This is a genomic window from Methylobacterium soli, from assembly GCF_008806385.1.
Classification (GTDB): Bacteria; Pseudomonadota; Alphaproteobacteria; order Rhizobiales; family Beijerinckiaceae; genus Methylobacterium; species Methylobacterium soli.
In genome coordinates, this window is record NZ_VZZK01000008.1 from 1 (window position 1) to 223838 (window position 223838).

216 protein-coding genes, 2 tRNA genes, 3 pseudogenes and 1 riboswitch (1 of these 222 running past the window's edge) are annotated in these 223838 nt (G+C 70.0%); of the genes and pseudogenes, 102 read left to right on the forward strand and 119 right to left on the reverse strand.

Annotation, left to right across the window (positions count from 1 at the left end; genetic code table 11):
* A partial coding sequence (locus F6X53_RS09345) for an aldehyde dehydrogenase family protein (RefSeq protein WP_150999758.1) occupies window positions 1-399 on the reverse strand: 399 nt, incomplete at its 3' end.
* Between the two features lie 177 nt (window positions 400-576).
* Between F6X53_RS09345 and F6X53_RS09350 the strand changes: the two genes are divergently transcribed.
* Both F6X53_RS09350 and F6X53_RS09355 read left to right on the forward strand, forming a co-directional pair.
* Window positions 577-1509: a LysR family transcriptional regulator gene (locus tag F6X53_RS09350; RefSeq protein WP_150999759.1), complete on the forward strand. Its 933-nt coding sequence runs from the start codon at window positions 577-579 to the stop codon at window positions 1507-1509.
* Between the two features lie 113 nt (window positions 1510-1622).
* Window positions 1623-2786 (forward strand): iron-containing alcohol dehydrogenase, encoded by a 1164-nt coding sequence (locus F6X53_RS09355; protein ID WP_150999760.1) that lies wholly within the window; start codon window positions 1623-1625, stop codon window positions 2784-2786.
* Window positions 2787-2822: 36 nt separating this feature from the next.
* Here F6X53_RS09355 and F6X53_RS09360 read toward each other — a convergent pair whose 3' ends face one another.
* The gene (locus tag F6X53_RS09360; RefSeq protein ID WP_150999761.1) at window positions 2823-4049 is read right to left on the reverse strand and encodes an ABC transporter substrate-binding protein; all 1227 of its coding nucleotides are present in this window, start codon (window positions 4047-4049) and stop codon (window positions 2823-2825) included.
* A gap of 412 nt (window positions 4050-4461) precedes the next feature.
* On the opposite strand from F6X53_RS09360, the gene F6X53_RS33625 reads away from it, so the two are divergent.
* Both F6X53_RS33625 and F6X53_RS33630 read left to right on the forward strand, forming a co-directional pair.
* Window positions 4462-4587 carry a hypothetical protein gene (locus F6X53_RS33625; protein WP_280526012.1) on the forward strand — a complete coding sequence of 42 codons (126 nt, stop codon included), beginning with the start codon at window positions 4462-4464 and terminating at the stop codon, window positions 4585-4587.
* Window positions 4588-4597: 10 nt separating this feature from the next.
* Entirely contained in the window at window positions 4598-4720 is a 123-nt protein-coding gene (locus F6X53_RS33630; RefSeq protein ID WP_280526013.1) for a hypothetical protein, read from the forward strand.
* Here F6X53_RS33630 and F6X53_RS09365 read toward each other — a convergent pair.
* Window positions 4696-5397 carry a protein-L-isoaspartate(D-aspartate) O-methyltransferase gene (locus F6X53_RS09365; protein WP_244965549.1) on the reverse strand — a complete coding sequence of 234 codons (702 nt, stop codon included), beginning with the start codon at window positions 5395-5397 and terminating at the stop codon, window positions 4696-4698. The two genes, F6X53_RS33630 and F6X53_RS09365, sit on opposite strands and share 25 nt — an antisense overlap.
* 236 nt (window positions 5398-5633) lie before the next feature.
* Here F6X53_RS09365 and F6X53_RS09370 point away from each other — a divergent pair, with 236 nt between their 5' ends.
* Both F6X53_RS09370 and F6X53_RS09375 read left to right on the forward strand, forming a co-directional pair.
* The gene (locus F6X53_RS09370; RefSeq protein ID WP_191970768.1) at window positions 5634-6782 is read left to right on the forward strand and encodes a DUF3095 family protein; all 1149 of its coding nucleotides are present in this window, start codon (window positions 5634-5636) and stop codon (window positions 6780-6782) included.
* On the forward strand, window positions 6779-8524 hold the full coding sequence (locus F6X53_RS09375; RefSeq protein WP_238298300.1) for a patatin-like phospholipase family protein: 1746 nt from the start codon (window positions 6779-6781) through the stop codon (window positions 8522-8524). The genes F6X53_RS09370 and F6X53_RS09375 overlap by 4 nt, the downstream gene beginning before the upstream one ends.
* Window positions 8525-8572: 48 nt before the next feature.
* Here the strand turns inward: F6X53_RS09375 and F6X53_RS09380 are convergent, their stop codons facing one another.
* The 8 genes from F6X53_RS09380 to F6X53_RS09415 form a co-directional block, all read right to left on the reverse strand.
* Window positions 8573-9850, reverse strand: coding sequence for a cytochrome P450 (locus F6X53_RS09380; RefSeq protein ID WP_150999763.1), 1278 nt, complete (start codon window positions 9848-9850; stop codon window positions 8573-8575).
* Window positions 9843-11162, reverse strand: coding sequence for an NAD(P)/FAD-dependent oxidoreductase (locus tag F6X53_RS09385; protein ID WP_150999764.1), 1320 nt, complete (start codon window positions 11160-11162; stop codon window positions 9843-9845). Before F6X53_RS09385 ends, F6X53_RS09380 begins: the two co-directional genes overlap by 8 nt.
* Window positions 11159-11386 carry a ferredoxin gene (locus F6X53_RS09390; RefSeq protein WP_150999765.1) on the reverse strand — a complete coding sequence of 76 codons (228 nt, stop codon included), beginning with the start codon at window positions 11384-11386 and terminating at the stop codon, window positions 11159-11161. Before F6X53_RS09390 ends, F6X53_RS09385 begins: the two co-directional genes overlap by 4 nt.
* A 279-nt stretch (window positions 11387-11665) precedes the next feature.
* Window positions 11666-12001 (reverse strand): nitrile hydratase accessory protein, encoded by a 336-nt coding sequence (locus F6X53_RS09395; RefSeq protein WP_244965550.1) that lies wholly within the window; start codon window positions 11999-12001, stop codon window positions 11666-11668.
* Complete coding sequence (nthB, locus tag F6X53_RS09400) at window positions 11998-12660, reverse strand: nitrile hydratase subunit beta (protein ID WP_150999767.1); 663 nt, start codon at window positions 12658-12660, stop codon at window positions 11998-12000. The genes F6X53_RS09395 and nthB overlap by 4 nt, the downstream gene beginning before the upstream one ends.
* Window positions 12657-13301, reverse strand: coding sequence for a nitrile hydratase subunit alpha (nthA, locus tag F6X53_RS09405; RefSeq protein WP_150999768.1), 645 nt, complete (start codon window positions 13299-13301; stop codon window positions 12657-12659). The genes nthB and nthA overlap by 4 nt, the downstream gene beginning before the upstream one ends.
* A gap of 101 nt (window positions 13302-13402) precedes the next feature.
* Window positions 13403-13720, reverse strand: a complete 318-nt coding sequence (locus F6X53_RS09410) for a hypothetical protein (RefSeq protein ID WP_150999769.1) — start codon at window positions 13718-13720, stop codon at window positions 13403-13405.
* Window positions 13721-13755: 35 nt separating this feature from the next.
* Entirely contained in the window at window positions 13756-14451 is a 696-nt protein-coding gene (locus tag F6X53_RS09415) for a DNA-binding protein (RefSeq protein WP_150999770.1), read from the reverse strand.
* Window positions 14452-14588: 137 nt separating this feature from the next.
* Between F6X53_RS09415 and F6X53_RS09420 the strand changes: the two genes are divergently transcribed.
* The 3 genes from F6X53_RS09420 to F6X53_RS09430 all read left to right on the forward strand — a co-directional run bounded on the left by F6X53_RS09420 (window position 14589) and on the right by F6X53_RS09430 (window position 17605).
* The gene (locus F6X53_RS09420; RefSeq protein WP_150999771.1) at window positions 14589-15257 is read left to right on the forward strand and encodes a response regulator; all 669 of its coding nucleotides are present in this window, start codon (window positions 14589-14591) and stop codon (window positions 15255-15257) included.
* On the forward strand, window positions 15257-16639 hold the full coding sequence (locus F6X53_RS09425; RefSeq protein ID WP_150999772.1) for a sensor histidine kinase: 1383 nt from the start codon (window positions 15257-15259) through the stop codon (window positions 16637-16639). The genes F6X53_RS09420 and F6X53_RS09425 overlap by 1 nt, the downstream gene beginning before the upstream one ends.
* Before the next feature lie 486 nt (window positions 16640-17125).
* Entirely contained in the window at window positions 17126-17605 is a 480-nt protein-coding gene (locus tag F6X53_RS09430; RefSeq protein ID WP_150999773.1) for a PAS domain-containing protein, read from the forward strand.
* Between the two features lie 43 nt (window positions 17606-17648).
* Here F6X53_RS09430 and otnC read toward each other — a convergent pair whose 3' ends face one another.
* Window positions 17649-18341, reverse strand: coding sequence for a 3-oxo-tetronate 4-phosphate decarboxylase (gene otnC / locus F6X53_RS09435; protein WP_150999774.1), 693 nt, complete (start codon window positions 18339-18341; stop codon window positions 17649-17651).
* On the reverse strand, window positions 18338-19354 hold the full coding sequence (locus F6X53_RS09440; protein ID WP_150999775.1) for a LacI family DNA-binding transcriptional regulator: 1017 nt from the start codon (window positions 19352-19354) through the stop codon (window positions 18338-18340). The genes otnC and F6X53_RS09440 overlap by 4 nt, the downstream gene beginning before the upstream one ends.
* Before the next feature lie 224 nt (window positions 19355-19578).
* On the opposite strand from F6X53_RS09440, the gene F6X53_RS09445 reads away from it, so the two are divergent.
* Genes F6X53_RS09445 through denD form a run of 5 tightly spaced genes read left to right on the forward strand, consistent with a single transcriptional unit; the run spans window position 19579 to window position 24928 of the window.
* Window positions 19579-20895, forward strand: a complete 1317-nt coding sequence (locus tag F6X53_RS09445) for an MFS transporter (protein ID WP_150999776.1) — start codon at window positions 19579-19581, stop codon at window positions 20893-20895.
* 29 nt (window positions 20896-20924) lie between these two features.
* Entirely contained in the window at window positions 20925-21845 is a 921-nt protein-coding gene (gene ltnD, locus F6X53_RS09450) for an L-threonate dehydrogenase (RefSeq protein ID WP_150999777.1), read from the forward strand.
* Between the two features lie 9 nt (window positions 21846-21854).
* Complete coding sequence (gene otnI, locus F6X53_RS09455) at window positions 21855-22643, forward strand: 2-oxo-tetronate isomerase (RefSeq protein ID WP_150999778.1); 789 nt, start codon at window positions 21855-21857, stop codon at window positions 22641-22643.
* Window positions 22640-23920, forward strand: coding sequence for a 3-oxo-tetronate kinase (gene otnK / locus F6X53_RS09460; RefSeq protein ID WP_150999779.1), 1281 nt, complete (start codon window positions 22640-22642; stop codon window positions 23918-23920). Before otnI ends, otnK begins: the two co-directional genes overlap by 4 nt.
* Window positions 23921-23944: 24 nt before the next feature.
* Window positions 23945-24928, forward strand: coding sequence for a D-erythronate dehydrogenase (gene denD / locus F6X53_RS09465; protein ID WP_150999780.1), 984 nt, complete (start codon window positions 23945-23947; stop codon window positions 24926-24928).
* Window positions 24929-24976: 48 nt separating this feature from the next.
* On the opposite strand, the gene mgtE is transcribed toward denD, so the two are convergent.
* Window positions 24977-26347: a magnesium transporter gene (gene mgtE / locus F6X53_RS09470; RefSeq protein ID WP_150999781.1), complete on the reverse strand. Its 1371-nt coding sequence runs from the start codon at window positions 26345-26347 to the stop codon at window positions 24977-24979.
* 499 nt (window positions 26348-26846) lie between these two features.
* Between mgtE and pqqA (F6X53_RS09475) the strand changes: the two genes are divergently transcribed.
* Complete coding sequence (pqqA, locus tag F6X53_RS09475; protein ID WP_109888205.1) at window positions 26847-26936, forward strand: pyrroloquinoline quinone precursor peptide PqqA; 90 nt, start codon at window positions 26847-26849, stop codon at window positions 26934-26936.
* A 65-nt stretch (window positions 26937-27001) separates the two neighbouring features.
* The gene (gene pqqA, locus F6X53_RS09480) at window positions 27002-27091 is read left to right on the forward strand and encodes a pyrroloquinoline quinone precursor peptide PqqA (RefSeq protein WP_150999782.1); all 90 of its coding nucleotides are present in this window, start codon (window positions 27002-27004) and stop codon (window positions 27089-27091) included.
* A 199-nt stretch (window positions 27092-27290) separates the two neighbouring features.
* On the opposite strand, the gene ldtR is transcribed toward pqqA (F6X53_RS09480), so the two are convergent.
* The 3 genes from ldtR to F6X53_RS09495 form a co-directional block, all read right to left on the reverse strand.
* Entirely contained in the window at window positions 27291-27803 is a 513-nt protein-coding gene (gene ldtR, locus F6X53_RS09485; protein WP_150999783.1) for a transcriptional regulator LdtR, read from the reverse strand.
* Between the two features lie 164 nt (window positions 27804-27967).
* A complete protein-coding gene (locus tag F6X53_RS09490; RefSeq protein WP_150999784.1) occupies window positions 27968-28420 on the reverse strand; it encodes a DUF6163 family protein in 453 nt (150 codons plus the stop codon).
* Between the two features lies 1 nt (window position 28421).
* A complete protein-coding gene (locus F6X53_RS09495) occupies window positions 28422-29483 on the reverse strand; it encodes an enoyl-CoA hydratase/isomerase family protein (protein WP_150999785.1) in 1062 nt (353 codons plus the stop codon).
* Window positions 29484-29666: 183 nt separating this feature from the next.
* On the opposite strand from F6X53_RS09495, the gene hemB reads away from it, so the two are divergent.
* The 4 genes from hemB (at window position 29667) to F6X53_RS09515 (ending at window position 32580) form a co-directional block, all read left to right on the forward strand.
* Window positions 29667-30725 carry a porphobilinogen synthase gene (gene hemB / locus F6X53_RS09500; RefSeq protein ID WP_150999786.1) on the forward strand — a complete coding sequence of 353 codons (1059 nt, stop codon included), beginning with the start codon at window positions 29667-29669 and terminating at the stop codon, window positions 30723-30725.
* On the forward strand, window positions 30722-31108 hold the full coding sequence (locus tag F6X53_RS09505; RefSeq protein WP_238296199.1) for a hypothetical protein: 387 nt from the start codon (window positions 30722-30724) through the stop codon (window positions 31106-31108). The genes hemB and F6X53_RS09505 overlap by 4 nt, the downstream gene beginning before the upstream one ends.
* Window positions 31109-31219: 111 nt before the next feature.
* Window positions 31220-31705 carry an RDD family protein gene (locus tag F6X53_RS09510; RefSeq protein ID WP_150999787.1) on the forward strand — a complete coding sequence of 162 codons (486 nt, stop codon included), beginning with the start codon at window positions 31220-31222 and terminating at the stop codon, window positions 31703-31705.
* 128 nt (window positions 31706-31833) lie between these two features.
* The gene (locus tag F6X53_RS09515; RefSeq protein ID WP_150999788.1) at window positions 31834-32580 is read left to right on the forward strand and encodes an arginyltransferase; all 747 of its coding nucleotides are present in this window, start codon (window positions 31834-31836) and stop codon (window positions 32578-32580) included.
* 45 nt (window positions 32581-32625) lie between these two features.
* Here F6X53_RS09515 and F6X53_RS32285 read toward each other — a convergent pair whose 3' ends face one another.
* On the reverse strand, window positions 32626-32796 hold the full coding sequence (locus F6X53_RS32285; RefSeq protein WP_191970783.1) for a hypothetical protein: 171 nt from the start codon (window positions 32794-32796) through the stop codon (window positions 32626-32628).
* 151 nt (window positions 32797-32947) lie between these two features.
* On the opposite strand from F6X53_RS32285, the gene purB reads away from it, so the two are divergent.
* The 6 genes from purB to F6X53_RS09545 all read left to right on the forward strand — a co-directional run bounded on the left by purB (window position 32948) and on the right by F6X53_RS09545 (window position 40213).
* Window positions 32948-34258, forward strand: a complete 1311-nt coding sequence (gene purB, locus F6X53_RS09520) for an adenylosuccinate lyase (RefSeq protein WP_150999789.1) — start codon at window positions 32948-32950, stop codon at window positions 34256-34258.
* Window positions 34259-34355: 97 nt separating this feature from the next.
* Window positions 34356-35600, forward strand: coding sequence for a class I SAM-dependent methyltransferase (locus F6X53_RS09525; RefSeq protein ID WP_373875885.1), 1245 nt, complete (start codon window positions 34356-34358; stop codon window positions 35598-35600).
* Between the two features lie 196 nt (window positions 35601-35796).
* Entirely contained in the window at window positions 35797-36648 is an 852-nt protein-coding gene (locus tag F6X53_RS09530; RefSeq protein ID WP_150999791.1) for a D-amino-acid transaminase, read from the forward strand.
* 109 nt (window positions 36649-36757) lie between these two features.
* Entirely contained in the window at window positions 36758-37108 is a 351-nt protein-coding gene (locus tag F6X53_RS09535; RefSeq protein WP_150999792.1) for a hypothetical protein, read from the forward strand.
* 161 nt (window positions 37109-37269) lie between these two features.
* On the forward strand, window positions 37270-38562 hold the full coding sequence (locus tag F6X53_RS09540; RefSeq protein ID WP_150999793.1) for an adenylosuccinate synthase: 1293 nt from the start codon (window positions 37270-37272) through the stop codon (window positions 38560-38562).
* An 85-nt stretch (window positions 38563-38647) separates the two neighbouring features.
* Window positions 38648-40213, forward strand: coding sequence for a histidine kinase (locus F6X53_RS09545; RefSeq protein WP_150999794.1), 1566 nt, complete (start codon window positions 38648-38650; stop codon window positions 40211-40213).
* A 130-nt stretch (window positions 40214-40343) separates the two neighbouring features.
* On the opposite strand, the gene rpoH is transcribed toward F6X53_RS09545, so the two are convergent.
* A complete protein-coding gene (gene rpoH, locus F6X53_RS09550; protein WP_150999795.1) occupies window positions 40344-41234 on the reverse strand; it encodes an RNA polymerase sigma factor RpoH in 891 nt (296 codons plus the stop codon).
* A gap of 286 nt (window positions 41235-41520) precedes the next feature.
* Window positions 41521-42501, reverse strand: coding sequence for an RluA family pseudouridine synthase (locus F6X53_RS09555; protein ID WP_150999796.1), 981 nt, complete (start codon window positions 42499-42501; stop codon window positions 41521-41523).
* Window positions 42502-42779: 278 nt separating this feature from the next.
* Between F6X53_RS09555 and F6X53_RS09560 the strand changes: the two genes are divergently transcribed.
* From F6X53_RS09560 to F6X53_RS09575, 5 genes are all read left to right on the forward strand, one after another.
* A tRNA-Glu gene (locus F6X53_RS09560) sits at window positions 42780-42854 on the forward strand.
* Window positions 42855-43142: 288 nt separating this feature from the next.
* Window positions 43143-43265 (forward strand): hypothetical protein, encoded by a 123-nt coding sequence (locus F6X53_RS33635; RefSeq protein ID WP_280526020.1) that lies wholly within the window; start codon window positions 43143-43145, stop codon window positions 43263-43265.
* 296 nt (window positions 43266-43561) lie between these two features.
* Window positions 43562-43834 (forward strand): hypothetical protein, encoded by a 273-nt coding sequence (locus tag F6X53_RS09565; protein ID WP_150999797.1) that lies wholly within the window; start codon window positions 43562-43564, stop codon window positions 43832-43834.
* A 40-nt stretch (window positions 43835-43874) separates the two neighbouring features.
* Window positions 43875-44486 carry a PAS domain-containing protein gene (locus tag F6X53_RS09570; RefSeq protein ID WP_280526014.1) on the forward strand — a complete coding sequence of 204 codons (612 nt, stop codon included), beginning with the start codon at window positions 43875-43877 and terminating at the stop codon, window positions 44484-44486.
* A 313-nt stretch (window positions 44487-44799) separates the two neighbouring features.
* On the forward strand, window positions 44800-45057 hold the full coding sequence (locus F6X53_RS09575) for a hypothetical protein (RefSeq protein ID WP_150999799.1): 258 nt from the start codon (window positions 44800-44802) through the stop codon (window positions 45055-45057).
* Window positions 45058-45097: 40 nt separating this feature from the next.
* Here F6X53_RS09575 and F6X53_RS09580 read toward each other — a convergent pair whose 3' ends face one another.
* The gene (locus F6X53_RS09580; protein ID WP_150999800.1) at window positions 45098-45316 is read right to left on the reverse strand and encodes a hypothetical protein; all 219 of its coding nucleotides are present in this window, start codon (window positions 45314-45316) and stop codon (window positions 45098-45100) included.
* A 390-nt stretch (window positions 45317-45706) separates the two neighbouring features.
* Between F6X53_RS09580 and F6X53_RS09585 the strand changes: the two genes are divergently transcribed.
* Window positions 45707-46138 (forward strand): DUF6894 family protein, encoded by a 432-nt coding sequence (locus tag F6X53_RS09585; protein ID WP_150999801.1) that lies wholly within the window; start codon window positions 45707-45709, stop codon window positions 46136-46138.
* Here the strand turns inward: F6X53_RS09585 and F6X53_RS09590 are convergent.
* A complete protein-coding gene (locus F6X53_RS09590; RefSeq protein WP_150999802.1) occupies window positions 46135-46359 on the reverse strand; it encodes a hypothetical protein in 225 nt (74 codons plus the stop codon). The two genes, F6X53_RS09585 and F6X53_RS09590, sit on opposite strands and share 4 nt — an antisense overlap.
* Before the next feature lie 495 nt (window positions 46360-46854).
* Between F6X53_RS09590 and F6X53_RS09595 the strand changes: the two genes are divergently transcribed.
* The 3 genes from F6X53_RS09595 to F6X53_RS32290 all read left to right on the forward strand — a co-directional run bounded on the left by F6X53_RS09595 (window position 46855) and on the right by F6X53_RS32290 (window position 48863).
* A complete protein-coding gene (locus F6X53_RS09595) occupies window positions 46855-47154 on the forward strand; it encodes a hypothetical protein (RefSeq protein ID WP_150999803.1) in 300 nt (99 codons plus the stop codon).
* Window positions 47155-47279: 125 nt separating this feature from the next.
* On the forward strand, window positions 47280-48581 hold the full coding sequence (locus F6X53_RS09600; protein WP_150999804.1) for a GGDEF domain-containing protein: 1302 nt from the start codon (window positions 47280-47282) through the stop codon (window positions 48579-48581).
* Between the two features lie 135 nt (window positions 48582-48716).
* On the forward strand, window positions 48717-48863 hold the full coding sequence (locus F6X53_RS32290) for a hypothetical protein (RefSeq protein WP_191970769.1): 147 nt from the start codon (window positions 48717-48719) through the stop codon (window positions 48861-48863).
* A gap of 19 nt (window positions 48864-48882) precedes the next feature.
* Here F6X53_RS32290 and F6X53_RS09605 read toward each other — a convergent pair whose 3' ends face one another.
* Window positions 48883-49131, reverse strand: a complete 249-nt coding sequence (locus tag F6X53_RS09605; RefSeq protein WP_150999805.1) for a hypothetical protein — start codon at window positions 49129-49131, stop codon at window positions 48883-48885.
* 305 nt (window positions 49132-49436) lie between these two features.
* Here F6X53_RS09605 and F6X53_RS09610 point away from each other — a divergent pair, with 305 nt between their 5' ends.
* Entirely contained in the window at window positions 49437-49799 is a 363-nt protein-coding gene (locus F6X53_RS09610; RefSeq protein ID WP_150999806.1) for a hypothetical protein, read from the forward strand.
* A 111-nt stretch (window positions 49800-49910) separates the two neighbouring features.
* Here F6X53_RS09610 and F6X53_RS09615 read toward each other — a convergent pair whose 3' ends face one another.
* From F6X53_RS09615 to F6X53_RS09640, 6 genes are read right to left on the reverse strand one after another with little or no spacing between them, the layout of a single operon-like run.
* Window positions 49911-51047: a branched-chain amino acid ABC transporter substrate-binding protein gene (locus F6X53_RS09615; protein ID WP_150999807.1), complete on the reverse strand. Its 1137-nt coding sequence runs from the start codon at window positions 51045-51047 to the stop codon at window positions 49911-49913.
* 57 nt (window positions 51048-51104) lie between these two features.
* Entirely contained in the window at window positions 51105-51479 is a 375-nt protein-coding gene (locus F6X53_RS09620; protein WP_191970770.1) for a DUF6867 family protein, read from the reverse strand.
* Window positions 51480-51482: 3 nt separating this feature from the next.
* On the reverse strand, window positions 51483-52298 hold the full coding sequence (locus F6X53_RS09625) for an ABC transporter ATP-binding protein (RefSeq protein WP_150999808.1): 816 nt from the start codon (window positions 52296-52298) through the stop codon (window positions 51483-51485).
* A complete protein-coding gene (locus F6X53_RS09630) occupies window positions 52295-53173 on the reverse strand; it encodes an ABC transporter ATP-binding protein (protein ID WP_150999809.1) in 879 nt (292 codons plus the stop codon). The genes F6X53_RS09625 and F6X53_RS09630 overlap by 4 nt, the downstream gene beginning before the upstream one ends.
* Entirely contained in the window at window positions 53173-54573 is a 1401-nt protein-coding gene (gene livM / locus F6X53_RS09635; RefSeq protein WP_150999810.1) for a high-affinity branched-chain amino acid ABC transporter permease LivM, read from the reverse strand. The genes F6X53_RS09630 and livM overlap by 1 nt, the downstream gene beginning before the upstream one ends.
* A 5-nt stretch (window positions 54574-54578) precedes the next feature.
* Window positions 54579-55496 (reverse strand): branched-chain amino acid ABC transporter permease, encoded by a 918-nt coding sequence (locus F6X53_RS09640; protein ID WP_150999811.1) that lies wholly within the window; start codon window positions 55494-55496, stop codon window positions 54579-54581.
* Between the two features lie 622 nt (window positions 55497-56118).
* Between F6X53_RS09640 and F6X53_RS32295 the strand changes: the two genes are divergently transcribed.
* Window positions 56119-56286, forward strand: a complete 168-nt coding sequence (locus tag F6X53_RS32295; RefSeq protein WP_191970771.1) for a hypothetical protein — start codon at window positions 56119-56121, stop codon at window positions 56284-56286.
* 58 nt (window positions 56287-56344) lie between these two features.
* On the opposite strand, the gene F6X53_RS09645 is transcribed toward F6X53_RS32295, so the two are convergent.
* Both F6X53_RS09645 and F6X53_RS09650 read right to left on the reverse strand, forming a co-directional pair.
* Window positions 56345-57256, reverse strand: a complete 912-nt coding sequence (locus F6X53_RS09645) for a metallophosphoesterase family protein (protein WP_150999945.1) — start codon at window positions 57254-57256, stop codon at window positions 56345-56347.
* Window positions 57257-57358: 102 nt separating this feature from the next.
* Window positions 57359-57841 (reverse strand): annotated as a pseudogene (locus tag F6X53_RS09650) (VIT1/CCC1 transporter family protein); the annotation flags it as partial.
* Between the two features lie 317 nt (window positions 57842-58158).
* On the opposite strand from F6X53_RS09650, the gene F6X53_RS09655 reads away from it, so the two are divergent.
* The 3 genes from F6X53_RS09655 to lpxK all read left to right on the forward strand — a co-directional run bounded on the left by F6X53_RS09655 (window position 58159) and on the right by lpxK (window position 61221).
* A complete protein-coding gene (locus F6X53_RS09655; RefSeq protein ID WP_150999813.1) occupies window positions 58159-58881 on the forward strand; it encodes a lysophospholipid acyltransferase family protein in 723 nt (240 codons plus the stop codon).
* On the forward strand, window positions 58878-60182 hold the full coding sequence (locus tag F6X53_RS09660) for a 3-deoxy-D-manno-octulosonic acid transferase (protein WP_150999814.1): 1305 nt from the start codon (window positions 58878-58880) through the stop codon (window positions 60180-60182). The genes F6X53_RS09655 and F6X53_RS09660 overlap by 4 nt, the downstream gene beginning before the upstream one ends.
* A gap of 70 nt (window positions 60183-60252) precedes the next feature.
* A complete protein-coding gene (gene lpxK / locus F6X53_RS09665; RefSeq protein WP_150999946.1) occupies window positions 60253-61221 on the forward strand; it encodes a tetraacyldisaccharide 4'-kinase in 969 nt (322 codons plus the stop codon).
* Window positions 61222-61227: 6 nt separating this feature from the next.
* Here the strand turns inward: lpxK and F6X53_RS09670 are convergent, their stop codons facing one another.
* Both F6X53_RS09670 and F6X53_RS09675 read right to left on the reverse strand, forming a co-directional pair.
* A complete protein-coding gene (locus F6X53_RS09670; protein WP_150999815.1) occupies window positions 61228-61860 on the reverse strand; it encodes a LysE family translocator in 633 nt (210 codons plus the stop codon).
* A 129-nt stretch (window positions 61861-61989) separates the two neighbouring features.
* Window positions 61990-62211 carry a DUF2093 domain-containing protein gene (locus tag F6X53_RS09675; RefSeq protein WP_150999816.1) on the reverse strand — a complete coding sequence of 74 codons (222 nt, stop codon included), beginning with the start codon at window positions 62209-62211 and terminating at the stop codon, window positions 61990-61992.
* A 173-nt stretch (window positions 62212-62384) separates the two neighbouring features.
* Here F6X53_RS09675 and cdd point away from each other — a divergent pair, with 173 nt between their 5' ends.
* From cdd to deoA, 4 genes are read left to right on the forward strand one after another with little or no spacing between them, the layout of a single operon-like run.
* Window positions 62385-62795, forward strand: coding sequence for a cytidine deaminase (gene cdd / locus F6X53_RS09680; RefSeq protein ID WP_150999817.1), 411 nt, complete (start codon window positions 62385-62387; stop codon window positions 62793-62795).
* The gene (locus F6X53_RS09685; RefSeq protein WP_150999818.1) at window positions 62788-63648 is read left to right on the forward strand and encodes a purine-nucleoside phosphorylase; all 861 of its coding nucleotides are present in this window, start codon (window positions 62788-62790) and stop codon (window positions 63646-63648) included. The genes cdd and F6X53_RS09685 overlap by 8 nt, the downstream gene beginning before the upstream one ends.
* Window positions 63641-64390 carry a deoxyribose-phosphate aldolase gene (deoC, locus tag F6X53_RS09690; protein ID WP_150999819.1) on the forward strand — a complete coding sequence of 250 codons (750 nt, stop codon included), beginning with the start codon at window positions 63641-63643 and terminating at the stop codon, window positions 64388-64390. The genes F6X53_RS09685 and deoC overlap by 8 nt, the downstream gene beginning before the upstream one ends.
* On the forward strand, window positions 64387-65679 hold the full coding sequence (gene deoA / locus F6X53_RS09695; protein WP_150999820.1) for a thymidine phosphorylase: 1293 nt from the start codon (window positions 64387-64389) through the stop codon (window positions 65677-65679). Before deoC ends, deoA begins: the two co-directional genes overlap by 4 nt.
* Before the next feature lie 48 nt (window positions 65680-65727).
* On the opposite strand, the gene F6X53_RS09700 is transcribed toward deoA, so the two are convergent.
* The 4 genes from F6X53_RS09700 to dnaK all read right to left on the reverse strand — a co-directional run bounded on the left by F6X53_RS09700 (window position 65728) and on the right by dnaK (window position 70202).
* Window positions 65728-66033: a hypothetical protein gene (locus F6X53_RS09700; RefSeq protein ID WP_191970772.1), complete on the reverse strand. Its 306-nt coding sequence runs from the start codon at window positions 66031-66033 to the stop codon at window positions 65728-65730.
* Window positions 66034-66181: 148 nt separating this feature from the next.
* Window positions 66182-66817: a class I SAM-dependent methyltransferase gene (locus tag F6X53_RS09705; protein ID WP_150999821.1), complete on the reverse strand. Its 636-nt coding sequence runs from the start codon at window positions 66815-66817 to the stop codon at window positions 66182-66184.
* 196 nt (window positions 66818-67013) lie between these two features.
* On the reverse strand, window positions 67014-68171 hold the full coding sequence (gene dnaJ, locus F6X53_RS09710) for a molecular chaperone DnaJ (RefSeq protein WP_150999822.1): 1158 nt from the start codon (window positions 68169-68171) through the stop codon (window positions 67014-67016).
* A gap of 114 nt (window positions 68172-68285) precedes the next feature.
* A complete protein-coding gene (dnaK, locus tag F6X53_RS09715) occupies window positions 68286-70202 on the reverse strand; it encodes a molecular chaperone DnaK (protein WP_150999823.1) in 1917 nt (638 codons plus the stop codon).
* Between the two features lie 392 nt (window positions 70203-70594).
* On the opposite strand from dnaK, the gene F6X53_RS09720 reads away from it, so the two are divergent.
* On the forward strand, window positions 70595-71593 hold the full coding sequence (locus F6X53_RS09720) for a cupin domain-containing protein (protein WP_150999824.1): 999 nt from the start codon (window positions 70595-70597) through the stop codon (window positions 71591-71593).
* A 97-nt stretch (window positions 71594-71690) separates the two neighbouring features.
* Here the strand turns inward: F6X53_RS09720 and F6X53_RS09725 are convergent, their stop codons facing one another.
* A complete protein-coding gene (locus F6X53_RS09725) occupies window positions 71691-72293 on the reverse strand; it encodes a YqgE/AlgH family protein (protein ID WP_150999825.1) in 603 nt (200 codons plus the stop codon).
* A gap of 192 nt (window positions 72294-72485) precedes the next feature.
* On the opposite strand from F6X53_RS09725, the gene F6X53_RS09730 reads away from it, so the two are divergent.
* Window positions 72486-72968, forward strand: coding sequence for a peroxiredoxin (locus tag F6X53_RS09730; RefSeq protein ID WP_150999826.1), 483 nt, complete (start codon window positions 72486-72488; stop codon window positions 72966-72968).
* Window positions 72969-73002: 34 nt separating this feature from the next.
* Here F6X53_RS09730 and thrB read toward each other — a convergent pair whose 3' ends face one another.
* On the reverse strand, window positions 73003-73968 hold the full coding sequence (gene thrB, locus F6X53_RS09735; protein ID WP_150999827.1) for a homoserine kinase: 966 nt from the start codon (window positions 73966-73968) through the stop codon (window positions 73003-73005).
* A 115-nt stretch (window positions 73969-74083) separates the two neighbouring features.
* Window positions 74084-75100: a 4-hydroxy-3-methylbut-2-enyl diphosphate reductase gene (gene ispH, locus F6X53_RS09740; protein WP_150999828.1), complete on the reverse strand. Its 1017-nt coding sequence runs from the start codon at window positions 75098-75100 to the stop codon at window positions 74084-74086.
* A gap of 289 nt (window positions 75101-75389) precedes the next feature.
* Here ispH and F6X53_RS32300 point away from each other — a divergent pair, with 289 nt between their 5' ends.
* From F6X53_RS32300 to F6X53_RS09760, 4 genes are all read left to right on the forward strand, one after another.
* On the forward strand, window positions 75390-75740 hold the full coding sequence (locus F6X53_RS32300) for a DUF1127 domain-containing protein (RefSeq protein ID WP_191970773.1): 351 nt from the start codon (window positions 75390-75392) through the stop codon (window positions 75738-75740).
* A gap of 84 nt (window positions 75741-75824) precedes the next feature.
* Window positions 75825-77840, forward strand: a complete 2016-nt coding sequence (locus tag F6X53_RS09750) for a monovalent cation:proton antiporter-2 (CPA2) family protein (protein ID WP_150999830.1) — start codon at window positions 75825-75827, stop codon at window positions 77838-77840.
* Entirely contained in the window at window positions 77833-79317 is a 1485-nt protein-coding gene (locus F6X53_RS09755; RefSeq protein WP_150999831.1) for an MATE family efflux transporter, read from the forward strand. The genes F6X53_RS09750 and F6X53_RS09755 overlap by 8 nt, the downstream gene beginning before the upstream one ends.
* A 183-nt stretch (window positions 79318-79500) precedes the next feature.
* Window positions 79501-80295, forward strand: coding sequence for a DUF937 domain-containing protein (locus F6X53_RS09760; protein ID WP_191970774.1), 795 nt, complete (start codon window positions 79501-79503; stop codon window positions 80293-80295).
* 333 nt (window positions 80296-80628) lie between these two features.
* Here F6X53_RS09760 and F6X53_RS33640 read toward each other — a convergent pair whose 3' ends face one another.
* The 3 genes from F6X53_RS33640 to F6X53_RS09775 form a co-directional block, all read right to left on the reverse strand.
* Window positions 80629-80844, reverse strand: coding sequence for a Flp family type IVb pilin (locus F6X53_RS33640; RefSeq protein WP_150999833.1), 216 nt, complete (start codon window positions 80842-80844; stop codon window positions 80629-80631).
* A gap of 132 nt (window positions 80845-80976) precedes the next feature.
* The gene (locus tag F6X53_RS09770) at window positions 80977-81210 is read right to left on the reverse strand and encodes a DUF3072 domain-containing protein (RefSeq protein WP_150999834.1); all 234 of its coding nucleotides are present in this window, start codon (window positions 81208-81210) and stop codon (window positions 80977-80979) included.
* A gap of 86 nt (window positions 81211-81296) precedes the next feature.
* Window positions 81297-82184, reverse strand: coding sequence for a branched-chain amino acid aminotransferase (locus F6X53_RS09775; protein WP_150999835.1), 888 nt, complete (start codon window positions 82182-82184; stop codon window positions 81297-81299).
* A 196-nt stretch (window positions 82185-82380) separates the two neighbouring features.
* Between F6X53_RS09775 and F6X53_RS09780 the strand changes: the two genes are divergently transcribed.
* The 5 genes from F6X53_RS09780 to F6X53_RS09800 all read left to right on the forward strand — a co-directional run bounded on the left by F6X53_RS09780 (window position 82381) and on the right by F6X53_RS09800 (window position 86859).
* A complete protein-coding gene (locus tag F6X53_RS09780) occupies window positions 82381-82926 on the forward strand; it encodes a MarR family winged helix-turn-helix transcriptional regulator (RefSeq protein ID WP_150999836.1) in 546 nt (181 codons plus the stop codon).
* Window positions 82926-83645, forward strand: a complete 720-nt coding sequence (locus tag F6X53_RS09785) for a response regulator (protein ID WP_150999837.1) — start codon at window positions 82926-82928, stop codon at window positions 83643-83645. The genes F6X53_RS09780 and F6X53_RS09785 overlap by 1 nt, the downstream gene beginning before the upstream one ends.
* A gap of 35 nt (window positions 83646-83680) precedes the next feature.
* Window positions 83681-85057 (forward strand): ATP-binding protein, encoded by a 1377-nt coding sequence (locus tag F6X53_RS09790; RefSeq protein ID WP_238297772.1) that lies wholly within the window; start codon window positions 83681-83683, stop codon window positions 85055-85057.
* A 335-nt stretch (window positions 85058-85392) separates the two neighbouring features.
* Entirely contained in the window at window positions 85393-85584 is a 192-nt protein-coding gene (locus F6X53_RS09795) for a hypothetical protein (protein ID WP_150999839.1), read from the forward strand.
* A 93-nt stretch (window positions 85585-85677) separates the two neighbouring features.
* Complete coding sequence (locus F6X53_RS09800; protein ID WP_150999840.1) at window positions 85678-86859, forward strand: pyridoxal phosphate-dependent aminotransferase; 1182 nt, start codon at window positions 85678-85680, stop codon at window positions 86857-86859.
* Window positions 86860-86865: 6 nt separating this feature from the next.
* Here the strand turns inward: F6X53_RS09800 and F6X53_RS09805 are convergent, their stop codons facing one another.
* The 3 genes from F6X53_RS09805 to F6X53_RS09815 form a co-directional block, all read right to left on the reverse strand.
* A complete protein-coding gene (locus F6X53_RS09805; protein ID WP_306426608.1) occupies window positions 86866-87450 on the reverse strand; it encodes a DUF533 domain-containing protein in 585 nt (194 codons plus the stop codon).
* Window positions 87451-87531: 81 nt separating this feature from the next.
* The gene (locus F6X53_RS09810; protein WP_150999841.1) at window positions 87532-90675 is read right to left on the reverse strand and encodes an efflux RND transporter permease subunit; all 3144 of its coding nucleotides are present in this window, start codon (window positions 90673-90675) and stop codon (window positions 87532-87534) included.
* Between the two features lie 18 nt (window positions 90676-90693).
* Window positions 90694-91977, reverse strand: coding sequence for an efflux RND transporter periplasmic adaptor subunit (locus tag F6X53_RS09815; protein WP_425324686.1), 1284 nt, complete (start codon window positions 91975-91977; stop codon window positions 90694-90696).
* Window positions 91978-92120: 143 nt separating this feature from the next.
* Here F6X53_RS09815 and F6X53_RS09820 point away from each other — a divergent pair, with 143 nt between their 5' ends.
* Window positions 92121-92303, forward strand: a complete 183-nt coding sequence (locus F6X53_RS09820) for a hypothetical protein (RefSeq protein ID WP_150999843.1) — start codon at window positions 92121-92123, stop codon at window positions 92301-92303.
* A 603-nt stretch (window positions 92304-92906) separates the two neighbouring features.
* Here the strand turns inward: F6X53_RS09820 and F6X53_RS09825 are convergent.
* Window positions 92907-93536 carry an urease accessory protein UreE gene (locus tag F6X53_RS09825; protein WP_150999844.1) on the reverse strand — a complete coding sequence of 210 codons (630 nt, stop codon included), beginning with the start codon at window positions 93534-93536 and terminating at the stop codon, window positions 92907-92909.
* A gap of 243 nt (window positions 93537-93779) precedes the next feature.
* Between F6X53_RS09825 and F6X53_RS09830 the strand changes: the two genes are divergently transcribed.
* From F6X53_RS09830 to F6X53_RS09840, 3 genes are all read left to right on the forward strand, one after another.
* Window positions 93780-94049, forward strand: a complete 270-nt coding sequence (locus tag F6X53_RS09830) for a hypothetical protein (protein ID WP_150999845.1) — start codon at window positions 93780-93782, stop codon at window positions 94047-94049.
* Window positions 94050-94245: 196 nt separating this feature from the next.
* Window positions 94246-94971, forward strand: coding sequence for a TerB family tellurite resistance protein (locus F6X53_RS09835; RefSeq protein ID WP_150999846.1), 726 nt, complete (start codon window positions 94246-94248; stop codon window positions 94969-94971).
* Window positions 94968-95720 (forward strand): N-acetylmuramoyl-L-alanine amidase, encoded by a 753-nt coding sequence (locus tag F6X53_RS09840; RefSeq protein WP_150999847.1) that lies wholly within the window; start codon window positions 94968-94970, stop codon window positions 95718-95720. Before F6X53_RS09835 ends, F6X53_RS09840 begins: the two co-directional genes overlap by 4 nt.
* Before the next feature lie 23 nt (window positions 95721-95743).
* Here F6X53_RS09840 and F6X53_RS09845 read toward each other — a convergent pair whose 3' ends face one another.
* Window positions 95744-96775, reverse strand: a complete 1032-nt coding sequence (locus F6X53_RS09845) for a TerC family protein (protein WP_150999848.1) — start codon at window positions 96773-96775, stop codon at window positions 95744-95746.
* 210 nt (window positions 96776-96985) lie between these two features.
* Here F6X53_RS09845 and F6X53_RS09850 point away from each other — a divergent pair, with 210 nt between their 5' ends.
* Entirely contained in the window at window positions 96986-98206 is a 1221-nt protein-coding gene (locus F6X53_RS09850; RefSeq protein ID WP_150999949.1) for a TIGR03862 family flavoprotein, read from the forward strand.
* Here the strand turns inward: F6X53_RS09850 and F6X53_RS09855 are convergent.
* A complete protein-coding gene (locus F6X53_RS09855) occupies window positions 98201-99061 on the reverse strand; it encodes a collagen-like protein (protein WP_238297357.1) in 861 nt (286 codons plus the stop codon). The two genes, F6X53_RS09850 and F6X53_RS09855, sit on opposite strands and share 6 nt — an antisense overlap.
* Before the next feature lie 287 nt (window positions 99062-99348).
* On the opposite strand from F6X53_RS09855, the gene F6X53_RS09860 reads away from it, so the two are divergent.
* From F6X53_RS09860 to F6X53_RS09875, 4 genes are all read left to right on the forward strand, one after another.
* The gene (locus F6X53_RS09860; protein WP_150999850.1) at window positions 99349-100125 is read left to right on the forward strand and encodes an ImuA family protein; all 777 of its coding nucleotides are present in this window, start codon (window positions 99349-99351) and stop codon (window positions 100123-100125) included.
* The gene (locus tag F6X53_RS09865; protein WP_150999851.1) at window positions 100052-101722 is read left to right on the forward strand and encodes a Y-family DNA polymerase; all 1671 of its coding nucleotides are present in this window, start codon (window positions 100052-100054) and stop codon (window positions 101720-101722) included. The genes F6X53_RS09860 and F6X53_RS09865 overlap by 74 nt, the downstream gene beginning before the upstream one ends.
* Window positions 101719-105075, forward strand: a complete 3357-nt coding sequence (locus F6X53_RS09870; RefSeq protein ID WP_238297355.1) for an error-prone DNA polymerase — start codon at window positions 101719-101721, stop codon at window positions 105073-105075. Before F6X53_RS09865 ends, F6X53_RS09870 begins: the two co-directional genes overlap by 4 nt.
* Before the next feature lie 165 nt (window positions 105076-105240).
* Window positions 105241-105690 carry a hypothetical protein gene (locus F6X53_RS09875; protein ID WP_150999852.1) on the forward strand — a complete coding sequence of 150 codons (450 nt, stop codon included), beginning with the start codon at window positions 105241-105243 and terminating at the stop codon, window positions 105688-105690.
* Between the two features lie 81 nt (window positions 105691-105771).
* Here the strand turns inward: F6X53_RS09875 and F6X53_RS09880 are convergent, their stop codons facing one another.
* Window positions 105772-106311 carry a formaldehyde-activating enzyme gene (locus tag F6X53_RS09880; RefSeq protein WP_150999853.1) on the reverse strand — a complete coding sequence of 180 codons (540 nt, stop codon included), beginning with the start codon at window positions 106309-106311 and terminating at the stop codon, window positions 105772-105774.
* Between the two features lie 208 nt (window positions 106312-106519).
* Here F6X53_RS09880 and F6X53_RS09885 point away from each other — a divergent pair, with 208 nt between their 5' ends.
* Window positions 106520-106741 (forward strand): hypothetical protein, encoded by a 222-nt coding sequence (locus tag F6X53_RS09885; protein ID WP_150999854.1) that lies wholly within the window; start codon window positions 106520-106522, stop codon window positions 106739-106741.
* Window positions 106742-106754: 13 nt separating this feature from the next.
* On the opposite strand, the gene F6X53_RS09890 is transcribed toward F6X53_RS09885, so the two are convergent.
* The 7 genes from F6X53_RS09890 to F6X53_RS09920 all read right to left on the reverse strand — a co-directional run bounded on the left by F6X53_RS09890 (window position 106755) and on the right by F6X53_RS09920 (window position 117744).
* Window positions 106755-107207 carry a hypothetical protein gene (locus F6X53_RS09890; protein WP_150999855.1) on the reverse strand — a complete coding sequence of 151 codons (453 nt, stop codon included), beginning with the start codon at window positions 107205-107207 and terminating at the stop codon, window positions 106755-106757.
* 95 nt (window positions 107208-107302) lie between these two features.
* Complete coding sequence (locus F6X53_RS09895; protein WP_150999856.1) at window positions 107303-109015, reverse strand: methyl-accepting chemotaxis protein; 1713 nt, start codon at window positions 109013-109015, stop codon at window positions 107303-107305.
* 304 nt (window positions 109016-109319) lie between these two features.
* Window positions 109320-113072 carry a methionine synthase gene (gene metH / locus F6X53_RS09900; protein ID WP_150999857.1) on the reverse strand — a complete coding sequence of 1251 codons (3753 nt, stop codon included), beginning with the start codon at window positions 113070-113072 and terminating at the stop codon, window positions 109320-109322.
* Window positions 113073-113281: 209 nt separating this feature from the next.
* Window positions 113282-114202, reverse strand: a complete 921-nt coding sequence (gene metF / locus F6X53_RS09905) for a methylenetetrahydrofolate reductase [NAD(P)H] (RefSeq protein WP_150999858.1) — start codon at window positions 114200-114202, stop codon at window positions 113282-113284.
* Between the two features lie 79 nt (window positions 114203-114281).
* Window positions 114282-115295 carry an ArsR/SmtB family transcription factor gene (locus F6X53_RS09910; protein ID WP_150999859.1) on the reverse strand — a complete coding sequence of 338 codons (1014 nt, stop codon included), beginning with the start codon at window positions 115293-115295 and terminating at the stop codon, window positions 114282-114284.
* Window positions 115296-115439: 144 nt separating this feature from the next.
* Window positions 115440-116342, reverse strand: coding sequence for an ROK family protein (locus F6X53_RS09915; protein WP_150999860.1), 903 nt, complete (start codon window positions 116340-116342; stop codon window positions 115440-115442).
* Between the two features lie 7 nt (window positions 116343-116349).
* Window positions 116350-117744, reverse strand: coding sequence for a dicarboxylate/amino acid:cation symporter (locus F6X53_RS09920; protein WP_150999861.1), 1395 nt, complete (start codon window positions 117742-117744; stop codon window positions 116350-116352).
* A 316-nt stretch (window positions 117745-118060) separates the two neighbouring features.
* On the opposite strand from F6X53_RS09920, the gene F6X53_RS09925 reads away from it, so the two are divergent.
* Window positions 118061-118396 (forward strand): L,D-transpeptidase, encoded by a 336-nt coding sequence (locus F6X53_RS09925; protein WP_425324687.1) that lies wholly within the window; start codon window positions 118061-118063, stop codon window positions 118394-118396.
* Window positions 118397-118432: 36 nt separating this feature from the next.
* Here F6X53_RS09925 and F6X53_RS09930 read toward each other — a convergent pair whose 3' ends face one another.
* From F6X53_RS09930 to F6X53_RS09955, 6 genes are all read right to left on the reverse strand, one after another.
* On the reverse strand, window positions 118433-119386 hold the full coding sequence (locus tag F6X53_RS09930; RefSeq protein ID WP_150999863.1) for a hypothetical protein: 954 nt from the start codon (window positions 119384-119386) through the stop codon (window positions 118433-118435).
* A 271-nt stretch (window positions 119387-119657) separates the two neighbouring features.
* Window positions 119658-120089, reverse strand: coding sequence for a peptide-methionine (R)-S-oxide reductase MsrB (gene msrB / locus F6X53_RS09935; protein ID WP_150999864.1), 432 nt, complete (start codon window positions 120087-120089; stop codon window positions 119658-119660).
* A gap of 79 nt (window positions 120090-120168) precedes the next feature.
* On the reverse strand, window positions 120169-121326 hold the full coding sequence (locus F6X53_RS09940; protein ID WP_150999865.1) for a YihY/virulence factor BrkB family protein: 1158 nt from the start codon (window positions 121324-121326) through the stop codon (window positions 120169-120171).
* Window positions 121327-121445: 119 nt separating this feature from the next.
* Complete coding sequence (locus F6X53_RS09945) at window positions 121446-122966, reverse strand: malonate--CoA ligase (RefSeq protein ID WP_150999866.1); 1521 nt, start codon at window positions 122964-122966, stop codon at window positions 121446-121448.
* Between the two features lie 43 nt (window positions 122967-123009).
* On the reverse strand, window positions 123010-124419 hold the full coding sequence (locus tag F6X53_RS09950; protein ID WP_150999867.1) for a malonyl-CoA decarboxylase: 1410 nt from the start codon (window positions 124417-124419) through the stop codon (window positions 123010-123012).
* A gap of 148 nt (window positions 124420-124567) precedes the next feature.
* Window positions 124568-124771, reverse strand: coding sequence for a hypothetical protein (locus F6X53_RS09955; protein ID WP_150999868.1), 204 nt, complete (start codon window positions 124769-124771; stop codon window positions 124568-124570).
* A 311-nt stretch (window positions 124772-125082) separates the two neighbouring features.
* Here F6X53_RS09955 and F6X53_RS09960 point away from each other — a divergent pair, with 311 nt between their 5' ends.
* A complete protein-coding gene (locus F6X53_RS09960) occupies window positions 125083-126312 on the forward strand; it encodes an MFS transporter (protein ID WP_150999869.1) in 1230 nt (409 codons plus the stop codon).
* A 3-nt stretch (window positions 126313-126315) separates the two neighbouring features.
* On the opposite strand, the gene cobD is transcribed toward F6X53_RS09960, so the two are convergent.
* A complete protein-coding gene (gene cobD / locus F6X53_RS09965) occupies window positions 126316-127359 on the reverse strand; it encodes a threonine-phosphate decarboxylase CobD (protein ID WP_150999870.1) in 1044 nt (347 codons plus the stop codon).
* Here cobD and cbiB point away from each other — a divergent pair.
* The gene (gene cbiB / locus F6X53_RS09970) at window positions 127336-128337 is read left to right on the forward strand and encodes an adenosylcobinamide-phosphate synthase CbiB (RefSeq protein WP_150999871.1); all 1002 of its coding nucleotides are present in this window, start codon (window positions 127336-127338) and stop codon (window positions 128335-128337) included. The two genes, cobD and cbiB, sit on opposite strands and share 24 nt — an antisense overlap.
* A gap of 90 nt (window positions 128338-128427) precedes the next feature.
* Here the strand turns inward: cbiB and F6X53_RS09975 are convergent, their stop codons facing one another.
* From F6X53_RS09975 to cobU, 3 genes are all read right to left on the reverse strand, one after another.
* Window positions 128428-129891 (reverse strand): cobyric acid synthase, encoded by a 1464-nt coding sequence (locus F6X53_RS09975; protein WP_191970775.1) that lies wholly within the window; start codon window positions 129889-129891, stop codon window positions 128428-128430.
* A gap of 127 nt (window positions 129892-130018) precedes the next feature.
* Window positions 130019-130630: a cob(I)yrinic acid a,c-diamide adenosyltransferase gene (gene cobO / locus F6X53_RS09980; RefSeq protein ID WP_191970776.1), complete on the reverse strand. Its 612-nt coding sequence runs from the start codon at window positions 130628-130630 to the stop codon at window positions 130019-130021.
* Window positions 130627-131157, reverse strand: a complete 531-nt coding sequence (gene cobU, locus F6X53_RS09985) for a bifunctional adenosylcobinamide kinase/adenosylcobinamide-phosphate guanylyltransferase (RefSeq protein ID WP_191970777.1) — start codon at window positions 131155-131157, stop codon at window positions 130627-130629. The genes cobO and cobU overlap by 4 nt, the downstream gene beginning before the upstream one ends.
* Before the next feature lie 84 nt (window positions 131158-131241).
* Window positions 131242-131434, forward strand: a riboswitch (cobalamin riboswitch).
* 34 nt (window positions 131435-131468) lie between these two features.
* Here cobU and F6X53_RS09990 point away from each other — a divergent pair.
* The 9 genes from F6X53_RS09990 to cobJ are packed head-to-tail and all read left to right on the forward strand — an operon-like array spanning window position 131469 to window position 140922.
* Window positions 131469-131666, forward strand: coding sequence for a CbtB domain-containing protein (locus F6X53_RS09990; RefSeq protein WP_150999872.1), 198 nt, complete (start codon window positions 131469-131471; stop codon window positions 131664-131666).
* Between the two features lie 22 nt (window positions 131667-131688).
* Window positions 131689-132561, forward strand: coding sequence for a CbtA family protein (locus tag F6X53_RS09995; RefSeq protein WP_150999873.1), 873 nt, complete (start codon window positions 131689-131691; stop codon window positions 132559-132561).
* A 4-nt stretch (window positions 132562-132565) separates the two neighbouring features.
* A complete protein-coding gene (locus tag F6X53_RS10000; RefSeq protein ID WP_373875978.1) occupies window positions 132566-133000 on the forward strand; it encodes a DUF1636 family protein in 435 nt (144 codons plus the stop codon).
* On the forward strand, window positions 132997-134031 hold the full coding sequence (cobW, locus tag F6X53_RS10005) for a cobalamin biosynthesis protein CobW (protein WP_150999874.1): 1035 nt from the start codon (window positions 132997-132999) through the stop codon (window positions 134029-134031). Before F6X53_RS10000 ends, cobW begins: the two co-directional genes overlap by 4 nt.
* Window positions 134032-134042: 11 nt before the next feature.
* On the forward strand, window positions 134043-137345 hold the full coding sequence (gene cobN, locus F6X53_RS10010) for a cobaltochelatase subunit CobN (RefSeq protein WP_150999875.1): 3303 nt from the start codon (window positions 134043-134045) through the stop codon (window positions 137343-137345).
* Window positions 137342-138721, forward strand: a complete 1380-nt coding sequence (gene cobG / locus F6X53_RS10015; RefSeq protein WP_150999876.1) for a precorrin-3B synthase — start codon at window positions 137342-137344, stop codon at window positions 138719-138721. The genes cobN and cobG overlap by 4 nt, the downstream gene beginning before the upstream one ends.
* 4 nt (window positions 138722-138725) lie before the next feature.
* Window positions 138726-139358, forward strand: coding sequence for a precorrin-8X methylmutase (locus F6X53_RS10020; RefSeq protein WP_150999877.1), 633 nt, complete (start codon window positions 138726-138728; stop codon window positions 139356-139358).
* Complete coding sequence (locus F6X53_RS10025; RefSeq protein ID WP_280526016.1) at window positions 139358-140155, forward strand: precorrin-2 C(20)-methyltransferase; 798 nt, start codon at window positions 139358-139360, stop codon at window positions 140153-140155. Before F6X53_RS10020 ends, F6X53_RS10025 begins: the two co-directional genes overlap by 1 nt.
* The gene (cobJ, locus tag F6X53_RS10030) at window positions 140152-140922 is read left to right on the forward strand and encodes a precorrin-3B C(17)-methyltransferase (RefSeq protein WP_150999878.1); all 771 of its coding nucleotides are present in this window, start codon (window positions 140152-140154) and stop codon (window positions 140920-140922) included. Before F6X53_RS10025 ends, cobJ begins: the two co-directional genes overlap by 4 nt.
* 83 nt (window positions 140923-141005) lie before the next feature.
* Here cobJ and F6X53_RS10035 read toward each other — a convergent pair whose 3' ends face one another.
* Window positions 141006-141758 carry a cobalt-precorrin-6A reductase gene (locus tag F6X53_RS10035; RefSeq protein ID WP_150999879.1) on the reverse strand — a complete coding sequence of 251 codons (753 nt, stop codon included), beginning with the start codon at window positions 141756-141758 and terminating at the stop codon, window positions 141006-141008.
* Here F6X53_RS10035 and cbiE point away from each other — a divergent pair.
* From cbiE to F6X53_RS10055, 4 genes are read left to right on the forward strand one after another with little or no spacing between them, the layout of a single operon-like run.
* On the forward strand, window positions 141757-143007 hold the full coding sequence (cbiE, locus tag F6X53_RS10040) for a precorrin-6y C5,15-methyltransferase (decarboxylating) subunit CbiE (protein WP_150999880.1): 1251 nt from the start codon (window positions 141757-141759) through the stop codon (window positions 143005-143007). The two genes, F6X53_RS10035 and cbiE, sit on opposite strands and share 2 nt — an antisense overlap.
* Complete coding sequence (locus F6X53_RS10045) at window positions 142986-143381, forward strand: cobalamin biosynthesis protein (protein WP_150999881.1); 396 nt, start codon at window positions 142986-142988, stop codon at window positions 143379-143381. The genes cbiE and F6X53_RS10045 overlap by 22 nt, the downstream gene beginning before the upstream one ends.
* Before the next feature lie 25 nt (window positions 143382-143406).
* Window positions 143407-144174, forward strand: coding sequence for a precorrin-4 C(11)-methyltransferase (gene cobM, locus F6X53_RS10050; RefSeq protein WP_150999882.1), 768 nt, complete (start codon window positions 143407-143409; stop codon window positions 144172-144174).
* Between the two features lie 41 nt (window positions 144175-144215).
* On the forward strand, window positions 144216-145532 hold the full coding sequence (locus F6X53_RS10055) for a cobyrinic acid a,c-diamide synthase CobB (protein ID WP_150999956.1): 1317 nt from the start codon (window positions 144216-144218) through the stop codon (window positions 145530-145532).
* 196 nt (window positions 145533-145728) lie between these two features.
* Here F6X53_RS10055 and F6X53_RS10060 read toward each other — a convergent pair whose 3' ends face one another.
* A complete protein-coding gene (locus tag F6X53_RS10060) occupies window positions 145729-146151 on the reverse strand; it encodes a helix-turn-helix domain-containing protein (RefSeq protein WP_150999883.1) in 423 nt (140 codons plus the stop codon).
* Between the two features lie 459 nt (window positions 146152-146610).
* On the opposite strand from F6X53_RS10060, the gene hmuQ reads away from it, so the two are divergent.
* Entirely contained in the window at window positions 146611-146952 is a 342-nt protein-coding gene (gene hmuQ, locus F6X53_RS10065; RefSeq protein ID WP_150999884.1) for a heme-degrading protein HmuQ, read from the forward strand.
* Between the two features lie 493 nt (window positions 146953-147445).
* Window positions 147446-148951: an undecaprenyl-phosphate glucose phosphotransferase gene (locus F6X53_RS10070; protein WP_150999885.1), complete on the forward strand. Its 1506-nt coding sequence runs from the start codon at window positions 147446-147448 to the stop codon at window positions 148949-148951.
* An 11-nt stretch (window positions 148952-148962) separates the two neighbouring features.
* On the opposite strand, the gene F6X53_RS10075 is transcribed toward F6X53_RS10070, so the two are convergent.
* A complete protein-coding gene (locus F6X53_RS10075) occupies window positions 148963-149523 on the reverse strand; it encodes a Fur family transcriptional regulator (RefSeq protein ID WP_150999886.1) in 561 nt (186 codons plus the stop codon).
* A 379-nt stretch (window positions 149524-149902) separates the two neighbouring features.
* Here F6X53_RS10075 and F6X53_RS10080 point away from each other — a divergent pair, with 379 nt between their 5' ends.
* Both F6X53_RS10080 and F6X53_RS10085 read left to right on the forward strand, forming a co-directional pair.
* Window positions 149903-150802: a metal ABC transporter ATP-binding protein gene (locus F6X53_RS10080; protein ID WP_150999887.1), complete on the forward strand. Its 900-nt coding sequence runs from the start codon at window positions 149903-149905 to the stop codon at window positions 150800-150802.
* Window positions 150803-150840: 38 nt separating this feature from the next.
* Window positions 150841-151665, forward strand: a complete 825-nt coding sequence (locus tag F6X53_RS10085) for a metal ABC transporter permease (protein WP_150999957.1) — start codon at window positions 150841-150843, stop codon at window positions 151663-151665.
* 38 nt (window positions 151666-151703) lie between these two features.
* On the opposite strand, the gene F6X53_RS10090 is transcribed toward F6X53_RS10085, so the two are convergent.
* Window positions 151704-152306, reverse strand: coding sequence for an exopolysaccharide biosynthesis protein (locus F6X53_RS10090; RefSeq protein ID WP_280526017.1), 603 nt, complete (start codon window positions 152304-152306; stop codon window positions 151704-151706).
* A gap of 330 nt (window positions 152307-152636) precedes the next feature.
* Between F6X53_RS10090 and bcsS the strand changes: the two genes are divergently transcribed.
* Window positions 152637-153398: a cellulose biosynthesis protein BcsS gene (bcsS, locus tag F6X53_RS10095; RefSeq protein WP_238296800.1), complete on the forward strand. Its 762-nt coding sequence runs from the start codon at window positions 152637-152639 to the stop codon at window positions 153396-153398.
* Here the strand turns inward: bcsS and F6X53_RS10100 are convergent.
* A complete protein-coding gene (locus F6X53_RS10100; protein WP_150999889.1) occupies window positions 153365-155005 on the reverse strand; it encodes a cryptochrome/photolyase family protein in 1641 nt (546 codons plus the stop codon). The two genes, bcsS and F6X53_RS10100, sit on opposite strands and share 34 nt — an antisense overlap.
* 3 nt (window positions 155006-155008) lie before the next feature.
* Entirely contained in the window at window positions 155009-155743 is a 735-nt protein-coding gene (locus tag F6X53_RS10105; protein WP_150999890.1) for an SDR family NAD(P)-dependent oxidoreductase, read from the reverse strand.
* A gap of 139 nt (window positions 155744-155882) precedes the next feature.
* Between F6X53_RS10105 and F6X53_RS10110 the strand changes: the two genes are divergently transcribed.
* Both F6X53_RS10110 and F6X53_RS10115 read left to right on the forward strand, forming a co-directional pair.
* Complete coding sequence (locus F6X53_RS10110) at window positions 155883-156749, forward strand: formyltransferase family protein (protein ID WP_150999891.1); 867 nt, start codon at window positions 155883-155885, stop codon at window positions 156747-156749.
* Between the two features lie 12 nt (window positions 156750-156761).
* Window positions 156762-156920 (forward strand): DUF2256 domain-containing protein, encoded by a 159-nt coding sequence (locus tag F6X53_RS10115; protein WP_191970779.1) that lies wholly within the window; start codon window positions 156762-156764, stop codon window positions 156918-156920.
* A 738-nt stretch (window positions 156921-157658) separates the two neighbouring features.
* Here F6X53_RS10115 and F6X53_RS10120 read toward each other — a convergent pair.
* From F6X53_RS10120 to F6X53_RS10135, 4 genes are read right to left on the reverse strand one after another with little or no spacing between them, the layout of a single operon-like run.
* Complete coding sequence (locus tag F6X53_RS10120; protein ID WP_150999892.1) at window positions 157659-158258, reverse strand: nucleotidyltransferase family protein; 600 nt, start codon at window positions 158256-158258, stop codon at window positions 157659-157661.
* Window positions 158251-159282, reverse strand: coding sequence for a molybdopterin-binding protein (locus F6X53_RS10125; RefSeq protein ID WP_150999893.1), 1032 nt, complete (start codon window positions 159280-159282; stop codon window positions 158251-158253). The genes F6X53_RS10120 and F6X53_RS10125 overlap by 8 nt, the downstream gene beginning before the upstream one ends.
* Window positions 159279-159980, reverse strand: a complete 702-nt coding sequence (locus F6X53_RS10130; protein WP_150999894.1) for an XdhC family protein — start codon at window positions 159978-159980, stop codon at window positions 159279-159281. The genes F6X53_RS10125 and F6X53_RS10130 overlap by 4 nt, the downstream gene beginning before the upstream one ends.
* Window positions 159981-159982: 2 nt before the next feature.
* On the reverse strand, window positions 159983-160306 hold the full coding sequence (locus F6X53_RS10135) for an XdhC family protein (protein ID WP_150999895.1): 324 nt from the start codon (window positions 160304-160306) through the stop codon (window positions 159983-159985).
* Between the two features lie 234 nt (window positions 160307-160540).
* Here F6X53_RS10135 and F6X53_RS10140 point away from each other — a divergent pair, with 234 nt between their 5' ends.
* Both F6X53_RS10140 and infA read left to right on the forward strand, forming a co-directional pair.
* Entirely contained in the window at window positions 160541-161662 is a 1122-nt protein-coding gene (locus tag F6X53_RS10140; RefSeq protein ID WP_150999896.1) for a branched-chain amino acid ABC transporter substrate-binding protein, read from the forward strand.
* A gap of 248 nt (window positions 161663-161910) precedes the next feature.
* Window positions 161911-162183 (forward strand): translation initiation factor IF-1, encoded by a 273-nt coding sequence (gene infA, locus F6X53_RS10145; protein ID WP_109890537.1) that lies wholly within the window; start codon window positions 161911-161913, stop codon window positions 162181-162183.
* 102 nt (window positions 162184-162285) lie between these two features.
* Here infA and parC read toward each other — a convergent pair whose 3' ends face one another.
* Both parC and recO read right to left on the reverse strand, forming a co-directional pair.
* Entirely contained in the window at window positions 162286-164535 is a 2250-nt protein-coding gene (gene parC, locus F6X53_RS10150; protein WP_150999897.1) for a DNA topoisomerase IV subunit A, read from the reverse strand.
* Between the two features lie 47 nt (window positions 164536-164582).
* The gene (recO, locus tag F6X53_RS10155) at window positions 164583-165314 is read right to left on the reverse strand and encodes a DNA repair protein RecO (RefSeq protein WP_150999898.1); all 732 of its coding nucleotides are present in this window, start codon (window positions 165312-165314) and stop codon (window positions 164583-164585) included.
* A gap of 110 nt (window positions 165315-165424) precedes the next feature.
* Between recO and F6X53_RS10160 the strand changes: the two genes are divergently transcribed.
* Together F6X53_RS10160 and F6X53_RS10165 are read left to right on the forward strand one after the other, a co-directional pair.
* The gene (locus F6X53_RS10160) at window positions 165425-165838 is read left to right on the forward strand and encodes a hypothetical protein (RefSeq protein ID WP_238295944.1); all 414 of its coding nucleotides are present in this window, start codon (window positions 165425-165427) and stop codon (window positions 165836-165838) included.
* Window positions 165839-165891: 53 nt separating this feature from the next.
* Window positions 165892-166620 (forward strand): gamma-glutamylcyclotransferase, encoded by a 729-nt coding sequence (locus F6X53_RS10165; RefSeq protein WP_150999899.1) that lies wholly within the window; start codon window positions 165892-165894, stop codon window positions 166618-166620.
* A gap of 22 nt (window positions 166621-166642) precedes the next feature.
* On the opposite strand, the gene dnaE is transcribed toward F6X53_RS10165, so the two are convergent.
* Window positions 166643-170137 (reverse strand): DNA polymerase III subunit alpha, encoded by a 3495-nt coding sequence (gene dnaE / locus F6X53_RS10170; protein ID WP_150999900.1) that lies wholly within the window; start codon window positions 170135-170137, stop codon window positions 166643-166645.
* 671 nt (window positions 170138-170808) lie between these two features.
* On the opposite strand from dnaE, the gene F6X53_RS10175 reads away from it, so the two are divergent.
* Window positions 170809-172122 carry a glycosyltransferase gene (locus F6X53_RS10175; protein WP_150999901.1) on the forward strand — a complete coding sequence of 438 codons (1314 nt, stop codon included), beginning with the start codon at window positions 170809-170811 and terminating at the stop codon, window positions 172120-172122.
* Between the two features lie 160 nt (window positions 172123-172282).
* Here the strand turns inward: F6X53_RS10175 and F6X53_RS10180 are convergent, their stop codons facing one another.
* The 23 genes from F6X53_RS10180 to F6X53_RS10290 form a co-directional block, all read right to left on the reverse strand.
* Complete coding sequence (locus F6X53_RS10180) at window positions 172283-172960, reverse strand: DsbA family oxidoreductase (protein WP_244965551.1); 678 nt, start codon at window positions 172958-172960, stop codon at window positions 172283-172285.
* 91 nt (window positions 172961-173051) lie between these two features.
* Window positions 173052-173765 carry an ABC transporter ATP-binding protein gene (locus F6X53_RS10185; RefSeq protein ID WP_150999902.1) on the reverse strand — a complete coding sequence of 238 codons (714 nt, stop codon included), beginning with the start codon at window positions 173763-173765 and terminating at the stop codon, window positions 173052-173054.
* Window positions 173766-173785: 20 nt separating this feature from the next.
* Window positions 173786-175084 (reverse strand): lipoprotein-releasing ABC transporter permease subunit, encoded by a 1299-nt coding sequence (locus F6X53_RS10190; protein WP_373875966.1) that lies wholly within the window; start codon window positions 175082-175084, stop codon window positions 173786-173788.
* Window positions 175085-175115: 31 nt separating this feature from the next.
* Complete coding sequence (gene proS, locus F6X53_RS10195; RefSeq protein WP_150999903.1) at window positions 175116-176441, reverse strand: proline--tRNA ligase; 1326 nt, start codon at window positions 176439-176441, stop codon at window positions 175116-175118.
* 441 nt (window positions 176442-176882) lie between these two features.
* Window positions 176883-178208 (reverse strand): sugar MFS transporter, encoded by a 1326-nt coding sequence (locus tag F6X53_RS10200; RefSeq protein WP_150999904.1) that lies wholly within the window; start codon window positions 178206-178208, stop codon window positions 176883-176885.
* A 97-nt stretch (window positions 178209-178305) separates the two neighbouring features.
* Window positions 178306-178629, reverse strand: coding sequence for a DUF1467 family protein (locus F6X53_RS10205; RefSeq protein ID WP_150999905.1), 324 nt, complete (start codon window positions 178627-178629; stop codon window positions 178306-178308).
* Window positions 178630-178652: 23 nt separating this feature from the next.
* Entirely contained in the window at window positions 178653-179057 is a 405-nt protein-coding gene (mce, locus tag F6X53_RS10210; RefSeq protein WP_150999906.1) for a methylmalonyl-CoA epimerase, read from the reverse strand.
* A 79-nt stretch (window positions 179058-179136) separates the two neighbouring features.
* The gene (locus F6X53_RS10215; protein WP_150999907.1) at window positions 179137-180810 is read right to left on the reverse strand and encodes a ribonuclease J; all 1674 of its coding nucleotides are present in this window, start codon (window positions 180808-180810) and stop codon (window positions 179137-179139) included.
* Window positions 180811-180826: 16 nt separating this feature from the next.
* Entirely contained in the window at window positions 180827-181636 is an 810-nt protein-coding gene (locus tag F6X53_RS10220; RefSeq protein WP_150999908.1) for a biotin--[acetyl-CoA-carboxylase] ligase, read from the reverse strand.
* 4 nt (window positions 181637-181640) lie between these two features.
* Window positions 181641-183086 carry an NADH-quinone oxidoreductase subunit NuoN gene (gene nuoN / locus F6X53_RS10225; protein WP_150999909.1) on the reverse strand — a complete coding sequence of 482 codons (1446 nt, stop codon included), beginning with the start codon at window positions 183084-183086 and terminating at the stop codon, window positions 181641-181643.
* 14 nt (window positions 183087-183100) lie between these two features.
* On the reverse strand, window positions 183101-184621 hold the full coding sequence (locus tag F6X53_RS10230; RefSeq protein WP_150999910.1) for an NADH-quinone oxidoreductase subunit M: 1521 nt from the start codon (window positions 184619-184621) through the stop codon (window positions 183101-183103).
* A gap of 82 nt (window positions 184622-184703) precedes the next feature.
* A complete protein-coding gene (gene nuoL / locus F6X53_RS10235) occupies window positions 184704-186860 on the reverse strand; it encodes an NADH-quinone oxidoreductase subunit L (protein WP_150999911.1) in 2157 nt (718 codons plus the stop codon).
* A 95-nt stretch (window positions 186861-186955) separates the two neighbouring features.
* On the reverse strand, window positions 186956-187261 hold the full coding sequence (gene nuoK, locus F6X53_RS10240) for an NADH-quinone oxidoreductase subunit NuoK (RefSeq protein WP_003598182.1): 306 nt from the start codon (window positions 187259-187261) through the stop codon (window positions 186956-186958).
* Window positions 187262-187316: 55 nt separating this feature from the next.
* On the reverse strand, window positions 187317-187937 hold the full coding sequence (locus tag F6X53_RS10245; RefSeq protein WP_150999912.1) for an NADH-quinone oxidoreductase subunit J: 621 nt from the start codon (window positions 187935-187937) through the stop codon (window positions 187317-187319).
* Between the two features lie 181 nt (window positions 187938-188118).
* A complete protein-coding gene (gene nuoI / locus F6X53_RS10250; protein WP_150999913.1) occupies window positions 188119-188607 on the reverse strand; it encodes an NADH-quinone oxidoreductase subunit NuoI in 489 nt (162 codons plus the stop codon).
* A gap of 25 nt (window positions 188608-188632) precedes the next feature.
* Complete coding sequence (gene nuoH, locus F6X53_RS10255) at window positions 188633-189655, reverse strand: NADH-quinone oxidoreductase subunit NuoH (RefSeq protein ID WP_150999914.1); 1023 nt, start codon at window positions 189653-189655, stop codon at window positions 188633-188635.
* Between the two features lie 12 nt (window positions 189656-189667).
* Window positions 189668-191749 carry an NADH-quinone oxidoreductase subunit NuoG gene (gene nuoG, locus F6X53_RS10260; RefSeq protein WP_150999915.1) on the reverse strand — a complete coding sequence of 694 codons (2082 nt, stop codon included), beginning with the start codon at window positions 191747-191749 and terminating at the stop codon, window positions 189668-189670.
* A gap of 43 nt (window positions 191750-191792) precedes the next feature.
* Window positions 191793-193094, reverse strand: a complete 1302-nt coding sequence (gene nuoF, locus F6X53_RS10265) for an NADH-quinone oxidoreductase subunit NuoF (protein WP_150999916.1) — start codon at window positions 193092-193094, stop codon at window positions 191793-191795.
* Between the two features lie 9 nt (window positions 193095-193103).
* Window positions 193104-194465, reverse strand: coding sequence for an NADH-quinone oxidoreductase subunit NuoE (gene nuoE, locus F6X53_RS10270; RefSeq protein ID WP_150999917.1), 1362 nt, complete (start codon window positions 194463-194465; stop codon window positions 193104-193106).
* A 12-nt stretch (window positions 194466-194477) separates the two neighbouring features.
* Entirely contained in the window at window positions 194478-195668 is a 1191-nt protein-coding gene (locus tag F6X53_RS10275) for an NADH-quinone oxidoreductase subunit D (RefSeq protein WP_150999918.1), read from the reverse strand.
* 15 nt (window positions 195669-195683) lie between these two features.
* Window positions 195684-196331: an NADH-quinone oxidoreductase subunit C gene (locus F6X53_RS10280; protein WP_150999919.1), complete on the reverse strand. Its 648-nt coding sequence runs from the start codon at window positions 196329-196331 to the stop codon at window positions 195684-195686.
* Window positions 196332-196339: 8 nt separating this feature from the next.
* Window positions 196340-196939: a NuoB/complex I 20 kDa subunit family protein gene (locus F6X53_RS10285; protein WP_150999920.1), complete on the reverse strand. Its 600-nt coding sequence runs from the start codon at window positions 196937-196939 to the stop codon at window positions 196340-196342.
* 45 nt (window positions 196940-196984) lie between these two features.
* On the reverse strand, window positions 196985-197350 hold the full coding sequence (locus F6X53_RS10290; RefSeq protein WP_109890497.1) for an NADH-quinone oxidoreductase subunit A: 366 nt from the start codon (window positions 197348-197350) through the stop codon (window positions 196985-196987).
* 331 nt (window positions 197351-197681) lie between these two features.
* Between F6X53_RS10290 and F6X53_RS10295 the strand changes: the two genes are divergently transcribed.
* Window positions 197682-197758, forward strand: a tRNA-Asp gene (locus tag F6X53_RS10295).
* Window positions 197759-197968: 210 nt separating this feature from the next.
* Here the strand turns inward: F6X53_RS10295 and F6X53_RS10300 are convergent.
* From F6X53_RS10300 to F6X53_RS10315, 4 genes are all read right to left on the reverse strand, one after another.
* A complete protein-coding gene (locus tag F6X53_RS10300; protein ID WP_150999921.1) occupies window positions 197969-198691 on the reverse strand; it encodes an ABC transporter ATP-binding protein in 723 nt (240 codons plus the stop codon).
* Entirely contained in the window at window positions 198684-200729 is a 2046-nt protein-coding gene (locus tag F6X53_RS10305; protein ID WP_150999922.1) for a branched-chain amino acid ABC transporter ATP-binding protein/permease, read from the reverse strand. The genes F6X53_RS10300 and F6X53_RS10305 overlap by 8 nt, the downstream gene beginning before the upstream one ends.
* A 69-nt stretch (window positions 200730-200798) precedes the next feature.
* Window positions 200799-201671 carry a branched-chain amino acid ABC transporter permease gene (locus F6X53_RS10310; protein ID WP_150999923.1) on the reverse strand — a complete coding sequence of 291 codons (873 nt, stop codon included), beginning with the start codon at window positions 201669-201671 and terminating at the stop codon, window positions 200799-200801.
* Between the two features lie 219 nt (window positions 201672-201890).
* Entirely contained in the window at window positions 201891-203084 is a 1194-nt protein-coding gene (locus F6X53_RS10315; RefSeq protein WP_150999963.1) for an ABC transporter substrate-binding protein, read from the reverse strand.
* A gap of 469 nt (window positions 203085-203553) precedes the next feature.
* Here F6X53_RS10315 and F6X53_RS10320 point away from each other — a divergent pair, with 469 nt between their 5' ends.
* Together F6X53_RS10320 and F6X53_RS10325 are read left to right on the forward strand one after the other, a co-directional pair.
* Window positions 203554-204054: a CAP domain-containing protein gene (locus tag F6X53_RS10320; protein ID WP_150999924.1), complete on the forward strand. Its 501-nt coding sequence runs from the start codon at window positions 203554-203556 to the stop codon at window positions 204052-204054.
* Window positions 204055-204482: 428 nt separating this feature from the next.
* The gene (locus F6X53_RS10325) at window positions 204483-206885 is read left to right on the forward strand and encodes a hypothetical protein (RefSeq protein ID WP_150999925.1); all 2403 of its coding nucleotides are present in this window, start codon (window positions 204483-204485) and stop codon (window positions 206883-206885) included.
* A gap of 457 nt (window positions 206886-207342) precedes the next feature.
* Here the strand turns inward: F6X53_RS10325 and F6X53_RS10330 are convergent, their stop codons facing one another.
* Both F6X53_RS10330 and F6X53_RS10335 read right to left on the reverse strand, forming a co-directional pair.
* A complete protein-coding gene (locus F6X53_RS10330) occupies window positions 207343-207753 on the reverse strand; it encodes a hypothetical protein (protein ID WP_150999926.1) in 411 nt (136 codons plus the stop codon).
* Between the two features lie 211 nt (window positions 207754-207964).
* On the reverse strand, window positions 207965-208357 hold the full coding sequence (locus F6X53_RS10335) for a helix-turn-helix domain-containing protein (protein WP_150999927.1): 393 nt from the start codon (window positions 208355-208357) through the stop codon (window positions 207965-207967).
* Between the two features lie 789 nt (window positions 208358-209146).
* Between F6X53_RS10335 and F6X53_RS10340 the strand changes: the two genes are divergently transcribed.
* Both F6X53_RS10340 and F6X53_RS10345 read left to right on the forward strand, forming a co-directional pair.
* Window positions 209147-210358 (forward strand): glycosyltransferase family 4 protein, encoded by a 1212-nt coding sequence (locus F6X53_RS10340; RefSeq protein ID WP_150999928.1) that lies wholly within the window; start codon window positions 209147-209149, stop codon window positions 210356-210358.
* Between the two features lie 22 nt (window positions 210359-210380).
* Window positions 210381-212150 (forward strand): hypothetical protein, encoded by a 1770-nt coding sequence (locus tag F6X53_RS10345; RefSeq protein ID WP_150999929.1) that lies wholly within the window; start codon window positions 210381-210383, stop codon window positions 212148-212150.
* A gap of 84 nt (window positions 212151-212234) precedes the next feature.
* Here F6X53_RS10345 and F6X53_RS10350 read toward each other — a convergent pair whose 3' ends face one another.
* The 9 genes from F6X53_RS10350 to F6X53_RS10380 all read right to left on the reverse strand — a co-directional run bounded on the left by F6X53_RS10350 (window position 212235) and on the right by F6X53_RS10380 (window position 219961).
* Entirely contained in the window at window positions 212235-213050 is an 816-nt protein-coding gene (locus tag F6X53_RS10350; RefSeq protein ID WP_150999930.1) for a DUF4214 domain-containing protein, read from the reverse strand.
* Window positions 213051-213154: 104 nt separating this feature from the next.
* On the reverse strand, window positions 213155-213691 hold the full coding sequence (locus tag F6X53_RS10355; protein WP_150999931.1) for a hypothetical protein: 537 nt from the start codon (window positions 213689-213691) through the stop codon (window positions 213155-213157).
* A 77-nt stretch (window positions 213692-213768) separates the two neighbouring features.
* Window positions 213769-214566 carry a SapC family protein gene (locus F6X53_RS10360; RefSeq protein WP_150999932.1) on the reverse strand — a complete coding sequence of 266 codons (798 nt, stop codon included), beginning with the start codon at window positions 214564-214566 and terminating at the stop codon, window positions 213769-213771.
* 160 nt (window positions 214567-214726) lie between these two features.
* Window positions 214727-217402: a DUF4214 domain-containing protein gene (locus tag F6X53_RS10365; RefSeq protein ID WP_191970781.1), complete on the reverse strand. Its 2676-nt coding sequence runs from the start codon at window positions 217400-217402 to the stop codon at window positions 214727-214729.
* 498 nt (window positions 217403-217900) lie between these two features.
* Window positions 217901-218209, reverse strand: a complete 309-nt coding sequence (locus tag F6X53_RS10370; RefSeq protein ID WP_150999934.1) for a hypothetical protein — start codon at window positions 218207-218209, stop codon at window positions 217901-217903.
* Between the two features lie 152 nt (window positions 218210-218361).
* Window positions 218362-218526 (reverse strand): hypothetical protein, encoded by a 165-nt coding sequence (locus tag F6X53_RS32305; protein WP_191970784.1) that lies wholly within the window; start codon window positions 218524-218526, stop codon window positions 218362-218364.
* Window positions 218527-218653: 127 nt separating this feature from the next.
* A complete protein-coding gene (locus tag F6X53_RS32310; protein WP_191970782.1) occupies window positions 218654-218797 on the reverse strand; it encodes a hypothetical protein in 144 nt (47 codons plus the stop codon).
* Between the two features lie 317 nt (window positions 218798-219114).
* On the reverse strand, window positions 219115-219375 hold the full coding sequence (locus F6X53_RS10375) for a hypothetical protein (protein ID WP_238296775.1): 261 nt from the start codon (window positions 219373-219375) through the stop codon (window positions 219115-219117).
* 211 nt (window positions 219376-219586) lie between these two features.
* Window positions 219587-219961 carry a helix-turn-helix domain-containing protein gene (locus tag F6X53_RS10380; protein ID WP_150999935.1) on the reverse strand — a complete coding sequence of 125 codons (375 nt, stop codon included), beginning with the start codon at window positions 219959-219961 and terminating at the stop codon, window positions 219587-219589.
* Between the two features lie 364 nt (window positions 219962-220325).
* On the opposite strand from F6X53_RS10380, the pseudogene F6X53_RS10385 reads away from it, so the two are divergent.
* From F6X53_RS10385 to F6X53_RS10400, 4 genes and pseudogenes are all read left to right on the forward strand, one after another.
* Window positions 220326-220607, forward strand: a pseudogene (locus tag F6X53_RS10385) (NUDIX hydrolase); the annotation flags it as partial.
* A 16-nt stretch (window positions 220608-220623) separates the two neighbouring features.
* On the forward strand, window positions 220624-221607 hold the full coding sequence (locus F6X53_RS10390) for an SPFH domain-containing protein (protein WP_150999936.1): 984 nt from the start codon (window positions 220624-220626) through the stop codon (window positions 221605-221607).
* A 14-nt stretch (window positions 221608-221621) separates the two neighbouring features.
* Window positions 221622-222068: pseudogene (locus F6X53_RS10395) on the forward strand (hypothetical protein); the annotation flags it as partial.
* 292 nt (window positions 222069-222360) lie between these two features.
* Window positions 222361-222618 carry a hypothetical protein gene (locus tag F6X53_RS10400; RefSeq protein WP_150999937.1) on the forward strand — a complete coding sequence of 86 codons (258 nt, stop codon included), beginning with the start codon at window positions 222361-222363 and terminating at the stop codon, window positions 222616-222618.
* A 204-nt stretch (window positions 222619-222822) separates the two neighbouring features.
* Here the strand turns inward: F6X53_RS10400 and rsgA are convergent, their stop codons facing one another.
* Window positions 222823-223838: the 3' portion of a ribosome small subunit-dependent GTPase A gene (gene rsgA / locus F6X53_RS10405; protein ID WP_150999938.1), read on the reverse strand. The gene runs 19 nt beyond the window's last position; 1016 of the gene's 1035 nt are visible here — the last part of the coding sequence; its start codon lies beyond the right edge, outside the window; it ends in the stop codon at window positions 222823-222825.

The following is a 223838-nucleotide window of genomic DNA, read 5'->3' on the forward strand; positions in this document are numbered from 1 at the left end:
GACGTCGATGCCGGTGCCGGCGCCTTCCGTGTACTCGCCCTTGAGGAGGTGCGGGATGCCGGTGGCGAACTCCACCACCTCGACGCCGCGCTGGATGTCGCCCTTGGCGTCCGGCACCGTCTTGCCGTGCTCGCTGGCGAGGAGCTCGGCGAGCGAATCGTGCTCGGCCCGGATCAGCTCGAGGAAGCGCATCATCACGCGGGCGCGCTTCTGCGGGTTCTGCGCCGCCCAGGCGGGCTGCGCCGCGCTGGCATTCTCCACGGCGGCGCGCAGCTCGGCCTTGCTCGCGAGCGCGACCCGGGCCTGGATCTCGCCGGTGGTCGGATTGAACACGTCGGCGAAGCGCCCACTGGTGCCCTCGACGGTCTTGCCGCCCACGAAATGCCCGATCGTGCGCATGGCCGCGCTCCTCCTGCCGTTTCCTCTGGACCCGGGCCGCCTTCGGGCGGTCCGACTTTGCGCGGGAGGGTATCAGCGTTTCGCGCACGAGAAAGCGCGGCAACTTCCCAAGGGTTGTGCATCGATGCACAGTGTCGGGAGGCCTGAAAGGCCGGGTCTCGGAGCGAGCGCGTCGACATGAGCAGCCGGAAGCCGGGCCGGAACTGGGATGATCTGCGCTTCTTCCTGGCCGTTGCGCGCGCCGGCACCCTCACGGCCGCGGCGGCGCAGACGGGCACCGAGCACACCACCGTCGCGCGCCGCATCCTGGCGCTGGAGGAGGCCCTGAACAGCCGCCTGTTCCACAAGAGCCATGTCGGCTACGCCCTGACGGAGGCGGGCGAGGGCCTGCTCTCCGCCGCCGAAGCGATGGAGAGCGCCTTCGTGTCCGCCACCGCGGCGGCGGGCAGCACCGGGCGGACGATCGTTGGCACCGTGCGCATCGGTGCGCCGGACGGGTTCGGCAGCGTGTTCCTGGCCCCCCGGATGCACCGGCTGACCGAGCAGCATCCGGGCCTCGAGATCGAGATCCTGGCCACCGCCCGCATCTTCAGCCTGCCCAAGCGCGAGGCCGACATCGTCATCAGCCTGTCGAGCCCGGAGCAGGGGCGCGTCGTGGCCCGCCGCCTGACGGATTACCGGCTCTACGTCTACGGCGCCGAGCATTATCTTCGGGCGGCGCCGCCGATCCGGACCATCGACGACCTCACGCGGCACCCGTTCGTGGGCTACATCGAGGACATGCTGTTCGCGCGCGAGTTGAACTACCTCAACGTGATCGGGCCGGATGCGGCGGCGCGGCTGCGCAGCACCAACCTGCTGGCGCAGGTCCACGCGACGCTGGCGGGCGCGGGCCTCTGCATCCTGCCGGGCTTCATCGCCGCGGCCCATCCGGGGCTCGCGCCCGTGCTGCCGGACGCCCTCTCCCTGACGCGCGCCTTCCACATGCACATCCACGAGGACCACCGGAAGGCGGCCCATATCCGCGAGGTGGCGGCCTTCATCGCGGCCGAGGTCGCGGGCGCCCAGGCGCTCTTCACCGGGCCAGTCTTCGCGGAGCCCCGGGTGTAACGCGGCGCGGTTCCCGAGCGGGCGCGCAACCTCTAGCTTTATCCACAACCTGCCACCCGGACCACCCGCCGCCCCGGGCGCGGAGCGGACCGAACACGAATCCGGAGGACACCATGGTCAGCGCGATCGCCCTGCCCCGCCTGATGCGGATCGGAGCCGGCGCCTCGGGGCTCCTGCCCGAGGTCTTGAGCCAACTGAGCTTGAGCCGACCCTTCATCGTGACGGACCCGTACCTGGCAGGCAGCGGCCGGGTCGAGGCCCTGGTCGAGCGGCTGGGCCCGAGGGGCATCGCGGCGGCAATCTTCGCCGACACCGTGCCGGACCCGACCGTCCAATCCGTCGAAGCGGCCCTCGACGCCCTGAACCGGGGCGAGCACGATTGCGTCGTCGGGTTCGGCGGCGGCAGCCCGATGGACACCGCCAAGGCGGTCGCGGTGCTGGCCCGCCATGGCGGCCACATGCGCGACTACAAGGCGCCGCACCTGCAGGACGCGCCGGGCCTGCCCATCGTGGCGATCCCCACCACCGCCGGCACCGGCTCGGAGGCGACGCGCTTCACCATCGTCACGGATGCGGAGACCGACGAGAAAATGCTCTGCATCGGCCTCGCCTACCTGCCGGTGGCGGCCCTGGTGGATTACGAGCTGACGCTGAGCAAGCCGAAGCGCCTCACCGCCGATACCGGCATCGACGCCCTCACCCACGCGATCGAGGCCTATGTCTCGCGCAGGGCCAATCCGTTCGCGGACGGCTTTGCGCTCACGGCGATGCGCGCCATCGCGCCGAACCTGCGCCGGGTCTGGACCGATCCGGGCGACCGGGCCGCGCGCGAGGCGATGATGCTCGGGGCGACGCAGGCCGGCATCGCGTTCTCGAACAGCTCGGTTGCCCTCGTGCACGGCATGAGCCGGCCGATCGGGGCGCATTTCCACGTCGCGCACGGTCTCTCGAACGCGATGCTCCTGCCCGCGGTGACGCGATTCTCGGTGAAGGCGGCCCCCGCCCGCTACGCCGATTGCGCCCGCGCCATGGGCGTCGCCTCGGAGCAGGACGGCAACGAGGCGGCCTGCGAGCGCCTGGTCGCCGCGCTGATTGCGCTCAACGACGACCTCGATGTGCCGACGCCCCGGAGCTACGGCCTCGACGCGGAGCGCTGGTCGACGCTCCTGCCGCTCATGGCCCAGCAGGCGCTCGCCTCGGGCTCGCCCGCCAACAACCCGGTGGAGCCGAGCGCGGACGAGATCGTGGCGCTCTACCGCGAGGTCTGGGCGGGCTGACGCCCAGACCTCTGCCGCCTCGGCGCGCCGACCGGCTCAGCGCATGGTCATCGGGCAGCCGCTCTCCTCGGCCTTGGCGAAGGCCTCGGCGCCGGGGATCGTCGCGAGGTGCTTGAAGAGGTCCCATTCCGACTTCGACTCGGCGGGCTTCTTGACCTCGAACAGATACATGTCGTGCACCATGCGGCCGTTCGGCAGGACCTTGCCGCCGCGGGCGAAGACGTCGTCCACCGGAAGCGAGTGGAGTTGCTTGGTCACCGCCTCCGTCTCGTCGGTGCCGGCGGCCTTCACCGCCTTGAGGTACTGGAGCACCGCCGAGTAGGTGCCCATGTGGATCATGTTCGGCATCTTGCCGGTGCGCTTCATGAAGCGCTGGCCGAAGGCGCGGGTCTCGTCGTTGAGGTCCCAGTACCAGCCCTCCGTCAGGGTCAGCCCCTGGGCCACCTTGAGGCCGAGCCCGTGCACCTCCGCCAGGGTGAAGAGGAGGGCGGCGAGGCGCTGGTTGCCCTCCGATATGCCGAATTCCGAGGCCTGCTTGATGGCATTCGCGGTGTCGTTGCCGGCATTGGCGAGTCCGATCACCTTGGCGCCCGATCCCTGCGCCTGGAGGAGGAAGGACGAGTAATCCTGCGCCGAGAGCGGGTGCCGCACCGATCCCAGGATCTTGCCGCCCTTCGACTTGACGTAGCGGCTCGTCTCCTCTTCGAGCGAGTAGCCGAAGGCGTAATCGGCCGTGAGGAAGAACCAGGTGTCGCCGCCCTGCTGCACCAGCGCGCCGCCCGTCCCGACCGCGAGGGCGCGGGTGTCGTAGGCCCAGTGGAAGCCGAAGGGCGTGCATTGCTTGCCTGTGAGCTCGCTCGTGGCAGCTCCCGTCACGATGGTGATCTTCTTCTTGTCCTTGGACAGGCCCTGGACGGCCAGCGCCACCGACGAGGTCGTCAGGTCCATGATCGCGTCGACCCCGTCGCGGTCGTACCATTGGCGCGCGATCGAGGAGGCGATGTCGGGCTTGTTCTGATGGTCGGCGTTGAGGATCTCGATCGGGATGTTGTTGAGCTTGCCGCCGAAATCCTCGACGGCCATCTTGGCCGCCTCGACCGAGGAGCGCCCGCCGAACTCGGCGTAGGTGCCCGACTGGTCGTTGAGGATGCCGATCTTGATCGTGCCGCCCGAGAAGGCCGCATCCTGCGCGGAGGCCGCCGGCGGCAGCGCCAACGTACCTGCCAGCGCCGCGGCGAGCGCCAGACCATTGCGTCGTGTCATCGTGGATTCCTCCCAACGTTTCTCGGCGTGAGCCCCGGCTCCCATGCGGCCGCAGGCCTGCGGTCCTCCGCGCGGGATCCATCGGGGCGGTCGCCAGGAGGGGTTCCTGAGGCGTCGACCACCCGCGGGCTCTCGGGGCGGCTCTCGTTGAAGGCGGGCCGCCGCGGCGCGATCTTGGCCCGCGCATCGGGGCGCCACAAGAATAAACACCGATCCATACAGAAACGACGCGGGATCGATGTAACCGCGAGCCAATAAATCGTCGGCGCGCGCCCCTCATGGTGGCCGCGCAATCCCCATATCTCAGGGACATCCAGGGTGATCGGGCGCGAATCCTCTCCCAGCGTGAGCCCGGTCACAGTCGCCGACGGAAAATCGCGCGAACCTGCGGACCTCACGAGAGGAGACGGACATGACCCTGACCATCATCGATTCCAAAGCCGGTACCCGGGTGACGATCTGGTATCCCGACCTTCCCCCCGTCGCGCGCACGATCCCGGCCGTCGTGGTGCGCCATCCCCGCGTCGCCTGCGCCTGAGGAGGCCGCGATGAAACGCTCCAACGCCCTGCGCGCCAAATGCACGATCCTTCGCGAGCTCGACCGGGTGCTCGCCCGGCAGAGCGCGGACAACGCCCGGCCCCCGTCCTATTCCAGGACCGAGCAGGCCTGATCGCCATCATCGTCCTGTTTGGACGCCTTCTCCGGCCAGCCCTCGGCACCGATCAGCGGAACGAAGCTGACGCAGCCGAGCACATCCTCCGCAAAATCATTCTCACCGCGGCATCGGACGCGAACGAGATCCTGGCGGCTCCTGCGCCGTCCCACCGGCATCACCAGACGGCCATCGACCCGAAGCTGGCGCCGCAAGGTGTCGGGCACTTCCGGGCCTCCGGCCGCGACGATCACGGCATCGAACGGAGCGGCCTCGGGCCAGCCGCGCGTGCCGTCGCCCAACCGGACGGCGACGTTCGCGTAGCCGAGCTGCGCCAGGCGCCGACGCGCATCCCCGGCCAGAACCGCGTGCCGCTCGATGGTGAAGATCTCGGCCGCCAGGCGGCTCATCACGGCGGCGGCGTAGCCCGAGCCGGTCCCGATCTCCAGCACTCGGTCGTCCGGCGCGAGCGCCGCCGCCTCGATCATCAGCGCGACGATATAGGGCTGCGAGATCGTCTGCCCGGCCGCGATCGGCAGCGGGCCGTCCTCGTAGGCGAAGCGGCGCAGATGCGGAGGCACGAAGTGCTCCCGCGGGACCGCCCGCAGGGCCGCGAGCAGGCGGGCATCCGCGATGCCCCGATCCGCGATCTGGCGCGAGACCATGTGCGTGCGCAGGCGAGCGAACCGCGCCACGAAAGCCCTCCGACCAGCGAGACGGTCTCCCCTCGTCAACGGCGCCGCCCGCCGCGCGATCCGCCGCCCCACCGCCGCTCCGCCGCGCGGTGACGATGGGACGAAATCCCGCGAAGAACGCGCGCGCCATCCGGTGGACGGGCTGGTAGGCTGCCTGTGGGGAAGACGAGCCCGGAACGAGACCAGTCCGCGGCCCCATGCAGTCGATGGCGATGCTGACGCGGACACCCGGTGACGTGACGTTCCACTACGCGGACCTCCCGGTCTTCGCGCGCTTCGATGACGTTCTCGACGAGGCGCAGTTTCGGCTGGTGCCGTCCGATTGGACGATCGCGCTCTGCGACATCGTCGGCTCGACCCGGGCGATCGCGGCGGGGGGCTACCGCTCGGTCAATTACGCCGCCGCGGCCGTCATCGCGGCGATCCGCAACGCCCTGCCGGAGACCGAGATCCCGTTCGTGTTCGGCGGCGACGGCGCGAGCTTCCTGCTCGCGCCGGGCGAGGAGCAGGTTGCGGGCCCGGTTCTGTCGGCCTGCATCACCTTCGTGCGCGAGCGCCTCGGTCTCGAGCTGCGCGCCGCCCTCATCCCGGTGCGGACCGTGCGGGAGGCGGGCCACGACGTCCTGGTCGCCCGCTACGCGCCGTCGCCCGACGTCGCCTACGCGATGATCCGGGGCGGGGGCCTCGCCTGGGCGGAGGCCGCCCTGAAGCGGGGACTTTGCGCCCTCGCGCCCGCCGCGCCCGGCACGGAGCCGGACCTCACCGGCCTGTCCTGCCGCTTCGAGGCATCGCCCGCGCAGAACGGAATCATCCTCTCGCTCATCGTCGTGCCGCGGGCGGGCGCGGACGCGGCGGCGCTGCGGCGGGCCCTCGGCGCCGTGATCGGGCTGGTTCAGGCCGATCCGCGCCTTGGCCAGCCCCTGCCCGACCGTGGCCCGGAGCTCGGCAGCCGCCCGAGCAGCGTGGCCCTGACGCCTCAGCGCGGCGCGAGCATGCGCGATCTCCTCGCCGGGGCCCGTCGCAGGATCGGGGCCCTCGTCTCGTTCCTGGCGTTCCGGTTCCGCGTCTCGGTGCCGGGCTTCTCGGCCCCGACCTATCTGCGCGAGCTCGTCGCCAACGCCGATTACCGCAAATACGATGACGGCCTGCGCATGACGATCGACAGCACGCCCGAGACGGCGCGCAGGATCGAGGCCTGCCTCGAGGAGGCCGAGACCGCGGGCCTCGTGCAGTTCGGCCTCGTGCGGCAGGCATCCAGCGTCGTGACCTGCTTCACCCCCGACCGCCTCGGGAGCGGCCATGTCCACTTCGTCGATGGCGGCGAGGGTGGCTACGCCCTGGCCGCCACCCAGATCAAGCGCAAGCTCGGGGCGGCCGGACCTTGAGCGCGGCCCGCACCCTGGCACCGGCTTCCTACCGGGTCCCCTTCCTCGACGGCCTCGATGCCGAGGCCGTCGACGCCTTCCGGCGGCGCCTCGAGCCCGTCGCGGTCGCGGGGGGGCGGATCCTGTTCGCGGAGGGGGAGGAGGCCGACAGCCTCTACGTGCTCGTCTCGGGCGCGGTCGGCATCGCCAATCACGACCCGGCCACCGGCCTGATCCGCCGGATCGCCCGGCTGCGCCCGCCCGAGACGGTGGGCGAGGTGGCGCTCCTCTCGAACGGCCCGCGCTCGGCGACCGCCACGGTGCTGCGGGATTCGCTGCTCCTGCGCCTGAGCCGGGAGGCCTTCGACGAGATCGCCGCGCGCCATCCGAGCGCGATGCTCTACTTCGCCCGCCTCCTCGCCGACCGGCTGCGCAGCGGCACGACGCGGCCGGCTTTGCACCTGCCGATGACCTTCGCGGTGATTGGCGTCACGCCGGGCGTGTCGGCAGCCCGCTTCGGCCGTACGCTCGCGACCGCGCTGGGCGCCCGCACCGGCTGCCTCCCCGCCTGGCCGGAGAACGCCGACGAGACCTGGTTTCACGCCTACGAGACGGAGCACGGGCGCGTCGTCTACGCGGCGGACGACCCGGTCTGCGCCTGGACCCGCCTCTGCCTGCGGCGGGCCGACCACGTGCTGCTCCTCGCTGCACCGGGGCAGCCGCCCTTCCCGGCCCTCCAGGGCGTCGATCTCGGCGCGCCGGACGGCTGGCGCCGCTGCGACCTCGTCATCGAGCAGGCGGCCGACGCCGCCGTCCCACGCGCGGCCGACCCGGCCATCGACGCGCTCGGCGTCGCCATGCGCCATCAGGTCCGGGCCGGCCGCACCGCCGATCACGACCGCCTCGGCCGGCTCGTGAGCGGCCGGGCGCGGGGCCTCGTCCTCGGCGGGGGCGGCGCGCGGGGTTTCGCGCATCTCGGCGTGCTGCGGGCGCTGCACGAGGCGGACCACACCATCGACTTCGTCGGCGGCACCAGCATCGGGGCGGTGGTGGCGGCCAGCGTCGCGATGGGCTGGAGCCTCGACGAGATCCAGGATCACATCCTGGAGGCCTTCGTCCTAAGCTCGCCCCTCAACGACTACACCCTGCCGGTCCTCTCGCTCACCCGCGGCATCAAGGTCGATACCCGCCTGCGCCACCATTTCGGGACGGTCCGGATCGAGGACCTGTGGCTGCCCTTCCTCTGCGTCTCCGCGAACCTGACCACGGGGGCCGCCATGGTCCATACCCGCGGCGACCTCGTCGGCGCCTTGCGCGCCAGCATCGCGATCCCGGGCCTGCTGCCGCCGGTGATCGCCGAGGACGGCGTGCTCGTCGATGGCGGGACCATGAACAACCTGCCGGCCGATCTGCTGGCCGATCTCGAGCGGGGTCGCGTCCTCGCGGTCGATGTCGGCAGCGATCTCGCCTTCGAGCGGATGCCGATGCGCTCCTGGCGCGGCCGCATGATCCGGCGCCTCCTCGGGGCGCCGGAGGCCACCCCCGGCATCGCTCAGCTGCTGCTGCGGGCCGCCACGGTATCGAGCGACGCCCAGGCCGCGATGGCGCGCGAGCGCGCCGCCGTGGTGCTGCGCCCGCCGCTGGCCGGCATCGACCTGCGCGACTGGGCCGCCTACGCGTCGGTGGCGGAGATCGGCTACCGCCACGCCTCGCAGCGCATCGCGGCGGACGGCCTGCATCCCTGGGCCGACGCCGCGCCATGACGCCGTACCATGATGGGGCGCCATGACGCCGTGCCATGACGGGGCGCCTTAGACGATCCCGTCGATCGTGATCTCCAGGCCCGCCGGGCCGCGCAGGGCCGCACCCGGCCGGTAGGATGGCGGATCCTGGGCAAGGCGCGGCCGGATCAGGCGCTGGCAGAGCCGCACCAGCGCGATCTCCACCTCGATCCGGGCGAGCGGCGCGCCGACGCAGTAATGCAGGCCGGCGCCGAAGCCGAAATGCTGGATGTCCGCCCGGTCCGGGTCGAAGATGTCGGGGTTGGGGAAGCGCTCGGGATCGCGGCTCGCCGCGGCCAGAACCAGCATGACGGAGGCGCCCTTCGGGATCGTCTCGCCCGCGACCGCGATGTCGCCCAGCGCCTTGCGGGTCCGGAAATGCACCGGCGGCTCGTAGCGCAGCAATTCCTCGATCACCCGCGGTGCCCGCTCCGGATCGGCGCGGAGGCGCTCCAGCTCGTGGGGATGGCGCAGCAGGGTCAGCATGCCGTTGGTGATCAGGTTCACGGTGGTCTCGTGACCGGCCACGAGGAGCAGGATCGCGGTCGAGACCAGATCGAAATCGCTCATCTTCCGCGTCGTCGGATCGGCATGGTTGGCGAGACCGCTCAGCATGTCGTCCGCGGGCTTGCGCCGCTTCTCGCGGATGAGGGCCCTCATGTAATCCGCGATCGCGTCGAAACTCGCGACATTGGCGCGCCGCGTGTCCGCGTCGCGGCGCGCATCGGGTTCCAGCGCCGTCGAGAGCTGGGTCGCCCAGGATTGAAACTGCGACTCGTCCTGCTCCGGCACGCCGAGCAGCTCGCAGATCACCGCCACGGGCAGCGGGTAAGACAGGTCCTCCACAAGGCAGACGCGGTCGCGGCCACGGCAGCGCTCGATCAGGGTGTCGACCACCGCGGCGACCCGGTCATGCGTGCCCCGGACGCGTTTCACGGTGAACTGCTCCATCACGAGGTGGCGCAGGCTGTCGTGGTCGGGCGGGTCGCGGAAGATCAAGGGACGGTGCGCCGTGGCGATGCGATCCTTGATCGGGTTGAGCAGCCAGTCCTTCAGGGGGTTTCCCGTGGGCGGGCGGCGAAAAGGCGGCAGGTCCTCGGAGCTGAGGCGCGGATCGAACAGCAGGCTGCGAATGGCCGCGTGGGTGCTCACCACGTAGCTCCCGTCCTGCTGGCGCCGCACCGGCTTCTCCCGCAGGCGCGCGAGGAGCGGATAGGGATTGGCCCGGTTGGCCGGGTCCAGGATCCGGGCGAACAGCGTGTCGTCCTGGGAGAGCGGCGGCGGCTCGGCCGCGAGAGCGTCAGGCATCGACAATCTCCCTTGCGGCCGGCTCGGAGCGGCGCGGCGGAAAGCCCGGTGCGTGGATCTCGATCCGCGCCTGATCGGTGGCGTCCCGGATCGGCGGGAACGGGCGGCCCGCGCGGATCTGCTCGGCATAGGCCGGGAGCCAGCGGGCCTCGTCGAAGGAGACCGCCGCGATGCTGCGCCCGGCCCGGCCATAGACCGCGAGGAACCGGCGCGCGGCGCGCGACCCCTGCACGATCGCGACCGAATCCGCGCCCTCGCTCAGGCCTACCGCCTTGATGTTGATGCCGAATTGGCTCGACCAGAAGGCCGGCAGATGCGCGTAGGGCTCCTGGTCGTCGGGGGCGGCCAGCATGTTGCGAGCCGCGTGCCCGGCCTGCTCGACGGCGTTGCCCCAGTGCTCCACGGAGATCAGGCGGCCGCTATAGATCGGATTCGGCCAGCGCGCGACGTCGCCCGCCGCGTAGATGTCCTCGCACGGCGTGCCGTCCGCCGCGAGCGCCCGGCAGGCGCCGTCGCAGGTGAGCCCGCCCGCATCCGCCATGAGGCCCGCACCGGCGAGCCATCCCGTGCTGCGCACGGCGCCGAGCGCCACGATGGCGACCTCGGCCTCGATCGTCTCGCCGCCGCGCAGATGGGCCCGCCGAAACCCGCCGAAGGAATCACCCTCCAGAAGCTCGACATGCGCGCCGGGGCGAAAATCGACGCCCGACCGCTCCAGGAGACCCGCGACGACACCGCCCACGAAGGTGCCGAGGGACCGCGCCAGCGGCGTCGGATTGGGGTCGACCAGGGTCACGTCGATGCCGAGGTCCCGGCAGCAGGAGGCGGCCTCGCAGCCGATCAGCCCGCCCCCGACGATCAGGACGTGGCGCGGCCCCTTCGCCAGCACGGCGCGCAGGGCCGCCGCATCGTCGCGCCCGCGCAGGGTGAACACGCCGCTGAGCGCCGCCCGCTCGGGGCCGGGCCAGGGCCGGGCCTGCGCGCCCGTCGCGATCAGGAGGCGCCGATAGGCGAGCGCGCGCCCGTCGGCGAGGCGGAGCGTGCGGGCCTCCCGGTCGAGGCCGGTGGCGGCCACGCCGAGATGCCAGTTGGCCCGCAGCGGCACGAGGTTGGGCAGGGCGGTGGCGTCGGGGGCGAGCTCCCCCGCCAGCACGTGCTTCGACAGGGGCGGCCGGTCATAGGGCGGGTGCGGCTCGTCTCCGACGATGTCGAGCGGGCCCGTGTAGCCGCGAAGGCGCAGGGCCTCGGCCCCGCGCAGGCCCGCGAGCGATGCGCCGACGATGACGATGCCGGGCTCCGGCAGCGCGCTCACGATCCGGTCTCCACCTCGGGGCTGGTCACCGCGTCGAGCCCCTCGACGCTGATCGCCCGGACCGGACAGGCCTGAACCGCCCGGGCGATCTCGCCCCGCTTCGCCGCGGGCGGGGCGGGATCGTAGAACAGGATCTCGTGGCCGCGCAGGACGAAGGATTCGGGCGCCGCGTAGCAGCACTGGGCGTAGCCCTGGCACCGGTTCAGATCGACAACGACGCGCATGCGGCAATCTTCCTTCGCGCCCTCGCGCGGCAAGCGGGCCCGCGGCAGGATCCTGTGCCGGCTCCGCGTGGGTTACTCGCGGAGCCGGCGCGAAGGTTACCCGCCGGGGGAGCGCCGGCCGGTCCCCCGATCCCGGCCCGAGTGTGAACCAGCGCCCGCCCCCTGACGAGGCCGCGTCAGCAAGGGAACGCTCAAGCCGGTTTCAGACCAGGGGCTCCTTCATACCTGCTTCCGCTGCGCGATACGGGTCCCGTGGCCTCCCAGGGCGGCGCCCCGGGATCAGCCCCGGTGTTGCGGATCGTTCGCTAGGAGGATCGGCTCGCCGTGCGGGGTCGCGGCGGCGGCGCGGGCGAAGGCGGCCCGGCGATCCGCGAGGGCATCCGGGTCGGCGATGCCCCGGGCCGCGAGCAGGCCCTCGACCGTGGCGAGCCAGGCGGCGTAATCGGCCGCGCGGCCGGTGCGGCGGGTCTCGGCGCCGAGCGCGTCGGCCCACTCGCTCCAGCTGAAGAGGCCGCGATCGTGAAGGGCGACCACGAGCGCGAAGGCCTGCGCCTCCCAGGGCTCGGCGAAGACCGGATCGGTCACGGCGCCGACCGGGATCGGCCCGAGCGTCACGGGATCGGCTCCAGGTAGCTCTCGAAGGCGTTCACCGAGACGGTGTGGCCGGGCTCGGCCGCCTCGCCCCAGAGATCCCGGCCGGAGAACCGAACGGTGTAGAGCCATTGCGGCGCCTCGCCGGCAAGGCGCGCATTCGTGTCCGGGAAGATGAAGCCGCCGTGCACGGCTTCGACAAGGCCGGGCCGGCCGCGGACGTAGCGGGGCAGCCGGGTATGGCCGGGCGGGTTGATGGTCAGCGCGCGCACCCGCTCCCCCACCGCGAAGCGGGCCGGCGCGGCCACGGGCCTGTCGCTCGGGAAGCCGCGGGCGAAGAGCGGCGCCACCTCCGTGCCCTCGAGCACGCGCTTCACGGGCGCGGCCGGCGCCGAGACCGTGCCGGTGGCGAGTTCGTCGGCGGTGGCGAGGCCGTGGGCCTTCACCTGCCGCTCCAGGGCCTTGAGCCAGATCGCGTAATAGCTGGAGGTCAGGTACTCGCCGGGCGGCAGCGATTCACGCGCGGCCCGGCTCGCATCGAGGTTCCAGGTGCCGGTCGCGCCCATCGCCATGGCGAGGCCAAAGACGCGCTTCTCCCAAGGGGCGTGGAAGCGCGGCTCGTTCGGTTCGGGCGCGATCGGGCCGAAGCCCTGCATGCCGCCGAGATCCTGGCCGCCATTCATGAGGAGGCTCCGGGTGCGCGCGGCAGGCCGGTGCCGATCATGGAATCGCGGGTGACGAGGGCGGCCAGCGCCGCCTCGTCGAGCCCCTCCGTTCCGGCAGGTCGCATCGGCAGCACCATGTAGCGAAGCTCGGCGGTGGAATCCCAGACGCGGATGCGGGTGGCCTCGGGCAGCGCGACGCCGAACTCGGCCAGCACGGCGCGGGGCTCGATCACGGCGCGCGCGCGATAGGGCGGCGACTTGTACCAGACCGGCGGCAGGCCGAGCACCGGCCAGGGATAACAGGAGCATAAAGTGCAGACGACGAGGTTGTGCTCGTCCGGGGTGTTGGCGGCGACCACCATGTGCTCGCCGCCCCGGCCGCCGACCCCGATCTCCCGCATGGCCGGCGTCGCGTCCGCGAGCAGGCGCTCCCGGAAGCCCGGATCGACCCAGGCGCGGGCCACCACGCGGGCGCCGTTATGCGGCCCGACCTTGGTCTCGTAGGTCTCGATCAGCGCGTCGAGGGCGGCGGGATCGACGTAGCCCTTCTCGACGAGGACGGATTCGAGGGCCCGCACGCGCAGGTCCATGGGGGAGAGCTCGCTACCGTGGGGATGCGGGTGATCGTCGTGATGCTCGTCGTGATGATCGTGCGGCATGCGGCTCTCCGGAGGCGAGATTAGTCCGGCTCCGCTTCGCCGTCACCCGCGCCGGGAGCGGAACCGTGATCCGCTCCCGGCGCGTCGGTCGGCCGCCCGGCTCAGCGCGCCTCGCCCTTCGGCAGGCCCGAGAGCTTGTCGATCAATTGCAGGGTGATGTCGGCGCAGGCCTTCATCGGCTCGTCGGCCGCGCATCGGACATCGATGCCGACATCCCCGCGCTGGAGCTTGAACTGCGCGGCCTTCGGCGGAGGCGGTGGTCCGTCGGGGCCGCGCCGCGGGCCGCCCGGCGGGGGCGGCGGGGGTGGTGCCCCCGCCTCCGGGCCCGGTCGGGGAGCGCCGGGCGGCGGCGTCTGAGCCACGGCCGCGGTGGCGAGGAGGAGCGCGGCCGCGGTGAGGAGCAGGGAGGGTCGGGTCATGGCGGGCCTTTCGGGTTGAAGCAGGGGAGCGATCCTCAGAAGACCCGCTTCTCGCGGATCTGGCCATCGAAGCCGACATGCAGCGCGCGCTCGCGGCCATCGCCGCCCCGGGCCGCCACATCGAGGTGGCGCGGTCCGCGGCCGGTGACGCGCACGTCGGAATAGCCGGCGGCGGTCACCATCGCGGTCAGCGCCGCCACGTCCGGGCTCGGTCCCAGGCCGACCTTGTCCTTGGCCCAGTCGAGGGTGCCGGGCGGGCGGCCGGCCGGGCCGAGGCGCACCTGGTTGCCGTCCGCGTGGGCGATCAGGGTGGCGTGCAGGAAGCCCTTCTCGAAGCGGCCCTGCACCGTCACGGTCTCGCCCTTGACGACGAGGCCGCCGCCCTCGCCAGAGCGCCCGGTCTCCACCAGGGCCCGCCCGCTACCGTCCTGGAGGATGAACTTGTTGCCGAAGATCTCGGCGACCTCGCCCCTGGCCGCCACGGCACCCGACGGTGCCAGCGCCGAGATCGCCACCGGCGCGAGCGGCGTCAGCGCCACCTCGCCGGGCTTGGCGAGGGAGAGCCCGACGGCGCCGAGAGCGAGCGGCGCCGCGAGTGCTCCGACCACGAGGGTGCGGCGGGAGCGGCGGCGGGCTGCCTTGGACCCCTTGTCGGAGGATGCCGCCTGGGAGGACGGGGCGGCCGCCGTCGTCTCGGCCGCGGTCCCGTCGATCACGTGTTCGTTCGTCATGGTGTTCCTGTCCTGGTTGGTCGCCCTTTCGGGTTGGCGCCGTTCTAGGACGGGGTCGGCAATCGGGCCTGAACCGGGCGGTTCAGCTCCGGTTAAACCGGCCGATCTAGGCCGGACCGAACAGGAAGACACGCGCCATGAAGATCCTGCTGGCCGAGGACGATGCGGCGCTCGCAGCCGAGATCGTGAAGGCCCTGCGCGCCGAGAACTTCGCGCTCGACCACGCCCGCAACGGCGAGGACGCGCAGCATCTCGGCGAGACCGAGCGCTACGACGCGGTCGTGCTCGATCTCGGCCTGCCCCGCCGCGACGGGGTCGCGGTGCTGCAGGCGTGGCGCGCGGCGGGCCACACCCTGCCGGTCCTCATTCTCACGGCCCGCGACGGCTGGAGCGACAAGGTCGCGGGCTTCAAGGCCGGCGCCGACGATTACCTCGTCAAGCCGTTCCGGGTGGAGGAACTGGTGATCCGCCTGCGCGCCCTAATCCGGCGGGCGGCGGCCAACGGCGCCAGCCGCATCGCCTGCGGCCCGCTGAGCTACGATGCCGGCCTCGGCAGCTTCGAGCGCGACGGCCTGCCGCTCCGGCTCACCGGGCTCGAATGGCGGGTGCTGACCTGCCTGATCCTGCGCAAGGAGGGGGTGGTGCCGCGCGACCAGCTGATCGAGCGGGTCTACGATGGCGATGCGGAGGTCGATTCGAACTCCGTCGAGGTCATCATCACGCGCCTGCGCCGCAAGATCGCGCCGGCCCGCATCGAGGGCGTGCGCGGCCTCGGCTACCAGTTGCTGCCGGGCGATCCGGCCTGATGGGCGCGCCCCCGAAGCCCCGGGCCCGGAAGGCCCCGCCAGGACCGCCCGCCTGGTTCCATCTCGGCTCGCTGCAGCGCCGCCTCGTCCTGGCGGCCCTGGTCTTCATCACCGCCGCCCTGGTGGTGGCCGGCCTCGCGATCGGCCTCATCCTGCACCGGTTCGTGCGGGGCCAGCTCGATTCGCGCCTCGACAGCCAGATCGTCGCCCTCGTCTCCGGCCTCCAGGAGGGGCCGGACGGCAGCCCGCGGCTCGACCGCGACCGCGACGGCCCGCCCTTCGACCGGCCCCGCTCGGGCTGGTACTGGCAGGTGACGCGCGGCGGGCAGATCCTGAGGTCCCGCTCCCTTCGCGACGGCGTGATCGACCTCGACGGATCGCCCGAGGGCGGGGACGAGCGGCCCCGCCCGGCCGAGGGGCGCGGCCCTCGCGGCGAGGCGCTGATCCTGCGGGTCCTCACCCTGCCGGGCCCGGGCCAGCCCACCACCATCCTGGCGGCCGCCCCCGCCGCCGCCCTGCAGGGGCCGGTCCGGGACGCGCTCGCGACCCTTGCGCTCGCCCTCGCGGTTCTCGGGCTCTGCCTCATGGCGGGCGTCGCCGTGCAGGTCCGGCTCGGCCTGCGTCCCCTCGAACGCCTGCGCGGCGACCTCGCAGAGGTTCGCAGCGGGCGCCGGACGCGGGTGCCCCCGAAGCAGCCGGCCGAGGTCCGCCCCCTCGTCGCCGAGATCAACGGCCTCCTCGACCAGAACGAGGCCAATCTCGAACGGGCCCGGATGCATGTGGCAAACCTCGCGCATGGGCTGAAGACCCCGCTCGCGACCCTCAGCCTGGCGCTGGCGAACCGGCCGGAGCCGGAGGCCGGCCTGGCCGGCGTCGTCGCTGCCATGGACAGGCAGGTGCGTCACCACCTGCGCCGGGCCCGCGCCGCGGCGCTCGGCGGGCCGGTCCGGACGCGCACGGAACTCGTCGGCCGGGTCGGCGACCTCGCGGCCGCCCTCGGGCGGATCCACGCCGCCAAGGCGCCGACGATCGCGATCGACATCGCCCCGGGCCTCGCGGTCACCTGCGATCCACAGGATCTCGACGAGATGCTCGGCAACCTGATCGACAATGCCTGCCAATGGTGCCGGTCGCGCGTCCGCGTCTCGGCCGTCGTCGATGCACCGCACCTGCACGTCCTCGTGGAGGATGACGGTCCGGGCCTCGATGCGGCGGCCCGCGCCGAGGTCCTGCGCCATGGCCTTCGGCTCGACGAGAGCGTCCCGGGCAACGGCTTCGGCCTCTCGATCACCCTGGAACTCGCGGAGCTGTACGGCGGCGGTCTCGCCCTCGAACCTTCGGATCTCGGCGGGTTGCGGGCGCGTCTTCGACTCCCGGCCTGAGCTGCGTCGGGACGCGAACCGCAGGCGCACAGCAATCGGGAGTTGAGACAGTGCTGAAGCGGCATCTGACGGCCCCAACGGAGCATTGCGGGCGGCTTGGGCCTTATCAGCCCATCCCCTTGTTCTGATCAATACATTCACGCCCCGCCACAATGCAGAAACCAACATTTGTTAGAACAGTTTGCTGCCAGCGGCACTTGCCCCTGGGCAACATTTGTGCAACTAAGACGCGTCCGTACATGGCAATGCGGGAGAGCCCAGACCGGTGATGCCGGTTATGGCGCCGAGCGAGCGACCGCCCCCGGGAGCTCCTAGGCACAATCCCGTAGGGTTGGACGATCTGGAGTCCGAGCGCGCATGCGCTCGCCTAACGAGTCGATCGGGTCCGCGTCGGATCGGAACGGCTCCCAGGGGACCGCGACAGATGGGGGCAGACGGAGTGCTGAGAGCGGGCATTTCGTAGCCCGCCGGTCGTGGGAGAACGCCATGTACGACGACGATCTGGTCTACGACTTCGACGCGCCGGATTCGGACTGGAACTACGAGCCGAGCCGGGGCGAGTTGTTCCGCCAGCTCGATTCCGCCGTCTACACCACCGATGCCGACGGGTACCTCACCTATTACAACGAGGCCGCCGCCAAGCTCTGGGGTCGACGCCCTATTCTCGGCGTCGAGCGCTGGTGCGGCTCCTGGCGGATCTACCGCCCGGACGGGACGCCCCTGCCCCTCGACGCCTGCCCCATGGCCATCGCCATGAAGGAGGGCCGGCCGGTGCGCGGCGAGCAGGCCGTGCTCGAACGCCCGGATGGGACCCGGGTGGCCTTCATGCCGTACCCGACCCCGTTGCGCGACGCGTCTGGCCGTATCGTGGCCGGCTCCAACGTCCTCCTGGAACTGCGTCAGCCGCGCTCGGTCCCGCTTCCCGCCTCCGGCGCACCGCGGGTGCGGGCCGCGGCCCTTTGCTGAGGCGCTCGGGCCGCCGGCCACCCTCGCCTCGGGGCATCGCGGCCTAGCCGTGCCGGTGCCCGTCGCCCTCGGATGGGCAATTCCGATGCTCCGGCAGCGTCAGCCCGAAATGGCTGACGAGGTCCTGCACCTGATCCGGGCTCAAGGTCCGCGGGTTGAGGTTGCGCAGGAGGAGGTAGAGCTTGGCGGTCTCCTCCAGTTCCTCCGTGGCGAAGACGGCGCCCTCCAGGGTCGTCCCCGCGACGACGGGGCCGTGATTGGCCAGCAGCACCGAGGCGTAGCGCCCGGCCAGCCCCCGGATCGCGTCGGCCACGGCCGGGTCGCCGGGGCGGAAATACGGCACGAGCGCCGTCGCGCCCGCTCGCATCAGGTAATAGGGCGTCAGCGGCGGCAGCACCGCCTTCGGGTCGATCTCGGGCAGCATCGAGACCGCGACGGCGTGGGTCGAGTGCAGGTGCACGATGGCGCGCGCCTCGGTGCGGCTGTCGTAGAGCGCCGTGTGGAGGGGGATCTCCTTCGTGGGCTTGTCGCCCGAGATCAGCCTCCCCCCCGCATCGAGGCGCGAGATCCGGGCCGGATCGAGGAAGCCCAGCGAGGCGTTCGTCGGGGTCACGAGCCAGCCCCCATCGTCGAGCCGCAGCGAGATGTTGCCGGAGGAGCCCGGCGTCAGACCGCGCTCGAAAAGGGAGCGCCCGTAGCGGCAGATTTCCTCGCGAAGCCGCGTCTCCTCGCTCATGCGGTGGCTCCCTCGATGAGTTCGAACCCGAGATCGACGATCTCCGCCGGACCGCCCGCCCCGAGCCGCTCGGCCGCGACCTCGCCGATGCGCAGCCGCGGCGTGCGGATGGTCGAGAGCGGCTGGGGCATCGCGGCCGTGATGTCGAGCCCGTTATAGCCGAACAGGGCGAGGCGTCCGGGAATCGACAGGCCCGCCGCGAGGCAGTGGAAGTAGCCCCCCAGCGCCATGTCGTCGTTCGAGAAATAGACCGCGTCGAGATCGGTCGTGCGCGCGAGAAGCCGCCCGAGGGCCTCCCGGCCCGCGGCGGCCGAGGACGGGCCGGCGAGGATCTCGCGGTCGCGCAAGGGGTGGCCCGCCGCCGCGAGGGCCGCAGCGAAGCCCGCGAGACGCTTGCCCGCCCGCAGGTCGCGGTCGAGGTCGTGCCCGACGAAGCCGATGCGCCGGTAGCCGCGCCCGAGCAGGTGCTCGGCGCTGGCGCGCCCGACCGCGCGGTTCGAGAACCCGACCACGATATCGAGGCCCGGCCCGTCCGTGTCGACCATCTCGACGATGCGCACGCCGCTCGCCCTCAGGCGCGCCACCGCGCCGGGCGTGTGTTCCAGGCCAGTGACGATCAGCCCGGCCGGGCGCCAGGACAGGAGCGCGCCGATCAGCGCCTCCTCGCGCTCGGGATCGTAGTCGCTGACGGCGATCACGCTCTGGAAGCCGACGGCGTCGAGGCCGCCCGCGATGCCGCGCAGGAGGTCCGGGAAGACGATGTTCGTGAGCGACGGAATCACGATGCCGACGAGTTGCGGGCCCGTGGAATTGGCCGAGCCCGCGAGGCTGCCGGCAAGCCGGTTCGGCACGTAGCCGAGCCGCGCGACGGCCTCCGCCACCCGGTCCTGCGTGCCCTTCGAGAACGAGCCGTGCTTGCGCAGGACGCGGGACACGGTGCTCTCGCCCACCCCCGCCGCGCGGGCGACATCGGAGAGGGTCACGAGGCGCTGGCGCGGCTGGTGGACGTTCATGACCGCTCTCCCGATCCGCCAAGTTCGACACCGCGCCCGACGGCGGGCCGGTGCAGTCCGGGCGACCATGTTCGAGCACATACCAAGCTTCATCTTGCCGAACAACTGGATTGGCAGCGCTGCCAAATCCTGGTAGTCAAGATGCAAGCGCTGCCAAAATGAGTCGCGCAAAGCAAAAGTCTTCGCGACGGACAACGTTCCGTGCGCGGCAGAGGAGGACGCCCATGACCGTGCAAGCCGCCCGGATTCCCGGAGCTGCCGCTCCCCCGGCCGATTTCGTCGAGCAGACCTACGCCAAGGTGTTCTGGCGGCTCGTCCCGTTCCTGATGCTCTGCTACGTGATCGCGTATCTCGACCGCGTGAATGTGGGCTTCGCCAAGCTGCAGATGTCGCAGCAGCTCGGCTTCAGCGAGACGGTCTACGGTCTCGGCGCCGGCGTGTTCTTCATCGGCTACTTCCTGTTCGAGGTGCCGAGCAACGTCATCCTGCACCGGGTCGGGGCGCGCGTCTGGATCGCCCGAATCATGATCACCTGGGGGCTGATCTCGGGCGCCTTCCTGTTCGTGAACTCGGCCACGAGCTTCTACATCATGCGCTTCCTGCTCGGCCTCGCGGAGGCCGGGTTCTACCCGGGCATCATCCTGTACACGACCGCCTGGTTCCCGGCGCATCGGCGCGCCAAGGTCATCGCGGTGTTCATGTCGGCGATCCCGATCTCGGGCATCTTCGGCAACCCGCTCTCGGGCTGGATCATGGACGCCTTCAACGGGGCGCACGGCCTCGCCGGCTGGCAATGGATGTTCCTGATCGAGGCGATTCCCGCAATCCTCGTCGGCGTCGCGGTCTACCTCTATCTCGACAACCGCGCCTCGGAGGCGAAGTGGCTCACCGATGCCGAGAAGGCCGTGATCGAGCGCGACATCGCGCAGGACAATACCGGCAAGGACAACAGCCCGCACTCGATCGCCACCGTGTTTCGCGATCCCCGCGTCTGGTTCATGAGCCTGATCTACTTCGCCTTCGTCACGGGCCAGTACGGGCTGACCTTCTGGATGCCGACCCTCGTCAAGGCGACCGGCGTGCAGGGCAACTTCAATATCGGCTTGATCAGCGCCATCCCGTTCCTGTTCGCCGCCATCGTGATGGTGATCCTCGGCCGCAACGCCGACCGGATGCGCGAGCGCCGCTGGCACCTGATCGGCCCGGCGCTCTGCGGCGCCGTCGGCTTCATCGTGGCCGCGACGGCGACCAGCACTCCGCTCGCCATCGCGTTCCTGTCGATCGCCGCCGCCGGCGTCCTTACCTGCGCGCCCCTGTTCTGGTCGCTGCCGACGTCCTTCCTGGCCGGCACCGGCGCGGCGGCCGGCATCGCGCTCATCAACTCGGTGGGCAACCTCGCGGGTTTCGTCAGCCCCTACGTGATCGGGGCGTTGCGCGACCTGACCGGCACCACCGAGACCGGCATGTACGCCCTGGCCGGCATGCTCGTCGTCGGCGCGGTCTGCGTGTTCCTGACGCCGGCCCGCATGGTGAACCGCTGACCCTCCCCGCACAGACCGGATGACCTGTCATGACTGAAGCAGCACGGACCGGACGAGCCGCCGTCATCGGCCTCGGCTCGATGGGAACCGGCATGGCGCTCTCGCTCCTGCGGGGGGGCCTGTCGGTGGCGGCCTTCGACGTCAACCCGGGCGCGGTGGCGCGCTTCGCGGAGGGCGGCGGCCATGGCGCGGGCTCCCCGGCGGATGCCGCCGCCGGGGCCGACATCGTCGTCTGCGTCGTCGTGAACGCGGCGCAGACCGAGGCGGTGCTGTTCGGAACGGGCGGCGTCGCCGCGGCGATGCCGGAGGGCGCGGTCTTCGTGTCCTGCGCGACCATGGACCCGGCGCTCGCCCGCGACCTCGCCGCCCGCCTCGAGGCCGGCGGCCGCCACTTCCTCGATGCGCCGATCAGCGGCGGCGCCACCCGCGCGGCCGAAGGCGCTCTCACCATCCTGGCCTCGGGCTCCCGTGCGGCCTTCGACCGGGCGCAGCCGGCCCTCGACGCGATGGCGGCCAAGCTCTACCGGCTCGGCGACGCCCCGGGCCAGGGCGCGGCCTTCAAGATGATCAACCAGCTGCTCGCGGGCGTGCACATCGCCGCCGCCTGCGAGGCGATGAGCTTTGCCGCCAAGCAGGGCCTCGACCTCGCCAAGGTCTACGAGGTGATCACCGCCTCGGCGGGCAATTCCTGGATGTTCGAGAACCGGATGAAGCACGTGCTCGACGGCGATTACACGCCTCGGAGCGCCGTCGAGATCTTCGTGAAGGATCTCGGCATCGTTCAGGACATGGCCCGGGCCGAGCGCTTCCCCGTCCCGGTGGCGGCCGCCGCCCTGCAGATGTTCCTGATGACCGCGGGCTCCGGCATGGGCCGCGACGACGACGCCTCGGTCGCCCGCCTCTACGCGCAGGTCGCCGGGGCGAGCCTGCCCGGCCATCCGAAGAAGTAAGGTCACGCCATGCCGCGCTTCGCCGCCAACCTCACCCTGATGTTCACCGAGCACGCCTTCCTCGACCGCTTCGCCGCGGCGGCGGATGCGGGCTTCCGGGCCGTCGAGTTCCTGTTCCCCTACGCGCACCCGCCCGAGGCCATCGGCGAGCGCCTGCGCCGGAACGGCCTGACCCAAGCCCTGTTCAACCTGCCCCCCGGAGATTGGGCTGCGGGCGAGCGCGGCATCGCGGCGCTCCCGGGCCGGTTCGCGGACCTGCAGGCCGGCGTCGAGACGGGGCTCCTCTACGCCGAGGCGACAGGGGTGGCGCGCCTCCACCTGATGGCGGGCCTGGCGGACCACGACGATCCGGAGGCGCAGGCGGCCTATCGCCGCTCGGTCGCCTGGGCGGCCGAGCGCGTGGGCCGGGCCGGGCTCAACCTCGTGCTGGAGCCCATCAATGCCCGCAACATGCCGGGCTACTTCCTCGACGATTTCGGCGCCGCCGCCGCGCTCATCGCCGCGTTGAACCTGCCGAACTTGAAGCTCCAGTTCGACCTCTACCATTGCCAGATCATGCACGGCGACGTGACCATGCGGCTGCGCCAGCTCATGCCCATCATCGGCCATGTCCAGACCGCGAGCGTGCCCGAGCGCCACGAACCCGGGACGGGCGAGATGAACGACGCCTTCCTGTTCGCCGAGCTCGACCGCCTCGGCTATGACGGCTTCGTCGGCTGCGAGTACAACCCGCGCGCCGGCACGACCGAAGGGCTCGGCTGGTTCACGCCCTATCGCGATGGGGGGACCGCCCAATGAGCCCGCGTGCCCTCGCCCTCGGAGCGGTCGCCGACGATTACACGGGCGCCTCCGACCTCGCCAACACCCTGACCAAGGCGGGCCTGCGCACCGTCCAGACCATCGGGGTGCCGGATCCCGATCTCGCCCTGCCGGAGGTCGACGCCGTGGTGGTGGCGCTGAAGAGCCGGTCGATCCCGGCGGGGCAAGCCGTCGAGCGCTCCCTGGCCGCCGAACGCTGGCTGCGCGAACGCGGCGCGGCCCATGTCCTGTTCAAGATCTGCTCCACCTTCGATTCGACCGATGCGGGCAATATCGGTCCGGTCCTCGATGCCCTCCGGACCGCCGCCGGCGCCCCGATCGCCCTCGTCACGCCGGCCTTCCCGGAGACCGGGCGCACCATCTACCAGGGCCACCTCTTCGTGGGCGCCGTGCCCCTCGACGAGAGTCCGCTCAAGGACCATCCCCTCAACCCGATGCGGGACGCCAACCTCGTGCGCGTCCTCGCCCGACAGACCGCCTCCCCCGTCGGCCTCGTCGATCTCGCGACGGTAGCCGGCGGCGTTGCCGCGGTCGCCTCGCGCCTCGACGCCCTCGCGCAGGCCGGACACGGCGCCGCCATCGCCGACACGGTCTTCGAATCCGATCTCGAGATCCTCGGCAACGCGGCCCTCGCCCACCCCCTCTCGGTCGGGGCCTCCGGCCTCGGCCTCGGCCTCGGCCGCGCCCTGGTCGCGGCCGGGCGCGGCTCCGCCGCCGCCGATGCGCTGCCGGGCGAGGGAGTCGGCGGCCACGCCGCCTGCCTCGCGGGCAGTTGCTCGCAGGCGACCCTCGGCCAGATCGAGGCGGCAGAGGCGCATATGCCGGTGCTGCGCCTCGACCCGGAGCGGATCCTGGCCGGCGAGGCCGCGATCGAGGGCGCCCTCGCCTGGGCGGCGGAGCGCCTCGGGAATGGGCCCGTTCTGATCGCGACCAGCGCCACCCCCGAGGCGGTCCGGGCGCTTCAGGCCAGGCATGGCGGCGCCGAGGCCGGCCACGCGATCGAGGCGGCGAATGCCGCCATCGCGGCCGGGCTCGTGGCCGGCGGCGTGCGCCGCCTCGTGGTCGCGGGCGGCGAGACATCGGGTGCCGTCGTCGATCATCTCGGCCTGCGCGCCTTCCGGCTCGGCCCCGAGATTGCCGCCGGCGTGCCCGTGCTGCGCACGGCGAGCGCGGCCGAACCCATGCTGCTCGCGCTCAAATCCGGCAATTTCGGCGGGCGCGATTTCTTCGCCCGCGCCCTCGACCTGATGCGCTGACCCCAACCGCAAGGACGCAACCCGATGCACGCCCTGATCCTCGGTGCCGCCGGCATGATCGGCCGGCGCCTCACGGACGCCCTCGCGCAATCCGGCAGCCTCGGTGGGCAGGCCCTCGACGCGCTCACCCTCGTCGACGTGGTGACGCCCGCGGTCCCTGACGCCCTCGCGGGGCGCGTCACCGCGCAGGCGGCCGACCTCTCCGGGACGGGCGCCGCGGAGACGGCGATTGCCGGGCGGCCGGACGTGATCTTCCATCTCGCCGCCGTGGTCTCCGGAGAGGCGGAAGCCGATTTCGAGAAGGGCTACCGGATCAATCTCGACAGCACCCGCCTGCTCTTCGAGGCGATTCGCCAGGCCCATCTCGCCGAGGGCTACCGGCCGCGCGTGGTGTTCACCTCCTCCCTCGCCGTGTTCGGGGCGCCGCTGCCCCCCGTGATCGGCGACGACATGATCCTGACGCCAGCGAGTTCCTACGGCACCCAGAAGGCGATGGGCGAATTACTCCTCTCCGACTACACGCGGCGCGGTTTCCTCGACGGGATCGGCCTGCGGCTCCCGACCATCTGCGTGCGGCCCGGCAAGCCCAACAAGGCGGCGTCCGGCTTCTTCTCGGGCATCATCCGGGAACCCTTGGCCGGGCAGGAGGCGGTTCTTCCCGTGCCCGACACCGTGCGGCACTGGTTCGCCAGCCCGCGCGCGGCCACGGATTTCCTGGTCCACGCCGCCGGCATCGACCTCGCGCCCCTGGGCCAGCGCCGCAACCTCACCATGCCGGGCGTCTCGGCGACGGTCGCCGAGGAGATCGAGGCCCTGCGCCGCGTCGCGGGCGAGCGCGCCGTCGCGTTGATCCGGCGCGAGCCCGATCCGGCGATCCTGCGGATCATCGAGACCTGGCCGGAGGCCTTCGCGACCGAGCGCGCCCTCGGTCTCGGCTTCCGGGCCGATCCGTCCTTCGACGCGATCGTGGCGCTCCACATCGCCGAGACCGGCGCCGGCCCGGCCTGATCGTCCGCGCCCGATCCCGCGCGACCAGCGCGGCGCGCGGAGGGCGCGCTACAGGAGCGTGCCCTTGAGGATCAGGAGCGCGACCGAGAAGTAGATCACCAGGCCCGTCACGTCGACGAGGGTCGCCACGAAGGGCGCGGAGGCGGTCGCCGGGTCGAAGCCGAGCCGCTGCAGAATGAAGGGCAGCATCGAGCCCGTGAGCGAGCCGAAGGTGACGATGCCGACGAGCGCCGTGCCGACGGTCGCGGCCACGAGCGGCCAGTGCGGGCCGTAATCGTACAGGCCGGTCTTCTGCCAGATCACGATGCGCACGATGCCGATGATCCCCAGGATCGCCCCGAGGAGAAGGCCCGTCGGAAACTCGCGCAGGGCCACCCGCCACCAGTCGCGCAGCCGCACCTGATGCAGCGCCAGGGCCCGGATCAGCAGCGACGTCGCCTGCGAGCCGGAATTGCCGCCCGACGACATGATCAGGGGGATGAACAGCGTCAGGACGATGGCCTTCTCCAATTCGCCCTCGAAGCCCTGCATGGCGGAGGCGGTCAGCATCTCCGACAGGAACAGCGCGCAGAGCCAGCCGGCCCGTTTCCGGATCATCGTGAAGAAGCCGATATCCATGTAGGGCTCGGGCAGCGCCTCCATGCCGCCGAAGCGCTGCACGTCCTGGGTCTGCTTCGCCACCATGGCGTCGATCATGTCGTCGACCGTGACGATGCCGATGACGTGGCCGACCGCATCGATCACCGGTAGCGCCAGGAGGTCGTATTTCGAGATCAGCCGCGCGGCCTCCTCGCGGCTGGCCGTCGGCGAGACCGCGAGCGGGCGCCGCCCCGGGGCGACGCTGAGGACGTTGTCCTCCGGGTTGCCCGAGATCAGCCGGCGCAGCGGCACCGACTTGGTCAGCGCGCGCGTGCGCGGATCGAGCACGAAGATGGCGTAGATGGTCTCGCGGGTCTTCTCGACGTGGCGGACATGGTCGAGGGTCTGGGCCACCGTCCAGTTGCCCGGCACCGTGACGAACTCGGTGGTCATCAGCGAGCCGACCGTCTCCTCGCCGTAGGCGCTGAGTCTGTCGACGGCGCCCCGCGTCTCGGCGTCGAGGCGCGCGCGCAGGTCCGAGCGGCCCGGCTCCTCGATCTCGCGAAAGAGGTCGGTGACCCGGTCGGCCGACATGCCGGACAGGTAGGAGGCGACGCGGTCGCGGGGCAGCATCTCGACGATGTCGGCGGCGCAGTCGAGTTCCGGCTGGTCGAGCACCTCGACCGCCCGCTCATGCGGGAGCCCGAGCAGGATGGCGGCGGCGACCTCGGGCGCCTCCTCGTTCAGGGCCTCGACGATGTCGGGCGCGCGCTCGTCGGAGAGCCGGGCCGCGAGCACGGCGGGATCGATTCGGGTGTCGAAGGGGGCGATCTCGTTCATGGGCCTCGCCTTGTTTCGCTGGGCTCGCCGTGCGCGTCGGGCCGTAGCCGGCGACGCGCGCGGTGGCCCGCGGCGGGCCTCAGGGGCTCAGGCGGGCGCGCGGCACGGGGCCGGACACGGCATGGACGATCGATCGGGACTGTCGCTGGGCATCGCTATGGCTGTGAGGTCGGCTGCCCGCTGGCCGCCGGGCGGCCGCAGGCGCGCGGGTCGTGCGCCTCGCGCGCGAGACCGTCAAGGCAAATCGCGGATTCGTGGGCGGATGGCGCGTTCGCAAGGCCGCGAGCACCCGGGGGCAGGCTCGGGCGCCGGTGCCCGCGGGCCTGCCTTCGGCACCATATCTCTGAAATCCCGTGCCTTTCGTGCCTCGCAGCGACATCCGGGGAGCCGCCGGCCTCGGTCACGCACGTCCCTATGAGAAATATAAGTGTAGGGCCCGCTTGTATTGTGCCCAACACATCGGCTAGATTCAGTCCATCGTGTTGCAAGGAGAGACGCCATGAAGTGGTCCGCCCCCGTCGTTCAGGAAGTTTGCGTCGGCATGGAAGTCACCAGCTACGAGTCGGCTGAGATCGACACCTTCCACTAAGGCTCTGCTGGCCCTGTTGAGCCGGCAAAGCGCGTTCCATCGTCAATGTCACCAGGAGAGACGCCATGAAGTGGTCTGCCCCCATCGTTCAGGAAATCTGCGTCGGCATGGAAGTCACCAGCTACGAGTCGGCTGAGATCGACACCTTCCACTAAGCTGACGGTCGCGTTCGCGACAGTCTTTCGGGCCGTCGTTCCTCCGGGGGCGGCGGCCTTTGCATGTGAGCTTGCCGGCCGATCGCGGTGGCCGGGGCACGGCGATCCCGATGGAGCCTCTGAATGCAGAGAGCCGGACGGCCAACAGGCCGTCCGGCTCTCTGCATTCGGGGAACGGGGAGCCGCGCGTGCGCGATCCTCAGAGGCGGTAACGGATCTGATCGGTCCAGAACCGCTCCAGGCGGCCGAGCGCCAGGTTGAGGCGCCCGAAATCGTCGTCCGAGATGCCGCCGATCGGCTGGATCGTGCGGGCGTGCTTGTCGTAGAGGCCCTGGATGATGTCGTGGACCTGACGGCCCTTGTCGGTGAGGCTGATGCGCACCGAGCGCCGGTCCGTCTTCGAGCGCGCGTGGTGGAGGTAGCCGGCCTCGACCAGCTTCTTGACGTTGTAGGAGACGTTCGAGCCGAGATAGTAGCCCTTGGTGCGCAGCTCGCTCGCGGTCAGTTCCTTGTCGCCGATATTGTAGAGGAGCAGCGCCTGGACGCTGTTGACGTCCTCGCGGCCACGACGCTCGAACTCGTCCTTGATGACGTCGAGGAGCCGGCGGTGCAGGCGCTCCACGAGGTGGAGGGCCTCGAGGTACGAGCCGCTCGCGGCGCCCGTCTCGAGCGTGGTGTTGGTCTCGACAACCTTGACGGCCTGGGACTTCATCGTGTGCCTCACCCGATTTTGTTGTGCCGGTCACGCCGGTGTCCGGCGCCGCTTATGAAGCGAACCTAGGGGTGGGGGATGAAAGGTGGTTTAAGCGACAGGATGAATTCGCGATTTACTTCTGTAGGTAAATGCAAAATGAAGCGGTGTTCGTAACCCTCCGTTTACCGGATTTCCCGCGCCGCTAGCCAAGACAAAACGAAGTAGATTGCAATGATACTTGCCTGCGCGGCGATCAGGGGCAGCGGCATGGGCAGCAATTGCGGCGTCAGCACTGCCAGCGTGAGTGCAGAGGTCGCGGCAAGAAGCCAGACGACACCACCCCAGGCGCTCGTCAGCCAGAGGCCGACCGCGGCGGTCAGGTCGATCACCGCGAAGTAGACGATCACCGTCTGGCGCCCCACGGGCTCGGTCTCGAAGGCCCGTGCGCCCGGCACCACGTCGAGGATCGAGGCCCAGGAGAGCACCCCCTTCGCCAGCCAGGCGAGCGCGGTGATGCGCATGAACCAGACGAGCAGCGTGTCCCAGGTCGTCCTGGGCGCCGCCGCGCTGCGCTCGATCCGGTCGCTCGACAGGTCGCCGACGCTGCCGCGCCGGAGCTTCAGGGCGCCGCGCATCTCAGGCGAAGCTCGGCTCGGGCCGGTCCGCGGGCCCGAAGGCCGCCGCGATCCACGCCGGATCCACCGCATCGAGGCTGGCGGGCCGCCAGTCCGGCGCGTTGTCCTTGTCCACCAGGACGGCGCGCACGCCCTCGAAGAAATCGTGCCCTTCCATCACCCGCGTGACCAGCCGGTACTCCGTCAGGATCGCGTCCGGCAGGCTGAGGCCGGGGCCGCGCCGCATCTGCTCGCGCGCGATGCAGAGGCTCGTCGGCGAGCGCGTGCGCAGGAGCGCGGCGGTCTCCGCCGCGAAGCTCGCATGCGCCGAGGCGGCGACGTCCAGGCGTCCGAGAATATCGGTCACGCTCTCGCCCGAGAAGCAATCATCGATCAGCCCGCGCTCCCGCACGAGCGGGCCGGCCGGCGGCGGCGCGGCGGCCAGGCCCGCGAGGACGCCGTCGATGGCCCGGCCCGCCGCGAGCCCGTCGAGGATCGCGTCGAAATCCGCCGCCTGCGCGTGGTGGGTCGCGAGCCCGACCGCGAGCGCGTCGCCGGGCCCGATCCGCGCGCCCGTGAGCGCCAAATAGGTCCCGGTCCGCCCGGGCAGGCGCGGCAGCAGGTGGGTCGTGCCGACATCGGGGAAGAAGCCGATGCCGACCTCCGGCATCGCGAAGCTGTAGCGCTCCGAGGCGACCCGGTAGGGCCCATGCACCGAGATGCCGACACCGCCGCCCATGACGATGCCGTCGATGAGCGCGACATAGGGCTTGGGGAAGCGCGCCACGGTGGCGACGAGGCCGTATTCCCCCTGCCAGATCGCGTACAGGTCCCGCTCGTTCCCGGCCCGGGCGCATTCGTAGATGCGGCGGATGTCGCCGCCGGCACAGAAGGCTCGGCCGCCGGCGCCCCGCACCGCGACACGGGTCACCGCCGGATCCGCCGCCCAGGCCTCGAGCTGCGCCTGCATGGCCCGGATCATTCCGAGCGAGAGCGCGTTCAGAGCCTTCGGGCGATTGAGGGTGATCAGGCCGAGGGGGCCGCGCCGCTCGAACAGGATCTCGTCCGCCGCCTCGTCCGTCATGGTCCGCATCTCTTCCATCGCGCGCCGGTTAGAGACGGGGAGCCCCCCGCCGTCAACCGGAGGGTTGGCGACGCCGCAGGCCGGGCGGGTTTCGCCCTCATTTGCGAAGTGATAGGCCCGTGCGGCGACGCGCGCTTTCCAAGTCACGTCTTCAGTCACGTCACGCGAGAGACATCGCAAGCCATGTCGAACGACACGCCTCAGCCCCGCCCGCTTGCCGTCGAGACCGCGCGGGAAAGCGCCCGCGCCGAGGGCCTGAAGATCACGCAGCGCCCCCGCCGCAACCGCAAGGCCGAGTGGTCGCGCCGCCTCGTGCGCGAGCATACGCTCACCGTCGACGACCTGATCTGGCCCCTCTTCGTGATCGAGGGCGAGCGCCGGCGCGAGCCGATCGCCTCGATGCCCGGCGTCGAGCGCCTGAGCGTCGACGAGATCGTGCGCGAGGCCGAGCGGGCGGCCCGCCTCGGCATCCCGGCGGTCTCGTTCTTCCCCTACACGGAGAAGGCCCTGCGGGATCCGACCGGCTCCGAGGCCCTGAACCGGAACAACCTGGTCTGCCAGGCGGTGCGCGCGGTGAAGCGGGCGGTCCCGGAGATCGGCGTCATGACCGACGTCGCCCTCGACCCCTATACGAGCCACGGCCATGACGGGATCCTCGAGGACGGCGCCATCCTCAACGACGAGACCGTGGCGCTCCTCGTGGAGCAGAGCCTGATCCAGGCCGAGGCCGGCACCGACATCATCGCCCCCTCCGACATGATGGACGGGCGCGTCGGGGCGATCCGGGCCGGCCTCGACAAGGCCGGCTTTCGCGACGTTCAGATCATGGCCTACGCGGCGAAATACGCCTCGGCCTTCTACGGCCCGTTCCGCGACGCCATCGGCACCCAGGCCGCCCTCGTCGGCGACAAGCGGACCTACCAGATGGACCCGGGCAACGGCGCGGAGGCTTTGCGCGAGGTCGCCCTCGATCTCGACGAGGGCGCCGATTCCGTGATGGTGAAGCCGGGCCTGCCCTATCTCGACATCATCCGGCGCGTGAAGGACGCCTTCGGCGTGCCGACCTTCGCCTATCAGGTCTCCGGGGAGTACGCGATGATCGAGGCGGCCGCCCGCAACGGCTGGCTCGACGGCGATCGCGCCATGGTCGAGAGCCTTCTGGCCTTCAAGCGGGCGGGCGCCGACGGCGTCCTCACCTATTACGCGCCGCGCGTCGCCGAGCGGCTGCGCGCGAACGCGTGAGCCCGCGCCGCGTCCGCGCCTGCCTGCTCGCCGGCGCCCTCCTGGGCTTCCTGACGGGGCTCGCCGCCTGCGAGAGCGCGGTGGAGCGCCAGCGCGTCACCCTCTGCCGCCGGGCGGTGCCGGCCCTCGCCCCGACGGAGACCGACCTCGCGGTCCTGCGCGCCGGGGCCGGGCCGGCCCCCGACACGGTGCGGGTCGATTACCGGGTCGGGAGCCGCCCGCGCTGGGCGCTCTGCCGCTTCAATGCCGGCGCCGAACTCCTCGGGATCACCACGGACCAAGGGCATCTCAACGGGGCCGCCCTGTACCTGCTGAAGCGCTACTACCTCGACACGCCGGACGCCGAAGCGAGCGACCCGGCCCGCGCCGACGGGGCGCGCTGACGGACCGAGGGCGGGCCCGGTCGCCGCCGGGCCCGGGGGCCATCTTGAGGGCCGACAGCCGGCTTCCTACCTCATGCGCGGCGGCTCATCGCCTTGCAGGACCTGACGGCCATGCTCAATCCCCCGCCCGGTTACGCCGAGCGCCTCGACACGCCCGGCTACTTGCCCCCGACGACGCTGCCGATGGTGCGCGCCAGCCTCGGCGCCAGGACCGTCGCGTATCTCCTCGACATCCTGTTCATCTTCGGCTTCTCGATCCTGCTCTGGCTGGCGATCGCGGTGCTCGGGGTAATCACCTTCGGGCTCGGCTGGACGCTCTTCGCGGTGCTGCCGGCGAGCGGGATCCTGTACAGCGCGATCACGGTCGGCGGCGCGCGCCAGAGCACGCTCGGCATGCGGATGATGGGCTTGCGGGTCGTCGCCCCCGAGACCGGCCGGCAGGTCGACTTCATCACGGCGGCGGTGCACGCGCTCTTGTTCTACGTCGCGGTCTCGACCTTCCTGCTCTGGTTCGTCGACATCGTGTTCGGCTTCGCCCGCAGCGACCGGCGCCTCGGCCACGACCTGCTGCTCGGCCTCGCGGTGGTGCGCGGCTAGAGCGTACGCTTCCGCGCGCCGAATTTCTGGCGCGCGGGCCCATCCAGGCAGTTGAGCGGAGCCGTGGCGGCGCTACACTCCTGCGCTCGGCACGGGTCTCCGCGCCGGCCCCGAAGGCAACGTGAAGCGTGACGAGCCACCCGCGCGATACCCCCCAATTCTACCTGACCGCCCCCTCGCCCTGCCCCTACCTGCCGGGCCAGGAGGAGCGGAAGGTCTTCACCCACCTCGTGGGACGGCGCGCGCGCGATCTCAACGAGATCCTGACCCAGGGCGGCTTCCGCCGCTCGCAGACCATCGCCTACCGGCCGGCCTGCGAGACCTGCCGCGCCTGCGTCTCGGTGCGGGTGGTGGTCGATGATTTCCGGCCGACCGGGAGCCAGCGCCGCATCCTCCAGCGCAACGACGACATCGTCGGCAACCCGGAGACGAACCGGCCGGCCTCCGAGCAATACGCGCTGTTTCGCCGCTATCTCGACGCCCGCCACGGCGATGGCGGCATGGTCGACATGACCGTGCTCGACTACGCCATGATGATCGAGGACAGCCACGTCGACACGCATCTGGTGACCTACCGCCGCCGCGGCCCCGACACCGCCATCAATGGCCGCGGAAGCGGCGGGCCGGTGGCCCTGTGCCTGACGGACGTCCTCGCGGACGGGCTCTCGATGGTCTACTCGTTCTACGATCCGGACGAGGCGCACCGCTCGCTCGGCACCTTCATGATCCTCGACCATATCCGGCGGGCACGCGCCCTCGGCCTGCCCTATCTCTATCTCGGCTACTGGGTCGAGGGCTCCCGCAAGATGGATTACAAGGCCCGCTTCACGCCGCAGGAGCGGCTGCTGGCGCAGGGCTGGGTGCGGGTGGAGTGACCCCGCCCCAGCGCGAACCCGGCTGCCCCGTGAGGCGCCGGGCCCTCATCCTCGGAACCGCGCGATGATCTGCGCCCGGATGGTCCGGGGCGCGCCGGGCGTGATGTTGTTGTCGGCCGTATAGATGTAGCGCCGGTCGAAGATGTTCTCGGTATTCACCTGGGCCCGCACCGAGTCGCCCCTCTCCGCGCCGCGTTGAGCCGGCCTGCGCCGCATGCTAGAGCGCTCTCCGCCGAGCGGGTCACTGGTTCGGCGCAAGAGAGCGCGTCACATCAAGGACTTAGTGTCGTCCCCGATCGCCGCGATCGGACACGAGACTGGCGCGCCTCCCGTTCACCTGCACCGCATCAAGAGCCCGAGGCGTCCCATGATCCCCCGTTACAGCCGCCCCGCGATGACGGCGATCTGGTCACCCGAGACCCGCTTCCGGATCTGGTTCGAGATCGAGGCCCACGCCACGACGGCGCTCGCCGAGATCGGCGTGGTGCCCAAGGAGGCCGCCGACACGGTCTGGCGGAAGGGCCGCGACGCGGTCTTCGACGTCGCCCGCATCGACGCGATCGAGGCGGTGACGAAGCACGACGTCATCGCGTTCCTGACGCATCTCGCCGAGATCGTCGGCCCGGATGCCCGCTTCGTGCACCAGGGCATGACCTCGTCCGACGTCCTCGATACCTGCCTCAACGTGCAGCTCGTGCGCGCGGCCGATATCCTGATCGCCGATGTCGACGCCCTGCTCGCCGCCATCAAGCGCCGGGCCTTCGAGCACAAGCTCACCCCGACGATCGGGCGCTCGCACGGCATCCATGCCGAGCCGGTCACCTTCGGGCTGAAGCTCGCGCAGGCCTACGCGGAGTTCGAGCGCAACCGGGCGCGGCTCGTGGCCGCCCGGGCGGAGGTCGCCACCTGCGCGATCTCGGGCGCGGTCGGCACCTTCGCCAATATCGATCCACGCGTGGAGGAATACGTCGCCAGGCAGATGGGCCTGACGCCGGAGCCGGTCTCGACCCAGGTGATCCCGCGCGACCGCCACGCCATGTTCTTCGCCGCGCTCGGCGTCGTGGCCTCCTCGGTGGAGCGGCTCTCGATCGAGATCCGCCATCTCCAGCGCACCGAGGTGCTCGAGGCCGAGGAGTTCTTCTCCGAGGGCCAGAAGGGCTCCTCGGCGATGCCCCACAAGCGCAACCCCGTGCTCACCGAGAACATGACCGGCCTCGCCCGCATGGTGCGGGCCTACGCGCTGCCCGCGATGGAGAACGTGGCGCTCTGGCACGAGCGGGACATCTCCCACTCCTCGGTCGAGCGCATGATCGGGCCGGACGCCACCGTCACCCTCGATTTCGCGCTGGCGCGCCTGACGGGCGTCATCGACAAGCTGCTGATCTACCCCGCCAACATGCAGAAGAACCTCGACCGGCTCGGCGGCCTCGTCCACTCGCAGCGGGTGCTCCTGGCGCTGACGCAGGCCGGCGTCTCGCGCGAGGATGCCTACCGGCTGGTCCAGCGCAACGCGATGCCGGTCTGGCGGGGCGAGGGCGACTTCCTGGCCCTGCTCAAGGCCGACCCGGAGGTGACCGCGGCCCTGAAGCCGGAGCAGATCGAGGAATGCTTCGACCTCGGCTACCACTTCAAGCACGTCGACACGATCTTCCAGCGGGTCTTCGGCGCGAGCGCCTGACGTACCGTTTTCGGGCGCCGGCTTGACGCCGGCCCTCGCGGCCACGATCTCCCGAGGTGCGGATTCAAGTCCTGCGCCTTGGGGTTTCGTCGTGCTGATCGACCGGATCCTGGAGAAGGCCTTCGCCGTCAGCGGCCTCGGCGGCCGCCTGACGGTGACGACGGCGAGCGGCTACCGCTTCCACGCCGGCGACGACCTCGGCCCCGAGGCCGCGATCCGCTTCACCGACGCGGCGGCCGAGCGGGCGCTGCTCCTCGACCCCGAACTGCGCTTCGGCGAGCTCTACACCGACGAGCGCCTGCTGATCGAGCGCGGCACCCTGCCAGACTTCCTCGCCGTGCTCCTCGCCCGGAACCACGGCTCGCCGCCGCTCTGGCCGGTGCGCGGACGCGGGCTCGCCCGCGCCCTCCGGCGGCGCCTCCTCGACCGCAACGATCCGGCGCGCGCCCGGAGCAACGTCGCCCAACACTACGACCTGGATGAGCGGCTGTACGGCCTCTTCCTCGATCCCGACCTCCAATATTCCTGCGCCTATTACGCCGAGCCGGATATCGGCCTCGACGCCGCGCAGGCCGCCAAGAAGCGCCACATCGCCGCCAAGCTCCTGGCGGGGCCGGGCTGCCGGGTCCTCGATATCGGCTGCGGCTGGGGCGGGCTCGGCCTCTACCTCGTGCGCGTCGCCGGCTGCGCTTCGGTGCGCGGCATCACCCTGTCGCGCGAGCAGCGCGCCGTCGCCGCGCGCCGGTCCGCCGAGGCGGGCCTGAGCGACAGGGCCGCGTTCGTCCTCGAGGATTACCGCGCCACCATGGGCCGGTTCGATCGGATCGTCTCCGTCGGCATGTTCGAGCATGTGGGTCCGGCCCATTACGACGCCTACTTCCAGGCCTGCCGGGCCCGGCTCGCGGAGGATGGCGTGATGCTCCTCCACACGATCGGGCGCACCGGGATGCCGGCCGCGACGAATCCCTGGATCACCCGCTACATCTTCCCGGGCGGCCACCTGCCGACGCTCTCGGAGATCATGCCGCCGATCGAGGCCGCGGGCCTGATGCTCGCCGATGTCGAGGTCCTGCGGCTGCATTACGCCGAGACCCTGCGGGACTGGCGCGCGCGCTTCCTGGCGCGGCGCGAGACCGTGGAGCGCCTCTACGACGCGCGCTTCGGCCGGATGTGGGACTGGTATCTGGCGAGTGCCGAGGCGGCCTTCCGCTACGAGGATGCGGTGGTGTTCCAGCTCCAGCTCACCCGGCGCAACGACGTCGTTCCGCGCACCCGCGCCTATATCGCGGAGGCGGAAGCGCGCCTCGCCCGGGCGGAAGCCGGGTTGCGCGCCCATGCCTGAGCGGCCGCCCCCGGGACTCCGCCGGCGACCAGCACGAATCCTGCACCCGGGGCGATCGCGCGAGCCGCCCGGAACCCCGCTTGCCACCCGGATTGTCACCGAACGCACTTGCGCCGGCCCCGGTGCCGATGCTTGGAAGGGATCCGGCGCACGCGGCCGAGTTCTGCCCTGCCGAGTCCCGCTCCGAGGAGAAATCATGTCCCGCACCGTGTACCTCAACGGCAGCTTCGTTCCGTTGGAGGAGGCCCGCATCCCGATCATGGACCGCGGCTTCCTGTTCGCGGACGGCATCTACGAGGTCTCGGCCGTGCTCGACGGGCGGCTCGTCGACAATGAGGCCCATCTCGCGCGCCTCGATCGGTCCCTCGGCGAGATCGGCATCCGCAATCCCTACCCGACGGCCGAGTGGATCCGGCTCGAGACCGAGCTGGTCGCGCGCAACGACCTCAAGGAAGGCCTGGTCTACATGCAGGTGACGCGCGGCGTGGCCGAGCGCGATTTCGCCTTCCCGCCGGCCGACACACCGCCGAGCGTGGTGATGTTCACCCAGACGAAGTCGATCCGCGGCAATCCCCTCGCGGAGACCGGCGCCAAGGTGATCACCGTGGAGGATCTCCGCTGGAAGCGGCGCGACATCAAGTCGGTGGCGTTGCTGGCCCAGGTGCTGGCCAAGCAGGCGGCCGCGGCGGCGGGCGTCGCCGAGGCCTGGATGGTCGAGGACGGCTCCGTCACGGAGGGCTCGTCCTCGACGGCCTTCATCGTCACGACCGACCGGCGCATCGTGACGCGCCCGCTCTCGACCGCGCTCCTGCCCGGCATCACCCGAGCGGCCGTTCTTCACCTTGCGGCCGAGGCGAACCTGACGGTGGAGGAGCGCCTGTTCTCCGTGGAGGAGGCCTACGCGGCTTCGGAAGCCTTCTACACCAGCGCCTCGGCCTTCGTGATGCCGGTCGTGTCCCTCGACGGCCGGCCCATCGGGGCGGGCCAGCCCGGCCCCCTGACCCGGCGCCTGCGGGAACTCTACATCGCGATGGCGAAGGGCGCGTGATCCGCGTCCCGCGGGCTCCCCTGCCGGAGCGCGACGGGACGCCCGCAGGAACGGATTCCGCAGGCAACGGTTCCTTCCGGACCAAGAGGCGTCCGAGAGGGAGGTTCCGATGCCGAATGTGATACCAGGGCTCGCGGCACTCGCCGTGGGCCTCGTCGCCACCGCGGCCCTCGCGCAATCGCCGGACGCGCCCCTGAAAGGCCGCGACACCGACCCGAATCTGCCCGCGCAGAGCCAGACGCCCCCCGAGAAGATCCGGCCGAACGACGGGGCGGGTACGAACTCGAACGGCGACACCACGCTGAGCGACAAGCTGCAGAAGAATGACGGCGTCATCACCCCTCCGGGCAACGCCGCGCCCGGCATGGTGGTGAAGCCGCCCGACCCCAATCCCGGCTCGATGCCGGTGATCAAGCCGGGGGAATTGCCGGGCCAGGCACCCAACACGGAAGCGAAGTAGGCGACCGGGCAATCGCCCGCCCGTCCCCTGCCGCATGGGGGCGCAGCGGGCGCTTTGCTTGATTTTGAGGGCCGGATCGCGGAAAGACCCATCCGACAACGGGTTATCCCACGGCCTCCGGCCGGGTGCCCGTCCTGCGGATCGGTATGGGTTTTGAGCGAATGGCGAACGTCGTCGTCGTAGGCGCCCAGTGGGGCGACGAAGGCAAGGGCAAGATCGTCGACTGGCTCTCGGAGCAGGCCGACACGGTCGTCCGGTTCCAGGGTGGGCACAATGCGGGTCACACGCTCGTCATCGACGGCGTGACCTACAAGCTCGCGCTGCTGCCGTCGGGCGTGGTGCGGGGCGGCAAGCTGTCGGTGATCGGCAACGGTGTCGTGGTCGATCCCTGGCACCTCGTCGACGAGATTGCCCGGCTGCAGGCGCAGGGCGTCGAGATCTCGCCGAAGACCCTGCGCATCGCCGACAACGCCACCCTGATCCTGCCGCTGCACCGCGAGCTCGACCATTTCCGCGAGACCAACAACGCGGGCCTCAAGATCGGCACGACGAAGCGCGGCATCGGCCCCGCCTACGAGGACAAGGTCGGGCGCCGCGCCATCCGGGTCGTCGACCTCGCCGACGAGAGCACGCTGCCCTCCAAGGTCGAGCGGGTTCTGACCCACCACAACGCCCTGCGCCGCGGGCTCGGCATCGACGAGGTCGATGCCGGACAGTTGCTTTCCGAGCTGAAGGCGATCGCCCCGACGATCCTGCCCTACGCGGACGCGGTCTGGGCGCTCCTCGACGACCAGCGCCGCGCCGGCAAGCGCATCCTGTTCGAGGGCGCGCAGGGCGCGCTCCTCGACGTCGATCACGGCACCTACCCGTTCGTGACCTCCTCCAACATCGTCGCCTCGCAGGCCGCCACCGGCTCAGGGATGGGCCCGTCGGCGATCGGCTACGTGCTCGGCATCGCCAAGGCCTACACGACGCGCGTCGGCGAAGGCCCCTTCCCGACCGAGCTGTTCGACGAGATCGGCGAGACCATCGGGGCCAAGGGCCGCGAGTTCGGCGTCAATACTGGGCGCAAGCGCCGCTGCGGCTGGTTCGATGCGGTGCTGGTGCGCCAGACCGTGCGGACCTCCGGAATCGACGGCATCGCCCTGACCAAGCTCGACATCCTCGACGGGTTCGAGAGCATCAAGGTCTGCACCGGCTACCGGCTCGACGGCGAGGTTCTCGACCACCTGCCCGCCAACCAGGCGGCGCAGGCGAAGGTGGAGCCGATCTACGAGACGATTGAGGGCTGGTCGCAGACCACCGCGGGCGCCCGCTCCTGGGCCGAGCTTCCGGCCCAGGCGATCAAGTATGTGCGCCGAATCGAGGAATTGATCGGCGCCCCCGTCGCTCTGCTCTCGACGTCGCCGGAGCGGGACGACACCATCCTGATGCACAATCCCTTCGAGGACTGAGCCTGAGGAATCCTCGTCCGGCGGCGTCCCGCGTCGGGCGGGTCTGCTGCGCTGAAGGGGCGGCAAGAGGGCGGATCCAGGCACGATGGCCGATTACTACCCGTTGCTGGCGCGGGCGCTCGACGCCCTGCCGGACCGCTCCCCCGCCATGCGCAAGGCGGTGTACGATCGTGCGCGCAGCGCCCTGATCGGCCAGCTCCGCTCCCTCGAGCCCCCGCTCTCGCAGGACGACATCGACCTCGAGAGCAAGGCGCTCGACAGCGCCATCGAGCGGCTGGAGATCGATTACGGCGGCGTCCCCGCCCCGGCGAACGACCCCGCGGCGGCGCGCGCGAAGCCGGCGGAACCCGCCCGGGTGCCCGAGCCCGCCCGGGCGCCCGAGCCCGCGCGGATCCCGGAACCGGCTCGGCCGTCCGATCTTCCAGAAGCGGCCCCTCCGCCGGCGCCTGAGGACGGCCTGTTCGAGCCGGAGCCGCCGAAGCCCGAGATTGCCAAGCCCGGAACCGCCGAGCCCAGATCCGACGCGCTCAAGACCGGCGCGCCCGCCGCTTCCCGGCCCGAACCCGGCCTGCCCCCGGCGCCGCCGCCGGATCTCGGCCCGTCGCCCTCCGCGATCAGCCTGCCGGAGCCGCAGCGCGAGCCCGCCATCGCGATCACCCCCCGCAAGGCCAAGGCCCCGACCTTCGTGGCCAACGACGCGGCGGCCGGCGAGGCGGCGGCGTCCGAAGCTCTCCCGCCGGATGCGGGCGGGGAGGATGCCGGTCGCGCCGGCGAGGCCGCCAACGGGCGCCAGCGCCCCCGGATCGACGTGGTGGCGCCCCGGGGCGGGCGCTCGCGGATGCTCCGCAACATCTTCGTCGGCAGCGTGCTGGCGGTCGTGATCGGCCTCATCGCGGTCGCGGCCTTCCTCCTGCGCGACAAGCCCGCCGACCTGCAGACGAGCGGGGCCGAGACCGCGGGGGCGCCCGCGGAGGGGAGCGATGCGAAGTTCTCCGATCGGGTCGGCGGCGAGCAGGCGCCGGGGACCTCGGCGGCCCCCGGCCAGGGCGGCGCGACGGCCCCAGCCCCGCCGCCGGTCCCGCAGCTCTCACCCGCGGAGCTCGCGGTCGCCCAGCGGGCCGTCCTGATCGAGGAGAACACCTCGGCCCAGAACAACCAGGCGACCACGACCCCGGGTCGGGTGGTCTGGCGGCTCGATTCGGTCAGCGGCGAGCAGGGACAGCCCCTGGAGACCGCCATCGTGGCCAATGTCGAGTTCCCGGATGCGGGCCTCGCCCTGACGATGACGATCCAACGCAACCTCGACGCGACCCTGCCGGCCTCGCACACGATCAAGCTCGCCTTCACGGATACCGGCCCGGAGGGGGAGAAGCGGGCGGTGCAGGATGTCGGCCTGCTGCAGGCCAAGGACGATGAGAACGGCCGCGGCTCCCCGGTCTCCGGGCTTCCGGTGCGGGTGCGCGAGAACCTGTTCCTGATCGGGCTGTCGTCGCTGCGCAACGACATCGACCGCAACACCGACCTGCTGCTGCACAAGAACTGGTTCGATCTCGCCGTGCGCTACGCCTCGGGCCAGCGCGCCGTCCTGACCTTCGAGAAGGGCAATTCGGGCACGCAGCAGATGCAGCGCGCCTTCGACCAGTGGAAATAGCTCGGCTCCGCTGACCGGACCGGAGACGCGCGACGATCCGCGCCGGCCCAAGTCACCGTGGACGGATCAAAAAAAAGGCCGCCCGGTGGGGCGGCCTCGTGTCCTGTGCGCCGGTCCGTCCGGGCGCGGTTCAGGCGCTCGCGCCGGCGCGGGGCAGCTCGCGGGTCGCGAGGTTGCGCTTGACCGCCTCCTGCACCTTCTCGAAGGCCCGCACCTCGATCTGGCGCACGCGCTCGCGGGAGACGCCGAACTCGCCGGAGAGATCCTCCAGGGTGATCGGGTCGTCGGCGAGCCGCCGGGCCTCGAAGATGCGCCGCTCGCGCGGGTTGAGGACGCCGAGCGCGTCGCGCAGGGCCGAGAGGCGGTTCTGCCCCTCTTCCTCGCGGGCGAGCACGGTCTCCTGGCTCGGGCTGTTGTCCACGAGCCAATCCTGCCACTCGCCCTCCCCTTCCTCGCGCAGGGGCGCGTTGAGGGAGGTGTCGCCCGAGAGGCGGCGGTTCATGTCGATGACGTCCTGCTCCGGGACGCCGAGCCGGGTGGCGATCTGCGCGACCTGATCGGGCTTGAGGTCGCCCTCCTCCAGCGCGGAGATGCGGCCCTTGGCCTTGCGCAGGTTGAAGAAGAGCTTCTTCTGGTTGGCGGTGGTGCCCATCTTCACGAGCGACCACGAGCGCAGGATGTATTCCTGGATCGCCGCCTTGATCCACCACATCGCGTAGGTGGCGAGCCGGAAGCCCTTGTCCGGGTCGAAGCGCTTCACGGCCTGCATCAGGCCGACATTGCCCTCCGACACCACTTCGCCGATCGGCAGGCCGTAGCCGCGATAGCCCATGGCGATCTTGGCGACGAGGCGAAGATGCGAGGTCACGAGCCGATGCGCCGCCTCCCGGTCACCCTCGTCCCGCCAGCTCTTGGCGAGGGTGAACTCCTCGGTGGGCTCGAGCATCGGAAACTTGCGGATCTCATCGAGGTAGCGCGAGAGGCCACCTTCATTCGCCAGCACGGGCAAAGCGCCTGCCATGGCATACCTCCTTGGACTGTCCCCCGTCCGGGCGGACCACAATGCGGAGAGCCGCTCCTTGAGCCGGCCATCCGATTCCCCATCTGTACTGAGGAATCCCCCGATCCGGTAGCGGGTCCGCGACGCGAACGTCGTCACCAACGCGCGAACGGTTCGTTGGGTTGACCCTGTCACGAAAGGTCGCGGAACGCGGTGTGTTGGCACACCTTCGCGAGACCTTTCTTGACTGTGACCGGTCGGACACGGCGCGTCTCTCGGTCCAATATTCGCTCACCGCCTCAATGAGTTACGCCTCGGCCGCGAGGGCCGCCGCCAGGGCCGCCATCTCGGGCGGAAGCGGGCTCTCGAAGCGCAGCGCCTCACCCGTCCGCGGATGCGCGAAGCCCAGGAGCGTCGCGTGCAGCGCCTGCCGCCCGAGGGCGGCCAGCGCCGCCTTCGCGGGCTCGGACAGGCGGGCGGCCTTCGTCTTGAACGCGCTGCCATAGACGGCGTCCCCCAGGAGCGGGTGGCCGCGATGGCTGAGATGGACCCGGATCTGGTGGGTTCGGCCCGTCTCGAGCCGACAGCGCAGCAGCGATGCCTCCGGGCCGAGCGGCGCCTCCATCCGGTAATGCGTCACCGCATGGCGCCCCTCGCCGTCCCGCACCACCGCGATCTTCTCCCGGTTGCGCTGGCTGCGCGCGAGATTCGCGTTGATGGTGCCGGTGCGCGGCTCCGGCACGCCCCAGGCGAAGGCGAGGTAGGCGCGCTCCAGCGGGCCGCTGCGGCCGTGGTCGGCGAATTGCGCCGTGAGCCCCTTGTGGGCCCGGTCGTTCTTGGCCACCACCATCAGGCCGCTCGTATCCTTGTCGAGGCGATGGACGATGCCCGGCCGGCGCACGCCACCGATGCCCGAGAGGCTCGCGCCGCAATGCGCGATCAGCCCGTTGACCAGGGTCCCGGCCTCGTGGCCGGGCGCCGGGTGCACCACGAGCCCCGCCGGCTTGTCGATCACGATGAGGTCGTCATCCTCGTAGGCGACCACGAGGGCCAGGCTCTCGGCTTCCGGCTCGGCCGGGGCCGCCTCCGGGATCGTCACCGCCAGGACGGCGCCGGGCCCGACCTTCCGGGAGGGGTCCTGCACGACGCGCCCGTCGTGGCGCACATGTCCGTCCCGCACCAGGGCCTGCAGGCGCGAGCGCGACACGTCCGGGAAGGCCGTCGCCAACGCCTTGTCCAGCCGCGCCGGGCCGGCCTCGGCCGCGATGACCGCCTGCCGCTCGTCCATGCCCAAAACCGTGCCCTGCAAGGATGCCCCCTTGTTGCGTGACCAGATTGCCGAAAAAGGCGCGTTTCGGGCCTTGCCCCCGCGCAGGCACGTCGGTATACGAACGCCTCCCGACCGGAAAGCTTTCTTCGCCCAGCGGTCTAGGACGACGGCCCCCTTCCCGATACCCCGTGTCGGCGCAAGGATCTCACGGCTCTCCATGTCCTGGCACGCGAAGGTGGGGAGTTTACAAAGGCAGTCCGGGTCGTTAGGGAAAGCAGTAGGTTAGGAATAAAACCGCGCCCATCGTCTAGCGGTTAGGACAGGTCCCTCTCACGGATCAGACCGGGGTTCGATTCCCCGTGGGCGCGCCAACCTCCTTCTCACCTCTCCAGCTTCTGATCGTGTTCCTGCCGGCCACGAGGTCGGCCGGGTCCGGATTTCGGGCTGTCGGCCGTGCGGGGGGCTGCCTCGGCGCGGCCTCCGCGGGCTGGCGCGCACCGGCCGGAGCACCCTCTTAAGATCGCGTTGACCATGCGCACCGGCCAGGCATCGGGCAAACCGATCCATGTGCGCCAGCGCATCTTCGCCGGATGAGGACGCTCCTAAACAGCCTCGCTTGAGCGTGAGGGCTGAGGGTGATGGCCTCGAAGGTGATCTTGATGCTGACGGTGCTGGTCTTTCTGACGACCGGACGTGCACCCGGCATGCGGGAATTGCGCAACCCCGATGCGGAACATGGCGGCGGCCGCATGTCGCTCGCGATCAAGCGGGCCGAGATCTGAGCATCCCGGCATCGCGGCGAACCACGATTGTATCGAAACGTCAGCATTCCTCCGGGGTTTCGGCCATGACCAGCAATCGAACACGATCCCGCTGCAGACATTCGATGATGAACACGACGCTGTCCTTGGCCGTTCTCGGGACGTTTGCTGGCGCCTTCGCGCTTCTGTCCCTGGGCTACTAGCCGTTTTGGCTGGGGGGCGGGCACTGACAATCGGCGAGAGCTGTTCCCGAGCCCGTATCGACTCGCGCGGTCCGAGCATGCTTCGGTCCCTTCAACCAGAAAAGGAGGGACGCCATGTCAGATCACCCGGATATGCGCCTGCTGTGCGGCGCGTGCCGCATCGCGCCCGATATCGGTTCGGACACGCGGCGGGACCGCATGGCGACTTGCCCAGGCTGCGGCCGGAGCGACAGCTTCGGCGCGGTTCTGCGGGAGGCCGGACGCTTCCTGGCAGGCAGGATCGTCTGCGACGGCATCGCGATGTCGCCGCGCGTCGAGGGCGGCCGATTCCGGCCGGCAGGCGTGGCTCGTTCCCATGAGGGCAGCTTCCGCTGGGTTGCCGCCTGAGCGGCTCCGGACCGGGATTTGAGAGCCAAGCTCGACAGTTGTGCTTGCAGGCAGGCGTACACGCACGCCATGGTGGCATTGCTCTCAATCCGCAGCGCCCATGATCTTCACCACTGACGCCGCCGGAAAGCTGTCCTACCTCAGCGAGGGATGGACGGAGGTCACCGGGCAGACCCTCGCCGACGCCGTCGATTATGGCTGGATCGACGTGGTGTGGCCGGATGATCGCGAGATCGTCCGGCACCTCGTCGGAGACGCGATCGCGGAAGGCCGTGCCTTCAGCGTGACGTACCGGCTGCTCGATACGGACGGGCGGGCAAAATGGGTCTGCGCCGGCGCGGTCCCGTCCTGTGCGCCCCGCGACCGCAGCTTCCTGGGCTTTCTCGGCACGGTCTGCGAGGTCTCGGCCGGACCGGCGCCGGGCAAACGCGCGAGCGGGTTCGTCGGCCGGTTCATCCCGCCGCCCGAGAGCGCGGCACGCCGGGTGAGACCCGGGCACGAGGTGGCGGCCGGCCATATCCTCAGGGCCCGGGGCCTCACCACGCAGGGCGGCAGCCCGGCCGCCGACCGGGCCCTCGACCTCGCGGTCTGCGAGATCAGCCGGCAGCTGATCCGGACCCGGTCCCATCGCGGCATCCGGCCGAATCACTGAGCGCGCCGTCGATGGCCGCGCATCGGTGCAATTCGGATCGGTGAGGGACGGGGCGACCCGATCGCTCGGCGAGGACTGCTCCGGGCTCCCGGCGGGCAGCGCATTCCCGGCTTGGGCGTCTTCCGAAATCCGGCGCCGGAACTCCGCGAACCGGACGCTTGCCCCGTCCCTTTGCCCCGTCCCTTTGCCCCGGACAGGCGGATCCGCGACGCCGGGCGCATGTGCTACCGGCGAACATGCGGCATCATGCAACGTTGAGTTGGATCAGAATCGCTCGCTGAGTGCCATGACCAGTCTTACCGGGGGCGCCGGCATGTCCATCGCGGACGAAATCCACGTCATCCTGGTGGATCGCCCGGCAATCGGCGACAAAGCCGGAACCGTTCTCTGTTTTGCGGTGCGTTGCGCAGATCCGGATGAGGCCCTGGCGCTCGTTCGCAGCCGGTTGGCTTTCGGCGAAGCGGCCCGCCGCTCCGGCATCCGCTTGTCCCAGGCGGAAGGGCGGGCGCTCAACCTGCAGCCCAACCAGCCCAAGCTCATCACGGAATTGCTCGCCAACCCCCAGAATTAGATCTGACGGCCGAGTCTCCGCACCGCACCGGCGCAGCGCCTCAGATCAGCTGCACGTCGCCGCGCTTGAGCTTCAGCCGGCGTGCCATGTCGCGGGACAGGCCGCCCACGAGATAGGCCTTGGTTCCCTCGGCCGAGAGGTCGCGGACCCTCTGCAACGCTTCCTCCGCGCTCGGCTTGACGACCGCGTAGGTCCGGTGCGCCTCGCGTCGCTGAACGACGGAGACCAGGAACGCCTTGTATCGAGCCCCTTTCGGCATGGTTTTTCTTCGCATGGGCGGCCTGCCAAGGGAACGGCCGCGCGGCCCCTCACCGCAAGATCAGCCCCGTGGTTTCCTGTGGACCGGACGCTCCGGACGCGCGAACGCCGCGCGTCCGGAGCGGAACCCGGGATCGCGCGGATCGGCCATTTCGGAGTCCGATCAATCCGGGTAAATTCGCCGCGAAGGCTCGCCGACGCGGAGCCCCGCCCCGTTCTCCCGCGGGGCCTCCGAGCCGGCACCGGGATGCGGCCGAGTTCACCCGCCCGACGCGGCTCCGGGCGGCGTGGGACCGGGCCGGGTTGCGCGCCGGCGGGGTGTCGGCCCGGTCCCCTGAGAGCCTGTCCGGATCGGCGCCGTCTCGCCGACAGGGCCGGAGGAGAAGGTGGCATGCCCTTCTACTACTTCCATCTCCGCACGGCGGAGGGCCTCGACCGCGACGAGATCGGGCTGCTCTATGCGAATATCGAGGCGGCCTATCTGGGCGCCTGCAAGGCCATCCCGAAGCTGCTGGCCGAGCTGGTCCAGGGTGGGCACGACCCGAATTGCTGCATCTTCGAGATCACGGATGCCGAGGGCCGTCGCCTGATCGAGGTGCCCTTCCTGGAGCGGGCGAAGCGGTGGCGTCCGCCGCAGCCGCCGGCCGTATCGCCTGAGACGCGCGCCCTGCTCGACCGGATCGACGTTCTCACCCGCGCGATCGGCGAGGAGATCGCGCGGCTCGGCACCAATCTCGCGGAGGCGCGCGCCCAGATGGTGACGATGCAGGCGATCACCGGGACACCCCAGGCGCCACGCTGCGCGCGGGAACGATCCCCCTAGGGTGCCCGGCCCTGCCCCGACGATTCATTCGAGCGCCATTGCGCGACCAGGATCTCGAGCCGTGCCTTCGCGGCGCGGCGCGCCTCGTCGAAACTCGCGTAGAAGATCGTGCAGGCCTCGCAATCGCCGCCGATCGCGTTGATGCGCCACGAGAAAGTGCCCGGCGCGAGGCGGCTCGGCCGCACCGTGATGCTGAAGGGGTGAACCGACGGCTTGGTCATCGACAACCTCGTGCCTGCGGCCCCGCCGCCGAGGCGGCGACGCGGATGGATGGCCGGCGCGTCATCGGGGCGGGGCCTGCATCGGGCCGCCGGGCCTGCGCGCCGGGGTGACGATCGTGGCCGGCTCCTCCGGCCGGGCCGAGCACCGCCGTCCTGGCCGTCCAGCTGCGCTTGATCATCGATCAACCCTCGCACGGAACGGGAGGCCGACGATACCGCTATCCGCGACGCCGGCATCGACCGGATCCGGGCCGGGCGCGGGCTTCGAGAAGAAGCGCCCGCCGCGGCCAGGCCGGGCGGGCGAAGGTGGTCTGTGATGAAACCCCGGAAGGCTCAGCGGGGGCTTCATCCGACAGACGCTTGACGGGTCCGGTTTAGTCCCGCGGCCGTGGCGGCCGGGCCCGCAACCGGACGTGGCGGCGTTGGCCGCGTTCCATGCTAAGGATCCTGAACCTTCGGTCGTCGCGGCCGTGGGCCCGAAGGACCGACGGCCATATGAGCGACGTGATCAAGCATGATTTCGGCAAGGGCAGCCGCGCCTCCACGCGCCGCCTGACCGACCAGATGCGCACGGCACGAGGCATCGAGGCCGAGTTGCAGAAGGATCCGACCCGCCTGTTCCACCTCGCCTGCGAGGAGATCATCGAGCTGAACGCCGAGATCAAGCGGGCGCAGGACGCCCTCGCGGTCGGCCCGCCGCTGACCGAGGCCGAGCGCGTGTCGGTCGATCCCCAGGAACTCGAGAACCTGCGTACCTGCGCGGCGATCGTGAGCGCCATCAAGGTGCTGGGCTGAACGCGGCGCGTTCAGTCGAACCGATGCGGCGCGCCGGTTCGACCAGACCTCCGCGCCCTTAACCAACAATCAAAGCCGTTCATGCAAGGCTCGCCCGCGACGAATGCCGGGACGAGCCCTGCCCCTTGATACAATCCCTAATTGAGGACGGCCTGAACCGCTCCTGGTGGGCGCTCAAGCTCTCCGCGCCCCTCGAAGCCAAGTATCACGCGGAGGTCGCCCCGGCCGCGGGCTGGTACCTGCAATCCTGGCTTCTGGTCTTCATTGCCTTCAACATCCTGTCCCTGAAGGTCGATCTCGACGCCTTCGGGGCCGAGGCCATCGCGGTGCCGGCCGGGCTGACGCTCGGGGTCTTCGTGCCGCTGGCGCTCGCGGCGATCCTGGTGCTGCGCGGGCGCCCCTCGACCCGGAGGCAGACCCTCGCGGTGTTGGCGACCAGCCTCGTCGACATGGCGATCGTCCTGAACAGCGCCCGGATCGTGCCGCTGGGCCATGCCGACACCTACCTGATCCTGGCCGCCGTCGTACCCCTCGTGGTCGGCATGATCGCCCCGATGCCGTTCCGGCACAGCCTCTGGTTCTGCGGCAGCGCCTTCGCGCTCTACGTGCTCGCGGTGCTGGGGCTCGATCTCAGCGGGCCGAACGGACTCGGGGTGCCGCTCCTCGTCGCGAGCCTGATCCTGGTGCCGCTGAAGCTCGCCTATTCCCGCGAGTGGGAGACCAAGCGGAGCTTCCTCCTGGGGTTGCGGGAGAAGGCCCAGTCGGCGGCGCTGGCGGAGGCCAATGCGCGCCTGACGATCCTGTCGGAGACCGATCCGCTCACGGGGGTGGCCAATCGGCGCCTGTTCACGCAGCGGCTCGAATGGGCCTGGGAGCTCGCCTTCGTGCGGCGGGACTGGTTCAGCGTCCTGCTCATCGACATCGACCGCTTCAAGCTCCTCAACGACAGCGCCGGCCACGCGGCGGGGGATGGCTGCCTCGTCCGCATCGCCGAGGCCCTGCGCGGGCCGGTCGAGGACGCGGGCGGATTGGTCGCCCGCTACGGCGGGGAGGAATTCGTCGCCTTCCTGCCGCGCGCCACGCGCGAGGCGGCCGTCGCGGCGGCCGAGACGTTGCGACGTGCCGTCATCGACCTCGCCCTGCCCCATCCCGGCCTCGCGCAGCCAGGGCCCGGCCTCGTGACCATCAGCATCGGGGTGGCGACGGCCCACGGCGCGGAGCGCCTGCGCGGCCTCGGCGCGAGCGAACTCCTGAAGGCCGCCGACGAGGCCCTCTACGCGGCCAAGCACCGGGGCCGGAACCGGGTCGAGGCGGCGCAGCCCGCCGCCCTCGACGAGCGGCACGCCGCGTCGGAGCGGGCCGCGGCGCCCGGCGCACTGGCGCCGGGTTGCGTCGTCTCGATCGCCCCGCGCGGGCGGGCGGCCTGAGAGGGGCCCGCATCTTCACCCGTCATTGACCATGCGGCGTGAAAGCGGAATGCCGACCGATCGCCTTGCCGCAAGGCAACAAACGCGAAAGCAATCGAACTTATTGCCCCTCGCTTAAGAATGAGGGCGAGGGCGATGGCCTCGAAATGGATCCTGGCGTTGACGGTGCTGGTCTTCCTGACGACCGGTCGGGCACCGGGGATGCGCGAGCTGCGCAATCCCGACGCGGAGCATCTCGGCGGCGGACGCACCGCGCACGCGCTCAAGCGGGCGCAGGTCTGAGGGGCGCCTCACGGCGCCGTCAGGTCTCGCTGTCCTCGTGCTGGGCGTGCACCGTGGCTTCGAGCTGGCCGCGCTCCTCGAGAGCGCGGATGGCGTGGTGGCGGCTCAGGCTCTCGAACAGGTCGACGGCGGAGACCCGACCGTCCTTGGCCATGTAGGCGGCGAGCCGCGCGTAGTCGGTGGCGAGGCGCTCGTCGCGGGCGGCCGCCTTGGCGAGTCCCGAGACCCGCGTCTGGAATTGGGTGAGGTGGGTGTCTGTTGCTGACATCGGGCTGCCTGCGGGTCCGTCGCCCCGTGCGCCCTGAATTTTGCCGATGCCAAGCTTGATGGCAATGGCCGTTGTGCTGAGACCGTAAGACGCAAGCGGAAATTCGCGCCAGCGCGGATTCCCTGGCACGCGCCGGGGGACCATCGCGGCACGGCCGCGAGTGGGCCGAGGATCCGGGGACGCGACCGCACGGTTGGTTGACCGGCGCGCGGAAGCGAATCCAAGAGCTCCCGTATTTCAGAGCTCACGCGTTTCAGAGCTCCGCGCGTTCCAGACCTCTTGCCAGGATCGGCCACCGAGATCGCATGAGACCGAGATGCCTGATCGGCGCCCGCCCGCTTATCCGGGCCCTCGTCCTCGCCCTCCTGGTCGCCGCCACGGCGCCGGGCCGGGCCTTGGCCGAGGACGCGCCGGGCGCGGAACTCCAGCCGGCAGAGGCCGGGCGCGAGGCGAAGAGCCTGCTGCGCGAGCTGCGGCAGGATCAGGCGCGCGAGCCCGCCGCGGGCCAGGCCCTCGCGCCGGATGCGCCCGTTCGCCGGCAGGCGGAGCGGATGCGGGGCCGGATGGACGAGGATCGCAAGGCGCGCAGGCCCGGCAAGGCCGCGCGCCGCCGGGACGGGAACGCGGCCGGACCGATCAATCGCGGCATCTGCATCGGGTGCCGGTAACGGGCGCCGCGAGGCGGCACCCTGTGGGGTGCCGGCCACGGGCACCGCGCGAGGCGGCGCCGGGTGGGATGCCGGTAACGGGCGCCGCGCGAGGCGGCGCCCGGCGTCAGATCACTGCGTGATCTCGTTGCCGCTGTAGTCGATGTTGCCGGCGGCGTTCTTCTTCCAGACATACATGACGTAGTCCGGCCGGGTGATGTCGCCCTTCTTGTCGTAGGCGATGTCGCCGATCACGGTCTTGGTCGGCTTGCCCTGGTGCAGGTAGTCGGCGAGCTTCTTGCCGTCGGTGGAGCCCGTCTCCTCGATCGCCTTGGCGAGGATCTGCACGGCCGCGTAGGCGTAGAGCGTGTAGGCCTCCGGATCGATGTTCTTGGCCTTGAAGGCCGCCACCGCGTCCTTGGCGTTCGGATTCTTGCGGGCATCCGGCGAGAAGGTCATGAGCGTGCCCTCCGAGCCCGGGCCGGCGATCTGCACGAACTCCTTGTCGGTGATGCCGTCACCGCCCATCAGGGGCGCCTTCAGGCCCTGGTCGCGCATCTGGCGCACGATCAGGCCGGCCTCGGTGTGGATGCCGCCGAAATACACGACGTCGACATTGGCCTGCTTCAGCTTCGAGACGAGGGCCGAGTAGTCCTTCTCGCCCGGGTTGATGCCCTCGTAGACGGCTTCCTTGCCGCCGCTCTTGGCCTTGAAGACCTTCAGGGTCTCGTCGGCGAGGCCCTTTCCGTAGGGGGTCTTGTCGTGGATGAAGGCGACCTTCTTGCCCTTGAAGTTCTTCACGAGGTACTCGCCCGCCACCGCGCCCTGCTGGTCGTCGCGGCCGCAGGTCCGGAAGGTGTTCCAGTTGCCGCGCTCGGTGAACTTCACGTTGGTCGAGGCCGGCGTGATCTGGATGATGCCGGCATCCTGGTAGACGTCCGAGGACGGGATCGACACGCCCGAGTTGAAGTCGCCGACCACCATCTTCACCCCCTCGGAGGCGAACTTGTTGGCGACCGAGACGCCCTGCTTCGGGTCGGAGGCGTCGTCGCCGGTGGAGAGCTCGAATTTCTGCTTCTTATCGCCGACCTTCACGCCGCCGGCCTTGTTGATGTCCTCCACCGCCTGGCTCGCGCCGTTGCGGATCTGCGCCCCGAAGGCCGCGCTGCCTCCCGTCACCGGGCTGGCGACGCCGATCTTGATCTGCGCCTGCGCCCCGCCCGAGAGCAGAAGCCCGAGCGCGAGGCCGGCCAGCAACGTAGTTCTCATGGTCTCACTCTCCGTATGGCCATCCGGGCAGGCGCAGGGTTCGTGCAGCCGGAGGGATCAGGGCTTCTCGGGCACCGGATCATGCGCGCGCTCCCGCCATGTCAGCGGCGTGGTGCGCTCGTAGAGCCAGCGATACTGGGTGGTCATCTGCCGGGTGCGCTTCACCCGGAAGCCGATCGCGCCGACGATCAGCACGACGGCCGCGTCGACGAGGTAATAGTGCAGCGAGAGGAGCGTCCCCTCGAACAGCGCGAAATGGATGAAGCGCACGGCGGCCGCCAGGACCAGAAGCGCGAGCGCGCATTGCCAGAAGGGGCGCCAGACCGCCGCGATGCCGCGTGCGGTCATCCAGGCGGCCCAGCCCCCCATCGCCACGGTGACGAGCAGGAACAGGCCGATCGAGCTTTCCTCGAAGAGAATGCCTTCCTGCACGTCTCAGGCTCCCGCCGGCTGCCCGGCCGCATCCGGCACGGGATGTCCGCCCTCGAGATAGGCGGCCTTGATCGAGGGATCGTCAAGCAGGGTCCGGCTCGGGCCGCTCAGGGTGATGCGTCCGTTGACGAGGACGTAGCCCCGGTGGGCGAGCTTGAGGGCATGATAGGCGTTCTGCTCGACGAGGAAGATCGTCATGCCGTCCCGGATGTTGAGGTCCCGGATGGCGCCGAAGATCTGCTTCACCACGAGGGGGGCGAGGCCGAGGGAGGGCTCGTCGAGGAGAAGGAGCTTCGGCCGGCTCATCAGGGCGCGGGCGATGGCGAGCATCTGCTGCTCGCCGCCCGACATGGTGCCGGCGCGCTGGCTCAGGCGCTCCTTGAGGCGGGGGAACAGGGTGCAGACGCGCTCCAGATCCTCCGCGAAGTAGCGGCCCGCATGGAGCGTCGCGCCCATCTGCAGGTTCTCGTAGACGCTCATGCGCGGGAAGACGCGCCGGCCCTCGGGCGATTGCGCGATGTTCAGCCGCGCGATCTCGTGCGTCTGCAGCCGCGTGATGTCCTGGCCCGCGAAGGTGATGCTGCCCGAGCGCGCCCGGGGGCTGCCGAAGATCGTCATCATCAGGGTCGACTTGCCGGCCCCGTTCGCGCCGATCAGCGTGACGATCTCGCCCTCGGCCACGTCGAGGTCGACCTCGCGCAGCGCCGCGACGCTGCCGTAATAGGCCGAGACGCCCCGGACCGCGAGGAGCGGCGCGCGCGCGGCCGCCTGCCGGGCACGGGTCTCCTCGACCAGGACGTTGATGCCGGCGACGCTCATACTTCGGCTCCCGCCACCGGGATGGTGAGGCCGACCTCGGCATCGACCGCCTCGATCTCCTCGTCCTCGACGCCGAGATAGGCGGCGATCACCTTCGGGTCGGACCGGATCTCCCCCGGGGTGCCGTCGGCGATCTTCACGCCATAATCGAGCACCACCACGTGGTCGGAGATCTCCATCACCACCGACATGTCGTGCTCGATGAGCAGCACCGAGGTGCCGTCCTGGTCGCGGATCTGGCGCAACAGCGTGTTCAGCTCCAGGGATTCGCGGGGGTTGAGGCCCGCCGCCGGCTCGTCGAGGCAGAGGAGGACCGGGTCCGTGCACATGGCGCGGGCGATCTCGAGCCGGCGCTGCGCCCCGTAGGGCAGGTCGCCCGCCGGATCGTCGGCCCGCGCCATGAGGTTGATCCGCTCGAGCCAGACCTTGGCGCGCTCGATCGCGGCGGCCTCGGCGGAGCGGTAGCCGCCGAGGCCGAGGAGGCCCAGCACGGTCATGCCCGAGGCCCGCATCAGCGGCGCGTGCTGGGCGACGAGGAGGTTCTCCAGAACCGTCATGCCCTGGAACAGGCGGATGTTCTGGAAGGTGCGGGCAACCCGCGCCCTGCGGTTCACGGCGTGGTTCGGCAGCCGCTCCAGGAGGTGGCTGGTGCCGTCCTGGTGGCGCAGGGTCAGCATCCCCTCGGTCGGCTTGTAGAAGCCCGTGATGCAGTTGAAGACCGTGGTCTTGCCGGCGCCGTTGGGACCGATCAGCGCCGTGATGTCGCCGCGCCGGACCACGAAGGAGAGGTCGTTCACGGCCATCAGGCCGCCGAAGCGCATGCTGAGGTGATCGACGGTGAGGACGGCCTCGCGCTGGGGAATCGGAGCGGTCATCAGCCGTGCCCCTCCCGCACGAGGCTGCCCGCGATGGCGCGCCGCTCCTTGAGCGCCACCGAGGGCACGCGCACCGAGATGAGGCCGCGCGGCCGCCAGACCATCATGGCCACCATGGCGAGGCCGAACAGCAGCAGGCGGTACTCGTTCGGGTCGAAGCCCTCGCCGAACACCGCCCGCAGGAAGCCGAGGTTGCGCAGCATCTCGGGGCCGCCGACCATCGCGATGGCGGCGATCGCGACGCCGACCTGGCTGCCCATGCCGCCGAGCACGACGATCGCCAGGATGATGGCGCTCTCCAGGAAGTTGAAGCTCTCGGGGCTGATGAAGCCCTGGCGGACGGCGAAGAACGAGCCCGCGAACCCGCCGAACATGGCGCCGAGCGCGAAGGCGGTGAGCTTCGTCGTGGTGGTGTTGATGCCCAGCGAGCGGCAGGCGATCTCGTCCTCGCGCAGCGCCTCCCAGGCCCGGCCGATGGGCAGGCGCCGCAGGCGCAGGGTGACGGCGTTGGTGAGGAGCGCGAGCGCGAGGATCAGGTAATAGAGGAAGACGTTGCGGTGCATCGTGTCGAAGCTGAGGCCGAAGCGCGCCGCGAAGCCGTCCTCGCCCGCCGTGAAGGGGATGCCGAAGAAGGTCGCCCGCGGGATCGAGGAGATGCCGGCCGCCCCCCCGGTGAGGTCGACCCAGTTGATCAGGACGAGGCGGATGATCTCCCCGAAGGCGAGGGTCACGATGGCGAGGTAATCGCCGCGCAGGCGCAGGACCGGGAAGCCCAGCAGCATGCCCCAGAGCGCCGCGAACAGGCCCGCGAGCGGCAGGCAGACCCAGAACGAGAGGCCGAAGCTGGTGGAGAGCAGCGCGTACGCGTAGGCGCCGACGGCGTAGAAGGCGACGTAGCCGAGATCGAGCAGACCCGCGAGGCCGACCACGATGTTGAGGCCCCAGCCCAGCATCACGTAGGTGAGGATGAGGATGCCGAGATCGATCCAGTAGCGCGACTGGCTCAGACCCCCGGTGGCCAGGACCGCGATGAGGGGCAGACCGAGGGCGAAGCCGACGAAGAGCGGAAGCGCCAGGCGCGAGGCCCGCTGCCCGGCATTCGGCTCGCCATGGACCGCCTCGGTGGCCTGGTGCGCGGAGGGCGTGAGCGCCCGGCGGGCGTCGCGCCGGGCCAGGACCAGCCGCTGGATCACCCGCAGGACGAAGATAGCCGCGCAGAGCCCCGCCACCACGGCCCAGCGGGGCACGAGGTCGAGGGCGCTGTTCTGGGTCAGCTCCGTCCGGAAGCTGACGATGGGGACGCAGAGACCGAGGGCGACGAGGGCGTAGATCCCGGCATCCCGCAGGATGTCGGGAAGCGCCGCCGCGCCGTCCTGCCGACCCGTTCGCGAAGCCTGCATCGCGCTCAAACCTTCTCGACCTCGGCCCGGCCGAGGATGCCCGAGGGCATGAAGATCAGCACGATCGCGAGGATCGAGAAAGCCGCCACGTCCTTGTACTCGATCGAGAAATAGGCCGACCAGAAGGTCTCGATCAGGCCGATGATCAACCCGCCCAGGACCGCGCCCGGGAGCGAGCCGATGCCGCCCAGCACCGCCGCCGTGAAGGCCTTCACGCCGGGCACGAACCCGTCCGAGAACGAGACCACGCCGTAATAGAGCAGGTAGAGCACGCCCGCGACCGCCGCGAGGGCGGCGCCGAGCACGAAGGTCAGCGAGATGGTGCGGTCGACGTCGATGCCGAGGAGCGCGGCCATGCGCCGGTCCTGCTCGCAGGCGCGCTGGGCCCGGCCGAAGGCGGTGCGCTGGACGAGGTACCAGAAGCCCAGGAGCAGCACGGCGGTCACCGCCATGATCAGGCATTGCTTGTAGGAGAGCGTCACCGCGTAGCCGCCCTGGTCGAGGAGGGTGAAGCCGCCGTTGAGCATCGGGGGCGTCGGCTTGTTGCGCGCGCCCTGGGCCACCTGGACGAAGTTCGAGAGGAAGATCGAGACGCCGATGGCCGAGATCAGCGGCGCGAGGCGGAACGAGCCGCGCAGGGGCCGGTAGGCCACCCGCTCGATCGCCCAGCCCCAGAGGGCGGTGAGCGCCATGGTGAGGACCAGCACGATCAGCAGCGCCAGCGCGATGGAGGAGAGCCCGAGCCAGGTCGTGAGGAGCAGGAACAGGATCAGGGCGATGAAGCTCGACACCATGAAGACGTCGCCATGGGCGAAATTGACCATGCCGATAATGCCGAACACCATCGTGTAGCCGATGGCGATCAGGCCGTAGATGGAGCCGAGCGTCAGCCCGTTGATGAGTTGCTGCAGGAATACGTCCATTCGGCGCCGTCTCGCGTCCTGACTACGAGCTTCGATTGCGGGGAGTCCGGCGGCTGTCGGATCGCTCGTCGACCGAGGGGGAGGCCCCGCCGCGCCCCGGCGAATGCCGGGCCGCACGACCGGAGCAAGTCCCGTACCGCGGCCCCGAGCGCGTCCTCCCGCCCTCGCGCTCCCTCATCCCCTGTTCCGCCGCGACCTTAGCGGCCGGATTGCGGAGGGACCATAGACGATCCCCTGGCAAAATGCGCCTCGGCAAAAATGCGCCCGAGATGTCAGCCGTCGCCTTTTGCAACGCAAACTCGGCCGTTCGGCGGGAGCGCCCCTGCTGCCCATCCAAGGGGCAGTTCGCCCAGGCGCTGCGCCCGGGCGCAGGATGCAATTCCGGGCAGGCCCTCCGCAAGCTCCGCCGCGCGCCGGCAAGGAGACGTCTTTCCTCGGGAAGGGACAATAGCCGCCCATGAGCCTCCTCTGTGCCGCCCATGACCTGAAGAACATTTCGCGATGCAACAGAAATACTGTTCGGAACCGCCACGGCGGGGACTTGCATTGTCTGAACGACGAGTTAACGTCACCGCATCGTATCCGCGTTCGACGATCAACCTTCTAAGGCAGGGTGGCTCCCATGTCCGAGATGATGATGATTCGTGTTCGTCCGACCCAGGACGGGACCTACACGGTCTATCGCGGCTCCACCGCGCTGATCTCGGGGCTGACCCGGCTGCAGGCCGAGCGCTACGAGGCCACCATCGCCCGGCAGGAGCGCAGCGCGCTGTTCCTCGTCGAGGCCTGACCTCCCACCCGCCTTCGGATCGCGGAACGGGCCGGCCCGAGCGGGGCGCGGCCCGTCTCTAATCTTGCGTCAGCGCGAGGGGCCCGAGATCCGTCACGGTGCCGTCGCCGTCGAGGCCGCGGCGCTGCGCCGTGATCGCGTGGCGTCCGCCCTCGCGCGCGAAGGCGTAGAGGTAATAGGCGGCGCGGCGGCCCGGCAGGCCTTCGTGGCTGCCCGGGCGGGCGGAGGCCGAGGGACCGCCCACGATGGGCACGCCCGCGCCGTCCGGCCCCGGCAGGAAGGCGACGCTGCCGACATGATTGTGGCCGTGCAGGATCAGCTCGGCGCCGGCCCGGCCGATCATGGCGCTGAACTCGCGCGCATCCTTCAGCTCGCGCCCCGCCGCCGCGCCGCCGGGCTGGGGCGGATGGTGGATCATCACCACGCGGCACGGGCGGTCCCGCTCCTGCGCCAGCATCCGCAGCATGGTCTCGGCCGCCGCGATCTGGGGCGGGCCGAGCCGGCCGCTCGCCACGAAGGGCTTCGTCGGGATCGCCGAGGACAGGCCGATGAGCGCCAGCGGCCCCCGCCGCCGCAGGTACGGGAAGGCGCGGGTGCGCCCGTCATCATCCGAGGTCCAGGGGCCGCAGGTCTCGAGCAGCCCCTCGAGGGAGCCGCGCACGTAGGCGTCGTGGTTGCCCGGCACGAAGCTCACCGTCTCGGGCGCGCCGAGCTCCGCCAGGAAGTCCCGCGCCGTCTCCCACTCGCTCGGCAGGCCGATATTGCAGAGGTCGCCCGTGCAGGCGACGTGGTCGGGCGCCTGCGCCCGCAGGTCCGCCACGAGGGCGGAGAGCACCGCCATGTCGTGGCTGCGCGAGCGCCCGCGGCGCCAGTTGGCGTAGCCCGTCGCGCGCTTGCTCAGGAGCTGGCGGAGGCGGGGCCGCGCCAGCGGGCCCACATGCGGGTCGGTCAGGTGGGCGAGGCGGAACACGGGAGGCAACATGGACCGGAGGCTGGGCGCGAGGGTCGGTTCGGCGTGCGGCCCCCGGCATCGCGGCTCGGCCGGCCCGCGTCAAGCGAGCCCGGCGCGCGGTCAGGCGTTGCCGATAAGGATGCCGGCGAGCAGCACCAGCACGCCGCCGAGCACCACCTGCAGGGTCGCGCGCCAGAACGGCGTCGCCATGTAGCGGGTCCGGATCGCCGAGATCGCCAGGAGCTCGACCGCGACCACGAGCACCGCGAGGCTCGTCGCCAGCGCGAAGGCGTTCGGCCAGGCATCCGGGATCGCGTAGGGCAGCGTGTGGCCGAGGCCTCCGAGCGCCGTCATGGCACCGCAGACGATCCCGCGCATCACGGGCGAGCCGCGCCCCGTCACCTGCCCGTCATCGGACAGGGCCTCGGTGAAGCCCATGCTGATGCCGGCGCCCATGGAGGCCGCGAGGCCGACCAGGAAGGTCGCCCCGTTGCTGTGCGTGGCGAAGGCGGCGGCGAAGATCGGCGCCAGGGTCGAGACCGACCCGTCGATCAGGCCGGCGAGGGCCGGCTGCACGTATTGCAACACGAAGGCGCGGTGGCGCTCGGCCTCCGCGGATTCGTGGGGAACAGGCGCGGAATCTGCCGCAATCATCGCTTTGCCCCTGAATTTGGATTGATTCCAAAGTATACATTGGAATCAATCCAAACAAGAGCGATGCCGCTTTTTCGCCGCCTCGCCGGCCTAGTCCGGTGCCCGGCGCGCCGACCCTGGTTGCGCTCGCAACGAAATCGGGGCTAGACAGCCCGCGGCCGCGGTGGTGTCCGGTTCTCCGGTCCTGCCGCCGCCGACGTCGCGCGCGTCCGGATCCGGAGAAGAGGAACCGCCTCCCGTCGGGACGCGGGCTTCAGAAGCGACCCATGAGCCTCGTCAAACGCATCAGCCGCCTGCCCGCAATCCAGCGCGTCCTCGGCCATCTCGCGGCGGATTACCTGCGCCTGGTGCGGCGGACCAACCGGTTCGTGGTCGAGCCCGCCGCGCCCGATGCCTGGCTCGACGACCTCTCGCCCTTCATCGCCGGCATGTGGCACGGGCAGCATACGATGATCGCCTTCATGCGCCGCCCGCACGACCGGATCGCCACGATCATCTCGCGCAGCCCCGACGGCAACATCAACACCATCGCGCTGACGCGCCTGGGCGCCCGGGTGATGCGGGCCTCCGGCGCCCGGGGCCGCGTGGTGCGCGACGCGAAGGCGAAGGGCGGCGCCGAGGGCCTGCGCGCCATGGTCCGCGCGCTCAAGGACGGCGAGACGGTGGCCTTCAGCGCCGACGTGCCCAAGGTCTCGCGCCGGTGCGATGCGGGAATTCTCATGCTTGCGCGCTTCTCCGGGCGCCCGATCGTGCCGGTGGCGGTGGTGACGAGCCGGCACATCCGCTTCAACAGCTGGGACCGGGCCTGCCTCGGCCTGCCCTTCGGCCGCGGCGCGATGGTGTTCGGCGAGCCGATCCACGTGCCCCGCGAGAACGAGCCCGAGGCCTTCGAGGCCCTGCGGCTGAAGGTCGAGGCCGAGATGAACCGCGTCCACGACCGGGCCTATACCCTGGTCGGGCGCCTCGACCGGGTGGGTCCGCCGGCATGAAGGCGCCTCCCCTCACCCTGCCGCTGCGGGCCTATCGCTACGGCCTCCTGCTCGGCGAGCCGGCGGTGGCGGGTCTCCTCGCCTGGCGCTCGCGCCGGGGCAAGGAGGATCCGGGCCGCCTGCCCGAGCGCCGCGGCCTCCCCGGCCGCGCCCGCCCGGTCGGCGCGCTGGTCTGGATGCACGGGGCGAGCATCGGCGAGGCGCTCTCGCTGATCGGCCTCGTCGAGGGCATGATCCGGCGCGGCTTCTCGGTCCTCGTCACCACGGGCACGCGGAGCGCGGCCGAGCTGATCGGCCACCGGCTGCCCGCCGGGGCCGTGCACCAGTACATGCCGCTCGACGCGCCGCGCTGGGTCGAGCGCTTCCTCGACCATTGGCAGCCCGATCTCGCGCTGGTGGCCGAATCCGAGATCTGGCCCAACACGGTCGTGGCGCTCCACGCCCGCGACATCCCGCTGCTCCTCGTCAACGGGCGCATGTCGGAGCGCTCCTTCAAGGGCTGGGAGCGCGCGCCCCGCACCGCCCAGGCGCTCCTCGCCCGCATCGCCATCTGCCTGGCGCAGACCAAGGACGATGCGGAGCGCTTCGCCCGGCTCGGCGCCCCGCGGGTCAGCGTGGCGGGCAACCTCAAATACGATTCGGCCGTGCCCCCGGCCGACCGCCAGCAGATGGCCTATCTCGGCGAGATGATCGGCGACCGCCCGGTCTGGGTCGCGGCGAGCACGCATCCGGGCGAGGACGAGATGGTGGCCGAGACCCACGCGGCTTTGCGGGACCGGCTGCCGCGCCTCCTCACCGTCGTGGTGCCCCGGCATCCCCGCCGGGGCGAGGCGGTCGCGGCCTGCGCGGCGGCGGCGGGCCTGCGGTCCGCCCGCCGCGCCACGGGCGGGCGCCCGCATCCGAGTGTCGAGCTCTACGTCGCCGACACGATCGGCGAGCTCGGCCTGTTCTATCGGCTGAGCCCGCTGGTCTATCTCGGCGGCTCCCTGGTGCCGCATGGCGGCCAGAACCCGATCGAGCCGATCCGCCTCGACACGGCCGTGCTGCATGGCCCCCACACGCATAATTTCGCGCAGGTCTACCGGGCGCTCGACGCCGCGGGCGGCGCCCTTCCGGTGGCGGACGGCCCCGAGCTGACCGCGAGCGTCGGCGACCTCCTGGCCGATCCCCGCCGCATCCGCAGCATGGCGGAGGCCGGGCAGCGGGCCCTGCGCCCGTTCGAGGGCGCGGTGGAGCGCACCCTCGCGGTCCTCGACCCCTTCATCGCCCAGATGAAGCTCGCGGCCCTCCACGCCTCGTGAGGCCGCCCGCGCCAGACGCGGCCGGGCTGCGGCGCGGCAGGTGCCGGGCCGAACCCGCGCGGCCCGCATGATCCGCCCGCCCCGCTTCTGGTCGGTGCCGGACCATCCCGCCGCCCGGCTGCTCGCCCCGGTCGGTGCGGCCTACGGCGCCCTGACGGCGGCGCGCATGGACCGGGTCGGCACGCGCGCGCCCTGCCCGATCCTCTGCCTCGGCAACTTCACCCTCGGGGGCGCCGGCAAGACGCCGACCGCGCTGGCGCTCGCCGCGATGCTGCGCGACCTCGGCGCGGAGCCGGCCTTCCTGAGCCGCGGCTATGGCGGCCGTCTCGCCGGGCCGGTCCGGGTCGATCCAGGTCGTCATGGGGCCGACGCGGTGGGGGACGAGCCGCTGCTGCTCGCCCGCCACGCCCCGACCATCGTGGCCCGCGACCGGGTCGCGGGGGCGCGGGCCTGCGCGGCGGCCGGGGCGCGCGTGGTCGTGATGGATGACGGATTGCAGAACCCGAGCCTCGCCAAGGACCTCGCCCTCGCGGTGGTGGATGCGGGCGCGGGCCTCGGCAACGGCCGTCCCTTCCCGGCCGGGCCGCTGCGCGCGCCCCTCGCCCGGCAATGGCCGCATGTCGGCGGGCTCGTGCTGATCGGTGAGGGCCGGGCGGGCGAGGATGTGGAGGCGCAGGCGCGTGCGCGCGGGCTCCCGGTGCACCGCGCGCGGCTGGTGCCGGCGGCCGGCGATTGGGCCGGCCGCCGGGCCGTGGCCTTCGCGGGGATCGGCATCCCGCAGAAGTTCTTCGACACCCTGCGGGCGGCGGGCGCGGAGATCGCGGCAGCCCGCGCCTTCCCGGACCATCACCGCTACACGGCAGGCGACCTGTCGGGCCTTGCTGCTGAGGCCGCCCGCCTCGGCGCCGATCTCGTCACCACCGAGAAGGACGCGGTGCGGCTGCCCCCCGGCTACGATGTGCGGATTCTGCCCGTGCGCCTCGTCTTCTCCGACGCGGGCGCCATCGCGACCCAGATCGGCGCGCTCATCCGGGCCTGAGCCGCCTCAGGGCCGGACGCCGAGGAGCGCGGCCCCGAAGCCGACGAAGAGGCCGCCGGTGATCCGGTCGAACAGGCGCTTCAGCCCCGGGCGCGTCAGGGTGACGGCGAGGCGCTGTCCGCCGATGGCGTAGATTCCGTACCAGAACAGCTCGGCCCCCGCGAAGGTCGCGACCAGGATCGCGAATTGCGGGCCCTGGGCCGCGTGGCCGTCGATGAACTGGGGGAAGAAGGCGGTGGCGAACAGGATCAGTTTTGGGTTGCTGAGGCCGATCAGGAATCCGTCGCGCACGAGCCGCGGCGCGGTGAGCCGGGACGCCGCCGGACCCTCGCCGGGCCTGGCCGCGACCGGCCCGTCCGCGCCCCGCCAGGCCTTGACCCCGAGATACAGCAGATAGGCGACGCCGGCGTAGCGGATGACCTCGAACAGGGCCGGCGCGGCGGTCAGCACCGCGCTGAGCCCCGCCGCCGAGGCCGCGACGACGAGCAGGACGGCACCGAGGCAGCCCGCCATGGTGGCGAGGGCTCGCCGCGCCCCGACCCGGACGCTGCGCGTCAGGACGTGGAGCATGTTCGGCCCCGGCGTCCCGCACAGAATGAAAACGGCGCTGAAGAACAGCCACCAAGTGTGAAGGTTCATCGCTCGGTCTCCGGATGGCGAGAGCCCTTGGCCCCCGGCCCGGCGCTCGGGCCGGATGACGGCACTCCATCCTCGCTTTGGCGCGCGCTCGCACGCTGAACCGGTTCTCCGGCGAGCGCGGAGCGCGCTCTAGGCCGGCCGGCCGCTCTCCTTCAGGCGTTGCAGGGCGGCCTCCGGCGTCGCGAAGGCTTCCTGGCGCGCCACGCTCCAGTAGCGCAGGGCGTCGAGGGCGATCGCCTCGCCCGTCACCGCGCAGCGCACGAAGCTGCCGGGCTTGATCACCCGCATGGTGCCGTCGCCGTACTCGACCACGGCCTCGCCGCTCGCCCCGCGCTCGTAACGGCCCAGCATCCTGCTCTCCCGGCTCGCCGATCTCCGTCCGCGTCATAGGAGCGTCCTCGCGCCTTGTCGATCTCGCCCCTCGACAGGCCGCTGGGCCCGGTGCCAAAGATCACGCATGAAGGAGCAGTCATGAGCGCCGCATCGATCGACCGTTCGGCGGACGCCGCCGGCGGAGACGGCCGGTGAGCCCCGACCTCTCGGCCCTGTTCGAGGCGGCCGGGGCCGCGCGCGCCCGCGCGCACGCCCCCTACTCGAACTTTCCCGTCGGCGCGGCGCTCCGCGACGAGCACGGGCGCATCCATGCGGGCTGCAACGTCGAGAACGCCGCCTACCCGGCCGGGACCTGCGCGGAAGCGGGCGCCATCGCCGCGATGGTGGCGGGGGGCGGGCGCGCCATCCGGTCGATCCTGGTGCTCGGCGACGGCGCGGGCCTCGTCACGCCCTGCGGCGCCTGCCGCCAGCGCATCCGGGAATTCGCCGTCGGGACGACGCCGATCCACGTGGCGGGGCCGGAGGGGGTGCGCCGCAGCTTCACCCTCGACGCGCTGCTGCCCGCCTCCTTCGGGCCGGAGACGCTCGCCACCGATGCTTGAGATCCCGGCCGATCCGATCGTCCAGCGCAGCGCGCAATCCCTGTCCGAGGCGGGGTTCGCGGGGCCCTATGCCTGCGCCATCGTCACCGGCACCGGTCTCGGGCCCCTCGCCGCGAGCCTGTCGGAGCGCCTGTCGCGGCCTTACGCGGGCATCTCGGGTTTTCCCGAGCCGGGCGTCAGCGGGCACGGGGGCACCCTGCACCGGGGCATCCTGGCGGGTCGGCCCGTCCTCGTCTTCGAGGGCCGGTCGCACGCCTACGAGCGGGGCGACGCCGCCGTGATGCGCACGCCCATCGGGGTCGCCCGGGCGCTCGGAGCGGGCGCGCTTCTCCTCACCAACGCGGCGGGCTCGCTGATGCGGGAGGCCGGGCCCGGCAGCCTCGTGATGCTGAGCGACCACCTCAACCTCGCGGGGCTGAACCCGCTCGTGGGCGAGGCGAGCGATGCCCGCTTCGTGCCGATGACCGACGCCTACGATCCGGCGCTCCGCACCCATCTGCGGGCGGCCGCGGCGGCCTGCGGGGTTCCCCTGCTTGAGGGCGTCTACGCCTGGTTCTCCGGCCCGAGCTTCGAGACGCCGGCCGAGGTGCGCATGGCGGGGCGCCTCGGCGCCGACCTCGTCGGCATGTCGACGGTGCCGGAGGTGATCCTCGCCCGGTTCTTCGGCCTGCGCGTCGCCGCCCTCTCGGTGGTGACGAACCGCGCGGCCGGGATCAGCGGCGGCGATCCCCACCATGCCGAGACCAAGGAGGCCGCCGCCGCCATGGCCTCCGACCTCGCCCGCCTCGTCGCCGCCTTCGTGGCCCGCCTCGGCCTCGAGACGACGCCGCCCTGGAGCCCGCACGATGCCTGAGCCCCTCTTCGATGCCGCCGCGGTGGCGCGCCGGGCGCTGCCGCTCCTCGATCTCACCGACCTCGGCGACACCTGCACCACGCCCCAGGTCGACGCCCTCTGCCGCGAGGCCAGGGGAAGCGGGGTCGCGGCGATCTGCGTCTGGCCGCAATTCGTCAGCCAGGGGGTCCGGGCGCTCGCGGGCTCGGGCGTGCGCGTCGCCACGGTGATCAATTTCCCGGCCGGCGGCGAGGATCTGGAGCGCGCCGTCGAGGACACCGCCGAGGCGATCGACGACGGCGCCGCCGAGATCGACCTCGTCCTGCCCTATCGGGCCCTGCAGCGCGGCGACCGCGAGACCGCCCGCGCCCTGGTGGAGGCGGTGCGCGACGTCTGCCGCCGGACCTGCCTCAAGGTGATCCTCGAGACCGGCACCCTCGCCGAGCCGGAGCTCATCCGGGCGGCGGCCCGCCTCGCCCTCGAGGCCGGCGCCGATTTCGTCAAGACCTCGACGGGCAAGAGCCCGGTCTCGGCCACGCCCGAGGCGGCCGAGGCGATGCTCGGCGTCATCCGGGCGCTGCCGGAGGGGCGGCGGGCGGGCCTCAAGGTCTCGGGCGGCCTGCGCCGCGTCGCGGATGCGGCCGCCTACCTGGCGCTCGCCGACCGCATCATGGGGCCGGACTGGGTGAGCCCGGCGACCTTCCGCCTCGGCGCGAGCAGCCTCGTGGGCGACCTCAAGGCCGCGCTCGGGGAGCCGGCATGAGGCTCCCGCAGGAGATCATCCGGCGCAAGCGCGACGGCGGCACCCTGGAGGAGGCCGAGATCGCCGCCTTCGTGGCGGGCCTCACCGAGGGCAGCGTCACCGAGGGGCAGGCCACCGCCTTCGCGATGGCGGTGTTCTTCCGCGGCCTCTCGCTGCCCGAGCGGATCGCCCTGACGCGGGCGATGACGCGCTCGGGCACGGTGCTCGCCTGGGACCTGCCCGGCCCCGTCCTCGACAAGCATTCCACCGGCGGCATCGGCGATACCGTGAGCCTCGCGCTCGGGCCGATGGTGGCGGCCTGCGGCGGCTTCGTGCCGATGATCTCCGGGCGCGGGCTCGGCCATACGGGCGGCACCCTCGACAAGCTCGCGAGCATCCCGGGCTACCATGTCGGGCCCGACCTCGACCGCTTCCGCGCCGTCACCCGCGAGGTGGGCTGCGCCATCATCGGGCAGACCGCCGACCTCGCCCCCGCGGACCGGCGCCTCTACGCCATCCGGGACACCACCGCGACGGTCGAATCCCTCGACCTGATCACCGCCTCGATCCTGTCGAAGAAGCTCGCGGCGGGGCTCGACGGGCTCGTGATGGACGTGAAGACGGGATCGGGCGCCTTCATGGCCGGGCATGAGGCCGCGCGCGACCTCGCCGGCAGCATCGCCACCGTGGCCAACGGCGCCGGTCTGCGCACCGTGGCGCTCATCACCGACATGGACGCGCCGCTCGCTTCCGCCGCCGGCAACGCCGTCGAGGTGGCCTACGCGATCGACTACCTCACGGGGCGCCGGCGCGAGCCGCGCTTCCACGCCGTCACGCTGGCGCTCGCCGCCGAGATGCTGGTGATCGGGCGCCTCGCCGGCGACCTCGCGGAGGCGGAGGGCCGCGTCGCGCAGGCGCTGGATTCGGGCCGCGCCGCCGAGATCTTCGCCCGCATGGTGGCGGCCCTCGGCGGGCCGACAGACCTCCTCGACGCGCCCGGGCGGCACCTGCCGCGCGCCGGGATCGTGCGGGAGATCCGCGCCGAGGGCGTCGTGGCGGCGGTGGAGACGCGGGAGATCGGGCTCGCGGTGATCGGGCTCGGCGGCGGGCGCACCCGCCCGCAGGACCCGATCGACCCGGCGGTCGGCTTCACCGATCTGGCCCGCCCGGGCGACGCGAGCGGGCGCCTCGGCGTGGTGCATGCCCGCGACGCGGCGGCGGCGGACCGGGCAGAGGCGGCGTTGCGTGCCGCCTACCGGATCGGCGAGGCGCCCCCCGCACGCGCGGCCGTGCTGGAACGCATCGGCTGAGGCGCCGCCGAGGCGGAGGCGCCGCGCGGATCGCGCGGCGCCGGGTGATCACCAGCGGTAATGACGGTGATGGTGCCGGTGGCCCCAGCCGTGGTGACGGTGACCCCAGCCATGGTGCCGGTGGCCCCAGCCGTGGTGGCGATGGCCCCAGCCGCGATGGTGGTGATGGTGATGGCCCCAGCCATGGCCGCCGCGCACCGCGATGATGCCGGTCTCGGCGCTGTCGGCGATGGCGGCGGAGGGCTGGAAGGGGGCGGCCTCGGCCCGGGGGGCGGCGACGATGAGGCCGCCGGCGAGGGCGAGGGCTGCGGCCAGGATGCGGCCGCGATGGGGCCGGCGCGTGCTCATGGTCATGGGCGAACTCCTGTCTCGAACGAGCCGGCCAGGACGGCCGGCATCCGGAACAGGGTTAGGCCGCGGCGCCTGAATGCACGCTGACAAGAGTTAAATACCGTACCGTTCAGCCGACGGTTGCGGCACCGCCCTGAATCCGGCCGCCGGATCAGGGGCGCCGGTAGACCCAGACGCGCGCGGGCGGCAGGTTGAGCCAGACCCGGTTGGATCCGCTCGCCGTGTAGCTGCCGGCCTGGCAGCGCGCCGGGATCGGCGGCACCACCGCGTAGGTGAACTGCACGAAGGGGGCGCTCGGCGCCATCAGGTCGTGGGCGGAGTTCAGGAGGTCGAGGCGCTGCTCGAGCGGCTTGGTGAAGAGCGGCAGGCTGGAGATCGTGGCGGCGCCGGGCTCGGAGAGCATCCCGGCCAGGGTCTCGCGGATGTTGTAGGCGTCGCCCCGCACGATCGTGGCGCGGGGGAAGCGGCGGCGCAGCAACTCGCAGAAATCAGGGTTGAACTCGACGAGGACGAGGCGCTCCTGCGCGACGCCGCGCCGGATCAGTGCCTCCGTCACCGGGCCGGTGCCGGGGCCGAGCTCGATCACCGGGCCGTCGCGGCGCGGGTCGACATAGGACGCCATGGTGCGGGCGAGCATCCGGCCCGAGGGCGTGACCGAGCCGGTGACGAGGGGCCGCTCGAACCACGAGCGCAGGAACCGCGCTTCATCCTCCAGCGGATCGCGCCGCTCCCGCACCGGACCGGTGGCAGCCAAGGCTTTCGCGCGGGAACGACGTAACGGCGGCAAGACCGAAGTCCCTCGTATCGACGGGTGGATGGGATAGGCTAGACGACGAAAGCCTTCTTACAGTCAAGGCGGCGGCTGTGCATAGCGCCGACGCGCGCGGCCGCGCGCATCACCGGCGATCGCCGCGTCCGGGCGGTGTCGCCACAACCATAACCGGGCTCGGGGCGAAACGATCCGGAATCGCGGAGCGCCGCGCTCACGTGCGCGCCGAGCCGCTCAGGCCGTCGAAGAAGTCGCGCACTTTCGAGAAGAAGCCCGCGCTCTCCGGATGGTTCTCGTCCGAGGCCGTCTGGTCGAATTCCTGCAGCAACTCGCGCTGGCGCTTGGTCAGGTTCTGCGGGGTCTCGACGAAGACCTGGATGTAGAGGTCGCCGACGTCGCGCGCGCGCAGGACCGGCATGCCCTTGCCCTTGATGCGGAACTGCTTCGCCGTCTGGGTGCCGGCCGGGATGCGCACCTGCGTCTGCGAGCCGTCGATCACCGGCACGGTGATCTCGCCCGAGAGCGCCGCCGTCACCATCGAGATCGGGACCCGGCAGAACAGGTCCGCCCCGTCGCGCTGGAAGAACTCGTGCGGCTTGATCGAGAGGAAGACGTAGAGGTCCCCCGAGGGTCCGCCGCGCAGGCCGCTCTCGCCCTCGCCCGCGAGCCGGATGCGCAGGCCGTCATCGACGCCCGCCGGCACGTTGATCGAGAGGGTGCGCTCGCGGCTGACGCGCCCCGCGCCACCGCAATTGCCGCAGGGATCGTCGATCACCTCGCCGCGCCCGTGGCAATTCGGGCAGGTCCGCTCGATGGCGAAGAACCCCTGCGCCGCCCGCACCCGGCCGTAGCCGGCGCAGGTCTGGCAGGTGCGCGGCTTCGAGCCCGCCTTGGCGCCGGAGCCGGCGCAGACCTCGCACGTGACCGAAGTCGGGATCTTGATGGTCTCGGCCTTGCCGGCGAAGGCCTCCTCAAGCGTAATCTCGAGGTTGTAGCGCAGGTCCGCGCCGCGCTCGCGGCCCGGCTGCCCGCCGCGCCCGCGCGCGGCCCCCGGCTGCCCCCGGCCGTCGCCGAAGAAATTGTCGAAGATGTCGGACATGAAGTCCCCGAACTCGTTGCCGAATCCGGGTCCGCCCGCGCCGCCCTGGCTGAAGGCGGCATGGCCGAAGCGGTCATAGGCCGCGCGCTTCTGGCCGTCCGAGAGGCACTGATAGGCCTCGTTGATTTCCTTGAACTTGATCTCGGCTTCCTTGTCGCCGGGATTCCGGTCCGGATGGTAGCTCATGGCCAGCTTGCGGAAGGCCACCTTCATCTCGCCGTCCGAAGCGGTCTTCGCGACGCCCAGGATCTCGTAATAGTCCCGCTTCGACATTCCCCGGCCCCAGGTCCCTCATATGCCGCTCCCCGAGACCATGCCCGGGGAGCGTGCCGTCATCCGAAAAAGAGCGCGGGACCGGATCGCTCCGGTCCCGCGGATAAGCAAGCCTTACGCCCGCTTCTTCTGGTCCTTCTCGTCGACTTCCTGGAAGTCGGCATCGATGACGTCGTCCTTCTTCTCGGCACCGGCCGCCGCCTCCGGGCCGGCGGCGTCGCCGCCCTGGCTCGCCGCGTACATGGCCTCGCCGAGCTTCATCGAGGCCTGCATCAGGTCGGTGGTGCGGGCCTTGATGGTCTCCACGTCCTCGCCCTCGAGGGCCGTGCGGAGCGCGGTCATGGCGGTCTCGATGCCGGCCTTGTCGTCGGCCGAGACCTTGTCGCCGTACTCCTTCACCGACTTCTCGGTGGCGTGGACGAGGCTCTCGCCCTGGTTCTTCACCTCGACGAGCTCGCGGCGCTTCTTGTCGGCCTCGGCATTCGCCTCGGCGTCCTTGACCATGCGGTCGATATCGGCGTCCGAGAGGCCGCCGCTCGCCTGGATGCGGATCTGGTGCTCCTTGTTCGTCGCCTTGTCCTTGGCCGTGACGTTGACGATGCCGTTGGCATCGATGTCGAAGGTCACCTCGATCTGCGGCATGCCGCGCGGCGCCGGCGGGATGCCGACGAGGTCGAACTGGCCGAGCAGCTTGTTGTCGGCCGCCATCTCGCGCTCACCCTGGAAGACCCGGATGGTGACCGCGTTCTGGTTGTCCTCGGCCGTCGAGAAGGTCTGCGACTTCTTCGTCGGAATCGTGGTGTTACGGTCGATGAGCCGGGTGAACACGCCGCCCAGCGTCTCGATGCCGAGCGAGAGCGGGGTCACGTCGAGGAGCAGCACGTCCTTGACGTCGCCCTGGAGCACGCCGGCCTGGACCGCCGCGCCGATGGCCACGACCTCATCCGGGTTGACGCCCTTGTGGGGCTCCTTCCCGAAGAAGGACTTCACCACCTCCTGCACCTTCGGCATGCGGGTCATGCCGCCGACCAGCACCACCTCGTCCACCTCGGAAGCCGAGACGCCCGCATCCTTGAGGGCCTTGCGGCAGGGCTCCATCGTGCGCTGCACGAGATCGTCCACCAGGGACTCGAACTTGGCGCGGCTGAGCTTCAGCGCGAGGTGCTTCGGGCCCGAGGCATCCGCCGTGATGTAGGGCAGGTTGATCTCGGTCTGGGTCGCGGAGGAGAGCTCGATCTTCGCCTTCTCGGCGGCCTCCTTGAGGCGCTGGAGGGCGAGCTTGTCCTTGGTCAGGTCGATGCCCTGCTCACGCTTGAACTCCGCCGCGAGGTACTCGACCACGCGGTTGTCGAAATCCTCGCCGCCCAGGAAGGTGTCGCCGTTCGTGGACTTCACCTCGAACACGCCGTCGCCGATCTCCAGGATCGAGACGTCGAAGGTGCCGCCGCCGAGATCGTAGACCGCGATGGTGCCGGCCTTCTTCTTGTCGAGGCCGTAGGCGAGGGCCGCGGCGGTCGGCTCGTTGATGATGCGCAGCACTTCGAGGCCGGCGATGCGGCCGGCATCCTTGGTGGCCTGGCGCTGGGCGTCGTTGAAGTAGGCCGGCACCGTGATGACGGCCTGCGTCACCGGCTGGCCGAGATAGGACTCGGCCGTCTCCTTCATCTTCTGCAGGGTGAAGGCGGAGATCTGGGAGGGCGAGTAGCGCTTGCCGTCGGCCTCGACCCAGGCGTCGCCGTTATCGCCCTTGACGATCTTGTAGGGGACCAGACCCTTGTCCTTCTGGGTCATCGGGTCGTCGTAGGTGCGACCGATGAGGCGCTTGATGGCGAAGAAGGTGCGTTCCGGGTTGGTGACGGCCTGCCGCTTGGCCGGCTGGCCGACGAGGCGCTCGCCGTCATCCGTGAAGGCCACGATGGACGGCGTGGTGCGGGCGCCTTCCGCATTCTCGATGACCTTGGGCTGCGTGCCTTCCATGACGGCCACGCAGGAATTGGTGGTGCCCAAGTCGATACCGATGACTTTACCCATGGTGGGATCCCTCTGTTGTTCTGATCAAGCAGACCGCCGAGCCCCGAAGCAGCTCGGCCCATGGCGGTGCGGAATGGAATTGTGAGGACGGAACAGGCGCCGGAAACGGCTCAATCCGGTGCTTAATCCCGTGCTTCGCCGGATATAAGAAGGTCGATGCGGGCTCGCAAGGCGAAGCAGGCGGTTCCGCACCGAGCGCGCTATCCCGCTGAGAGACCTGATGGTTCGCCCGTTGCGACGCCCGGTTTGCCGCGTTCCGCCTGGCGATTTTGTTGCCGCCCCGCCACGCCCGCGCCATCGATGGCGTGCTACACTCGGGGCGAACCGACGATCATGCCGGCGGAACCCGGTTCCGGCAGCGTCCGTCCAGGCTCTCCGGCTCGAAAGACTCGATGCGTCCGATCCGCGTTCTCGTTCCGCCGCTCCTCGCCCTCGCGCTCCTGGCTCCCCTGCCCCGGGAGGCCGCCGCGCAGAATTTCTTCGAGGAGCTGTTCGGGATCGGGCGCGCGGCCAAGCCTCCCGTTCCGCCCCGCGGGGTGCCCCAGGCGCCGCAGGCCGTGCCGGAGCCCGGCGCGCCGCTGCCGCCCGGAATCCCGGGCGATCCCGGCGCCGAGGCGCCCCGCCCCGCCGCGCCGCCCAAGCCCGTGGTGCTGAAGGCGCCCTCCGACGACAACGTGGCGGGCCAGGACCTGCTGCTCAACGGGCTGAACGGCACCCTCAAGCTGGAACGGGCCGGCGCCGCCATGACGGCGCGCCTGACCCTGCCGGGCACCAAGGTCTCGCAGCCGACCGAAGCCTGCTCGGTGCCGCTCAACGGCGGCAAGCCCATCACCCTGACCTCCGAGGGCCGGCCCGAGGGGATCGCCCGCTTCGAGGCCGCCGCCGCCGAGTGCCCGCTCCGCTTCCAGGTGCTGGAGGGCGGCGTGCTGGTGACGCCGCTCGGCGGCAACCCGGTCTGCACCTTCTCGGCCCAGGATTGCGCCACCACCCCGGCGGGGCTCTGGGGACCGGCGGCGGCGGGCCTGATCCCGCGCTCGGCCGAGTTCGACACCGCGCGCGGCATCGCCGACAAGGCGGTGCGGGACAATTACAAGCTGATGACTCAGCGGGCGCGCCGCGAGGATGTCCGGCCGATCGTCACCGAGCAGGCCGCCTTCTCCTCCGACCGCGAGCAGGTCTGCCGCACCTATGCGCGCGAGGGCGCCCACGGCTTCTGCCACCTGCGCTTCTCCGAGGCGCGGGCGCTCGCGCTCGCCACCCGCCTCGGCGTCAGCGTCGTGCCGGGCGCGGCCCCGACCGCCGCCGCCACCCCCCGCCCCGCCCGCCGCAAGCCCACGGTCGAGGGCATGAACCCGGACGCGGTCGGCGCGAGCCCGCAGCCGGGCGAGTAGCCCGCGACGGGACTGCGCCCGGAACGCCGCGGGATCTCGCGCAGGATCTTGCGCAGGATCTTGGGATGCCGGCGGATCGGAGCGGGAGGCCGCCCGTTCAGGCCCGGCCCGCGCTCATCGACAGCATGGCCGGATCGATGCCGTTGCGGCGCAGGATGCGCTCGTACTTGGCGTCGAGGGCGGGGTGGAAGATCAGGTCCGGGTCGGCCGGGCAGTTGAGCCAGCCATTGGCCATGATCTCGCTCTCGAGCTGCCCCGCCTGCCAGCCGGCATAGCCGAGCGCCAGCACGGCGCTGGCCGGCCCGTCGCCGTTGGCGATGGCGCGCAGGATCTCGACGGTGGCGGTGAGGCAGACGCCGTCGTCGATGATCAGCGTCGACTGGTCGATGTGGAAATCGTCGGTGTGGAGCACGAAGCCGCGCTTGCCCTCGACCGGGCCGCCCATCAGCACCGGCATGTGGCCGACGCGCTCGCGCAGGCGGATCGCGTCCGCCTCCGGCGCCACGTCGAGCTGGACCAGGAGGTCGGGCATCGAGAGATCGGTGACGGGCTTGTTGACGATGATGCCCATCGCGCCGTCCGCCGAATGGGCGCAGACGTAGATGACCGAGCGCGCGAAGCGCGCATCCGTCAGGCCCGGCATCGCCACCAGGAACTGGCCGTCGAGAAAGGCGCTGTTTCCGTGCCGAGGGTTCTCCATGCCCGCATGCTACGCCCCCCGGATGCGTTGTCCAGCGGGCAAAGCGCCCCGGCCCGCCCCCCGCGCGAGGCGGGGCGATGCCCCTCGCCTCGACAGCGCGAAGCGGCCACGCTAGACGGGCCGCACCCTTCAGCCTGCGGCGCATGTCGCCGGAGAGGCCGCCCCGGCGGCCCGCGATCGAGGAGACAGCGGATGACGATTCAGGTTGGCGACCACCTGCCCCAGGCGACCTTCCGCATGAACGGCCCCGAGGGCCCGCAGGCCCGCACCACCGACGACGTCTTCAAGGGCCGGCGGGTGGTGCTGGTCGGCGTTCCGGGCGCCTTCACGCCGAGCTGCCACCGCAACCACCTGCCGGGCTTCGTCGCCAAGCTCGGCGAGATCAAGGCCCGGGGCATCGACGCGGTGGCGGTGACGGCCGTCAACGACGTGTTCGTGCTCGACGCCTGGGCCAAGGCCTCGGGCGCGGAGGGCATCGAGTTCCTGGCCGACGGCAACGGCGACTTCGCCAAGGCCACCGGCCTCGACATGGACGGCACCGGCTTCGGCCTCGGCATCCGCTCGAAGCGCTACTCGGCCCTGATCGAGGACGGCGTCGTGCGCATCCTCAACATCGAGGAATCGCCCTCCAAGGCCGAGGCCTCCGGCGCCGAGGCGCTGCTCAAGGTCATCTGAGCGGGCCGAGGGCGCGCGAAAACCCCCGCGCGCCTCACCCCGCCCGGCCGTAATCGCGGGCGTCGCGCGCGGTGCGGTGGAAGCCGAGGCGGCGGTCGTATTCGCGCGGGTCCTTCGGCTGCACGAGGGCGCCCGGCGGCACGTTGAGCCAGTCGACGAGGCGGGTCAGCAGGAAGCGCAACGCCGCCCCGCGGCACAGGATCGGCAGGGCCGCGACCTCCGCGGCCTCCAGCGGGCGCACCGCCTCGTAGCCGGCGATCAGCGCCGCCGCCATGTCGCGGTGGAACCGGCCGTCCGCCTCGAAGCACCAAGCGTTGAGGCAGATCGCGAGGTCGTACGCGAAGGCGTCCGTGCAGGCGAAGTAGAAGTCGATCAGCCCCGACAGGTCGTCGCCGATGAAGAAGACGTTGTCGGTGAACAGGTCGGCGTGGATGACGCCGCCGGGCAGGCCCCGGGGCCAGCCCGCCTCCAGCACGGCGAGGTCGCCCCGGATGCGCGCGGCCAGGCCCGGCGAGACGCCGTCGGCCTGCGCCGCCGCCTGATCGAACAGGCCGCGCCAGGCCCCGACCGAGAGGTTGTTCTCGCGGGTCATCCCGAAATCGGCGCCGGCCGCGTGGAGCGCCGCCAGCGCGCCGCCGAGCGCCCGGCAATGGTCGACGCCCGGATGCTTGACCGAGACCCCTTCGAGGAAGCTGACGATCACGGCCGGGCGCCCGCACAGGCGCCCGAGCGCCCGGCCGTCGCGGTTGCGGATCGGCTGCGGGCAGGCGAGCCCGCGCGTCGCCAGGTGCTCCATCAAGTTCAGGAAGAACGGCAGGTCGTCCTCCCGCACCCGCTTCTCGTAGAGGGTGAGGATGTAGGAGCCGGCTGTGGTGTGCAGGAAGAAGTTGGTGTTCTCGACGCCCTCGGCGATGCCCTTGTACGAGAGCAGGCCCCCGATGTCGTAGGCGGCCAGAAAGGCCGTGAGCGCCTCGTCGGATACCTCGGTATAGACGGCCACGCCTGCACTCACCTTCTGATGTCGGCTGACGACATGCTGATTTCAGCGGACGACATGGCAAGGGGCGCCGACCGGGCGCCCCTGCACGAGATCCCTCGGGTCCGGGCGGGTCGCCCTACTCGGCGGCCTCGCTGCGGAGTTCCCGGGGCAGCGGGAAGGACATGTCCTCGACCACCGTCGAGACCGTGTCCACCGTCACCTCGTAGCGGGCCGCGAAGGCGTCGATGATCTCCTCGACCAGAACCTCCGGGGCCGAGGCGCCGGCGGTGAGGCCGAGGCGGCGCACGCCCTCGAAGGCCGGCCAGTCGATCTCCTCGGCGCGCAGCACCAGGCGGGTGATCGGGCAGCCGACGCGCTCGGCGACCTCGCGCAGGCGCTGGGAGTTCGACGAGTTCGAGGAGCCCACGACGATCAGGGCGTCGACCAGGGGGGCGATCTGCTTCACCGCCTCCTGCCGGTTCGTGGTGGCGTAGCAGATGTCGTCCTTGTGCGGCCCGGTGATGGTCGGGAATTTCCGCTTCAGGGCGTCGACGATGTGGCGGGTGTCGTCGACCGAGAGCGTGGTCTGGGTCACCCAGGCGAGGTTGTTCGGGTCCTCGGGCGTCAGCGCGGCGATCTGCTCCAGATCCTCGACCAGGGTGATCGAGCCCTTGGGCAGCTGGCCCATGGTGCCGACGACCTCCGGATGGCCCGAATGGCCGACCAGGAGCACGTGGCGCCCGCGCTTGTGGTGGATCTCGGCCTCGCGGTGGACCTTGGTCACCAGCGGGCAGGTCGCGTCGATGGTGATGAGCCCGCGGGAATCGGCGTTGGCCGGCACCGTCTTGGCGACGCCGTGGGCCGAGAAGATCACGGGGGCGGAGCCGTCCGGCACCTCGTCGAGCTCGCGCACGAACACGGCGCCCTTCCGCTTCAGGCTCTCGACCACGTACTTGTTGTGGACGATCTCGTGGCGGACATAGACCGGGGGCCCGTAGATCGCGAGCGCCCGCTCGACCACGTCGATGGCGCGCACGACCCCGGCGCAGAAGCCCCGGGGGGCGGCCAGCAGGATGTCCAGGGGCGGCTTGGCCGCGGACGCTGCGGTCTGGACCCCGTCCGAGGGGGTGGGATTCGTGATGTCGGCGCTCATGATCCGGGATGTGGCGAGGCGGAGCCCACCCTGTCAACCGTTCGGCCGGTCGAAACCCGCCCGCTCCGGGCACCTCCATAGCAGATTTGCGGGAATTGGTGACTCCGCGCGACGCGGGGGAGCCATGAGGGGGCGCCATGCGGCGGCCGGGTCCGGCGGGGCGACGCGGGACCGAACCCGAACTGTACCGCAAATTGATCCGGACAGTTTCGGCAAATCATACTGCTCCATTCCTGGCAGCAGGCGGATCGTTGCGCGCATCGTGATCGCTCGGCGGGAGATGACGGATATGCGCGGCGGATCGGGCGACGGGATTGCGGGGCGCTCGGGCTTGGCGGCCGGGCCGCCTCGGCGCTGGGCCGAGCCTCTGCGGCGCCGGGCCGAAGGCGCCCGGCACGGTCTGGCGCGGCTCGCCGCCGCCCTGGCCCGCTACGGCGAGAATCGCCGCCTGCTGCGCGACCTCGCCGCCATGTCGGAGCGGGAATTGCGGGATATCGGCCTGACCCCGCAGGATGCGCGGGATGCCGGGCAGCTGCATCCGGCCGAGGATGTCGGGGGCCTCATCGTGGCGCGGCGAGGCGAGCGGCGAGTGGCGCGCCGGGTGCGGTGCGGCACGAGGCCGGACGTGGCGGGCGGGTGAGTGCTGGGTTAAGAGGGTCTCGCACCTCCGGGGGACGTCGGCATCCGGCATCCCCGGACGCGATCCCTCCAGCCTGGACCCGTGATGGCGAGCCCGAGCGAACATGCGAGCTTCCTGCCGCCGGTCCTGACCTTCCTGTCGGCGGCGGTGATCGGCGTGCCGATCTTCCGGCTGATCGGCCAGAGCGCGGTGCTCGGCTACCTGGTCGCCGGGGTCCTGATCGGCCCGTTCGGCTTCTCGCTGATCGCCGAGCCCGAGACCGCCGCGAGCGTCGCCGAGATCGGGGTGGTGCTGCTGCTGTTCATCGTCGGGCTGGAGCTGCACCTGTCGCAGCTCGTCTCGATGCGGCGCGACATCTTCGGCCTCGGCACGGCGCAGCTGCTGATCTGCGCCCTCGTGCTCGGGGGCGCGGGCTACCTGTTCGGGCTGCCCGGCACGGCCGCGACCGTGATCGGGATCGCCCTCGCGCTCTCGGCGACGGCGGTCGCCCTGCAACTCCTGGAGGAGCGCGGCGACCTCGGCACGAATTACGGCTCGCGCGCCTTCGCGGTGCTGCTGTTCCAAGACCTCTCGGTGGTGGCGATCCTCGCCCTGATGCCGCTCCTCGCCTCGGCGGGCGGCGGGGGCGGCGAGAGCTTCTGGTTCGGGGCGGCCGTGCAATCGACCGGCAAGGCCCTGGTGGCGATCCTGGCGGTGGTGCTGGTCGGGCGCTACGGCCTGAACCCGTTCTTCCGGCTGCTCGCCGCGAGCGGCGCCCGCGAGGTGATGACGGCGGCGGCCCTCCTCGTCGTGCTCGGCACCGCGCTTCTGATGCAGGAGGTCGGGCTCTCCATGGCCATGGGGGCGTTCCTGGCCGGAATCCTCCTCGCCGAATCGAACTTCCGGCACCAGCTCGAGGCCGATATCGAGCCCTTCCGCGGCATGCTGCTCGGCCTGTTCTTCATGAGCGTCGGCATGTCGATCGACGGCGGCCTCGTGAAGGCGATGTGGCCGACTCTGTTCGGCGCCACCGCGGCGGCCATCCTGGTCAAGATCGCCCTGGTGGCCGGGCTGTTCCGGCTGTTCGGCTCGTCCTGGCTCGACGCGGTGCGGGGCGCCGCCATCCTGGCGCCCGCGGGCGAGTTCGCCTTCGTGCTCCTGCCCGTCGGCGGCGGCCTCGGGCTCCTCGACGCCAACGCGACGCGCTTCGCCGTGGCGCTCGCGGCGCTGACCATGCTGGTCGGCCCCGTCGCCGCCAAGGCCCTCGACGCGGTCCTGGCCCGGCGCCGCGGCACCGCGCTCGAACAGGCCACCGACGTGATCGAGTCGACGGAGGCCCGCGTCCTCGTGATCGGCTTCGGCCGCTTCGGGCAGATCCTGACCCAGGTGCTGCTGGCCGAGGGAATCGGCGTCACGGTGATCGACAAGGACGTGGAGCAGATCCGCTCCGCCTCCCGCTTCGGCTTCCGGGTCTATTACGGCGACGGCACCCGCCTCGACGTGCTGCGCGCCGCCGGCATCGGCCGGGTCGAGCTCGTCTGCATCTGCATCGACGAGTCGGAGGCGGCCCTCAAGATCGTCGACATGGTGCACGAGGAATTCGAGAGCGTGCGCACCTATGTGCGGGCCTATGACCGCACCCACGCGGTCGAGTTGATGAACCGGGACGTGGATTACCAGCTGCGCGAGACCGTCGAATCCGCCCTCGCCTTCGGGCGCGCCACCCTGGCGGGGCTCGGGGTGCCGGACGAGGTCGCGACGCGGACCGCCGAGGACGTGCGCAAGCGCGACGTCGCCCGACTGGTCCTGCAGCAGGCCGGCGCCTTGCCGGATGGGTCGAGCTGGATGCGGGGCGCCCAGACCGAGCTGAAGCCCGAGCCGCTGACGGCGCCGCAGCGGCCGGCCCGGGCGCTGAGCGCCGAGACCCGCGACATCATCGAATCCGAACGGCGCGACGCCGCCCAGCGTGCGCTCGAAACCCGCGACCCGGATCAGGACCTCGATGGCCCGGACCCCGAGCGACGCGACGCGAAGGCGCAGGACGTGACGACACGGGAAGCGAGGCCCCGAGAGGCGAAAGCCCGCGATCTGGAGACCCAGGACGGCGCGCCGGATGCCTGAGGCCCCGATCGAGGCCGGCGAGGAGGGGTTGCCCGGAACCCGGGCGCCGGCCGCCGGATCCGCGCGCTTCGTCGAGGGCTCGACCCTGCGTCACGTCGTGGTGATGAGCGGGACGGGCTCGATCGGCCTGATGGCGATCTTCGTGGTCGACCTGCTCTCGCTCCTCTACGTCTCGAAGCTCGGCGACCCGAAGCTGACGGCGGCGGTGGGCTTCGCCACGATCATCCAGTTCTTCGCCATCTCGATCAATATCGGCCTGATGATCGCGGCGGGCGCCCTGGTCTCGCGGGCGATCGGGTCCGGCGACCAGGCCGGCGCCCGGCGGCTGGCCACCTCGGGCACCCTGCACGGGGTGATCGTGGCGGCCCTCCTGGTCGTCGTGATGCTGCCGTTCCTCAATCCCCTGCTGCGGATGATCGGCGCCGAGGGCGAGACCCTGGCGGTCGCCGAGCGCTTCCTCTGGATCGCCCTGCCCTCGAATGTCCTGATGGGCCCCGGGATGATGTTCTCGGGCCTGCTGCGGGCGGTGGGCGCGGCGCGCCAGGCCATGTACGTGACGCTCGGAGGCGCCATCGTGACGGCCGGGCTCGATCCGCTCCTGATCTTCTGGGCGGGACTCGGCGTCGACGGCGCGGCCATCACCACCTGCGTGGCGCGGGCGACCTTCGCACTGATCGGCCTGTGGGGCGTGCGTCAGCACCGGATGCTGACCCGCCCGCGCCTCGCCGACGCGATCTCCGATGCCCCCATCGTCTTCAAGATCGCGTTCCCGGCGGTGCTGACGAATCTCGCGCCCTCGGTGGCGAGCGCCTTCATCGCCCACGCTTTGGCGAAGTTCGGCGCCGTCGCGGTGGCGGCCAACGTGGTGATCGACCGCCTGACCCCGGTGGCCTTCGGCGGCCTCTTCGCCCTGTCGGGCTCGATCGGGCCGATCCTCGGCCAGAACTGGGGCGCGGGGCGGTTCGACCGGATGCGGGGCGTGCTGCGGGACGGCGCCCTCGTCACCGCCCTCTACGTCGCCCTGGTCTGGCTGGCGCTCATCCTCGCCCGCGGGCCCCTGATGCGCCTGTTCGGGCTGGAGGGCCTGGCGGGGGATCTGTTCGCCTTCTTCTGCTTCGTCAGCGGCGCGGTCTGGTTCTTCAACGGGCTCCTGTTCCTGTCGAACGCCTCGTTCAACAATCTCGGCTTCCCATTCCTCTCGACCGGGCTGAACTGGGGCCGGGCGACCCTCGGGACCATGCCGCCGACGCTCGCCGGCGCCGCCCTGTACGGCCCGCCCGGCGTGATCGCGGGGGTCGGCCTCGGCTCCGTGGTCTTCGGGACCCTCGGCATCGTGCTGGCATTCCGCAGCGTGGCCCGTCTGGAGCGGCGCGACCGCGCCATCCGGGCCGCCAACCCGCCGCTGCCCGAGACCGTGCGGGCCGAGGCCGAGGCGGCCCTAGCCGAAGGACCGGCGCGGACGGGCGCGCTCGTCTGAGGCGGACCTTCGCGCGGAGACATCCTGGGACCGGGCGAACACCACCGGAATCCGCCGGATCCACGGGCGAATCGGGCCTCCGGGCCCACCAGGAGGCGCCCCCGCTGGTCAGTGGCTGCCCAATCGGACTAAGCTGGGATCGGGCGCGTGCGGTTCAGGCCCATGGCGCCCCGGTGCCGGTCGATGAAGGGCCCAGCGGCGATGTTCAATCCGATCGACATGCTTCAGGCTCAGGGCGGTGCCGCTTGGCAGGGCATGGGCCAGCCCTTCGGCCTGACGCCGGACCAGACCCGGCGCGCCCTGGAGGCCCTGATGCCGGCCTTCGCCCTCGGCCTGCAGCGCAATACCGCACAGGATCCGACCGGCCTGTCCCAGTTCTTCAACCTCGCCGCCGGCCGCGCCCCGGCCGGGCCGGAGGCGATGCTCGGCGGGATGTTCGGCTCGCCCGCCCTCGCCCAGGCGGTTCTGCAGCAGGCCGCGAGCGCGAGCGGCGTCGGCTCGCAGGTGCTGCGCCAGATGCTGCCGATGATGGCCGGGATGATCGTGGCGAGCATCGTTCACATGATGCTCAACCAGGCGCTGCCGGAGCCCGCGCCCCGCGCCGCGCCGGAGCCGCCAAACCCCTTCCTGGCCGCCGCCCCGATCTGGACCGACATGATGAAGGCCTTCCTGCCGCCGCCGGCCGAGGCCGCCCCGAAGCGCGCGGGCCCCGCCCGGACGCGGGCCGGCGCCAAGCCCGATGCGGCCGCCGAGACCGAGCCCTTCGGCATGTTCCAGCAGATGCTGCAGACCGGCGCCGAGGTTCAGGAGCAGAACGTGAAGGCGATGCAGGGCATCTTCGACGCCTTCTGGACGGATCCCGCCAAGTCCGCCGAAGCCCCCAGATCGGCCGAGCCCCCCAAGGCGGACGAGCCCTCGAGAGCGGCCGAGCCCTACAAGGCGCCGTCCCGGAAGCGGCCGGAGCCGAAGGCCGGCTGAAGCCCTCAAGCCGATCGGGCAAGGCCGGCAGAATGCTTGGCGCCGGCCTAGGGCCGCGCCCGATCGCGTTGCAACGGGCTGGAAAATCGGCAGCCCCGGTCCGGTTCGGCGCGACGGACCCCCTCTCCCGTGCGGGAGAGGGTTGGGGTGAGGGATGAGCGCCGTCAGGATGGAGCATGCGGTCGTATCGCCGGCTGGGCGCCGATCGGGCGCACCTCGTTCTGAAAGGTCTCGACCCTCACCCTGTCCCTCTCCCGCACGGGAGAGGGGATCCGCGCCCGCTTCGGCACGGGCGCGGCCGACGGTCCCGTCGCAACGCGATCGGGAACAGCTCTAGTTGATGTTCGGGGGGATGTTGGTGCTGATGCGCTCGTAGATGCCGTTCAACTTCCCGCCGAACAGGCGCAGGCTTCCGGCGATCACACAGAAGATCAGTCCCGCGATGAGGCCATATTCGATGGCGGTCGCGCCGCTCTCGTCCGACCAAAGCCGGCGGGCGCGTTCGAAGGCGGCGCAGGGACGCCCGCCCCCTGGTCCCGGCTTGGTCATCGGTGATGCGCCCCCCGCTCGTCTGGGACAACCCTAAGGGCGGCTTTGTTTCGGATGATTTAAATCGATGCGCGATTCGCGCCGGCAAATCGGGGCCGGGCCCCGCTCACGCGGGACCCGGCGGACTCGCGCTCAAGCGTGGCCGGTTTCCTTGCGCAGGGCATCGATGCGCTTCGAGGCCTCGGCCTTGTCGAGATCCGGATCGAAGGCCTTCGGCTCCTTGGCCTCCTCCGACAGGGTCTTGAGGTAGGAGGCCTGCGCGCCGGTCATCGGCTCACCGCCGGTGGTCCACTGATCGGGGTCCTTGATCTGGTTCGAGACGTCCTTCGGGTCGGTCTTTGGGTTCTCGGTGCTGGACTTGGTCATAAGCGGCGCTTTCGTTCATGAAATGTTCCGCTCTAACGCACGCGATCGGGGCCCGGTTCCAGGCCCCGATCGCGTTGTCCAGGCTCTCAGGCCGCGTGCGCCTTCGGCTGCACCTCGGCGCTGTAATCGTCCATCAGGGTCTTGGTCATGGTGCCCGGCACGAACCGGTAGGGCCCGATCTCGGAGACCGGCGTCACCTCGGCCGCCGATCCCGTGATGAAGCACTCGCTGAAGCTCTCCATCTCCTCGGGCCGGATCCGCCGCTCCACCACCTCGAAGCCCCGCCGGCGCGCCAGGTCGATCACGGTCTGCCGGGTGAGCCCGTTGAGGAACCGGTCCGCGAGAGGCGTGTGGATCACCCCGTCCCGGATGAAGAACACGTTGGCGCCGGTGCATTCCGCGACGTTGTCCTCCCAGTCGAGCATCAGGGCGTCGGCATAGCCCTTGTTCTCGGCCCGGTGCTTGGAGATCGTGCAGATCATGTAGAGACCCGCCGCCTTCGAGGTCGAGGGCGCGGTGCGCGGATCCGGCCGGCGGTAATCGGCGATGTCGAGGCGGATGCCCTTCATCTTGGTCGCCGGGTCGAAGTAGCTCGGCCATTCCCACGCCGCGATCGCGAGGTGGATGGTGTTGTGCTGGGCCGCCACGCCCATCATCTCGGAGCCGCGCCAGGCGACCGGCCGCAGATAGGCATCCGACAGGCCGCTGGTCTTCAGCACGAGCGCCTTGGCCGCCTCGATCTCGTCCACGCTGTAGGGGATCGTGAAGTCGAGGAGTTCGGCCGAGCGGTGCAGGCGCTCGGAGTGCTGGCGGCTCTTGAAGATGCTCCCGCCATAGGCCCGCTCACCCTCGAACACCGCCGACCCGTAATGGAGACCGTGGCTGAGTACGTGAATCTTGGCCTCCCGCCACGGCACCATGACGCCATCGAACCAGATGGTGCCCTCGCGCTCGTCGAACGGGATCACGGACATGGAGCTTGTTCCTCGTCGCGCGGACGCCTCGGAAGGGACCGCGGGGTCAATCGATCGGGCTAAGAGCCGGCTGGCGGGCACACGGGCGCGGGCGCCGGGGCCCCGTCTTGCCGGAAGGCTTGACGGGTATCAACCGGGCTGAGATATGTCAACAACACTGACTTATATCAGGAACCACCGAGACGTGACACGGGCCATGACGCGCCAACAGGTACCGGCTGCCGAGATCGCGGAGATCCCGGGCCAGGAAGCGCTCGGCGTGCAGGGCGCCGCGAGCGACGATCTGATCGAGCTGCTGTTCTTCGCCTACCGGGACTTCGTCGGCGATCCCGACCGGATCCTCGCCGAGTACGGCTTCGGCCGCGCCCATCACCGTGTGCTGCATTTCGTGGTTCGCTATCCCGGTCTCACGATCGCCGAACTCCTGGATATCCTGCGCATCACGAAGCAGAGCTTGAACCGGGTGCTCAAGGATTTGATCGAGCAGGGCTATATCGAGCAGAAGACGGGGACCAGCGATCGGCGGCAGCGGCTCCTCTTCTGCACGAATGCGGGGGCGGATCTCGCCGCCGACCTGACCCGCGTGCAGACGCGTCGCGTCGCGCGTGCCCTCGCCGACCGCGCCGAGCAGGCGGGCACCGCGGCCATGTCGGCTCACGACTTCCTCCTCGCGATGATCGAGCCGGATGAGCGTGCCGCCGTGTGCCGCCTGATGGCACGCCGCGCCCGGAGGGCCGCCTGATGTCGAATGCATCGGCCAGCGCGCGCTGCGAATTGTCCGATCATGCGCCGCATATCCTCGTGGTCGATGATGACCGACGCGTGCGGGAACTCCTCTCGCGGTATCTCTTCGAGCAGGGTTTCCGCGTCACGGCCGCCGCCAACGCTGCCGAGGCGCGGGCAAAGGCCCAGAGCCTGGTCTTCGATGCCATGGTGCTCGACGTGATGATGCCGGGCGAGAACGGGTTCGACTACGCCCGCAAGGTTCGTGAGACGTCGCGGGTGCCGATCCTGATGTTGACGGCGCGCAACAATACCAACGATCGGGTTCTGGGGCTCGAGATCGGCGCCGACGACTACCTGCCGAAACCCTTCGAGCCCCGCGAGCTGATCCTGCGGCTCAACAACATCATCAATCGCGCCTCGGGCCCGAGGCGAGATTCCGGCGGCGAGGTCGTGACGTTTGGCCCCTTCACCTACCGGATCGAGCGGGGCGAGTTGCGCCGCGAGGACGAGATGATCCGCATCACTGAGCGGGAACGCGAGATCCTGACGATCCTCGCGGCTGCCGGTGGCGCCAATGTCGAGCGGGAAGTCCTCGCGGGGAACGGAGGGGCTGCGGCGGAGCGGACCATCGACGTGCAGATCAACCGGCTGCGTCGCAAAACGGAAGTCGATCCCGCCAATCCCACCTTCCTCCAGACGGTACGTGGCGTCGGTTATCGCCTCGTCATCGACTGACGGCGATGAAGGCGCCGGATCCCGCTTCGGCCCGGATGCTGCGAGAGGCTCGCCGCGTGCGAGCAACGCTGCCCGGTCCGCGAACGCTCTGGCGCAAGTTCGCGCGCGCGATCGGCGACGCGCTGCCCAAAGGCCTCTATGCCCGCTCGCTGATCATCATCATCGCACCCGTCGTGCTGCTTCAATCGGTGATCGCCTACACCTTCATGGAGCGTCACTGGCAGCTCGTGACGAAGCGCCTCTCCTCCGCGGTGACGGCCGATATCTCCGCCTTGATCGATATCTATGAGAGCTATCCACAGGACAAGGATGCCGAGACGCTGACCCGCATCGCTAGCGAGCGTCTGAGCCTCGATCTGGACATCCTCAAGGGGGCGAAGCTGCCCGCGCCGGGTCCTCGTCCCTTCTTCTCCATCCTCGACGAAGCCCTGTCGGACGAGATCAAGCGTCAGATCGGACGACCGTTCTGGATCGACACCGTCGGGCGATCGAGCCTGATCGAGATCCGCGTGGCCATTCCCGACGGCGTGATGCGGATCAACGCCCGGCGCAGCCAAGCCTATGCCTCGAACTCGCATATCTTCCTCGTCTGGATGATCGGCTCGTCGATGGTGCTCCTTGGCGTCGCGATCCTGTTCCTGCGCAACCAGATCAAGCCGATCCTGCGGCTCGCTGCCGTGGCGGAGGGTTTCGGCAAGGGCCGCGAGATCGAGTTCCGGCCGCGCGGCGCGCGCGAGGTTCGCCAAGCCGGGCATGCCTTCATCGAGATGAAGCGGCGCATCGAGCGCGCGATGGAACAGCGCACGACGATGCTCAACGGCGTGAGCCACGATCTGCGCACCATCATCACCCGCTTCAAGCTTTCCCTAGCTCTCGTCGAGCAGACGCCGGAGGTCGAGGATCTCCTGCGCGACGTCGATGAGATGAGCCGGATGCTCGAAGCCTATCTGGCCTTCGCGCGAGGCGATTCCGCGGAGCCTGCCGCGCCGACCGATATGCGGGCTCTGCTCGAAGATCTGCGAACTGACCTCGAGCGTCTGGGCGCGCACGTCGCCGCGGTCGACCTCAAAGGCTCTCCGCTGGTGACGGTCCGGCCCGACGCGTTTCGCCGCTGCCTGTTCAATCTCGCGGCAAATGCCGCGCGCTACGGCGAGACGGTCGCGATCTCCGGTCGCGAGGAGGCGCGCTCGTTCCTCGTATCGATAGACGATGACGGGCCAGGCATCCCTGTCGAGAGCCGAGCGGAGGTTTTCAAACCTTTCTTGCGGCTCGACGACGCGCGCCAGGACGCGGGCGGCTCCGGGCTCGGCTTGGCCATTGCCAGGGATATCGCCCGCGCGCATGGCGGCGATGTCTCGCTGCACGACAGCCCACTCGGGGGCCTGAGGGCGACGGTGCGCATCCCCGCCTGACATCGACCGCTTCCGCGAGCAGGGATCGAGCGGGGCGGACCGCAGGCCAGAATAGCCACCCGGCACGGCCTCGGCTCAGGTCGCCTTGAACGAGGTTCGGCAGCCAAGATCCACGGAATGCATCGAGCCGAGTTCCGTGCCGGGGAATCTCATCGATGGCATCGACGACAGAGTTTGATCTGTTCGCCGGCCAATGCGCTCTCGTTGCCGCAGCCGGGCAGAATTTTTTGCCGGGGGTGTCCCCACCACGGCTTGGCGGTGCTATGCACGTTCGCTTTTTCGCGAAACCGATGCCGGGCCTGTCCAGGCAAGCCCTCCAGACGTGAGTGCCGACCATGAATCCGCTGATGCCGCTCCTCATCCTCGTGCTCGTGCCGATCGCGGCCATCGGCGCGGTGCTCTACACCGATCAGGGCATCGAGCCGGCTCTGTTCTACGCATCCGTCAAGACGTTCGTCATCCTCGGTGTTCTCGGCGTCGCGCTCTCCTTCGCGGCAAGCCGCCTTGCGGACCGCTCCAACAGCTGAGTGGGCGGCGCTCCGCGACAGCACCATCCTTGAATGTGGGGGACGGCCTCGGTGCTGTCCCGTCCTGCATCGTCCCTGAGAGGAGGCGGCTCCATGCTCTCGATCGTTCCCGCATTCGGGCGGATCGGTGAGGAGAATGCCTTCGCGGTGCTCGCCCGCGCCAATCAGTTGGCCTCAGAGGGACGCGACATCATCAATCTCGGGATCGGCCAGCCCGATATGCCGACACCGGGCCCGATCGTCGAGGCCGGCATCAAGGCGCTTCGCGACGGACATCACGGCTATACGCCGGCCACCGGCATCCTGCCCCTGCGCGAAGCGGTCGCCCGTGACATCCATCGGCGCCATGGGGTCGAAGTCTCGCCCGACAGCGTGCTGATCGTGCCCGGCGGCAAGGTCACGATGTTCATGGCGATCCTGATGTTCGGCGAGCCAGGCGCCGAGATCCTCTACCCAGACCCGGGCTTCCCGATTTATCGTTCGATGATCGAGTTCACCGGTGCAACGCCGGTTCCGGTACCGATCCGTGAGGAGAACGGCTTCGCCTTCTCTGCCGCGGATACGCTCTCCCTGATCTCCGACAAGACGCGTCTCCTGATTGTCAATTCGCCGGCCAATCCGACCGGCGGGGTGACGCCGAAGCACGAGATCGACGCTTTGGTCGCCGGTCTGGCCCGGTATCCGGACATTGCGGTGCTGTCGGACGAAATCTACGGGACCATGACCTATGACGGCGAGGCGCATCACTCACTCCTCACCTACCCGGAGATCCGTGATCGGTTGATCTATCTGGATGGCGCGTCGAAAACCTACGCCATGACAGGTTGGCGCCTCGGCTGGTCGGTCTGGCCGAAGCCGCTCTACGAGGCGGCCCGCAAGCTCGCCGTGAACGCCCATTCCTGCGTGAACGCCGCCACCCAATGGGCTGGGATTGCGGCACTCGACGGCTCGCAGGATTGCGTCGCCGAGATGGTGGCGGAGTTCGACCGGCGCAGGGCTCTCGTGGTCGAGGGCCTGAACGGACTGCCGAACGTCTCGTGCATCACCCCGAAGGGAGCCTTCTATGCTTTCCCGAATGTCGTGAAGACCGGGTGGAAGGCGAAAAAGCTCACCTCGGCACTCCTTGAGGAGGCCGGTGTCGCCGTCATCGGTGGACCGGATTTCGGCGTGAACGGCGAGGGTTATCTCCGCCTCTCCTACGCGAACTCGGCCGAGAATATCGCGCGGGCGCTTGAGCGCATGCGGACCTTCCTGGCCGAGCGCCTGGGCGGCTGAGCAGGCTCAGGCTGCAAGCTCGCGGTCGACGCGGCCCCTCGCCTCTTCCGGAACGTCCAGGGCTTCCGCCAACATGCGGAGGAATTGACGCTCCTGGAGCGTGTCCGCATCGATGGCGAGACGGGCCGCGGCGTAGATGCGGGCCGCTGCCTCGGGATCGGTCACCGGGTCGGCGATCTCATCGACGCTGGCGGGATCTGCCAGTTCCTTCTCAAGCCAGGCACGACCGTCGCGGTCGAGGCCCGCCGCATCGACCGCCTCGTCGAGACGCCGCCGCTCGGCGGCATCGACCGAACCGTCCGCCACGGTCGCCGCCACCATCGCGCGCAGCATGAGGCGTGCCTCGTCCTCGTCCACATTCGTGAAAGGCGTGTTCTCCGCCTTCGCCGGCTCGCCGCCTCGGACGGCACGAAAGGCGAGACCAGCGATCAGCGCGAGGCCACCGAGCGCCGCGCTGGCGGCAAGCCCGCTCCGCCGCGTCCGGACCAACGCGTCGACCATGTTCTTCGCAGCGGACGCACCCTTGGGATCGGCCTGGTTCTGGGAATCGGCAAAATTCCTGGCATCGACAGGATTTTCGGCATCGGCCATGTCACGTCTCTCCGAACTCGATCGATGGTTCGGTGCGGCAACGACGGAAAGGCCTGCCGGGTTCAGCCGATCTCCTGCACCTCACTCGGCCGCGACGCGCGGCGGCGCGTAGGTCCGGCCGTCGTTGGCGGCCCGCTGAAGATCGGTAAACGCGGCCTCATCCTCGGGATCGTCGCGCTCGCCGACGAACCGGCTGAACAGGCGGCCGAGAAGCCGGGCGAGATCGTCCATCAGGACGAAGAACGCAGGAACGAAGACGAGCGACAGGCCGGTCGAGATGATGAGGCCGCCGATCACCGCGATCGCCATAGGCGCACGAAACTCGCCGCCGATCCCGAGCGCCATCGCGGAAGGCACCATTCCGGCCGCCATGGCGATCGTGGTCATCACGATCGGGCGGGCGCGCTTGCGGCCTGCATCGACGATCGCCGTGGCGCGGTCGACGCCGCGCCCCATCTCCTCGACGGCGAAATCGACCAGCATAATAGCGTTCTTCGTGACGACGCCCATCAGCATCAGGATACCGATGACGACCGGCATCGAGATCGGCTTGCTGAAGATCAGGAGGCCGAGGATCGCACCGCCAATGGAGAGCGGCAACGAGAACAGGATCGTGACCGGTTGCAGGAAACTGCCGAAGAGCAGGACGAGCACGCCGAACACCATCATGAGGCCGGCGCCCATCGCCATCGCGAAACCACCGAAGACTTCCCCCATCACCTCGGCATCACCGGTCTGGCTGATCGTCACTCCGGGCGGCAAGTTCTTCGCAGCCGGCAGATTCATCACGCTCTCGATGAGGGAGCCGAGGGCGTCGGAGCCCTGCATATCCGCCTCGAGGGCGACACGGATCGAGCGGTCATAGCGGTCGATGGCCGTTGGCCCCTGGCCGAGGCTCAGATCGGCAACGGTGGAGAGCGGGACTGCCGTTCCGCCCTTCACGGGCACTTTCAAGGTCTCGATCTCGGCCAAGTCTCCGCGCAGGCGCTCGGGGAGCTGTACGCGGATCGGCACCTGACGGTCCCGCGCATTGAACTTCGCGAGATTGGCTCCGATGTCGCCAATCGTACCGACCCGGACCGTCTCGGCGATGAGATCGGTCGAGACGCCGAGATCCGCCGCAATGCCCGGTTTGGGGACGATGCGAATCTCGGTCCGATCGAGGGGCGCGGTCGAGATCACGTTGACGAGGTGCGGCACCTGCGCCGCCTCACGCTGAAGGCGCGCCGCGACATCGGCCACGGCAGCCTTGTCGGGCCCCGCGATGATGAGCGCGAGGTCGCGCTGGCCGCCCTCGCGGAGGGCCCAGAAGCGGATATCCGGCTCGTTGCGCAGGATGGTGCCGACCTGCACGTCGATCTGCTTCTGCGTCAGCACGCGCGCGTTCTTGGGCGTCAGGTTGATGGTGACGGTCGCGAGCCGCACCTCCTTCTTGCCGGGCAACTGGCGGCCACCGTCGACAAAGACGCTGCGCACCTCCGGCATCGCCCTGATCTTGTCGACGAGAGCGTCGGTCACGCGGATGGTCTCGGGCAGTCGCGCGCCGGGCGGCAACTCGACGACGAACAGCGTACGTGCGGCGTCCTCGGCAGGAAGGAAGCCCGCCGGGAGCAATCCGGTCGACATGATCGACGCCGCGAAGCAGGCGAGACCGGCAACGAGGGTGATGTATTTGTGGCGGACGGACCACGCAACGAGACGCGCGTAGCCGCGCATGATGACACCCTCGCGGGTTTGGTCCGGCCCGTGATCCCTCAGGAAATAGGCAGCCAGCAAGGGCGTGATCAGTCGCGCGACGAGAAGCGACATGAAAACCGCGGCCGCGATGGTGAGGCCGAACTGCTTGAAGTACTGACCTGCGATGCCCCCCATGAAAGACACGGGCGCGAAGATCGCGATGATGGTCGCCGTGATGGCAATCACCGCGAGGCCGATCTCGTCGGCCGCCTCGAGCGCCGCGCGATAGGGCGATTTCCCCATTCGCATGTGACGCACGATGTTCTCGATCTCGACGATCGCATCATCGACGAGGATGCCGGTCACCAGCGTGATGGCCAGGAGACTGACGGCGTTCAGCGAGAAGCCGAGTGCGCTCATCACCCAGAAGGTGGGCAGAACGGAAAGCGGCAGTGCAATGGAGGCGATCAGGGTCGCGCGCCAATCCCGCAGGAACAGGAACACGACCACGACGGCGAGCGCCGCACCTTCGATCAGCCCCATCATCGCCGAGTGGTAATTGCCGACCGTGTTGGTGACGGATGTGTCGATCAGGTCGAAGCGGATGCCCGGATTCGCGACGCGCAGGTCGTCAATCTTCCTCGCAACCCCGACCGAGACCTCAGCATCGCTCGCACCGGCAGCGCGCGAGATCGCGAAGGCGACGACGGGCTCGCCGTTGAACCGCGCAAACGTCCGTGGCTCCTCCGCTCCGTCGACCAGCGTCGCGAGTTCATCGAGCCGGACTTTCCGATTTCCCGGCACAACGATCGACGTTGCCGAGAGGGTATCCAGGCTGGCCGAGGCCGCGAGCGTCCGGATCGATTGCTCCTGACCGCCGATCTCGCCGCGCCCGCCCGCCATGTCGGCCGAGGTCAACCGGAGCTGGCGGTTCACATCGGCCGCGGTGATGCCGAGAGCCAGAAGTCGGTCGGGATTCAGGGTGATGCGGACCTCGCGCGCGACACCCCCGAGGCGCTCGACGCCTCCGACGCCGCGCACGCCCTGGATTTGCCGTGCCACTACGTCGTCGACGAACCAGGAGAGGTCCTCCGGAGTCATGGCGGGCGCAGAGGCGCCATAGGTCATGATGGGAAGACCGGCAATCTCGACACGGTTGATGATCGGCTCGTCGATCGTGCGCGGCAGGTTCACGCGTACCTTGGACACGGCGTCCTTCACGTCGTTCACGGCGCGATCGGTATTCACCTCGAGCCGGAACTCGATCGTGGTGACAGACGAGCCCTCGGTGATCGTCGAGAGGATATGCTTCACGCCCTTCACGCCCGCCACCGAGTCTTCGACCCACTTCGTGACTTGGGTCTGCAACTCGGAGGGCGCGGCACCCGCCTGCGTGATGGTCACCGCCACGATCGGGATGTCGATATTGGGAAAACGCGTGATCGGCAGCGCGCGAAAGCTCACAAGTCCGAGCGTCACCAGCACGATGAACAGCACGATCGAGGGTAGCGGCTTGCGGATTGCCCAGGCGGAGATGTTCAGGCGCATGACGCTTCGTCCGATCGATCAGCGGGCCGCAGCATCGGCCTGAACGTTCACGCCGGTTGGCGCGACCGCCCGGACGCGATCTCCATCGCGCAGGAAGCTGCCGGCGCGGGCAACGACGGCGTCACCGTCCGCCAAATCGCCGCGCAGCTCGGTGAACCCGTCGGCCGAAAGGCCGGGTAAGACCTTCCTGGCCTCGACGCGATTGTCACGGACGACGAGAACACTGGCACTTCCATCCACGGCGAAAAGAAGAGCAGAGACCGGAACCGCGACGCCGCGGCGCCTTGCGACCTCCACGGTGCCGCGGGCGAAGGCGCCGATCCGTAGGGCAGGATCATCCTTCAGGGACACGCGGACCTTGCCGAGCCGGGTCAACCGATCGACCTCGGGGTAGACGCGGCGCACCTGACCTTCCAACTTGCGACCGCCGTCGAGATCGAGACGCGCCGGATCGCCGACTTTCAGGCGCCCCATCCAGGTCTCCGGAATGTCGCCCTCCAACTCGATTTCTCCCCGGGCGATCAGGCGAAAAAGCGGCTCTCCCGTAGCGCTCGCCGTCGCACCGATCCGCGCGGTGCGGCGATTGATGATGCCGGCCTCTGGCGCCCGGATCTCGGTACGAGCCCGCTTGACCGCAATTTCGGTGCGCTGCGCCTTCGCGGTGGCCAGATCGGCATCGGCCGCCTGAAGACCGCCGCGCGCCGCAGCGAGCTTACCCTCTGCCGCCTGCGCCGTGGAGACGCGCTGCTCCAAGGTGGCGGCCGTGGCATTGCCCGTTCGCAGCAGGGCTTGCGCGCGCTCAAGCGAGAGCTTCGCCTCCGTCTGCGCGGCCTCGGCTTGAACGATCTGGCTCCGGGCCTGGACGATTGCCGCCTCGGCTCGCGCGATCGCCGCAGCGTTCGCGGCCTCCTGCGTCTCGATCATCTCGCGAGACAGCCGCGCAAGAACCTGCCCCTTGGCAACCCGGTCCCCCTCTTCCACCAGGAGGTCGGTGATCCTGTAGCCCTCGATCTCAGGTGTGACGAGGATCTCGTCTCGGGGAACGAGCGTGCCCGTGACCACCGCGCGCTCGACCACCTCGCGCAAGGTTGCCGGGACCACACTGACGGCCGGAGCAAGCGTGTCTACGGCCGGAACCGAGGCGGTTTCCACGGCATGGACCGGGCTGAAGCCCGTCGCGAGGATTGTCAGGGCGGCGGCAATGCGCAGGGGGAGGATGGACATCGCTCGCACGGATAACGCTCGCTGATCAGGGCCAGAATGCCCAAGCCGGTGTCTCACAACGAAGGCTGGCGCTTTCATGGCGGCGCTTCGAAACCGCGGCCGGACCAAGTCGCGCGAACGCTGGATCGCGGGCGCGTGGCCCGGTGTATCGGCGACACCTGCAACCAGTTGCTGCGAACATCGTTACCGATTCATCAATCATCGGCCAGCAGAGGCGATGTATGAGCATTTTTCAGATCAGGCAGAAGGCAAGCGGCGCAATCCTTTGGACCGGCTCCGCCGATAATGCACAAGTTGCTCTTGATGCGATGGCTCGTGAAGCTGGTTATCGCGATTTCGCGTCTCTTCCGGAATCGATTCGCGCGACCGGCATCGAGACCGCGAAGCTCGATATGATTTCCTGATCCGCCCATCAGGGAAGGACGCGCCGGCGCTCACGTCACCGCGAGCATAATGCGTGATGCGCGGCCTTCGCCAATGTTTGGAGGCGCTCCCCGTGGGACGCCTCGGCACCGACCGCGCCTGCTGTCCTGATTCGGGTGCGGCCGGCCACGGTTGTTCATCAGGGCCTGCGCCTTGCGTTCGGGAGCAGAAGCCCTTGCCGTTTGCCAGGATTGCGACGGCCAAGATCACCCGGCGGAACGGCTTCGGGTCAGTGCTCGTGGCGCCCATGAAGGCATGGAGCTCGCATTCAAGCGCCTCCACCATACGGCGGACGCAGCGCCGAACACCGGTCCACGAGGCTGATACCGGTGTGAAGGCCACGTGATCGCCCGGACGTACCGCCTCGCAAATCGCCTTCGTCTCATGCGTTGTTGAGATGTCCAGCACGCGCTGGACATCGAGGCTCACCGGCACATCGCCCGTTCTCGCCAGGAAACGGCGGAGCGCGCTGACGCGAAGGCTCTCGGATCAGGTCCGTGAGGAGCGAGTCGAAAGCCGGATTTCGGCGCTACCTTCGGGCGGCATGATGGCCATGCGCCGGCGCATCAACGCAAGATCGCCGCTCAATGATCGTGCTTGCAGCCGGGACCATGTACGTGGCCGTGGGCGTGATCATGCTCGTGCGCATGGTCATGGTCGTGCGCATCGTCGTGATCATGATGGTCCGCGTGCGCGTGGGCGTGCCCGTGGTGGCCATGATCGTGGTGGCCATGATCGTGGTGGCCATGGTCGTGGTGGCCATGGTCGTGCCCGCAGGTGCTGTGGTCGTGGGCCTTGCGCTCGGGCCGGAAGGCGCGGGTCACGGCAGTCGCGGTGCAGCCCTGGCCGCGGATGAGTTCCGCCGTGGCGGGGGAAGCCGGCACGTAGAGCACATCGGAACCGATCTCGGCCGCCACGTGGTTGCCGCCGAGTTGCCAGGCAAGGCGCATCAGCCGCGCCGGATTCTCCGCCCGCACCTCGAGGAGCGCCTCGCCGGCGGCCCGGACCTCGATCAACCGGCCATCCTCGAGACGCAGGGCGTCGCCATCCTCGAGGGTCGCGGCCTTCGCCAGCGCGAGATCGAAGCTGAGGCCACCCTCGGCGGTCAGGTGCGCATGGCCCTGGCCACGGCCGGCATGATCGAGGGTGACGGTATCGACGATCCCCTCAGGGCGAACCGCGGGCTTCCGGACGATCGTAGTGGCGCGCAACATGATTTCCTCGTTTCAGCGTCCCGTCGGGACAGGTCCTCGGCCCGCCACGCGGCAAGCCTGATGGCGGGCGTCAGACGGGCATGTTGGCCCGGCAACGCGCGAAGGGAAGGTTTTTCGTCGGTTTCAAGGCGTTTCGCCGGAACCTTGGCCGTACAGCGTGCATTCCACAATCGTAATAGCTAAGCTCGCCCCGCACCACGGCGAAACGCCGGACCCGACAAAGCACAAGGGAGTCTCGACCTCATGAAGAAGCTCATGGCTGCGGCCCTGGCCGGCACCCTCGCTCTCTCCGTCGGCGCCTGCAACACGCCCCAGGATCGGGCCCTCGGCGGCGCCGGCCTCGGCGCGCTCGCGGGCGCGGCGATCGGCGGCGCCGCGACGGGCCGCGCGGGCGGCGCCCTGGCGGGCGCGGCGATCGGCGGTGCGGGTGGCGCCATCGTGGGCGCCGCGACGGCGCCCCAGTGTCCCTACGGCACCTACCGGGATCCCTACGGCAACGTCTACTGCCGCTGATACCGGGTTCGATCTCGGATCGAAGGGGCCGGAGCCTTGCGCTCCGGCCCCTTTTTTGTCGTGAAGGGAGGGTCTATCCAGCCGGTTCTCCCCAGCGCGCCGGAGCGTCGTCCGCGGGCGCGACTCCGACAGGTTCCTTGCTCACGCCGATGCCCCAAGCCCTCTGCCATAGACCGTGCCTGATGCGGGGACCGCGATGACCTCCGGGATCTGGGGCAAGCTCGGGGGGGTCGGACTCGGCATGGCGGTGGGTGGCCCCCTCGGTGCGCTGGCCGGGGGCGTGGCCGGCCATTTCCTCGTCGATCGCGAAGGTGCGCCCTTCGGCACCACGCCGCGGGACGTGGTGTTCACCACCGGCCTCGTGGCGCTTGCCGCCAAGATGGCGAAGTCCGACGGCGTGGTGACCCCATCCGAAGTCGAGGCCTTCGGCCGGGTCGTCCAGGTCGACGATGGCGCGCGGGCCGGGGTCGTGCGCCTGTTCGATCTCGCCAAGAAGACGACGAGTGGCTTCGAGGCCTATGCCCGGCAGATGGCCTCGGCATTTCACGATGAGCCGGCCCTCCTCGAGGATGTCCTCGACGGCCTGTTCCACATCGCCAAGGCGGATGGCGCCATCCATGAGGCGGAGGAGCACTATCTCCACGCAGTGGCTGAGATTTTCGGTTTTGACGAGGCCGCCTTCCGGCGCATCGCGGCCCGGCATGTCAGCCTCGCGGACGACCCCTATCTCGTGCTCGGCCTGGAGCCGGAGGCGAGCGATTCCGAGGTGAAGGCGTGCTACCGCAAGCTCGTCGCCGAGAGCCATCCGGATCGGGCCATCGCCCGCGGATTGCCGCCAGAAGCGGTCGCGATCACGACGCGCCGCCTCGCGGCGATCAACGCGGCCTATGACCGGATCGCGGCCGAGCGGGGCCTGCGGTGAGGGCCGTCCCCGAGAGCCCCATCGCGCAAGCCGTCGTGCCCTCGCCCAACCACGGCGAGCGGCAGGGAGTGCCGCCCGACCTGCTGATTCTGCATTATACCGGGATGGAGAGCGCGAGCGCGGCGCTCCAGCGCCTCGTGAACCCGATGGCCGAGGTCTCCGCCCATTATTTCGTGTTCGAGGATGGGCGCGTGGTGCAGATGGTGCCGGAAGGCCGCCGCGCCTGGCACGCGGGGCAAGCCGCCTGGAAAGGCGAGCGGGACATCAATTCGCGCTCGCTCGGCATCGAGATCGCACATCCCGGGCATGTTGGCGGCCTGCCCCCCTATCCGGAGGCGCAGATCGATGCCGTGATCGCGCTCGGGCGCGACCTCGTCCGGCGCTGGTCGATACCGCCTGAGCGGGTGCTCGCGCATTCGGACATCGCGCCGGAGCGAAAGGAGGATCCGGGGGAGGGATTTCCTTGGGATCGCCTCGCCCGGGAGGGTCTTGGGCACCACGTTCTCCCGGCGCCGCTCAGGGATGGACGATTCTTCGCGCAAGGCGACGGGGGCCAGCCGATCGAGGCGCTCCAGGCGATGCTCAGCCTCTACGGCTACGACCTGCCGGTGACGGGCCTGTTCGACGCCCGAACCCAGGCCGTCGTGACCGCCTTCCAGCGCCATTTCCGGCAGGCGCGCGTGGACGGCGTCGCAGATGCCTCGACCATCACGACGCTGCGCGACCTGATCGCGGCCCTTCCGGGCTGACGAGGCGAACCGTCCAGCGGGGCTCAGGCCCGTCCGCGGATCTCGGCTTCGCGCTCGACCCGAGGGCCTGCGTTCACGGGTTTGTCCCCGCGGGTGCGCCACAGGCTGTAGACGATGCCGCCGGCGAGCAACACCACCGTGACGGCGAGCGAGACCCATGGCGGCACGTCGATGAGTTCGAACGTGTCGGCCACGACGATCTTGCCGCCGATGAAGATCAGGATGAAGGCCAGCGCGGTCTTGAGATAAGCGAACCGCTCAACCATCGCGGCGAGCGCGAAGTAGAGGGCACGAAGCCCCAGGATCGCGAAGATGTTGGAGGTGTAGACCACGAAGGTGTCGGTGGTGATGGCGAAGATCGCCGGCACGCTGTCGACCGCGAAGATCACGTCGGCGCCGTTGACGAGCACCAGCGCCAAGGCCAGCGGCGTCAGCCACAGCATGGGCTTGCCGGTCGTCGGGCTCGGTTTGCACACCACGAAATGCTGGCCGTGCAACTCGGGCGTGATGCGCAGGGTCTTGCGCAGCCAGCGGACGGCGCCGTTGTCCTGGATGTCGCTCTCCTCCTCCTCCTTGGCGAAAAGCATCTTGAGGCCGGCATAGATCAGGAAGGCGGCAAACAGCGACAGCACCCAGGCCGCCTGATGCACCAGGGCGGCGCCGAGGCCGATCATCAGGCCGCGCAGCAGGATCGCCGCGAGGATGCCCCAGACGAGCACCCGGTGCTGGGCCGCGAGCGGAATGCCGAGCGCCGAGAGGATGACCGCGATGACGAAGACGTTGTCCATCGACAGCGACTTCTCGACCACGAGGCCGGCCACGTATTCCTGCCCGGCTTGGGGCCCAAGATACCACCAGACCCAGCCGCCGAAGATCAACCCGAGGGTCAGGTAGAAGGCGGTCAGCCCGAGGCTCTCCTTGACGCCGATCTCGTGATTCTTGTCGCGATGGAGCAGGCCGAGATCGAAGGCGAGCAGGCCGAAGATCAGGGCGTGGAACCCGAGCCACATCCAGACCGGCTTGCCGAGCCACGCGATATATAGAAAATCGAGCATGCGGGACCGTGATGCTTCTTTCGGTGAGGAAAGCATCGGCTCCGACATCACGGAAGCATCAAGGTGCATCCCGCCAGAGGGGCCCGCAGCCGATAGGCGCGAGTTAAGGACCCGATGGCGGCGAATCAAGGGTGCCCGAAGCGAGCCTCGGCGTCCGGTTCATCGGCTTGAGCCTTGACAGGCGACACGCTCGCCGCCTCTTCCCGGCCCATGGAGATGCAGGCGGATGACGGGATCGCGATCGTCGGCGGCGGGCCGGCCGGGCTCGCGGCGGCCGAGGTGTTGGCCGAGGCCGGGCATCCGGTCACGGTCTACGACCGGATGGCGTCGGTCGGGCGCAAGCTCCTGATCGCGGGGCGCGGCGGCCTCAATCTCACCCATAGCGAGCCGCTGCCTGCCTTCCTCGCCCGCTATCATCCAACGCTCAGCCTCGCGGAGGCGATCACGGCTTTCCCACCCGATGCCCTGCGGGCGTGGTGCGCGGATCTCGGAGAGCCGACCTTCATCGGATCGAGCGGGCGGGTGTTTCCACGAAGCTTCAAGGCCTCGCCGTTGCTGCGCGCTTGGCTCGGGCGGCTCGACGCGACCGGTGTCCGGATCCGGACCCGCCACCGGCTCGTCGGCTGGGAGGCCGGCCGACTCGCCTTCGAGACGCCGGACGGAGTCCGGACGATCGCCCCCCGCGCGGCGCTTCTGGCACTCGGCGGCGCGAGCTGGCCGCGTCTCGGCTCGGACGGAGCCTGGGTGCCGCTGCTCGAAGGACAGGGCATTCCGGTCTCGGAGCTGCGCCCGGCCAATGTCGGGTTCGCGGTCGCTTGGTCGGAGGTGTTCCGGGAGCGCTTCTCGGGCGAGCCGGTGAAGCGCATCGCTCTGACGGCGGACGGCGTCACGGTACGAGGCGAGGCGGTGATCACGCGGGACGGGATCGAGGGTGGCGCCGTCTACGCCTTGTCGCGGCTCCTGCGCGAGGCGATCCGCGCGACGGGAGAGGCCCGGCTCGTCCTCGACCTGCGACCTGACTTGCCGGAGGTGACGCTGGCCAAGCGCCTCGGCGCGCCGCGTCCCGGCGAGTCGATGGCGACGCGCCTGCGCAAGGCTGCGGGCCTCTCGCCCGTCGCGGCCGGCCTCCTGCGCGAGGCGGCCCGCCGGACACTGCCGAGCGCGGCGCCCGATCTCGCGGCCCTGATCAAGGCTGCGCCCCTGCGGCTTCACCGAACGCAAGGGCTGGAGCGGGCGATCTCGACCGCCGGCGGCGTCCGTTCCGCGGCCCTCGACAAGCGCTTCATGCTGCGCGATCGGCCCGGAACTTTCCTCGCCGGCGAGATGCTCGACTGGGAAGCGCCCACCGGGGGATACCTGTTGCAGGGCGCCTTCGCGAGCGGCCGGGCGGCCGCGGCCGGAATGATCGCCTGGCTCGGCGAGGCCTCATAGCCTGCTGCAGAACCCCACCATGCCGGTGGCCTCGCTCGGGCAGGCCGCGCTCGCCGTGCCTCCCGCCCCCGGGGTGAAAACCGGGCTGCCGCCCTTGAGGCAATAGGCCGAGACGAACACCTCTCCCTCCGCACAGGAGAGGGCACACCCGCTCGCCGGGCAGCTCTCGGTGCGGACGACCCGGAACGGAGCCGGATTGCTGCTCGCGAGGCCGACGGCACCCGCAGCACCGGGCGGACCCGCAGGTCCCTGCGGGCCAGCCACACCCTGCGAGCCCGCATCACCCCTGGCCCCGGTTTCCCCTCGAGGACCCGTATCGCCCTTGGGTCCTGGCTCACCCTTGGAGCCTGCCTCGCCTTTGGGGCCTGCCTCACCCTTCGGTCCCGGCTCGCCCTGCGGACCCGGAGGGCCCTGCAATCCGGCCAGCCCCTGTGGTCCGGTCGGGCCCGGTTGACCGGCCGGTCCCTCCGGCGCGCAATTCGCTACGACGACCTCGCGCTCATCCTCATCGGCCTTGAGGGTCGCGACGCAGGTCTGAGGCCGGTAGGGCAACCGGAACAGGAAGCGACCACGCTTGTCGGCCATGATCGAGATGTCGTCGTCCATCACCACGACGGTGCCGCCCTTGCGCACGGACCCGGAGATCCGCAGATCCCCCGCCTCAATGCGCGCGTCGTACACCATGATCGGCTGGGCCGGCATCTGGGGTGCGGGCGGTCGCGGACGAGCCTGACGTGCGGGCGCCACACGGGGCTGGACCTGCACGGTCGGCTGGTCCTGCTGCGCCGATGCCGGGACCGTGAAGGCGAGCGGAAGCAGGCCGAGCCAGGCCGTGGCGACGCGAACGAGGCGCATGAACATTCCCCCGATGGATGGCCTTGCCTCTGTACCGGCGCGGGCGGGGCGGACATTGCCGCTCCGCCCGCGCCAGGGTCAACCCTCGGTCTGGCGCCCCAAGTCTGGAGGTGAGACCCAGGCCCGAACGCGCCGTAGGCGTCCCGTCCACAGCTATCCACATCTCTCCACAGCCCAACCCTCTGACCAGCGACGGAAAAATCCGGAGCCCCTGAAACCGATTGAGTATGTTCTTGTTTTGTTCTTAGTTTCCCACATCCCTGGCCGCCGGATCGGAGCCTGTCGGAATGGAGCGGTCACAGGATGCGAAGCTGGATGAGGACGACCCGAGATCGGACCGCGCGGCCGCACTCGCCAGCCTGCGGGTGCTCATGGCGACGGCCCGGACACGGCGCGATCCCGGCACCGTCATGCCGCTCGGCATCCCCGGCCTCGACGACAGATTGCCGGGCGGCGGCCTCGGCCTCGGCCTGCTCCACGAGATCGCGCCCCTGGCCGAGGGCGACGAGCCGGCCGCCCTCGGCTTCACCCTGGCGCTCGTCGCCCGGCATCTCGCGCAGGCGGGAGGCGAGGCGCTCCTCGTCGTCGCACCGGGGCATCCGACGCCTTACGGCCACGGGCTTTCCGGGCTCGGGCTCGATCCCGGGCGCATCCTGCTGTTCGAGGTGGGCAGCGACGACGAGGCCCATCTCGCCCTGGAAGAGGCCTTGCGGGCGCAAGGGCTCCGAGCCGTGGCGGGCCTCCTCGATGCCGGCCTGCCCCTGAAACAGGGACGTCGCCTGCAACGCGCCGCCGAGGCAACCGCACCGCTCCTGCTCGTCCTGCGTCCGGCCCGCGCCGATCTGCCGAACGGAGCGGCGACACGCTGGCGGATCGGAGGCGCGCAAGGGGCGCGGGACCGGTTCGGCTGCCTCGCGCACCCGCGCTGGCAAACGCATCTCGAACGCTGCCGCAACGGGCGGCCGGGCACGTGGCTCTTGGAGTGGGATCATGCCGCGCATCGTTTCGGTCTGCCTGACGCATTGGCCGGTCACGCGCCTGCGGCGCGCGCTGGCCGCTCCTGACGACGGGACCCCCCTCGTCGTCGCGGCGGCCGGCCCGGGGGGCCTGTGCCTCACGGCCGTCGATGCGAAGGCGCAGGCCCTGGGGCTGCGCCCCGGCGAGCCCCTCGGTCGCGTGCGCGCCCGCATCGGCACCCCGCTTCAGGTCCACCCCGCCGACCCGGAGGCCGACGCCGCCGCCCTGGTACGGCTCTGCCTCTGGGCCCAGCGCTACACGCCCTGCGTCGCCCCGTTCGGGACGGCCGAGTGCAGCGAGGGCTTCTTCCTCGACGTGGCGGGAGCAAGCCATCTCCAGGGCGGCGAGGCGGGGCTGATGGCCGATCTCGCCGGACGGCTCGCGGCCCATGCCATCCCGGTCCGGCTGGCGCTCGCCGACAGCCCCGGCGCGGCCTTCGCGCTCGCCCGCCACGGCCGCGACCGCGCGATCGTGCCGCCCGGCGAAGCTCCGAAGGCCCTGCGGGCGCTCCCCGTCGAGGCCCTGCGCCTCGAACCCGCTCTCGTCACGGCCCTGAAGCGCCTCGGCCTGCGCCGGATCGGGGCGCTCGCCGAGGCGCCTCGGGCGCCTCTGGCGCGTCGCTTCGGGGAGGTCCTGCTCACCCGTCTCGATCAGGCCCTCGGCCACCGGCCGGAGCCCCTGGTCCCGATCGGAGAAGCAATCGCCTACGGAGCGGGGCGCGGGTTCCTCGATCCGATCGGCCGGCAGGAGACCATCGTGGCCACCGTGCATTGGCTGATGCGGAGGATCGCGCCCCGCCTCGAGGCGGACGGCCTCGGCGCCTGCGGTGTCCGCCTCACCCTGCACCGGGTCGACAACAGGGTGCGCAGCCTTGATCTCGGCTTCGCGGAACCGACCCGGTGCGCGGAGCACGTGGCGCGCCTGGCGCGCCTGCGCCTCGAACGCCTGGGAAGTGCCCTGGATGCCGGCTTCGGCTTCGAGACCGTGCGCCTCGACGTGACGGTCACCGGCGCGATGCCCAAGCAGCAGACGACGCTCCCGGCCGTCTCGGTCCCGCAGGCTCTTGCCCTCGGCCAGCTCGTCGATGCCCTGCGCCAGCGCACCGGCCGGCGGGTGATCCGCCTGGAGCCGCGGGCAAGCCACGTCCCGGAGCGGGCGGACGTGCTGGCGCCGTGGCGGAGCGAGGCCGGCAGCCTGCAACCCATCCCTTCCGCACCCGCCGGCCAGAGGCGCCGGGGCAGAGCGCAGGCCTTGCAGGATGAGGCTGTGCAGGATGAGGCTGTGGATGGGAGAGGCGGAGCATCCCCCGAGCCGGTCACCCGCGTGACTCTGAACTGGCCAGCCCCGGACGATGGTCTGCGCCCGCGCCCGATCGTGCTGTTCGAGCGGAGCGAGGCGGCAGAGGTGATCGCGTTGGCGCCCGAGGGGCCGCCGGAGCGGTTCCGCTGGCGGCGGCGGCTGCACCGCGTCGCCCATGCGGAGGGTCCCGAGCGCATCGCCGGCGAGTGGTGGCGTGAAACCGCGGCGGCGCGCGACTATTACGTCGTCGAGTGCGAGGCTGGCCGCCGGCTCTGGCTCTACCGGGATGGTGCCCACGCTCCCGGCGAGCCGGCGGCCTGGTTCGTTCACGGGCTTTTCGCGTGACGGGCGCGCCCGCCTTCGCCGAGCTCGCCGTGTCCACGAACTTCTCCTTCCTGCGCGGGGCCTCGCACCCGCAGGAATACGTGGAGCAGGCCATCGGCTACGGGCTCACGGCCATCGGTATCGCCGACCGCAACACCTTCGCGGGGCTGGTGCGGGCCCACGCGGCGGCACGGGTGAAGCCCCATAAGCCGCACGGCCCGCATCCGCCGGAGATGTGGAACATCCGCTTCCTGCCGGGCGTGCGCCTCGTCACCGAGGAGGGGTTCGAGGCCGTCACCTACCCGATGGACCGGGCCGCCTATGGGCGCCTCTGCCGGCTGCTCTCGGCCGGAAACCGGCGCTCGCGGAAGGGCCAGTGCCGCTTCGGCTTCACCGAACTGCTGGCGGCGGCCGAAGGCCAGATCTTCATCGCGATGCCGCCGGGGCGCCGGCCCGAGCCGCCGAGATCCTTCGCAGCGCATCTCGAGGCTTTGGCCGCGGCGGCCCCCGGGCGAACCTATCTCGGCGGCAGCCACGCGCATCGCGGCGACGAACGTCACCGGCTCGGCCTGCTGGCGGAGATCGGAGGCCGCCTCGGCGCCCCCCTCGTCGCGGTCTCGGACGCGCTCTACCACCACCCCGACCGCCGGCAGCTCCAGGACGTGCTGACCTGCATTCGCGAGGGCCGCAAGCTCGGCGAGGCCGGCTACCGGCTGGAGGCCAATGCCGAGCGCCACCTGAAGCCGCCCGCCGAGATGGCGCGCCTCTTCGCCGACCATCCCGACGCACTCCGCCGCACCCTTGAGATCGTGGAAGCCTGCGACTTCTCCCTGGGCGAGCTCCATTACGAGTACCCGGACGAGCCGGTGCCGCCGGGCCGGACGCCGCAGGCCTACCTGGAGGAGAAGACCTTCGAGCGGGCCCGATGGCGCTTCCCGGACGGTGTTCCCGAGGGCGTAGAGGCGACCCTGCGCGAGGAGCTGCACCTCATCGCGAAGATGGATTACGCGCGCTACTTCCTCACGCTGTTCGATCTCGTGGAGTTCGCGCGTGACCGGGGCATCCTCTGCCAGGGGCGCGGCTCGGCGGCGAACTCCGCCGTCTGCTTCTGCCTCGGTATCACGGCGGTCGATCCGACCAAGACCCGGCTGCTGTTCGCCCGCTTCATCTCAGAGAACCGGGACGAACCGCCCGACATCGACGTCGATTTCGAGCACGAGCGGCGCGAGGAGGTGATCCAGTATCTCTACGGCAAGTACGGCCGCGAGCGAGCCGCGATCTGCTCGACCGTGATCCATTACCGGCCCCGCTCGGCCATCCGCGAGGTCGGCAAGGTGCTGGGGCTCACCGAGGACATCACGGCGGCCCTCTCCGAGACGGTCTGGGGCTCGTGGGGCCAGGACCTGCCGGACAAGCACGTGACGGAAGCGGGGCTCGACCCGGCCAACCCGGCCATCCGGCAGGCGGTCGATCTCGCGGTCTCGCTCATCGGCTTCCCGCGCCACCTGTCGCAGCATGTGGGCGGCTTCGTACTGACCCGCGGACGCCTCGACGAGACCGTGCCGGTGGGCAACGCCGCCATGCCGGACCGCACCTTCATCGAGTGGGACAAGGACGACATCGATGTCCTCGGCCTGATGAAGGTCGACGTGCTGGCGCTCGGCATGCTGACCTGCCTGAAGCGCGGCCTGGGCTTCCTGGAGAAGGAATACGGCCTGGATTACCCGACGCTCGCCGACCTGCCGCAGGACGATCCAGCCGTCTACGCGATGCTCGCCAGGGCCGATTCCGTCGGGGTGTTCCAGGTCGAGAGCCGGGCGCAGATGTCGATGCTGCCCCGCCTGAAGCCGAAGGAATTCTACGATCTTGTGGTGCAGGTCGCGATCGTGCGCCCCGGCCCGATCCAGGGGGACATGGTCCATCCCTACCTGCGCCGCAGGGCAGGGATCGACCCGGTGGATTATCCCGCCCCGCATCCGGATCAGGGCGACGCGGACGAGTTACATGCGGTCCTGCACAGAACCTTCGGCGTGCCGCTGTTCCAGGAGCACGCCATGCAGATCGCCATCACGGCGGCGGGCTTTACCCCGGCCGAGGCCGACGGCCTGCGTCGGGCCATGGCGACCTTCCGGCATGTCGGCACCATCGGGATCTTCGAGGAGAAGTTCGTCGGCGGCATGACGCGGCGGGGCTATCCGCGGGACTTCGCCGAGCGCTGCTTCGCGCAGATCAGGGGCTTCTCCACCTACGGCTTCCCGGAAAGCCATGCGGCGAGCTTCGCGCTCCTCGTCTACGCCTCGGCCTGGCTCAAATACCGCCATCCGGACGTGTTCCTGGCCGCGATCCTCAACGCACAGCCGATGGGATTCTACCAGCCGGCCCAGCTCGTGCGGGATGCCCGCGCGCACGGCGTCGAGGTGCGTGGCCCCGACGTCAACGCGAGCGACTGGGACTGCACCCTCGAGCCGGCCGCCGAGGCCCCTCCCCCGGGCGTCCCGCGGCGGCTCGCCGTGCGGATCGGCCTCAGGCAGGTGAGCGGCCTGCCGCAAGCCGCCATGCACCGCCTCGTGGCGGTCCGGGGCAACGGCTATGCCAGCATCGAGGGGCTTCAGGCGGCCCTCGCCCTGCCCCGCAACGCCCTGGAGCGGCTGGCCGAGGCGGATGCCTTCCGCTCACTGGAGCTCGATCGGCGCGCGGCCCTGTGGGCGGTGCGCACGCTCGAGGGCACCTCAGCCCGCAAGGCCGCGAAGGCTGCCGCGGCGGCGGGACCGGAGCGCCGGGCGCATCTCCTCGAGACGCCGCTGCCGCTCTTCGCCTTCCACGCCGATGACGGCCTGTTCCGCAACGAACCCGCGGTGGCGCTTCCCGCCATGGCTCCGAGCGAGCACGTGGCGGAGGATTACGTGGCGACCGGCCTCTCGCTCAAAGGGCATCCCGTCGCGTTCTTCCGGGAGCGGCTCGCCCGCATCGGCGCGATTCCGGCAAGCGCGCATCGCGACGAGGGGCTAGCCCTGAACAGCCGCCTGACGGTGGCGGGCCTCGTGCTCACCCGGCAGCGGCCGGGCACCGCCAAGGGCGTGGTCTTCCTGACGATCGAGGACGAGACCGGGATCGCCAACGTTATCGTCTGGCGCAAGGTCTTCGAGGCGAACCGGCGCGCCGCCATGACGGCCCGCTTCCTCGCCGTTCGGGGCCGCGTGCAGCGCGAGGGCTCGGGCGAGCACAGAGTGGTCCACCTCATCGCCGAGCGCTTCCGCGACCTCACGGACGAATTGCGGATCTTGCGCGAGGGCGGCGTGAAGCTGCCGCCGGAGACCACGGATTTCGGCGCCCCCCTCGACCGGCGCGTCTATCGCAGCCGGGACTTCCACTGATGCGCGCCCCGGACAGCCTTTCGGGACCTGCATCGACCAGCCCGCGCGGGACTTGCCGTGGCCGCCATCCGCCTCACGAAGCGATCCGTCGAATCTCGTACGGCGCGTAAGCTTCGGACCCGCCATGCGCCTCGACAATGCAGGGGGCCCGCGTAGAGTGCCGCCATGCTTCGACTCGCCTCCCCGCTCGCCCTCACGCTCCTGCTTCTCGCGCCCGCTGCCGCGCGTGCCGATGCCTGCGACGGCCTCGCTCAGCAGATCGCGGAAGCGACGGGCGGGAAGGTCGGGCGGCGCTCGGGGCCGAGCATCGACATCAAGGTGCCGGGCAGCATCAAGATCGATCTCACCTGCCGGGCCGAGCCCATCGTCCAGGCGAGTTCAGGCGACCCGACCCCCTCGGCGCTCTTCTTCCGCGATCTGTCGATCGCCTCGCAGCTCCTCGTCGGCGAACCGGCCGGAACCGTCCAATCCGTGCTCGGCAAGGCTTACCAGACGGCCCTCTCGGAGCGCCGCAAGTCCTTCATCCAGCAGAATGGCTGGTCGGCGAGCTGCTACACCGACAGCGCCGGCTCGATCCGCACGCTCTGCTCGGTCGGGCGTATCCCGCCCGGGTGAGCAGTCGACCCGACCCGGTCGACGACCGGACCGGGTCCGTTCGCGCGCACCTCGCCGAGGCGCGCGCCGGGCTCGCCCCGATCAGTAATCGATCACGTCTTCCAGCGCGTAGTGCTTGACCGTCTTGCGGTTGGCGATCAGCTCGTCGACGGTAGGCTCGCCCCTGAGCGCGCGGCCGATGGCGAGCTTCGTCGCCTCGTAATTAGTCCGGTAGAGGTCCTTGCGGTCGAGATTGGCATCGTCGGCGCAGCGCGGGTCGAGCCAGATCATGATGATCATGCAGAGCTCGTCGAGACCGTCCTTCGGCAGGATGCCCTCGATGATGCAATCGACGATGGCGTCGCCGGTGGCCGCCTGGACCACGCCGCCGAGGAGGTCCACGTACTCGGCCGTGTGGATCGTGGCCTTGGTGGTCATCATGGTGGCAGGACGCACGAGCTGGTTGAGATCGCGCACCACGAACATGCGGGTATGGCCCTGCACCTGACCCATCATGCTCGCGAAGGCATGGCCGGCAGGACCGCGGGTGGAGCCGATCAGCACTTCGGGCATCGCGTCCGTGTACTGACCTTCGGCGGCGAGCACCGTGGCCTCGCCGGTGCGGAACCAGATCTCGGACATGTCCTGTTACCCTTCGTGGTGTGACGAGCGCGCACAAACACCACCGGGGCGCGCAGCGTCAATCGCCGGCCCACCGGAAGACGAGGCTCGACATCATCCGGCCCCCGGAACTGCCTGCTCGTGCCCCCTGGTCACTTGCGGCACGATCGTTCATGCAGGGCCGGCATCACGCGGAGACGATCCGATGCGGAGGAGAGGCGCAGCGCCGATGAGCGGATCACAGCGGAGTCGGGATTGGAGCCTGTCGGTCGCCACGGCCGAGGACGGGGTGCGGCTCGAATTCGGTCTCAACGATCTGAAGGGCCGTCCGATGACGGCCATCCTCGATCTCGACCGCAACGAGGCGCGCAACCTCGCCCGGGCTCTGCTCGCCGCCGCGGGCGACGCAATGGAACGGACCTTCCCGCACCCGCCGGGGGGAAAGGATTGAGCCGGATCCGGCGTCAGCGCTGGCCGACCCCGACGCCACCGCGCCCGGGCAGCCGCGGCACCTTCGTGCCGCGCTTCTCGATCGGGCCGCCGCAGGCATAGACGAACTCGCTCTGCAGATCGGTGAAGATCGTCTCGCCGGTGATCTGGCAATCCTCGCGCACGGTCTCGTCGAGGTAGGTCCGCGCCGCGAGACGGAAGCGCTGGGTGCGGGTCTCGGCCGGGTCGCGACTCTCGTAGCGGCCGCCGAGACCGCAGCCCGTCACCTCGCGCAGAGCGTTCGAGACGACGAGCATCCGGCGCTGCTGGCGCTGATCATAGATCTCGTAAGGGTCGTTGCAGCCGATCGTGACCACCTGCGGTGTCAGGCTGACATAGGTCTTCGAGATATAGGAAAACCCGGTGCAGCCCGTCACCGCGAAGCCGAGAGCGCACACGAGCGCCAGCCCCTTGCCTGTCATCGCCATCCCGACCGAGCCACGCGCCATTCCCGAGCGCCATTGAAGCGGCCGGGCGCCTGCGGTCAAGCCTGGGACGATCTCCCAACGGATCGCCGGCGCGCCTATGCCCAGGCGGACAACCCCTCGCCGATGCTGCGCACGTCGATCGCAGCGGCCTGCATGCTCACCGAGATGTCGCGGGTGACCGCACTCTGCTCCTCGATCGAGTTCGTGGCCTGGGTGACGAATTCCTGCACGGCGGCAACGCCGGAGGTGATCGAGCTCAGGGTGTTGGCCACGTCGTCGGAGACCTCCTGCATGCCAGTGATCTCCACCAAGATCCGGGCGGTCGCCGAGGTGGCTTGGTTCGCGAGGCTCTTGACCTCGTTGGCCACGATCGCGAAGCCCTTGCCGGCCTCTCCGGCGCGCACCGCCTCGATCGTCGCGTTGAGGGCCAAGAGGTTGATCTGCTCGGCAATTTTGGTGATCGCCTGGACCACCCCGTCCATCGACTGGGCCGCCGCGCGCAGGCGGATCTGAGCCTGATCGGCGATGTGGGCCTTGCCGTGGATGCCGTCGACGGCATCCTTCGAGCGCACCATCACGCCGGCAATCTCCGACACCGTGACGCTCATCCGCTCGGCGGCGGCGGCGACCGACTGGACATTGCTCAGCGTCTGCGCAGTGGCACCAACCGCGCGGGCGCGCGCCTCCATGTTCCGGCTCACGTCGGTGGCATATTTCACGACCTTGAACGGGCGTCCGTTGAGGTCGAGGATCGGGTTGTAGCTCGCCTGGATCGAGACCCTGCGCCCGTTGCGGCCGACGCGCTCGAAGATCGCGGAGAAGAACTCGCCCCGGCGCAGCCGCTGCCAGAACTCGTTATAGGCTTTGCCCGCGGCGTAAGCGGGGTCCACGAACATGCGGTGATGACGTCCGCGGATCTCGCTGAGCCGATAGCCCATCGCGTTGCAGAAATGCTCGTTGGCGTCGAGGACATGCCCATTCAAGTCGAACTGGATGATCGCCTGCGAACGATTGATCGCCTCGAACTGACTTCCGTGATCGGCGGCTCTCATCTTGGCCTCCGTCACGTCGGAGGCAAACTTTACGACCTTGAACGGGCGTCCATCCATGTCGAGGATCGGGTTATAGCTTGCCTGGATCCAGACTTCCCGTTGTCCTTTGGCGACACGTTTGAACTCACCCTGCCGGTACTCGCCGGTCCTCAGCTTCTGCCAGAACGCCGTATAATCCTCCCCTTCGGCGACGGTCGGATCGACGAACATCCGGTGATTCTGCCCAAGGACATCGGCCTGCTCATAGCCGAAGAGCTTCAGGAAGACGTCATTCACATCAAGGAACGTCCCGTCCATCGCGAGATGGGCCACCGCCTGCGACTTGTTGATGGCCTCGACCTGCCCTCGGAAATCGGCATTGCGCAGCTTCTCGGCCGTGACGTCGGTGGCGAACTTCACGATCCGGAGCGGGCGCCCGCGTCGATCGAGGATCGGGTTGTAGGTCGCCTGGATCCAGACTTCGCGGCCGCCGCGGCCAATGCGCTTGTACTCGGCGGATTGGAACCGCCCTTGCCTGAGATCCTGCCAGAATACCTTGTAGGCTTCGCTCTCCGCGTTGACCGGATCGACGAACATGCGGTGGTGCTTGCCCCGCACCTCGCCGATCTCGTAGCCCATGAGGGCCAGGAAATTCGCGTTCGCGTCGAGAACCGTCCCGTCCATCGCGAACTCGATGGTGGCCAGCGAACGGTCGAGGGACAGGAGGCGCGCCTCGCTATCGGTGCCCACACCCCTCAGCTTTCCCAACCACGTCATGACGGCCCTCCAAAGACCGCCATGTTTTAAGATAATGTTGCTTAACAGAGCCCCATTGTCCCCGGAGATATTCGGCAAGGTAGAGATATATAAATGCTCTCAGCAATAGGATGTATCGGTTCTATGCTATTTTTTATCGGATATAGATAAACGATGAATCTCCAATTGCACGATTTGCCTCAAATCTCACCCCGCTGCCGCTTGCCGACGCGAGCATGATTCGCGGTGCGGCCACGAAACAGCACCGATCGCCCGGTCCCAGGGAGAGAGACCGGGCGCGACCAGAGCACCGGAGGCCCGGGGCTCACTCCGCCGCGGCGGCGAGGTAGCGTGCCGGGTCGTAGTTGAGGATCGGGCCGAGCCAGCGCTCGACCTCGGCGAGGTCCATGCCCTTGCGGGCCGCGTAATCCTCGACCTGATCCCGCTCGACCTTGGCAACGCCGAAATAATGCGCCTGCGGGTGGGCGATGTAGAGCCCGGAGACCGAGGAACCCGGCCACATGGCGTAGGATTCCGTGAGCTTGACGCCGATGCGCGGCTCGGCCTGGAGCAGGTCGAACAGCGTCACCTTCTCGGTATGGTCGGGCTGGGCCGGGTAGCCCGGGGCGGGGCGGATGCCGGCATAGTCCTCGTGCACGAGTTGCTCGGGCGTGAAGGCCTCGTCAGCCGCGTAACCCCAGAATTCGCGCCGCACGCGCTCGTGCATGCGCTCGGCCAGGGCCTCCGCAATGCGATCGGCGAGGGCTTTCACGAGGATCGAGCGGTAATCGTCGTTCTGGCGCTCGAAGCGCTCGGCGATGCGCACTTCCTCGAGCCCCGCCGTCACGACGAAGCCGCCGATGTAATCGGCGATGCCCCTCCCGGCCGGTGCCACGAAATCGGAGATGCAGGTGTTCGAGCGCCCGTCCCGCTTCGAGAGTTGCTGGCGCAGACCGTGGAAGGTGGCGAGCGTCTCCTGCCGGCTGTCGCCCGTATAGAGCGCGATGTCGTCGCCGACGCTGTTGGCCGGCCAGAAGCCGATCACCGCCTTCGGGTTGAACCAGCGCTCCTCGACGATCTGCCTCAGCATCACCTGCGCGTCATCGAACAGGGCCTTGGCGGCCGGGCCCTGGTTCGGGTCCTCGAAAATCGCCGGATAGCGGCCCTTGAACTCGTAGGTCTGCAGGAAGGGCGTCCAGTCGATATAGGGGACGAGGTCGGCGACCTCGTAGGTGCGGAACACCCGGGTACCGGTGAAACTCGGCTTGACCGGCCTGTAGTCGGACCAATTGATCTTGAAGGGGTTGGTGCGAGCCTTGGCGAGCGGCAACCGCTGCTTCTCGGCCTCGGAGCGGGCGTGGGCGTCGGCGACCTTGCGGTACTCGGCGCGCACCGTCTCGATCGTGGCCTCCCGCGTCTCCTTCGAGATCAGGCTCGACACCACGCCGACCGCGCGGCTCGCATCCGTGACGTAGACGGCTTGTCCACGCTCGTAGGCCGGGTGGATCTTCACCGCCGTATGGACGCGGCTGGTGGTGGCGCCGCCGATCAGGAGAGGCACGTCGAAGCCCTCCCGCTCCATCTCGCCCGCGACATGCACCATCTCGTCGAGGGACGGCGTGATCAGGCCCGAGAGGCCGACGATGTCGACGTTCTCTCGCTTGGCCGTGTCGATGATCTTGGCCGCCGACACCATCACGCCGAGATCGATGATCTCGTAGTTGTTGCAGGCCAGCACGACCCCGACGATGTTCTTGCCGATATCGTGAACGTCGCCCTTCACGGTCGCCATCAGGATCTTGCCGGCGGCGCGGCGCTTGCCGTCGCCGCCATTGGCGAGCTTCTCGGCCTCCATGTAGGGCTCCAGATAAGCCACGGCCTGCTTCATCACGCGGGCGGACTTCACGACCTGCGGCAGGAACATCTTGCCTGAGCCGAACAGGTCGCCGACCACGTTCATGCCGGCCATCAGCGGCCCCTCGATGACGTGGAGCGGACGCTCGGCCTGAATGCGCGCCTCCTCGGTGTCGGCGATGATGTACTCGGTGATGCCGTTGACGAGCGCGTGCTCCAGCCGCTTCGCGACGGGGGCTTCACGCCATGCCAAGTCGATGACCCGGGCCTTGACCTCACCACCCGTCTTGAAGCGCTCGGCGGATTCGAGGAGGCGCTCCGTCGAATCGTCACGCCGATTGAGGACGACGTCCTCGCAGAGATCGCGCAGATCCGCCGGGATCTCGTCATAGACCGCGAGTTGGCCCGCGTTGACGATGCCCATATCCATGCCGGCCTGGATGGCGTGGTAGAGGAACACCGCGTGCATCGCCTCACGCACGGGCTCGTTGCCCCGGAAGGCGAAGGAAAGGTTCGAGACGCCGCCCGAGATGTGGGCATGCGGCAGGCTCTCCCGAATCTTGCGGGTCGCTTCAATGAAGGCGACGCCGTAGGGATTGTGCTCCTCGATTCCGGTGGCCACCGCGAAGATGTTCGGGTCGAAGATGATGTCCTCGGGCGGAAAGCCGACCTCCTCGGTCAGGACCTTGTAGGCGCGGGTGCAGATGTCGACCTTCCGCTCGAGCGTGTCGGCCTGTCCCTTCTCGTCGAAGGCCATCACAACGACCGCGGCGCCGTAGGAGCGGCACACCTTGGCATCGTGAATGAATTTCTCGACGCCCTCCTTCATGGAGATCGAGTTCACCACTGCCTTACCTTGCAGGCATTTGAGGCCGGCCTCGATCACCTCGAACTTCGAGGAATCGACCATCACGGGCACGCGCGCGATGTCGGGCTCGGCGGCGACGAGGTTGAGGAACTCGACCATGGCCTGCTGGCTGTCGAGCAGGCCCTCGTCCATGTTGACGTCGATGATCTGGGCGCCCGCCGCCACCTGATCGCGGGCGACGTCGAGGGCGGCGGCGTAGTCGCCGTTCTTGATCAGCTTACGGAATTTGGCGGAACCCGTGACGTTCGTGCGCTCGCCCACATTCACGAACGGGATCTGCTTGGTCAGGGTGAAGGGCTCTAAACCCGACAGGCGCATCAGGCGCGGGACCTCGGGGGTCGGGCGCGGCGCCTTTCCGGCGACCGCTTCGGCAATCGCCCGGATATGATCCGGCGTGGTGCCGCAGCAGCCGCCGACCATGTTGACGATTCCGCTCGCGGCGAACTCGCCCACGAGCTTGCCCATCGCCTCGGGACTCTCGTCGTAGAGGCCGAACTCGTTCGGCAGGCCCGCATTCGGATAGGCGCAGACGAGGGTGTCGCAGACGCGCGACAACTCGCTGATATGCCCGCGCATCTCCTTGGCACCGAGGGCGCAGTTCAGCCCGAAGGTCAGCGGCGCGCAGTGGCGCAGGGCGTTCCAGAATGCCTCCGGGGTCTGGCCGGAGAGGGTGCGGCCGGAAAGGTCCGTGATCGTGCCCGAGATCTGAATCGGCAAACGGATGCCGGTCTCCTCGAAGACCTGCCAGGTCGCTGCGATCGCGGCTTTGGCGTTCAGCGTGTCGAAAATCGTCTCGATCAGGATCAGCTCGGCGCCGCCGTCGATGAGGCCGTGGACCTGCTCGGCGTAGGCCGTCTTGACCTGATCGAAGGTGACGGCCCGGTACCCCGGATTGTTCACGTCGGGGGAGATCGAGAGGGTGCGGTTCGTCGGCCCGATGGCGCCTGCGACGAAGCGGCGGCGTCCATCCTGCTTCTCGGCAAGGGCAGCAGCCTCGCGGGCAAGTCGCGCGCCCTCGCGGTTCAGTTCGTGGATGATCGATTCCATGCCGTAATCGGCCTGGGCGATCGTGGTGCCCGAGAAGGTGTTGGTCTCGCAGACATCGGCACCTGCCAGGAAGTAATCGAGGTGGATCTGCCGGATCGCGTCCGGCTGCGTCAGGATCAGAAGGTCGTTGTTGCCCTTCTGGTCATGGGCATGATCCAGAAAGCGCGATCCGCGGAAATCCGCCTCGCCGTAGCCGAGCCGCTGGATCACGGTCCCCATCGCGCCGTCGAGCACCAGGATCTTCTCCCGCGCGCGCTGCCGCAGGGCCTTCTCGATCTCGGTGCCGTCGACGGGGCGGATATCGGTCATGGAATCTCTCACGGTCATCCCGGGCCCGCGATGGAGCCTCCGGAAACCAGAACCGCGTTGGGGTTCCGGTTAGGTCATTGCCGGCTGCCGACCGGCGGTATCGATCGGCATCGGCGATTCTGGGATCCGGGTCCCGCCTCGCGGCCCCGGAAGGATGTTGGAAGCGACGGATCGGTGGGCGGGGAGCCGCCGATCAAGCCTCCCGAGACTTAGGCGGCCACCCGCTCTGCCGCCACCACGGGCTTCTCGGCGCGCAGGCCGAGGAGATGGCAGATCGCGTAGACGAGGTCGGCTCGGTTCATCGAGTAGAAGTGGAAGTCGTGGATACCGCGGTCGACGAGGTCGAGGACCTGCTCCGCCGCGACTGCGCCCGCGATCAGGCGGCGGGTGTCGACGTCGTCGTCGAGCCCCTCGAAGCGGTGCGCCAGCCACTCGGGCACGGAAGCGCCGGTGCGACGGGCGAAGTTCGAGGCTTGCTTGAAATTCTGAACCGGCAGGATGCCGGGAACGATCGGGATGTCGATGCCCCGTGCCCGAACCCGGTCGACGTAGCGCAGGTAAACGTCGTTCTCGAAGAAGAACTGCGTGATGGCCCGATCCGCGCCCGCATCGACCTTGGCCTTCAGGGCGTCGATGTCGGCATCGAGCGAGGTGGCCTCCGGATGCTTCTCGGGATAGCCCGAGACCGACACCTGGAAATCGCCGATGCGCTTGATGCCGGCGACGAGATCGCAGGTCTGCTGATAGCCGCCCGGATGGGGGGCGTAGGCGCTGCCCACGCCATCGGCGGGATCGCCCCGCAGGGCCACGATGTGGCGGACACCCGCGTCCCAATAGGCGCGGACCACCTCGTCCACCTCGTCCTTGGTGGCGTTCACGCAGGTGAGATGCGCGGCTGGCTTGAGATTCGTCTCGCGCACCATGCGGGCGACGGTGTTGTGGGTGCGCTCGCGGGTCGAGCCGCCAGCGCCATAGGTCACCGAGACGAAGCTCGGGTTGAGCGGCGCGAGGCGCTCGATCGAGGACCAGAGCGTGCGCTCCATCTCCTCGGTCTTAGGCGGAAAAAACTCGAAGGAGACCCGGATCGGGCGGCAACCCTCGCGGCTGGCGCGGTAGGTGGAGGCTGGCATGAGACGTCCTCTATGTCTTCGGTTCAGACGGTCCGGCTGGCCTCGACGCGGAACGCCGGGGCAATGGTTGCGCGGGCACTCAGGCGACGGCCCGCTGAGGATCAGCTTCGATGGCATCCCGGCTCTCGGCCGCGAGCCAGAGGGTGACGGTGAGCTGGTGCTCGGCCTGCGCCATCGGGGCGAGGTCGCGGGTCTCGACGGCAGCGAGGCCGGCATCGGCGAGCCAGCCGGCAATCTGCTCGGGCGCGAAGCCGAGGCGCCGATGGGCCTGGGACTCGCGCAGGAACTCGAGCTCGTGGGGGGCGAAATCGACCACGAGCAGGCGACCACCCGGCGCGACGAGACGGCTCGCCTCGCGAAGCGCCCGGGCCGGATCGTCGAGGTAATGGAGCACCTGATGCACCACGACGAGATCGAAGCTGCCACGGCCGAAAGGCGGAGCATGGATGTCGCCCTGACGTAGATCGACCCGCGACAAGCCCATCCGCTCGAGATTGGCGCGGGCGACCGACAGCATGGCGTGACTCGAATCGAGCCCGGTGGCGCGTGCGGCCCTCGGGGCCAGGAGCCCGAGCATCCGGCCCGTGCCGGTTCCGAGATCGATGAGGCTCTGAATCGACCGTGAACCCAGCGCATCGAGCACCGCTGCCTCGACGGCCGTCTCAGGCACGTGGAGCGAGCGCAGCCGGTCCCATTTCGGCGCGAGGCGAGCGAAGAAGCTCTGCGCTGCCTCGGCGCGCTGCCCGCGCACCGCTTCCAGCCGGGCCCGATCCTCCGAGAGCGGCGGCACCTGCCGATCAAGGCCCGCGATCAGCGGATCGACGAGACCGGCCCGGCTCTCGCTCAGTCGGAAGAAGGCCCAGGCACCCTCGCGATGCCGCTCGATCAATCCCGCCTCGACGAGAAGCTTGAGATGGCGCGAGATGCGGGGCTGCGACTGCCCGAGGATGTCGGTGAGATCTGAGACCGAGAGCTCACCCTCGGCGAGCAACGCGAGGATACGCAGGCGCGACTCTTCGGCCGCTGCGCGAAGCGCGCCCAGCGCCTCGGCGAAGGGGACCGGCTCGGCCACCAAATTGCGCTCGATAGACATAAAGATATCTTTATGTGAGGCTAGCGCAATTGGCAAGGGGGGCGTGCCTCAGGGTTTCCGGGCGGCACGCGGGCCCGCAGGCATCTCAACCGCACCGGGCGCCGCAAGTACGGCACGCCCTCGCGATGAAGATCCTCACCAATCTCAGAGCCAGGCGGCGCCCCGCACACCCGAGGCGTCACCGTGCCGGCTCGCTCGGATCGGGGTGTCGAACGCGTCGGAGAAAACATGGGGCGCGGTCGCGCCCGGCAAGGCATTCAGGAGTTCCGGCACGCGCGAGAGACCGCCGCCGATCACGATCACGTCGGGATCGAGGATATTGACGACGTGCGCGAGCGCCCGACCGAGGCGCTCGACATAGATCGCGATCGTGGTCCCCGCATCCGGATCGCCCTGCCGCATCGCATCGACGATCGCCTCCCCGGTCAGGATCTGGCCCGTGCGCCGGAGGTGGTCCGCCGCCAATCCGGGACCGGAGAGCCACGCCTCGATGCAGCCGCTGCGCCCGCAGTAACAGGCCGGTCCCGGCCGCTCATCGTCACGCGGACGCGGCAAAGGGTTGTGACCCCACTCGCCCGCGATCCGGCCTCGGCCCGACAGGGCGCGGCCCCGCAGCGCGATGCCGGATCCGACACCGGTTCCGAGGATCACCGCCCAGACGATCTCCGCGCCCGCCCCCGCTCCATCGATCGCCTCCGAGACGGCGAGGCAGTTCGCATCGTTCTCGACTCGGATCGGCCGCTCGAGCAAACGCTCCAGATCGGCCACAAAGGGCCTTCCGTTGAGCCAGATGGAATTCGCATTCTTGATCAGGCCGGTCGCGGGCGAGACGGCGCCGGGCATGCCGATCCCGACACAGCAGACGCCGCCCGCCTCGTGTTCGAGACGCGTCACCAGTGCCGCGAGGGTCGCGAGCGTCGCGGCATAGTCGCCGCGCGGGGCAGGGACACGGGCCTGCGCCCGGGTCACGCCATCCGGATCGAGCACGATCCCGGCGATCTTAGTGCCGCCGAGATCGAGGCCGAGGCGCAGGCGCGCTCCGGGCATGCAAGGATCAGCTGACAGCGGCGACCTTCGGGGCGGGCGTGTCTGTGTTCATCGGCTCCGGCGATTCGTCGGAGATATGAGTGCCGATGGAGAACGGGTGCGCCATCACCTCGTTGAGCTTCGTCGCATCGAGCTCGCCCTCCCAGCGGCTCACGACCACGCAGGCGACACCGTTGCCGATCAGGTTCGTGAGGGCGCGGCACTCGGACATGAACTTGTCGATGCCGAGCACCAGGGTCATGGCCGCCACCGGCACCGGGTTGTTGGGGATGGCGGCAAGCGTCGCGGCAAGCGTGATGAAGCCGGCACCCGTCACGCCCGAGGCGCCCTTCGAGGTCAGCATCGCGACGAGGATGATGGTCGCGTACTGCCCGATGGAGAGGTCGGCCCCGACCGCCTGCGCCAGGAACAGCGTCGCCAGCGTCATGTAGATGTTGGTGCCGTCGAGGTTGAACGAGTAGCCGGTCGGGATCACGAGACCGACGACCGAGTCCGAGGCACCGAGGCGACGCATCTTCGTCATCATGTGCGGCAGCACGGTCTCGGAGGACGAGGTGCCGAGCACGATCAGGAGTTCATCCTTGATGTAGGCGAGGAAGCGGAAGATCGAGAATCCGGCAAACCGGGCGATCGAACCGAGAACCACGATCACGAACAGAAGCGCCGTGACATAGAAGGTGCCGACGAGCCACGCGAGATCCACGACCTTGGTGATGCCGTACTCGCCGATCGTGAAGGCCATGGCGCCGAATGCGCCGAGCGGCGCCAGCTTCACGATCAGGCCGATGATACGGAAGAACACCTGGCCCGCGGTGTCGATGGCGTGCGAGATGCCGGTCGCGCGCTCTCCCATGCCGGTGACGACGACGCCGGTCAGGATTGAGATCAGGAGGACCTGGAGCAAGTCGCCGGTGGCGAAGGCGTCGAAGAAGCTCTTCGGAATGAGCGCCATGATGTGGGCGACGGTCGAATCAGCCGCCGCCTTGCTGGCATAGGTCGCAACCTTGCTGGCATCGAGCTTGGCCGGATCGGCATGGAAGCCGGCGCCGGGCTGGATCACTTCGCCGACGAGGATGCCGATCAGGAGCGCGATCGTCGAGACGACCTCGAAGTAGATCAGCGCCTTGAGGCCGACGCGACCGACCTTCTTCAAGTCGCCGATCGAGGCGATCCCATGCACGATGGTGCAGAAGATGATCGGCGCGATCATCATCTTGATCAGCGCCACGAAGGCATCCCCGAGCCATTTCAGGGATTTACCGAAATCCGGATAGAAATACCCGACCGCCACGCCGAGGGCGATGGCGATCAGGACCTGGATGTAGAGGACCTTGTACCAGGGCTCGCTGGCTGCCGGAGGGGCTGCCGCCGTGGTTGCTCCGTGAGTCGTCGCCTGCGCCATGTCGCTCACTCGTGCACGCGCGCGTGCACCCTCCCGGCTTTTGTTGACCTTGACGCTAGCGGAGTTGTCCGTGCCGCTCAACTCGGCCTCAGTATTTCACCTCGGCCCGGGGGTTACAAAAGCTGTCGATTTCCGAAGAAGCAGACTTTCGCGCCGCCGCGCTTAGACGCACTCAGGTTCAGGTGACGGAATAGCCGCCACCTGAACAGGTCGGAGCTTAGCCGTGCGACTCGCTGGCGCCTTACGGACTGCCCTCCTGGGCAGCCTTCTTGCAGGCGCTCTCAGCGCACCGGCCAGCGCCGGAATCCTCGCGCAGATCGATCAGTCGCGTCAGCGCATGCGCGTCTACGTAGACGGCAGCCTCGCCTACGATTGGCCGGTTTCCACGGCACGGCAGGGCTTCGTCACGCCGAACGGGAGTTACCGGGTCGGGCTGATGGCACCGATGTGGTACTCGCGCAAGTATCACGGATCGCCGATGCCGCACGCGATGTTCTTTCGCGGCGGCTACGCCATCCACGGGACCTACGCGGTCGGTCATCTCGGACGACGGGCGAGCCACGGCTGCATTCGATTGAGCCCCGGTCACGCGCGCGCCCTGTTCCGCCTGACGCAATCGTATGGCGGAGCGCGTATCGTGATCCGCAACTGACGTCGCGGATCACGGAAAGGTCGGAGGCAGAAGGGGTTACTGCTGGCTGCGACGCGGACGAACGGTCCAGCGCTCGAAGGCGGAGGCCGGATCGTCCTCGCGGGCCTGATCCTGGGCAGGCTCGTGCGGCTGCTGGATCGCAGCGCCGAGAGCCTGCGACAGGCTCTCGATCACGTCATCGATGCGCGCATCGCTCGGGGCAGCCTCGGCGTGCTCCGCATGATGAGCCTCACCGGCTTCGGCACGCGCGGGCTCCGGCTGAGCCTCTGGCTCGGGCTCCGGGGCGTGGGCCTCGACGGGCGTCGCTACCGCGACGGCCGCCGCCGCCGGTGCCGCGACCGCGGCCGAGCCATTTCCGGCGATTCGACGCAGGGCATTCACCACTCCGCCGTCGTCCTCACCGGACTTTCCCACGCTGGGCCCTCCCTCGCTCCCCTTGCTGCTCGCGCCGTAGCGTCCGAAGCCGAAGCGCGGCTCGATGAGGTCGAGCACGGCGTCGAGGGCCGCGTTGTTGAGGCTGATCTCGCTGGCCTGCGGCGGTCCCTGGAGAGCGACCGCATGGCGCTCGTAGGCGGAATCCGAGGAGACCTCGCGTCCGAACCAGATCGGGGCCACGAAGGCGTTGGCGTCGGTCTCGTTGTCGAAGGTGATGCTGACCAGATCGAGGCTGCCGGGGCTGACATAGCGATCGATCATCACGTCCCGGCCGGACACCGACAGGTTGGTCCGGTCGTAGGCAGCCTTGCCGCTGCAGACGTCCAGAAGGGCGTCACCGTGGGCGCGCGGCACGTCGGTGCGCTCCTCGCTGGCAGACCCGTCGGCACCCGTCGTCACTAGGACGAGATGACATTGTTGGCCGTCGACCCGCACGAAGGACGTGCGGCCCGCCTGGGGCGCGAAGTAACCTTCGGTGATACGGGATCCACCGCGTTCCTTGCGGATCAGACGCACCAAAGCCGGTGCCACGAGAAACCGCCGAACCACGCTCATACTCAACCTCCGCGCAATCGCCCGTCCCGGGCTACGGACCGCAGGGACGGACGGTTTCTGCCGTCGTGACCTCGGGCCCGAAGCCGGACGCGAAGACTGCCGCCAAGACGACGAATAGCTTCGCCGTTATGAGACAAGATCTTCGGTCCGCCCCGCCAAATCCTCGGGCCGGAGAGCCGCTATGGCCTCAGGTTAGACAGGGACTAAGCAAAAAGGCGTCGAAATCAAGACCATGTGCGCAATGACACCGGCAGCCGACGTCCTTTCCCCATCAAACACCGCCGGGTTCGTTGCCCTTCGGCTCGAAGGCGAGCGAGACGCCATTCATGCAGTAGCGCAGCCCCGTGGGAGGCGGTCCGTCGTCGAAGACATGGCCGAGATGGCCTTTGCAATGCGCGCAATGGACCTCGGTCCGCACCATCCAGTGGCTGCGGTCGACAGTGGTCTCGACCGCTCCCTCCAGGGGCTCGAAGAAGCTCGGCCAGCCGGTGCCGGATTCGAACTTGGTCCCGGTGACGAAGAGCGGCGTGCCACAGCCGGCGCAGGTGAAGGTGCCGGGGCGCTTCTCCGCCAGAAGGCAACTCGTCCCCGCCCGCTCAGTCCCGTGCTCGCGCAGGACACGGTACTGCTCGGGCGTCAGCGTCTCGCGCCAATCGCGCTCGGAGCGGATCTCAGGGGCAGTGCCGGCATTCGGTTCGGCCATCGCGTCCTCCGTTTCTGATCGATTAACCGGATATGGTGACGCCGGGCGATCGGCGCGACAGGGTTCGACGGCGTCGTCCTCAGGCCGCGGCCCCGACCGTATCCGCCATGCGGGCTTCGCGATCACCCAAGGGCAGCGCGGGGCCGGTCGTGGTATCCTTCGCGGTCTGGTGCTCCATCTCCGCGTTGATCTCGCCACCGATGAGCACGATCGTGGCCGAGATCCAGATCCAGGTCATGAAGCCGATCACGGCGCCGAGCGAGCCGTAGGTTTCGTTGTAATTGCCGAAGCTCGCCACGTACCAGGAGAAGAGCAGCGACGCGACGAGCCAGAGCAGGCACGCCACCGCGCTTCCGGTCCCGACCCAGCGCCAGCGCGCCCGCTCGCGGCTCGGTCCATAGCGGTAGAGGACCGAGAGACCACCGAGCAGCACCAGCATCAGGGCTGGCCAACGCAGGAGCGCGATGAACCAGGTGGCATCGCTGATCCCGACGAACTTGAAGATCACGGGCAGGACGACGATCGAGGTCAGCGCGAAGATGACGAAGACAAGCGCGCCGGCCGTGAAGGTGAGCGACCGCAGGTTCAACATCACGAACGAGCGCTTTTCCTCTTCCTCGTAGACGACATTGAGCGCATCGAACATCGCCTTCATGGCGGCATTGGCACTCCAGAGCGAGATGACGAGGCTGGTGAAGAAGGTGAGGCCGAGGGTTCCGCCGCCCTTTGCGGCGATGCGCTTCACCTGATCGCCGATGATCTCGACGGCGCCCGATGGCAGGAAGCCCTGCATCGCCGAGAGGTGCTCGTTGATGACGTTGACGTCGGCGAAGAGGCCGTAGCTCGTGACCAGCGCCGCGAGCGCGGGAAACAGCGAGAGCAGGGTGTAGAAGGTCACGCCCGCGGCAACGGAGAGGACCCGGTCCTTGTTGAATTCCAAGTAGACCCGGACGGCGATGTCCTTCCAGCCGGAGCCCGTGATCTCCGTCGGACTCTCGGCCGCCCGGCCCCGGTTGACCTGCGTCGCGGCAACGAGTTCCGCCGAACGGCCGGTATGCGAACGGGCGCCACCATTGCTCGGACGCGCCGGGTCGGCCTCCGTGGCCGGCATCCCGCGCGGCCGCTTCGGGGCAGCCGCGAGCGCGATCAGGGCAGAGCCGAGGAGCAGCGTCCACAGGATGGCAGTTCCGCCTCCGTCGGGCTGCGGATCGGATGCGCTGGTTCGAGACGGAGGCATGGGAAACCGAAATGGGAGGCTGGGCGACGATACGCGCGGCAGCAAGAACGCCAGCGCGGGCACGCTGTTCCGCTCATCCTTTCCGCCGGCGGCTTCCGTGGCAACGCGGATGGCCGGCCTCAGTCCCGATAAAGCTGTGCATGGGCCTCACGCAGGATATTCTTCTGCACCTTGCCCATCGCGTTGCGCGGCAATTCTTCTGCGAACAAGACCCGCTTCGGCAGCTTGAACCGCGCGAGGCGGCCCTCGAGATGCGACAGGATCGCGGCCTCGTCCGGCGCGCCGGCGCCACCCACCACGATGGCGGTGACGCCCTCGCCGAAATCGGCATGCGGTACGCCGATCACGGCCGATTCGACGATGCCCGGCAGAGCATCGATCTCGGTTTCGATCTCCTTCGGGTAGACGTTGAAGCCTCCCGTGATGATCAGGTCCTTGCCGCGCCCGACGATGTGGACGTAGCCCTCCTGATCGACCTTGCCCAGATCGCCCGTGATGAAGAAGCCGTCCGCCTTGAATTCGGAGGCCGTCTTCTCCGGCATGCGCCAATAGCCCTGGAAAACGTTGGGACCCTTGACCTCGATCATGCCGACCTCGCCGGACTTCAAGGCCGCACCCGTCTCGGGATCGACGACGCGCAGCGCCACATCCGGAAGGGGATAGCCGACGGTGCCGGCAATCCGGGCGCCCTCGTAGGGATTCGAGGTGCTCATGTTGGTTTCGGTCATCCCGTAGCGCTCGAGGATGGCGTGGCCGGTGCGGGCCTGCCACTCCCGATGCGTCTCGGCGAGCAACGGCGCCGAGCCCGAGATGAACAGCCGCATATGGGCCGTGGCCGCGCGCGTCAGGCCGGGCTCCCGCAGCAAGCGGGTGTAGAAGGTCGGAACGCCCATCATGGTCGTCGCGCGCGGCATCAGTTCGAGGATCTGCTTCGCGTCGAGCCTCGGCAGGAACAGCATCGTGGCCCCGGTCGCGAGCACGATATTGGTGGCCACGAACAGCCCGTGCGTGTGGAAGACTGGCAGGGCGTGTATCAGCACGTCCTCGGCCGTGAAGCGCCAGACATCGACGAGGGTCCGGGTGTTCGAAGCGAGGTTCTCGTGCGAGAGCATCGCGCCCTTCGAGCGTCCGGTGGTGCCGGAGGTGTAGAGGATGGCCGCGAGTTCATCCGGACCGCGGGCAACATCCGTGAAGTCGGTGGCAGCGGCGTCGGCAGCCTGCGCCATCGTGCCCTGCCCATCGGCGCCGAGGGTGCGGACCTGCCCGACGCCGGAATTGGCCGCGACTTCGGTCAGGATGTCACGCTTCGCGGGATCGCAGACGAAGAGCGCCGGCTCGGCATCCGAGAGGAAATACGCGACCTCGGGTCCGGTATAGGCCGTGTTGAGCGGCAGGAAGATCGCGCCCGCCCGGACGGCGCCGAGATAGAGGAAGATCACGTCCGGGCTCTTGTCGACCTGCACCGCGACCCGGTCGCCCGTCCGCACGCCGAGCGCCGTCAGGGCATTCCCATAGGCGCCCGATCGCGCGATGAGATCGGCGTAGCTGTAGCGCCGACCGTCCGGTGTTTCGATGAAGGTCTTGGCTGCCGGATCGGCGGGGAGATTGTCCCGCACGAGGTCGAAGAGGTGGTTGCTCATGCGTGCGGCCCTTAGCACACCGGCCAATTTTTTGACGAGAGCCTCAGGCCTCGGCAAGCACAACGGCACGCGGGGGCGGAAGGTTCGCGCGCAGTTCGCGGTTCACCGTGCCGGAGGCCGCGACGGTGCCGAGATTGGCGTAGGTCTCGTGGTTCTTCTCGATCGCCGACAGATCGTAGAGGTAGTTCACCATCAGACCGTAGGATTGCTTGAGCCCCTTGGGAGAGGTGTCGCCGAGGAAGTTCAGGCGCTCCAACCGGGCGCCGTTGCCCAGATGAAAGCGGGCGACCGGATCGAGGGGCCGACCCCGCTCGTTCTTGGCGCGCAGGAAATAGGCGGCCGCAGCCGACAGAAGCACCTTGCGGACGGCCTCGGACTTGGACTTCTCGTGAGGCCAGTCGCTCTCGTCGATCAGGCGCAGGGCCTCGATATCCTCGCGCGTCAGCCCCTGCGGCGCGTCGGCCCGCCGCTCGCGGTCGAGCCATCTGGCGAAACCGGGCACCGGCGAGAGTGTCACGAAGGTCTTCAGACTCGGGATCTCGCGGGCGAGGTCCTCCACCACCTGCTTGATCAGGAAGTTGCCGAAGGTGACGCCGGCCAGACCCTTCTGGCAATTCGAGATCGAGTAGAAGATCGCCGTCGTGGCGGCCCGCACCGGCAACGGATCGCGCTCATGCGCCAGGATCGGCGCGATGGCGGGCGCGATGGCCCCCGTGAGCGCAACCTCCACGAAGATCAGCGGCTCGTCCACGAGGGCCGGATGAAAGAACGCGAAGCAGCGCCGATCCGTCGGCTCGATGCGGCGGCGCAGGTCGTCCCAGCCCTGGATCTCATGCACCGCCTCGTAGCGGATGATCTTCTCCAGGATATGAGCCGGCGTCGTCCAGTCGATGTGGCGCAGCACCAGGAAACCCCGGTTGAACCACGAGGCGAACAGGTGCTCGAAGTCACTGTCGAGGCTGTCGGCCGCGTCGATCAGGTCGGAATCCGCGCCATCCTCGGCGCGTAGAAGATTGCGCAGGTCGAACAGATCTTCGCGCATCCGTACCAGGGCCAGAGTCCCGTCTCGAGCGAGATTGAGACGCCGGATCAATTCCTGGCTGCGGGGCTCGGCGGCTTCATGAAGGCGGCCGAGGCGGGCCCGCGTCGGATCGGAGCGATAGGCCGCGATGGCGGCTTCGACCGCGCCGTGATCGGCATCGAACTCCTGCGCGATCAGCCGCAGAAAGGCCAGGCGCTCCGTCTTGGGAAAGCTCGCGTAGCGGTCGAGGATGAGGCGGGCGAGCGCGACCCCCGACGCCTCGCCGCGCCGGGAAATCAGATCCTCGCAGAACTTGACCAGTTCGGCGGGATTGGCCCGGGCAGCGATGTCGCCGCGCCCGAAGCTGATGAGGTCCCGTCCCCGGTCGCTGATCGTTTGAAGGAGGTCACCGAAGAAAGAGATCGCCGCCATGAAACGCCGTCCACTCCTTCGCCGCCCGCAGATGTGAGATTCCGCCCCACGCGTCCGGGGCCGTCAGCTTCACAGTTTAGGCCCCCTGGGCCGTCGGGGCCAGGGGGCGCTGCCAGGATCCACCTGCGCGGCACGCATGATCGCGCGTTCAGGCGCGTCCACCATTCTGCGCCTCAATCTCCGAGTGGTCGGCGCGTTCCCGCCAATCCTCGACGCCGTGATGGCGGGCGAAGCGCAATTCCGCGGCGCGCCGTGCCCGCTCGGGATCGCGTGCCCGCAGAATTCCGACGGAGCCCACCGTGAAGGGCACGCCGAGGATCTGCTTGGCGAAATGAATGCGGTAGTTCTGCATGCGGAACTCCCTGTTGTGTCACGAGACCGCGACCCGGCAGCGAATCGGTGATCACCGACCTGCCGTGACGGTATGAGACCCTGAAACCACAAGGTTTCCAAGGGCCTGCCGCGGATCGCACGAGCGATCTCTCCGCGCGCCGCGCCGATTCGGATGTGGGGACCCTTCCCCGGATTTTGAAGGCCGTCCCGGTCTGGCCTCTCTGGACCCATGGACCCTGACTGCGGTTGCCAAGGTGCTGGAGCCCGGCCTAGGCGAAGGGCTCCGCCTTCCGGACGATGGAGTCCCCGCGCCATGCCGATGCTGCCCGCATGCCTGCCGATCGCACGCCGGCCGATCTCGGGAACCTGCCCGTGAGCGCGACGGGAGAGGGGCTGTCCGCGCGTGCACGCCTCGGCCTGACGCTGATCGCGGGCGGAGCGGTGGCGAACATCTACTACAATCAGCCCCTGCTCGGGCTGCTCGTGGCCGAGTTCGGAGACCGTGCGGCGCTCTGGATACCGACCGCCTGCCTGGTCGGCTACGGGCTCGGCATCCTCGGCCTCGTGCCGCTCGGCGACAGCCTGCCGCGGCGCAGCCTCATCATGGGGCAGCTGCTCGGCCTGAGCCTCGCCCTGCTCCTGGCGGGTGCGAGCCCGAATCTCGGACTCTTGGCGCTGGCGAGCCTCGTCATCGGCATTCTCGCGTCGGCGGCGCAGCAGGCCGTGCCCTTCGCGGCGGAATTGGCGCCGGATGCGAGCCGGGGGCGGATCGTCGGGCAGGTCATGACGGGGCTCCTGACCGGCATCCTGCTCGCCCGGACGGTGAGCGGCCTCGTCGGCGCGCAATTCGGTTGGCGGGCGGTGTTCTTCGCCGCCGCCGGCGTGGCGCTCGTGATGGCGGGCATCGCCGCCGCGACGTTGCCGCGCACGCCGCAGACGAGGCCCCTGCGCTACCGCGCGCTGATGCTCTCCATCCTCTACCTCGTGCGGACCCAGCCGGTGCTGCGCACCGCGAGCCTGTCGCAGGCCCTGCTCTTCGCGAGCTTCAACGCCTTCTGGGCGACGCTGGCGCTCCTCGTCGAGGCGCCGCCCTTCGATCTCACGGCGGCCGGGGCCGGCCTGTTCGGGGTGATCGGCGTGGCGGGCGCCTTCGTGGCGCCGCTCTCGGGGCGTTTTGCCGACAGGCGCGGGGCGCGGCCCGTGGTGCTGGGCGGTAGCGTGATGGTTTTCGCAGCCTTCGCAGTGCTTTGGTTCGCCGGATGGGGATCGCTGGCCTCGGTGGTGATCGGGGTGCTGCTGATCGATATCGGGCTGAACGGGGCACTCATCGCCAACCAGACCCGGGCCTACGCGCTGGTTCCGGGGGCGCGGGGGCGGATCAACACGGTACTGTTCACCGTGATGTTCGTGTTCGGGGCGCTCGGCGCCTATGCGGGTTCGCAGGCCTACCTGCTCGTCGGGTGGTCCGGCGTCTGCACGGTCGGCCTCGTCCTGGCGGGGTTGGCCTCCCTGGTGGCCTTGCGCGACAGGCACCCGGCCCGGAGCGCGGGCGGGCCTTGAGCCTCAGCGCAGGATCCGCGACAGGCGGCACCACTCCGCCTTGTCGGCGGGGAGCCCGAAGCGCAGCCGGTCGGGCGCGGACTCGAAGCGGCGTACGTAGATCCCGGCCTCGCCGAGACGGCGGAACATGCTGATTCCGCACGGGAAATCGGCCGTCCGGAACAGCGCCGTGCCGCCGACCGGACGGCCCCCGGCGCGGCCGATCATGCGGTCGAGGCGCGCGGCGTCGGCCTGCCGGGCGGCGGCGGCGGCGCGGCGCCAGGACTCGTCCGAGAGGGCGGCGCGCCCGATCGCGAGGGCCGGGCCCGAGACCGCCCAGGGCCCGAGCGCCGCGGTGAGGCGGGCCGCGAAGGCGGGCTCCGCCAGGGCGAAGCCGAGGCGGATTCCCGCGAGCCCGTAGGTCTTTCCGAAGGAGCGCAGGACCACGAGCCCGGGGCGGAGCCGGGGCCCGAGGCTCTCGATCGGCTCGAGATCCGCGAAGGCCTCGTCCACCACGAGGAGGCCGCCGCGCGCCGAGAGCCGCTCCGCCACACGGAACAAATCATGCACGGAGTGCACGATTCCGTCCGGATTGTTCGGATTGACGACGACCACGACCTCTGCATCCTCGGCCTGCCGGAGATCCGGCACCGTCGCGACGGCGTGGCCGCCCCGGATCCAGGCCGCCGCATGCTCGGCATAGGTGGGCCCGACGACCGCCACTCGGGAAGGTTGCATCAGGCGCGGGATCGTCTCGATCAGGATCTGGGTGCCGGGCGCCGGCACGACGGCGTCGGGCGCGGGCCCGTAGGCCGCGGCGGCGGCGCGCCGCAGGGCCGCGAGGTCGGCCCCCGAGGGCAGGCGCCGGAACAGGCTGGCCTCGAGCGGCGGACAGGGATAGGGGACCGGATTGATCCCCGTCGACAGGTCGAGCCAGGGCTCCGGAGCCCCCGGGAACAGGCGCCGCGCCGCGTCGAGGTCGCCCCCATGGGCGATCGGCGCGGCAGCGCCCGCCCCGGCCGGGTCCGCCCGCAGCGATAACAGATGTCCTGGACCGCCCTCTTCCATCCGCCCGACACGCTCGCTGCCCTGGCCCTCGCCCTCGCGATCGAGGCGGCGGCCGGCTATCCGGACGCGCTCTACAGGGCGGTCGGGCACCCTGTCACCTGGATCGGGCGCGCGATCACCGCCCTCGAGGCCGGGCTGAACCGCGGCGGGCCGGCGCGGCGCCGGGCCGGCGGCGTGCTGGCGCTCCTGGTCCTGATCGTCGGCACCGGCGCGGTCGCGGCCGCGCTGACGCGGCTGGCGGCCGGCGCCGGCGCGGCGGGCGGCGTCCTCCTGGTCGCGCTCCTCTGCGCCAGCCTGCCGGCGCAACGCAGCCTGCACGACCACGTGGCGCGGGTTGCCCGCGACCTCCGGGCCGCGGGGCTGCCCGGGGGGCGCCGCGCCGTCGCGATGATCGTCGGGCGCGACCCCGAAACCCTCGACGAGGCGGGCATCTGCCGGGCCGCGATCGAGAGCCTCGCCGAGAACTTCTCGGACGGGATCGTCGCCCCCGCCTTCTGGATCGGGCTCGGCGGCCTGCCCGGGGGGGCCCTCTACAAGGCGATCAACACCGCCGACAGCATGATCGGCCACCGCACCCCGCGCCACGAGGCCTTCGGCTGGGCCGCGGCCCGCCTCGACGACCTCGTGAACCTGCCGGCCTCAAGGCTCTCGGCGGGGCTCATCGTCGCGGCGGCGGCGCTGCATCCGGGCGCCTCGGCGCGGGAGGCGCTCCGGGCGGTCCTGCGCGATGCCGGGCGCCACCGCTCGCCCAATGCCGGCTGGCCCGAGGCCGCGATGGCGGGCGCGCTCGGGCTGCGGCTCGCCGGTCCCCGGATCTATGGCGGCACGCGCGTGGCGGATGCCTGGATGGGCGACGGGCGGGCCGAGGCCGGCCCCGCCGACGTGGAGCGGGCGCTGGCGCTCTACCGCACCGCCTGCATCTGGCTCTTTGCCCTCGTGGTGGCCGGCGCGGGCGGGCTGCTGCTGGTGCGTGCCTGAGGCCGAGGCCGCGGGCGCTTGCTTCCTAAGCCGCGGGCACTTGCTTCCTAAGCCGCGGGCGCTCGTTTCTATGCCACGGGCGCTTGTTTCCTAAGCCGCGGGCGCTTGACCCGCCAGCGCCAGCAGCCGGTCGCAATCCACGTGCGCCTCGATGTGGCGGGCGAGGCCGTCGAGGGCGGCCTCGATGCCGGCCTCGTAGGAGGCGCCCGTCGCCGCGCTGCCGAGGCGTGCCAGCCAGGCGGCGCGCTGGCGGTCGTCGGCGAAGAGGCCGTGCACGTAGGTGCCGGCCACGAGCCCGTCGGCCGAGACCGCCCCGTCGGGGCGGCCGTCGGCAAAGCGCAGCAGCGGATGGGCGGCGTCGGGGCCGGCCGTGTCGCCCACATGCATCTCGTAGCCGGCAAAGGGCAGGCCGTCGGGCAGGCTGGTGCCCTGCACCGCCTCCAGGCGCTTCAGGGGCGTCATCACGGTCTCGACGTCGAGGAGGCCGAGGCCCGCCACCGTGCGGGGCGCGCCCTCGATCCCGTGCGGGTCGCTCAGGGTTTGGCCGAGCATCTGGTAGCCGCCGCAGAGGCCGAGCACCCGGCCGCCCCGGCGCCGATGCGCCCGGATGTCGATGTCCCAGCCCTGCGCCCGCAGGAAGTCGAGGTCGTCGATCGTGGTCTTGGAGCCGGGCAGCAGCACCAGGGCGGCGTCACCCGGGATCGGCGTGCCGGGATGGACCAACACCACCGAGAGCCCGGGCTCGGCGCGCAGGGGGTCGAGGTCGTCGAAATTGGCGATGCGGGGCAGGACCGGCACCGCGACGATGGTCGCGCCCCCGGCCGAGCCCTTGAGGCCGAGCACGTCCTCGGCCGGGAGCCGGGCCGCGTCGGGGAAATGCGGGATCAGGCCCAGCGCCTCCCAGCCGGTGCGCCCGGAAATCAGCGCCATCCCGTCGGCGAACAGGCTCGGATCGCCGCGGAAGCGGTTGACCAGGAAGCCGCGGATCATCGCCGCGTCCTCGTGATCGATCACCGCCTTGGTGCCCACGAGGCTCGCGATGACGCCGCCCCGGTCGATGTCGCCGACGAGCACGACGGGCGTGCCCGTGGCGCGGGCAAAGCCCATATTGGCGATGTCGCCGGCCCGCAGATTCACCTCGGAGGCCGAGCCCGCCCCCTCCACCAGCACGAGGTCGGCCTCGGCGCCGAGCCGCCGGAAGCTCTCGATCACGCTGGCCATCAGGCGGGGCTTCCAGGCCTGGTAGTCGCGCGCCTTCACGGTTGCGACCATGCGGCCCTGCACCACCACCTGCGATCCCGTCTCGCTCTGGGGCTTGAGCAGGACCGGGTTCATGTGCACCGAGGGCGCGACGCCCGCCGCCCGCGCCTGCAGCGCCTGCGCCCGCCCGATCTCGCCGCCATCCTGGGTCACGGCGGCGTTGTTCGACATGTTCTGCGGCTTGAACGGGCGCACCCGCAGGCCCCGGCGCGCGAAGGCGCGGGCGAGCCCGGCCACGATCAGCGACTTGCCGACGTCGGAGCCGGTGCCCTGGATCATCAGGGCGCGGGTCATCGCGCGCCTCCGCGCAGGGTCGCGGGCGCCGGATCGCGCCGGGCCGTCCGGAGGCCGCCCGCGCGGGCTCGGCCGCGCGGGCCCGCCTTTGAAAGCGGCCCGCTGGCGGGAGGCGCCGACGCCCGCATCAGAACTCGATCCCCTCCTGCGCCTTCACCCCGGCCGAGAAATGGTGCTTGACGTTGCCCATCTCGGTGACGAGGTCGGCGGCCTCGATCAGGGCCGGCTTGGCGTTGCGGCCGGTGACGACGACGTGGAGGCCGGGGCGGCGGGCCTGGAGCGCGCCCACCACCGCGTCGAGGTCGAGGTAATCGTAGCGCAGCGCGATGTTCAATTCGTCCAGGATGAGGAGGCCGATCGTCGGGTCGGCCATCAGCTCCAGGGCCTTGGCCCAGGCCTCGCGGCAGGCCGCGATGTCGCGGGCTTTGTCCTGCGTCTCCCAGGTGAAGCCCTCGCCCATCGTGTGCCAAGCGACGCGCTCCCCGAAGGCCGCGAGCGCGTGCTTCTCGCCCGTGTCCCAGGCGCCCTTGATGAATTGCACGATGCCGACGCGGCGGCCGCGCCCGAGCGCCCGCAGGGCGAGGCCGAGGGCCGCAGTGGTCTTGCCCTTGCCCGGGCCGGTATTGACGATGAGCAGGCCCTTCTCGATCGTCTTGGCGGCCACCTCGGCATCCTGCACGGCCTTGCGCTTCTCCATCTTCTCGCGATGGCGCGCGTCGTCGCTCGTCTCGGTGCTCACGGGGTTCCTCCGGGGGGTTTCACGACGAGGGGCAGGCCCGCCACCGTGAGGACGACGCGCTCGGCCCGCGCGGCGAGGCGCTGGTGCAGGCGCCCGGCCTCGTCGCGGAAGCGCCGCGCCAGGGCGTTCTCCGGGACGATGCCGAGGCCGACCTCGTTCGAGACCAGGATGACGGGCCCCGGCGCCGCCGCGCAGGCCTCGACGAGGGCCGCGCTCGCGGCCGGGACATCGGCCTCGGCCAGGATCAGGTTGGTGAGCCAGAGCGTGAGGCAATCGACGAGGACGGGGCCGGTCGACCCGGCCACGGCCTCCGCGAGCGCCATCGGCACGTCCCGGGTGATCCAGCCCTCGGGGCGGCGGGCCCGGTGCAGGGCGATGCGCGCCCGCATCTCGTCGTCCCAGGCCTGGGCGGTGGCGAGGTAGAGCCAGGGCCCCGGCTCGGCCTCGATCAGCGCCTCCGCGTAGGCGCTCTTGCCCGAGCGCGCGCCGCCGAGCACCAGGATCATCCGGGTTGGGGCCTGAAGCATCGGGCTCCTTTGCCCGAGCGGGGGGCGCGGGTCAAAGCGCGCCGGTTCGCGAATCCTTCGCGTTGTGCGCCGGCGCGCGACAGGGTAGAAGCCTGTTCGGACGGTGCCCCGCAGACGGGGTGAAAAGGGAATGCGGTGAGAGGTTCGCCTCGAGGCCGCGGCTGCCCCCGCAACTGTGAGTGGTTAGCTCCTGCCAGACGGCCACCGGCGCGAGCCGGGAAGGCGGCAGGCGCAGCGATCCGCGAGCCAGGAGACCTGCCGTCCCCCGCGCAATCCTCGAACGCCGCCGGCGGGGCGGCTGGAGAATGACGATGTCCACGACGGCTCAGACGCTCGGCACCCAGTCCCTCGGCACCACCGGCCTTCGCGCGAACGAGGGCCGTGCGGCTGTCGCGATCGCGGCGTTCCTCGGGCTCGGCCTCGTCTTCCTGGCGGGCTTCGCGCCGGCCTCGGCGCTGCACAACGCCGCGCACGATTTCCGGCACACCCAGAACTTTCCCTGCCACTGATCGCGCGACGCCTCAGCGCATCATGATCATCCGGCTTCTGTCGGCGGCCCTGGTCGCCGGCTTCCTCGCGGCCGTCGTCGCGACGGGCCTGCAGCTCGCCCTCACCTCGCCGCTGATCATCGCGGCCGAGCGCTACGAGACGCACGCCTCGCTCGACTTGCCGGCGTTCGACTTGCCTGAACTCGACTTGCCTGGTCTCGACTTGCCTGCGCGCGTCGCGCGGACGCGCGCCGAAGATCCGGCGAGCCCCCTGCCGATCGTGCTGGCGCATGCCCATTCGGGCCACGGGGCCGACCATGGGTCCGGCCAAGGGTCCGGGCAGGATTCCGGGCAAGGATCCGGGCAGGAATCCGGGAACGCGGCGCCCGCGTGGCAGCCCGGCCCCGGCCTGCCCCGCATGGCCTTCACGGGCCTCGCGACCCTGATCGGCGGCGTCGGCTACGCCCTCCTGCTCGGCGCGGTGATGCTCGCCTGCGGCCGGGTGCCGACGCCCGAGCGCGCCCTCGGCTTCGCGGTGGCGGGGTTCCTCGCCGTGGCGCTGGCGCCGGCGCTCGGCCTGCCCCCGGAACTGCCCGGCAGCGAGGCGGCGCCGCTCGCCGCCCGGCAGGCCTGGTGGCTGATGACCGCGGCCTCCACCGCCATGGGCCTCTACCTCATGGCGATCCGCCGGGTGCCGATCACCATCCTGGGCGGCCTCGTGCTCGTCGTGGCGCCCCACATCGCCGGCGCGCCCGAGGTGGCCGCGACGGCCTCGCCCCTGCCGGCGGGCCTCGCCGCGCAATTCGCCGCGCGCTCGCTCGCCATCGCGTTCGTGTTCTGGGCCACGATCGGCCTCGCCTTCGGCTGGGCTTGGGCCGCCTTCGGCCGCACCGCCCCGGCGGCGGCCCATGCCTAATCCCATGCCTGATCCCGTGCCTGATCCGCTCGCCATGCCGCCCGAGCCCGTGGTGCTTTATGTCTGCACCACCTGCCGGGCCGAGGGCGACGGCGCCGAGATCCGCGCGGGCGCCCGCCTGATGACGGCGCTCGCGGCGCGCCTCGGGGCGGCCCCGGTGCCGGGCCTGCGGATCGAGCCGGTGAAATGCCTCTCGGTCTGCAAGCGGCCCTGCACGGTGGCGGTCGCCTCGGCCGGGCGCTGGACCTACGTCTACGGCGATCTCGACGCGGAATCGTCCGCCGCGACCATCCTCGACGGGATCGGCCTCTATGCCGGAACCCCCGACGGGATCGTGCCCTGGCGGGCGCGGCCGGAGGCCTTCCGCAAGGGCGTCGTCGCCCGCATCCCCGCCTTCCCGCCGCGCGCGGCACCCGACCTGCCGGAGGCAGCCGAATGAGCATCGTGCAGAAGATCCCGTGCACCATCGTGACGGGCTTCCTCGGGGCCGGCAAGACGACGCTGGTGCGCCACGTGATGGAGCGGGCGGAAGGCCGGCGCCTCGCGATCCTGGTCAACGAGTTCGGGGATGTCGGCTTCGACGGCTCGTTCCTGGCCGCCTGCGGCATCGCGGGCTGCGGCGAGGACCAGATCGTCGAGCTGCCGAACGGCTGCATCTGCTGTACCGTGGCGGATGATTTCGTGCCGGCCCTGAACCAGCTCCTGGAGCGGGCCGAGCCGCCGGAGCACATCCTGATCGAGACCTCGGGCCTCGCCCTGCCCAAGCCCCTGGTCCAGGCCTTCCAATGGCCGGCGATCCGCTCGCGGGTGACCGTGGACGGCGTCGTGGCGGTCGTGGACGGCCCGGGCGTGGCCTCCGGCGCCTTCGCGGAGGACCCGGCGGCGCTGGCCGCCCAGCGCGAATCCGACCGCTCGGTCGATCACGACAACCCCCTCGAGGAGGTGTTCGAGGATCAGCTCCTCTGCGCCGACCTCGTGGTGCTCAACAAGGCCGACCTCCTCGACGGCGGGACCCTGGCCCGGGTCCGCGCCGAAATCGAGCGGCAATTGCCCCGCGCCGTGAAGGTGGTGGAGACCGCCCACGGGGCAATCGACCCGCGCGTGCTGCTCGGGCTCGGCGCCGCCGCCGAGGACGACCTCGACGCCCGCCCCTCGCATCACGGCGAGGGCGAGGACCACGACCACGACGATTTCGAGACGGTGGCGCTGGCGATCCGCCCGGCCGTGACGGCGGGCGACCTCGCGGCGCGCGTCGAGCGGGCGGCCGAGACGCCCGGCGTCCTGCGCATCAAGGGCTTCGCCGAGATCGAGGGCAAGCCGATGCGCCTCGTGGTCCAGGGGGTGGGCCGGCGCATCGCCCACCATTTCGACCGGCCCTGGAAGCCCGCCGAGCCCCGCGACGGCCGCCTCGTGGTGATCGGCCTCAGGGGCTTCGACCAGGGTGCCGTCGCGGCGGCGCTCGCGGGATGATATAGCGGGCCATGCATCTCCTGCGCGTCGACACCATCTCGCTCGACGAGGGCGAGGCGGCGGTCGATCTGGGGCAGGAGCCCGGCGACATCGTCTTCCTCTCGTTCACGGATTCGGACCTCCACGGGGTGGCGCGCGCGCATGCCGAGCGGCCCGGGCTGCCCTCGCTGCGGCTCGCCAAGCTCGCGCGCCTGCGCCACCCGATGTCGGTCGATCTCTACGTCGACGGCGTGATCGCCCGGGCCAGGGCGGTGGTGATCCGCTGCCTCGGCGGCCTCGATTACTGGCGCTACGGCATCGAGCGGGCCCATGCCGCCGCCCGCGCCCACGGGGTCGCACTCGCGGTGCTGCCCGGCGACGACCGGCCCGACCCGCGCCTCGACGCCCTCTCGACGCGCCCCGGCCTCGCCCCCGCCCTCGACGCCTATTTCCGGGCCGGGGGCCCGGACAACCTGCGCCGCATGCTCGGGCGGGTCGCGGCCGAGATCGGCCATCCGGGGCCGGTCGAGGCGCCGGCGCCCCTGCCGCGCGGCTTCCCCTGGTGCCCCGGCTGCGGGCCGGTGGCGCCCGAGACCGCGCAGGCGGCGGCCGGGCACGCGCCCCTCGCGCTGCTGCTGGTCTACCGCTCGGCCGTGCTGGCGGGGGACGGCGCGCCGGTCGCGGCGCTGGCCCAGGCCCTCCGGGCGCGGGGGCTCGCCCCGGTGATCCACGCGGTGTCGAGCCTCAAGGACCCGGAGGCGCTGGCCTCCCTGCGCGCCGCCCTGGCGATGCGCCGGCCCGACGTGATCGTGGCCGCGACCGCCTTCTCGGCCCGCGAGGACGGGGGCTTCGTGCTCGACGCCGCCGATTGTCCGGTCCTGCAGGCCTACACGGTCGGCGGTCCGCGCGCGGCCTGGGCCGCCTCTGCGCGGGGGCTCAACGCCGCCGACCTCGCCATGCAGGTCGCGCTCCCCGAATTCGACGGCCGCCTCGCGGGCTTCCCCATCGCCTTCAAGGTGGAGGCTCCGGAGGTCATGGGGTTCGCCGAGCGCCGCGCCGTGCCCGATCCCGGCGGCATCGCGGCCCTGGCCGACCGCGCCGCCGCCTGGGTCCGCCTCGCCCGCCGGCCCGCAGGCGAGCGCCGGGTCGCCCTGGTGCTCTCCGACTACCCGGCCCGGGGCGGCCGCGCCGGATTCGCGGTCGGCCTCGACACGCCGGAAAGCGCGCGGGCGATCCTCCTCGACCTCGCCGAGGCCGGTTACGCCGTCGGCGCGATCCCCGAGGCCGGCGCGCTGATGCGGGCGCTGACCGGGACCGGGCCGGGCCTCGCGGTGCCGCTGACCGATTACCGGCTCTGGCTCGACGGCCTGCCGGAGGCGGCCCGCGACACACTCCTGGCGCGCTGGGGGGCGCCCGAGGCCGACCCGGCTCTCCGCGAGGGGGCGTTCCGGTTTCCCGCAGCGATCGCGAGAGGCTCGGCCCTCGCGGTATTCCTGCAGCCGGATCGCGGCCGGAGCCTCGACCGCAAGGCGGGCTATCACGACCCCGACGAGCCGCCGACGCACGCCTATCTCGCCTTTTATCTCGGCTTGCGCGGCGGCTACGACGCGCTGATCCATCTCGGCACCCACGGCACCACCGAGTGGCTGCCCGGAAAGGCGGTCGCGCTCTCGCCCGATTGCTGGCCGGCCCGCGCCGTCGGGGCGCTGCCGGTGATCTACCCGTTCATCGTCGACGACCCGGGCGAGGCCGCGCCCCTGAAGCGGCGGCTCGGCGGCATCGCACTCGGCCACCTGACGCCGCGCACCGGCACGGCCGCCCTCTCCCCCGAGGCCGCGCGCCTGCGCGAGCTCGTCGAGGAATATTCCGCCGCGAGCGTGCTCGACCCGCGCCGCGCCGCCCTCATCGCCCGCGCGATCCTGGACGAGGCGGAGGCGGCGGGGCTCCTCGACGGGGCCGGCATCACCCCCGAGACCCCGATGGCCGACGCGCTCACGGCCCTCGACGCGCATCTCTGCGACCTCGGCGAGACCGTGTTCCGCGACGGGCTGCACGTCTTCGGCCGGGCGCCCGACGAGGCGCCGGACGCCGCGCGGGCCTGCGCGGAGGCCGAGCGCGCGGGCCTGCTCGCCGCGCTGGCGGGGCGCTTCGTGCCCCCCGGCCCCGCGGGCTCGCCCTCGCGCGGGCGCCAGGACGTGATGCCGACCGGGCGCAACCTCACCACCCTCGACCCGCGCGCGATCCCGACCCGGGCGGCGGCCCTTCTCGGCGCCAAGGCGGCCGGGGCGGTCGTCACCCGCTACCTGCAGGACGAGGGCGAGTATCCGGCCCGCATCGTCATGGATCTCTGGGCCTCCCCGACGCTGCGCACCGGCGGCGAGGACGTGGCCCACGCCCTCGCGCTGATGGGGGTGCGCCCGACCTGGGACCACGCCACCACGCGGGTCACCGGGTTCGAGGTGCTGCCGCTGGCGCTTCTCGACCGGCCGCGCATCGACGTGACCCTGCGGGTCTCCGGCGCCTTCCGGGACACCTTCCCGGACACGCTGGCGCTCCTCGACCGGGCGGCCCGCGCGGTCGCGGCCCGCGAGGAGGAGGATGCCGAGAACCCGCTCGCCGCCGCCCGCCGCCGGGGCGAGGCCGGGGCCCGGGTCTACGGCGCGGCGCCGGGCCGCTACGGCGCGGGGGCGGCCGAGACCGCCCTCGACGGGGCCTGGGCCGACCGGGCGGATCTCGGCCGGGCCTATCTGGCGGCCACCACCCACGCCTATGGGGGCGCGCAGGAGGGGGCGGATCCGGGATTCGCCGCGCGCGTCGCCGGGGCGGATGCCTACCTGCACGCCTTCGACGTGGCCGAGCGCGACCTCCTCGACGGGGACGCCGCCGTCGACGCCATGGGCGGGTTCTCGGCCGCCGCCGGGCTCACCGGCGCGGCGCCCGCCCTCTACAGCCTCGACGTCGCGAACCCGGAGGCCCCGAGGGCCCGCACCGCCCGCGAGGACGCGGCGCGCCTGATCCGGGGGCGCCTCGCCGATCCGCGCTGGATCGCCGCCCAGCTCCGCCACGGCTACCGGGGCGCGCAGGAGCTGGCGCAGGGCCTCGACGCGGTCTTCGTGCTCGCCGCCGCCACGGATGCGGTGAGCGATGCCGATCTCGACCGGCTCTACGGCGCCTGGATCGCCGACGCGGAGGTGTTCGAGGCGCTGCGCGCGGCCAATCCCGCCGCGACCCGCGCGATCCTCGAACGCTTCGACGAGGCCCGCGCGCGCGGCCTCTGGCGGACCCGCCGCAACGCCCGCGCGGCCGACGAGCTGATGCGGGAGGCCGCCGAGTGAGCGCGCCGCGCCGAATCGCGCCCGCGGCGCCCGCGCGCCGGGGCTGGTGCCCGGGCCTCGCCCGCCCGATGCCGACCGGCGACGGGCTGCTCGCCCGCATCCATCCCCCGGGCGGCGTGCTCAGCCCCGCGCAGGCCCGGGCCGTCGCCGACGCCGCCCGCCGCTTCGGCAACGGCCATGTCGACGTCACGGCCCGCGCCAACCTCCAGGTCCGCGGCGTCCGGGACGAGACGCGCGGCCCCCTCGCCGCCGCCCTCGAGGCCGCCGGCCTCGGCGATGCCCGCCGCGACGGCGGGCCGCAGCGCCTGACCCTGACCCATCCCCTCGCCGGGCTCGATCCGGACGAGGGCTTCGACGTCGCGGGCCTCGCCCGCGCCATCGAGGCGCGCGGCCTCGCGATCTCCGGGCTGCCGGCCAAGACCCTCGTGACGGTCGAGGGCCCGCGCCGGCGCCTCGGCGAGACCGGCGCGGATCTGCTCATCCGCGCGACCGGCCCCGGCGCGGCGGCCCTCGGCCTCGCGGCGGAGGACGGCACGCTCTGGCTCGGACCTGTCGCGGAACCCTGTCTCTCCGAGGCGGCAGCCGCCGCCCTCGCGGCCTTCGCGGCGACGGGCGGGCGGCGGATGCGCGACCTGAGCGAGGCCGAGCGGGCCGAGGTCGCGCGCCGCGCAGGGCCGCCGAACGTCCCCGCGCCCGCTCGGGAGAGGTTTGCTCGCGAAGCAGACCGGGTGCGCGGACAGGTCTCCCCGGAGCGATCGCCTCACGAAGCCGACCTCGCCCGCACGGGAGAGGCGTTGCGCGACGCCGGCCTGCCCGCCGGGCTGATCCCGCTGGCAAACGGGCGCGTCGCCCTCGTGGCGCAAGCCCCGTTCGGGCGCTGCGGCGCGGACGCGCTCGACCGGCTCGCCGCGATCGCGGACGGGCTCGGGACGGCGGAGATCCGCCTCGCGCCGACGCGCGGCTTCGTGCTCCTCGCCCCCGGCCGCGCCGCGGCCGAAGCCGCGCTCGGAGCGCTGAGAGCGCAGCGCTTCGTCACCGAACCCGACGACCCGCGCCGCGCGGTCGCGGCCTGTCCGGGCGCGCCGGCCTGCGCCTCCGGCTCGACGCCGACGCTCCTGGACGCCGCCCGCCTCGCCGAGGCCTTCCGGCCCTTCGCGGCGCGGGGGCTCACCGCCCATGTCTCGGGCTGCCCCAAGGGCTGCGCCCATCCGGGCGCGGCCGCCCTCACCCTCGTGGGCCTGCAGGGCCGCTACGGCGTCGTGCTCGGCGGGACGCCGGGCGACGAGCCGGCGATGCAACTCACTTTCGAGGCGGCGCTGGAGCGCGTAAGGAGGGCGGATTCCGCCCTTGGCCTCGATCACGCTTTCAGGACCTGAACCCATGAGCTCGCGCCTCGATTACCTGCGCGACGGGCAAGCCATCTATGCCCGTTCCTTCGCGATGATCCGCGCCGAGGCCGACCTCGCCCGCTTCACCGGCGCCGCCGAGCGCGTGGTGGTGCGGATGATCCACGCCTGCGGCATGACCGACCTGCCGCGCGACGTGGAGGTCTCGGACAGCTTCGCGGCATCCGGCGAGGCGGCGCTCAGGGCCGGCGCCCCGATCCTGTGCGACGTGCGCATGGTGGCCGACGGCGTCACCCGTGCCCGCTTGCCGGCCAACAACCCGGTGATCTGCACGCTCGGCGACCCGCGCGTGCCGGACCTCGCCGCCGCCCTGGGCACGACCCGCTCGGCCGCCGCCATGGAGCTCTGGCGCGCGCATCTGCCGGGCAGCGTCGTCGCGGTCGGCAACGCGCCCACCGCCCTGTTCCGCCTGCTCGAACTGCTCGACGAGGGGATCGGCGCGCCAGCCGCCGTGATCGGGATTCCGGTGGGCTTCGTCGGCGCGGCGGAATCGAAGGAGGCGCTCGCGCGCGACGGGCGGGTGCCGTTCTGCGTCGTGCACGGGCGCCGCGGCGGCAGCGCCATGGCGGCGGCCGCCGTCAACGCGCTGGCGAACGAGGTCGAGTGATGGAGGCGGGCGAGCGCATCCCGCCGGCGGCCCCGGCCGCCTCGGAGGCATCGGAGGCCCCGGCAACCGTCACCACCGGCACCCTCTACGGTGTCGGGATGGGACCGGGCGAGCCGGAATACCTGACGGTCCGGGCCATGCGGGTGCTGGAGCGGGCGCCGGTGCTGGTCCATTTCTGCAAGAAGGGCCGGCGCGGCAATGCCCGCACCATCGCGGACGCGATCCTGCGCGATCCCGCCCGCGAATTCCCGCTGGCCTATCCCTACACCACCGAATTGCCGCCGGACCATGCCGACTACGTCGCGGCTTTGGCGGCCTTCTACGACGACGCGGCGGGGCAGCTCGCTGACCATCTCGGCGCCGGGCGCGACGTGGCGATCCTGTCGGAGGGCGATCCCTTCTTCTACGGCTCCTTCATGCATCTCTGGCGGCGCCTGAAGGACCGCTTCCCCGTGGAGGTGGTGCCGGGCGTCACCGGCATGTCGGGCTGCTGGACCCGGGCCGGCACGCCGATCACCTGGGGCGACGACGTCCTGACGGTCCTGCCCGCGACCCTGCCGGCCGCGACCCTGGCGGAGCGCCTGCGCGGCACGGACGCGGCCGTCATCATGAAGCTCGGCCGCCACCTGCCGAAGGTGCGCGCAGCCCTCGCCGAAGCCGGGCTCCTCGCCCGCGCGGTCTATGTCGAGCGCGGCACCATGGCGGGGGAGCGCGTGCAGGCGCTGGCCGACAAGCCCGACGACGAGGCGCCCTATTTCTCGATGGTGCTGGTGCCCGGCGAGGGGCGGCGGCCGTGAGCGGCAGCGTCGCGATCATCGGCCTCGGCCCCGGCGACCCGCGCCTGCTGACCGGCGCCGCGCAGGCCGCCCTCGACGCGGCCGAGGACCTGATCGGCTACATCCCCTACGTCGCCCGCGTGCCCGAGCGCGCAGGGTTGCGCCGGCATGCCAGCGACAACCGCGTCGAGGTCGACCGCGCCCGCCACGCCCTCGAACTCGCCGCCTCCGGCCGGCGCGTGGCGGTGGTCTCAGGGGGCGATCCCGGCGTCTTCGCCATGGCGGCGGCCGTGTTCGAGGCGGTGGAGGCAGGCGACCCCGCCTGGCGGCACCTGCCCATCACGGTCGAGCCCGGCATCACCGCGATGCTCGCCGCCGCCGCCCGGCTCGGGGCGCCCCTGGGGGGCGATTTCTGCGCGCTCTCCCTCTCCGACAACCTCAAGCCCTGGGACGTGATCACGGCCCGGCTCGACGCCGTGCTGCGGGCCGACCTCGTGGTGGCGCTCTACAACCCGATCTCCTCGGCCCGCCCCTGGCAGCTCGGCGCGGCGCTCTCCCTCGCGGCCGGGATCCGGGCACCCGAAACCCCCGTGATGCTGGCCCGCGCCGTGTCGCGGCCCGACGAGAATATCCGGGTCCTGACCCTCGCGCAGGCCCGCGAAGCCCCGGCCGACATGGCCACCCTGGTGATCATCGGGGCCTCGGCCACCCGCCTGATCCAGCGCGGGCCCGAGCTGCGGCCCTACGTCTACACCCCCCGCAGCGTGCCCGAAGCGGAGCCGGCGTGATGAATGGTGGCGCGACAGGCCCCCGCGCCCGGTCCGCGTCGCGCGCGCGGCCTCTCCCGGACCGGCGCGGTGACGGGCTCCGCTCACCCGCCGGCGAGGGCCGCCCCCGACAGGATCAGGGCGAGCGCGGCTTCCGCATCCGGCACCTGCGGCACGGCGGGCTTCTCGGGCCGCGCGACCATCACGACCCTCAGGCCGAGGCGGCGCGCGGCCAGGATCTTACCGTAGGTGGCAGCCCCCCCGGAATTCTTGCTGACCACGATCTCGATGCCGGCGCTCCCCAGGAACGCCGCCTCGGTGGCTGCGTCGAAGGGCCCGCGCGCCTGCAGCAGCGTGAGGCGCGGCACCGGCAGCATCGCGCCGACGGGCTCGATCGTGCGCACCACGTAATCGTGCTGGGGCGCGGCCGCGAAGGCCGCGAGCTCCTGCCGGCCGATCGTCAGGAAGACTCGGCGGGGCGCGGGCCCGAGCGCGGCCACCGCCTCCGCCATGCCGGCGACCTCCGTCCAGGCATCCTCCGGCTGGCGCGTCCAGGCCGGGCGGCGCAAGGCGAGGATCGGCACGCCGGCTTGCGCGGCCGCGAGCGCGGCGTTGCGGGACATCCGGGCCGCGAAGGGATGGGTCGCGTCGACGAGGAGGCCGATGCCCTCGCGGGCGAGGTGGCGGGCCAGGCCCTCCGGCCCGCCGAAGCCGCCGGTCCGCGTCGGGACGGGCTCGGGCTTCGGCGACGCGGTGCGGCCGGCGAGCGAGAGGGTGACGTCGCGGCCGGGCGTGCCGGCGAGGCCCCGTGCCAGGGTGCTCGCCTCGCCGGTGCCGCCGAGGATGAGGATGCGCATGGCCGCCTTGTCCACGAGGGCTGAGCCCGTGTCGAGCCGGGACGCGGCGCCTTGGCTCTCCGTCGTCGGGATCGGCGAGGACGGCCGGGCGGGCCTCGCGCCCGCCGCCGCCGCCGCGCTCGCGGGCGCCCGGATCGTCTATGGCGGGCGCCGCCACCTCGCGCTGGCCGGCCCGCTGGACGCCGAGACCCGCCCCTGGCCGAGCCCGATCACGCAGGCCTATCCGGAGATCCTGGCGCTGCGGGGCCGGCCGACCTGCATCCTGGCCACCGGCGACCCGTTCCATTACGGCATCGGGGCCGAGATCGCCCGCCTCGTGCCGGCGGCCGAGATCCGGGCCTTTCCCCAGCCCTCCGCCTTCAGCCTCGCCTGCGCCCGCCTCGGCTGGCCGCTCGCCGAATGCGCCTGCCTCACGCTCCACGGCCGGGCCCTGGCCCGCATCGTTCCCCATCTCCAGCCGGGCGCGCGCCTCCTCGTCCTGTCCTGGGACGAGACCACCCCGGCCGCCATCGCGGCCCTGATGCGCGAGCGGGGCTTCGGCGCCTCGACCCTGACGGTGCTGGAGGCGATGGGCGGGCCGCGCGAGCGCCTGCGCGGCGCGGCCGCGGCGGGCTTCGACCTCGCGGGCATCGACCCGCTCAACACCCTGGCGATCACGGTGGCGGCGGAGCCCGGCGCCCGCGTGGTTCCGCTGGCGCCCGGCCTCGACGATGCGTGGTTCGCGAGCGACGGGCAGCTCACCAAGGCGGAGATCCGGGCCGTGACCCTCGCGGCCCTCGCCCCCCGCCTCGGCCAGCGCCTCTGGGACATCGGCGGCGGCGCCGGCTCGGTCTCGATCGAGTGGATGCTGCGCCACCCCGCCATGCGGGCCGTCGCCATCGAGGCCCGGCCCGAGCGGGCCGCGCGCATCCGGCGCAACGCCGAGGCGCTCGGGGTGCCGGACCTCGCGGTGGTGGAGGGCCGGGCCCCGGCGGCGCTCGCCGGCCTGGCCCCCCCGGACGCGGTCTTCATCGGCGGCGGGATCAGCGCGCCCGGCCTCCTGCCCGCTGCCCTCGACGCCCTGCCCTCGGGCGGGCGCCTCGTGGCCAACGCCGTGACCCTGGAGGCCGAGGCCGTGCTGCTCGCCGCCTTCGCGGAGCGCGGCGGCAGCCTGCGGCGCCTCTCGGTCGCCCGCGCCGATCCGGTCGGCGGGCTGCATGGCTGGCGCCCGGCCATGCCCGTGACCCTATGGGCCTGGAGCAAGCCGTGAGCGTCGTCGCGGGGATCGGCTTCCGGCGCGGCACGACGGCCGACGAGATCGTCGCGCTCCTGCGGCGGGCGCTCGAGACGGCCGCCGCCGAGGGCCTCCTCGCGCTCGCCACCGCGGCCGACCGGGCCGACGAGCCGGCCTGCCGCGCGGCGGCCCGGGCCTTCGGGCTGGTGCCGGTGGGCGTCGCGCCGGAGGCGCTGGCCGCCGTCGACGCCCGGGTCCCGACGCGCTCGGCCCGGATCGAGCGCCTGCGCGGCCTCGGCTCCCTCGCGGAGGCCGCGGCGCTTGCGGCCGCCGGCGACGGCGCCCGCCTCATCCTTCCCCGCATCGCCAGCGCGGGGGCCACCTGCGCCCTCGCGCGGCCTGCCCCATGATCGTCTCCATGATCGTCGCCCGCCCATGACCATCCATTTCATCGGCGCCGGCCCCGGCGCCCCCGACCTCATCACGGTGCGCGGACGCGACCGCATCGCGGCCTGCCCGGTCTGCCTCTATGCCGGCTCCCTGGTGGCCCCCGAGATCCTGGGCTGGTGCCCGCCGGGCGCGCGCCTCATCGACACCGCGCCCCTCGACCTCGACGCGATCGTGGAGGCCTGCGCGACGGCGCATGCCCGGGGCGAAGACGTGGCGCGGCTGCATTCGGGGGACCTCTCGATCTGGAGCGCGCTCGCCGAGCAGACCCGCCGCCTCGAGGCCCTGGGCATCCCCTACACGGTGACCCCGGGGGTGCCGTCCTTCGCGGCCGCGGCGGCGCGGCTCGGGCGCGAGCTGACGGTGCCGGGCCTCGCCCAGTCGGTGGTGCTCACCCGCACCTCGGGGCGGGCCAGCGCCATGCCGGAGCGCGAGACCCTCGCGGCCTTCGCGGCGACCGGGGCGACGCTCGCGCTTCACCTCTCGATCCACGTGACGGACAAGGTCGTGGCCGAGCTGACGCCGTTCTACGGGCCGGATTGCCCGGTCGCGGTGGTGTTCCGGGCGAGCTGGCCGGACGAGCGCGTCCTCACCGGCACGCTCGCCACGATCGCGCGGGCGGTCGCGGAGTCGGGTCTGGAGCGCACCGCCCTGATCCTGGTCGGGCCCGCCCTCGCCCCGGGGGATTTTCGCGAGAGCGCGCTCTACGCAACCGATTATGATCGCCGCTTCCGCCCGACCGGCCGCCCGGCATGACCGCGCCTCGCATGAGCGCGTCTGGCATGAACGCGTCTGGCATGAACGCGCCGGGTCTCCTCGTCGCCGCCCCCCGGTCGAGCTCGGGCAAGACCACCGTGACCCTCGCGCTGATGCGGGCCTTGCGCCGGCGCGGCCTCGCCGTGCGCGGGGCGAAATGCGGGCCCGACTACATCGACCCGGCCTTCCACCAGGCCGCCACCGGGCATCCGAGCTTCAACCTCGACAGCTTCGCGATGCCGGACGCCCTGCTCGATGCGGTGGCGGCCCTCGCGACGGAGCGGGCCGACCTCGTCGTGGCCGAGGGCTCGATGGGGCTGTTCGACGGGATCGTGGCGGGCGAGGGCCGCACGGGGGCCAATGCCGACATCGCGGCGCGCTACGGCTGGCCCGTCCTGCTCGTCCTCGACGTCTCGGGCGCCGCGCAATCGGCCGCCGCCGTGGCGCTCGGCTGCGCCCGCTACGATCCGCGCCTGCGCATCGCCGGCGTGGTGCTGAACAAGGTCGCGAGCGCGCGCCACCGGCGCCTCGTGGAGGCGGGGCTCGCGCGCGTCGGGATCCCGGTTCTCGGCGCCCTGATGCGGGATGCGAGCCTCGTCCTGCCCGAGCGCCATCTCGGCCTCGTGCAGGCCCGCGAGACCTCGGATCTCGACGCGCGCCTCGACCGGCTCGCCGATCTCGCGGAGGCCGGGCTCGACCTCGACGCCATCCTGGCCTGCGCGGGCGGCGCCGGTCCGCCCGGGGCGGCGGGCGCCCCGTCCCGGCCCCCGGGCCAGCGCATCGCGGTGGCCTCCGATGCGGCCTTCTCCTTCCTCTACCCGCACATGGCGGCGGGCTGGCGCGCGGCGGGGGCCGAGATCGTGGCGTTCTCCCCCCTGGCCGACGAGGCCCCGCCGGCGGATTGCGACGCCTGCTGGCTCCCCGGCGGCTACCCGGAGCTGCATGCGGGGCGGCTCGCCGCGGCGGCGCGCTTCCTCGGGGGCCTGCGCGGCTTCGCGGCGGGCAAGCCCGTCCACGGGGAGTGCGGCGGCTACATGGTGCTAGGCGAGGGCCTGGAGGACGCGGCGGGGATCACCCACGCCATGGCGGGCCTCCTGCCGGTGGCGACCTCCTACCGGAGCCGCAAGCTCCATCTCGGCTACCGCGTCGCGACGCTGCTCGCGGACGGCGTGCTCGGGCGCGCGGGCAGCCGCTGCGTCGGCCACGAATTCCACTACGCGAGCGAGCTGACCGAGCCCCCCGTCGCCGCGAACGCGCTGGCGCAGGTGACCGACGCGGAAGGCGTGCCGCGCGGGCTCGCCGGCCACAGGCGCGGCCACGTCACGGGAAGCTTCTTTCACCTGATCGCGGGGGCTTGAGCGCGGGCGGTCAGCGCCCGCCCCGGCGGGCCACAGCCCGAGCGGGCCCGAGGCCGCGTTCCGGCTTCGGCACAGCTCGGGGCTCGGGCAAAGGGCACCCTTTGGAAAAGCTCACGCTTGGGCGAGGTTCACCCTCGGGCAAAGCTCACGCTTGGGCAAGGCTCAAGCCTCGGCGCGGCTCAAGCCTGGGCGAGGCTCAGGCCTCGGCGGGGCTCGCCACCGCGATGGCGGCCTGAACCGGCACCTGGCCGAGTTTGGAAGCGGTGCGCACGATCGCCAGCACGTCGCGGCGCATCTGATCGTCCTGGATCAGCGCGTAGGCGCGCAGCAGCTCGATCGCCCCATGGGCGTTGAGGAAGCCGAATACGTCCTCCTGGCCCTGGCCTCCGTTCTCGTTCTCCTCGAAGAAGGCGGAGACGGGCACCTCGAGGAGGCGGGCGATCTCGCGCAGGCGCCCGGCGCCGACGCGGTTCTGCCCCTTCTCGTATTTCTGAACCTGCTGGAAGGTCACCCCGACCGCGGTGCCGAGCGCCGTCTGGCTCATGCCGCGGGCCTTGCGCAACGCCGTGATCCGGATGCCGACGAGGCGGTCGACGTCGGTGGTCTGCTTGGGCATCATGGTTCAGACTGGTCCCTCTGCGAGTGTGCCCCTCCCGCCACCGGACCATTGGCGAGACGAACATGCGTTATAGAACGGCACGATCCGGGACACGAACGCGCGGCGGCACTTGACCTACCACCCTGATCCCGGCGGCATCCGGCCATTTCACCGCGAAACCCGCGCCCGTCGATCACACCGACGTGATCGACACGAGAGGTTCGAGCGGGCCCGCGGACGGTTGCCTCAGCAACAACTTGACCACGAACGGCTTAACAAATGCAAGCCTAACGGAACTTCATCTCACTGAAATGATGGACAATAAGTGCTGAGAAGTGACCGTCCTGGCCGTCGAGATGGAAGTCTCATCCGAACGGATGCAGCATCTGTCGCGGCAATGCGCCGAGTTCCGGGACGCCGAGATCATCGCTAGGGTCCTGGTGTATTCATTCCACAACGAAACCGAACGGAGACGAACCGATGTTCATTGCCATGAACCGATTCAAGGTGGTCAAGGACGCGACCGGAGATTTTGAGCAAGTTTGGCTCGGGCGCGACAGCCACCTCGGCGAAATGGCAGGTTTTGTCGAGTTCCAGTTGCTGCGCGGGCCCGAGCACGAGGACCACGTCCTCTACGCGTCGCACACGATCTGGCGCTCGAAGGCCGATTTCGAGGCCTGGACCCGGTCCGAGCAGTTCCGCAAGGCCCATAGCCGGGTGCCGACGACGAAGCCGCTCTATCTCGGGCACCCGCAATTCGAGGGATTCGAGACGATCCAGACCGTCGCGCAGGATGAGGCGGGCTCGGCCGACGCCGCCTGACGCGGCCCACCTTCGCGCACCTTCGCGCGCCCGAGGCCGGATGATTCGGCCCCGGGACCGGCGCCGCGCGGCGAGTCCGGAGGCCGGGCTCGCCGACGGCGCGCTTCTGCTTCGGAGCCTCGTCCCGGCGCGCGGGAGCGTCCGGGACACGTCGCGGCAGGCCGGCGACGCCTGTCTGTCCACAATCGTGCAAACGTTCACGATTATGTGATCGACCGCACGAACAGCATCAAGAATTCATTAACCTGTTTGCGCTGCGGAGATTTTTCTTCGCGAACCCGGCCGCGCGCCGCCCTCGCGCCGCCCGATGCGCATTTTCGGCATGTTGCGCGTGTTGCGTGAAACCACTACTCGCGCAAACGGGCGGGACGCTCTGAATCGGTACTCCACATCGAGGTCTGAAGCTTGCGCAGACGTCTCGGAGATCCGGGACTGACGGCAGACTTGTTTCAGTTCGGGACATCATCCGGTTCATGACGGAACATAGCGCCCGATGTTTCACGAACGTCTTCCCGAGACTTACGAGACGCTTCCGGCCGGCGCGCCGCGCCGCCGCGACGTCTGGGCCTCGCTGCTGCCGCGCCGCAGCCGGGCCGCGTTCCGTCTCGGCATCTCCGCCAGCGTGGCGGTCGCCGACTTCCTGACGATCTGCGGCACCGGCCTCCTGATCGAGGCCGCCTATTACTATGCCATGACGGGTCAGCTGATCCCGATGCACGAGGCGCGGAGCCTGCGCATCTCCGGCCTGATCGCGATCGTGGTCCTCCTGACGAACCTGTTCCGGGAGGAGTACAGCATCGACAACGCGCTGGCGCTGAAGCCCCATCTGCGCCGCGCCGCGACGCTCTGGCTCGCGGCCTGGGCGGTGGTGCTGGTGCTGGGCTTCGCCACCAAGACCACCACCGACTTCTCGCGCGTCGTCGCCGTGACCCTGTTCGTGGTCGGGCTGCCGGCGATGCTCGGCATGCGGGCCGGGATGATCGCCCTGGTGCGCCGGGGCATCACGCCGGCCTCGGCCTCGGTGAGCCGGGTCCATCTCGTGGGCTACGAGGAGGACATCGCGCGCTTCTACGCGAGCAACGATGCCGAGGCGCTCGGCCTGCGCGTCATCGGCACCAGCTACCTGCGCCGGATCGACCCGGCCGCCGACGCCGCCACCCGCCTGGCGCAGATGTCGGAGGATCTCGACCTCGCCGTGTCGGTGGTGCGCTTCCTGCGGCCCGACGACGTCTTCATCCTCGTGCCCTGGGCCGAGACCGCCGATGTCGAGCGCTGCATCGATGCCTTCCTGCGCGTGCCGGCGGCCCTGCACCTGCGCCCCGGGACGGTGCTCGACCGCTTCCCCGACATGCAGATCTCCCGCGTCGGCCGTCTGTCGGGCATCAATATCGGGCGGCGTCCGCTCAATCTCGGCGAGATCCTGCTGAAGCGCGCCTTCGACCTCGTGGTGGCGCTCACGGCCCTGGTGCTCCTCGCGCCGCTGCTCGCGGCGGTCGCGGTCCTGATCAAGCTCGACAGCCCCGGGCCGGTCTTCTTCCGGCAGAAGCGCTACGGCTTCAACCAGCAGCCCTTCGGGGTCTTCAAGTTCCGCAGCATGAAGGTGGAGGAGAACGCCGCCTTCCGGCAGGCGAGCCGCCACGATTCCCGCATCACGCGGGTCGGCGCGATGCTGCGCCGCTCGAACCTCGACGAGCTGCCCCAGCTCATCAACGTGGTGATGGGCGAGATGTCCCTCGTGGGTCCGCGCCCCCACGCCTTGGCGCATGACCGCAGCTTCGAGCGCCGCATCGCCCTCTACGCGCGCCGCCACAACGTGCGCCCCGGCATCACCGGCTGGGCGCAGGTCAACGGCCTGCGCGGCGAGACCCTGACCGACCTCGACATGGAGCGCCGGGTCCAGCACGACCTGCACTACATCGACAATTGGTCGATCTGGTTCGACATCCGGATCATGGTCCAGACCGTGATCTCGCCCTGCGCCTACCGGAACGCGTTCTGAGGCGCGGCGCCTCAGGCGCCCTTCCGGACGGCGGCCGCATGAGCGGCCCCCTCTTGGACAGCCCCCTCCTGCGCAACGCTCTCTTGCGCGTGCCCCTCGCGGCTGAGGCAGGCGCCGCACTCGCCTTCCACCTCGAGGATGCGGCTCGTCGGCCGGAAACCCGCCTGGGCCAGGGTGCGGCCGAGCTGGTCCTCGATCTCGGGCGAGGTGGTCTCGTCGATGCCCCCGCAGCTGCGGCAGATCAGGAAGACGAGGCCCGCCCCCGCCCCGTGGCTGTGTCCGCAGGACACGAAGGCATTGCGGCTGGCGATGCGGTGGACGAGGCCGTGCTCGGTCAGGAAGTCGAGGGCCCGGTAGACCGAGACCGCGGCGACGCGCCGGCCATCCCCGCTCAGGCGCTCGGCGATGTCGTAGGCGCCGAGCGGCTTGCCCTCGGCCGCGACGGTGCGCAGCACGTCCCGGCGCAGGCGGGTGAATTGCAGGTCGCGCTCGCCGCAGAATCGCTCGGCGCGGGCCAGCGCCTCGTCGACGCCGCCGCAGCACCCGTCATGGGCGGCCGCATGCTCGTGCATTTCATCCCCCGAATGACCCGCCCGGGCGGGCGTCGCACCCCGCGCGGACCTCGCCCAGACCCCCGCGGGGCCCTCGCCCGGATTCCCGCGGGGGCCCGGAGCGCCGGCCCCGATTGAACTCGGCGGGTGTTACAGTGTATCAGCCCCGAATATAAGACGCCGCTCAGCCCCCGGCAAATCCTCCGCGGGGCGTCGGGCGACGAGACAGGCATGCGGTCGCCCGCGCGTGCCGCCGAACCGGCCTCACCGTGACATCAACCGACCGGACCTCCAGCCTGCCCCGTGCCTCGCTCTTCCGCGCCGGCCTCGGGCTGCGCTCAGCCTGCGCGGCGGCCTTGTCGAGCCTTCTCTGGCTCGCGATCCTGTGGGCGATCGGATCATGACGGCGCTCCGCCCCGGCGCGATCGGCCTGCGCGGCCTCACCCTCGGCTACGAGCGCCACCCGGCCGTGCACCACCTCGACGGCACGATTCCAGCGGGCGACCTCCTGGCCCTCGTGGGCCCGAACGGGGCCGGCAAGTCGACCCTCCTCAAGGGCATCGTCGGCGAGATCCCGGCCCTCGACGGGCGCGTCGAGCGCTCGGGCGAGGCCCTCGCCTACCTGCCCCAGGCCGACGAGATCGACCGCAGCTTCCCGCTCAGCGTCCTCGACCTCGCCAGCATGGGCCTCTGGCGGCGCCTCGGCGCCTGGCGCAGCCTGATCGGGCGCCGGTCCGAGGTCGTGGCGGCGCTCCGGTCGGTGGGCCTCGACGGGTTCGAGGACCGGCCGATCGGCACGCTCTCGGGGGGTCAGTTCCAGCGCGCCCTGTTCGCCCGCCTGATCCTGCAGGATGCCCGCGTCATCCTCCTCGACGAGCCCTTCACGGGGATCGATGCTCGCACCACCGCCGATCTCGTCAGCCTGATCCGGGACTGGCACGCGGAGGGGCGCACCATCGTGGCGGCCCTGCACGACCTCGCGCAGGTGCGGGCGCATTTCCCCTCGACCCTGCTCCTCGCCCGCGAGCCCGTGGCCTGGGGCCCGACCCGGACCGTCCTGACCCCCGCCAACCTCGCCCGCGCCACCCGGATCTCGGAGGCCTGGGACGAGAACGCGGCGATCTGCGCCCGCGACCATGCGGGGCACGGGCATGACCACGCGCAAGAACACGGGCAAGAACACGGGCATTCCCACGCGCTCGCCGACGCGCACGACCACGCGACGACCCGCGACCCGCACCACCACGCCGATCACGGACCGGCACACGCCCACACCCACCGGCACGGAGACGCGGCGTGATCGACCAGCTCTTCGCGCCCTTCCTGGAATTCGGCTTCATGCGCCGGGCCCTCGTCGGCTGCCTCGCGCTCTCGCTCTCGGCCCCGCCCGTCGGCGTCTTCCTGATGCTGCGGCGGATGAGCCTGATGAGCGAGGCGATGAGCCACGCCATCCTGCCGGGCGCCGCCGCCGGCTTCCTGGTGGCGGGCCTGTCGCTCCCCGCGATGACGCTCGGCGGCCTTGCGGCGGGCCTCGCGGTGGCGCTGCTCGCGGGGCTCGTCACCCGCTCGACGGTGCTCAAGGAGGATGCGAGCCTGGCGGCCTTCTACCTGATCTCGCTCGCGGCCGGCGTGCTCCTGGTCTCGCTGCGCGGCTCGCAGATCGATCTCCTGCACATCCTGTTCGGCACCGTGCTGGCCCTCGACGACGCCGCCCTGCTGCTGCTCGGCGGCATCGCCACCGTGACGCTGTTCGCGCTGGCCGCCCTCTACCGGCCGCTGGTGATGGAATGCGTCGATCCGCTCTTCCTGCGCACCGTGAGCCGGGCGGGCGGGCCGGTTCACTTCGCCTTCCTGGCCCTCGTGGTGATGAACCTCGTGGGCGGGTTCCAGGCGCTCGGCACCTTGCTCGCCGTCGGGCTGATGCTGCTGCCCGCGATCACGGCGCGGTTCTGGGCCCGCGACCTCAGCGGCCTGATCCCGGCCTCGATGCTGGTCTCGACGCTGGCGAGCCTGATCGGCCTCAGCCTCTCCTACCATGCCGACCTGCCGACCGGCCCGGCCATCGTGCTCGCGGCGGGGGCGCTCTACCTCGTCTCGATGCTGGTCGGCCCGCGCGGCGGCCTCGTCTACCGCCTCGTGCGCCCGCGCCACCTCGAAGCCTGACGCCACCCTCTTGGCCTGACGCAACAGACCAGCCACCCTTAGAGGTGGAACAGGCTCATGATGCCGGCCACGATGGCGTAGACGAAGCCCGCATTGAGGGCGACGCCGAGCGCCCCGATCCCGAGCCCGACCAGGACGACGACGCCGTCGCGCTCCACCAGGCCGAGGCCGACGAGGCAGACCGCGAGGCCGAGGGGGATCTGGCCGACGACGGGCGCGGCGACGATCAGCGCCATCGCGAGGGTGAGCAGGATCAGCCCCATGCCGCGCATGCCGAGCGCGGATTCGAACACGCTCATCCGCGGGCGCGACCAGCGCTCCAGGCGCCGCAGCAGGGGCACGGCCCGGTTCACGGCCCGCTCCACGTCGCTGCGGGCGATCGAGCGGCCGAGCAGCATGCGGGGGAGCCAGGGCGCCGACATCCCGGCGGCGATCTGGGCGGCGACCAGCATCAGCAGCAGCCCGCAGATCAGCGGGATCGGCGGGGGCATGGGCAGGCAGTTCGGCAGCCCGAGCAGCACCACGAGCAGCGCGAAGGCCCGGTCGCGCAGCACCGCGACGATCTCGCCGACGGTCAGCCGATCGCCCTCCTGGCTCGCGAGCACGGTGAGGACATCGGAAGTTCGTGCACTTGAATACAAGGCTGGCCGCTGGCTGCTGTTCCCGGTCGGGGCTCTAGCCGATCTCGGACCCTGCGCCAAGCACGGGCGCCCCGGGGGTGCGGCGGCGGCGCGGTTCGGGCGACGCGCCCGGTGCGCGGACGCACGGGGCGCGCACGATATCGCTGAGGTTATTTTTTATGCATTTAGATGACGTAGAGTAATTTTTAGGTGAGCGCGGACAGGTTCGATGCGCTCCATTGAACAGACACGGATTATAGTGATCGATCTCAAATTCTTGAGGAGACAAAGCCCAGCAACTCACGCCAGAATGTATCTATTCCCAGCATCACTGCTTCCCAGGCCGGAGCCGTGAAGACCAGATCTGCGCGCCCGCTCCCGCCCATCCGCGCCGGCCGGCCCCGATGGGCTTGCCTCGCCGGGTCGCTCATCCTGCTGGCCACGGGGGCGAGCGCGGCGGAGGACGGGGTCAACGCGCTGCTGTTCGGGAGTCTCGACGTCGCCGCCGCGACCTTCGCGACGGCGGGCGTGAAGGTCGCCCTCGATCGCCTCGACCAGCCGGGCTTCGTCGCGCTGGCGAGCGCCGGGCTCGGGCGGCGCTTCGAGCGCAGCGCCTGCATCTGCGGCACGCGGACCGGCGTGGCGAGCCTGGCGCGCCACACCCTGCTGGGGTCGGCCCTCATCGGCTATCAATGGTTCGCCGATTGGGGCGTGGTCGCCGCCTATGCGGGCCCCGAGAGCAGCCGCGAGGCGATCCTCGACGGGAATGTCCTGCATGTCTTGCCGGGCCGTACCGGGCTCCGCCTGCAGGGGGAGATCTGGGCGCGGCCGAGCCCGGACACCCTCGTGAACGCGGTCGCGATCCTGGGCTCCGCCCGCGGAGACGCCTGGACCCGGGTGGCGCTCGGCTACCGCCTCTGGGACACCTATCTGGGCCCGGAACTCGGCCTCTACGCCGACCGGACCGGCTACCGGAAATGGAATCTCGGGCTGCACGCGACGGATTTCGCGCTTGCCCGCTTCAGCCTGCGCGTCTCGACGGGGATTCAGTTCGAATCGAGCCGGGGCTCGGGCAGCCCCTACGTGGCGCTCTCGGTCTGGACGGGTCTCTGACGGCCCCCGCCCCCGAGGCCGAGGGCGAGCTGGCCCTCGGGCGCGGCATCCGCCTCCCCCGCGAGGCCGGCGAGGAAGCGGCCCGCATCGGCGCGGATCTCGGCCCGGCGCGGCTCGCTCATCCGCGCCAGGGTCCGGTAGGGCATCGCCATGCGGGGATTGCCGGCCAGGCGCGCCTCGTTCTCGATCAGGAAGTTCCAGTAGAGATAGTTGAACGGGCAGGCCGCCGGGCCGGCCTTGGCCTTCACGTCGTAGGCGCAGCCCGCGCAGTAATCCGACATCCGGTCGATATAGGCGCCGGAGGCCGCGTAGGGCTTCGAGCCCATGATGCCGCCATCGGCCCACAGCACCATGCCGTGGACATTGGGCAGTTCCACCCATTCGTAGGCGTCGGCATAGACCACGAGGTACCATTCCTCGACCTGGGCCGGGTCGATCCCGGCGATGAGCGCGAAGTTGCCCGTCACCATCAGGCGCTGGATGTGGTGCGCGTAGGCCTGCGCCCGGGTGTCGCCGATGCACTGGGCGAGGCAGTTCATGGCGGTCTCGCCGGACCAGTAGAACCAGGGCAGGTCGCGCTTGGCCGCGAGCGCGTTGGTGCGCGCGTAATCGGGCATGCGGGCCCAGTAGAGGCCGCGCACGTATTCGCGCCAGCCGAGGATCTGCCGGATGAAGCCCTCGACGGCGTTGAGGGGCGCCGCGCCGTCCCGGTAGGCGCGCTCGGCCGCCACGCAGACCTCCTCGGCCGTCAGGAGCCCCGCATTGAGGGCCGGCGCGATCATGGCGTGGTAGAGGAAGGGCTCGCCGGCCTTCATCGCGTCCTGGTAATCCCCGAAGGCGGGCAGGCAGGCCTCGATGAAATGCGCCAGGGCCGCGAGCGCGTCGGCCCGGGTCACCGGCCAGGCGAAGCCGTCGAGGTCGCCGAAATGGTCGGCGTAGCGGGCCGCCACGAGGTCGATCACCGCCCGGGTGGTCGCGTCGGGGGAGAAGCCCAGGCGCGCCGGCACCGAGGCGCCCTTCGGCAGGCGCTTGCGGTTGAGCGGGTCGAAGTTCCACTGCCCGCCGGCCGGCTCGGATCCCTCCATCAGGAAGCCGGTGCGGCGGCGCATGCCGCGGTAGAAGGTCTCCATCCTGAGGCTCCGCCGGTTGCCAGCCCAGGCGGCGAAATCCGCGCGCGGGCAGAGGAAGCGGTTGTCGGGCCGGATCTCCACCGGCACGGGCAGGTCCGCCCGCCAACCCTGCATCATCTCCCAGACGCGCCACTCGCCGGGCTCGGTGACGACGACGCGGTCCGGCGCGTGCCGGGCGAGCGCCCGGGCCAGTTCCCCCGTGAAGCTGCCGGTGTTGCCGGGCGCGTCGACCCGCACGTAATCGACCGCGATCCCCTCGGATTCGAGTTCGGCCGCGAAGTGGCGCATGGCCGAGAACAGGAAGGCGATCTTCTGCTTGTGGTGGCGGACATAGGTCGCCTCCGCCTCGACCTCGACGAGGAGCACGACGTCGCGCTCGGGATCGAGGTCGGTCAGCGTCGAGACCCGGCGATGGAGCTGGTCGCCGAGGAGGAAGCGCAGAATCCGGGGCGCCCGCCGCGCGGCGCGAGCGGCCACGCGTCAGCCCTTGGTGCGCAGCATCGAGCGGCCGCCATCGGCGCCGATGATCTGGCCGGTGATCCAGCCCGCCTCTTCCGAGACGAGGAAGCTCGCCAGCGCGGCGATGTCCTCGGGGGTGCCCAGCCGCTGCAGGGCGTGCATGGCGGCGATGCCGGAGGCGAGCGTCTCGTTGCCCGTGATGGCGGCGGCGAGCGGCGTGCGGGTGAGCGAGGGCGCCACCACGTTGACCCGGATCTGGGGCGCCAGCTCGGCCGCGAGCGAGAGGGCGAGCCCCTCGACCGCCCCCTTCGCCATCGCCACGGAGGCGTGGGAGGGGAAGCCCTGGGCCACCGCCACCGTGGAGAACAGCACGACGCCCGCCCCCGCCGCGCCGGCGCCCGCCTTCAGGGCCGGGGCCGCCGCCTGGAGCGCCAGGAAGGCCCCGAGCGCGTTGACGCGGAAATCGGTCTCGATGTCCTCGGGGCTCAGCCGGGCGAGGTGGCGCAGGTTGATGGTGCCGACCGCGTAGACGAGGCCGCCGAGCCGCGCCCCGGCCTCCTTGGCGACCTGGTCGGCCAGCCCCGGCTCGGTCACGTCGCCCGCCGTGATGGTGGTGTCGCCGAGATGGTCGGCGGCCTCCTCGAGCCGCGCGGCGTCGCGGGCGACGAGGTGCAGCGGGTAGCCGCGGGCCCTGAGCGCCCGGGCGGTGGCCCGCCCGATGCCGCCGGTGCCGCCGTAGATCACAACCCGTTGCATCGGCGCTCCCTTTGCCCGCAGGATCGTTTAGGTAACGCGCGGACGGCCCGCGTGGAGTCGCCCCGGCGGCCCCCTCCCGGTCCGTATGGTCGCAGCTTCGTGTTTCGGGATGGCCCCGCTCGGCGGCGTCAGGAGCATCATGAAATTCGCCTTCGCGGGCATCGACTTCCTCGGCGGTGTGTTCGATGCGCTGGTCCAGGCCGGCTGGACGCCGATCAAGCTGTTCACCCGCCCCTGCGACGGGCTCTACGACCACAACGAGGTGGTGGTGGCCCAGGCCCGGCAGCGCCGCCTGCCGATGCAGCTCTCGCGGATCCGGCAGGCCGACCTCGATGCGCTGCACGCCCAGCACGGCAAGGATTGGGCGCTCGTCGTCTCGGGCTATCCCTGGCTCGTGACCGGCTGGCGCGGGCGCGCCGCCTACGGGCTCAACCTCCACCCCTCGCCCCTGCCCACGGGCCGGGGCCCCTACCCGCTGTTCCAGGCGATCCTCGACGGCTACGAGAGCTGGGGCGTCACCGCCCACGTCCTCGCGGAGGACGGGTTCGACACCGGCGACATCCTCGCGCAGGACGTCTTCCCGATCTCGGCGCAGGAGACGCACGAGAGCCTGCTGGCCAAGTGCCAGCTCGCGGCCCGGCGCCTCGCCTCCGGGCCGATCGCCCGGGAGCTGCCCCAGCGCTGGCGCCGGCCCGAGCCGCAGGGCGACGGCTCCTACTGGGCCCGCGTCAGCGACCACGACCGCACCCTCGACTTCCGCAAGGAGGTCGACGCCATCCTGCGCCGGGTCCGGGCCTTCGGCAGCATCGAGACCATCGCGCGCCTCGGCGACGCCCGGGTCTTCGTGGCCGCCGCCGACGGCTGGCGGGAGGCCCACACCCTGACGCCCGGCACCGTGGTCCACCGCTACCGCCGCAGCGTCGTGGTGGCGGCCCGGGACGGCTACGTCGTGCTCACCCGCTGGAGCCCCGTGCCGCTGACCGAAGCCGCCCAGATCGGGCGCTGACCGGGAGCGATCATGCCGCCGATGCGCCGGAAGGGCGACCTGCCGACCAAGACCTGCGCCCAATGCGGCAAGCCCTTCGCGTGGCGCAAGAAATGGGAACGGGTCTGGGACGAGGTCCGCTACTGCTCCGACCGCTGCCGGGCCGAGGCGAAGCGGGGACGGGCGGGCTGAACCGGCCGCCCGCATCGCGATATTTGCTCTGCCGCTACCGAGGCTTCCGGCCGAGCCCGGCGATCCGACGCGAACCCACCACGTCTTCCCAGGGCCGCGCGAGCGGAGCCCAGCATCAAGAGGTGATCAAGCTCGGCACCGTCGCAGCGCCTGGGTTCCGGGCTCGTCCCAGAACGACGGTGTGGGTCTGTCAACGCACGGCCTTGTCCTGCCCCGGGTCCCCTCTCCCGTCCGGGAGAGGTCTGCTGTCGCAGACAGCCGGGTGAGGGGTGCGCCCTGTCCGGGGATGTCGCATCCCTCACCCGGTCGGCTGGCGCCGACTCGACCTCTCCCGAACGGGAGAGGTGGGCGGCAGCGTCGTTCCAAGACCCCGCTTCGCGGCCTCGGGATGACGGCGCGGGCAGCGCGACGGGCTCCCTCTCCCGTGCGGGAGAGGGTTGGGGTGAGGGGTGCGCCCTCTCCGGAAAGGCCGCATCCCTCACCCGGTCGGCTGGCGCCGACTCGACCTCTCCCGAACGGGAGAGGTGGGGCGCCGCGCTCTAGGTCATCTCAAGCCAACGCGCTGGCCGACCCTGCCGCGGGTCCCCTCTCCCGTCCGGGAGAGGGACAGGGTGAGGGGTGCGACTTCTCCGGAAAGGCCGCATCCCTCACCCGGTCGGCTCGCGCCGACTCGACCTCTCCCGAACGGGAGAGGTGGCGGCATCCGGATCCTCGCCAGTCTCGGCGGTGTCCTCGACCCTAGCCCCCGCTCAGCCCCGCGAGCGCGGCCGGCGTGTCGATGTCCAGCGCCGTGCCCGCGTCGCCGGGGATCTCCAGCACGTCCGCGCGGCCCGCGAGGATCGGCCCGGCGCCCCGGTCGCCACCGAGGCGGGCGAGGTCGGGGGCGAGGCGGTGGCGGTTGAGGAGGACCGGGTTGCCGCGGCGGCCGGCATGGACCGGCACCACCGCGGCGGGGAGCGGGTCGGCCGCCGCGAAGGCCGCGACCAGACGGTCGAGCTGGGCGGGGGTGACGCGCGGCATGTCGCCGAGGAGCACGAGGGCGCCGATGACGGTCTCCGGCAGGGCGGAGAGCCCGACCCGCAGAGAGGTCGAGAGGCCGGCCGCGTAATCGGGATTCTCCACGAGGGCGAGATCGAGCCCGCTGAGCGCCGCCCGAACCGCCTCCGCATGGGCGCCGAGCACGACGATGACGGGCCCGGCGCGCGCGGCGAGCGCCGCCTCGGCGGCGTGGCGCACCAGGGGCTTGCCCGCGAGATCGGCGATGAGCTTCGGGGCCGGGCCGAAGCGGGTGCCGCGGCCGGCCGCGAGCAGCACCGTGCCGACGGCCGCCTCAGGCATCGTCCTCGTCCGACGCGGCGCTCGCGCCGCCGGCGCGGGGCTGGGGCCGCGAGACGATCTCCATCAGGAGGCCGCCGACGCCGAGCCCCACGATGTCGGCGCGGCTGACCGGCAGGGCGGCGAGGAGGCGGTGCAGCACCCAGTCGAAGCCGTTCTCCTTGAGCGAGCGGGCGCAGCCGGGCGCGCCGATCACCGGCACGCCGGCGCGGGCGCCGACGAGGAGCAGGTTGCCGGGATCGACCGGCATGCCGAGATGCGCCACCGTGCCGCCCGCCGCCTCGATCCCGGCCGGGATCACGTCGCGCCGGTCGGCGATGGCCGAGGCGCCGAAGATCACGGCGAGCTCGGCGCCTGCCGCGATCACCCCCGCCAGCGCCTCCGCGACGGCCTCGGGCGCGTGCGGCACCTGGCGCTCGGCGACGATCGCGGCGCCGGTGGGCGCGAGGCGGTGGCGCAGGTTGCGCAGGGTCTTGTCGATGGCCGCCTCCTTGAGGCCGGGCAGCACCGTCGAGACCACGCCGACCCGGGCGAGACGATAGGGCGCGATGCCGAGGAGGCCGGGATCGGCGGCCGCGCAGGCCTCGTCCAGGAGGGCGCCCGGCACCGCGTAGGGGATGATCTTGACGGTCGCCACCATCTCGCCCGCCACCACGGGCTTCAGCGGCGCCAGGGTCGCCACCGTGATCGCCTCGTCGACGGCGTTCACGGCGTCGATCCCGGCCCGCCCGACCTGCAGCAGGCCGTTCTCCACGGCAAACAGGTTGCAGCGCCCGGTGAACGGCGCGTCGCGGCGCAGGCCCGCCCCGGTCAGGCGGCCGGCCAGGCGCTCCGCCGCCGCATCCTCGCCGACATCGCCGGCCTCGAGGGTGACGGCCACGATCTCGCGCAGGCCCGCCGCCAGGAGACCGTCGGCGATCTCGGGCAGGATCGGGTTGCCCTTGCGCAGCGCGATCGCGCCGGCCTTGACCGAGTGGGCCGCGATCAGGCCGGCGGCCTCGCGGACGGGAACGGTGCCGAACTTCACGGGGCGGCCTTGATCCGGTCCCGGCGGAGCGTCGCGACGATCTGGGCGAGGATCGACAGCGCGATCTCGGCCGGGCTCACCGCCCCGAGATCGAGGCCGATCGGCGCCTGGATGCGGGCGATCTCGTCCGGGGTGAAGCCCGCCGCGGCGAGCCGCTCGACGCGGGCCGCGTGGGTCTTGCGCGAGCCGAGCGCCCCGACATAGACGCAGCCCGCCCGCAGGGCCGCGCTCAGGGCCGGGTCGTCGATCTTCGGATCGTGCGTGAGGGCCGCCACCGCGCAGTAGCGGTCGAGGGGCGGGACCGGGCCGGCGAGCGCCGCCTCCGGCCATTCCGCCACCAGCGGCACGCCGGGGAAGCGCTCGGGCGTCGCGAAGGCCTGGCGCGGGTCGATCACCGTGACGGCGAGATCGAGGCACGCCGCCATCGGGGCGAGGGCCTGGCTGATATGGACGGCCCCGATCACCACGAGGCGCACGGGCGGAACCTGCACGGTGAGGAAGAGCTCGCGCCCGTCCGCAACCGCGAGCCCGCTCCGGCCGGCGGCGAGATGCGCCCGGAGCGTGTCGGCCAGCGGGTCGGCGGCGATCTCGGCCTCGCGCACGAGGCGCTGGTGCCCCTCCGCGATGTCGGTGACGAGGATGGCGGCGCGGCGGGCGGCCCGCTCGGCGTTGAGGAGGGCGAGGGTCTCGGCCAGCATGGTCAGTCGATCCGCTCGAGGAAGATGCGGATGCGCCCGCCGCAGGAGAGGCCGACCTCCCAGGCGGTCGCGTCGGCGACCCCGAACGCGATGACGCGCGGCTGCCCCGCCTCGATCACCTCGAGGGCCTCGGTGATGACGGCGCCCTCGACGCAGCCGCCCGAGACCGAGCCGAGGAAGTTGCCCTCCTGGTCGATCACCAGGTGGCTGCCGACCGGCCGGGGCGCGGAGCCCCAGGTCTCGATCACGGTGGCGAGCGCCACGGGGCGCCCGTCGCGCCGCCAGCGTTCGGCGGCGGCGAGGATGTCGGTTTCGGTGGCGATCATGGTCTCGGGGTCCCGGGGCACGGCCTCGCGCGAACGGCCTCCCCGCTTTCCTAGATGAGGGCGGGCCGCGCAAAGTCCACTGCACCCGGCGCAAGGCCGGCGGGGCGTTCCGCGATCCCGCCCGGCCTTGCGCGGGCGCGGCGCCGGATTATCAAGGTCGGCGCGGACCGCGTCAAAGCACGCGGCCCGTCGCGCCGGGACTTCTCCGGGGCCGCCCGCAGGAGGCACGTTGTGATGAAGCCGGCGCCGATCCTCCTCGCCCTCCTGCTGCTCGCCCCCGCCGCCGCGGCCCAGACGCAGGGCCCCGTGCGCATCGGCCTGTCGGCGCCCCTGACCGGGCCCGATGCCGCCTTCGGGCAGGGGCTGCGGCTCGGGGCCGAGCAGGCGGTGGCGGAGATCAACCGCGCGGGCGGGGCGGGCGGGCGCAAGCTCGCCCTCGTGGTGGGGGACGATGCCGGCGACGGCCGGCAGGGCGTGGCGCTCGCCCGCCGGTTCGCGGCGGAGGGCATCAGCCTCGTGGTCGGCCCCTTGAGCTCCGCCGTCACCGCGCTGGTGGCGCCGGTCTACGAGGAGGCCGGCATCGTGGTGGTGACGCCCGGCGCCACCTGGGCGCCCCTCACGGGAAGGGGCCTGTGGAACCTGTTCCGCACCGTCGCGAGCGACGCGCAGCAGGGGGCGCTGGCCGGCGCCTACCTGGCCGACCGCTACGGCAGCGGCCGCATCGCCCTCGTGCATGACCGCAGCAGCTTCGGGCGCGGGCTCGCCGACGAGGTCGCCCGCAAGCTCAAGGCGCGCGGCCATCGGGAGGCCGTGTTCGAGAGCCTGCCCCGGGGCAGCCGCGACGCGCAGGACCTCGTCGCCAAGCTGAAGGCGGCGCGGGTCAACGCGATCTATTTCGGCGGGCTCGCGCCGGAAGGCGCGCTCCTCGTCCGGTCCCTGCGCGAGGCCGGCCTCGACGCGCCCGTGGTGGCGAGCGACGGCATCCTCGACCGGGATTTCGCCGCGGGCGCAGGGCTGGCCGGCGAGGGCACGCTGATGACGGTGACGCCCGAGCCGCACCGGCTGCCCGACCCGAGGGGCGTGCGGCCGGTGCCGCGCACGCCGGAGGCCGAGTCCGTCGCGGCCGAGGCCTACGCGGCCCTGGAGATCCTGGCGCAAGGGTTGGCGCGGGCGAAATCCACAGAGGGCCGCAAGGTCGCGGCGGCGCTCCGGGCCGGCGGGCCTTTCCGGACCATCGTGGGCGAGATCGGCTTCGACGGCCGGGGCGATCCGAGCCCGAGCGACGTCACCCTGCGGGTCTGGCGCCGGACGCCCGACGGCCGGCTCGATTATGCCGGCAACGACGTCGCGCCGTGACGAACCGGCCGTGATCCGAACCCGGAATCGGCTGTTCGGCAGCCCCCGACCGGGTTTCCTGTCGATCGGAGACCGGCCGCCCGGCCGGCAAGCTTGCGTCCGCACCCCGCGAACATTACATGCGAGCTACGCTTGACGGCTTCGCGCATCCGACGGGATCGGACCCGCCGCCCCGGCGTTTTGCTGATTGGCTGGAGATTCGGGCCCCGGGACGCCTTCCCGTCAGGCATCCCGGCTGGAGATGGTGGATGGCGAAAGAAGAATTGATGCAGTTCGACGGTCTCGTTCTCGAGATCCTGCCGGATGCCCGCTACCGCGTGCAGCTCGACCAGGGCCACGAGATCGTGGCCTACACGGCCGGCAAGATGAAGAAGAACCGCATCAAGACCCTCGCGGGCGACCGCGTCACCGTCGAGATGTCACCCTACGACCTGGAAAAGGGCCGCCTCGTGTTCCGTCACAAGGACGAGCGCTCGGGCCCCCGTCCCCCGGTCCGCGGCGGCCAGTTCCGGCGGCGCTGAGCGGCGCCGCGACCCGACTTCCTCGTTCGAGGCTCCAAGCGGCCCTTCGGATGCGCGGCGACGCGCAACCGGGGCCGCTTTGTCGTGGAGCGGCGGCGTCCGCTATCGGCCGAAGCGCTCGAATTTGGGGAAGCTGCGGGTCATCAGGGTGCCGGCCTCGGCGCGGTGGCCCATCCACTTCTCCAGGATCTGCGCGTTGGCCAGGCGCGACTGGCCCGAGCCGTCGCGCCAGGGCAGCCCCTCGGCCAGGTTGAACACGCAGGCATCGACCAGGGTCGATTGCCGGCAGCGCTGCAGGCGCACGCCCTTGCCGCGGGCGAGTTCCGGCAATTCCGCGAGGGGGAAGACGAGGAGCAGCTTGTCCGCGCTGCAGACCGCGACGTGGTCGCCCTCCGGCGCCGGCACGAGGAGCGCGGCCGTCGCGTCGCCGTCGAGGCCGAGGATGCCCTTGCCCTTGCGGGTATTGGCCACGAGCGCGTCGGCCGGGGCCAGGAAGCCGCGCCCGTCCGAGCCCGCGATCAGCAGCTTGCCCTCCGGCTGGTAGGGCAAGGCGGCCACGATCTCGGTGCCGTCGTCGAGATCGACCATGAGGCGGATCGGGTCGCCGAAGCCGCGCCCGCCCGGAAGCTTCGAGGCGTCGAGGGTGAAGACCTTGCCGTTCGAGGCGAGCACCAGGATCTTCGCCGTGGTCTCGCTCGGGAAGGCGATCTTGAGGGTGTCGTCGCCCTTGAAGGCGACGCCCGAGAGGTCGGCGACATGGCCCTTGAGCGCCCGGATCCATCCCTTGTTGGAGACGATGACGGTGATCGGCTCGCGCTCGACGAGGGCGGCCGTGAAGTCGATGCCGGCGGTGTCGGGCGGGTTCTCCAGGCTGGTGCGGCGGCGCCCGATCGCGGTCTCGGGCCCGTAGGCCTTCTTCACGGCGCGGATCTGCTGAGTGATCGACTTCCACTGCTCCTTCTCGGAGCCGAGCAGCGCCTCAATGCCTTCCTTCTCCTTGGTCAGCGTGTCGAGCTCGCGCTTGAGCTCCATCTCCTCGAGCTTGCGCAGGGAGCGCAGGCGCGTGTCCAGGATGGCGTTCGCCTGGATCTCGGTCAGCACGAAGCGCGTCATCAGGGCCTGCTTCGGCTCGTCCTCCTCGCGGATGATGCGGATCACCTCGTCGAGGTCGAGATAGACGATGAGCAGGCCGCCGAGGATCTCGAGGCGCCGCTCGATCTGGCCGAGGCGGTGGCGCGAGCGGCGCTGGAGCACGACGCGGCGATGGTCGAGCCATTCGCGCAGGGCCTCGGCCAGCCCGATCACCCGGGGCACGAGGCCGCCGACCAGCACGTTCATGTTGAGGGGGATGCGGGCTTCGAGCTCGGTCAGACGGAACAGGGATTCCATCAGGATCACCGGATCGACGCTGCGCGAGCGCGGCTCCAGCACCACGCGCACATCCTCGGCCGATTCGTCGCGCACGTCGGCGAGCAGCGGCAGCTTGCGCTCCTGCAGCAGCTCCGCGAGCTTCTCGATGAGGCGCGCCTTGGGGATTCCGTAGGGGATCTCCGTGACGACGATGTTCCAGGTGCCGCGCCCGAGATCCTCCTTCGCCCAGCGGGCGCGCACCCGGAAGGCGCCGCGGCCGGTGCGGTAGGCCTCCCGGATGGACTCGGCCGCATCGATCAGGATGCCGCCGGTGGGAAAATCCGGGCCCTGCACGAAGGTGTTGAGCTGAGCCGAGGTCGCCTCGGGATGGCTGATCAGGTAGAGGGCCGCGTCGCAGAGCTCGGCCGCGTTGTGGGGCGGGATCGAGGTCGCCATGCCGACCGCGATGCCCTGGCTGCCGTTGGCGAGCAGGTTCGGGAAGGCCGCGGGAAGGACGGACGGCTCCTCCTTCTCGCCGTTGTAGGAGGGCCGGAAATCGACCGTGTCCTCGTCGATCCCGTCGAGGAGGAGGCGGGCGACCTCGGTGAGGCGCGCCTCGGTGTAGCGGTAGGCCGCCGGACCGTCGCCGTCGATATTGCCGAAATTGCCCTGCCCGTCGACCAGCGGGTAGCGCTGAGCGAAATCCTGGCTCAGGCGCACGAGGGCGTCGTAGATCGCCTGGTCGCCGTGGGGATGGAAATCGCCCATGACGTCGCCGACGATCTTGGCGCATTTCTTGTGCGCCGTGTTCGGATCGAGCCGCAGCAGGCGCATGCCGTAGAGGATGCGCCGGTGCACCGGCTTGAGGCCGTCGCGGGCATCCGGAAGCGCCCGGTGCATGATCGTGGAGAGCGCGTAGGCGAGGTAGCGCTCTTCCAGCGCGGATTTCAGCTCGACGCTCTCGATGCCGTCGCCGGTTGGCGGCTCGAAGGGCTGGCCCATGTCAGCTCCGATCAGGTGACCCAAAAATAGAACATATCACGAACAGATCACCCCGGGGGAACCCCGAGTGCGACGAATCGTGCCCGCTCCTCCGGAGCCGCGAGGCCGCGCGGCTCCCAGAAGTGATGCGCCAGGAAATACCCCGTCAAGGTAAACCCCTGACGAACATCCTCCGGCCTCGGCACCCGGTTGGCGCCGCGCCGGTCGGCCAGGAAGGCGGGCAGCGGCAGGAGCCGGTCGCGGTAGGGCTCGCCCGCCGAGGCGCTGACCGCGCGCCCGCTCCGGGGCGAGACGTAGATCAGGGCGTCGTTGGCGCCCGTGGCCGCGCAGGCCTCGAGGTCGAGGCCGAATCCGAGTTCGCCGAGCAAAGCCAGCTCGAACCGGACCATCAGGGCCGGGGCGATGGCCGCGTCGTCGAGATGGTTCACGAGGATCCGGGCCGCCTCGTAGAGCCCCGGATGCGGGTCGCGCTCGGGCAGGAGGCGCAGGAGGCCGGCCAGATGCGTGATGCCGTAGAGGGCGAGCCCCGATCCGATGAGCCGCGAGGCCACCGATTCGAGGGGCTCGACCGCGTAGGAACCGAGGCTCTCGTCGAGCCGCGCCCGCCACGTGGCGCGAACCCGGTTGCCGGGCTGGAGCACGGGCTGCATCCGGCGCGAGCGGCCGCCGTGGACGAGGCCGAGATGCCGGCCATGGGCCGCCGTCATCGCCTCCAGGATGACCCCCGTCTCGCCGTGCCTGCGCAGGCCGAGCACGAGGGCGTCGTCGCTCCATTGCATGGGTGACAGATAAGGATTCGGACGCGGAATTGTGAGCCGAATCCCTGAAGCCGCGGGCTTTTCCTGTTGCGGGCGCAACGATAGCGTCGGGCACTTGTGGAGGGGCCGCCGTGATTCTCGTTCGCCTCGCCCCGTTCCTCGGGCTCGCGGTCCTGGCCGGCGGCTGCGCCGGCAACGGGCCGCCCCCGATCGTCGCGACGGCGCCGACGCCGCAGGGCTTCAAGGAGCGGATCGCGGCTTTGGCCCTGACGCAGCTGCAGTTCGGCGCGGTCTCGGTGATCCCGGTGCGCTTCGAGAAGAGCCGCATCGCCGGGCCGTTCGAGGACGGGGAACGCACGCTCTACTGCGTGACGAGCCGGATGCGGGGCCGGTCCCTGTTCGAGGCCGAGCGCGCCAAGGTGGTGATCCGCGAGGAGATCGGCTCGGAACGCCTCAGCGTCGTGACGGACGACGATGAGGTCTGCAGCGGCCACCATGCGGTGCCCTTCCCCGAGCTCGAGGCCTACGCCGCCCGCCGCACCTGAGCCCCCGGACCGGCGGGGTTGCGCGGGAGGCTTGGCGATGCTCCCCTGGGGGCATGGCGCCCTTACCGCTCTCCCTCACCCTCGACCTGATCGCCCGCGCCCATCCCGACCCCGTCGCGGACGACGCCACCGCCCTGCACCTCCTGAGCGATGCGGAGCTGCTGCCCGGCCTCGAAGGCGCGATCGCCGACAAGCCCGGCCCGGCCGGCGAGATCTGGGTCTTCGCCTACGGCTCCCTGATGTGGAAGCCGGAATTCGCCTTCCGGGAGCAGCGCCTCGGCACCGTGCGGGGCTTCCACCGCCGCTTCTGCCTGTTGCAGCGCCGCTTCCGCGGCACGCCGGAGCGCCCGGGCTTCGTCCTCGCCCTCGATCGGGGCGGCGTCTGCAAGGGCGTGGCCTTCCGCCTCGACGGCGACGACCCGGTGGCGACCCTGATGCCGGTCTGGCGCCGGGAGATGAAGGGCAATGGCTACGAGGCGCGCTGGCTGGCGGTCGACACCGCCTCCGGCCCGGTCCACGCCCTCGCCTTCGTGGTCAACCGCCTCGGCGACCGCTATGCCGGCCGCCTCACCGAGGCCGAGATCGCCGAGAAGATCGCGGCGGCCTGCGGCCATCTCGGCCCCAGCGCCGAGTACCTGCTGCGCACGGCCGAGGCCTGCGCCGCGCTCGGCATCCGCGACCGGCACCTGGTGGCGCTGCAGGCGCTGGTGGCCGAGCGCCTGCGGGGATGCGGCGCCGTCAGGCCGGTCGCGGACGCCGTGGCGGAGCGGCGCCCGGGCTGAGCCCGAGGCTCCGGCGCGCCCCTCAGTTCACCTCGACCTGCACCACCCCCGGCACGGCGCGCAGCGCCCCGGCGATCTGGGGCGTCGCCTGGTACTTGCCCGGCAGCTTGACCTCGACCTCGCGGTCGCCGTCCAGCAGGAGGATGAGGGAGACCTCGCCCTCCCCCCGCACCGCGAGGCGCTGCTGCACCGAGCCGATCGGGCGCTCGTCGCTGAGATAGATGCGCATGCCCTTCTGGTAGCGGGCGACCGCCTGGTCGAGGGGCTCGGCGGTCTGGATGCGGGCGCGCACGTCCTCGCCCTCGAGATTGGCCTGGAGTTGCAGCACCAGGGGCCTGCCCGGCTCGAGGATGTCCCGGTAATGCCCGAGCCCTTCCGAGAAGATGATCGCCTCGAAATGCCCGGTCTGGTCCGACAGGGTGACGATGCCGAGCTTGTTGCCGGTCTTTGTGCGGCGCTCGGAGCGGTCGAGGACGGAGGCCGCGACCTTGCCGACGCTCGACGTGCCGGCCCGGACCGAGCGGCAGAACTCGGCCCAGGTCTGGACCCTGAGCTTGCCGAGGAGATCCTGGTACTCGTCGAGGGGATGGCCCGAGAGGAAGAACCCGATCGCGTCGTACTCGCGCTTGAGCTTGTCGGCCATCGGCCAGGGGTCGTGGGCGGGGATGCGCAGGGACACGTCCGCCGAGGCGACGCCGCCGAACATGTCGACGATGCCGGTGGATTCGGCCTCCGCCGCGCCTTGCGCGAGCTTCATCATCGGCTCGACCGCCGCGCAGGCGCGGGACCGGTCCGGCTCGATCCCGTCGAGGGCGCCGGCCGCGATCAGGTTCTCCAGGGTCCGCTTGTTGATGTGGCGCGGGTTGAGGCGACGCGCCAGGCAGGCGAGATCCTTGAAGGGGCGGTCGCCGCGCGCCTCCACGATCGCCTCGACGGCGGCACGGCCGACGCCCTTGATGGCCGCGAGCGCGTAGCGGATGCGGCCGTCATGGACCTCGAAGGTGACGCCGGACGCATTGATCGCGGGCGGCTCGACGACGATCTTCAGCCGCTGCGCGTCCTGGCGGAATTCGGCGAGCTTGTCGGTGTTGTCGATGTCGAGGTTCATCGCGGCGGCCAGGAACTCGACCGGGTGGTTCGCCTTGAGGTAGGCGGTCTGGTAGGTCAGCAGCGCGTAGGCCGCCGCGTGGCTCTTGTTGAAGCCGTAATCGGCGAACTTGGCCAGGAGGTCGAAGATCTCGTCGGCCTTCGGCTTCGTCAGCCCACCCGCGATGCAGCCCTTCACGAAACGCTCGCGCTGGGCATCCATCTCGGCGCGGATCTTCTTGCCCATGGCGCGCCGGAGCATGTCGGCCTCGCCCAGCGAGTAGCCGGCCAGGAGCTTGGCGATCTCCATCACCTGCTCCTGGTAGACGATGATCCCGAAGGTCTCCTTCAGGATCGGCTCCAGCTTCGGGTGCGGGTACCAGGCGGCCTCGTTGCCGGCGTCGCGGCCGAGCTTGCGCTCGCAATAGACCGGGATGTTGGCCATCGGGCCCGGCCGGTAGAGGGCGACCAGCGCGATGATGTCCTCGAAGCGGTCGGCCTGCATCTCGCACAGCGCCTTGCGCATGCCGGCCGATTCCACCTGGAACACCCCGACGGTCTCGCCGCGCTTCATCGGCTCGTAGGTCTTGGGATCGTCCAGCGGCAGGCTCGCGAGGTCGACCTCGACGCCGCGCTGCTTCAGGAGGTCGGTGCAGCAGCGCAGCATCGTCAGCGTCTTGAGGCCGAGGAAGTCGAACTTCACGAGGCCGGCGGCCTCGACCCACTTCATGTTGAACTGGGTCACCCGCATCCCGGTCTTGGGGTCGCGGTAGAGGGGAACGAGCTGCTCCAGCGGCCGGTCGCCGATGACGACGCCCGCCGCGTGGGTCGAGGCATGCCGGTGCAGGCCCTCGAGCTTCTGGGCGATGTTGACGAGGCGCGCGACGATCGGCTCCTCCTCGATGGCGCTCTGGAGCTTGGGCTCGCCCTCGATGGCCTGGGCGAGCGTCACGGGGTTGGCCGGGTTCTGCGGCACCAGCTTGGTGAGCTTGTCGACCTGGCCGTAGGGCATCTCCAGCACCCGGCCGACGTCGCGCAGCACGCCGCGGGCGAGCAGCGTGCCGAAGGTGATGATCTGCGCGACCTGGGCGTGCCCGTAGCGCTCCTGCACGTACTGGATCACGCGCTCGCGGCCCTCGACGCAGAAATCGATGTCGAAATCCGGCATCGAGACGCGCTCAGGGTTGAGGAAGCGCTCGAACAGCAGGCCGAAGCGGAGCGGGTCGAGGTCGGTGATGAGGAGCGACCACGCCACCAGCGAGCCCGCGCCCGAGCCGCGCCCGGGCCCGACCGGAATGTCGTGGTCCTTGGCCCATTTGATGAAGTCCGAGACGATCAGGAAGTAGCCCGGGAACTTCATCTTGACGATGACGTCGAGCTCGAAGGCGAGGCGGTCGCGGTAGACCTGCTCGGACATGCCCGGCGCCGTCCCGTGCTGGGCGAGCCGCAATTCGAGCCCGGCCTCGGCCTGGCGCCGGAGTTCGGCCGGCTCGTCGAGGGCGGGCGCGCCGCTCGCGCCCGGCACGCTGCCCTGGAGATCGGCGGCCGCGACGCTGCCGAAATTCGGCAGGATCGGCTTGCGGGTCCGGACCCGGTAGGCGCAGCGCAGGGCGATCTCGACGGTGGCGGCCAGCGCCTCCGGCAGGTCGCGGAACAGCTCGCCCATCTCGGCGCGGGTCTTGAAGGCGTGGCGCGGGGTCAGCCGGCGGCGGCGCTCGTCCGAGACGAGCCGGCCATCCGCGATGGCCAGCAGGGCGTCGTGAGCGTCGAAATCGTCGGGCTTGGCGAAGAAGGGCTCGTTCGTGGCGACGATCGGCAGGCCGCAGCGGTCGGCAAGCCGCAGCAGCTCGCGCTCCACGAGATTCTGGTCGTCGAGGCCGTGGCGCAGGATCTCGACATAGAGGTGGTCCTCGCCGAAGGCCTGCCTGAGCTGATCGAGCCGGGCGGCGGCGAGTTCCGGCCGCCCCTGCCGCAGGGCCGCGTCGAGGGGCCCGGTCGAGCCGCCGGTGAGCGCGATCAGGCCGGCGGCCGAGTCCGCCAGCGCCGCGGCGGCGACGCGGGGCGCCTCGCCGAGCGCCCCGTCGAAATAGGCCCGGCTCGCCAGCCGCAACAGGTTGCCGTAGCCGACCTCGTCCTGGGCCAGCACCACGACGTTGGCGCTCGGGACCTGTCCGCGCGCCAGCGGGTCGGCCGCCTCGAAGGCCACCGACAATTGCAACCCGGCGATCGGCTGAATGCCGGAGCCCGCGGCCTTCTCGGAGAATTCGAGGGCGCCGAACAGGTTGTTGGTGTCGGTGAGCGCCAAGGCGGGCTGCCGGTCGGCAGCCGCGGCCTTCACGATGTCACCGACCTTCAGGGCGCCTTCGAGCAGCGAGTAGGACGAGTGAACGTGGAGGTGGACGAATCCGACCTCCTTGAGCTGACGACCCATGACCGACCTTGATGTTGGTCGGACAGGATCCGGGCAAGCGGGTCCGGAGTCACCCGGAAAGCGGGGCGCCGGCATCGATGTCCACCGCCATGTGCCCTGGCGGCATCACAGGTTGCGGGTTCCGGCCGATATCCGGCGCGAGGCCGCGGTTTCCTGTGGGCGGGCCCGGGAACCCGGAGCCGAATGCGCTCTTTGCAGAATGCCGTTAATGGATCGGCGCCAAGGCTACCGCCCAGAGCGCCACAGCCCCCGAGAGGAGCCCGAACGCCGTGAACTCGACCGCGCCGGTGAGGATCATCCGCTTGAACATGGGCATCTCCATCTGTTGAGGCCCCAAGTTTTGTTCCTGTTTTGTTCTATGTAAAGCGGGGATACCGGACCGATGCGTCTTATGGTTATGTAATCGTGAACGGATCGGGGCGAAACGCGGCGACAACCCTACGTTAGCGTCGCGTCCCCGCGCGGGGACGCGACCGGTGTTCCGGCGCACCCGCTGGACCCTGCGCGTCGGGCAGACCTCGTCCGTTCGCATCGCGACACCGACATCTCGACCATGCCGATACAGGGGGGGCCCTCAGGCTTGGGCGGACGGGCTGGCCCCGTTCCGGTCCGCCAGGAACGGCTGCGCACCGGGGCGGGTGCGCGGCCTCCGCAGCGATAGAAAACCCGTGATGCAGGTGCATCTTGTCGCGATCGGTACCCACGGCGACGTGCTGCCGATCCTCGCCCTGGCCAGCGCCCTGCGGGCCCGGGGACACGCGGTCGCCCTCGCGGCGCCGGCGCCCTTCGGGCCGCTCGCCGAGCGCGCCGGGATCCGCTTCCACGGGCTCGGCAGCGCGGCGGATTACGAGCGCTTCACCGCCGAGCCCGATCTCTGGCGCCCCTGGCGCGGGGTCGCGCCGCTCTTCACCTATGTCTCGTCCCTGACGGAGCCGACCTATCGCTGGCTCGAGGCCGGCTGGAAGCCGGGCGCCGGAATCGTGGTCGCCTCGACCCTGAGCCTCGGGGCGCGGGTGGCGCAGGAACGCCTCGGCCTGCCGCTCGCGACCGTGCACGTCATGCCCTTCTTCATGGAGAGCCGGATCGATCCCCCGGCGCTGCCGGGCCTGCCGCTGCCGCGCTTCCTGCCCCCGCGGTTCCGGCACTGGGTCGGGCTCGGGGCGGACAAATACGTGATCGGCCCGGCGGCGCTCCCCGGCCTCAACGCCTTCCGGGACGGGCTCGGCCTGCGGCCGGTGCGACGCCTGCGCCATTGGTGGAACCTCGCGCCGCGCCTGATCCTGATGTTTCCCGACTGGTTCACGCCGCCGCAGGCCGACTGGCCGGAACAGGCGGTGCAGGTCGGCTTTCCACTGGTCGACCGCTTCGGCGACACCGCCAGCCTCGATCCGGCGCTGACGGCCTTCCTCGACGCGGGCGCGCCGCCCCTCGTCTTCACCTACGGCTCGGCCATGCGGCAGGCGCGCGGCTTCTTCGAGACCGCGATCGCCCTGTGCCGCCGCATGGGGCGGCGCGGCGTGCTCCTGGCCCCGCAGGCGGACCAGGTGCCGGACGGACTGCCCCCCGGGATCATCCATCTCCCCTACGCCCCCTTGAGCCGGCTGCTGCCGCGGGCGGCCGCGCTGATCCATCACGGCGGCGTCGGCACGGTGGCGCAGGCGCTAGCGGCCGGCGTGCCGCAGCTGATCGTGCCCGTGGCCTTCGACCATTTCGACGAGGCCGCCAGGGTGCGCCGCCTCGGGCTCGGCACCACGCTGAGCCAGCGCGGCTTCACGCCGGCCCGGGCGGAGCGGCACCTGCGCCGGCTCCTCGCCTCGCCAAGCGTGGCGCGGGCGCTCGCGGAGGCGAAGGCCCGGATGCAGGCCGAGGACGGGATCGCGGGGGCCTGCGCGGCGATCGAGCGGATGGCGGCGGAGGCCAGCGAGCCGGCGCCCGCCCCGGCACCGACGCCCGCGCCGGCACCGGTGCCCACGCCGGCACGCTGATGGCCGCGCTCCGACGCTTGAGACCCACCCCAAGGAACGTGTCCGGCTCCGACCGTCACTCCCGCCCAATGCCGGAACCGGGCCTGACGGGCAGCGGAGAGGTCAACCTGCGTCTCGTCTCAAGCCTTCGCGCCAGCGAAGCGCCCGAGCGGGCAGGCGCTCACGACGCGGTCTGGCGCAAGATCTCGGCGCGCAAGGCGTCAGGCTGCGGCGTGCCCGAGAACAGCCGGTCGCCGACCGCAACCGAGGGGACCGCACGGATGCCGACCTCTCTTGCGAGCCGCAAAGCCGCGTCGTGGCGCTCTGCGTACTGCGGCGAGGCCAGCACCGCATCGAGCCCCTGCGGATCCAGGCCAAGCTCCCGAATGATTGCCTTGAGGAGAGCGGTGTCGCCGATATCCCGATCCTGCTGGAAGAAGGCGCGCAGAACCGCATCGACATAGGCCTCACCCTGGCCGTGCTCGACCGCATATTGAAGCCCCAGGAAGGCTTTGCGCGTGTAGGGCTGCGGCGAGACGCTCGGCAGGCGGATCGCGATGCCCATCCGCTCGGCGGTCGGGTAGACGCCCTGCTTCCAGGCGGCGGGGAGATAATCGTCCTCCGGCCGCAAGGTCGGCGTCGGATAGGGGCGCAACTCGAACGGCATCCAAACAATGTCCACCGCGAGCCCCTCGATCGCGGCGCGAATGACCTCCTTCCCCAAGAGGCAGTACGGGCAGACGAAATCGATCCAGACGCGAAGACGCACCCGCGAGACGTCTCCTGCGGCTGTGCTGGATTCCTGGCTCATATCCCTCAATTCCCTCGTCCGGCGCAGGCCATGGGCGGCGCCGAACATGCCGGCACCCGACTCAACGCGGACCTCAGGCGGCCAGCTCACTCGGCTTGATGGTGGCAATCGGTGGCGGGAGGGCGCGGGGACCCGCGCCTCAGGCCAGTTGCTCGATCATCCCGTCGCGGATCGTCACCCGGCGGTCCATCCGGGCGGCGAGATCGAGATTGTGCGTGGCGATCAGGGCCGCGAGGCCCGAGGCGCGCACCAGCGACATCAGGATCGAGAAGACGTGGCCGGCCGTGTGCGGGTCGAGATTGCCGGTGGGCTCGTCGGCCAGCAGCAGGCGCGGCCCGTTGGCGACCGCCCGCGCGATGGCGACGCGCTGCTGCTCGCCGCCCGACAGCTCCGCCGGCCGGTGCACCAGCCGGTCCTTGAGGCCGAGGAAGCTCAGAAGCTCGGCGGCGCGGCTCCGCGCCTCCTTGCGCGAGAGCCCGCGGATGAGCTGGGGCATCACCACGTTCTCCTGCGCCGAGAACTCGGGCAGCAGGTGGTGGAACTGGTAGACGAAGCCCATCTCCTCGCGGCGCAGGCGCGTGCGCTCGGCGTCGCTCATCGCCGCGGTGGGCTGGCCGCCGATATATACCTCGCCCCCGTCCGGCCGCTCCAGCAGGCCGGCGATGTGCAGGAGCGTCGACTTGCCGGCACCCGACGGGGCCACGAGGGCCACCAGCTCGCCGGGCCAGATCGCCAGGTCGGCGCCGCGCAGGATCTCGAGGGCGCCCTCGGCCTGCTTGTAGCGCCGCTCCACCCGGGCGAAGAACAGCGCCGGCACCGGCTGTGCGCCGGCGGGTTCGGGCGTGGTACTCATCGGCGACGATCCCTTCCGGCTCAGCCGTACCGCAAAGCCTGCACCGGATCGAGCCGGGCGGCGCGCCAGGAGGGATAGAGCGTCGCCGCGAGCGAGAGCAGGAACGCCGTCACCACCACCACGGTGATCTCGGTGGCGTTCATCTCGGCCGGGATCTCGGCGAGGAAGCGCACGGTCGGGTCCCAGGCGCCCGGGAAGAGCACCCGCTGAATCGGCTTGATGTTGAGGGTGATGAGGATGCCGAGCCCGAGGCCCCCGAGGGTCCCGACGAGGCCGATCAGCGCCCCGTTGATCAGGAACACCCGCATCACCGTGCCGGGCGTCGCCCCCATGGTGCGCAGGATCGCGATGTCGCTCGACTTGTCGCGCACGAGGAGGATCAGGCCCGAGATGATGTTGAGCGTCGCCACCACGACGATGAGGCTGAGGATCAGGAACATCACGTTGCGCTCGACCTCGAGCGCGCCGAAGAAGGTCCGGTTGCGCTGGCGCCAATCGGTCAGCAGCACCGGGCGCTCGGCCGCCATCTCCAGGGGCTCGCGCATGTCGGCCACGCCGTCGGCATTGTCGAGGTAGATCTCGATCAGGCTGACATCGCCCTCGCGGTTGAAGAAGGCCTGCGACTCGGCGAGCGGCATGAACACAAAGGTCGAGTCGAACTCGGTCATGCCGATCTCGAACACCGCCTTGACCGCGTAGGCCTTGGTGCGGGGCGCCGTGCCGAACGGGGTGGTGGCGCCCTTCGGGGTCGAGAGCGTGATCTGGTCGCCCGCCTGCAACCCGAGGGATTCGGCGAGCCGCCGGCCGATGGCGACGCCGGAGCCCTCGTCGAAGCCCTCCAGCGTGCCGCCGCGGATGTTCTTGGCGATCGCCCCGATCTTGTCGAGGTCCTCGCCCCGGACGCCCCGGACGAGGACGCCGCTGCCGCCATAGGGCGAGGAGGCGAAGGCCTGCCCCTCCACGAGGGGAATCGCGGCGCGCACCCCCGCGACCTTCGAGAGCCGGTCGGAGAGGTCGGTGTAGTCGGTGAACAGCTTGTCGATGGGGGTGACGAAGACGTGGCCGTTGATGCCCACGATCTTCGACAGGAGCTCGGTGCGGAAGCCGTTCATCACCGACAGGACGATGATGAGCGTGGCGACCCCGAGCGCGATGCCGAGCACGGAGAAGAAGGCCACCACCGAGACGCCGCCGCCCCGGCGCCGGGCGCGCAGGTAGCGCCCGGCCAGGATCCACTCGAAGGACGCGAAGGGCGGCGTCGCCCCGGCCCGGAAGCCTGCGCCGAGCCCCTTCAGGCGTGCCCCCAGGGCCGTTGCCAAGGCCGCTGTCCCACCGCCCGCCATCGCCGCCTCAGACGCGCTTGATGCGCGAGAGCAGGTCGACCGGCGACAGGGTCTCGCGCTCGCCGCCCGCCCGGCGCTTCAGCTCGACCTTGCCCTCCGCGAGGCTCTTGGGCCCGACGATGACCTGCCAGGGCAGGCCGATCAGGTCGGCGGTGGCGAACTTGGCGCCCGGGCGCTCGTCGCGGTCGTCGTAGAGCACCGTGAGGCCGCCGGCCTCGAGCTGGGCCTGGATCTCCGCGCAGGCGGCGTCGGTCGCGCCATCGCCGGTCTTGAGGTTGATCAGCGCCACGTCGAAGGGCGCCACCGCCTCCGGCCAGATGATGCCGGCCTCGTCGTGGCTCGCCTCGATGATCGCGGCGACGAGCCGGCTCGGGCCGATGCCGTAGGAGCCCATATGGACGGGCCGCTCGATCCCGTCCGGCCCCGCCACCCTGGCGCCCATCGGCTCGGAATACTTGGTGCCGAAATAGAAGATGTGGCCGACCTCGATGCCGCGGGCCGAGAGGCGGCTCGCCTCAGGCACCTCCGCGAAGGCCTCGGGCTCGTGCATCTCGCTCGTCGCGGCGTAGTGCGAGGTCCAGGCGTCGACGGTGCCCTGCAGCCCCGCGACATCGTCGAAATCGGTCGAGGCGGGCGGGATCTCGAAATCCAGGTAGGCGCGGTCGCAATAGACCTCGCTCTCGCCGGTCTTGGCCAGGATGATGAATTCGTGGCTGAGGTCGCCGCCGATCGGGCCCGTATCGGCCCGCATCGGGATCGCGTTGAGGCCGAGCCCCGCGAAGGTGCGCAGATAGGCCACGAACATCCGGTTATAGGCGTGGCGGGCGCCGGCCTGGTCGAAATCGAAGGAATAGGCGTCCTTCATCAGGAACTCGCGCGAGCGCATGGTGCCGAAGCGCGGGCGCACCTCGTCCCGGAACTTCCACGAGATCTGGTAGAGGTTCTTCGGCAGATCCTTGTAGGAGCGCACGCTGCCGCGGAAGATCTCGGTGATCACCTCTTCGGCGGTGGGGCCGTAGAGCATCTCGCGCTCGTGCCGGTCGGTGATGCGGAGCATCTCCTTGCCGTAGGCCTCGTAGCGGCCCGATTCCCGCCAGAGCTCGGCCGATTGCACGGTCGGCATCAGGAGCTCGATGGCGCCGGAGCGGTCCTGCTCCTCGCGGATCACGGCGCAGACCCGGTTGAGGACGCGCAGGCCCAGCGGCAGCCACGCGTAGATGCCGGCGGATTCCTGGCGGACCAGGCCCGCCCGCAGCATCAGGCGGTGCGAGACGATCTCGGCTTCCTTGGGCGTCTCGCGCAGAGTGGGTAGAAAGTAGCGGGAGAGACGCATGGGAGGCCTTGGCATGTCGGGGGCGGCGGAATGCGGACAGCCGCGCCCGGGCACACAACACATTGCTTCGGGAAAACACAAGCACCGCGGCGCCGACGCGGTGCCGCGTGGCCATTTCGGCGGCCGAACGAGCCATTCTGGCCCAGTGGTTCGGGAAAATCAGGGAAGCTTGACGCTTTCCCGGCAGAAAAACGCAAATTTCTGCCACGAGGCGGGTGACAACACGAATTCTTATTCCTATAAGCGAGCCCGTGATGGTTGCACCGCCCGCAAGAGGCGACGCACGGTCCGGGTCTTGGGAGGAACATCCAGCCGCCACGCAGTCAATGCGTCGGATAATTCAAGGCTGAGCCAGATTTCTACTCGCTTGAAAAGCAAGGCACCGCGCCTTGCTTTTTTGTTTTTGGAGGCCCCCACGCCGCCGGGCCGGTGCCGGCGCACTCAAGCCGCCATCGCCCGGGTGGACTCGGCCTCCGGGCCGGCCGCGCCCTCGCGCAGGTTGGCGAGCGCGTAGACGGCGATGCAGAGGTAGCAGAGAACCGGGGCGCCGAGCGCCGCGCTCAGGCCGACATGGTCGGCCAGGAGCCCGGTGGCGACCGGCACCACCGCGCCGCCCACGATAGCGACGCAGACAATGCCGGCCCCCTGCGCCGTGCGCTCGCCGAGCCCCTCGATCGCCATCGCGAAGATCGTCGGGAACATGATGGCGTTGGCGAGCCCGACCGCCAGCAGGGTCCAGGCCGCGAACGGGCCGTCGGAGAGACCCGAGACCGTGGCGAGGAGCCCCGCCGCCAGCGCGCAGGCCGCGAGCGCCGCCCCGGCCCGGACGTAGCGCAAGACGACGCTGCCGACGACGCGGCCGACCAGGGCGCCACCCCAATAGACGCTGAGCAGGTGCCCGGCACTGGCCGGATCGGCCCCGAGGACGCGGGGCTGCTCGAGATAGCTCACCATCAGGGTGCCGATGGCGACCTCCGCGCCGACATAGAGGAAGATCGCCAGCGCCCCGAGGGCGAGGCGCGGCCGGCGCAGCAGATCGAGGCCGAGCCCCAGCGCCGGCCGCGCCCGCGCATCCTCGCGCAGCCAGGAGCGCAGGCACCAGAACAGGATCGCGAGCCCGATCAGGACCCCGGCGATGACGAGGAACGGCGTCTGCAGCACCGCGGCCTCGGCCTGACGGGCCGCCGCCAGCGCCGCCGGCGAGAGGGTGGCGGGGTCGAGCGGGGTCTGGGTCCCGCGCGAGAGGATCGCCCAGGCGCCGATGGCCGGGCCGACCGTGGTGCCGAGCGCGTTGAAGGTCTGGGCCAGCGTCAGCCGGCTCGGCGCCTGCGCGGCGGGGCCGAGCCGCGTCACCAGGGGATTGGCCGCCACCTGCAGCACCGCGATGCCCGACGCCATCACGAAGAGCGCCAGCAGGAAGAGGGGGTAGAGGCCGATCCGCGCGGCCGGCGTGAACATCAGGCCGCCCAACGCCATCACGGCGAGCCCGAGGACGAGGCCGCGGATATAGCCGATGCGGGCGACCAGCAAACCCGCCGGCAAGGACACGATGGCGTAGGCGAGGAAGAAGCAGAACTGCGTCAGCGTCGCCTCGGCGTAGCTCAGGGCGAACAGGCCCTTGAGCTTCGGCGTGATGATGTCGACCAGGACGGTGGCGAGCCCCCAGGTGAAGAACAGGGCCAGCATGATGGGCAGGAGCAAGCGGCGCCGCCCGTCCGTCGCCTCGCCGCCAGCGCCCTCGTCCGCCGCGCGCGCCGGTGGCAGCATCGGCCCCTCCCCTGTCAGCGGCCCGTCGGCTCAAGGAGCCGCGCGGCCTTGCGGACTTTTGTCGGAGGGGGCTCCCCCCTGTCAATTGCGGGGCCGTTTACAAACCCGCGAGCGGAAACACCGCGAGGGCGGCGAGCAGAGCCGCCCCGGCGAAGAGGGTGGTCCAGACCGCCTTCTCGCGCATGCGCGGCAGGGCGGGCGCCCCGAGATCCTGCCCGGGCACGATGCGCTCGGCCCGCGTCTCGGGCTGGTTGCGCAGCGGCAGGATCGCGAAAAGCAGCGTCCACCACAGGACGAAGTAGAGGGCGATGGCGCCCCCCACCGTGAGCTTGAACAGGCCCACCGCCACCGCGATGAAGGCGGCGGCCAGCGCGACCACGGTCGCGAGCGTGCGCGGGGTGGTGCGGGCGAGCGCGTGCATCGGATGATCTCCCACGAGGCCGGTCAGACCTGCTCCAGCTCGGTCAGGGTGCCGAGGAAGTCCTTCGGGTGCAGGAACAGGACCGGCTTGCCGTGGGCACCGATGCGGGGCTCGCCGGTGCCGAGCACCCGGGCGCCCTGCGCCTTGAGCGTGTCGCGGGCGGCCAGGATGTCGTCGACCTCGTAGCAGACGTGGTGGACGCCGCCGCCGGGATTGCGCTCGACGAAGCTCGCGATCGGCGAGTTCTCGCCCAGCGGCGCCATCAGCTCGACCTTGCTGTTGGGCAATTCCACGAACACGACCGTGACGCCGTGCTCGGGCTGCGGCAGGGGCTCGGAGATCTTCGCCCCCAGCGTGTCCCGGTAGACGGCGCAGGCCGCTTCGAGATCGCGCACCGCGATGGCCACGTGGTTGAGCCGGCCGATCATTGTCTCGCTCCCTGTCCTTCGCGTTCCTGCCGCGGCACGCGCCTGTCCGATCATCCGGAGACGCGTGCCGCAGCTCCTATCACACCTCGACCACCTGCACGTGGCAGGCGGGCTTCTTGCCCCAGGTCTCGTTGACGGCCGAGCGGACGGCGCGGTCGACCGCCTTCTCGACAGCCTCCGAATCCCGGCGCTTGCCCTTCGAGAGGCCCGAGAGGGTGCGGCCGACGGTCTCCACCACCGTGTCGAGGAGCGGCTGGCCGCCGCGCCCGCGATTGGGCAGGCCGATGATGTCGATGGCGGGCTCGCCCAGGACCTCGCCGGTCTCGTCGATGGCGATGGCGACCGAGACGAGGCCGGCCTGGGCGAGCTTGCGCCGCTCGGGGATCGCCCGGTCGCGGTCGTCGATCAGGACGTTGCCGTCCTTGTAGAGGCGCCCGGCCTTGACGTGATCGACCACCTCGGCCTTGCCGGGCGCCAGCCGGATCAGGCTGCCGTTGCGGGCCTTGACGACGTTCTGGACGCCCTGCGCCCGGGCGAAGCGCGCGTGCTCGTCGAGGTGGAGGGCCTCGCCATGGACCGGGATCGCCGTCTGCGGCCGGGTCCAGGCATACATCTCGGCCATCTCGTCGCGGCGCGGGTGGCCGGAGACGTGGACGAGCTCGGTCCGGTCCGTGACCACCTCGACGCCCTGGTTGATCAGGTCGTTGATGATGGAGCCGACTTCCCGCTCGTTGCCGGGAATCGCCCGGGAGGAGAAGATCACCCGGTCGCCCGACGCCAGGGTGACGTCCGGGTGGTCCTTGCGGGAGACCCGAGCCAGCGCCGCCCGCGGCTCGCCCTGCGAGCCGGTGAGCAGCGTCACGACCTTCTCGCGCGGCAGGTAGCCGTAGCTGTCGGCGGAGCGGAAATCGGGCAGGCCGTCGAGGAAGCCGCATTCGCGGGCGACGTCGATCACCCGGTCCATGGCCCGGCCCACCGCGATGACCTCGCGCCCGCAGGCCTTGGCGGCCTCTGCCACCGCGCGGATGCGGGCGACGTTCGACGCGAAGGTCGTCACCGCGACCCGGTGCGGCGCCTCGGCGATGAGGCGGCTCAGGGTGGCGGCGACCTCGGCCTCGCTCGGGGAGCGCCCCTCGCGCACGACGTTGGTGGAATCGCAGACCATCGCCAGGATGCCCTCGTCGCCGAGCGCCCGGAAGGCCGATTCCTCGGTGACGTCGCCGAGGATCGGGGTCGCGTCGAGCTTCCAGTCGCCGGTGTGGAGCACGAGCCCGTGGGCGGTGCGGATCGCCACCGCGTTCGATTCGGGGATCGAGTGCGAGACCGGCACGAAATCGATCTCGAACGGCCCGAGCGTGACCCGGCGACCGGGCTTGATCTCGCGCAGCTCCACCTTCGGCGCGCCGGGCTCGCCGAGGCGGCGCGTTTCCAGGAGGCTCTTGGCGAAGCGCGTGGCGTAGACCGGCACCTTCAGGCGCGGCCACAGCTCGCTGATCGCCCCGATATGGTCCTCGTGCGCGTGCGTGATGAAGATGCCGAGCAGATCGGCCTTGCGCTCCTCGATGAAGGACAGGTCCGGGAACATGAGGTCGATGCCCGGCATCGCCTCCTCGCCCGCGAAACCCATCCCGCAATCGACCATGATCCATTTCCGGCGCTTCTCCGGGCCGAAGCCGTAGAGCGCCGCGTTCATGCCGATCTCGCCCACCCCGCCGAGCGGCAGGAAGACGAGCTCGTCTTGGCCCATCGTCATTCTGTTCAATCCAACGTCATGCCGCCGTCGCGGCCGTCCCAAAATGCACCTCGCCCGCCGTCACGGTTCTGCGCGTACCATCCGGGGCGAGGATAACGAGCCGCCCCCCCTCGTCGATCGTCTCGAACAGGCCTTCCAGCGTCTCCGCGCCGGACCGGACCGCGACCCGCGACCCCAGGCCCGAGGCCCGCGCCAGCCAGCGGGCGCGGATGCCTTCGAAATTCCGTGCGCGATTCCAGATGCGCGCCGTCTCGGTGACATGAATCGACAGGTATTCAAGGACTTTCTCGGCCCCGACCCCGATCCCGAGCGCCGCCAGCGACGTCGCCGGATAGGCGAGGCCCTCGGGGGCCGCCGCCACGTTGACGCCGAAACCGATCACCACGGCCCGGCGCCCGCCCGGCAGGACCTCCGCCTCGAGCAGGATTCCGGCGAGCTTGGCGCTCCCGGCGAGCACGTCGTTGGGCCATTTCAGGGTGAAAGATCGTGCGTCCGGGCCGTTCGCGAAGCCCGGCACGGTGCCGCAGGCCTGATCGAGGGCCCCCGCCAGCGCCACGCCGGCCACGAAGCCGAGGGTCGCGACGCGGTCGGGCTCGATGCCGCCGACCGGCCAGAGCAGGCTCGCCGCGAGATTGCCGGGGAGCGACGTCCAGGCATTGCCGCGCCGGCCCCGCCCCGCTTCCTGGCTTTTGGCCACGATCCAGAGCGGACCGCTCTCGCCGGCACGCGCCCGCTCCATCGCCTCGGTGTTGGTCGAGGCGAGACTGTCATGGACGTGCAGGCGGTGCCCGTCGGCCCGGGCCGCATCGCTGAGGCGGTAGTTCAATGCGCTAGAACAGCGACTTGGCCGCGGCCCCGGCGGCCCCCACGAGCGGGGCCGGCAGGAGCCAGAACAGGATCACGACGACGCTGGAGATCGCGAGCACGATCCGCAGGCCCGGCGCCATCGCCTCGTAGGGCGCGCGCGCCTCGTCGAAATACATCACCTTGACGATGCGCAGGTAGTAATAGGCGCCGACGACGCTCGTCACCACGCCGATCACCGCGAGCGCCACGAGCCCCGCCTTGATGGCGGCGGCGAAGACGTAGAACTTGGCGAAGAAGCCGGCGAGCGGCGGGATGCCGGCGAGCGAGAACATCATCGCGGCGAGGCAGAAGGCCAGGACCGGATGCGTCCGCGACAGGCCGGACAGGTCGTCGATGGTCTCGAACATCTCGTTGCGACGGCGCAGCGAGAGGATGACCGCGAAGGCGCCGAGCGTCATGGCGAGGTAGATGATCATGTAGATCACCACGCCGCGGACGCCTTCCTCCGAGCCCGCCGCGAGGCCGATCAGCGCGTAGCCGATATTGCCGATGGAGGAATAGGCCATCAGGCGCTTGATGTTGCGCTGGCCGATCGCCGCGAAGGAGCCGAGCGCCATCGAGGCGATCGCGATGAAGATGATGATCTGCTGCCAGATCGCGGTCACGTCCGGGAAGGCGCCGATGAAGAGCCGCACCGTCATGGCGACCGCCGCCATCTTGGGCGCCGAGGCGAAGAAGGCGGTGACCGGCGTCGGCGAGCCTTCGTAGACGTCGGGCGTCCACATGTGGAACGGCACGGCCGACATCTTGAAGGCGACGCCGGCGGCCACGAACACGATGCCCAGCACGATGCCGAAGCCCGGGTCCCCGTGCAGCGCCGAGACGATGCCGGGGAACGAGACGGTGCCGGTGAAGCCGTAGACGAGGGAGGCCCCGTAGAGCAGCATGCCCGACGAGAGGGCGCCGAGGACGAAGTACTTGAGCCCCGCCTCCGTCGACTTGAGGTCGTCCCGGTGGAAGGCCGCGATGACGTAGGCCGCGAGCGATTGCAGCTCGAGCCCGAGATAGAGGGCGATCAGGTCGTTGGCCGAGGCCATCACCATCATGCCGATGGTGCAGAGCAGGATCAGGACCGGGAACTCGAACCGGTCGATGCGCTCGCGCTGGAAATAGTCGCGCGAGAGCAGGATCGTGGCGGCCGAGCCGAGCAGGACCAGGCCCTTCATCACCCGCGAGAACGCGTCCGAGATGAAGGCGCCCGACAGGGTCGTAACCTTCATGCCGGCCGGCTGGGTCACGACCACGAAGAAGGCGAGGACGAGGAGCAGCAGCGCCCCGACATTGACGCCCTCGACGGAGCGCTCGCCCCGGAAGGCGCCGTAGAGGATCAGCACCAGTACGCCGACGCTGAGGATCAGCTCCGGCAGCAGCGGCGCGAGGGTGGGCAGGACGGAATGTGCGGCGGTCATCGGTCCCATACCGGTTAGCGCGCGATCGGCAGCGCGGCGGCCGCGGTCTGCGTGTTCGAGAGAGCGGTCCGGATGCTCGTCATCAGGGCCTCGGTGGAGGGCGCGAATGTGTCGAGGATCGGGGCCGGATGCACGCCGTAATAGATCGTCAGCGCGACGAGGGGCGCGATGATGAGCTTCTCACGATTGTCGAGATCCAGGATGCCCTGGAGCGAGGGCTTCTCGAGCTTGCCGTAGATCACCCGGGCGTAGAGCCAGAGCGCGTAGGCCGCCGACAGGATGATGCCGAAGACCGAGAAGAACGCCACCGTCGGGTTCGCCTTGAAGGCCCCCGTCATCGCCAGGAACTCGCCGACGAAGCCCGAGGTGCCGGGCAGGCCGACATTGGCCATGGTGAACACCATCATGGCGACCGCGTAGAGCGGCATCCGCTTCACGAGGCCCCCGTAGGCGGCGATCTCGCGGGTGTGCATCCGGTCGTAGACGACGCCGACGCAGAGGAAGAGCGCGCCCGACACGATCCCGTGCGAGATCATCAGGAAGAGCGCGCCCTGGATGCCCTGCTCGTTCATGGTGAACAGGCCGAGGGTGACGAAGCCCATATGGGCGACCGACGAGTAGGCGATGAGCTTCTTGATGTCGGTCTGCATCATCGCGATCAGCGAGGTGAAGATGATCGCGATGACCGAGAGGGCGAAGACGAGGGGCGCGAACAGGTGGCTCGCATCCGGGAACATCGGCAGCGAGACCCGGATGAAGCCGTAGCCGCCCATCTTGAGGAGGATGCCGGCCAGGATCACCGAGCCCGCCGTCGGCGCCTCCACGTGCGCGTCGGGGAGCCAGGTATGGACCGGCCACATCGGCATCTTCACCGCGAAGGAGGCGAAGAAGGCGAGCCAGAGCCAGGTCTGCATCTGCGCGGGGAAGCGCGTCTGCAGCAGCGTCGGGATGTCGGTGGTGCCCGCGTGCCAGTACATCGCCATGATGGCGAGCAGCATCAGCACCGAGCCGAGCAGCGTGTAGAGGAAGAACTTGAAGCTCGCGTAGATGCGCCGCTTGCCGCCCCAGATCCCGATGATCAGGAACATCGGGATCAGGCCGGCCTCGAAGAACAGGTAGAACAGCACCAGGTCGAGGGCCTGGAACACGCCGATCATCGTGGTCTCGAGGACCAGGAAGGCGACGAAGTACTCCTTCACGCGGGTCTCGATGGCGTGCCACGAGGCGCCGATGCAGAACGGCATCAGGAAGGTGGTCAGCAGGATCAGCGGCATCGAGAAGCCGTCGACGCCGAGCTTGAACCGGATCGTGTCGGTGAGCCAGGCATGGCTCTCGACGAGCTGGAAGCTCGACGAGGTCGCGTCGTAGCGGCCCCAGGCCACCAGCGAGAGCAGGAAGGTGATGATCGTGGTCGCGAGCGCCGCCCAGCGGGCGTTGCGCTTCACGCTCTCCTCGTCGCCGTTCAGCGTCAGGATGAACGCCGCGCCGGCGAGCGGCACGATCAGCAGGCCGGAGAGGATGCCGAGGCCGAACATCAGCGGGTGCTCCCGTTTGTCTTCTTATGGCCGCCGGCCGCGACGGGCCGACGGCATCCGCCGCGTGTCTGAGCGCAGGGCATCAGTGACCGCCCTTCGGCAGGCCGGTCATCAGGTACCAGCTGATCAGGCCCGCGACGCCGACCAGCATCACGAAGGCGTAGTGGTAGACGTAGCCGGTCTGGAGGCGGACCACGCCGCGGGTCACGTCGACCACCCGGGCCGCGATGCCGTTCGGGCCGAGGCCGTCGATGACGCGCCCGTCGCCCTCCTTCCAGAGGAACTTGCCGAAATCCTTGGCCGGGCGGACGAAGATCCGGTCGTAGATCTCGTCGAAATACCACTTGTTGAGGAGGAAGCGGTACAGGACCGGCTGCTGCGCGGCGAGCTGGCCCGGCAGCGCGGGCCGGCGGATATACATCCAGAAGGCGACCAGGAACCCGAGCACCAGCATCACGAAGGGCGAGGCGGAGACCCAGCCCGGCACGTGGTGGATGTCGTGCATGATGTGGTTGTCCGGGCCATGCGCCAGCGCGTGGCCCCAGAACGCCTCCATGCCCTCGCCGATGAAGCGGTCCTTGAAGATCAGGCCGGCGAAGAGCGCCCCGAAGGCGAGCACCGCCAGGGGGATCGTCATGACGAGCGGGCTCTCGTGCGGCTTGTGCGCGGGGTGGTCGTGGTGCTCGAGAGCGCTGTGGGAGACCGGCTCGACGTCGTGGCCCTTGTCGTCGTGGGCGACGCCCTCGTGGTGGCCCGGCAGGCCATCGGCCTCGTGCGCCGTAGCGGCGTGCGCCATGGAAGCTCGCGCAATGGCGGCGTGGGCGCCGTGCGCGTCAGCATGGGCGAGGGCCGGAGCGGCGTGCGCGTGGTCATCGTGGCCGTGGGCGCCGTGATCGGCCCAGCGGGCCGGCCCCTCGAAGGTCATGAAGAACAGGCGCCAGGAGTAGAACGAGGTGAAGAAGGCCGCGATCACGGTGGCCAGGAAGGCCAAGGTGTGGCCCGGCCGGGTCGAGGCATAGGCCGCCTCGATGATGGCGTCCTTCGAGTAATAGCCCGCCGTGAACGGGAAGCCGATCAGCGCGAGGGTGCCGATCGCCATCATGGCGGTGGTGAAGGGGATGTAGCGGCGCAGGTCCCCCATGTTCCGCATGTCCTGCTCGTGGTGCATCGCGTGGATGACCGAGCCGGCCCCAAGGAACAGCAGCGCCTTGAAGAAGGCGTGGGTGAAGAGGTGGAAGATGCCGGCCGAGTAGGCGCCGACGCCGAGCGCCACGAACATGTAGCCGAGCTGCGAGCAGGTCGAGTAGGCGATGACCCGCTTGATGTCGTTCTGCACGAGGCCGATCGTGGCGGCGAAGAAGGCCGTGATGCCGCCGATCACCGTGACGACCACGAGGGCGTCGGGCGCCAGCTCGAAGAGCGGCGACAGGCGCGCCACCATGAACACGCCGGCCGTCACCATGGTGGCGGCGTGGATGAGGGCCGAGACCGGGGTCGGGCCCTCCATCGCGTCGGGCAGCCAGGTGTGCAGCAGGAACTGCGCCGACTTGCCCATCGCGCCCATGAACAGGAGCAGGCAGGCCAGCGTCAGGGCGTGCCAGTCATGGCCGAGGAAGTGGAAATGCGCGTCCTTGAGCTCGTCGACCCGCGGGAAGATGCCGTCGAAGGCGACCGAGCCGAACAGGACGAAGACCAGGAAGATGCCCAGCGAGAAGCCGAAATCGCCGACGCGGTTGACGATGAAGGCCTTCATGGCGGCGGCGTTGGCCGAGGGCTTCTCGTACCAGAAGCCGATCAGCAGGTAGGAGGCGAGGCCGACGCCCTCCCAGCCGAAGAACATCTGCACGAGGTTGTCGGCCGTCACCAGCATCAGCATCGCGAAGGTGAACAGCGACAGGTAGGCGAAGAAGCGCGGCCGGTGCGGATCCTCCTCCATGTAGCCGATGGAGTAGAGGTGAACGAGGGTCGAGACCGTGGTCACGACGACGAGCATCACCCGGGTGAGCGTGTCGATGCGGAAGGCCCAGTCGACCGTGAGGTCGCCCGCCGTGAACCAGGTCGCGACCTGGACGCGGGTGGCGTGGTCGCCGCCCTCGAAGAACACGCCCCAGGAGAGCAGCGCCGCGAAGGCGAGGCAGCTCGTCGTCAGGTACTCGCAGGCGCGCGCCCCGAGCTGACGGCCGAACAGACCGGCGATCAGGGCGCCGATGAGGGGGAAGAAGACGATCGCGTGATACATCGTTCTGTGTCAGTCCGGCCTCTCGGGGCGCCTCGCGGCGCCCCCGTGAAGGTCCAAGGGGCGAAGGGCTTCGGGTTCGCGTCGGGTTCGCCGCGTCAGCCCTTCATCATGCTCACGTCCTCGACCGCGATGGAGCCGCGGTTGCGGAAGAACACGACCAGGATGGCGAGCCCGATCGCGGCCTCGGCGGCCGCGACCGTGAGGACGAACAGGGCGAAGACTTGGCCGGTGATGTCGTTGAGATGGGTCGAGAAGGCCACCAGGTTGATGTTCACGGCGAGCAGGATCAGCTCCACCGACATCAGGATCACGATGACGTTCTTGCGGTTGATGAAGATGCCCAGCACGCCCAGCGTGAACAGGATCGCGGCGACCGTGAGGTAGTGGCTCAGTCCGATCATCGTTCTTCCCGTGTCTCCACACGCACGCGCCTCGCCCCGCCTGGGGACGGACGATTCAAACCTCGACGCCCTGGCGGGACGGGACCTTGCGGGTCTCGACGGCCATCGCCTGGGTGCGGGCGTTCTGGACCGCGATGTTCTGGCGCTTGACGCCCGGCCGGTCGCGGAGCGTAAGCACGATGGCGCCGATCATCGCGACGAGCAGCACGAGGCCGGCGATCTGGAAGAAATAGGCGTATTCCGTGTAGAGGACCCGGCCGAGGGCGGCGGTGTTGGTGAAGCTGTCGTCCGCCGCGACATTGCCGAGCGGCGCCTGAACGAGGCCCGGATCGATGGTCCAGGAGCCGACGACGAGCAGCAGCTCGATCAGGAAGATCGCCCCGATCAGCCCGCCCACCGGCAGGTATTGCTGAAAACCCTGGCGCAGCTGCGCGAAATCCACATCGAGCATCATCACGACGAACAGGAACAGCACCGCGACGGCGCCCACGTAGACGACGATGAGGATCATCGCCAGGAACTCGGCGCCCATCAGCACGAACAGGCCGGCGGCGTTCACGAAGGCGAGGATCAGGAACAGCACCGACGCCACGGGATTGCGCGACGCGATCACCATGAAGCCGGAGGCGATCGCGACTCCGGCGAACAGGTAGAAGAAGGCAGCGGCTGCGGTCATGCGATGTCAGGTTCAGCCGCGCGGGGCGGCCCCTTCTGCCTTGTGGGCCATCGGCCGCACCGGCGGCCCGTCTATAGAACTCGGCACTACGGCGCACAACCCGAACCCGCACTTGCGCGGGTGACAGCGTGCGCCGATCCGTCGGCCCGCGCGGGATGGCCCCGCGCCGGCTCGGGCCCTCCTAGCGGTAGGGCGCGTCCATGGCGATGTTGCGCGCGATCTCGCGCTCCCAGCGGTCGCCGTTCAGGAGGAGCTTCTCCTTGTCGTAGAGAAGCTCCTCGCGGGTCTCCACCGAGAACTCGAAGTTCGGCCCCTCCACGATGGCGTCCACCGGGCAGGCCTCCTGGCACATGCCGCAATAGATGCACTTCACCATGTCGATGTCGTAGCGGGTGGTGCGCCGCGTGCCGTCGTTGCGGCGCGGGCCCGCCTCGATGGTGATGGCCTGGGCCGGGCAGATCGCCTCGCAGAGCTTGCAGGCGATGCAACGCTCCTCGCCGTTGGGATAGCGGCGCAGCGCGTGCTCGCCCCGGAAGCGCGGCCCCCGGTGGCCCATCTCGAAGGGATAGTTGATCGTCGCCTTCGGCTTGAAGAAATACTTCATGGCGAGGAAGAACCCCGACACGAACTCCTTCAGCAAAAGGCCCTTGGCGACCTGATCGAGCTGCATCGCGCGATCTCCAAATGATGTGGGTTCAGGCGCCCGGCGCGAGGCCGGTGAGCTTGAGAACGAAGGCGACGACGACGACCGAGATCAGCGAGAGCGGCAGGAAGACCTTCCAACCGAGGCGCATGAGCTGGTCGTAGCGGTAGCGCGGCACCATGGCCTTCACCATGGCGATCATGAAGAACAGGAAGCTCGCCTTCAGGGCGAACCAGATCACGCCCGGCACCCAGGTGAAGGGCGCGAACGGGATCGGCGAGAGCCAGCCGCCGAGGAACAGCACGGTGCCGAGGGCGCACATGGTCATGATGGCCACGTACTCGCCGAGCATGAAGAGCAGGTAGGGGGTCGAGGAATACTCGACCATGTAGCCGGCCACGAGCTCGGATTCGGCCTCCGGCAGGTCGAAGGGCGGGCGGTTCGTCTCGGCCAGCGCCGAGATGAAGAACACCACGAACATCGGGAACAGCCAGAACCAGTACCAGCCGAACAGCCCGAGGGCGGTGTCCTGCGCGAGCACGATGCGCGACAGGTTGAGCGAGCCGGCGCAGAGCAGGACGCAGATGATCACGAAGCCGAGCGAGACCTCGTAGGAGATCATCTGCGCGGCCGAGCGCAGGGCGCCCAGGAAGGCGTATTTCGAGTTCGAGGCCCAGCCGCCCATGATGACGCCGTAGACGCCGAGCGACGAGATCGCGAAGATGTAGGTGATGCCGACATTGATGTCGGCGATCGCCCAGCCCTCGGCCAGCGGGATCACCGCCCAGGACGCGAGCGCCAGCGTCGCGAAGACGAGGGGCGCCAGGAGGAAGATGCCCTTATTGGCGCCCGCCGGGATCACCGGCTCCTTCAGGACGAACTTCAACAGGTCGGCGAAGGATTGCAGCAGGCCCCAGGGCCCGACCACGTTGGGGCCGCGCCGGAGCTGCACCGCCGCCCAGATCTTGCGGTCGGCCAGCAGCGCGTAGGCGATGAAGACGAGCAGCAAGGCCAGGAGCACGAAGCTCTTCAGGGCGATCAGCAGGACGGTGCCGAGCACTTCGAGGAAGGTCATCGGGGCCGTCCCTTATTCGGCGGCTTCGAGCGCGCGCCCGCGGGCGAGGCTCGAGCATTCGGCGAGCACCCGCGAGGCGCGGGCGATCGGGTTGGTGAGGTAGAAATCGAGGATCGGCGAGCGGAAGGGCTCGCGCGCCGGGCTGCCGCCGAGGGCCGCGAGGGCATCCAAGGCCGCGACCGCGTCCGAGGGCGCCACGGCGTCGACGGCCGCGAAATGCGGGTGGTCGGCGTAGAGGGCGCGGCGCAGCGCCGTGAGCGAATCGTAGGGCAGGCGCCGGCCGACCACCTCCGAGAGGGCGCGGATGATCGCCCAATCCTCGCGGGCATCGCCCGGCGGGAAGGACGAGCGGTTGGCGATCTGGACCCGGCCCTCGAGATTCACGTAGGTGGCGTTCTTCTCAGGGTAGGCGGCGCCCGGCAGGATCACGTCGGCGCGGGCGGCGCCGCGGTCGCCATGGGTGCCCTGGTAGACCACGAAGGCACCCGGCGCGATCTCGACCTCGTCGGCGCCGAGATTGAACACCACGTCGAGGGCGCCGGCCGCGATCATGCCGGCGACGTCGAGGCCCCCCTCCCCCGGCACGAAGCCGAGATCGAGGGCGCCGACGCGGGCGGCGGCGGTGTGCAGCACGCCGAAGCCGTTCCATTCCGGCGTCACCGCGCCGATAGCCTTGGCGAGGGCGGCGGCGGCGGCCAGGATCGCGGCGCCGTCGGGCCGCGCCAGCGCCCCCATCCCGACGATGACGAGCGGCCGCTGCGCCGCCTTCAGGATTTCGGCGAAGCTGTGGTTTCCGGCCGCGAGGTCGGCCAGGGTGTCCGGGCCGGCGCCGAGCTGGACATGGGGGTAGGTCAGATCCACCGGCTCGCCGATCAGCCCGACCGGCAGCGGCCCCATGCGCCAGCGCTTGCGGATCCGCACGTTGAGGAGCGAGGCTTCGAGGCGCGGATTCGCGCCCACCAGCAGGATCGCGTCCGCCTCCTCGATGCCCGGGATCGTCGGGCCGAAGGTGTAGGCGGCCCGTCCCCAGGCCGGATCGAGGGCCTCGCCCGCCTGGCGGCCATCGAGGTTCCGGACGCCGAGCGCCGTCATCAGGCCCTTGAGCGCGTAGGTTTCCTCGACGCCCGCGAGGTCGCCCACGAGGGCGCCGACCCGCTTCGGATCGGCCCCGGCGAGCTTCGCCTTGATCGCCCCGAAGGCCTCGCCCCAGGTCGCGGGGCGCAGGCGCCCGTTCTCGCGCAGGAACGGCCGGTCGAGGCGCTGCAGCCGCAGGCCGTCGACGGCGTGGCGGGTCTTGTCGGAGATCCACTCCTCGTTGATGGCCTCGTTGACGCGGGGCTCGATCTGCATGACCTCGCGGCCGCGGGAATCGACCCGGATGGCGCACCCGACCGCGTCCATCACGTCGACCGACTCGGTCTTGGTCAGCTCCCAGGGGCGGACGTTGTAGCTCTGCGGCTTGTGCACGAGGGCGCCGACGGGGCAGAGGTCGGCGACGTTGCCCTGCAGCTCCGAGCCCATCGCCTGTTCGAGGTAGCTCGTGATCTCCATGTCCTCGCCGCGCCCGATGGCGCCGAGATCCGGCACGCCCGCGACCTCGGCGAGGAAGCGCACGCAGCGGGTGCAGTGGATGCAGCGGTTCATGGCGGTCCGCACCAGCGGGCCGATATACTTCTCCTCGACCGCGCGCTTGTTCTCGCCGTAGCGGGTCGAGTCGACGCCGTAGGCCATGGCCTGGTCCTGCAGGTCGCAATGGCCGCCCTGGTCGCAGATCGGGCAATCGAGCGGGTGGTTGATGAGGAGGAACTCCATCACCCCCTCGCGAGCCTTCTTGGTGGTCCCCGAGCGCGTCAGCACCTCCGGCGGCTCGCCGTTGGGGCCGGGCCGGCAATCCTTGACCGCGTAGGCGCAGGAGGCCACGGGCTTGGGCGCGCCCTTCAGCTCGACGAGGCACATCCGGCAATTGCCCGCGATGGACAGGCGCTCGTGGAAGCAGAAGCGCGGGATCTCAGCGCCCGCGGCCTCGCAGGCCTGGAGCAGGGTGTACTCGGCCGGGACATCGACCTCGGTGCCGTCGACGACGATCTTGGTCATACGTGGTTCTCGGTCTCGAACTTCGGTGCGGTCGCGGAGCCGGTCACTCCGCGGCCATCGGCACAGGATCGCTGTGCGGGTTGGCGCTGTAGCGGTCGATGCGCTTCTCGATCTCGGGGCGGAAATGCCGGATCAGGCCCTGGATCGGCCAGGCGGCGGCGTCGCCGAGCGCGCAGATGGTGTGGCCCTCGATCTGCTTCGTGACGTCGAGGAGCATGTCGATCTCGCGGCGCTGGGCGCGGCCTTCGGCCATGCGCAGCATCACCCGCCACATCCAGCCGGTGCCCTCGCGGCAGGGCGTGCACTGGCCGCAGCTCTCGTGCTTGTAGAAATAGGCGATGCGGGCGATGGCCGAGACGATATCGGTCGACCGGTCGAGGACGATCACGGCCGCGGTGCCGAGGCCCGAGCCGAGATTGCGCAGGGTGTCGAAATCCATCTTGGCGTCGATGATCTGCTCGGCCGGCACCAGCGGCACCGAGGAGCCGCCGGGAATCGAGCAGAGCAGGTTGTCCCAGCCGCCGCGCATGCCGCCGCAATGCTTGTCGATCAGCTCCCGGAAGGTGATGCCGAGTTCTTCCTCGACATTGCCGGGCTTGTTGACGTGGCCCGAGACGCAGAACAGCTTGGTGCCGGTGTTGTTCTTGCCGCCGAGCCCCGCGAACCACGCGCCGCCCCGGCGCAGGATGGTGCCCGCCACCGCGATCGACTCGACGTTGTTGACGGTGGTGGGGCAGCCATAGAGGCCCATATTGGCCGGGAACGGGGGCTTCAGGCGCGGCATGCCCTTCTTGCCCTCGAGGCTTTCGAGCAGCGCCGTCTCCTCGCCGCAGATATAGGCGCCCGCGCCGTGGTGGACGTAGATGTCGAAGGGGTAGCCGTGGACGTTGTCCTGGCCGACGAGCTTCGCCTCGTAGGCCTCGTCGACGGCGCGCTGCAGCGCGTGCTTCTCGGCGACGTACTCACCCCGGATATAGATGTAGCAGGCATGCGCGTTCATCGCGAACGAGGCCAGCATGCAGCCCTCGATCAGGAGATGCGGATCGTGCCGCATGATCTCCCGGTCCTTGCAGGTGCCCGGCTCCGACTCGTCGGCATTGACCACGAGGTAATGCGGGCGCCCATCCGACTTCTTGGGCATGAAGGACCATTTCAGGCCCGTGGGGAAGCCGGCGCCGCCGCGCCCGCGCAGGCCCGACGCCTTCATCTCCTCGATGATCCAGTCGCGGCCCATCTCGAGGAGGAACTTGGTCCCGTCCCAGGCGCCGCGCTTCTTGGCGGCCTCGAGCCCCGGCGAGTGCAGCCCGTAGAGGTTGGTGAAGATACGATCCTGATCGGCGAGCATGTCAGGTCCTCACTGCGCTGAACGGCCGGGCGCGCCGGCCCCGCCCAGGGCCTTGGCCTGCCCCACCCAATCTTCCCGGTCGATGCGACCCGGGAATGCCAGGTAGGTACCGACCCACGCCACCTCGGCGCGGGTCCAGGCAGCGATCTGGTCGAAATGATAGGTGCCGAGGTCGTGCAGGCGGCGCTCGTTGCCGGGACCGATGCCCTTGATGCGCGTCAGCGCGTCGGGCGCGCCGGCCCGAGCGGCCGCGAGGGCGGCGGGCCGGGTGCCCACCGCGTCGGCGCGCTGCTCGGGGCTCGCATCCTTGGGCAGGCTCGCGAGCTTCTCCTCGATCCGGCTCTCCTCGGCTTCGGCCGCGACCTCGGCCTCGCTCGCGCCGGAGGCGGCGGGCTGGGGCGGGGTCTCGTCGCGCCGGAGCGCCGATTGGGCGCCGGCCTCGGCCGAGGCGGCCTCGCCGGCCGCGACCGTCTGGGCCGGCGTCGCGGCCGGGCGGGTCTCGCCATGCGCGGCGGTGGATTGGGTGCGATCCGCGGCATCGGCGCGATCTTCCGCCTTCACGGGCGCCTGGCCCTCGGCGGCGCGCTGCGCGGGCGCGTCGGTTGCGGGGCTCTCGACGGCGCGGCCGGCCTCCGGGCGGGCGGGCTTCGGATCCACGGCGGCGCGCTGCTCGCTCGAGGCGGCCTCATCCCGGCCCGCGCCGTCGGCTTCCGCATCCGTCTGCTCGAAGCGCTTGCGCCAAGCGCCGACGCGCGAGCCGTCGAACAACGTCGCGTCCTGCAGCGTGTGGACGGCATCCTGCGGCTCCGAGGAGGTGCGCCCCACCTGCGAGCCGGTCTTCACCGGCCGGCCGGCCGCGAGATCGTCCATCAGCTTGCCGAGGGATTCGGGCGTCAGGTCCTCATAGTAATCCTGGTTGATCTGGGCCATCGGGGCGTTGCAGCAGGCGCCGAGGCACTCGACTTCGAGCCAGGAGAAGTTGCCGTCCGGGCTGACATGGCCGGGGGGGCCGAGCCGCGCCTGCAGCATGTCCTTGAGCTCGCGCGCACCGCAGGAATCGCACGGCACCGTGCCGCAGAGCTGGATCCAGAACCGGCCGACCGGCTCGAGCGCGAACATCGTGTAGAAGGTCGCGACCTCGAGCACGCGGATATGCGGCATGCCGAGCTCGTCGGCGACGGCCTCGATGGCCTGCTGGGGCAGCCAGCCGCCATTCTGCTCCTGCGCCTTCCACAGGAGCGGGATCACGGCCGAGGCCTGGCGCCCCTCCGGGTACTTGGCGATCTGCCCCTTGGCCCACTCGGCGTTCTCGGGCGAGAACGCGAAGCTGTCCGGCTGCTCGGCTGCGGGGGCTAATCTGCGGTTGGCCATCAGTCGAAACCCTCAGCGGTCCACTTCGCCGAACACGATGTCGAGCGTGCCGAGCACGCAGGACACGTCGGCCAGCATGTGACCGCGGCACATCCAATCCATCGCCTGAAGATGCGCGAAGCCCGGCGCGCGGATCTTGCAGCGATACGGCTTGTTGGTCCCGTCCGAGACGAGATAGACGCCGAACTCGCCCTTGGGCGCCTCGACGGCGGCGTAGACCTCGCCGGCCGGCACGTGGAAGCCCTCGGTATAGAGCTTGAAGTGGTGGATGAGCGCCTCCATCGAGCGCTTCATCTCGCGGCGGGCCGGCGGCGCGACCTTGCCGTCGAGGGTCGCGATCGGGCCCTGGCCCGCAGGCTCGCGGAGCTTGGCGATGCACTGCTTCATGATGCGCACGCTCTCGCGCATCTCCTCCATGCGGATCACCTGGCGATCATAGGTGTCGCCGTTGCGCCCCACGGGTATGTCGAATTCCATCTCGTCGTAGCACTCGTAGGGCTGCGACTTGCGCAGGTCCCACGGGATGCCCGAGCCGCGCACCATCACGCCCGAGAAGCCCCAGGCCATGGCCTCGTCCACCGTGACGATGCCGATATCGACGTTGCGCTGCTTGAAGATGCGGTTGGCCATGACGAGGTCGTCGAGGTCGTCCACCACCTGCGGGAAGCTCTCGCAGAAGGCCTCGATGTCGTCGATCAGCGCCGGCGGCAGGTCCTGGTGGACGCCGCCCGGCCGGAAGTAATTGGCGTGAAGCCGGGCGCCGCTCGCGCGCTCGTAGAAGATCATCAGCTTCTCGCGCTCCTCGAAGCCCCACAGGGGCGGCGTCAGCGCGCCGACATCCATCGCCTGCGTGGTGACGTTGAGGAGGTGCGAGAGGATGCGGCCGATCTCGCAGAACAGGGTGCGGATGAGCTGCGCGCGCCGCGGCACGGCAAGCCCCAGGAGCTTCTCGATGCCCAGGCAGAAGGCGTGCTCCTGGTTCATCGGCGAGACGTAGTCGAGCCGGTCGAAATAGGGCGTCGCCTGCAGGTAGGTCTTGTACTCGATCAGCTTCTCGGTGCCCCGGTGCAGGAGCCCGATATGCGGGTCGACGCGCTCGACGATCTCGCCGTCGAGTTCCAGCACGAGGCGCAGCACGCCGTGCGCCGCCGGGTGCTGGGGCCCGAAATTGATCGCGAAGTTGCGGATGTTGTGCTCGGCCATGGGGAGCCTTCCGCCTCATACCGTCTTCTTCTCGTCGCCGGGGAGCACGTAGTCGGTGCCCTCCCACGGCGACAGGAAGTCGAAGTTCCGGAATTCCTGGGTGAGTTTGACGGGCTCGTAGACCACCCGCGCCTCGTCCTGGTCGTAGCGGACCTCGACGAAGCCGGTGAGCGGGAAGTCCTTGCGCAAGGGGTGCCCCTCGAACCCGTAATCGGTGAGGAGGCGGCGCAGGTCGGGATGCCCCGAGAACAGGATGCCGTAGAGATCGTAGGTCTCGCGCTCGTACCAGTTGGCGGCGGGGAAGACCTCGATGATCGAAGGCACCGGCGTCGTCTCGTCGGTGCGCACCTTCACCCGGATGCGGCTGTTATGGCGCAGCGAGAGCAGGTGGTAGACCACATCGAAGCGCTGCGCGCGCGCCGGGTAATCGGCGCCGCAGATATCGATGAAGCACCGGAAGGCGCAGGCCGGGTCGTCGCGCAGAAACGTCATCGCGTAGACGATGTCCGAGCCCTGCACGACGAGGGTCAGCTCGCCGAACGCGATGCCGCGCTCGACGATCGCCGGGCCGAGCGCGCCGGCGATCTGGTCGCCGAGCGCCTGGAGCGCCGCCTCGCCCGAGGCCGGCTGCGTGTGCGCCAGGATCGTGATGCCGTTGCTCATCGGACCCCTCAGCGCTCGATGGTGCCGGTGCGGCGGATCTTCTTCTGCAGCAGCAACACGCCGTAGAGCAGCGCCTCCGCGGTCGGGGGGCAGCCCGGGACGTAGATGTCCACCGGGACGACCCGGTCGCAGCCGCGCACCACCGAGTAGGAGTAGTGGTAATAGCCGCCGCCATTGGCGCAGGAGCCCATCGAGATGACGTAGCGCGGCTCCGGCATCTGGTCGTAGACCTTGCGGAGCGCCGGGGCCATCTTGTTGGTCAGGGTTCCGGCCACGATCATCACGTCGGACTGGCGCGGGGAGCCGCGGGGCGCGAAGCCGAAGCGCTCGCAATCGTAGCGCGGCATCGACATCTGCATCATCTCGACGGCGCAGCAGGCGAGCCCGAACGTCATCCACATCAGCGAGCCGGTCCGGGCCCAGTTGATGAGGTCGTCCGTCGAGGTCACCAGGAAGCCGCGATCGGCCAGCTCGCTGTTGATCGACAGGAAGGTCGGGTCGTTCTCCCCGATCGGGCGGCCCGTCGCGGGATCGATGATCCCCTTCGGCTGCGGAGCGATCGTGGGAGCGCGGGAGAGATCGCGGGAAAGATCGGTGGTGAGGGCCATGAATGCCTCAGGTCAACTCGGATGCGTGTCGGCGGCGGTGTCGGCCTAGTCCCATTCGAGGGCGCCCTTGCGCCACTCGTAGACGAAGCCGACGGTCAGGACGCCGAGGAAGACCATCATCGACCAGAAACCGTACCAACCGAGTTCCCCGAAGGTAATCGCCCAGGGAAACAGGAAGGCCACTTCGAGATCGAAGATGATGAACAGGATGGCCACGAGATAGAAGCGCACGTCGAACTTCATGCGCGCGTCGTCGAAAGCGTTGAAGCCGCACTCGTAGGCCGAGAGCTTCTCGGGATCGGGGCTGTTGTAGGCCACCAGGAATGGCGCCACCAGGAGCGCCACGGCGATGAACAGCGACACCCCGATAAAGACGATGAGAGGCAGATAATCCGCCAGCAGGCCGGTCATAGCGACACCTCTCGCGTTCGAGTGAGACCGCGGCGCCCTCCTCGACTCGGGCGGCATGTGGAATTGCTCCAATGCCAGAGTGCGCACGGCGCGAGGCTTAGACGAGCGGTTCGGGTGAAACAAGAGCGTTGCGCGTCGCACAATCCGCCCCCCGTGAGAGAGATGGGCCCGTGTCAGGCGCACAAACAGCACGGCAGATCCGCGCAGGACGTCCCGCCGCAGGGGATTATTCTGCGAAAACGGCGCCTTCCGGATTATGGCGAAGGTTGCTTGACAGCCCCGGACCACCCCCCTAAACCCCGGCCCGTCGCCGCCCGAGGCGGCACGCCACGCGGGCGTAGCTCAGTTGGTTAGAGTGCCGGCCTGTCACGCCGGAGGTCGCGGGTTCGAGTCCCGTCGCCCGCGCCACGTCGACCCGTTTTCCCCGATTGGCACACGACCTCAGACCCCGGTTTCAGCGGGTGCGCGAACGCTCGTGCTCGCGCGTCGGGAAGTCTCGGCGGGGGGTCGCCCGTTCCTGCCATCGCGGCGCGCGCGCACGATCGTCGCGGGGCGCGCGCACGACAGTCCCGCTCGCCGGACCCGAACGGCCAGAGGCCGTCCGGGCGATGACGGGCGTCAGTGGCCGCCGCCGAGATAGGCCGCGCGCACGGCCGGGTCGTTGCGGAGCTGCGCCGCCGGCCCCTGGAAGCGGATGCGGCCGTTCTCCATCACGTAGGCATGGTCCGCCACGCCGAGGGCCGCCATGGCGAATTGCTCGACGAGGAGCATGGTGACCTGCTCGTCCTTCAGCTGGCGGATGATGCGGAAGACCTCCTCCACGAGCTTCGGGGCGAGCCCCATCGAGGGCTCGTCGAGGAGCAGGATCTCGGGGCGCAGCATCAGGGCGCGGCCCATGGCGAGCATCTGCTGCTCGCCCCCCGACAGGGTGCCGGCGAGCTGGGCCCGCCGCTCCTTCAGCCGCGGGAACAGCTCGAAGGCGCGGTCGCGGTCGGCCGCGACGTCGCCCTTCGGGCGCGATCCGGTCAGGCGCGGGAAGGCCCCGAGGGTGAGGTTGTCCTCGACGCTGAGCGTCGCGAAGACGCGGCGTCCCTCGGGCGAATGTGCGAGGCCGGAGCGCGCGACGTCGTGGCTGTCGAGGCCGCCGACCTCGCGGCCGTTCAGCCGGATCGAGCCGGCCCGCGGGCGGATCATGCCGGAGAGCGCCCGCATCGTCGTGGTCTTGCCCGCCCCGTTCGAACCGATCAGCGTGACGACCTGGCCCTTCCGGACCTCGAAGGAGAGGCCGTGCAGGACCTCGATCTGCCCGTAGCCGGCCGAGAGGTTCGAGACCTCAAGCATGAGCGGGCTCCTCATCCGCAACCGGGCTGCCGAGATAGGCCTCGATCACCTTCGGGTCCTCCTGGATCTCGCGGGCGCCGCCCTCCGCGATCTTGTGGCCGAAATCGAGGACGCTGACGCGGTCGCACAGGCCCATGACGACGTCCATGTGATGCTCGATCAGGATCACGGTGATGCCCGCATCCCGGATCTTGCGGATGATCGCCGTGAGGTCGGCGATGTCGGGGGCGGTCAGGCCGGCCGCCGGCTCGTCGAGGAGCAGCAGCACCGGATCGAGGGCGAGCGCGCGGCCGATCTCGAGGAGGCGCTGCTTGCCGTAGGGGAGATTGCGGGCCTCCACCTGGGCGAGTCCGCCGAGCCCCACGAATTCGAGGATCGCCATGGCGCGGACCCGCGCCTCCCGCTCCTCGCGCCGCCGGCGCGGCGTGCTGAGGATCGCGTCCACGATGGTGCCCCGGAAGGCGTGGTGCAGGCCGACCAGCACGTTCTCGAGCGCCGTCATCTCCCGGAACAGCTGGACGTTCTGGAAGGTGCGGGCGACGCCCGCCAGGGCGATCTCGGAAGGTGTGCGGCCGTCGAGGCGCTGCGAGCCCGCGGCGGTCGCCAGGGCCACGGAGCCGCCGGTCGGCTTGTAGATGCCGGTGAGCACGTTCATCATCGTGCTCTTGCCCGAGCCGTTCGGGCCGATGAGCCCGTGGATCGTGCCGGGCCGTACCGCGAGATCGACGCCGGCCAGCGCCTTGAGGCCGCCGAACTGCATCAGCGCGGCATCGACCTTGAGCAGCGGATCGGCCCCCGCGCCGCCGCGCTGGGCGATCAGGGCCGCGCCCTCCGCCGTCAGGATGCGCCCCTCCGCCGTGTGGGCGGGGCGCAGGGCCGGGATCTTCTCGCGCAGGAACCCGACGATGCCGTCCGGCAGGTAATAGACCACGAACAGGATCATCAGGCCGAACACGGTCAGGCGGAAATCCGTCACCGATTGCAGGGCGAGCGTGGCGGGGAAGAACAGCAGGCAGAGCACGACGGGCACGAGGATCGCGTAGCGGTTCTCCTGCCGGCGCAGGAATGCGAGGCCGCCGACCACGAGGGCCGCGAGGGCGATCACGCCCGCCATGATGCGCACGAGCTCGATGTCGGCTAGGATGTTGGGCATCATCACGATGATGGCCGAGCCGATCAGCGGGCCGGCCCGCGACTTGCGGCCCCCCATGGTCACGGCGAGCAGGAACAGCACCGTCAGCTCGAAGCCGTAGGAGTTCGGGGCGACGTAGCGCTCCGACCAGGCGAACAGCGCGCCGGCGAGGCCCGCGAGCGCCGCCGAGATCACGAAGGCATAGACCTTGTAGCGGTAGACGCTGACGCCCATGCAGTCGCAGGCGATGGGCGAGTCGCGCAGGGCCTCGAAGGCGCGCCCGAAGGGCGAGCGCACCACCCGGTTCACCACCACGATCGTCAGCAGCAGCGCGGCGCAGACGAGATAGTAGAATTCGAGCTTGCGCCCGGCCGCGCCCCAGGGTGCCTGCATCCCGAGGAGCGAGAAATCGATGACGCGGGCCGGCGGCAGGGTGATGCCGAGCGGCCCGTTGGTGAGCGGCGTCAGCTCGTTGATGAAGATCTGCACGATGGTGCCGAAGGCCAGCGTCACCATGGCGAGATAGGGCCCGGTGACCCGGAGCGCCGGCACGGCGAGCAGGAGGCCGAAGGCCGAGGTGACGCCGATGCCGGCGATGAGCCCCCACCAGAGCCCGAGCTTGAAGTGCAGGAACAGCACCGCCGCCGAGTAGGCGCCGACGCCGAACAGGCCCGCATGGCCGAGGCTGACCTGGCCGGTATAGCCGACCACGATGTCGAGCCCGAGGATCAGGATCGCGTAGATGGCGATCACCACCATCAGGTGGATGTAGTAGGAGCTCGTCACCACGTGCGGGAAGGCGGCGAGGAACGCCACCAGCAGGACGGCGCCGAGGAGGCCGGCATGCCGGCCGAGGCTCGGGCCGGCCGCGGGCGCCGAGGCGGGGGCGAGGGTGGACTGCGCCATGGCGTCAAGCTCTCGTCGGGCGAACCGGCATCGCGCGGCCGGGGTGATGGGGAACCGGGATCGTCACGCTCAGACCTTCTTGATCACGGCTTTGCCGAACAGCCCCACCGGGCGGATCGAGAGCACGACGAGGAGCAGGATCAGGCCCGGCACGTCCTTGTAGCCAGTCGAGATGTAGAAGCCCGTCAGGGTCTCGGCGATGCCGAGGATCAGGCCGCCCACGATTACCCCGAGGCCGGATTCGAGGCCGCCGATGATCGCCACCGCGAAGGCCTTCAGCGCCAGGACCGCCCCCATCGTGGCGCCGGTCAGCGTCACGGGGGCGACCAGCACGCCCGCGAAGGCCGCCGTCATGGCGCTGATCGAGTAGGACAGGGTGATCACCCGCTGGGTGTTGATGCCCATCAGGCCGGCGGCGTCGATGTCGTTCGAGGTCGCCACGACCGCCTTCCCCCAGATCGACTTGCGGTTGAAAATCTCCACCGCGAGCATCATCAGGAGGGCGCCGCCGACGATCAGCAGCTCCATCGGCAGGACCCGGATGTCGCCGAGCTGGATCGCGCTCTCGGGGAGCGGCGAGGGAAATTTGAGATCGTCGCGGCCCCAGATGTTCTCGGCGACGTTGCGGAAGATGATGCCCAGCGCGATGGTGGCCATGATCCACCCGTACTCGGACTTGATCTTGACGGCCGGCCGCACCCCGAGGCGCTCGACCACGGCGCCGAGCGCGAAGCCGAAGACCAGCACCAGCGGGATCATCAGCCAGTAGCCGGTGAAGGGCGCAAGGGTCAGCCCAAACAGCGCGCCGAGCGCCAGCGCCTCGCCCTGGCCGAAATTCAGCGTCTTCGAGGTCGCGAAGGTCAGCTGGTACCCGAAGGCGATCGCGGCGTAGATCATGCCGACCGCGACGCCGGACGCGATGAGCTGCAGGAAGATGGCCATGGGGCGCCGTCACGGTGGGAGCGGGATGTCGGGCGAATTCCTCCGGGCGTCTCGGCCGGAGGATGCGGGACCGCGTGGTCCAGTCGGGCGTTCAGCCCGGGCGCTTGCCGCGCCTTCGGGCCTTGCCGGGCCCGCATCTGCGCGAGGGCGGCTTTACGCTGACGCGTGCGCGGGCGGCGCTCCGCGGACACAGCCACGGAGCGCCGCCCGCCCGGACACTCAGTTCGAGGACTTTTCCTTGAGGCGGACGACGCCCGCGTTCTTGGCGTCCTCGGGCTTGGCGTAGACGATCTTGCCGTCCTGGACCTTCCCGAACACCACCATGTTGCGCGAGATCGCGTTGTGGTCCTTGGCCGAGAACGGCTTCTCGTAGGTCGTGATCACGCCCTCGACGCGCTCGTTCAGGTTCTCCAGCGCGGCGCGGATCTTCGCCCCGTCGGTGGAGCCCGCCTGCTTGATCGCGGCGGCCAGGATGAAGACCGAGTCGTAGCCCTGCGCGCCCGCCACCGGGGTCGGGATCTTGGTCACGCCGTAGCTCTTGTAATAGCTCTCGAGGAAGCTCTTGCGCCGGGGCAGCGTCTGATCCTCGATGAAGGTCTGGGGCATGATCACCCCGTTCCCGTTCGGGCCGGCGATGTCGATGAAGCTCTGCATCGAGGAGGGCCACGACGTGATCATCGGGACCTTCCAGCCGAGCTTCGCCATGCCGTTGGAGACCTGTGCGAGCTCGGGGCCGATGCCGTAGGCCAGGATGACGTCCGCCCCGGCCTGCTGCGCCTTCAGCAGCTGGGCCGTCATGTCGACGTCCTTGATGTTGAACTTCTCCACCGCGACGGGCTTCACGCCCTTGGTGGCGAGGTATTTCTCGATATCCTCGCGGCCGAGCTGGCCGTAATTCGTCGAGTCGGCCAGGACCGCGATCTTCTTGTGGCCCTGGGCCAGGGCCTCGTCGACCATCATGCCGGCCTGCAGCACGTCGTAGGCCGAATTCCGGAAGACGTAGTTCGCGTCGTAATCCGGCTCCTTGAACTGGTTCGTGATGATCGTGCCGGTGGCGACGTTGTTGAAGACCGGGATCTCGGCCTCCTGGTAGAAGCGCTGCGCGGCGAGCGCCACGCCGGTATTGATGAAGCCCAGCGTCGCGACGACCTTCTCCTTGTTGATGAGCTCCTGCGCCACCTGGGCGCCGACCTCGTTCTTGGCCTCGTCGTCGCGCTCGACCAGGAGCAGGGGCCGCCCGAGGACGCCGCCCGCCTTGTTGATCTCCGCGGCCGCGAGCCGGGCGCCGTCGCGCATCGACACGCCCATCGAGGAGGACCCGCCCGTATAGGGGCCGGTGACGCCGATCTTGATGGGGTCGGCGGCCTGTGCCGGCATCAACCCGAGCGCCGTCGCGCAGACGAGCGCGCCCATGAGCGCGCGTCTCCTGGTCGTCATCGTTTCCTCTCCATGATGCCGCAGGCATGCCCTTCGGAGTGGCACTTCTATCGCGGCGCGGCATAGTCTTGCTCGAAGTTGTTTGCCGCCGTCAAGATCTGAACATGAGCTGCGGCCAGCGTCGATTACACGCTGTGGATGATCGCGACCCGGCATTGATGACAAAACGAGCAATAGCTCTCGAATCCGGGCGAAACTGCGGGATTAACCGCCCGATCGACACGGCGCGCGGCGGCGCGGGGGATGCGAGATCTCGCGGGTCCTGCCCGATGCCTGACATCGCCAGGGTCGCGGGCGGGCCCCGCTTGGTCGGGGCCGGCGCGCGGCGCGTGCCCGCGCGGCCACAGGCCGGCGCCGGCGCGGCGCGGAGGCCGGCCCCGCCCCGCTTTCGCCGCATCGGCCCGGGATGGGGCCCGTCCCTGTCCTGAGAGATGCCCGCGCGCCGATGGCCCCCCCTTCTCCTCGCTCCGCCCTCCGCGCCGCCGCCGCGGCCCTCGTCCTCGCCTTGGCCGGCTGCGGCTCTCCGGGGCTGCTGCCCGATGCGGGAGTCCCTACCCTCGACGTCATCCTCGACGAGACGGCGGCGGCCGTGGCGATCTCGGCCTATCGGGTCCAGCACGGGCTCTCGCCGGTCGTGGTCGATCGCGGCCTCGTCAAGGCCGCGGCCTATCAGGCCGGGACGAATGCGCGGGCGGGGCGCCTCTCGCACGAGATCGGCGGCAGCTTCACGTCGCGCATGGCGCAGGTCGGCCTCGGCCGGGCCTACGCGGCGGAGAACCTGAGCGCGGGCTCGGAGACCTTCGACCAGGTGCTCGCCCGCTGGAAGGCCTCGCCGGAGCACAATCGCAACATGCTGATCCCGCAGATCCGCCGCATCGGCATCGCCCGCGTCGATGCGCCGGGCACGCGCTACAAGCGCTACTGGGCGCTGGTGCTGGGGGGCTGAGGGCGCGGCCCGCCGGATGCGGGCTCCGTTCCGTTGACGCCCGCCGGGCAGGCGTGCCGATGCCTCCCGGCCGCAACCGGGCTCCCGCGCGGCACCCCGCACGCCCCTTCGCTCGCATGCCCGTGCGTCGGAGGCACACCGGGCGGAATTCGGCTGCCCGGCGACGCGTCGCGAAGTCAGGACTTGACCGCGCCGCGTTCCACGCCAGAGTGCGGGCGGATGTTGGGTGCGTGATTAAGAGATCGGTGATGAACCCCCGGCACTGTGCCGAGGCGAATGCGCGTCGACCCCGCGGTGCAGCCAGCACCGCCCGGCGCGGGCGCAGCCTCGGATCGGCGCCGAAAGCCAGGGCATGCGAATGCCATGATTTCGGGTGATGACTCGCCGCAGGACGGTTCGACCATGCGCAGACAGGTAGGAAACGGATCTTGAGCGCGAGGGTTCTCTCTTTCTTTCGGCCCGCTCCCGCGACGTCGGGCGACTGGTCGCAGCAGGAACTCGCAGAATTCTACCGGGTCGAGGCGGCCTCGCTTCAAGCCGGCCTGCGGCTCTCCCTGGAACGCGGCCTGAGCGACGAGGGTGACCCCTGGCTGGTGTTCTGCCGCGAGGACGGAGAGGTCTTCCTCCACTTCGCGCGGGTCGACGGCTCCTACGTCATCGTCAGCGACATGGTCGGCGAGCCCCTGATCGGGCCGGATTTCCGGGCCCTCCTGGCCGAGCTCGTCGCGCGCAATCCGAGCGTGCTGCCGATCCATCGTGACGCGCCCGGCGGCACGGGCGCGCGCAGCGGGGCCCAGGTCCTGATGCACCCCGCGGCCCTCCTGGCGGCGATCGTGGCGACGACCTGCCTGTTCTCGACCATGAACGAGGCGGTCGCGAGCGAGCTCGACAGCGGTCCGTTGCCAGGGGCGCGGCCGACGGCTGACATGGAATCCCATCTCGGCTTCGCCTCGGTGCCACTTCATCACGACCATGACGTCGCTGAAGCGGACAGCGCCCGTGCGCGCGCCGGCGAGCAGCGCGAGCTCGCGGTCTCGACCTCCGTGGTCATGGCCTGCATCGCGTCCTTCCTCGACCAGAGTTCGCCCCGCACCGATCTGACCGTGCAGAACAAGCTGGCAAGCACCGAGGCGCTGAGCCAGCGCGCTCAGGCATCCACCGAGACGGTTCGCTCGCCTGCGACCGAATCGAAGAGAGGCGATCAGGGCAACGACTCGGGGCAATGGCTGGAGCATCAGGAGGCTCGCGATACGATTCCGACCCATGCGACGACGTCCGTATGGCCGCAGCTCACACCGCGTGAAGCGGGAGCAATCCTGCTCTCCACACCGGGTGCCAGCGTGGTCACGCTCGGCTCCGATGGGTCGCAGTTGCTCGCTAGAGGCGGAGTCTTCGATGGCGCGGCGTCTTTACAGTTCGTGCTGCTGCCCTCCGCCGGCACCGCGCGCCTCGTGATTCAGCATGCTGCGGACGGACCGAGTGTGCCATCAAAAAGCGGGAGCGCCTCCTCCGCCTCGACCGGCGCCGGCTCGGATTCGAGTGCAGGCCTGGACAGCAGCGCACCCGCTACAGCGGCGAACGAGACCGGGCACCAGATCGAGCCGAGCCGGGTGACGAGCCCGGCCGACAAGGCCCTCGTGTCGTCGAGCCTGGCCGCATCGAGCAACGCTCTCGGTGGAAGCGGCAATTCCGGTGCGACCTCCGCGACAGCGAGCGGCGCGGAAGCTTCCAAGAAGCTTATTTTGGCTGGATCAAGCGATGGCGGATCCTCGGCCAACGTAGCCCAGGTTAAATCGAGTTCAACAGTGGTCAGCAACGACAGTCCGGCGACCACCGGGACGCTGCTGTCAAGCGACACCACCGGCAGCAAGAGCGTCCTCAGTCCGCTCCAAGACCTGACCAGCCTCACGGCGAAAACGGTCTCTCTCTTCCTGCACACTCTGATCGGTGACACGACCAAGGTGGGGGCACTGGATGGTAGCGACGGCCCCTTAGGCTCTCAGGACATCATCCTCGTCACCGGTGCGGCGACCAGCACGGTGCAGAGCACCTCGGCGTCAAACAAGGTCAGCTCGGGTCAGTCGACGAGCGGAGGAGCATCCATCTTCAAGATTGACCCTGGATCGTCGCACGCCTTGGTTATCAGCGCCTCGAACGATCACAGCACATTGGACCCGGCCCCGTCCCCGAGCAGCATCCCGGTTGGATCGACGGCGCACGCCAGTCAGGCCGACAGCGCCCATACGGCGTCCGCGTCGGACGCGAGCACGCTGATCACGAAGGCTTCCGCGATCGTCAGCCAGGCAGTGAATGCGAGTTCCGGACAAGCGACGCAGATCGGCGGCGTCGACGCAGCCCATGTCACCTCGTCCTCGTCAACGGACACTGCCTTAGTCGCAACGCAGGGCTCGGCTATCACGGCCCAGGGAATGATTGCAGCAGCAAGCGGACCAACGGCAGCGGGAACTTCGACGAACGCCGCAGCCGCCGGCGGCACAGATCCCGCCAGCTCGACGATCACGACGGAAGCTGAGCATACAGCTGCTCTGCACACCGTGACGGCCCTGGTGAGTTCGACGAATACGATCACGAAAGCTGTCTCGATCAGTCTCGCGACGGGCTCCATTCCCCTCGATGCGGCGCAGTTGCGGATCATCGACACGTTCATCGCATCGACACCGAACGTGAAGATCGTGGCGACCGGCGCTACCCTGGAAATCTACGATCCTTCGGCGCTTGATGATCCGAGCATTCACGCCATGAGTTGGGATCTCGGTGGGGGATCTAGTGTCAAAGTCATCGGTATCAGCGATGCGCATCTTCTTGGCTAAGTGCTTCGCGACGAGAGGGCAGTCAGAGCACCGTACCGATCGTGACCGCGTGCTTTTGCAGGTTACCTGGGCCTACACCGGAGGATGCTCGCATCATGAGCGGCGAGCCTCTTCCCACCCCTGACGACCCTTCGGCCATGTGGCGGATTGATCCGAGCCCAATGGCCCGCTTGTCCACCTCAGCGATTCATCCGGCTGGAAAGATCGCAACCTACGGAAAGCGGTTCAGCTGCTTTCTTGCGTCGAGCGTCGGTCGGGAGGCCCCCGACCTGTCGCGTCGGAGGCTTCCCTGAGCCCCGATGGCATAGATCCACGTGGAACACCCAACACTTGTGGACGCCGCTCCGATAGGGCTCACCCGGTTGCCATTGCGTCTCGTTCGCTCATCCGGCGGTCGAGACGACGTCCGCCGGCCCTACCGGAACGATCGCGTCGCGAGATTCCAGAGTTGAGACGCCTAGTTGACGGAGCCTGCCGTCTTGGCGGCCTCCTGCTCCTTGACGACCTGCAGCGTTTGATGGGTGAGACTGGCGGCCCCCAACGCGGCGAGGTCAGCAGAAAAGACTAGAGTGAGTTCAGCACCACCGATCAGTCCGACCTTCAAGGTCGGTAAGTTGGTGACCGGATCAACGCTCCCCTCCACCGACTCAACGGGAAGCTGTCCTGGCGACACCAGCGTTCCGTCCGGAACCCCTTTGCCAATGCTGCTGAGGAAACTCGCCATCAGCAGCGAAGACCCGAGGTTGGCAGCACCGGCCACATCGATATCGACGTTGGTGGTGTGTCCACCCAGCGTGAAATTCAAGCGCGGAACGACATTCTTTCCGATATCGACGTAGATGCCGAGCTGGTCGTTGGAACTGGCCATAAACATGTGCCTTCTGGATACGGATGGAGGATCGACCCGCCGGAAACAAACGAGAGGTGGAGCCACCCAATGGACCGGCAAAGGCGCCATTTTCGTGGCCCACCCCGAGGTCAGACCACGATGAGTGCGACGGCCTGTAGCACGCATAAGCGCCCGGCTGGGGTCGCGTCCAGAGTACCGTTCGACAGCTGGGTCCGGCGTGGAGCGTTCGTCAAACCGTATCGTTTTCGGGCATCTCAGGCCCAGGCGGTGTGGCGGCACCGATCTCGACAAGATCAGGGAACGCTGTTCCGTCGCGGATCTCCGGAGACTGCTCGAACAGTACCGCGAAGGTCTCCGGATCGTAGAAGCGCATGATCATGAGCAGGAAGGTTCGGGCCTCGATCCCGTATGCGTCGGCCCAGACCCGGATCTGGTCCGGTGGGACGCGGCCCCGCCCGGTCTCGACCTGCGACACGAAGGTGTAGAGCGGCGATCCAATCTCGGCGGAGAATGAGCGCTGCGAGAGGCCAGCCTTCTCGCGCAGGTGCTTCAGAAGCTTCCCAGCCTCGCGCCGCAATTCCTGCGTCTCGGGTGAAGACAACTTCTGCGCGTTGGTATACATTGTCCGCCGCTCTGGGTTGCACTAACTGCGTATAGCGTTAGTCATACTGTCGGTATGACCTTGGGCAGCTCCCTGTCAAGATGCGGATTGGCTGGGCTCGCAATTCGTAGCCTTCGGCTGAGCCACAGGCTACCTTGGTGCCTCAAACTAGGATGTCTGGCCAGTCGAGGCATATGCCCGCAGCCGGATCATGCGCAGAGCAGCTTGCCGTCAGCGTGATGGGGATGTCTCTCCAGCCTAAACGGTCCTCTCGATGGTGACATCGGCGGCGCTCGACGTCCCGTCATTGCTGCGTGATGACGAGGTCACGCTGAATGAGCGTGTGGTGCCGGCAGACGAGAACGCGGGCGATCAGCTCGATTCTCCCTGACCAAACCCAGCAGGATCCCTCTCAAATTCAGTGCGGCGCCAGGTCGGCTCTCGCAGGGGTGACAACAACAGCATCCGCGTCTCCGACGTCTGCCGACGGCGGCACCAATCCGATCCACGCTGTTCCGCCCCGTTTCGATTCCTTGGACGGACGCCGGACGGCGTTCGCTGTCGCCGCTGGAGGGGTTACAGTGTGGCTCCGATTCGCATAAGGCTGAGCATGTTTCCTGCGGGAGCGCACCTCGCGGATCCAACGCGTGCGCTCACCCGGCTGAAACGAAGGGAGAGTGACTCACGGCGAGGGGGGTTCATCAACCGAACGAAGGCGGCCCGCTCAGATTCCTAGCCCCGATTGCAGCGTAAAACGCGACGCTCGCACGGACAGATCCCCGATCTTCATGACCAGAGATGGTTCGATAGATGCTACCAAAGACTCCCCAAGCAAACCGCTTTCTCATCGACGTCTCCACGAGCATGCGCTGGAAGGGCCATAATGCAGTCGGAATTGTGAGAACTGAGAGAGAAATCGCCAAACATTTCTTAGAACACGTTCCGGGTTCTTGTTTTTTCTACTATGATCGTGAAGAAAAGAAATTTCGCTTAATCTCGAATAAAGCTGCTGCGGAACTTCTCTTCGACTCTGCCGATCATCCGAAATCTGTCAAAATCAACACTGACAAGGTTCCTGACTATCCGACATTCTTCCGCTTCACGCGAACGGATGTGGTCATCAGTGCAGGTCTGCTCTGGGATCTTGATTACATGGCAGCACTCTACAAAGAAAAAAATCGCTGTGGCATGTATGTTGCACAAGTCGTGTACGACATTATACCGATCATCATGCCAGAATATTGTGTGCCCGGCATGGATTTGAAATTTCCTAAGTTCATCTTGGATGCAGCTTGGACCTGCGACGCGATCCTCAGCATCTCCGACTCAACGCAGAACGACCTCGTAAGTTACTACCGAAGGATCGGCCTGGAAGCTCCAGCGATGAAGCGAATGTACCTTGGTACTGACATTTCTGAGACAAGATCACAACCGATAAATGAAGATTTCGGCCTCGAACCAGGAAAGTTCGTACTTTATGTCAGCACGATTGAGCCGCGAAAAAACCATCAGATGCTATTCAATATATGGCGTGAATTGAACGATAGAAGTCCTGATACACTCGTGCCATTGGTTTTTGTTGGCGGTAAAGGTTGGAATAGCGAAAATTTAATGTCATTTATTCAAAATTGCCCGGATCTATATCCAAAATACTTAAAGATATATAACAATATATCGGATTCTGGTCTCAATTGGATGTACCGAAATTCGATTTTTACTGTCTATCCCTCTCTATATGAAGGATGGGGATTGCCGGTAACCGAAAGCCTTGCGAGAGGAAAAGTTTGTATTTCATCAGAAACCTCCTCGATGCCGGAGGCAGGGAGCGGATTTGCCGATCTGCTGCATCCGCTCGATTACATATCATGGCGCGACCGAGTCGCTGCCTATCTGTCAGACGATACATTGCTGCTCTCGCGTGAAGCCCAGATCCGCGAGGGCTTCGAAGCCCTGTCTTGGCGTGAATGCATGTCGCGATTTGCGGACACGGTGTTTGCGACTGTCGCTGATCGTACTCATTAGCGCCGGATGAGAAATTAGCACCATGAAGATTCTTACATTCTCGACCTATCGCATAGATGCGCCTCGGCATGGCGGGCAGGTGCGCCTGAGTGCGATCCACACCGTACTCCGCTCAAAAGGTTGGACGACGCAAAATCTTGCGGTCTATGCCCCGAGCCCGGGAGAAGCCTCGGAAAATGACGAGTGGCTATTTTCTCTGGACGGCAAGTTTCACGAATATCTGCACTCACAGCAGGGCAGAACCGACGTCGATGCCGCAGATTATATACTCCGAAATCCTGACCTGTTCGACGACGCTGTTGCAAAAATTGACGAATTTGAACCGGACGTTTTCTGGCTTGAGCAGCCGTGGCTTTGGCCTCTTGTAGCGGAATACAAACAGGTTCGGCCGAGTTGCAGAGCTAAGATCGTTTATGGATCCCAGAATGTCGAGGCGGCGCTGATCAGGAATGTCCTTGGCCCCATCACACGGGAAGCGGCAGAGAGGATTATCAGCAAAACGGAGAAGATCGAGAATGACATATGCCTGAATGCCGACGTGATCGTCGGTGTCAGTATGGCCGATTTGTCGAGTTTTCGTCGATTCGGAAAGCCTATCCAACTTGTCGAGAATGGTGTATGGCCACGTGTTGTTCCAAGTGGTGTCGAATATTGGCGCAAGGAACTCAAGCAGTTTTCGACCGTCCTGTTTGTCGGTTCGGCGCATCCCCCGAATGCTGCGGGATTCCAAGAGCTACTTGGCGATAATTTAAGCTATTTGGCACCGAATGAGCGTATCATCGTGCTCGGTAGCGTGACCTCGTTGCTGGAGAAACCTGGATACTACCCTGCTAATCGAGGCCTGAACCTGTCGCGGCTATTGCCCGTCGGCATGCAAGATGCCAGCGGTCTCAGCACTTTGATTGAGCTTGCAAAGGGCGTGATCCTGCCGATTTCCGAGGGCGGAGGCACGAATCTCAAGACCGCGGAAGCCCTCTACAATCGGAAGAGGATCGTGGCCACCTCAACGGCAATGCGTGGCTTCGAAGATTTCATCGATTTTCCCGGTGTTTCGATCGGCGACACGAAGGACGACTTCGTGGCCAACATGAAGCGGGTTCTCGCGGACAATGGCGCCCCCCTCACGGGCTATACGGACCGACAGACAGACCTGCTCGATTCCCTGATCTGGACTTCCCGCCTGGAAGGGCTGCCGGGCTTCCTGGGACGGTTGACCGGGGATGCCCGCGCAAACCAGGGGCCGTCCTCGCGCGGCTTCACCCCCACAAAGGACGCAGAGTTTACCGTCCTGAGTCCCGGACGGTTGCGGCCGTTCCTCGGTCAGGGTTGGCATGATTTCGAGCGACAGGGTACCTGGAGCAAGGAAAAGATCGCCATCCTGAAGATCGAGATGAGAACGCTTCCGCCAGGTCCGGTCTTCGTCTCAGCGTTCGTGGAGTTCTACGTTCCGAGTTCCAAGAAGGTGCAGCTTGAGATCTACACGCCGACTGGGCACAAATCGTCTCATACGGTCAGCCGGTCGAACCGCAAGCAGGTCATCAACATCACCCTGTCCGATCTGGACTTCGACGATGAGGGCTTGACCGAGATCTACTTCGAGTCGGACGCGTTGTTCCACCCGAACGAGCACAGCCGGAGCCAGGACATCCGCCGGATCGGCTTCCGGGTGAACAAGTTGCATATCGGCCTCTCGCCCATGGCGCAGAGCTCCGCCGGGAGCCGAGGCCCGCGTCGGCTGAGCGAGCTCCTGTGGCGGACCGTGTCGACCCGATCACCGCAGCCTCGGCGCTGACGCGACCGACGGGCGCATCGAGGGGAGCGCGCCACCCTGATGGCCCCGCTGGCGACGCGCCAGCGGGCCATCCGCGCGGTCGAACTATCCGATGGTGTGCTCCGCGCAGCCCCGCATTTCCTCCAGCACCTGCGCCCGGGTTTTCTCAAGACCCAATTGCGCAACCCAGTACGCGGTGCCACTCGGGTCCGGCAGGCGATGGAGTTCCGTGAAGTAGGCCCATTGCACGTATTCCTCGTCGCTGAAGCGGTCGAAATCGGCGGCGCGGCGGAATGTCAGGTCGTAGAGCCAGGTGTCCTTCAGGCTAGCGCCGGAAATGATCAGCCCGGCCTCCCGGGCGTGCGGCGTGATCGTCCAGGGCGTGTAGCCGCACAGGTGGTAGTCGCCCGGATAGGCCTGCGTGCCGTACACCATGTTGATGAGGTAGCTCTGCTTCTCCTCGGATTGCCAATCGGGGAGCGCGGCCAGGGCCGCCATATCGGTGAGGCTCGGAACGCGTACCTTCAGGACGCCATCCGGCGCGAGGAGCCGGCCCCATTCCCGGAGTGCGGACACCTGCTTGGAGCGCGCGATATGCTCGAGGACGTCCTGCGCCACGATCTCCTCGAAATGCCCGCTCGGCAGCATCGGGAGGTCGGTGATGTCCGCGACGAGATCGGGCGAGTGCCAATCGCCGTTATCGACATTGAGGAAACTCGGGCGAATGTCGTAGCCGCAGCCGACATTGAGGCGGGTCGGGAGCGGATCGGGCAAGCGCCGCGCCGTCCCGCCGATCAGGGCCAGCCGGTCACGCGCGCGCCGCAGGTCCTCCGACACCTTCTGGGCATCGGCCTCGAGCGTCTGGATCCGGTGCTGCGCCTCCTGCAGGGCGGTCTGTGTCTGGGCTTCCTCAGCGGTCATCGCTCGCTCTCGCTCGAATGGGCCGCGGGTTATAACATTGGCGGCGGTCCTTTTGTCACCCTGCCGCGCGGAAGGCCCGCCGGGGCGCGATGCCGGCTTGCCGGTCAGTTGAAGACGATGTTCGTCTGGCCCGGCTCCAGCCAAGCCGACTCGACCGTGATGTTCCAGGCCGCGCCCTGCGCCCTCTGGCTCAGGGCCTCGACCACCCGGTGCATCTCGAGCCGGGTGAGGCTGAGCCGGATCAGCGGGCTCTGCCCGTCCCGCAGCAGCAATTCGAAGGTCTGGGGCGTGAGGGTCACATCGATGGCCTCGAGCAACCGGGGCGCCGGAACGTTCAAGGTCGTCCCCTCCCCTGCCGGGGGCTCCGCCTTCGGCGCGGCCTGCGCGTCGCCATAGAGCGCATCCTGATGCTCCAGCAGGATGATGTCGTCGCGCAGGTCGGCCGGTGCCGTGCTGGCGAGCGGGCTGGATTGTTCCAGGAGATGGGCGAGGCCGTTGACCACCCGGCCGGTCAGCCGCCGCGTCAGGGCGACGTGCACGCCGCGTCTCTCTGCGTCCCAGGCGAGAAGCGAGATCCGATCCTCCGCCTCCGCATAGGCGACATGGAGCGTCGTGGCGATGATGGGGAGCGCAGCATTCATCCTCAGGACCCTTCAGCGTTTGGCCTTTGGCGCGGCGCGGCCGATGCCGGGATCGGCGGCGAACCACGCGGCGCGCATCAACGTCCGATCTTGCTCCAGTCCCAATCGATGGTGCTGTCCTCGGGCAAGGTGATCATCGGCTTGACCTCGGCCCTCGCCCGTTCGGCCGCTTCGGACTGAGCCCGGGCCTGGGCGAGTTGCCCAAGTTGGGCCAAGTTGCCCATCGAGAGAAGCTGGGCATAGGCGACCCCTAACACCCCACTGCGGCGCAGTTCGGCGTGGGTCGTGTCATCGAGCCCGTTCAGCGCAGCCTCAGCGATCCGGTAGAGGCCAGTCACTTGCTGCGCTCCGTCATCCTTCTGGATCGTGATCGGCCAAACCTCGACGACACCGGCCCTTACAAGAAGGTCGCAGGCGTACATGAGTTGCGTTTCACTACGGGCGGTCTCGGTCAGGAAGGCAGCGACCGGCGCCACGCCCGGGCTCAGAGCCCCGTTCTCGTCGAAGAAGGGCTCACCCTCCGGCCCCTTCGTGACGAGCCCGCTCGCCTCATCGACACAGAGCACTGGCTCACCGTTCGCCTGGACGCCGATCATGAATGGGTAACCACGCAAGGCCGCCGGCACGTAGCGGGCGAGCCAGGCCCCGTTCCTGTCCACATAGAGGTTCTGGCCCGGCAGGAGGCCTAGTACAGCAGCAAGGGACCAGTGGTCGTCCCGCTGGATGAAGGCCAGCGGCATGGAGAGGGCCGCTTGGCCGACTTCAACAGCAGCAAGCGGTGCAATCGCCGTCGCTAAGGCAAAGCTGAAATTGTTCGGACGGCGCCAGCCTCGGCCGGCAAAACGGGACGGAGAGAGTGGTATGACTTTGCTCATCCCCCTGCTTCTATCAGCACTTCTCTGTGCGGTCAGCCCGGTGCTCGGCTATCGAACTGGTGCTCTATATGCGCCCGACGAGTGTTGAGGACTTTGCGTGAAACGAAAAAACCCGCCCCGTGTGAACGGGGCGGGCAGACGTTCTCAGTTTTCGCGTCGATTAGGCAGTCAGAAGCCCAGAGGCGATCTTAGCGCCCGTAAGATCAACGACACCCGTCAGCTTCACAACCTGATCGCCGGTCGTTCCGTTGTTCTGGAAGGTCGAGTCAATGTTATTATCGACCACCAGATAAGTATCGCCAGCGTAGTTGAAGTACTTAAACTGAGCGTTCGTGGTTGCACCATCGCCAGCAGTCGCAGCGTTCAAGTAGTCAGCGAAAGCGGCTGTCGAGGCGAGCGTCACCTTGCTGGACGCGTCAAGCGTCGCGTTGGCGAGGGTCTTAGTCACGGCCAACGTGGTCAGATCAAGAGTGTCACCTGTCACGGCGCCCGCAGTCTTCGTGAAGTCCGTAACAGTCGTGTACTGGTTGCCGTTCGCATTTAGAGCAAACTTGAACGTATCAGCACCGGCGTTACCGGTCTCGACTGCCAGGCCGGCTACACCCTTGAAGGTGTCAGCACCCGCACCACCGATCTCCGTAGCAGCAGCTTTCAGGGTCAGACCGCTCAGATCAACGCCCTTCGTCGTTGCCGAAGCATCGACCGTGGCGAGCGCCGCCGTGAGGGTGGACGAGACGGCGATGTTCTCAGAACCCGTCACGACGAGTTTCGTCAGAGCCGTGTCGGTGAGCGAGACCTTGTGAGTACCGGAGGTACCAAGGCTATTCACCGTCAGGGTCTCTACGCCCAAGAAGTCGATCGCCTTGCCCGACAGATCCAAACCAGTACCGGTCGCCTTGCCCACGTTCAACGTCGCGGCATCGGCGGTTCCGCTGGCATCCTTAAGGGCGTAGTTCACAACCTTGCCCGGCGCAGCGTCGACCGTGAGAGCCGTGCCAGCAGCCACGTTCGAGAACGTCACGTCGCCAGCCAATGCATTGCCCACGTGCAGGCCGGTGAAGCCAGTCGCGTCGTAGGTGCCCGTGGCAGCCGTACCCAGGCCGAGGACCTCGAAGCCAGCGATCTTGGTGTTGGCAGAAGCGTTGAACCCGCTGGCGATGTTCACCACGAGTTCGTCGGCCGTGCCTGCACCACCAGTGATTGCCTGGGTCGGCGCAGCAGCGATCGTCACGTGGTCGATACCCGAGCCACCAGCGTAAGCGGCCTTGGTCGCATCGAGGGTGATGAAGTTCTCACCCGTCGAAGTGCTGGCGTCGATCGCCGTCAGGTTAGCCGCACTCGAGAGATTAGCCGTGACACCACCGCTACCAGCGATCGTGGCGGTCTTCAGAGCGGTGTAGGCCGAGCCGGCCGCGTCCAGCGTCAGGGCAACAGTGCCGGTAGCGCTGAGGGTCGTCGCAGCCGCAGTGGCGAGGGCGACAGCCGAAGCCTTGCCGGTCGCATTGATGCTCACCGAAGTGGCGGTCGAGTCAGTAATGATCAGACCAGTCGCGTCGTTGTTGACGGTGAGGTTCAGGGCATGACCGGCGGCGGTGGCGTTCGTGATGGTGACATCGCCGGCATCGACGCCGTTGGCGATCGAGACATTCGTGATGCCGTTGCCCGTCAGGGTCGCAGCACCCGTGTTGCCGTCAAGCGAGACGGTGGTCAGGCTGCTGCCGATCGAAGCATCTGCTGCACCAGCGGCGGTCTTTCCGGAGTTGTCGGTAACCGCGACCGTCGAGCCGCCCTTGATCGTCGCCGAGGTCAGAGCATTCGCATCGGTAGCGGCTTGGCCGGATGCCTTACCAACCGTGATTGCGGCGGCACCGGCCGTGACCGACAGAGCGCCGCCGGAGCCGACGATGGTAACGGTCTGAGCAGCAGGGCTGTTCACCGAGACAGCGGTGGTCGTTGCAGCGGTAACGGTTTGACCGGCACCGGCAGCAGCAAGATTGAAGTTAGCGGCCGTCAGCCCAGCGATCTTCGAAACATCGATCGCGCCGCCGTTCAGACCCTTCGTCGAAGCGAGATTGAGGGTCTCGACGTTCGTGATGGTGGTGTTGGCGAGCGAGATGGTCGCGCCAGTAACATCGTTCAGGTTGAGCGTGTCATTGCCAGCACCGCCGTCGATCTTGTCGAGAGCGCCAAAGGTCGCGTCTGTGCCGTTGAACGTGTCGTTGCTCGACGAGCCAACCAAATTGTCGATGTTCGTCGTCAGAGCGAAGGCCGTGCCGGTGTTCGGACCGGTCTGATTGTTGAGCGTGCCGGTGTTGGGCGTGCCCACAGCAGCGGAGTCGAGGAAGGTCACGACGCCAGCAGCGTTGCGGTTGACGGACTCGGCCGAATTGGCGATGCCGTCGAGCGTCTGAGCGGCGGTCTTGTTGGCGACCCAGTAATTGACCTCAGCCGTGCTCGGGGTGCGGCCGAGCAGGTCCTGGTAGAGGTTGGTGACCAGCTGCGTGGTGACGCCACCGGAGGTGCCGTTCTTGGCCTGGTACTCGGGGGTGCCGAGGAACTGATTGACGATGGCGGTGTAGTTGAAGCCGTTGTCGCGCAGCTGGCCGACGAAGAACTTCAGACCACCGGCATCCGGCACGCGGCCGAGGGCACCCTCGTAGAGGCGCACGATCGGGGTGACGTAGGTGTTGGCCTCGGACGACAGCTCGATCTGCTGACGGACCTGGGCATCGGAGAGGTCCTGGCGGTTCGCGAAGTATGCGATGCCAGCCGGATCGACCGGGCGGAACAGAACGTTCTGGTAGATCGTGTTGAGTTGGTCAGCTGATAAGGCCATCGTCATTCCCTTGCGGTGCAGGGAGCCCCCGCCAGCGCTGCGGCTGGTCGGCCTCCTCCCCGAAGCCTCGACCTTGTCGGTCGGGAGTGTTGATAACCGTACCGTGTAAACGCGTAAAGCACTTTCCATACAGGACGCGTGGAATTTCGGTTTCGGGGGGTTTAGTGATGTACAAACGTCACATCCGTCCACAGGATAGGGACGAAGCCGAGACCGCAAATGACTGTGATCGCTCGATTTTTGGCGATCGCCCAATGCTGCCCCGTCGCGGCTCGATCCCTCTGGGGAGCCCGGTGGGTTCCGGGGATGCGGCTTCCCCAATGGCGTCGGATCCGGGGTTGAAGCTCTTCGCGTCGCAGCCCGAAGCGCGGTGGCGTCGCTCGCCGCGCGCTCCCGGTCTGGCCGAGGCCAGCGGCCGGAGAAGGCGGCCGACAAACGCCGACCCCTCCTCGTCCTGCGGCCGACGACGCGAGGGGCGCGTGAGGGCGCGGGGCCCGCTCAGCGCGGCATCGGCGCCCCGGCGGGATTCGGCGCGGCCGGCATATTTCGCCCGCTCGACGCGGGCGCCGCATTGAATTCGATGCCGCCGCCGCCGGCGCCCGTCTGCGAGCCGCCATAGGGTCCGAGCGATTGCGGCTCGAGCCTCTGCTCCAGGGGGGCCGGGCAGATCACCTGGCAGAGGCCGGGAAGGTCGGTTTGCTGCGAGCAGATGCTTCGCGCCTCGCCCCTGACGCAGACGCACCGGCACTCGGCCGAGGCCACGCCCGGCAGCAGCAACATTCCGAGTGCAAGCCAGAACCCGCGCATGTGATCCCCGTGCCGGAGCCTTCGAGGATCCATGCGGGAAAAGCCGCGGGATGGGAAGTGGTGCGCCGCCGGGACGCCCAGCGGGGCGCTTCGTCTCCACGCCACCGTCCGGGCCGCGCTCCTGCGATTCGCGCGGGTCCTGGCGACGGATGTCAGGCGCGGGACGGCGTCTCGCGGCGCCGAAGCAGGTGCTCCAGCCGCCCCTGCCATCCCTGCGACCGCTCCTCCGTCGACAGGTGCAGCGCCCGCCGGGTCGCCATCAGGTCCAGGATCATCAGGACGATCCAGGGGCCCGCAATGCCAACGAAGAACGCCATCGCTTCATCCTCCGGGGCGGATCAGGTTCCGGCTCGGATGATAGAGCCTCACCGCGTCCCGGCAAGCGATATCCCGGCCAAGATCGCGCAGGGTCGCGGCGGCGCCCGCCCGCCGGATCCCGCGCCCTCAGCCCCATTTCACGAAGGAGGCGATGACCGAGATCACCATCGTGGCGAGGAGCCAGGGATGGCCGTCCGACACGACGAAGTAGAGCAGGCCAAAGAAGCCCACCGTGATGGCCAACATGATCGCGCCGGCGATGGGGTTCATGGATGCGATCGCCCTTTTCCTTGCCCGATCGGCGCCATCCGCTCGATGTTCCCACCGCGCGGCCTTCGGTGTCCCGCCCGGGCGCGGAGACTACCCCACAAGAGCCATGGAGGCAGCCTGATCCTCACTCTAGGATCAAACCGCCACGGGCCCGTGGTGCCCCCCGGAGGCGCGCGCTCCGATGTTCCAGGCCTTCTATGAATTCCTCGCCCTCGTGATCGCCGTAACGGGCATCATCACGGTCGCCCGGGACGCTCTGCAGCGCGACTGAGGCCGTGCGGGAGGCTGAGTCGCACGGCGCAGCGAAGCCCGACCGATCAAGCGTTCGAGACGCTGGTCAGGATCTGGGCGGCACGCTTTACCTCCGCCGTGACGAGCTCCTCGCTCGGGCTTTCCGCCGGCATGGTCGCCAGGATTCGCGCCACGTCCTGTTGCACGTCCTCGCGGATCTCTGGCGATTCCTCGGCGAGACGACCGATGAGGGCGCCAAGGACGATGCCGATCGCGACGGTCTTCGCGTGCAGGCGGGTCAGTTCGTCGAGCGGGGGCTCATTGTTCTGGTTCATCGGCGGCTCCATCCCTCCGGTTCGCCCTCGCTGTGAAGCGCTGCGCCTCGGCTGTCCACCCGAAGGTGGAGGGGCAAGCCGGAACTGAAGCGGAGTCGGGGCGCGCCGGACGCGCTGACGGAGTGTGGAGACACCAGCTCGACGCGTGTTGGCCGCGCCGACCGACCCGGCTCAAATCCGAGACCGTGGCGGGTATCTCATCTGGATGTCGATGCGCTCGATTTCAGCGGATCAGATGCAGGTTTACTCTCTTTGTCTGCACCGTTGAGACTTCCACGTCACTCTGACCGGGCGCGATTTCTTTGTCCCCGAAGAGGATCGCGTAGGTTTCCGGGTCGTAGTAGGGCAGGATCATCTTGGCGAAGTCGGCAGCCGGCAAGCCGAGCGCCTCGGACCAAACCCGCAGCTTGTCTGGAGGAACGCGACCACGCCCGGTCTCCAGCTGTGAAATGAAGGTGTAGACCCCACCGCCCACCAGCGCGCACAACTCACGCTGAGACAGGCCACGCGCTTCGCGCAGGCGCTTCAGGAGACGGCCGCCTTCCCGACGGAGCTCCTGCACCTCCGGGCTGGAGAGACGCTGTGTGTTGGTGAACATGGTCCTTGGCCTGGATGTGCTCGCTCCGGAGTATGGTTTTAACATACCTGAGGAGACCTTGCCATGACAACGGCCATCGCGAGATAGGAATGCCTCGCCATGTGGCCATCGAGGCACGCGGATTGATCGCCTGCCTGATCCAGGGCTCCACTGGATCGGGTCCAAAGCGAAATCAAACGCCTGACCAAGGGCAGCGTCACCGGGGCCGACGGCTGAAGGAGATCAAGGCCCGTCGCGAGGAGCTGAAGCTCGCCCCCGCGAGGAGCGCGAGCTCGTGCACGCACCGGACCTCCTGCCGGCCAGGACCGAAGCGCCACCAACGGGCGCGGAGCGTTCCGTTGCGGTGCTGGCCTCGAAAGACGAGCCCCTCGTGCTCGCCTTCGACCACGGCGACTTCCTGGCGCTGGCAGTCCGGCGGCTGCGCGGCAAGGTAGACTACTCCGAGGTGGGGTTCGCGCTCCTGCCCAAGCAGTTCACACTGCGGCAGCTGCAGGACGTGCATGAGGCGATCCTCGGGACGACGCTGAACAAGTCCGCCTTCCGCCGCCGCATGCTCGACAGGGGTTGGATCGCGCCGACCGGCCAGCGCGAGGCGGGCACCTCCTTCCGACCCGCCGAACTCTTCCGTTTCGAACGGCCACTCTGATCACGCGGAGAACCTCATGGCCACGATCCACAGGTACGGCTTCGTCTCGCAGCTGAGGAGCGAGGCAAGCAGTCACGTCATCCGCTACCGGAAGGGACGTGTCCGCCAGAGCGGCCGGGGACTGGCCTTCTGGTTCCGGCCGGAGGCGACCAGCATCGCCGAGGTGCCCATGGACGACCGCGAAATGACGCTGTTCGTCCGCGGGCGCAGCCAGGACTTCCAGAGCATCGCCGTCCAGGGGACGATCGGCTGGCACGTGACCGATCCTGTCAGCACGGCAAGCCGCATCGACTTCTCGATCGACCTGCGCAGCGGCAAGCTGCAGGGCGAGCCGATCGAGAAGATCGAGGCACGCCTCGCTGGCATCGCGAGCCAAGCGGTCCTGCAGCATCTCGGACGTGCCGCCGTCCGTGCGCTGCTCGATGCCGGTCCCGAGCCCTTGCGCGGTGAGCTGGTCGCCGTCCTGTCGAACGATGCGTCATGGGCCGAGATCGGCATCACCGTCGTGTCGGTGCGGCTGACCAACCTGGCCCCGAGCAGCGAGCTGGAGCGGGCGTTGCAGACGCCGACCTTCGAGACGCTCCAGAAGAAGGCGGACGAGGCGACCTTCGCGCGCCGTGCGCTCGCTGTCGAGAAGGAGCGCGCCATCGCCGAGAACGAGCTCGCCACGCGCACCGAGCTGGCGCGCCGCGAGAAGGGGCTGATCGCCGAGGAGACGCAGAACGCGCGCGATCGTGCCGAGGGCCTTGCCGCCGCACGACAGGTGGAGGCGACCGCAGAGGCGGAGCGGATCCGCCTCGTCGAAGGCGCGCGGGCGGACGCGGAGCAGCGGCGCGTGGAAACCTACCGCGATCTACCGCCGGCCATCCTGCTCGGCCTGGCCGCGCGCGAACTCGCGGGCAAGCTGGAGACCATCGAGCACCTGAACGTGACGCCGGATCTGCTCGCCACCGTGCTGGGCGAGTTTCGTCGGCAGCCGACCCTGACCGGTTCACGCTGAAGGAGCGGGTGGACATGGCGATCGCCAACACCCGCGCGGTGCTCGTCGTGCGGGAGACGGACTACGAGTTGCTGCTCGCCCGACACGCGACGCGCGGGCAGGCGCGCTTCTTCTTGGAAAGCCGCGGCCAGCGCCTCGCAGAGGTCGAGGCGCGGCACCATGATTTCCACGCGGTGCTCGCGCGAGCGCGCGCCTCGATCCCCGCGGAATGGCGGCAGGCTGTGGTGAAGCGCGGCGACCTCGACCGCTTCCTGTTCGAGCCCGACGATGTGGTCGTCGCGGTGGGGCAGGACGGGCTGGTCGCCAACGTGGCCAAATACCTGGACACGCAGCCGGTGATCGGCATCAACCCGGCTCCCGACCTCTATGACGGCGTCCTGGCCCGGCTCCGGGTCGAGCGCCTGGAAGCCTTGCTTCCGGCCAGCGCCGCCGGTGCGGTTCCCGTGGAGCGTCGCACGTTGCCCGCACCCTTGTCCTCGCGGAGCGCGTCATGTCGTGACGAGCGATCAGGAGACAAAAAAATGGATCGTGAACGCAAGTGCGATGCAGCCGAGGGGTTGATCGACGACGCCCGCGAGCAGGTCCGCGACGGCTAGCCGAAGGAGCGGCCGAGCCTTGGCACGGACCAGCCTGGCGGCGGCGAGCGCACCGAGGCACCAAAGGATTGACGCCGCTTACCATCGGCGTTGTCTGAGCCTAGGAAGCTTCGGGCCCTGTGTGCGGACCGGAGAAAACACGCGGAGAGGGCCACCGATGGCAAAGACCTTCGTCTACGAGTTCGTTTTCGGCCTGCCTGATGGGGAGCAAAGCCGGGTTTATACAGTCAGGTCGAACAACTGGCGCGATGCCGTTAAGGCGATTCAGCGCTACAACGCGAAGGATGAAGTGATCGCCTTTCAGCTCGCTGACCCAAAGACTTCCGGCCTGCGTGGTGCCAAGGCGGAGAAAGACGTGGTTGTGGAACATCCGACCATGCCGAACATCAGAAGCTTGGCGTCGGAGCCAGATTAGGTTGCGCCGCCCGAGCCTGTGGAACTTGGCAGGCAGGGCATCCCGCGCTTGGGTTAGGCCGGCCCTGGCCACCGCCAGCTTGCGCTCGGCTGTGAATTCAGAGTGCGTTTGGACGCCGATCGACACGCTAAGTGTCTGATCCAAAACGAAGCTTGAGAATTCTGTTTGATGTTGATCGCAGCCTCAACGGGGCGGTAGAGGTGTCTACCTGCTAACACTACGTCGGCCGCGCGGCCCAGCGGATGCTGACGTGTTGTCATGATTTTCATCGAGGAGCTTACGCCAGCGGATTAGGCGCTCGGGGTTGAGCCTGCCGTCGGCGACGGCGGCCTGCACGGCGCAGCCGGGTTCGTGCGCGTGCGTACAGTCGCGGAACCGGCACGAGGGTGCGAGTTCGGTGATCTCGGCGAACAGCGTTGCGATCCCTTCCGCAGCGCCGCTGACGTGCAGCGTTCGCATTCCCGGTGTGTCGATCACCCAGCCGCCCCCTGCGATGGCGTGCAGTGAACGCGACGTAGTGGTGTGGCGTCCCTTGGCGTCGTGCTCGCGAATGCCTCCGGTTTCCTGGGGGAGCGCCTGTCCCGGACCGGCGAGCGTGTTCACCAGGGTCGATTTGCCGACACCGGAAGAGCCGACCAACGCCACAGTCTGCCCCACCCCGCACCACGAGGCTAAGGTGCATGCAGCCGCCGGAAGACGGGGATTGACGGGTACGACGTCGAGCCCGCGCTGCAACTCGGCAGCCTGGCGGCGGTAGGCGCCAACATCGGCCGCCATGTCGGCTTTGGTGAGCAAGATCACAGGATTTGCGCCACCCTGATTGGCCAGAGCCAGATAGCGCTCCAGTCGGGCCTGATTGAAATCGGCGTTGCAGGAGGTGACGATGAACAGCGTATCGACATTGGCTGCAGCGGGCTGCAGGGTCCTGCTGCCTTCGAGTCGTCGCTCCAAGACCGTCCTTCGGTTCAGGCGGCGGTGGAGCATCCGGGTCTGAGGATGAGCCAGGACCCAATCGCCCACGGCGAAATCACCGGTGTTCGTATGAACGGGAAGCGTCAGCTCGACCGGTCCCGTTTCCGACAGGCCTGTCAGGCGTGAGCGGTGAACCATGGCGATCCGCATGGGAGCGAGATTCGACTCGTTCGATGCACGCTGCTCCTCGAAGAAGTCGAGCCAACCTAGGCTCGCAAGCGTCGCAGGTGGGAGGAGGTCGGGATGAT

Coding starts and splice junctions, on each gene's coding strand:
- F6X53_RS09350 (WP_150999759.1), top strand. CDS start 577: ATGAGCAGCCGGAAGCCGGGCCGGAACTGGGATGATCTGCGCTTCTTC.
- F6X53_RS09355 (WP_150999760.1), top strand. CDS start 1,623: ATGGTCAGCGCGATCGCCCTGCCCCGCCTGATGCGGATCGGAGCCGGC.
- F6X53_RS09360 (WP_150999761.1), bottom strand. CDS start 4,049: ATGACACGACGCAATGGTCTGGCGCTCGCCGCGGCGCTGGCAGGTACG.
- F6X53_RS33625 (WP_280526012.1), top strand. CDS start 4,462: ATGACCCTGACCATCATCGATTCCAAAGCCGGTACCCGGGTGACGATC.
- F6X53_RS33630 (WP_280526013.1), top strand. CDS start 4,598: ATGAAACGCTCCAACGCCCTGCGCGCCAAATGCACGATCCTTCGCGAG.
- F6X53_RS09380 (WP_150999763.1), bottom strand. CDS start 9,850: ATGCCTGACGCTCTCGCGGCCGAGCCGCCGCCGCTCTCCCAGGACGAC.
- F6X53_RS09390 (WP_150999765.1), bottom strand. CDS start 11,386: ATGCGCGTCGTTGTCGATCTGAACCGGTGCCAGGGCTACGCCCAGTGC.
- nthB (WP_150999767.1), bottom strand. CDS start 12,660: ATGAATGGCGGCCAGGATCTCGGCGGCATGCAGGGCTTCGGCCCGATC.
- nthA (WP_150999768.1), bottom strand. CDS start 13,301: ATGCCGCACGATCATCACGACGAGCATCACGACGATCACCCGCATCCC.
- F6X53_RS09410 (WP_150999769.1), bottom strand. CDS start 13,720: ATGACCCGACCCTCCCTGCTCCTCACCGCGGCCGCGCTCCTCCTCGCC.
- F6X53_RS09415 (WP_150999770.1), bottom strand. CDS start 14,451: ATGACGAACGAACACGTGATCGACGGGACCGCGGCCGAGACGACGGCG.
- F6X53_RS09420 (WP_150999771.1), top strand. CDS start 14,589: ATGAAGATCCTGCTGGCCGAGGACGATGCGGCGCTCGCAGCCGAGATC.
- F6X53_RS09425 (WP_150999772.1), top strand. CDS start 15,257: ATGGGCGCGCCCCCGAAGCCCCGGGCCCGGAAGGCCCCGCCAGGACCG.
- F6X53_RS09430 (WP_150999773.1), top strand. CDS start 17,126: ATGTACGACGACGATCTGGTCTACGACTTCGACGCGCCGGATTCGGAC.
- otnC (WP_150999774.1), bottom strand. CDS start 18,341: ATGAGCGAGGAGACGCGGCTTCGCGAGGAAATCTGCCGCTACGGGCGC.
- F6X53_RS09440 (WP_150999775.1), bottom strand. CDS start 19,354: ATGAACGTCCACCAGCCGCGCCAGCGCCTCGTGACCCTCTCCGATGTC.
- F6X53_RS09445 (WP_150999776.1), top strand. CDS start 19,579: ATGACCGTGCAAGCCGCCCGGATTCCCGGAGCTGCCGCTCCCCCGGCC.
- ltnD (WP_150999777.1), top strand. CDS start 20,925: ATGACTGAAGCAGCACGGACCGGACGAGCCGCCGTCATCGGCCTCGGC.
- otnI (WP_150999778.1), top strand. CDS start 21,855: ATGCCGCGCTTCGCCGCCAACCTCACCCTGATGTTCACCGAGCACGCC.
- otnK (WP_150999779.1), top strand. CDS start 22,640: ATGAGCCCGCGTGCCCTCGCCCTCGGAGCGGTCGCCGACGATTACACG.
- denD (WP_150999780.1), top strand. CDS start 23,945: ATGCACGCCCTGATCCTCGGTGCCGCCGGCATGATCGGCCGGCGCCTC.
- mgtE (WP_150999781.1), bottom strand. CDS start 26,347: ATGAACGAGATCGCCCCCTTCGACACCCGAATCGATCCCGCCGTGCTC.
- pqqA (WP_109888205.1), top strand. CDS start 26,847: ATGAAGTGGTCCGCCCCCGTCGTTCAGGAAGTTTGCGTCGGCATGGAA.
- pqqA (WP_150999782.1), top strand. CDS start 27,002: ATGAAGTGGTCTGCCCCCATCGTTCAGGAAATCTGCGTCGGCATGGAA.
- ldtR (WP_150999783.1), bottom strand. CDS start 27,803: ATGAAGTCCCAGGCCGTCAAGGTTGTCGAGACCAACACCACGCTCGAG.
- F6X53_RS09490 (WP_150999784.1), bottom strand. CDS start 28,420: ATGCGCGGCGCCCTGAAGCTCCGGCGCGGCAGCGTCGGCGACCTGTCG.
- F6X53_RS09495 (WP_150999785.1), bottom strand. CDS start 29,483: ATGACGGACGAGGCGGCGGACGAGATCCTGTTCGAGCGGCGCGGCCCC.
- hemB (WP_150999786.1), top strand. CDS start 29,667: ATGTCGAACGACACGCCTCAGCCCCGCCCGCTTGCCGTCGAGACCGCG.
- F6X53_RS09510 (WP_150999787.1), top strand. CDS start 31,220: ATGCTCAATCCCCCGCCCGGTTACGCCGAGCGCCTCGACACGCCCGGC.
- F6X53_RS32285 (WP_191970783.1), bottom strand. CDS start 32,796: ATGCGGCGCAGGCCGGCTCAACGCGGCGCGGAGAGGGGCGACTCGGTG.
- purB (WP_150999789.1), top strand. CDS start 32,948: ATGATCCCCCGTTACAGCCGCCCCGCGATGACGGCGATCTGGTCACCC.
- F6X53_RS09530 (WP_150999791.1), top strand. CDS start 35,797: ATGTCCCGCACCGTGTACCTCAACGGCAGCTTCGTTCCGTTGGAGGAG.
- F6X53_RS09535 (WP_150999792.1), top strand. CDS start 36,758: ATGCCGAATGTGATACCAGGGCTCGCGGCACTCGCCGTGGGCCTCGTC.
- F6X53_RS09540 (WP_150999793.1), top strand. CDS start 37,270: ATGGCGAACGTCGTCGTCGTAGGCGCCCAGTGGGGCGACGAAGGCAAG.
- F6X53_RS09545 (WP_150999794.1), top strand. CDS start 38,648: ATGGCCGATTACTACCCGTTGCTGGCGCGGGCGCTCGACGCCCTGCCG.
- rpoH (WP_150999795.1), bottom strand. CDS start 41,234: ATGGCAGGCGCTTTGCCCGTGCTGGCGAATGAAGGTGGCCTCTCGCGC.
- F6X53_RS09555 (WP_150999796.1), bottom strand. CDS start 42,501: ATGGACGAGCGGCAGGCGGTCATCGCGGCCGAGGCCGGCCCGGCGCGG.
- F6X53_RS33635 (WP_280526020.1), top strand. CDS start 43,143: ATGCTGACGGTGCTGGTCTTTCTGACGACCGGACGTGCACCCGGCATG.
- F6X53_RS09565 (WP_150999797.1), top strand. CDS start 43,562: ATGTCAGATCACCCGGATATGCGCCTGCTGTGCGGCGCGTGCCGCATC.
- F6X53_RS09575 (WP_150999799.1), top strand. CDS start 44,800: ATGTCCATCGCGGACGAAATCCACGTCATCCTGGTGGATCGCCCGGCA.
- F6X53_RS09580 (WP_150999800.1), bottom strand. CDS start 45,316: ATGCCGAAAGGGGCTCGATACAAGGCGTTCCTGGTCTCCGTCGTTCAG.
- F6X53_RS09585 (WP_150999801.1), top strand. CDS start 45,707: ATGCCCTTCTACTACTTCCATCTCCGCACGGCGGAGGGCCTCGACCGC.
- F6X53_RS09590 (WP_150999802.1), bottom strand. CDS start 46,359: ATGACCAAGCCGTCGGTTCACCCCTTCAGCATCACGGTGCGGCCGAGC.
- F6X53_RS09595 (WP_150999803.1), top strand. CDS start 46,855: ATGAGCGACGTGATCAAGCATGATTTCGGCAAGGGCAGCCGCGCCTCC.
- F6X53_RS32290 (WP_191970769.1), top strand. CDS start 48,717: ATGGCCTCGAAATGGATCCTGGCGTTGACGGTGCTGGTCTTCCTGACG.
- F6X53_RS09605 (WP_150999805.1), bottom strand. CDS start 49,131: ATGTCAGCAACAGACACCCACCTCACCCAATTCCAGACGCGGGTCTCG.
- F6X53_RS09610 (WP_150999806.1), top strand. CDS start 49,437: ATGAGACCGAGATGCCTGATCGGCGCCCGCCCGCTTATCCGGGCCCTC.
- F6X53_RS09615 (WP_150999807.1), bottom strand. CDS start 51,047: ATGAGAACTACGTTGCTGGCCGGCCTCGCGCTCGGGCTTCTGCTCTCG.
- F6X53_RS09625 (WP_150999808.1), bottom strand. CDS start 52,298: ATGAGCGTCGCCGGCATCAACGTCCTGGTCGAGGAGACCCGTGCCCGG.
- F6X53_RS09630 (WP_150999809.1), bottom strand. CDS start 53,173: ATGACCGCTCCGATTCCCCAGCGCGAGGCCGTCCTCACCGTCGATCAC.
- livM (WP_150999810.1), bottom strand. CDS start 54,573: ATGCAGGCTTCGCGAACGGGTCGGCAGGACGGCGCGGCGGCGCTTCCC.
- F6X53_RS09640 (WP_150999811.1), bottom strand. CDS start 55,496: ATGGACGTATTCCTGCAGCAACTCATCAACGGGCTGACGCTCGGCTCC.
- F6X53_RS32295 (WP_191970771.1), top strand. CDS start 56,119: ATGTCCGAGATGATGATGATTCGTGTTCGTCCGACCCAGGACGGGACC.
- F6X53_RS09655 (WP_150999813.1), top strand. CDS start 58,159: ATGAGCCTCGTCAAACGCATCAGCCGCCTGCCCGCAATCCAGCGCGTC.
- F6X53_RS09660 (WP_150999814.1), top strand. CDS start 58,878: ATGAAGGCGCCTCCCCTCACCCTGCCGCTGCGGGCCTATCGCTACGGC.
- F6X53_RS09670 (WP_150999815.1), bottom strand. CDS start 61,860: ATGAACCTTCACACTTGGTGGCTGTTCTTCAGCGCCGTTTTCATTCTG.
- F6X53_RS09675 (WP_150999816.1), bottom strand. CDS start 62,211: ATGCTGGGCCGTTACGAGCGCGGGGCGAGCGGCGAGGCCGTGGTCGAG.
- F6X53_RS09685 (WP_150999818.1), top strand. CDS start 62,788: ATGCTTGAGATCCCGGCCGATCCGATCGTCCAGCGCAGCGCGCAATCC.
- deoC (WP_150999819.1), top strand. CDS start 63,641: ATGCCTGAGCCCCTCTTCGATGCCGCCGCGGTGGCGCGCCGGGCGCTG.
- deoA (WP_150999820.1), top strand. CDS start 64,387: ATGAGGCTCCCGCAGGAGATCATCCGGCGCAAGCGCGACGGCGGCACC.
- F6X53_RS09700 (WP_191970772.1), bottom strand. CDS start 66,033: ATGACCATGAGCACGCGCCGGCCCCATCGCGGCCGCATCCTGGCCGCA.
- dnaJ (WP_150999822.1), bottom strand. CDS start 68,171: ATGTCGAAGCGGGACTATTACGAGATCCTGGGCGTCGCGAAGACCGCT.
- dnaK (WP_150999823.1), bottom strand. CDS start 70,202: ATGGGTAAAGTCATCGGTATCGACTTGGGCACCACCAATTCCTGCGTG.
- F6X53_RS09720 (WP_150999824.1), top strand. CDS start 70,595: ATGCGTCCGATCCGCGTTCTCGTTCCGCCGCTCCTCGCCCTCGCGCTC.
- F6X53_RS09725 (WP_150999825.1), bottom strand. CDS start 72,293: ATGGAGAACCCTCGGCACGGAAACAGCGCCTTTCTCGACGGCCAGTTC.
- F6X53_RS09730 (WP_150999826.1), top strand. CDS start 72,486: ATGACGATTCAGGTTGGCGACCACCTGCCCCAGGCGACCTTCCGCATG.
- ispH (WP_150999828.1), bottom strand. CDS start 75,100: ATGAGCGCCGACATCACGAATCCCACCCCCTCGGACGGGGTCCAGACC.
- F6X53_RS32300 (WP_191970773.1), top strand. CDS start 75,390: ATGCGCGGCGGATCGGGCGACGGGATTGCGGGGCGCTCGGGCTTGGCG.
- F6X53_RS09750 (WP_150999830.1), top strand. CDS start 75,825: ATGGCGAGCCCGAGCGAACATGCGAGCTTCCTGCCGCCGGTCCTGACC.
- F6X53_RS09755 (WP_150999831.1), top strand. CDS start 77,833: ATGCCTGAGGCCCCGATCGAGGCCGGCGAGGAGGGGTTGCCCGGAACC.
- F6X53_RS09760 (WP_191970774.1), top strand. CDS start 79,501: ATGAAGGGCCCAGCGGCGATGTTCAATCCGATCGACATGCTTCAGGCT.
- F6X53_RS33640 (WP_150999833.1), bottom strand. CDS start 80,844: ATGACCAAGCCGGGACCAGGGGGCGGGCGTCCCTGCGCCGCCTTCGAA.
- F6X53_RS09770 (WP_150999834.1), bottom strand. CDS start 81,210: ATGACCAAGTCCAGCACCGAGAACCCAAAGACCGACCCGAAGGACGTC.
- F6X53_RS09775 (WP_150999835.1), bottom strand. CDS start 82,184: ATGTCCGTGATCCCGTTCGACGAGCGCGAGGGCACCATCTGGTTCGAT.
- F6X53_RS09780 (WP_150999836.1), top strand. CDS start 82,381: ATGACGCGCCAACAGGTACCGGCTGCCGAGATCGCGGAGATCCCGGGC.
- F6X53_RS09785 (WP_150999837.1), top strand. CDS start 82,926: ATGTCGAATGCATCGGCCAGCGCGCGCTGCGAATTGTCCGATCATGCG.
- F6X53_RS09790 (WP_238297772.1), top strand. CDS start 83,681: ATGCTGCGAGAGGCTCGCCGCGTGCGAGCAACGCTGCCCGGTCCGCGA.
- F6X53_RS09795 (WP_150999839.1), top strand. CDS start 85,393: ATGAATCCGCTGATGCCGCTCCTCATCCTCGTGCTCGTGCCGATCGCG.
- F6X53_RS09800 (WP_150999840.1), top strand. CDS start 85,678: ATGCTCTCGATCGTTCCCGCATTCGGGCGGATCGGTGAGGAGAATGCC.
- F6X53_RS09805 (WP_306426608.1), bottom strand. CDS start 87,450: ATGGCCGATGCCGAAAATCCTGTCGATGCCAGGAATTTTGCCGATTCC.
- F6X53_RS09810 (WP_150999841.1), bottom strand. CDS start 90,675: ATGCGCCTGAACATCTCCGCCTGGGCAATCCGCAAGCCGCTACCCTCG.
- F6X53_RS09815 (WP_425324686.1), bottom strand. CDS start 91,977: ATGAAAGCGCCAGCCTTCGTTGTGAGACACCGGCTTGGGCATTCTGGC.
- F6X53_RS09820 (WP_150999843.1), top strand. CDS start 92,121: ATGAGCATTTTTCAGATCAGGCAGAAGGCAAGCGGCGCAATCCTTTGG.
- F6X53_RS09825 (WP_150999844.1), bottom strand. CDS start 93,536: ATGTTGCGCGCCACTACGATCGTCCGGAAGCCCGCGGTTCGCCCTGAG.
- F6X53_RS09830 (WP_150999845.1), top strand. CDS start 93,780: ATGAAGAAGCTCATGGCTGCGGCCCTGGCCGGCACCCTCGCTCTCTCC.
- F6X53_RS09835 (WP_150999846.1), top strand. CDS start 94,246: ATGACCTCCGGGATCTGGGGCAAGCTCGGGGGGGTCGGACTCGGCATG.
- F6X53_RS09845 (WP_150999848.1), bottom strand. CDS start 96,775: ATGCTCGATTTTCTATATATCGCGTGGCTCGGCAAGCCGGTCTGGATG.
- F6X53_RS09850 (WP_150999949.1), top strand. CDS start 96,986: ATGGAGATGCAGGCGGATGACGGGATCGCGATCGTCGGCGGCGGGCCG.
- F6X53_RS09855 (WP_238297357.1), bottom strand. CDS start 99,061: ATGCGCCTCGTTCGCGTCGCCACGGCCTGGCTCGGCCTGCTTCCGCTC.
- F6X53_RS09860 (WP_150999850.1), top strand. CDS start 99,349: ATGGAGCGGTCACAGGATGCGAAGCTGGATGAGGACGACCCGAGATCG.
- F6X53_RS09865 (WP_150999851.1), top strand. CDS start 100,052: ATGCCGCGCATCGTTTCGGTCTGCCTGACGCATTGGCCGGTCACGCGC.
- F6X53_RS09875 (WP_150999852.1), top strand. CDS start 105,241: ATGCTTCGACTCGCCTCCCCGCTCGCCCTCACGCTCCTGCTTCTCGCG.
- F6X53_RS09880 (WP_150999853.1), bottom strand. CDS start 106,311: ATGTCCGAGATCTGGTTCCGCACCGGCGAGGCCACGGTGCTCGCCGCC.
- F6X53_RS09885 (WP_150999854.1), top strand. CDS start 106,520: ATGAGCGGATCACAGCGGAGTCGGGATTGGAGCCTGTCGGTCGCCACG.
- F6X53_RS09890 (WP_150999855.1), bottom strand. CDS start 107,207: ATGGCGATGACAGGCAAGGGGCTGGCGCTCGTGTGCGCTCTCGGCTTC.
- F6X53_RS09895 (WP_150999856.1), bottom strand. CDS start 109,015: ATGACGTGGTTGGGAAAGCTGAGGGGTGTGGGCACCGATAGCGAGGCG.
- metH (WP_150999857.1), bottom strand. CDS start 113,072: ATGACCGATATCCGCCCCGTCGACGGCACCGAGATCGAGAAGGCCCTG.
- metF (WP_150999858.1), bottom strand. CDS start 114,202: ATGCCAGCCTCCACCTACCGCGCCAGCCGCGAGGGTTGCCGCCCGATC.
- F6X53_RS09910 (WP_150999859.1), bottom strand. CDS start 115,295: ATGTCTATCGAGCGCAATTTGGTGGCCGAGCCGGTCCCCTTCGCCGAG.
- F6X53_RS09915 (WP_150999860.1), bottom strand. CDS start 116,342: ATGCCCGGAGCGCGCCTGCGCCTCGGCCTCGATCTCGGCGGCACTAAG.
- F6X53_RS09920 (WP_150999861.1), bottom strand. CDS start 117,744: ATGGCGCAGGCGACGACTCACGGAGCAACCACGGCGGCAGCCCCTCCG.
- F6X53_RS09930 (WP_150999863.1), bottom strand. CDS start 119,386: ATGAGCGTGGTTCGGCGGTTTCTCGTGGCACCGGCTTTGGTGCGTCTG.
- msrB (WP_150999864.1), bottom strand. CDS start 120,089: ATGGCCGAACCGAATGCCGGCACTGCCCCTGAGATCCGCTCCGAGCGC.
- F6X53_RS09940 (WP_150999865.1), bottom strand. CDS start 121,326: ATGCCTCCGTCTCGAACCAGCGCATCCGATCCGCAGCCCGACGGAGGC.
- F6X53_RS09945 (WP_150999866.1), bottom strand. CDS start 122,966: ATGAGCAACCACCTCTTCGACCTCGTGCGGGACAATCTCCCCGCCGAT.
- F6X53_RS09950 (WP_150999867.1), bottom strand. CDS start 124,419: ATGGCGGCGATCTCTTTCTTCGGTGACCTCCTTCAAACGATCAGCGAC.
- F6X53_RS09955 (WP_150999868.1), bottom strand. CDS start 124,771: ATGCAGAACTACCGCATTCATTTCGCCAAGCAGATCCTCGGCGTGCCC.
- F6X53_RS09960 (WP_150999869.1), top strand. CDS start 125,083: ATGCCTGCCGATCGCACGCCGGCCGATCTCGGGAACCTGCCCGTGAGC.
- cbiB (WP_150999871.1), top strand. CDS start 127,336: ATGTCCTGGACCGCCCTCTTCCATCCGCCCGACACGCTCGCTGCCCTG.
- cobD (WP_150999870.1), bottom strand. CDS start 127,359: ATGGAAGAGGGCGGTCCAGGACATCTGTTATCGCTGCGGGCGGACCCG.
- F6X53_RS09975 (WP_191970775.1), bottom strand. CDS start 129,891: ATGACCCGCGCCCTGATGATCCAGGGCACCGGCTCCGACGTCGGCAAG.
- cobU (WP_191970777.1), bottom strand. CDS start 131,157: ATGCTTCAGGCCCCAACCCGGATGATCCTGGTGCTCGGCGGCGCGCGC.
- F6X53_RS09990 (WP_150999872.1), top strand. CDS start 131,469: ATGTCCACGACGGCTCAGACGCTCGGCACCCAGTCCCTCGGCACCACC.
- F6X53_RS09995 (WP_150999873.1), top strand. CDS start 131,689: ATGATCATCCGGCTTCTGTCGGCGGCCCTGGTCGCCGGCTTCCTCGCG.
- F6X53_RS10000 (WP_373875978.1), top strand. CDS start 132,566: ATGCCTGATCCCGTGCCTGATCCGCTCGCCATGCCGCCCGAGCCCGTG.
- cobW (WP_150999874.1), top strand. CDS start 132,997: ATGAGCATCGTGCAGAAGATCCCGTGCACCATCGTGACGGGCTTCCTC.
- cobN (WP_150999875.1), top strand. CDS start 134,043: ATGCATCTCCTGCGCGTCGACACCATCTCGCTCGACGAGGGCGAGGCG.
- F6X53_RS10020 (WP_150999877.1), top strand. CDS start 138,726: ATGAGCTCGCGCCTCGATTACCTGCGCGACGGGCAAGCCATCTATGCC.
- F6X53_RS10025 (WP_280526016.1), top strand. CDS start 139,358: ATGGAGGCGGGCGAGCGCATCCCGCCGGCGGCCCCGGCCGCCTCGGAG.
- cbiE (WP_150999880.1), top strand. CDS start 141,757: ATGGCCGCCTTGTCCACGAGGGCTGAGCCCGTGTCGAGCCGGGACGCG.
- F6X53_RS10035 (WP_150999879.1), bottom strand. CDS start 141,758: ATGCGCATCCTCATCCTCGGCGGCACCGGCGAGGCGAGCACCCTGGCA.
- F6X53_RS10045 (WP_150999881.1), top strand. CDS start 142,986: ATGGGCCTGGAGCAAGCCGTGAGCGTCGTCGCGGGGATCGGCTTCCGG.
- cobM (WP_150999882.1), top strand. CDS start 143,407: ATGACCATCCATTTCATCGGCGCCGGCCCCGGCGCCCCCGACCTCATC.
- F6X53_RS10055 (WP_150999956.1), top strand. CDS start 144,216: ATGAACGCGCCGGGTCTCCTCGTCGCCGCCCCCCGGTCGAGCTCGGGC.
- F6X53_RS10060 (WP_150999883.1), bottom strand. CDS start 146,151: ATGATGCCCAAGCAGACCACCGACGTCGACCGCCTCGTCGGCATCCGG.
- hmuQ (WP_150999884.1), top strand. CDS start 146,611: ATGTTCATTGCCATGAACCGATTCAAGGTGGTCAAGGACGCGACCGGA.
- F6X53_RS10070 (WP_150999885.1), top strand. CDS start 147,446: ATGTTTCACGAACGTCTTCCCGAGACTTACGAGACGCTTCCGGCCGGC.
- F6X53_RS10075 (WP_150999886.1), bottom strand. CDS start 149,523: ATGCACGAGCATGCGGCCGCCCATGACGGGTGCTGCGGCGGCGTCGAC.
- F6X53_RS10080 (WP_150999887.1), top strand. CDS start 149,903: ATGACGGCGCTCCGCCCCGGCGCGATCGGCCTGCGCGGCCTCACCCTC.
- F6X53_RS10085 (WP_150999957.1), top strand. CDS start 150,841: ATGCGCCGGGCCCTCGTCGGCTGCCTCGCGCTCTCGCTCTCGGCCCCG.
- F6X53_RS10105 (WP_150999890.1), bottom strand. CDS start 155,743: ATGCAACGGGTTGTGATCTACGGCGGCACCGGCGGCATCGGGCGGGCC.
- F6X53_RS10110 (WP_150999891.1), top strand. CDS start 155,883: ATGAAATTCGCCTTCGCGGGCATCGACTTCCTCGGCGGTGTGTTCGAT.
- F6X53_RS10115 (WP_191970779.1), top strand. CDS start 156,762: ATGCCGCCGATGCGCCGGAAGGGCGACCTGCCGACCAAGACCTGCGCC.
- F6X53_RS10120 (WP_150999892.1), bottom strand. CDS start 158,258: ATGCCTGAGGCGGCCGTCGGCACGGTGCTGCTCGCGGCCGGCCGCGGC.
- F6X53_RS10130 (WP_150999894.1), bottom strand. CDS start 159,980: ATGCTGGCCGAGACCCTCGCCCTCCTCAACGCCGAGCGGGCCGCCCGC.
- F6X53_RS10135 (WP_150999895.1), bottom strand. CDS start 160,306: ATGATCGCCACCGAAACCGACATCCTCGCCGCCGCCGAACGCTGGCGG.
- F6X53_RS10140 (WP_150999896.1), top strand. CDS start 160,541: ATGAAGCCGGCGCCGATCCTCCTCGCCCTCCTGCTGCTCGCCCCCGCC.
- infA (WP_109890537.1), top strand. CDS start 161,911: ATGGCGAAAGAAGAATTGATGCAGTTCGACGGTCTCGTTCTCGAGATC.
- parC (WP_150999897.1), bottom strand. CDS start 164,535: ATGGGCCAGCCCTTCGAGCCGCCAACCGGCGACGGCATCGAGAGCGTC.
- recO (WP_150999898.1), bottom strand. CDS start 165,314: ATGCAATGGAGCGACGACGCCCTCGTGCTCGGCCTGCGCAGGCACGGC.
- F6X53_RS10165 (WP_150999899.1), top strand. CDS start 165,892: ATGGCGCCCTTACCGCTCTCCCTCACCCTCGACCTGATCGCCCGCGCC.
- dnaE (WP_150999900.1), bottom strand. CDS start 170,137: ATGGGTCGTCAGCTCAAGGAGGTCGGATTCGTCCACCTCCACGTTCAC.
- F6X53_RS10175 (WP_150999901.1), top strand. CDS start 170,809: ATGCAGGTGCATCTTGTCGCGATCGGTACCCACGGCGACGTGCTGCCG.
- F6X53_RS10180 (WP_244965551.1), bottom strand. CDS start 172,960: ATGTTCGGCGCCGCCCATGGCCTGCGCCGGACGAGGGAATTGAGGGAT.
- F6X53_RS10185 (WP_150999902.1), bottom strand. CDS start 173,765: ATGAGTACCACGCCCGAACCCGCCGGCGCACAGCCGGTGCCGGCGCTG.
- proS (WP_150999903.1), bottom strand. CDS start 176,441: ATGCGTCTCTCCCGCTACTTTCTACCCACTCTGCGCGAGACGCCCAAG.
- F6X53_RS10200 (WP_150999904.1), bottom strand. CDS start 178,208: ATGCTGCCACCGGCGCGCGCGGCGGACGAGGGCGCTGGCGGCGAGGCG.
- F6X53_RS10205 (WP_150999905.1), bottom strand. CDS start 178,629: ATGCACGCGCTCGCCCGCACCACCCCGCGCACGCTCGCGACCGTGGTC.
- mce (WP_150999906.1), bottom strand. CDS start 179,057: ATGATCGGCCGGCTCAACCACGTGGCCATCGCGGTGCGCGATCTCGAA.
- F6X53_RS10215 (WP_150999907.1), bottom strand. CDS start 180,810: ATGACGATGGGCCAAGACGAGCTCGTCTTCCTGCCGCTCGGCGGGGTG.
- nuoN (WP_150999909.1), bottom strand. CDS start 183,086: ATGACCGCCGCACATTCCGTCCTGCCCACCCTCGCGCCGCTGCTGCCG.
- F6X53_RS10230 (WP_150999910.1), bottom strand. CDS start 184,621: ATGTTCGGCCTCGGCATCCTCTCCGGCCTGCTGATCGTGCCGCTCGCC.
- nuoL (WP_150999911.1), bottom strand. CDS start 186,860: ATGTATCACGCGATCGTCTTCTTCCCCCTCATCGGCGCCCTGATCGCC.
- nuoK (WP_003598182.1), bottom strand. CDS start 187,261: ATGATCGGACTGAGCCACTACCTCACGGTCGCCGCGATCCTGTTCACG.
- F6X53_RS10245 (WP_150999912.1), bottom strand. CDS start 187,937: ATGACCGCAGCCGCTGCCTTCTTCTACCTGTTCGCCGGAGTCGCGATC.
- nuoI (WP_150999913.1), bottom strand. CDS start 188,607: ATGCAGCTCGATCAGGTCGCCAAGGGCCTTTTGCTGAAGGAGTTCGTG.
- nuoH (WP_150999914.1), bottom strand. CDS start 189,655: ATGACCTTCCTCGAAGTGCTCGGCACCGTCCTGCTGATCGCCCTGAAG.
- nuoG (WP_150999915.1), bottom strand. CDS start 191,749: ATGACCAAGATCGTCGTCGACGGCACCGAGGTCGATGTCCCGGCCGAG.
- nuoF (WP_150999916.1), bottom strand. CDS start 193,094: ATGCTCGCCGATCAGGATCGTATCTTCACCAACCTCTACGGGCTGCAC.
- nuoE (WP_150999917.1), bottom strand. CDS start 194,465: ATGGCCAACCGCAGATTAGCCCCCGCAGCCGAGCAGCCGGACAGCTTC.
- F6X53_RS10275 (WP_150999918.1), bottom strand. CDS start 195,668: ATGGCCGAGCACAACATCCGCAACTTCGCGATCAATTTCGGGCCCCAG.
- F6X53_RS10280 (WP_150999919.1), bottom strand. CDS start 196,331: ATGAGCAACGGCATCACGATCCTGGCGCACACGCAGCCGGCCTCGGGC.
- F6X53_RS10285 (WP_150999920.1), bottom strand. CDS start 196,939: ATGGCCCTCACCACCGATCTTTCCCGCGATCTCTCCCGCGCTCCCACG.
- F6X53_RS10290 (WP_109890497.1), bottom strand. CDS start 197,350: ATGACCGGCCTGCTGGCGGATTATCTGCCTCTCATCGTCTTTATCGGG.
- F6X53_RS10300 (WP_150999921.1), bottom strand. CDS start 198,691: ATGCTTGAGGTCTCGAACCTCTCGGCCGGCTACGGGCAGATCGAGGTC.
- F6X53_RS10305 (WP_150999922.1), bottom strand. CDS start 200,729: ATGGCGCAGTCCACCCTCGCCCCCGCCTCGGCGCCCGCGGCCGGCCCG.
- F6X53_RS10310 (WP_150999923.1), bottom strand. CDS start 201,671: ATGGCCATCTTCCTGCAGCTCATCGCGTCCGGCGTCGCGGTCGGCATG.
- F6X53_RS10315 (WP_150999963.1), bottom strand. CDS start 203,084: ATGGGCGCGCTCGTCTGCGCGACGGCGCTCGGGTTGATGCCGGCACAG.
- F6X53_RS10320 (WP_150999924.1), top strand. CDS start 203,554: ATGGCCCCCCCTTCTCCTCGCTCCGCCCTCCGCGCCGCCGCCGCGGCC.
- F6X53_RS10330 (WP_150999926.1), bottom strand. CDS start 207,753: ATGGCCAGTTCCAACGACCAGCTCGGCATCTACGTCGATATCGGAAAG.
- F6X53_RS10335 (WP_150999927.1), bottom strand. CDS start 208,357: ATGTATACCAACGCGCAGAAGTTGTCTTCACCCGAGACGCAGGAATTG.
- F6X53_RS10340 (WP_150999928.1), top strand. CDS start 209,147: ATGCTACCAAAGACTCCCCAAGCAAACCGCTTTCTCATCGACGTCTCC.
- F6X53_RS10345 (WP_150999929.1), top strand. CDS start 210,381: ATGAAGATTCTTACATTCTCGACCTATCGCATAGATGCGCCTCGGCAT.
- F6X53_RS10350 (WP_150999930.1), bottom strand. CDS start 213,050: ATGACCGCTGAGGAAGCCCAGACACAGACCGCCCTGCAGGAGGCGCAG.
- F6X53_RS10355 (WP_150999931.1), bottom strand. CDS start 213,691: ATGAATGCTGCGCTCCCCATCATCGCCACGACGCTCCATGTCGCCTAT.
- F6X53_RS10360 (WP_150999932.1), bottom strand. CDS start 214,566: ATGAGCAAAGTCATACCACTCTCTCCGTCCCGTTTTGCCGGCCGAGGC.
- F6X53_RS10365 (WP_191970781.1), bottom strand. CDS start 217,402: ATGGCCTTATCAGCTGACCAACTCAACACGATCTACCAGAACGTTCTG.
- F6X53_RS10370 (WP_150999934.1), bottom strand. CDS start 218,209: ATGCGCGGGTTCTGGCTTGCACTCGGAATGTTGCTGCTGCCGGGCGTG.
- F6X53_RS32305 (WP_191970784.1), bottom strand. CDS start 218,526: ATGGCGTTCTTCGTTGGCATTGCGGGCCCCTGGATCGTCCTGATGATC.
- F6X53_RS32310 (WP_191970782.1), bottom strand. CDS start 218,797: ATGAACCCCATCGCCGGCGCGATCATGTTGGCCATCACGGTGGGCTTC.
- F6X53_RS10375 (WP_238296775.1), bottom strand. CDS start 219,375: ATGGAGCCGCCGATGAACCAGAACAATGAGCCCCCGCTCGACGAACTG.
- F6X53_RS10380 (WP_150999935.1), bottom strand. CDS start 219,961: ATGTTCACCAACACACAGCGTCTCTCCAGCCCGGAGGTGCAGGAGCTC.
- F6X53_RS10390 (WP_150999936.1), top strand. CDS start 220,624: ATGGCCACGATCCACAGGTACGGCTTCGTCTCGCAGCTGAGGAGCGAG.
- F6X53_RS10400 (WP_150999937.1), top strand. CDS start 222,361: ATGGCAAAGACCTTCGTCTACGAGTTCGTTTTCGGCCTGCCTGATGGG.